Origin of the sequence: Streptomyces sp. NBC_01546, from assembly GCF_045208355.1 — a bacterium.
GTDB lineage: Bacteria > Actinomycetota > Actinomycetes > Streptomycetales > Streptomycetaceae > Streptomyces.
On sequence record NZ_CP109379.1, the window covers coordinates 5,714,818 to 5,943,495 of the forward strand.

A 228,678-nucleotide genomic window follows, 5' to 3' on the forward strand; every position below is an offset into this window, starting at 1 on the left:
CGTATACGGCCGAGGTGCGAGGGCAGCTCGCCACCTCCGGCGACGCGCTGCCGCTGCGGGCCTGGCTGAGCGAGTTCCACGCCAGCCTCCAGCTCGGGGAGTTCGGCCGCAACTACAGCGAGCTCGCCGCGAGCTGGCTGTGGGTGGTCGCGCTCGGCGGACTCGCCCTGTGGATCGGCCGCCGCCGCAAGCGCAAGGCCGACCTCGTCCTCCCGGACCGCAAGGCCACCGGCCGGCGCCGGACCCTGTCCTGGCACGGGGTCGTCGGCCTCTGGTCGGTCGCCGGACTCGTCCTCCTCTCCGCCACCGGCCTGACCTGGTCGAAGTACGCCGGCGAGAACATCGGGCAGCTCCAGGACAGCCTCGGCGGGGCCACCCCGGCCGTCTCCGCCAAGCTGAACCCGGGCGCGGACTCGGCGGGGGCTGACGAGCACGCCGGGCACACCATGGGCCCCGGTGAGGAGATGCCGCCGCCCGCCCCCACCGCCGACATCGGCATCGACAAGGCCGTGGACGCCGCCCGGGCCGCCGGGGTCACCGAGTACCTCCAGGTCACGCTCCCCGCCAAGGGCAAGGGGTACGTGGTCAAGGAGAAGGACCGGCAGCTGCCGGTCCACCTGGACGCCGTCGCCGTCGACCCCGCCGACGGCCGGATCCTGGACGAACTGCGCTTCGCCGACTACCCCGTGCTCGCCCAGATGACCCGCTTCGGCATCGACCTGCACATGGGCCTGACCTTCGGGCTCGCCAACCAGATCGCCCTGGCCGCGCTCGCCGTCGGGCTGATGTTCCTCGTCTTCTGGGGCTACCGGATGTGGTGGCTGCGCCGGCCGACGAAGGACCGCAAGCTGTCCGTCGGCCGCGCCCAGCCGCGCGGTGCCTGGCGGAAGCTGCCGGTGACCGTGGTGCTGCCGCTGGCCGCGGCGACCGCCGTGGTCGGCTCGTTCGTCCCGATGCTCGGCATCAGCCTGCTCGTGTTCCTGGCGGTCGACCTGTTGCTCGGCTTCGTCGCCGCGCGCCGCGCCAAGGCAGCCGCGTAGCACGCCGACGGGCCCGTACTCCGCTCCGGAGTACGGGCCCGTCGCCCACGTCCGACAGGCCGGTCAGGGCGCGTACTTGTAGCCCACCCGGCGCACCGTCTGGATGGCGCCGCGGTGCGCGGCGCCCAGCTTGCGGCGCAGGCGGGCGATGTGGACGTCCACGGTCCGGCCGTCGCCGACGTGGCCGTAGCCCCAGACCGTGGTCACCAGCTGGTCCCGGCTGTGCACCCGGTGCGGGTGCTTCACCAGGTGGGCCAGGAGCTCGAACTCCAGGTAGGTCAGGTCGAGTACCTGCCCGTCGACCTCGGCGGTGCGCTGCGCCGGGTCGATGCGGACCAGCTCGTCGCCCTCGGGGGCGGACGGTCCCGGCGCCGCCGGGGCGGCCACGGCATGCGGGGCGAAGGCGACCGGCGGCTGCTGGTCGGCCGGTACCAGGACCAGGTAGCCGACCATCGGCGGCTGGCCGGGCAGCGTCGGGAGCGTGTGCTGCGGCGCGGGCAGCCAGGTGGCACCGGGCGGGAGCAGGTCCACCACCCGGGCCACCTCGTCCCGGTCCACGGCCCGCAGCCGGTGGCGCGGACTGGGCGGGAAGGTCAGGTGCGTGGTGGTCGCAGCGGAAGGGGCAGAAGAGATGGAACGGGTGTTGGCCATGAGTGGTCAGCTCTTTCACGCGGAGTGGTCGGCAGGAGACGTACGTACGTCGTCGATGTCGTACCGCGCAGACCGAAGGCCTCGGCGAAGATCAGGAGGGGGATCCGGAGGCTTTAGAGGGCCGGCGCGTTCTTCGCGCGGCAACACACCCGGTCGAAATCGTGGTCCTGACGGGACGGCCAGAACGGCTCGAGGTCGCTGCGACCTGACGAGGTGTGCGAGTGGCTGGCCATGGCCCCATTCAAGCAGACGCCCAGGCCCGGGGGCAGACCCCGTCTCACGTCGTGGAGCGGAATCCCATATTCCCTCCAGCGACTCGCAGCAATCCGGGACATACCGCAAGCGCGACGACGCCCGCCAGGCCTGGGGAGGCATGGCGGGCGTCGGTGGTGTGCGGGGCGGGGCAGCGTGGGGAGTTGAGGCGAGGCCTCAGACCAGGCCGTCCTTCTCCAGGCCCGCGCAGCAGGTGTCCGTGATGAGACGGGTCACCACGTACGGGTCCACGTTGGCGTTCGGGCGGCGGTCCTCGATGTAGCCCTTGCCGTCCTTCTCCACCTGCCACGGGATGCGGACCGAGGCGCCGCGGTCCGAGACGCCGTAGCTGAACTCGTTCCACGGGGCGGTCTCGTGCAGGCCCGTCAGACGCTCGTCGATGCCGGCGCCGTAGTTCTTCACGTGGTCCAGCGGCTTGCTGCCCTCGCCCAGCGCCTCGCACGCGGAGATGATCGCGCGGTAGTCCTCGCGCATCGCCTTCGTGGAGAAGTTGGTGTGCGCGCCCGCGCCGTTCCAGTCGCCCTTCACCGGCTTCGGGTTCAGCGTCGCGGAGACGTTGAAGTCCTCGGCGGTGCGGTAGAGCAGCCAGCGCGCGATCCACAGCTGGTCGGAGACCTCCAGCGGGCTCACGGGGCCGACCTGGAACTCCCACTGGCCGGGCATGACCTCGGCGTTGATGCCGGAGATGCTCAGGCCCGCCGCCAGGCAGTGGTCCAGGTGCTTCTCTACGATCTCGCGGCCGAAGATCTCGTCCGAGCCGACGCCGCAGTAGTAGCCGCCCTGCGCGGCCGGGAAGCCGTTGACCGGGAAGCCGAGCGGGCGGGCGCCGTCGAAGAAGGTGTACTCCTGCTCGATGCCGAAGATCGGCTCCTGACCCGCGAACTTCTCGGCGACCGGACGCAGCAGCGCGCGGGTGTTCGACTCGTGCGGGGTCATGTCGATGTTCAGGACCTCGCACAGCACGAGGAGGTTGTCCCCGCCGCGGATCGGGTCCGGGCAGGAGAACACCGGGTTGAGCACGCGGTCGGAGGCGTGGCCCTCGGCCTGGTTCGTACTCGATCCGTCGAAGCCCCAGATCGGCAGCGCGTCGCCGTCGGCCAGGATCTTCGTCTTGGAGCGAAGCTTCGCCGTCGGCTCGGTGCCGTCGATCCAGATGTACTCAGCCTTGTAGCTCACGGGCCCCATCCTCAGACTCTGTGGGTGCTGCTGGTCGCTGCTTCATCGCTGCGGTGATGACCGCAGCGTGCCCGCCCGCGATTTCCCTTCCGTTGCCCATGTGTGAACCCCGTGTTACCGAGGTTTGCACCGCAGGTCGGGTGGGTTGTGCGGGCCGGTCGCGGGTCGCGGGAGGTACACCTGTCCGAGTGGGGCAGACTGGGCGGGTGAGCATTTTGTCTGATCTGAACTCTGCCGGAGACCCCGCCGAGAGTGCTGCCGAGACCCCCGTCACCAGTGCCGCCGCAGGCCCCCGACCCAGGGTCGGACTGCTGGGCACCGGCCCCTGGGCGCACCGTACGCACGCACCCGCGCTCGCCGCGCACGCCGGCACCGAGTTCGCCGGGGTGTGGGGCCGCCGGCCCGAGGCCGCGGCCGACCTCGCGCAGGAGTACGGCGTGAAGGTGTACGAAGACCCCGACGAGCTGTTCGCCGACTGTGACGCCGTGGCCTTCGCCCTGCCGCCGGACGTCCAGGCCCCGCTCGCCGTCCGCGCGGCCGCCGCCGGCTGCCACCTGCTGCTCGACAAACCCGTCGCGACCACGGTCGAGGACGCCCGGGCCGTCGCCGACGCCGCCGCGCGGCACCAGGTCGCCTCCGTCGTCTTCTTCACCCTCCGCTTCGCCGAGCCCACCGCGGACTGGGTCACGGAACAGGCCGCCCGCCCCGGCTGGTTCACCGCCTCCGCCCACTGGCTCGGCGCCGTCTTCCCGCCCGACGGCACGCCCAGCGCGTACGCCGACTCGCCCTGGCGCAAGGCCAAGGGCGGGCTGTGGGACGTCGGCCCCCACGCGCTCTCCGTACTGATCCCGATCCTCGGCGACGTCACCGCGGTCAGCGCCACCCGGGGCCCGTCCGACGTGGTCCAGCTGGCCCTGCGGCACGCCTCCGGCGCGGCCAGCACCGCCGTGCTCAGCCTGGGCGCGCCGAAGGCGGCGGCCGGGGTGGGGCTGGAGCTGCGCGGGACCGAGGGCGTCCACGCGCTGCCCGGCTGGAGCGACGTACCGGGCGCCTACGGGCGCGCCCTGGACGCACTGCTCACCGCGGCCCGGACCGGGGTGCCGGATCCGCGGGGGGCGGAGTTCGGCGCCAGGCTGACGGAGATCCTGGCGGAGGCGGAGGCACAGCTTCCGGCTTGAGGGGCGTCGCGCTGCTCGATGGGCGTTACTTGATGAGCGCGTTGGCCACGATGATGGCCAGCCCGATCGTCGCGTCGGCCAGGCCGATGAGCAGTGCGGAGCTCAGCCGGTAGCCGACCCGGACCGCCACGCACGAGCCCCAGGCGAAGAGCAGGGCGGTGTTCAGGCCGAGGCCGACGGCGGTCACGCCGTACGAGTCCCAGCCGGTGAGCCCGGCGAGGACCAGGAGCAGCACGGTGGGCAGAGTGGCCGCGACCATCGGCCACTCGTGCCACAGGGCCCGGACCAGCAGCCGCCAGCGGTGTCCTGCGGAGCCCTGGTGATGTGTGGTCATGTGGTGCGAGTAGCCGTGCGCGAGCCCGGCCGCGGCCGCGGTGACGATCACCCAGCTGGCGTCGTAGAACGGGGTGTAGTCACCGCCCTTCTGATCCAGCGCGGCCAGCAGCCCACTGGCCAGCACCGTCCCGTACACCCCGCCGAACATCCAGTCGGCCGCCCGCCGAGGCGGGGGGAACGGTGCGGTGGGGGTGGCGGGGGTGTGGGTGGGGTGTGGGTGGCGTTGGGGGTGGGGGTGGCTCACTCCGGGATCCTTCAGGGCTTTTGGTGCGTTTGGTGTTGTGTGTGGCGATTTGGCGTGTTGGGGTCACCTTACGGGGGGTGGGGGTGAGGGCGGGGTGAATGGGGGCGGGGGCTGTGGGAGGCGGATCCGGGCCGGGGCAGCCCAACCCGCACCCGGCAGCGGTGAGATCACCCTCGGAGCGCTCGCGGAAAATGAGACGCGGTGTCGTGCCGGCTTTGACAGGCTGGCAGGTCGGCCCCAGAGTCCTGCAGCTCGTCATAGGAGTGTTCGTGATTCCCCCTCGTCTGGCCCCGTTGCTGGAGCAGTTCGACTTCGCGCGCGAGCGCCTCACCAACCGCATGTCCGGGCCCGTCATGGACAGTGGCGACGGGGCGGACACCAAGGTCGGGCCCATGACCGGCGAGGAGTTCCTCTGGGAGCCGGTGCCGGGCTGCTGGTCGGTGCGGCGGCGTACGGACGGGCCCGGGCCGCGTGCCACCCTGCTGGCCGGCGCGGGCGACTGGGGTCGCGACGCGGCGACCTACCCGCACCCCTGGCCGCCGCCGTTCACCACCATCGCGTGGCGTCTGAGCCACCTCAGCGAAATGATGACCCTGCGCGCCGACCACACGGCCGGCAGCCGCACGCGGACCCGGGACGACTATCCCGTCAGCGGGGACGTCGAGGAGGCGGTCGCGGCATTCGACACCGGCGCCGCCGCCTGGCGGAAGGCGCTGCTGAGTGTCGACGACGCCGCCCTCGACACCGTGGGGTACTGCACCTACCCGCACGGCAGCGACGCGGAGGAGCCCTTCATCGACATCGCCTGGTGGGTCAACCAGGAGTTGCTGCATCACGGAGCCGAGATCGCCCTGCTCCGCGACCTCCATCGCGAACGCCGGCGCTGACCCTCTCTGATCCCGGCCTCGGGGCTACGCCACGACCCCCGCCAGCGCCTCCACCGCCCTCGTGAACGCCGAGTTCGGGGGTGCCGCGTAGCCCACCACCAGGCCTTCGCGGGGTGGGGTCGGGTCCGCCCGGTGTTGGTAGGAGGAGAGGCCGTCGAGGGCCAGGCCCGCCGTTCGGGCCGCCGAGAGGGCCGGGGCCTCGCCGCCCGGCGGGAGTTCCAGTACCGCGTGCAGCCCGGCCGAGATGCCCGTCACCCGGACGTCCGGGGCGCGTGCGGCCAGTACGGAAACCAGCTGGTCACGCCGCTCCCGATAGTGCTTGCGCATGCGGCGGACATGCCGGTCGTACGCGCCGCAGTCGATGAAGTCGGCCAGCGCCAGCTGGTCCAGCGCGCTCGCCCAGGACTCCCGCTGCCCCTTCGCCGCCAGGACCTGGTCGATCAGATGGTCCGGGAGGACCAGCCAGCCGAGGCGGAGCGCCGGGGAGAGGCTTTTGCTCAGCGAGCCCGCGTACACCACGTGCTCCGGGGCCAGGCCCTGTACGGCGCCGACCGGTTTGCGGTCGTAGCGGAACTCCCCGTCGTAGTCGTCCTCCACGATCACGCCGCCGGTCCTGCGGGCCCACTCCACGGCGGCGGCGCGCCGTGCGGGCAGCAGGCGGCCCCCGGTCGGGAACTGGTGCGCGGGGGTGAGCAGCAACGTACGGGCCCGGGGCGGGAGTTCTGTCGTCCGGGCGCCGTCCTCGTCGACCGCGACGGGGTGCGGGCGGACCCCGGCGGCGTCCAGGATGCCGTGGTGGAAGGGGAGTCCGTACGCCTCGACGGCCCAGTCCCGGGGCCGGACGGACGCGAGGAGCCGAAGTCCGTTGGCGAAGCCGGAGCAGACCACGATGTTCTCCGGGCCGGTACGCACGCCCCGCGCCCGGGACAGGTACCCGGCCAGCGCCCGGCGCAGCTCGGGCCGGCCGCGCGGATCGCCGGGGCCGAAGGCCTCGGTGGGTGCCTCGGTGAGGGCCCGCCGGGCGCTGGCGGCCCACGGCCCCCGGGGAAAGGAGGCCGGGTCTGGCTTGCCCTGGAGCAGGTCGAGGCGGGGTGCCGTGGGCGTGGGTGCGGCCGCCGCGGACGGCGGGCCCGAGCCGGCGACTCGTTCGGCGGCCCCTTCGGCGACCCGGGTGCCGGAACCCTGCCGGGCGGTGAACCAGCCCTCGGCGACCAGCTCGGCGTAGGCGTCGGCGACGGCGTTGCGGGCCAGTCCGAGGTCGGCGGCCAGCGTCCGGTACGGCGGCAGCCGCGTCCCTCCGGCCAGCCGCCCGCTGCGGACGGCGCTGCGCAGGGCCTGGGCGAGGGCGGTCCGCCGGGCTCCTTCGGCGGGGAGGTCGAGATGCAGGTCGGCGCCCGTGCCGCCGTCGGGGGCCGTCATGCGCCGGCCTCCGGTGCGAAGACGGTGTGGGCGGCCGTCAGGAAGCGGCGGACGGTGTCCCGTTCGTCGGGGTCGAAGGAGTCCAGTACCTGCAGCACCCCGTCGATCAGCGGGCCGAAGAACTCCCGGCCCAGCCGGATGGCCTCCGGCTCCACGCGCAGCAGGATCCGGCGCCGGTCGCGGTCGTCGCGGACCCGCGCCACGTGGCCGAGCCGTTCCAGCCGGTCGATCACCGAGGTGGTGCCCGCCGAGTTGAGGCCGAGCCGGGCCCCGAGCAGGCCCGCCGTGGCCGCCTCGCCGGCGCGGGCCGCGTCCAGCAGGCAGATCAGGGCCCGCACATCGGTGGGGTGCATGCCGTTGCGGGCGGCGAACTCCGCCTGGCGCAGGCCGAACTCCACGGTCACCGCCCGCAGCAGGTGCACCAACTGCAGGTTGCCGGGCTCGCGGTTGCCGGATTCCCTGTTGTCGCCCACATCGTCCTCCGCCTAATATCTCTCGCTGAGCGAGATTATCGCCCGACGAGGTAGTGGAGCCAGCCGTGTTCCGGACGTCTCTCTTCCGTACCGCCTACGACGCGGTCCTGGCCCAGTGGCCCGGGCCGGTCGAGACCACCGACCTGCCCACCCCGTACGGCCTCACCCACGTCAACAGCTGTGGCCCGGCCGGGGCCCCGCCGCTGGTGCTGCTGCCCGGCGGGGGCGCCACCTCCACGGTGTGGGGAGCCTGCGCCGCGGCCGGGCTCGCGCGCACCCACCGCCTGCACGCCGTGGACCTGGTGGGAGAACCCGGGCTCAGCCTCCCGGAGCCCGGGCTCGCCATCCGGTCCGTCGGGGAACTGGTCGGCTGGCTCGACACGGTGATCGGCGGGCTCGGCCTGGACGGCCCGGTCGTCCTCGGCGGCCACTCCTACGGGGCCTGGATCGCCGCCCACTACGCGGCTTCGCGGCCCGCCCGGCTCGGCCGCCTCGTGCTGCTCGACCCGACCCAGGTCTTCGCCGGGCTCCGGCCCGGCTACGTGCTGCGCGCGCTGCCCGTGCTGGTGCGCCCCACCCCGGAGCGGATCCGCTCCTTCCTCGCCTGGGAGACCGGCGGAGCCGCTCTCGACCCGGCCTGGCTGCGGCTCCAGGACGAGACCGCCCGCTTTCCCACCGTCCGGCCGGTCACCGGGCCGCGCCCGGACCTGACCGGGCTCGGGGAACTGCCCGTACGCGTCCACGTCCTGTTCGCCGGGCGCGCCCGCTGCCACGACGCCGACCGGGCGGCCCGGGCCGCGCGCCGGGTGCTCCCGGCCGCGCGTGTCGACGTGCTGCCCGGGATCTCGCACCACGCGCTGCCGCTGACGGCGGCCGAGGAGATCGCCCGCCTCGTCGCCGCCGGCTAGGGCGTGTCTTTCGGATCTTGCCGGGCCCGCGCTGCCCGGCACCGCACCTCGCCGCGTTGTCGGGGCTCCCAAGTACGTCCAGTACGAGGGGAGCTCCTCCGCCTTGCGATGCACGGCACCGGACAACGCGGGCTCGGCCGACAAGATCCGAAAGACACGCCCTAGCCCTTGCGGGACAGGGCTTCGCGGACGGCTTCCTCGGAGCGGGCGACCACCGCCGTGCCGTCCTCGGCGGTGATGATCGGGCGCTGGATCAGCTTCGGGTGCGCGGCCAGGTGCGCGATCCAGCGCCCCCGCGCCGCGTCGGTCTCCTCGCGCGGCAGGTCCCGTACGCCCGTCTCCTTGGCCAGCGGGTCCGAGGTGCGCGTGATGTCCCACGGCTCCAGCCCGAGTCGGCCGAGCACCTCGCGGATCTCCTCCTCGGAGGGCGCGTCCTCCAGGTACCGGCGCACGGTGTAGTCGGCGCCCTCCGCGTCCAGCAGGGTCAGCGCGCTGCGGCACTTGGAACACGCGGGATTGATCCAGATCTCCATGGTGCCCAGCCTATCGAGAGCCGGTCCGAAGCCGGTTCGAAGCCGGTCGGGAAGCCCGCCCCGAGCCTGTCTGGCCAGGGGCTTTTGTCAGTGGTCCCCGGTAAAATCGAGGGAGAACGACAGGAAGCCAACTACCGTTTGGGAGGCTGTAGATGGCCACTGCCACCACCATTCAGCACGTCAAGAAGAAGCCGCTGCCGGCGGGCCTGCCCCGCGAGTGGTACGAGAGCCACAACCGCCGTCTCAAGGCGATGCGCCTGGCGATATCCCTGCTCGACTCGGGGACTTATGACGCCCGGCGCGCCACCAACCGGAAGATCCGGACGATGGCCGTCCGGACGGGGATCCACCGGCCGTCCAACGTCACCTGCAAGATGGTGCGCGCCTTCATCCAGGAGGCGTGAGCCGGCCGTACCGAGTCGTGCGGGCGCCGGCCCGCCGGGTGGAGGCCCCGGCGGGCCGGCGTCGGTGACCGGCGGGCCGGCGGTCACTTCTCGTCGAAGACGAGCTCCTCGGGCTGGCGCGTCATCCTCACGGTGTGGCCGTTGATGACCTCGACCACGCGGTGCAGACCGACCTTCTCCTCGGGTTCCGACGTGATGCGGAACCTGTCCCCGGCTCCGGCCAGGTAGGAGGGGAAGCAGTTCAGCAACGGTTCATAAGGCTTGAGGTCCAGGTATTCCTTCAGCCGGCGGAACAGCTTCGGGAGGATGACCGCCCCGTCCGCCGCCGTGATGGAGGGCATTCCGGTGATCTTCGCGCCCTTCATGGTCACGTCGACGTCGTCGGCCCACACCCCCTTCTTGGCCGCCCTCGCCTTCTGGGTCTCGGTGGTGAGGAACTCGCGCAGTTCCCTGGGGAAGGCCGAGTAGAAGGTCGGGTAGACCAGGCCGAGCGAGATCAGGTGGAAGTTGGCCGTCTTCTTCAGCAGTTCCTGGTCGACTCTGATCTCGTAGCCGGAGGCCGCGGGCGGGGTGCCGCGGCCGACCAGGGCCACACAGCGGCCGTAGATGTCGGAGCCCCCGGTGAGGATGAAGCCGGGCACGCTCTCGGGGATGGTGGCGACGGTCTCGTCCTCGTGCCGGTCGACGCTGGCGAAGCCGACCCAGGCCAGCAGCTCGTTCGCGGCCCGGTGTGCGAGGTCCAGTGGCTGATGCTGCTCAGGCCCGTAGGCGCCCTCGTAGTGGGTCTCCAGCGCGTCGACGGACTCCAGCCGGACACTGACGCGACCGTCCGCCGCGGGCACGATCTGCTTGCACCCGGGCACGAGTTTCCAGTCGGCCACGTTGTCCGGGATGAAGGGGACGGTGTCGCCGTCCGGCTTGGATTTGGGCGGCACCCGGAAGGTGCCTTTGATCAGCAGCATGGACATGGTGTCTCCCACCGCAGTCATCACTGTGTGTGCTGGACGGTTACGTACCGTACACGTGCGGGTCGGGCATCGCGGTCATTCCGGGCCGTCCAGTGTCAGCAACAGCAGTGCCACGTCGTCCCGCGGGCCGCCGTCCGTGAAGGCCGCGAGGTCCCGCCAGACCGCCCGGACCAGGCCCTCGGGGTCCCTCGTCACCACGGGCAGCCGCGCGGCCAGGGGGTAGAAGTGCCCCGCCGCGTCCCGTGCCTCCGTCACCCCGTCCGTGTGCAGCAGGAAGCGGTCCCCGGCGCGCACCGTCAGCTCCGCCACCGTCGGCGGGGCCGGACCCGCGAGCCCCAGGCCCAGCGGCGGGCCCGGATCCACGGCCACCTCATCGACCACCGGCCCGCGCAGGCGCAGTGCGGGCGGATGCCCGCACGAGACGATCCGTACGAGGTCCAGCCCGGGCGGGAACTCCAGCAGCAGGGCCGTCGCGAACAGCTCGGGGTGCCCGTCGGGGGCGGCCGCCGCGTCCGACGCCAGCCGCCGGTTCAGCCGGGCCGCGACCGCCGCCAGTTCGGCGTCGTCGAGCACCGCCTCCCGGAAGGCCCCGAGCAGCGCGGCCACCGTGCCGACCGCCGCCAGGCCGTGGCCCTGTACGTCCCCGACCAGCGCCCGGACCCCGTACGGCCCGGCCCGTACGTCGTACAGGTCGCCGCCGACCAGGGTGCCGCGCTGCGCCGCCCGGTAGAGGCCGGAGCAGCGCACCGGACCCACCCGTTCCGCCAGCGGCGGGAGGACCGCCAGCTGAGCGGCCTCCGCCACCGTCCGTACGCTGACCAGCTGCGCGTCCCGGCGCCGCCGAACCCAGGCGATCACCACGCTCAGCAGCCCGATGACGGCCACCGTGGCCAGGTCCGTCCCCCGGGCGTGGCCGATGCCGAGGGAGGGCGCCCCGAGCAGCACGAGGACGATGGCGGCGAAGATCGCGGTCCCGCCCGGCCCGTACGCGAAGGCGGCCACCGGTGGCAGACCGGCCAGGAAGAAGCCGAGCTCCACATCGCCCGGGGTGAGCAGCTGCGCGAGGACGAGCCCCACCAGGGCCGCCGCAGGCGCGATCCGGGCCCAGCGCGGCGGCGGCTCCCCGTGCAGCCGGCCCGGTTCCTCGCGTCCGCGTCTCACCCCTCCACCCTGGTACCGGGGCCAGGCGCGCGCACCCCGGACCGGTCCGCCGGGTGGCCCGGCGCGGCACGTGCCACGACAGTGGTGGCGTGACGGAAGACGATGCCTCGGGGGAGCCGGGACGCAAGGCCCCGACGAGGGCGCACCTCGAGGCCCACGGCGGCGGCAGCAGCGGTGACGGGTCGCAGAGCGCGGAGATCAGCACGCGGCTGAACTGGCTGCGCGCGGGGGTGCTCGGCGCCAACGACGGGATCATCTCCACCGCGGGCCTGGTGGTCGGCGTGGCCGGGGCCACCACCTCGCGCGCGGCGATCCTGGCGGCGGGCGTCGCCGGGCTGCTGGCGGGCTCGCTGTCGATGGCGGCGGGGGAGTACGTGTCGGTCAGCTCGCAGCGGGACTCCGAACAGGCCGCGCTGGAGCTGGAGCGCCGGGAGCTGGCCGAGGAGCCGGAGGCGGAGCTCGAGGAGCTCACCGACCTGCTCGCCGCGCGCGGGCTGAGCCGGCGGCTGGCCCGGGAGGCCGCCGAGCAGCTGACGGAACGGGACGCGCTGCGGGCCCATGCCCGGGTGGAGCTCGGCATCAACCCCGACGAGCTGGCCAACCCGTGGCACGCGGCCTTCGCCAGCTTCGTCGCCTTCACGGTGGGCGCGCTGCTCCCGCTGCTGGCGATCGTCCTCACCGACGCGTCCGTCCGGGTCCCGGTGACGGCGGCGGCCGTCCTGGCGGCGCTCACCCTGTGCGGCGTGATCAGCTCCCGGCTGGGCGGCGCGCCCGCGCTCCGCGCGGTCCTGCGCAACGTCGCGGGCGGCGCCCTGGCCATGGCCGTCACCTACGCGGTGGGCACCTGGCTCGGCACGACCGCCTGAGCCCGGCAGGATGGAGGCATGCGTATCGCGGTCACCGGTTCCACCGGTCTCATCGGCAGCGCCCTCGTGCGGTCCCTCCGGGCGGACGGGCACGAGGTGGTGCGGTTCGTGCGCCGCCCGCCCGCCTCAGGCGACGAGGCGCGGTGGGATCCCGCAGGGGGGTACGTCGATCCCGCCGGGCTGGCCGGGTGCGCGGCCGTCGTGCACCTGGCCGGGGCCGGGGTGGGGGAGCACCGCTGGACCTCCGCGTACAAGAAGGAGATCCGGGACAGCCGGGTGCTCGGCACGGCCGCCCTCGCCCGGGCCCTCGCCGCGCTCGGCGAGCCGCCCGCTGTGTTCGTCAGCGGTTCCGCGGTCGGCTATTACGGGGACACAGGCGACCGGGCCGTCGACGAGGACGCCCCGGCCGGGCACGGCTTCCTGCCCTCCGTCTGCGTGGAGTGGGAGGCGGCCGCGGAACCCGCACGCGCGGCCGGGATCCGTACCGCCTTCGCCCGTACCGGCCTGGTCGTCGCCCGTGAGGGCGGGGCCTGGGGGAAGCTGTTCCCCATCTTCAGGGCGGGAGTGGGCGGCCGGCTCGGCAACGGGCGGCAGTACTGGTCGTACATCTCCCTCCACGACGAGATCGCGGCCCTGCGGCACATCATCGACACCCCCGGCATCGAAGGCCCCGTCAACCTCACGGCCCCCGAGCCGCTGACCAACCGCCAGGTCACCGCCGCCATGGGCCGGGTGCTGCACCGGCCCGCGCTGCTGCCCGTACCCGCCCTGGCCCTGCGCATCGTGCTGGGGGAGTTCGCCGAGGACGTGCTCGGCAGCCAGCGGGCCCGGCCCGCCCGGCTGCTGGAGTCCGGCTTCGTCTTCCGCCACCCCGGCATCGAGGACGCCATCCGCGCCGCCATGTAGCAGTACCTGTCCGGCCGCGCGGCGCGGCTGTCCGGCGCGGCTGTGCGACCAGCGTGCGACCGGTTGTGACCCGGATGCGACCACTGTGCGACCGGAGTTGACCACAATCCCGCAATACCCCGGTCAACTCGGGTTCCCCTGGAGTCGGTTGGGGGAAGGAGGTCGAGACACAGCCGCGCCGACCTCGGGGAGGGGCACGTGCTCAGCAGCTCACACCATTCCGCACACCATGCGGACGTCGTCATCGTAGGAGCCGGAGTCTCAGGACTCGCGGCCGCGCACCACCTGATCGCAGCGGGGGTAACGGTCACCGTCCTGGAGGCGTCGGGCGACCCCGGCGGCCGGATGGCCACCGTGTCGGCCGACGGGTTCCGGCTGGACCGGATCGGCCAGTTGCTCAACACCTCGTACCCGGAACTCGAAAGCACTCCGGGTCTGGCAGGCCTGCCCCTGCGCAACTTCGCGCCCGGGGTCCTGGTCCACACCGACGGCAAACAGCTCCGGGCCGGAGCCCTCACCCCGGCCCGCGCCCTGGCCAGCGGCTCCCTCGACCAGGCCCGGCTCAGCGCCGCGCTCGGCCGGCTCGCCGCCCTGCCCGAGGAACGCCTGCTCGCCCGGCCCGAACGCACCGCACTGGCCGCCCTGCGCTCCCGCGGCCTGCCACCGCGCACCGCGGCCGGCGTGCTCCGGCCGCTGCTCTCGACCCTGCTCCGCGATCCGGCACTCACCACCTCCAGCCGGGTCGCCGACCTGGCCCTGCGCACCTTCGCCCGCGGCCGCCTCGCCGTGCCCGAGGGGGGAGCCGCTGCCCTGCCCGACCGGCTCGCCGCCGGCCTGCCGCCCGGCACCGTCCGCACCGGGGTCCGGGTCCGGTCGGTGGCGACCAACCTGGTCACCACCGAGGAGCACGGCGACTTCAGCTGCCGCTCCGTCCTCCTGGCCACCGGGGCCCGCGCCGCCGCCGAACTCCTGCCCGGCCTGCGCGTGCCCGCCTTCCACGAGGTCACCGTCCTGCACCACGCCACCGCCGCACCCCTGCCCTGGGACGGCTCGCTGCTCCTGGACGGCGACCCCAAGTGGCCCGTCTCCCACACCACCGTGATGAGCGCGGTCGACCCGACACGGGCCCCGGCCGGGCGGAGCCTGGTCACCACCACCGTGCTCGGCCCGCCGCCACCCCCGCGTACGGTCGCCTCACGGCTCGCCCGGCTCTACGACACCGCCACCCGCGACTGGCAGCTCCTGGCCGTCCACCACACCCCGGAGGCCGTCCCCGCCATGCCCCCGCCCTACGACGTACGGCGCCCGGTGCGCGTCCTGGCCGGGCTGTACGTGTGCGGGGACCACCGCGACACCAACACCGTCCAGGGCGCGCTGCACTCGGCCCGCCGCGCCACCACCGCCGTCCTGCGCGACTTCGGCATCCCGCTCCCGGCCGCCCGGGAGCCCGCACTCCCGGTGGCGGCCTGAGAACCACCAAGTGAGGGGCCCGGCACCCTGCGGGGAGCCGGGCCCCGGGTTCACGACAAGGCCGCCACCCGGTCCCGGTACGTCCGCACGGCCGAGGCGTCCCGGTACGGCTCCAGCCGCCGCTCGAAGTCCCGTACGTACTCCACCGCCCGCACCGACCGCATCTCCATCGCCTGCTGCGCCGCCTCCGCTCCCAGCGCGCAGGCCTGGTCCAGCTCGCCCAGCCCCAGCCGGGCCGTGGCCAGCACCACCCGGCAGAACAGCCGGGACCGCGCGTACGCCGGCGCCCGCAACTGGAGCGACCGCTCCGCGTGCTGCGCCGAGGCCCGGTACTGCTGGAGGTCCCGGTGGCAGTGCCCGAACTCGTCCGCCAGCTGCGCCTCGTCGAAGTACCGCGCCCAGTGCGGCACGTCGTCCCCGGGCCGGGCCGCGCCCAGCGCCCGCTCGGCCCGCACCAGCGAGGCCGTCGACGCCCGCACCTCGCCGAGGACCGCGTGCCCCCGCGCCTCCGCCGAGTGCAGCAGCGCCTGCACCACCGGCGGGGGACCCGAGCCGACGCCCTGCTGGGCGACGCGGGCCAGCTGCACCGCCTCCCGGCCGTGGCCCAGGTAGACCGCCTGCCGGCTCATGGTGACCAGCACGTACGAGCCGTACGGCCGGTCCCCGGCGGCCTGGGCGAGCCGCAGCGCCTGCACGAAGTACCGCTGGGCGAGACCGTGCGCGGCGATGTCGTACGAGGTCCAGCCCGCGAGCCGGGTCAGGTCGGCGGCGGCCGAGAACAGCCGTCGCCCGGTGGTCTCCCCGTAGGTCCCCCGGAGCATCGGCTCGGCCTCGTGCTCCAGGTACCGGACCAGGGCCTGCCGGGCGTGCCCGCCGCCGTAGGCGTGGTCCAGGGCGCGGAAGAGCTCGCTCACCGAGCGCAGCGCCGCGATGTCCCCGCCCGTCACCCGTTGCCCGGGCCCCCGGTCGATCTGCCGCTGCCGGGGCACCGAGGATCGCCCCTGCACCGGAACCCGGGCCGCCACCGGGTCCGCGCCCCGCCCCACCCGTTCATCGGCCCGCCCGATCAGCCAGTCCCGGCTGGGCACGACCAGCCCGGCCGGGGTGAAGGCGATCTTCCGGAGCTCGGCGTGGGATCCGGAGTCCTTGCGCCACAGGCCGCTGGCGATGTCCACGGCCTCCTCCGGGGTCGCCGCGAACTCCAGGCCCGCGTAGACGGGCGCGCAGGCGTCCAGGCCCAGATCCTGCGCGGAGAGCCGCCGCCCGAGCCGCCGGGTGAAGACCTCGGCGATCAGCGCGGGGGTGGTCCCGCGCGGCTGCTGCCCGCGCAGCCATCGGGTCACGGAGGTTTTGTCGTACCGCAGATCGAGACCGTGTTCCAGGCCGAGCTGATCGACGCGGCGGGCTAGCCCGGCGTTGGAGAACCCGGCTTCCGCGATCAGCGCCGCGAGCTGCCGGTTGGGGACGCGCTGGGCAGGTCGTTCCGTCATCGGCTCCACGGTTTCCGTACGTGACGGACCGGAGTCCCGGCCCTGTGAACGGCGTGAATGTAGCGGCGAACCTCGTCCACACCGCCCTCTCTGCCCCACATTCATCCGATCGTGTGCAGAATCGGTAGGACCCTTTACGGACTGACCCCTTCCGTCCGCGTACGCTGCGCCCATGACCCGCCGGCCCCACCGTGCGCGCCTTCCCCAGGAGCGTTCCGAATCCACCGCTCCGCTGTCTCCGCCCGAGCTGACCGAGGCGGAGTGCCGCAGGTGCGGTACCTACATCGCGGGGCTCGACGGCCGGTACGCGTGCGGGGTGTGCGGCTGGGTCAACGACCACTCGGAGGGCCACCGGCGGCTGCCGACGGCGGACGAGGACCCGGACCGGCCGCCGAAGGGCCGGCGCCGGCCCAAGCAGCTGCCGTGGCCCCCTCCGGAGCCTCCGGAAGGGCCGCCGTACCCTTGCTGAGTGCGATACGTGCACACAGCAGGTTCAACGAGGAGGCGCTGCGGTGGCTGAGCTTGGGTTTGTCCATCTGGGCTTCGGACCGGAATCCGTCGAGTACACCCGGGCCTGGGAAGAGCAGCGCCGGGTGCACACCGCCCGCTTCGCGGACGAGATCGAGGACACCTGCCTGCTGCTGGAGCACCTGCCGGTGTACACGGCCGGCCGGCGCACCGACCCCAGCGAGCGCCCCCTCGACGGCACGCCCGTAGTCGACGTGGACCGCGGCGGCAAGATCACCTGGCACGGCCCGGGCCAGCTGGTCGGCTACCCGATCATGAAGCTGCCCCGCCCGGTGGACGTGGTCGCCCACGTCCGCCGCCTGGAGGAGGCTCTGATCCGCACCGCCGCCGAGTTCGGCCTGGAGACCACCCGCGTCGAGGGCCGCAGCGGCGTCTGGGTCCTGGGCGACCCCATCGAGGAGCGCCCCAAGATCGGCGGGCTCTCCCTCGACTTCGACCCCCGGATCGGCGACGACGAGTTCGACGCCCGTCTGAACGGCCCCGAGTACGCCCCGTCCAACGCCGGCCAGCGCCGCGAGGACCGCAAGCTCGCCGCCATCGGCATCCGCGTCGCCAAGGGCGTCACGATGCACGGCTTCGCGATCAACGTGAACCCCGACAACACCTGGTTCGACCGGATCGTCCCCTGCGGCATCCGCGACGCGGGTGTGACCTCGCTCTCGTACGAACTGGGTCGCGAGATCACCATCGCCGAGGTGCTGCCGGTCATCGAGCGCCACCTGAAGGACGTACTGGAGCACGCGGAGCTGAAGCCCCGCGAAACAGAGCCGGCCGCGAGCTAGCCGCCTGGGAATGGGTCCGGCCTCTCGCAGGTTGGCCGACGTAAGAGCGTACGAAATTACGGGCGTACCCTGGTGGGCGCCCGAACAATCGAAGTCACAGGGAGCCGGTCGTGTCCGCAGTCGCACCCGACGGACGCAAGATGCTGCGCCTGGAGGTCCGTAACGCCCAGACCCCCATCGAGCGCAAGCCCGAGTGGATCAAGACCCGGGCGAAGATGGGTCCCGAGTACACCAAGATGCAGGCCCTGGTGAAGGGCGAAGGACTGCACACGGTGTGCCAGGAAGCCGGTTGTCCGAACATCTACGAGTGCTGGGAGGACCGCGAGGCCACCTTCCTCATCGGTGGCGACCAGTGCACCCGGCGCTGTGACTTCTGCCAGATCGACACCGGCAAGCCCGAGGCCCTGGACCGGGACGAGCCGCGCCGTGTCGGCGAGTCCGTGGTCACCATGGACCTGAACTACGCCACCATCACCGGCGTCGCGCGCGACGACCTGGCGGACGGCGGCGCCTGGCTGTACGCGGAGACCGTGCGCCAGATCCACCAGCAGACGGCCGGCCGCGAGGCCGGGCACACCAAGGTCGAGCTGCTGGCCCCCGACTTCAACGCGGTCCCGGAGCTGCTGGAGGAGGTCTTCGCCTCCCGCCCCGAGGTCTTCGCGCACAACGTCGAGACGGTGCCGCGGATCTTCAAGCGGATCCGCCCCGGCTTCCGCTACGAGCGCTCGCTCGAGGTGATCACCAAGGCGCGCGCCTACGGCCTGGTCACCAAGTCGAACCTGATCCTCGGCATGGGCGAGGAGCGCGAGGAGGTCTCGCAGGCCCTGAAGGACCTGCACGAGGCCGGCTGCGAGCTCATCACCATCACCCAGTACCTGCGGCCCTCGCCGCGGCACCACCCCGTGGAGCGCTGGGTGAAGCCGGCCGAGTTCGTGGAGCTGGCGAAGGAGGCCGAGGAGATCGGCTTCTCCGGCGTGATGTCCGGCCCGCTGGTCCGGTCGTCGTACAGGGCCGGGCGTCTCTACACCCAGGCGATGGAGAAGCGCAGCCGAGCTGAAGCGTAGGTTGCGGGTCTGCCCGAGGTACGAGGGCGGGCACGCGGCCGGAGCGGTAGCGAGGCGGAGCTCGACCAGTGGAGCGAGAAGCGCGCGTCGGCCGTGTGAACTCGCGCACAAAACCTTACTAGGCAGTAACACCGCATCGGCGCGGCCCCTAGGCTCTTTCACAGGAAGAGCCCGGTGGGCCGCGTCAATGTTTCGAAAACGTTTGACCAGCTGGTCATGCGCTGGTAACACCAATCAGTGACGATGGATCCACGCACCGCACACACCCCCGCACGCCATGCAGACGTGAGCACCGTGAAAGGGATCGACATCATGCAGGCCGCGCCCGTACGCGCCATCGCCATCCCGACCTTCTCCGACGCCTTCCGCGGCATCGAGTCGCTGCTCATGAGCGGCGCCCGGCGCAACGCCTGGACGGCGGTGCTGGAGGACCGCCGCAGGGCCAAGGATCGGGTCGAAACCGAACACGTACTTGAGGCCGCGGCGACCCGGACCCCGCAGGCCACGTAAACTTCGCTTTATGGCGAGGAAGTCAAACGCAGAGACTGCTGCGAACCCCGGGCGACTGAAGCAGATCGCCCTGACGTACAAGATGACGCGCAAGGCCGACCCGAAGGTCGGTCTGATCGTCGCGGGCGTGGGAATCGTCACCTTCGGTGTCTTTCTTGCGATCGGCTTCCTGATCGGCCACCCGGTCTACCTGGGCATCCTGGGCTTCCTGGTGGCGTTCCTCGCAATGGCGATCGTCTTCGGACGACGGGCCGAGCGGGCTGCCTTCGGGCAGATGGAGGGACAGCCGGGAGCGGCCGCGGCCGTACTGGACAACGTGGGCCGGGGCTGGACGACCACCCCCGCCGTCGCGATGACCCGGCAGCAGGACATCGTCCACCGGGCCGTCGGCAAGGCCGGCGTCGTGCTGATCGCGGAGGGCAACCCGAACCGGGTGAAGCCGCTGCTCGCGAACGAGAAGAAGAAGCTGGCCCGGATCATGCCGGACGTGCCGGTGCACACCTTCATCGTGGGCACGGGCGAGGGCGAGGTGCCGCTCAAGAAGGTGCGCACCACCCTGCTCAAGCTGCCGCGCGTGCTGGCCGGCCCGCAGATCACCGAGGTCAACGACAAGCTGCGTGCCATGGGTGATCTCATGAGCAACATGCCGCTGCCGAAGGGCCCGATGCCCAAGGGCATGCGGATGCCGCGCGGCGGAAAGATGCGCTGACCCGCTGAGCTGATTTTCGTATACGACACAGGGGCGCCCCCCGAACCGGCCGGTTCGGGGGGCGCCCCTGTGTCGTAGGTCTTCTCAGATGCGGACCTGCACGGCGCGCGCCAGCCGGTCGTGCAGGCCGCGGCCGTCCCGGTCCCAGATCAGCGCCGGGATGACCAGGGCCAGCAGCGCCGTGCGCAGCACCACCCGGCCGATGCCGAGGCGGCCGCCGCCCTCCGCGATCACCCGGAGTCCCACGATCCGCTTGCCGGGGGTGAAGCCCACGGTGCCGACCGTCAGGATGCTCAGGGCGACGAAGAGGCCGAGCGTCCAGTTCCCCGTAGCGCCCAGGTTGCCGCCCGTGATGAGCCCGTACGCAATCACCTGGCAGCCGACCCAGTCGAGGAGGACGGCCCCGAGCCGGCGGCCGAACCGCGCCGCGGAGCCGGGCCCCTGCTGCGGCAGGCCGAGCCGCTGACCCGGATGGCCGAAGTCGACGCCCATCTCCTCCGCGGCCGCGCGAGGGCCGGAGAGCCACGATCCGATTGCTTGCCTGTTGTCCACCCGAACACGGTACCGGTGCGGCCTCGCGGCCTTCGGACGGGACCCTGGTTAACTTGTGCGAAACAAATGGGTCATGCTTGAGAAATCCCGTCTGCTTATGGTCGGGTCAGCGTGCGGCACCGCACTGACGCACCACGAGCTATAAAGCCCGTCCCTCCCCCGGGACCGGGAGTAGGAGGAGTTGGATGTTCCAGAACGCCGACGAAGTGAAGCAGTACATCGAGGAGAACGACGTCAAGTTCGTCGACGTCCGCTTCTGCGACCTGCCTGGTGTGATGCAGCACTTCACCATTCCGGCGCGGGCGTTCGACCCGGCGGAGGAGCTCGCCTTCGACGGATCCTCCATCCGTGGCTTCCAGGCGATCCACGAGTCCGACATGGCGCTGCGTGCCGACATCACCACCGCGCGCCTGGACCCGTTCCGCAAGGACAAGACGCTCAACATCAACTTCTTCATCCACGACCCGATCACGGGTGAGGCCTACAGCCGCGACCCGCGCAACATCGCGAAGAAGGCCGAGGCGTACCTCGCCTCGACCGGCATCGCCGACACCGCGTTCTTCGGCCCCGAGGCCGAGTTCTACGTGTTCGACAGCGTGCGCTTCGCGACCTCCGCGAACGAGGGCTTCTACCACATCGACTCCGAGGCCGGCGCCTGGAACACCGGTTCCGAGGAGAACAACCGCGGCTACAAGGTCCGCTACAAGGGTGGTTACTTCCCCGTAGCCCCGGTCGACCACTTCGCCGACCTGCGCGCCGAGATCTCCCTCGAGCTGGACGCCCAGGGCCTCCAGGTCGAGCGCCAGCACCACGAGGTCGGCACCGGTGGCCAGGCCGAGATCAACTACAAGTTCAACACGCTGCTGGCCGCGGCCGACGACCTGATGCTCTTCAAGTACGTCGTGAAGAACGTCGCCTGGCGCAACGGCAAGACCGCGACCTTCATGCCGAAGCCGATCTTCGGTGACAACGGCTCGGGCATGCACGTGCACCAGTCGCTGTGGGCGAACGGCGACCCGCTGTTCTACGACGAGGCCGGCTACGCGGGCCTGTCGGACACCGCGCGCTACTACATCGGCGGCATCCTCAAGCACGCCCCGTCGCTGCTGGCGTTCACCAACCCGACGGTGAACTCCTACCACCGCCTGGTGCCGGGCTTCGAGGCGCCGGTCAACATGGTGTACTCGCAGCGCAACCGCTCCGCCGCCATGCGCATCCCGATCACGGGCTCGAACCCGAAGGCCAAGCGCGTCGAGTTCCGCGCTCCGGACCCGTCCTCGAACCCGTACCTCGCCTTCTCGGCGCTGCTCCTCGCGGGCCTCGACGGCATCAAGAACAAGATCGAGCCGATGGAGCCGATCGACAAGGACCTCTACGAGCTCTCGCCCGACGAGCACGCGAGCGTCCCGCAGGTCCCGACCAGCCTCGAGGACGTCCTCAAGGCCCTGGAGGCCGACCACGAGTACCTCCTGGCCGGCGGTGTCTTCACCCCCGACCTGATCGAGACCTGGATCGACTACAAGCGCACGCACGAGATCGCCCCGATCCAGCTGCGTCCGCACCCGCACGAGTTCGAGCTCTACTTCGACCTCTAAAAATGCCTGATGGGAGGCCCCCCGCCGCACTCCACGGAGTGCGGCGGGGGGCCTTTCTGCTTTGACAGCCCGCCGAGCCCGGGCGAGGGTGGAAATGACCCTAAAGGCCCGATAAGGGATATATGTTCGGAGGTGCATGAAGATGCGCCGTAGGATCGTCGCGGCAGCCATGGCGGGCGCCGCAGGAGTCGCGATCGGCCTGATGCCGGTCGGCATAGCTTCCGCCAGTTCCACCGGTGGTGGCGGTTCGTGGAGGTGCTCGGACGGGCGTTGGAACGACTGGCGCTGGGACGAATGCTGCAACCGCGACTGGCGGGACCGCCCGAGCTGGTGCTGGGACGACGGCGGAGTCGGCGGCAACGGAGGCAACGGCCGCTACGACCGTTACGACTGGGGCAACTGGAACGACTCGAACTGGCGTGACTGGAACTGGAACGACTCCGGCCGTGGCGGCAACGGTAACTGGGGTAACGACGACTGGGGCAACGGTCGCGGCGGTGACGGCGACTGGGGCAACGGCCGTGGTGGCAACGGCAACGGTGACTGGGGCAACGGCGGTGGCGGCGGCAACGGCGACTGGGGCGGAGGTGGCGGCGGCGGCAACGGCGACTGGGGTGGCGGCCGCTGACGCAGGTCAGGACACAGGCTGAAGCAGGTCAAGGCACCCAGGGCCACCGGGCCGATCCGATGCCCCTGTTCCGCTGAGCTCAGCGGAACAGGGGCATCGCGCCTGTGAGGTCGCGCAGGCAGCGGACCGCGAGTTCGGCGGGGGAGCCGGGGCCCGAGACGGGGTCGTCCGTGGTCGACCACAGCTCCAGGGAGATCCGGATCGCGTCCGTCGCCGCCGCGGCGAGCAGGCGGACATCGAGGGGGTCGGCAGCCGGGCCCGCCAGCCGCGCGACCACCGGGACCAGGCGCTCCTCGGAGTCCTGGTTGACGCGGTACCAGACCGCCCGCAGAGCCTGGTCGGTCGCCGCCGCGCGCAGCAGGCCGCGGGTCACCTCCAGGCCTTCCTCTATCGCCTGGAGGTCGCTCAGCGACCGCGTGACCGCGCGTTCCAGGGCCTCGGCGAGCGGCGTGCCGGGGTCCTCTTCGGCGAGCAGGGCGCGCCAGGCGTCGCCGCCGCCCGCGAGCAGCGGGGCCACCGCCTCCTGCTTGTTGCGGAAGTAGCGGTAGAACGTACGCAGCGCCACGCCCGCGCGGTGGGCGATGTCCTCGGCGGTCGTGCCGTCGGGGCCGTGCTCGGCGAAGAGTTCGCAGGCCGCGCGGGCGATGTCGAGCTGGGTGGCGGCCTTGCGGCGCTCGGTCAGCGACTGGGCTCCGGGGCCGGCCTGGGGAGAGTACGGACGAGGGGATCTCACGCAGTGAAGCGTACCCCTCGGAAGCAAGCCTGATTGCACTCTTTGTCACCCTGGCAAAACGTGTCACCGCTTCGGTACGCTCACCCCATGAACCGTTACGAAGGACGTCGCGTCCTCATCACCGGCGGCGGCTCCGGCATTGGCCAGGCCACCGTCCACCGCATCCTCGCCGAGGGCGGCCGAGTCCACACGGCCGACGTCAGCGAGGCCGGTCTCAAGGCCACCGCCGAGCGGGCCGCCTCGGACGGTACGGCGGACCGCCTCACCACCGCCGTCCTGGACATATCCGACGAGAACGCGGTCAAGGAGGGCGTGGCCGCCGCGGTCGACGCCCTCGGCGGGATCGACGTACTGGTCAACGCCGCCGGCATCCTGCGCTCCGCGCACACCCACCAGACCACGCTCGACCTCTGGAACCAGGTCATCGGGGTCAACCTGACCGGCACCTTCCTGATGATCCGCGAAGCGCTCCCGGCGCTGCTGGCGGGCGACCAGCCGGTCGTCGTGAACTTCAGCTCCACCTCGGCGTCCTTCGCCCACCCCTACATGTCCGCCTACGCGGCCAGCAAGGGCGGCATCCAGTCCATGACCCACGCGCTGGCGGCCGAGTACAGCAAGCAGGGCCTGCGCTTCGTGGCCGTCGCGCCCGGCTCCATCGAGAGCGGCATGACCACCGGCAACGGCCCCGGCCTGCCCGAGGACACCGACTGGTCGCTCTTCGCCAAGCTCGCCCCGGCCATCGGCCAGGGCTTCGCCGGCCCGCAGACCGTGGCCGGCGTCGTCGCCATGCTGGGCTCCGAGGACGGCGCGTTCATCACCGGCACGGAGATCCGTATCGACGGCGGTACCCACTGCTGAGCGGCGGCCTCAGCCCCTGAAGCGGTCCCAGAGCCGGGGGAAGCGCTCCGCGAGCACGGCTTCGTTCTCGAAGTCCAGCGCGGCGCCCTCCGGCTCTGCCGGCTGCAGCGGGACGCCCAGGTCCGGCGCCACCGAGCCGGTCAGCTGCTCGTACGCCTCGTCGGCCGCGTACCCCAGCTCCTCGCCGTCACCGTCGATCTCCTCGTCGAACTCGCCCAGGAGCTCCGCGAGCTGGTCGGGATCGTGCACCCCGCCCTCGAAGACCTCCCGGCCCTGGCCGATCAGCCAGCAGCGGAAGTAGTCGAAGGCGTCGTCGCTCGCCCCGTCGAGCAGTACCCAGGCCGCGCCCCACAGGTCCCAGGTGTACGCCCGGTTGTACCGCGACTCGAAGTGCCGGGCGAAGTCCAGGACGGAGTCCGGGTCGAGCTGGGCCAGCCGCTCCACGAGCAGCTCGGCGTGTTCCTCGGGGTCGCCGTCGGCGGCCTCGCGGGTACGGTCGACGATCTCCCAGAACTCCGTCTCGTCCATCACCGCTCCAGCATCACGGGTTCGCCCCCGCGCCGCCACCGCGCGTACGGCGAAAGGCCGGTGTCCGACCCCTTCGGGGCGGACACCGGCCTTTCACGGTCGGTCACTCGGCTCAGAGGCCGTAGCGCTCCCGGGCCTCCTTGACGGAGGACGCCGGTACCTCGCCGCGACGGGCGAGCTGGGCCAGTGCGGCCACCACGATCGACTGCGCGTCGACACCGAAGTGGCGGCGGGCGCCCTCACGGGTGTCGGACAGACCGAAGCCGTCCGTGCCCAGCGAGGTCCAGTCCTGCTCCACCCACTGGCTGATCTGGTCCGGGACCTGACGCATCCAGTCGGACACGGCCAGGACCGGGCTCGTGACACCCTCCAGCGCGCGGGTGACGTACGGGGTGCGGACCTCGCCGCGCAGCAGCGCCTCGTCGCACTCCAGCGCCTCGCGGCGCAGCTCGCCCCAGGAGGTGGCGGACCAGACGTCGGCGGCCACGTTCCACTCGGCGGCGAGCAGCTTCTGTGCTTCCAGCACCCAGTGGATCGCGGTGCCGGAGGCCATCAGCTGGACCTTCGGGGCGTCCGCGGCCGGGGCCGCCTCCGCCAGGTCCGCCGCCGTGTTGAAGCGGTAGAGGCCCTTGAGGATGCCTTCCTCGACGCCCTCGGGCATCGCGGGCTGCACCTTCGGCTCGTTGTAGACCGTGAGGTAGTAGAAGACGTCTTCCGGCTGCTCGCCGTACATCCGGCGCAGACCGTCCTTGACGATCACCGCGATCTCGTACGCGAAGGCCGGGTCGTAGTTGAGCGACGCCGGGTTCGTGGACGCGATCAGGTGCGAGTGGCCGTCCGCGTGCTGCAGGCCCTCACCGGTCAGCGTGGTGCGGCCGGCGGTGGCGCCGACGATGAAGCCCTTGCCGAGCTGGTCGGCGAGCTGCCACATCTGGTCGGCGGTGCGCTGCCAGCCGAACATCGAGTAGAAGATGTAGAAGGGGATCATCGGCTCGCCGTGCGTCGCGTACGACGTGCAGGCGGCGATGAAATCGGCCATGGCGCCGGCCTCGGTGATCCCCTCGTTGAGGATCTGGCCGTCCTTGGCTTCCTTGTAGTACATGAGCTGGTCGCGGTCGACCGGCTCGTACGTCTGGCCCAGCGGCGAGTAGATGCCGGCCGACGGGAAGAGGGACTCCATACCGAAGGTACGGGCCTCGTCGGGGACGATCGGCACCCAGCGCTTGCCGGTCTCCTTGTCCCGCATCAGGTCCTTGACGAGCCGGACGAAGGCCATGGTGGTGGCCATCTCCTGCTTGCCGGAGCCCTTGAGCAGCGGGGCGAAGGAACGGTCCGCGGGGGCGGGCAGGGCCACGTGCTTGACCTTGCGGGCCGGGGCCGGACCGCCGAGGGCCGCGCGGCGCTCGTTCAGGTACTGCACCTCGGGGCTGTTCGCGCCCGGGTGGCCGTACGGGACCTGGCCGTCGGCGAAGGCGCTGTCCGGGATCGGGAGGCCAAGGAGGTCACGCATGTCCTTGAACTCGTCGATCGTCAGCTTCTTCATCTGGTGGTTCGCGTTCTTCGACTCGAACCCGGCACCCAGCGTGTAGCCCTTGACGGTCTGCGCGAGGATGACCGTCGGAGCGCCCTTGTGCTCCAGGGCGGCCTTGTACGCGGCGTAGACCTTGCGGGGCTCGTGGCCGCCGCGGGAGCTGTGGAAGCACTCGGCGATCTTCGTGTCGGAGAGCACGCCGGCCAGCTGCACGAGCTCGGCGTTGGCGCCGAAGAAGTGCTGGCGGATGTAGGCCACGTCGCGGGTCGCGTACGTCTGGAACTGCGCGTCGGGTACCTCGCGCAGGCGGCGTACCAGGGCGCCCGTGGTGTCGAGCTGGAACAGCTCGTCCCAGGCGGAGCCCCACAGCGACTTGATGACGTTCCAGCCGGCGCCGCGGAACTGGGCCTCCAGCTCCTGGACCACGCGGAAGTTGGCGCGGACCGGACCGTCGAGGCGCTGCAGGTTGCAGTTGATGACGAAGGTCAGGTTGTCGAGCTGCTCGCGGGAGGCGAGGGCCAGGGCGGCGGTCGACTCGGGCTCGTCCATCTCGCCGTCGCCCAGGAAGGCCCAGACGTGCGAGTTGGCGGTGTCCTTGATGCTCCGGTTCTGCAGGTAGCGGTTGAAGCGCGCCTGGTAGATCGCGGAGAGCGGGCCGAGGCCCATGGAAACCGTCGGGAACTCCCACAGCCACGGCAGGCGCCGCGGGTGCGGGTAGGACGGCAGGCCGTTGCCGCCGGACTCCTGGCGGAAGTTGTCGAGCTGCTGCTCGGAGATCCGGCCGTCGAGGAAGGCGCGGGCGTAGATGCCGGGGGAGGCGTGGCCCTGGATGTAGAGCTGGTCGCCCGATCCGTCGGCCTCCTTCCCGCGGAAGAAGTGCTGGAAGCCGGTCTCGTACAGCCACGCGGCGGAGGCGAAGGTGGCGATGTGGCCGCCGACGCCGTACTTGGAGCCGCGGGTCACCATGGCGGCCGCGTTCCAGCGGTTCCAGGCGGTGATCCTGGCTTCCATCGCCTCGTCACCCGGGAACTCGGGCTCCGCGGCGGTGGGGATGGTGTTGACGTAGTCCGTCTCCAGCAGCTTCGGCAGGGCGAGGCCGGCGGCCTCGGCGTGCTGGAGGGTGCGGCGGAGCAGGTATTCGGCGCGGCGCGTACCGGCGGCCTGGGCGACGGCGTCGAGGGAGGCCGCCCATTCGGCGGTCTCCTCGGTGTCGCGGTCCGGGAGCTGGTCGAGCTCGCTCGGAAGCTTTCCTACGGGGTCGGACATCGGTGTGCGCCGCCTTCCGGACAAAGGAGAGGTGGTGAAAAAATCCCTGACGGGCAGGACAGGGTCGTTGGACCTGGTTGAGGCCCGCCGATGACTGTAAATCGCTGATCGATGATCGATCAAATGAAAGTGACAAAGAAACGTCCATCTGACGAAAGTCGGCACCGCGTGCCAGGAGATAAGGCACCCGGTGCCGGTCGAATGGGGGCAATACGGGCGGGCTCACGCCCTCGGGGCGCACCCCAGAACGTGCCGCTTCACGAGCAGACCGATCTCCGGGTCCTGGCTGCGGAACGCCTCGACGAGGGCCTCGTGCTCCTCCGCGTAGGACTTCTGGACCGTTCCCAGCCAGCGGATGGACAGGGCCGTGAACACCTCGATGCCCAGGCTCTCCCAGGTGTGCAGCAGCACGCTGTTCCCGGCCGCCCGCACCATCTCCCGGTGGAAGCCCACCGTGTGCCGCACCTGCGCCGTGCCGTCCTCGCTGCGGTCGGCCTCCCACAGGGCGGCGACGTGCGGCTCCAGCGCCGAGCAGTCCGCCGCCAGCCGGGGCGCGGCCAGCTCGGCCGCGATCTGCTCCAGACCGGCCCGGACCGGGTAGATCTCCTCCAGGTCCGCCGCGGACAGGTTCCGTACGCGCACGCCCTTGTTCGGCGCCGACTCGATCAGCCGCAGCGTCTCCAGCTCGCGCAGGGCCTCGCGTACGGGCGTCTGGCTGACCTCCAGCTCCACGGCGATCCGGCGCTCGACGATCCGCTCGCCGGGCTTCCAGCGCCCGCTGACGATCCCCTCCACGATGTGCTCGCGGATCTGCTCGCGCAGCGAGTGCACGACGGGTGGGGTGATCATCCGGGCTTCATCTCCTGTGGGGGCATGCAGAGCTCTGATGCGTAGACAATACGGCGCAGTAGCCCGGCGCGAAGCGTTCCCGGTCAGGGACTCCGGGTGAGGCTGGTTACAAGGGCCGGTTACGCGGCCAGGAGGCTCTGGATGAGGGCGCTCAGGGCTGCGGCGTGCGTGGGGTGCCGCCCGATGAGCACGGCGACCTCGGAGATGACCCGGTCCCGGTCGGCGGGTTCGGCGGGGGGCCAGACCGTGGGCGCGGGCGGGTCCCCCGCCAGGATGCCGGCGAGGGCGAGGTGGGCCGTGCCGGTGAAGTGCTCCTGGTGGGTGAAGAGCTCCAGGAGGGCGATGGCATGCAGGAGGTCGGGATCGGCCTCGGGGGCGTTCAAGAGCTGCTGGAGCCGGTCGTGGAGGGAGGGGCGATCCTCGATGTGCCGGTAGGCGGCGGGGACTCCGTCCGCGCGGGCGAGGGTGATCAAGGCGTGATGCACGGCCGAATCGGCCGTATCGAGGCGGGAGCCGAGCCGTTCGAGGGCGTGGTCATGCAGGAGCGCCGCCGCGTGACGGGTGAGGTAGGCCTGCGATTCCTCCCAGGTCGAGAGGCCGGTCCACGTGTGGAGGAGTTCGGCGGTGAGGTAGGGGCGGAAGGCAATGTCCGGGCCGGCTGTCGCTGCCTCGCCCGCGATCCGCAGATGTTCCTCGGCGGTCTGGGTGAACAGAGCAAGCTCCTCCAATGCTGCCGCGACCTCGGCTGAGCAGAGATCTTCGGCGTGCTCCTCCCAGAAGGCCCGGGAGTCGGCCCAGGTCAGGCAATTGATCCAGTCGACGGCAAGCTCCATCGCGGCTTCCGGTATCGCCAGCCAGAGCGGGGGTTCGGCTCCGGTCATGTCGTGCCAGAGGGCGCTGACCTGCGAGGCGTTCGCGGGGTCGGCCTGGCTGAGGGTGCGCAGGAGATGCCGCGCGTGAAAAGCCGTCGTGTCCGCACCGTGCGCGAGGAGGATGAGGGTGCGGAAACCGATGCCGTCGTCCGCTTGGGCGACCTCGAACGCCGCGCGCCGTAGGGCCAGGTAGCGTGCCGCCTCCGCATGCGCTACCAGGGCACGCTCAGCGTTGGCGTAGGCCGCGAGTGAGTCCTGCACCGTGGCAACGTGCGTGAGGTTGTTGAGGGCGCTGGCGAGGTTGGGGAGGTAGGCGCCCGGGTCGGTGCTGGCGAGGTCCCTGTAGAGGGTGGTGGCTTCGGTGATGGTGGCCAGTGCGCCCTGCAGGTCTCCGGTCGCGCCTTGGAAGTTGGCGAGGTTGTTGAGGGACATCGCGAGGTTGGGGAGGTAGGCGGCCGGGTTGGTGCTGGCGAGGTCCCGGTAGAGGGTGGTGGCTTCGGTGATGGTGGCCAGTGCGCCCTGCAGGTCTCCGGTCGCGCCTTGGGCGGTGGCGAGGTTGTTGAGGGCGCCGGCGAGGTTGGGGAGGTAGGCGGCCGGGTTGGTGCTGGCGAGGTCCCGGTAGAGGGTGGTGGCTTCGGTGATGGTGGCCAGTGCGCCCTGCAGGTCTCCGGTCGCGCCTTGGGCGGTGGAGAGGTTGTTGAGGGCGCCGGCGAGGTTGGGGAGGTAGGCGGCCGGGTTGGTGCTGGCGAGGTCCCGGTAGAGGGTGGTGGCTTCGGTGCTGGCGGCCAGCGCGCCGTGGCTGTCTCCGAGCGCGCCTTGGGTGGCGGTGAGGTTGTTGAGGGCGCTGGCGAGGTTGGGGAGGTAGGCGGCCGGGTTGTCGTCGGCGAGGTCCCGGTACAGGCCGGTGGCCTCGGTGATGGTGGCCAGTGCGCCCTGCAGGTCCCCGGTCGCGCTCTGGAACTTGGCGAGGTTGTTGAGGGCGCCGGCGAGGTTGGGGAGGTAGGCGGCCAGGTTGGTGCTGGCGAGGTCCCTGCGGAGGGTGGTGGCTTCGGTGATGGTGGCCAGTGCGCCCTGCAGGTCTCCGGCCGCGCCTTGAGCGGTGGCGAGGTTGTTGAGGGACATGGCGAGGTCGGGGAGGTAGGCGGCCGGGTTGCTTTCGGCGAGGTCCCGGTACAGGTCGGCGGCCTGGGTGATGGTGGCCAGTGAGGCTTGCAGGTCCCCGGTGTCGCCTTGGAAGTTGGAGAGGTTGTTGAGGGACATGGCGAGGTCGGGGAGGTAGGCGGCCGGGTTGCTTTCGGCGAGGTCCCGGTACAGGTCGGCGGCTTCTGTGATGGTGGCCAGTGCGCCCCGTCGGTCTCCTGTACTGCCTTGCAAGTTGGCGAGGTTGTTGAGGGAGCCGGCGAGGTTGGGGAGGTAGGCGGCCGGGTTGTTGTCGGCGAGGTCCCGGTACAGGTCGGCGGCTTCTGTGATGGTGGCCAGTGCGCCCCGGCTGTCTCCGGTATCGCTCTGGGTGGTGGCGAGGTTGTTGAGGGCGCTGGCGAGGTTGGGGAGGTAGGCGGCCGGGTTGTTGTCGGCGAGGTCCCGGTACAGGTCGGCGGCTTCGGTGATGGTGGCCAGTGCGCCCCGTCGGTCTCCGGTGTCGCCTTGGAAGTTGGAGAGGTTGTTGAGGGACATGGCGAGGTCGGGGAGGTAGGCGGCCGGGTTGCTTTCGGCGAGGTCCCGGTACAGGTCAGCGGCTTCTGTGATGGTGGCCAGTGCGCCCTGTCGGTCTCCGGTCGCGCCTTGGGCGGTGGCGAGGTTGTTGAGGGCGCCGGCGAGGCTGGGGAGGTAGGCGGCCGGATTGCGCTCGGCAAGGTCTCTGCGGAGGGAGGTGGCTTCGGTGGTGGTGGCCAGTGCACCCTGTCGGTCTCCGGCCTCGACTTGAGCGGCAGCGAGGTTGTTGAGGGACATGGCGAGGTCGGGAAGGTACACGGCCGGGTCGTTGTCGGCGAGGTCCCGATACAGGTCGGCGGCTTCCCGCGCTGGTGCGAGCGCATCCATGCGCCGCCCGGCCTGGGACAGGGAAAGCGACTTGATGACCAACGCCGCTGCGAGATCAGGGCGGAACAGGTTCTCCCGGAGGGCGACGAGTTCACGCACCAGTGCGATGCCGCGCCCGCCCGCCATGGCTGTGTGTGCCGCGAGCGCCCCGCGCAGGTAGGGGTTCGCCGCCTCGATCATCGTGGCGTCGGCGGTCTGCTCTCGCAGGAGGTCCACGAGCGCCCGCGCCACGCGGTACGCCGGGCCGGATTCCTCCGGGGTGTTCCGCAGGTGGCCGATGAACTCGCGGTGGTAGAGGCGGTACACCGCCTGCACACCGTCGGTGTCCTCCACGACGTAGCGGCCGTACGTGTTCAGCAGCCAGTCCACGTCCTCGGGGCCGTACGTGGCCCCACCGGAGGCGAGGGCCGAAGCCGCCGCCTCCCAGACCCCCCGCGCCGGCATGCCCTTGCCCGCGCTCCAGGCCAGGGCGGTCAGCAGGTCCTGTGCCGCGTGCGGAAGCCGTTCGCCGTCCCGTTCCCGCTGCAGCCCTTCCGCCAGGTCCTCGGTGAACGCGGCGCTGATCGAGGACGGGATGGCCTCCTCCCAATTCCAGCCCTCGCTACCTGAAGCGGCGAACCGCCTGATCACGGCGTCGGTCGCCATCCTGGCGAAGAGGAAGCCGCCGGTGTGGGCGGACGCGCGGTCCGCGATGAGACCGGCCGCCGTCGCCGCGTCCCCGGGCGGCAGCTCGCGCGCCTCCAACCGGCGCAGGCAGTACGTCCGGATGTCTTTCTCGGTGTCGGTCTCGTCGTCCAGGTCGAACGCCCGGGCCCGGACGTCCAGCAGTCGGCTCACCGCCTCGTCCAGCGGCTCCTGGAGTTCCTCCTGCGGGCGGAAGGGGCGGTCCCGGGAGCCGAGCAGCACGCAGACCAGGCGGCTCAGGGGGGCCAGGAGCTGTTCGACGATCGGGTAGGCCTGGTCGGGGGCCGCCTCGTCCAGGCCGTCCAGGACCAGGGCCGGGAGGCGGTCCCGGCAGGCCGCGGGCCACTTCTTCTCCACCTCGGCGATCAGCGCGGCGGGAGTCTGCGGGACGGGAAGGTCCAGTTCGCGGGCGATGGCCTCGGCCAGCTGCTGCACCGTGTAGCCCCGCAGGTGCAGGGAGGCGTCCACCGAGTCCTCGCCCGGATCCGGATCCTCGGGAGCGAGGGCCCCGTGCTCCAGGATGTCCGCCCGGTGGACGGGGTCGGACAGGGTCGCGATGCGGCCGAGGACGGCCGACTTGCCGCATCCCGCGCTGCCCGTCACCAGGAACAGGCCCGGCTGTCGTGCGTCCAGCCACTCGGTGATCTGCCCGAGCACGTTGCGGCGGCCGCTGAAGAACCAGCCCCCGTCGTCCACGGGCGCTCCACGGCTCGCCTGCACCAGGTGCTCGACCAGCTCCGGCTCCGAGGCGGTCTTCCGCAGCGGGTTGTCGAACATCAGCCGGGGCTCGCCGAACATGGCCGGAACCGGCTTGTGGCCGACCTCCTCGGGCCACTGGGCGAGCACGGTGTGGATGACCGTGGCACCGCTGACCTGCCCGTTCCGGCTGCTCCACTCGTGGCGGTAGTCCTCGCTGCCCGGGCCCTCGCGCAGCACCCGGGTGAGGGTTTCCAGCAGGACGCCCGCGGCCTCGGCCTTCTCCTGAGGACGGCTGCTCGCGAGCACCCCGAGCCAGCTGGATCGGCCCCGGGGCAGGTTCTTCGCGGACAGCTTGCCGAACGCCGTGTCCAGGGACTCCATGACCCCCGCGCCCGCATGACAGGTGTCGATGAGCAGCAGCATCTGGTCCGCCCCGCTGCGCACGGCCGCCTCCGTCAGGAGGTTGGCCGAATATGTCTCATCTCCGTACTGGGCGTCATCGGTGTCGTGCAGGACCAGGCGCAGCCCCCAGGAGTCGAGCACGCCGTGGCCGGACCAGAGGATGACAGCGGGGCCGCGGCCCTGTGCCGCGGTCCGGCCCGTTGCCCAGTCCTTCACCGCGGCCTTGATGTCCGGCTGCCCTGGGTCCGGCAGCACGGTCGGCGTGTAGCCGCGCTCCTCCAGGAGTGCGCACAGCTCCCGCATCTGGGAGATCGCGCCGGTCAGGGCACGGAACTTCTTCGAGTTCCGATAGTTTTCGACCACGATCCCGAGAGCCGTCCCCGAGATCTCGTCGGCGCGCTCACTCACCGGTTCCTCCCACCAGGGTCAGCGCCGTCACCGTCGTCTCCGCATGTGCGGTCACCCGTACCGCCAGCCGGTACGCCCCGGGGTCCGGCGCCGGAAAGGCCGCGATGTACCGGCCCTCGCCGAGGGGTCGCAGCGTCCGCTCGAGCTGCTGTGCGCCATCGGCCGCGCGGAGCTCTGCCGTGAGGTGGAGCGCGTCGTGGTCCGGGATCTCCGGCGGGACCGTCACCGCGACCTCGTAGGGGTCGCCGGGCTCCAGCAGCGGGGGAGCGAGCACGCTCAGCGGGACGTCGTCGTCCTCGCCGCGGTGGAAGGGGCGCTCGTGGCCCAGGAGGCCGCTCAGGGCGTCCCGTACGCCCCGGTTGTTCTGGAGGGAGCCGTGCTGCTCGCAGGGGGTGTGGGCCTCGTCGACCGCGTAACCGGTGTTGTCGGCGTTCGTGGGGCGCGCGGCGAGGCGGGGGACCGTGCCGTCGCCGCGTTCGTCGACGCCGCCGATGAGCCACAGCGGGGTCAGCCCGCCGTCGGTGATCTCCGCCGTCGTCAGGGTCGGCTGGCGGATGCCCGTGATGGCGTGCAGGTGGGTGGGGTCAGGGCGGTCGGCGGACCGGCGCAGGTCCGCGTGGAAGCGGGCCGCGTCCGCCAGCAGCTCCGGGTCGACACCGGGCAGGCCCGGCAGGTCACGGGCGTACGCGAGGCCTCCCGGGCCCGCCACGCACGCGTAGTCGGGAGCCAGCTGGTGCAGCGACGGCAGGCTGCGCGCGAACGCGCTGAGATCGACGCCCAAGGGTCCCCAGCCCTTGCGCAAGCCGTTGACCAGATGGCCGAGGGCGTCCAGGGAGCCGCGGTGCGGGGTGCCCAGGGTGATCAGGCGGCGGGTGACCTCGTGACCCCCGAGGAGTTCCACGTAGTGGCGGGCCACCAGCCCGCCCATGGAGTGGCAGATGAAGATCACCCTGGCGTCGCCGCGCTCGGGGGCGGAGGTCCGCCATCGTTCCAGCTCGCGGGCGACGACCTTCTTCAGCCGCTCCGCGTTGTAGCGGCACGACAGGCGCCAGTCGTACGGGAAGGGAACGAGGTTGCCCCCGAGGGACAGGCTGAAGGACCGCTCCAGCCAGCCCAGGAGGTCCGTATAGCCGTCGACCGGTTGCCAGATGCCGGGAATCGCGTGCACGTCGGGCATGACCCCGACGGGGACCACCCCGTCGCCGGGATGGTCGTTTCCGATGTCCTTCGGGAGGCACAGGCGCTTCACCGAGCCGCCGAAGGTGTGCAGGCCACGCCACAGGGCGCCGCCCGACAGGTCCCAGACCGGCTTGCCGTCGGCATCGGCCAGCCGGCTCCCCATGATGCCCGGCAGTACCACCACAAGATCGTTCACTCGTGCACGTGACATGCATGCCCCCGCTGGTCGTCCCTGGACCGGCAGGGTAAGACGACGGCGCCCCTGCCCGGAGTGGTTTCCGGACAAGGGCGCCGTACGTGTGACTGCCGTCCTGCGGCGAGAGCCTTACAGGCCGAGCTCGACCTCGAACTCGCCGGCTTCCAGGATGGCCTTGACGGCCGAGAGGTACCGGGCCGCGTCCGCGCCGTCCACCAGGCGGTGGTCGTAGGACAGGGTCAGGTACGTCATGTCGCGGATGCCGATGTTGGTGCCCTCGGCGGTCTCGATGACCACCGGGCGCTTCACCGTGGCACCGATGCCCAGGATGGCGACCTGGTTCGGCGGCACGATGACCGTGTCGAACAGGGCACCGCGCGAGCCGGTGTTGCTGATGGTGAAGGTCGCGCCCGACAGCTCGTCCGGCGTGATCTTGTTGCCGCGGACCTTGGCGGCCAGGTCGGCGGTCGCCTTGGAGATGCCCGCCAGGTTGAGGTCACCGGCACCCTTGATGACCGGGGTCATCAGGCCCTTCTCGGAGTCGACGGCGATGCCGATGTTCTCCGAGTCGAAGTAGGTGATGGTGCCCTCGTCCTCGTTGATCCGGGCGTTGACGACCGCGTGGGCCTTCAGCGCCTGGGCAGCGGCCTTGACGAAGAACGGCATCGGCGAGAGCTTGACGCCCTCGCGGGCCAGGAACGCGCCCTTGGCCTTCTCGCGCAGCTTCATGATCTTGGTGATGTCCACCTCGACCACGGAGCTGAGCTGCGCCTGCGAGTGCAGGGCCTTCATCATGTTGTCGCCGATGACCTTGCGCATGCGGGTCATCTTGACGGTCTGACCGCGCAGCTCGGACACCGCGGCGGCCGGGGCCTTCGCGGCCGGAGCGGCGGCCGGAGCCGGGGCAGCGGCGGCGGCCTTGGCGGCCTCGGCGGCGGCCAGGACGTCCTGCTTGCGGATACGGCCACCGACGCCGGTGCCCGTGACCGTGTTCAGGTTGACGCCGGACTCCGTGGCGAGCTTGCGCACCAGCGGGGTCACGTACGCGCCCTCGTCACCGGCCGAAACCGGGGCGGCGGGAGCGGCGGGGGCGACCGGAGCCGGAGCGGCCACCGGGGCCGGGGCGGCAACCGGAGCCGGAGCGGCAACCGGAGCCGGAGCGGCAACGGGGGCCGGAGCGGCGGCCGGAGCCGGGGCCGGAGCAGCCGGAGCGGCCACGACCGGAGCCGGGGCGGCGACCGGAGCGGCAGCCTGGACCGGAGCCGGGGCGGCAGCGGCCGGGGCGGCGGCGGGAGCCGCACCGGCGACGCCGATGACGGCCAGACGGGCGCCGACCTCGGCGGTCTCGTCCTCGCCGACCAGGATCTCCAGCAGCGTGCCGGAGACCGGCGCCGGGATCTCGGTGTCGACCTTGTCCGTGGAGACCTCGAGCAGCGGCTCGTCGGCCTCGACGGACTCGCCGACCTGCTTCAGCCAGCGGGTGACGGTGCCCTCGGTGACGGACTCGCCCAGGGCGGGGAGCACGACATCGGTGCCGGACGCGGCCGGGGCGGCGGCGGCGGGGGCCTCGGCGACCGGGGCCGCAGCCGGAGCCGCGGGGGCCTCGGCGACGGGAGCCGGAGCGGCGGCGACCGGCTCGGCGGCCGGAGCCGCGGCCGCGGCAGGCGCGCCGGAGCCGTCGTCGATGACGGCCAGCTCGGCGCCGACCTCGACGGTCTCGTCCTCGGCGACCTTGATGGAGGCCAGGATGCCGGAGACGGGCGAGGGGATCTCGGTGTCGACCTTGTCGGTCGACACTTCGAGAAGCGGCTCGTCGGCCTCGACGCGCTCGCCCTCGGCCTTCAGCCAGCGGGTGACAGTGCCCTCGGACACGCTCTCTCCGAGCGCCGGAAGGGTTACGGAAACCGACATGGTTTCAGTTGCTCCTAACGAATGTGCGGAAGTGGTCGTCGCGCCCGTGACGATTAGTCGTGGGAGTGAAGCGGCTTGCCGGCGAGGGCCAGGTGGGCCTCGCCCATCGCTTCGTTCTGGGTCGGGTGCGCGTGGATGAGCTGCGCGACCTCGGCCGGCAGAGCCTCCCAGTTGTAGATCAGCTGGGCCTCGCCGACCTGCTCGCCCATCCGGTCACCGACCATGTGGACGCCGACCACGGCACCGTCCTTGACCTGGACGAGCTTGATCTCGCCCGCGGTCTTGAGGATCTTGCTCTTGCCGTTGCCCGCGAGGTTGTACTTCAGGGCCACGACCTTGTCCGCGCCGTAGATCTCCTTGGCCTTGGCCTCGGTGATGCCGACGGACGCGACCTCGGGGTGGCAGTAGGTGACGCGCGGGACACCGTCGTAGTCGATCGGGACGGTCTTGAGACCGGCCAGACGCTCCGCGACCAGGATGCCCTCGGCGAAGCCGACGTGCGCGAGCTGGAGGGTCGGGACGAGGTCACCGACGGCCGAGATGGTCGGCACGTTGGTCTGCATGTACTCGTCGACCAGGACGTAGCCGCGGTCCATCGCGACGCCCTGCTCCTCGTAGCCCAGGCCCTGCGAGACCGGCCCGCGGCCGATGGCGACCAGCAGCACCTCGGCCTCGAAGGTCTTGCCGTCGGCCAGCGTCACGCGGACGCCGGTCTCGGTGTACTCGGCCTTGTCGAAGAAGGTGCCGAGGTTGAACTTGATGCCCCGCTTGCGGAACGCGCGCTCCAGCAGCTTCGAGCTGTTCTCGTCCTCGACCGGGACGAGGTGCTTGAGGCCCTCGACGACGGTCACGTCGGTGCCGAAGGACTTCCACGCCGAGGCGAACTCGACGCCGATGACGCCGCCGCCCAGGACGATCGCGGACTGGGGCACGCGGTCCAGGACCAGCGCGTGGTCCGAGGAGATGATGCGGTTGCCGTCGATGTTCAGGCCCGGCAGCGACTTCGGCACGGAGCCGGTCGCCAGGAGCACGTGGCGCCCCTGGATGCGCTGGCCGTTCACGTCGACGGAAGTCGGCGAGGAGAGGCGGCCCTCACCCTCGATGTAGGTCACCTTGCGAGAGGCGACCAGGCCCTGCAGGCCCTTGTACAGGCCCGAGATGACCTCGTCCTTGTACTTGTGGACACCCGCGATGTCGATGCCCTCGAAGGAGGTCTTGACACCGAACTGGGCGGCTTCACGAGCCTGGTCCGCGATCTCGCCCGCGTGCAGCAGAGCCTTCGTGGGGATGCAGCCGTTGTGCAGGCAGGTGCCACCGAGCTTGTTCTTCTCGATAAGGGCAACGTCCAGACCCAGCTGGGATGCGCGCAGCGCCGCGGCGTAACCGCCACTGCCACCGCCGAGGATCACTAGGTCGAAAACGGTGCTGGCGTCGTTCGCCACGTCACGTCCTCCATGCATGTGCGCCGGGCACCGGTCCTCTGTGACCGGGCGGCGGCTGGTAATCGGCCGCTAGTTCTTCGGCCCTGTGGTGGGGGCCCTGTCCTGCCGAGAACCCATCTTCGCATTTGTCGGCGGAACGCGGGACGCCGGGCCCACGATGTGGCAGGGCGTTCTGCCCGAAGTGAGGGTTACCAGTGCGTAGAAACCTACGGATTTCGTTGTCAGTGAACATGGCTCAAGCCTTGATCGAGTGGACGATCAAGGCTTGAGACATGTCACATCCGGCGCTACGGGGCTACGTCAGCCCAGGTCGCCGGTGGCGGTGCGCTCGGCCAGCCGCACCAGGGTGCGCACGGCGGAGCCGGTGCCGCCCTTGGGGGTGTAGCCGTACGGAGCGCCCTCGTGGAAGGCCGGGCCCGCGATGTCGAGGTGGGCCCAGGTGATGCCCTCGCCGACGAACTCCTTCAGGAAGATGCCGGCCACCAGGCCGCCGCCCATGCGCTCGCCCATGTTCGCGATGTCGGCGGTGGGGGAGTCGATGGACTTGCGCAGCTCGGCGGGGAGCGGCATCGGCCACGAGGACTCGCCGACCTCCTCGGCGATCTCGTGGACCGAAGTACGGAAGGCGTCGTCGTTCGACATGATGGCGAAGGTGCGGTTGCCCAGGGCCACCATCATCGCGCCGGTCAGGGTGGCGACGTCGACGATCGCGTCCGGGTTCTCCTCGGAGGCCCGGGTCAGCGCGTCACCGAGGACCAGGCGGCCCTCGGCGTCCGTGTTGAGGACCTCGACGGTCTTGCCGCTGTACATGCGCAGGACGTCGCCCGGCTTGGTGGCGGTGCCGGAGGGCATGTTCTCGGCGAGCGCGAGCCAGCCGGTGACGTTGACCTGCAGGCCCAGCTTCGCGGCCGAGACGACGGCGGCGAAGACGGCGGCGGCGCCGGCCATGTCGCACTTCATCGTCTCGTTGTGGCCGGCCGGCTTGAGGGAGATGCCGCCCGAGTCGTAGGTGATGCCCTTGCCGACGAAGGCCAGGGTCTTCTCCGCCTTGGGGTGGGTGTAGGAGAGCTTCACCAGGCGCGGCGGGTTGTCGGAGCCCTTGCCGACGCCCATGATGCCGCCGTAGCCGCCCTTGATCAGGGCCTTCTCGTCCAGGATCTGGACCTTGATGCCGTTCTCCTTCGCGGTCGCGGAGGCGACGGCGGCGAAGGCCTCGGGGGTGAGGTCGTTCGGCGGGGTGTTGACGAGGTCGCGGGCGATGTTGACCTCGGTCGCGACGACCGTGGCGCGCTCGGCCGCGGCCTTGTGCTCCTTGTCGCGCGGCTTGGCGCCGAGCAGGGCGATCTCGCCGAGCGGCAGCTTGGGGCCGCCGTTCTTGTCGGCGTTCTTGGCGGTCTTCGTCTCGCCGCCCTGGTAGGCGGTGAAGGCGTACGCGCCCAGCAGCGCGCCCTCGGCGACGGCGGTGACGGCGGAGGCGTCGTCCAGGGGAAGGGCGAAGGCGGCCTTCTTGAAGCCGTGCAGGGCGCGGGCGGCGGCGCCGGCGGCGCGGCGCAGCACCTCCTCGTCGAACGACTCGTCCTTCTCGGGGACGGAGCCGAGTCCGACCGCCAGCACGACCGGGACCTTCAGGCCCGCCGGGGCCGGCAGCTTGGTGATCTCGCTTTCGGTGCCCGAGGCGCCGACCGCGTCGAGCACGGCGGCGAGCTTACCGTCGTACGCCTTGTCCACGGCCTCGGCGCCCGCGGCGACGACCGGACCCTTGGGGCCCTTGGCGACACCGACGACGAGGGCGTCGGCGCGCAGCGTCGCCGCGCCGGCAGTGCTGAGAGTCAGAGCAGTCACGGTGGTGAAGTCTCGCTTCCGTTTGTGTGTGTGGGCCGAGTGGGTGGACGGCCATCCATGGCGATCGTATTCCGGCCCGACGGCTGCCAGAAATGAGCCTACGCGCACGGACTCTTCCGTACGTCACTCGAAGGTTTGGCAAGTTGTTCGATCAAGGGGCCAGGAGGTTCACCCATCTGTGGACTCTGCTCCAGGTTTGCCCCGTAGACCTGACGAGGTCCGAAAGACTCGGTCCACTCTCGCAAGGGGACGCGGGGTTCCTTTGCATGATTTCCACAGAGCCTCCCCGGCCCGGCCGACCGCCTAGGGCCGCGTCGAGGGATGCCTGCGGGGGGAAAGGCCGAAATGGTCAACAAGAACCGGATGAACAGGGTCGCCGCCGCCATGGCCGCGGCAGCCCTGGTGTCCGTGGCAGTACCCGCCGCGACCGCCCAGGCGGCCACGGCTCCGCGCATCGACCTGAAGGTGCTGGTCGTCGACGACGGCGGCAGCTCGGTCGAGGCGATCACCGCGGAACTCCGCGACACCGGAGTCCCGTACACCCGTGTCCAACTGGGCGGCAGCGGCCGCCCGGTCATCGACGCGGGCTTCCTCAGCGACACGGTGGACGGCCGTCCCCGTGCCAAGTACCAGGGCGTCGTCCTGCCGAACGAGAACCCCTTCGGCGAGGGCTCCGCGGAGATGGCCGCGCTCGCCGCGTACGAGACGACGTACGGGATCCGTCAGGTCGACGCCTACACCTGGGCCCACCCGGGGGTCGGCCTGGAGTACACCGACAACGGCGGCTTCAGCGGCCAGCTCGACGGCACCCAGGCCGCGGTCACCGCGGCCGGCAAGGCGGGGCCCTTCGGATACCTCGGAGGTCAAGTCGCCTTCGAGGACAACTCCGCCCTCGTTCCGGAGAGCTTCGGGTTCATGGGCAAGCCGCGGACCGGCTACACCAGCTACCTCGACGCCCCCGTCGGCTCCGGACGGGCCTCGCTCGTCGGCGAGTACGCCCACGACGGGCGCAGCGAGCTGGTCGTCACCTTCGGCTACAACCAGTACCAGCAGCAGTTCCGGCTGCTGGCCCGCGGCATCGTCGACTGGCTCACCCAGGGGGTCCACCTCGGCCAGAGCCGCAACTACTTCGCGGTCCACGTCGACGACGTCTTCGCCCCGGACGCCCGCTGGAACAAGGAGCTCAACTGCACGCCCGGCGACTACGCCTGCGCCGGCGGCGAGGGCAAGGAGAGCACCATCCGGATGACCGCCGCCGACGCCCAGTACGCGGCGCAGTGGCAGACGTCCAAGAGCTTCAAGCTCGACATGCTCTTCAACGCGGGCGCCGGTGAGGAGTGGAAGACCGAGAACGGCGGCACCGACGCCCTCACCGCCCAGCTCGTCGCCGACCGGGCCAAGTACCGCTGGATGAACCACACCTACACGCACCCCTTCCTCGGCTGCGTCCAGAACACCACCACCACCCCGTGGACCTGCGTCAAGAACGCCCAGGGCGCCGTCCAGTACATGAGCCGCGCGGACATCTCCGCGCAGATCCGCGACAACAACAACTGGGCCGCCGCCAAGGGCATCACCACCGACCGGACCGAGCTCGTCACCGGCGAGCACTCGGGCCTCAAGACCAACCCGCAGCAGCCCCAGGACAACCCCAACCTGGCCGGCGCGCTCGCCGACAACGGCGTGAAGTGGGCGGGCAGCGACAACTCCCGCGAACCCGTGCAGCGGGCGGTCGGCGCCGCCCTGACCGTGCCCCGCCACCCGATGAACGTGTACTACAACACGGGCACCAACGCGGAGATGGCCGACGAGTACAACTGGATCTACACCAGCCGCGCACACGGCGGCAGCGGCATCTGCGAGGACAACCCGGCGACCTCCACCTGTCTGCCGGCCCCGGTGGACGCCAACACCGGCTACCTGGACCAGATCGTCCCCCAGGAGGCCCGGACCGCGCTGCGCCACGTACTGGCCAACGACCCGCGCCCGCACTACGTCCACCAGTCCAACCTCGCCGAGGACCGCACCCTCTACCCGGTGCTCAACCAGGTCCTCGACACCTACCGGAGCCTCTACGCGCCCAGCGCCCCGATCGTCAACCAGACCATGAAGGAGGCCGGCGTAGAGCTCGGCCGCCGCGCCGCCTGGGACAAGGCCCTCGCCGAGGGCAAGGTCACCGCCTACCGCATCGGCACCGCCGTCACCGTCAAGGCGCCCTCCGGAGTCGTCGCCCCGGTCACCGCCCCCAACGGCACCAAGAAGCAACTCCTCCTGGGCACCGCCGACTTCGGCACTGCCTACGCGGGCACCCGCTCCACCTGGACCGGACCCGAGCTGCTCCAGAGCGTCGTCACGCTCAAGCTGCCCAGCTGACCGTACGGGCAGACCGCAAGCCGAGTATCACGAGCGCCGGCGCTCCGCGAACCTACGGGCGCCGGCCCCTTTCACGTCCTGGGGGGACACACCGCATGAGCCATGGGCGTCATGTCACCATGCTCACCGAAGGCACCTACCCGCACGTCCACGGGGGCGTCAGCACCTGGTGCGACCAACTGGTCCGCGGCATGCCGGAGGTCGACTTCAACGTCATAGCCCTGACCGGCTCCGGGCGCGAGCCGGTCACCTGGGAACTTCCGCGCAACGTCTACCGGCACACCTCCGTACCGCTCTGGGGGGCTCCTCCCGGACGAGGCCGCCGGAGCGCCCTGCGGGGCAAGGCACACCGCCGCTTCACCGAGGTCTACGAAACCTTCCTGCTCTCCCTGCTCGACCCCGGCCACGGAGGATTCTCCGCGGCCCTGCGCGAACTGGCCCTCCTGGCCCGCGCCGGCCGGCTCGCCCCGGCCCTGCGCTCCGAGTCCGTGCTCCGCCTGCTGATGACCGTGTGGACCCGCCCCGGCCTGACCACCGCCGCCGCCGAGCCCACCATCCACGACGCGCTCACCGCCACCGACCTGGTGGAACACGCGCTGCGCCCGCTCTGCGTGCGGATCCCGCCCGACAGCGTCGCGCACGCCGTCAGCAGCGGCCTCGCCACCCTCCCGGCCCTCGCCGCCAAGTACCTCGACGAGGTGCCCTTCCTCCTCACCGAGCACGGCATCTACCTGCGCGAGCGCTACCTCGGCTACCGCTCGGCCGCCCAGCGCTGGCCCGTCAAAGCCCTCATGCTCGGCTTCTACCGCGAGCTCAACACCGAGGGGTACCGGCAGGCCGACCTGATCACCCCGTGCAACCAGTACAACCGCCGCTGGGAGGAGCGCGGAGGCGCCGCCTCCGACCGCATCCGCACCGTCTACAACGGCGTCGACCCGCACGCTTTCCCCGAGGCCGGCCCGGAGCCCGAGGTGCCCACCCTCAGCTGGTGCGGCCGCATCGACCCCATCAAGGACCTCGAAACCCTCATCCGCGCCTACGCCTTCATGCGCGAGGAACTGCCCGCCCTGCGGCTGCGCCTCTTCGGCCCCGTTCCGGCCGGCTGCGAGGATTACCGGCTCCGCCTGGAGAAACTCGCCGCCGAACTGGGCGTGACCGACGGGATCTCGTACGAGGGCCGCATCGAGCAGGTCGCCCGGGCCTATGCGGCCGGCAGCATCGTGATGCTCTCCTCCATCAGCGAGGGCTTCCCCTTCAGCATCATCGAGGCCATGTCCTGCGGCCGCACCACCGTCTCCACCGACGTCGGCGGGGTCCGCGAGGCCGTCGGCGACACCGGCCTCGTCGTCCCGCCGCGCGAGCCCGAGACCATGGCCCGCGCCACCCTCGCCCTGCTCCGCGACGACGAACGCCGCGCGGAGCTGGGCCGGGCGGCCCGCAAACGGGTGGTGGAGAAGTTCACGCTCCACCAGTCCGTGGACGGCTTCCGGCACATCTACAAAGAACTCGCCGGCCAGCCCGTCCTGCCCGTCCGCGAAGGCGACGACTGGACCCAGCGGCTCGCCGACCCCTGGTACCGCGAGCTCGCGGCCGACGGGAGCCTGTGGTGAGCGGATCCCTCTGGCTCAAGCCGCCCGGCGCCGCCGCCGACACCCTCCTGGCTGTCCCCCGGCCGCGCGCGGAAGGGCCGGCGGCCGCCGACCCGATGGACGAACTGGCCGAGCGCCTCCACCCGTTCATCGCCGCCGCCGTCCACCCCGACGAGATCGCCGCCGTCCTCGAATCCGACGGCATGACGGACGAGTACATCCGGCTCACCTACGGCCGCCACGACTCCTTCGCACTCGCCGAGGAGCTCTACACCCGGGTGCCGCGCTCCTTCCCGGAGCCCGCGGACACCCCCGACCCCTGGAAGGTCTCCCTCACCGCCTGCCTCCTGCGCGGGGTGATCTTCGCCCTGCCCGGGCTCGCCTACGTCCTCGGCGCGCCCCTGCTCGACGGCCCGCCCGACCGGCTCGGCCTGCCCGCCGGAACCCTGACCCTGCTCGCCGGAGCGCTCATAGGGTGGGTCTGGGACCAGACCCTCTCCCACCGGGCCTACTCCTGGCTCGGGCTCGGCGACCGGGCCGCCGCCGGGCGGACCCTGCTCGCCGGCGCCCCCGCCGGGTCCCTGCTGGGCACCGCCGCCGCGCTGGCCGTGCCCGGCGGGCCGCCCTTCTCGTACGCCTTCGCCGCCGGACAGTCCCTTTACGTCGGGGCCGCCACCGTCCTGCTCGTCCTCGGCCGGGAGCGGGTGCTGCTCGCCGCCCTCGGCCCGATGGCCGCCGGGGCCGTGCTCGCGCTCTTCGTGGACCTGCCCGTGCCGGTACGGATGACCCTGCTCGGGGCGTCCCTGCTGACCGCCTGCACCCTGGCCGTACGGGAACTCCCGCTGGCCGAGGGCGCCCGGGCCGCCGCCGCCCGGGTCCGGGGCTGGTGGGTACGCCGGCCCGGAACCGGCCCGGTGCGCTGGCGGATGCTGCGCGGCGCGGAGGAGGAGTACGGGCCGCGCGGCCCCCGGCTGGGGGACTCCGTCCCGTACGGGGTCTTCGGCCTCGGCACCGGCCTGCTCGTGCTGTACGCCGCCCTCGGAGAGGTGCTCGCCGGGGGTCCCGCCGAGGCGGTCGCCGCCCCGTCGGCGGTGGCGCTCACCCTCAGCATGGGTCCCGCCGAATGGCTGCTGCACCGGTTCCGCAGCGGCAGCCTCGCCGGGCTCCGGGCGGCCCGCTCGCCCCGGTCCTTCCGGCGGCGGATGCTCAGCACGCTGGCCCGGTGCCTCGCCGTCTACCTGGTGGTGCTGCTCGCCCTGGGGCTGGCCGGAACCCTGCTCTGGCCCGGGGCCCCGGCCCTCACCGCGGCCCGCGCCCTGACCCTGCTCCTGCTCGGCGCCGTCATGTGGACCGGACTGCTGCTCCAGTCCTTCGGCGCGGTCCGGCCGGCGGCCGTGGTCTGCGCCTCGGCCGCCGTCGCCCAGAGCCTGGCCCTGCTGACCGGACTGGGGCAGCCCCGGCTGGTCCAGCTGGCGGTGGCGGGCGCGGCCGCCGCGGTGCTGGCCGCGCTGGTCTGCCTGCTGCTGGGGCGTGCGACGGCGCACCGCTGATGCCCCGACCGCCGAGTCACCGCCGATCCCCGTGACCCCGTACGAGAAGGACCCCATGCTGCTGGTGCCGCTCTACGAGCACCCCGCCGACCGGCCCGAGGAGTGGGAGCTGCTGATCCGCTCCGCCGGGCGGCTGCACTCCGTCGTGCTCAACCCCGACAGCGGGCCGGGCCGGGCCCCCGACGAACGGTTCGCCGCCGTCGCCGGGCGGCTGCGGGCGGCCGGGGTGCCCGTCCTCGGCTACGTCGACACCGACTACGGGCGGCGCCCGCACGCGGACGTCGTCCAGGACCTGCTGCGCCACCGCGACTGGTACGCCACCGACGGCGCCTTCCTGGACCAGGCCTCCGCCGATCCGGAACTGCTGCCCCACTACGGGCGGCTCGCCGTCGCCGCCCGGGCCTCGGGCGCCCGTACCCTCGTCCTGAACCACGGCGTCCACCCGCACCCCGGGTACGCCGGACTCGCCGATCTGCTCGTCACCTTCGAGGGCCCCTGGGACGCCTACCGGGACGCGGCCACCGCGCCGCCCTGGACCGCCGACCACCCCGCCCAGCGGTTCTGCCACCTCGTGTACGCCGTCCCGCCGGGCGCCCCCGCCGCCGAACTCGCCCAGGAGCGGCGGGCGGGGGTGCACTGCGCGGTCCCCGGGACCGGCGCACACCCGTGGGGGACCCTCCCGTACGCCCTGGAGGCAGCCGGATGAAGCGTTTCGCCACCGTGCTGGTCGCGGCGCTGCTGCTGCTCACCGCCTGCACCACCGCGGAGCCGGGGGACGACGGCGAGGACGAGCCGTACCCGTGGCCCGGCCAGGCGCCGGGGGAGCGCTGGCGGCCCCCGCCCGGCGTCGGCTGGCAGTGGCAGCTCACCGGGAAGCTCGACACGTCGGTGAAGGCGCCCGTGTACGACGTGGACGGGTTCACCACCACCAAGGAGCAGGTCGCCGCACTGAAGAAGGCCGGCCGCAAGACCATCTGCTACATCTCCACCGGCGCCTGGGAGGACTTCCGGCCCGACGCGGACGCCTTCCCGAAGGCGACGATCGGCCAGGGCAACGGCTGGGAGGGCGAGCGCTGGCTGGACATCCGGCAGCTGACCGAGCTGGAACCGCTGATCGCCAAACGGTTCGACATGTGCCGGGACAAGGGCTTCGACGCGGTGGAGCCCGACAACATGGACGGCTACCGCAACACCTCCGGCTTCCCGCTCACCGCCGAGGACCAGCTGAGCTACAACCGGCTGATCGCGAAGCTGGCCCACGACCGGGGCCTGGCGGTCGGTCTGAAGAACGACCTCGACCAGATCCCGCAGCTGGTCGGCGAGTTCGACTTCGCGGTCAACGAGCAGTGCGTCCAGTACCGGGAGTGCGAGAAGCTGACCCCCTTCATCGAAGCGGGCAAGGCCGTCTTCCACGTGGAGTACGAACTGCCGGCGGGCCGCTTCTGCGAACGCGCGCGCGAGCTGAAGCTGAGCTCCCTGCAGAAGCGCTACGACCTCGACGCCTGGCGCCGCCCCTGCTGACCCTCAGACCGGCAGGATCGCGTGGACCCGGTAGCCGCCCCCGTACCGGGGACCGGCGAAGCAGGACCCGCCCAGCGCGCCGGTGCGCTCGCGCATGCCCAGCAGTCCGTGGCCCCCGCCGGGCTCGGCGTCGGACGCCTCCGTGCCGCCGTCGTCGAGCACCGTCACCTCCACCGAGGGACCCACCCGCACCACGCTGACCTCGGCCCGGGCCCCCGGACCCGCGTGCTTGCGCACGTTGGTCAGCGCCTCCTGGACCACCCGGTACGCCGCCAGGTCCACCGCGGCCGGCAGCGGCCCCGGCTCGGGCCCCAGCTGGACGATCACCTCCACCGGCAGCCCGGCGTGCCGGAAGGTGTCCACCAGCTCGTCCAGGACGGCCAGCCCGGGCGCGGGCTCGGTCGGCGCCTCGGGGTCACCGGACTGCCGCAGCAGCCCGACCGTGGCCCGCAGTTCGTTCAGCGCCGACCGGCTGGCGTCCCGTACGTGGGCCAGGGCCTCCTTGGCCTGGTCCGGCCGCTTGTCCATGACGTGCGCCGCCACCCCGGCCTGCACGTTGACCAGGGCGATGTGGTGGGCCACCACGTCGTGCAGGTCCCGGGCGATCCGCAGCCGTTCCTCGGCGACCCGGCGCCGCGCCTCCTCGTCCCGGGTCCGCTCGGCGCGCTCGGCCCGCTCCCGGATGGCGTCGATGAAGGCCCGCCTGCTGCGCACGGCGTCCCCGGCGGCGGCGGCCATCCCGGTCCAGGCGAAGATCCCGATGTTCTCCTGCGCGTACCAGGGCAGCGGCCCGGCGAGCATGGCCACGCCCGTCAGACCGGCCATGGTGAGCAGCCCGATCCGCCAGGTCGTGGGCCGGTCGGTGCACGCGGCCACCGTGTACAGGGCGATCACCGTGCACATGGCGACGGGTGCCCGCGGCTCCCCGGTGGTCAGCTCAAGCAGCGAGAGCCCGCAGGTCACGGCGAGCACCGCGCGCGGCCGGCGGCGCCGGAACACCAGGACGGCCGCGCCGAGCAGCATCAGCAGCAGCGAGAAGGGATCGGGATTGCGCGTCCCGAAGGTGGGCCCGTGCGGCCCGTGCGGATCGGCGAAGGACCCGAGAACCATGCAGACGAGTGCCCCGAACGCGAGCACGGCATCGGTGGCGAGCGGGTGGGCCCGCATCCACTGCCGGGTGGGCGCGAACCGCCCGAGGTCTGTCGTCACCCCGATACGGTACGGCCTGCTCCGCCCGGCTCATCCGGTCGCCTCCGGTGGCCTCAGTGCGGCCGGGTGTCCAGCGGCGGCGGGCGCCCGCCCAGCGGTGCCCGGGAGCGCTCCGGCCCCCACTTCGCCCGGACCACGCACACGGCCATCACGGCGGCGATGGCCGCCAGGTGCTCCTTGCCCGCGAGGTTGTTCTTGACCAGCACCTCGCCGATCATCACGAGGACCACCACGGCGCCGGTGAGGTACGCCCGGTACCGCCAGCAGACGTAGATGGCGAGGCCGACCACCGCCGCCGAGGGCCCGGTGTCGTTGACGATCCGGTCGGACACCGGCAGGCCCAGGGGGTGGTCCGGGCCCAGCGAGAGCCCGATCCGCGCGTACGTGGTCCCGGCGAGCGTGGCCACGTAGCCGATCACCAGCGTGCGCCACCAGCCGATGCAGATCTCCGAGATCCCGAAGACGAGCAGGATCTGCGCGAGCGCCCCCCACACCGGCAGGTCGAGGGCGGGCACGAACAGCGACAGGGGGGTCCGCAGCAGGGCCAGCCAGAGCGGGTCGACGGCCTTGACCGACCCGAGGTTCTGGACCGGCTGGAAGCCCCAGGAGGTGTTCTGCACGATCTGGAAGACCGAGGTCAGGCAGACCGCGCCGATGGTCATCGGGATCGCGCGCCACTTGTCGCGGGCGAGCGCGCCCCGGACGGTCCAGAACAGGGGACCCCACTCGCGGCGGGCGAACCGCCGGAGTGCGGGGGCGTTCCACGCTGTCAACGGCGGGTCTCCAGGTGTCTGCGGTGCAGCCACTTCGGCAGGCCGGGGGCTTCCAGGAAGCCTTCGGCCCGGCCCGCCGCGATACCGATCCGCAACAGGTCCGAACTCTTCTCGAAGAGCATGAACCGCGGTTCCCAGATCGGCCGGTATTTGGCGTTGGCCCGGTAGAGGGACTCGATCTGCCACCAGCGGGAGAAGAAGCTGAGCAGGGAACGCCACATCCGCAGCACCGGACCCGCGCCGAGCCGGGACCCGCGCTCGAAGACGGACCGGAACATCGCGAAGTTCAGCGAGACCTGGGTGACCCCGATCTCCTTGGAGCGTTCGAGGAGTTCGATGACCATGAACTCCATCAGGCCGTTTTCGGAGTCCCGGTCACGGCGCATCAGGTCGAGCGACAGGCCCTTGGGCCCCCACGGCACGAAGGACAGCACGGCCCGCAGATCGCCGTTGCCGTCGGTGCACTCCAGCATCACGCACTGGCCGTCGCCGGGGTCGCCCAGTCGGCCCAGTGCCATCGAGAAGCCGCGCTCGGTCGCGCCGTCGCGCCAGTCGTCGGCCCGCTTGACCAGCTCGTCCATCTCCTCGGCGGGGATGTCGGCGTGGCGGCGGATCCGTACGGTGTACCCGGCCCGCTTGACGCGGTTGTACGCCTGCCGGACGGTCCGCATGGCGCGGCCCTCCAGGGTGAACTCGGCGGTCTCCACGATCGCCTCGTCGCCGAGCTCCAGCGCGTCCAGGCCGTGCCGCGCGTAGATCTGCCCGGCCTCCTCGCTCGCGCCCATCACGGCCGGCACCCAGCCGTGCTCACGGGCCTCGGCCAGCCACGGGTCGATGGCCCCGGGCCAGGCCTCGGGGTCGCCGATCGGGTCGCCGGAGGCCAGCGAGACCCCGCCGACGACGCGGTAGGTGACGGCGGCCTTGCCGGTGGGGGACCAGATGACGGACTTTTCGCGGCGCAGCGCGAAGTAGCCGAGCGAGTCGCGGTCGCCCTGCCGGGCGAGCAGCGCCCGCAGCCGTTCCTCGTCGTCCTCGGAGAGCGGGTCGACGGCGCGGCGCGAGCGGAAGGCCGCGAACAGCACGGCGAGCAGCAGCAGCATCGACATCACGTTGACGAAGACGTCCACCCAGCCGGGGGTGTCGATCGTGCTGAAGGCCTTGGCGTCCGGGTCCAGGGTGATCAGCCGCATCGCCCCGTACCGCCAGCGGGTCAGGAAGGTGGCCCCGGCGCTGTCCGCGGCGTTGTTGGTGGCGCCGACGAGCATGGCCGCGACCAGCGATGTGACGAGCAGGCCGACGGTGGCGACGACGGTGGCGAGGGCGGGGTTGGAGCGGTCGCCCTTGGCGTAGAACTCCCGGCGGCCCAGCAGCAGGGCGATGACGAAAGCGGCGGTCAGGCCCAGCGAGACCCAGTTCTGCGGGTGTTCGCGGAACTCCGGGTAGCAGGTGTCGGGGGCCCATGAGCAGGGCACGAAGGCTGCGCGGGCGAAGTCGAGCAGCAGCATCCCGCCGAGGACGAGGTTCAGGATCCAGGCGGCCCGCTTGCGGCGGCCCATGGTGACCGCCAGCAGCAGGCAGAAGAGCCCGGAGGCGAAGCCGGCCGTGAGCAGGTACGGGGTGTAGAAGTCCGCGTCGTTGTGTCTGCGCAGATCCTGCCCGAGCGAAACCCAGACCGCGCTGAGGAAGTTGACGAAGGTGACGGCCCGTAGGTACCAGACCGCGAACGCGGCGCCGCGCCGTGAACGGGTGCTCCCCCGGCCCGTCTCCCGGCCGTCCCCCGCCGCCCTGCCGGCGGGATCGCCGCCGGTCTCTTTCCTGCCGGATGCCGGTCCGGGCACCGTTCGGGTGCCGCGGTCGGTCTCTGCGCTGGTCAAACGGACCTCTCCCATAAAAAGCGATCTTATGGGGCGTTGCCGTTCATAGTGGCTGGGTCCGGGGATCGCGGGCTGGTCAGGACCGCGGGCCCCGGCAGCTCACTCCGCCGGCTCCTGCGCCGCCTGTTCCGGGAGTTCCGCCGCGAGTGCGGCGGCCGCCTGGACCAGGGGGAGGGCCAGCAATGCCCCGGTACCTTCGCCCACTGTGACGCCGTGGTCGAGCACAGGGTTGAGTGCCATCCGGTCCAGGGCCTTCGCCTGGCCGGGTTCGCCGCTCGCCTGACCGGCCAGCCACCAGTCGGGGGCGCGGAACGCGGCCCGCTGGGCCACCAGACCGCAGGCCGCCGAGACGACGCCGTCGAGGATGACCGGCGTACGGCGCACCGCGCACTGGAGCAGGAAACCGGTGATGGCGGCCAGGTCGGCCCCGCCCACCGCGGCGAGCAGCGCGACCTGGTCGCCGAGGACCGGCCGGGCCCGGCGCAGCGCGTCGCGGATCGCCGCGCACTTGCGCATCCACGCCAGGTCGTCGATGGGCAGGCCGCCGCGGCCGGTGACCACCGAGGCATCGGTTCCGCACAGGGCGCCGACGAGGGTGGCGGCCGCGGTGGTCCCGCCGACGCTGAGGTCTCCGAGGACGACCAGGTCCGTACCGGAGTCGGCCTCCTCGTCGGCGATCCGGATGCCGAGCTCCAGGGCGGCGAGGGCCTCCTCGACGGTGAGCGCGTCCTCCTTGTCGATCCGGCCGCTGCCGCGCCGCACGCGGTGGCGGACCACGTCCTCGGGGAGCAGTCCGGGGTCGCAGTCGAGCCCGGCGTCGACGATCCGCACGGTGGCGCCGAGCCGGCCGGCCAGGATGGCGACGGGGCTGGCCCCGTCCAGCACGGCCCGCACCAGCTCGTGGGCGGTGGAGGCGGCCCGGGCGGAGACGCCCTCGGAGGCGATCCCGTGGTCGGCGGCGAACAGCACCACGCGGGGGCGCTCGATCGGCCTGACCGGCACCTGGCCCTGCGCGGCGGCGAGCCACTCGGCGAGTTCGTCGAGCCGGCCCAGCGCGCCGGGCGGCACGGCGAGGCGTTCACGGCGTTCCTCGGCGTCACGCCGGACGCCCCCGTCGGGGCGCTCGATCAGATCGGAGAAGTCGTCGAGATTCAGCGTGCTCATCTGCCAGAGCGTACAGCCGGTGAGGCCCTCCCCAAGCCCCCTCTCCAAGCCCCTCAACCAGTCCCTCGACCAGCCCCCGTACGGCCCCCGCCCGACCGTCGGCGGCCCGGCCGCAGGGCGCCGAGATGGACGCCCAGCATGATGAGCGGCGCGCCCAGCAGCAGACCCGCCGTCAGCTCCTCGTCGTCGAGCCAGGCCGAGAGCGTGATCGTGACCAGCGGGATGACGACGAAGACGTACGCCGCGCGGGACGCGCCCCAGTGACGCACCGCCACCAGATAGAAGACGAAGGTCAGTACCGAGCCCGCCACGACCATGTAGGCCAGCGCCCACCAGGTCGCCGTCCGCTCCGGCAGCCGCCAGGTGTCGCCCGCGGCGAAGGAACCGGCGAGCAGCACGGCCGTCGCGGCCGTCATGCCCACCGCGTTCATCGTCACCGGGTGGACCGGCGGCAGGCGGTGCACGAGTACGGTCGCCTCGGCGAAGGACACCACGGCGCCCAGCACCGCCAGCAGGGACAGCACCGGAACATCGCCCTCCAACGGTGCCCGGGAGGCCAGCGCGACCCCGGCGGCCGCGACGAGCGTGCCCGCCAGCGCGGATCCCCGGAAGCGTTCCTGACGCTGCGCCACCGCCAGCAGCAGCGCCACCAGCGGGACCAGGGCGAGCAGCGTCTGCCCCAGACCCGCGTGGATGTGCACCAGCGCGTAGTAGGCCAGCGCGAAGGTCACCCCGAAGTTGAGCACCCCGTACAGCACCGCGCCGGCCAGCGCCCGCCCGCGCGGCAGCGCGAGACGCATGACGGCCATCACCAGCAGGAGCAGCACCGCGGCCGCGCCGAACCGCACCGAAGCACCCCACAGCGGGTCCAGTTCGCGATTGCTGAACCTGACCCCCACCGCGTTGCCGCCGCCCAGCAGAGCGCACCCGGCGAAGGCGAGGAGGCCGGTCCGCTCCGCGGCGGGGCCGGAGGGTTCCACGGGATCACCCGACCTATTCCTTGAGGACGACGGCCTGGCCCGAGACGACGAGGAGGACGTGCTCGCACTCGTTGGCCACCGCGGTGTTGAGGCGGCCCAGCTCGTCGCGGAACCGGCGGCCCGAGGCCGTCGCCGGGACGATCCCCGACCCCACCTCGTTGCTGACCAGCACCACCCGGCGACGGGTCGCGCGCAGCGCCGCCACCAGCTCGGCGACCCGGTCGCGCAGCTGGTGCTGTCCGCCCTTGACCCACACCTCGTCGTCCCAGGCCCCGGCCCGGTCCATCGCGTCCGTCAGCCACAGCGCCAGACAGTCGATCAGCAGCGGCGGACCCGCGTCGGTGAGCAGCGGGGCCAGGTCGCAGGTCTCCGCCGTGCGCCAGCTCGCGGGCCGCCGCTCCCGGTGCAGCCCGACCCGCTGGGCCCATTCCGCGTCCCCGTCCCGGCTGCCGCCGGTGGCCACGTAGACCACGTCGGGGAAGGCCTCCAGCCGCCGCTCCGCCTCGAAGGACTTGCCGGAGCGGGCCCCGCCCAGCACCAGGGTCCGGCGCGGCAGGTCCGCCGCCGGACGGTACTCCCCGACGGTCACGGTGGTCCCGTCCGGCACCGCCCGGGCGCCGACGGCCGCGCACCGGCGCTCCAGCTCCCGCCCGGGCGCGGTGTCGTGGTCGAGGTGGACGGCGATCACGTCCGTGGCCGGGCCGACCGCGCCGCTCGCCCGCAGCCGGGCGAGGGCCTCGGGCCGCCCCAGCACATCGGCGAGGACCACGTCGTACGGGCGCTGCCCCGTCTGGCCGTTGGTCCCCGCCGGGGCTCCGCCGGGCGGCAGGTACAGCAGCCGGCTGCCGTCCGGGCCCGTCACCTCGTACCCGGTGCCCGGCGCGTCCATCGGCACCGCCCGCACCCGGTGCCCCGAGATCACCGACAGTTCCCGTCCGTCCGGCACCCGCCCGGCGGCCGGCAGTCCCGGTGGCAGCTCCACGGCGGGCCCGTCGTGCGGGTGGGTCAGCAGGACCTGCCGTACGCCGGCCAGCGAATGCCCGGCGCGGGCGCCCGCCAGCACCGCCCCGGGGGTCAGGTCGAGCAGCAGCGCGCCGTCGACGAGGACGGCCGTGGCGGCGCGCGCCCGGGTGCCGACGGAGACCGCGCAGGCCGCACAGGGGCAGCCGGGGCGGGGGAGGCCCTCGGGTGTGCCGGTGCCGAGCAGAGTGAGTTCCACAGGGAGATCCTCCCGCGTCGCCGGGAGTGGTGCGCGCCCGGTTACTCTGCGGGCAGACTCAAGGCGAGCAGCGGACGAGCAACGGAGGCGGACATGGCGTGGACGTGGCGGTTCGAGACGGCCGAAGGCACCGAGACGAGCCCGGCGGTGGAACCGGAGGAGTTCACGACGCAGGGGGACGCGGAGTCCTGGATCGGTGAGGTCTGGAAGGAGCTGCTGGAGGGCGGCGTCGAGCAGGTGAAACTGTCCGACGACGGCGGTACCGAGCTCTACACGATGAGCCTGCGTTCGGCCCTGGACGCCTGAACCAGGCCCGGGGGCTGGCCGGCCTCGCCGGTCAGCCCCGTACGCCGCACAGGTGCAGCAGCGCCGCGACGCCCCGGTAGGGGTCGGTTCGCCCGGCGCGGTCCTCGGCGGCCAGCAGCTGCTCCAGCTCCTCCTCGGGCGGCAGGCTCTCGCCGGCCTCGGTGCCGTCGGTGAAGACGCGGACGCCGTACCAGGCCTGGAGCGGGGCTCCGATCCCGTTCAGCGTGGCCGTCAGCCCGGCCAGCCGGTCGGCCCGTACGTCCATGCCCAGCCGGTTGCGGTAGTCGACGCCGTCGAAGGCGGCCAGCGCGCCGGTCCAGTCACTGCCCAGCCCGGGCCGCATGGCGAGCGCGTCGCCGTTGCGCACCAGCAGGGACAGCAGTCCGCCGGGCGCCAGCATCCGGGCCAGCCCGGCGAGCATGGCGTCCGGCTCGGGCACGTACATCAGCACCCCGTGGCACAGCACCACGTCGAAGCTGCCCGGCAGGAAGTGGGCGCCGGTCTCGCGGCCGTCGCCCTCCATGAGCCGGACCCGGTCGCGGATCCCGGCGGGTTCCGCCTCCAGCGCCTCGCGGGCGACGGCCAGCATCCCCGGGTCCTTCTCCAGGCCGGTCACCTTGTGCCCGGCGCGGGCGAGGCGCAGCGCCTGGGTGCCCTGGCCCATGCCGACATCGAGAACGCGCAGCCGCTGCCCGACCGGGAAGCGCTGCGCGATCTGCTCGTCGACCTGCCGGCCCACGAGTTCCTGGCGGACCGCGTTGCGCAGTCCGCCCAGTCCCTCGAGCCACAGCCGGGCTCCCCCCGGACCTCCCCAGGCGAAACCGTCCCCCGACGCTCCGGGCGTCTCTCGGCTCAGGGCCGTTCCCCGCGCTTGACCTGCGGCTTGGGCAGGCGCAGCCGGCGCATCTGGAGGGTGCGCATGAGGCCGTACGCGACGGCGCCGCGACGGGGCTCGTTCGGGAAGCGCTCATTGAGCGCCTTGCGGAGGCGCAGCACCAGGCCGATGGAGTCGAGGAGGATCAGGGCGATCACGCCCATCCACAGGATCAGCGCGATGTTCTGGATGGATGGCACCCGCACCATGCTCAGCACCAGGATGATCACTGCCAGGGGCAGGAACATCTCGGCGACCGAGAAGCGGGAGTCCACGTAGTCACGGACGAACTTGCGGACGGGGCCCTTGTCGCGGGCGGGCAGATAACGCTCGTCGCCACTGGCCAGCGCCTCGCGCTGCTTTGCCATCTCTACACGGCGGCGCTCACGGGCACGCTTGGCGTCCTCCTTGCGGTTGCCGGTCGAGGCCACCACGGCCTTGCGCTGCGACTGGGCCACAGCACGCTTCGGCGTCGGGCGGCCCTTCGGGGCCTGCGGGTCACGGGGCTGCGAGAGGTCGGCGCTCACCTTGTCGGTGGCGGCGGCCTTCTCTTCCTTGGAGGAGCGGCTACCAAACACAAAACCCAAGCCTACGTGGTTACGGGCATGGGCCCCACCCCGGTGGGGAACGATCCGGCAACGGCGGGCGTCTTCCCCAGTGCAGGGTTCGTGCGACGGCCCGCTCTCCGGCCGGTCCGTACCGGTCGGGGGACCACCTACTCCTTACGCCTGACACGGCGGGGACGTAGTCGTCCTGGAGGAGGAGCGCATCCGTACTCGAACAGTGCGGTAATGGAGACAGGGCCCGTACTGTGGGTTCTGTTGGTGACCTGGAGCACAGTCCGTCTAGAAGGGGGCGCGCGAAGCCCATGAGCGGTGTCATGAAGCGTATGGGGATGATCTTCCGCGCGAAGGCGAACAAGGCCCTGGACCGGGCCGAGGACCCGCGCGAGACCCTCGACTACTCCTACCAGAAGCAGCTCGAGCTGCTCCAGAAGGTGCGCCGCGGAGTCGCCGACGTGGCGACCTCCCGCAAGCGCCTGGAACTGCAGCTGAACCAGCTCCAGAGCCAGTCCGGCAAGCTGGAGGACCAGGGCCGCAAGGCCCTCGCCCTGGGCCGCGAGGACCTGGCCCGCGAGGCCCTGTCCCGTCGCGCCTCGCTCCAGCAGCAGGTCAGCGACCTGGAGGTGCAGCACCAGACCCTGCAGGGCGAGGAGGAGAAGCTGACCCTCGCCGCACAGCGCCTCCAGGCCAAGGTGGACGCCTTCCGCACCAAGAAGGAGACCATCAAGGCCACGTACACGGCGGCCCAGGCCCAGACCCGGATCGCGGAGTCCTTCTCCGGCATCTCCGAGGAGATGAGCGACGTCGGCCTGGCCATCCAGCGGGCCGAGGACAAGACCGCCCAGCTCCAGGCCCGTGCCGGAGCGATCGACGAGCTGCTGGCCTCCGGCGCGCTCGACGACCAGAGCGGGCTCGGCTCCAAGGACGACATCCAGGCCGAGCTGGACCGCCTGTCGGGCGGTACGGACGTGGAGCTGGAGCTCCAGCGGATGAAGGCCGAGCTGGCGGGCGGCCCGTCCGCGCAGCAGCAGGCCATCGAGGGCGGCGCCCCGGGCACCGCCCAGCAGCCCCAGACCCAGCACCGGTTCGACAAGCAGTAGGACGGGGTCCGTCATGATTGTCCGCATCATGGGGGAGGGCCAGGTGAAGGTGGCCGACAGCCACTTTCCCGAGCTCAACAAGCTGGACGACGAACTGCTCGCGGAGATGGAGAACGGTGACGAGACGGGCTTCCGGCGCACGCTGGGCGCACTGCTCGATGCCGTACGGCGGCTCGGCGAGCCGCTTCCCGACGAGGCGCTGGAGCCGTCCGAGCTGATCCTGCCCGGGGACGGCGCGACTCTGGACGAGGTCCGGGAGATGCTCAGCGACGACGGCCTGATCCCGGGCTGAAGCCGCCACGCAGTGAAACGACGACGGGCCCTCCCCTTCCCGGGGAGGGCCCGTCGTCGTGTTCACACTGCGCCGTCTTCACACTGCGCCGTCTTCACACTGCGCCGTCTTCACTGCGTGGGCGGCTTCTCCACGGCCGCCCGCTCCGGGTCGGGGGTCCCGCCGATGAAGTTCTCGAACTTGCGGCGCGGCAGCGCCCAGCGCCGGTCGTGGTGGAAGGCGCGCAGCCCGGACTTGGCCCGGGCGCGGGGGCGTTTCGCGTAGAACCTCTTGGCATACGGGGACCCGGGCCGGGCCAGCCGGATCGCGCCGATCAGCGCCACGAAGGGGACGACCACACCGAAGAGGGCGGTGCGCGCCTTGCCCTTCCACAGGGCGATCAGGGCCAGGAAGAAGTTGGTGGCGGTGTTCATGGCGACCAGTCCGCGGCTCTGGCGTTCCTCCTGGGTCAGCTCGTTCACCCCGAAGGGCAGGAATCCGCCCAGTACCAGCGCCACCAGCGCGGCCGTCAGGACCACGATCTCCACGCTCTTGCGGCCCTGCTCGCTCCAGTAGACGTCGTCGAGGTGCAGGATCAGCGCGAACTCGTCCAGCACCAGGCCCGCCCCCAGCCCGAAGAGCACGGCCGAGATCATCGCGCCCAATCCGTACCGGCCGCTGCCGACCGCCCCGAAACCGCCGATGATCACGAGGATCACCCCGGGCACCACGTGGTGGATGTGCATCCCGCCCGGGGTGATGTTCTTGAAGGGCCCCCGTCCGGCCCGGATCATCCGGGTGATCGTGCGGGTGACCAGGAACGACGTAACGAAGGAGAGCAGGGCGAGCAGCAGGGGCAGCTTCCCCGGTTCGACGATGTTCCGATACCACCAGTGACCCATCCCACGGACTCCCTATTTGGCACGTAATGGGTAATTTACCGTCCGTGGTGAGCGGGTAGCGTTCGGGCCGATGACAGATTCGTTCGATGACCATTCGCCGACGCCGCCCCCGGAACGCGCCTCGTTCCCCGACGGCGTCCGCTTCGCGTTCGGCACCCTGACCGTGCTGCCCGCCCGCATCACCCGCTGGGACCGCCCCGCCGCTCGTACCGGCATGGCCTGCGCCCCGCTCGCCGGGCTGGTCGTCGGGCTGCTCGCCGCCGTGCCCGGAGCGCTCCTGCTGGTGCTCGGCGGCGGACCGCTGCTCGCCGCGGCCGTCACCGTCGCCGTCCCGGCGGCGCTCACCCGGGGCCTGCACCTGGACGGGCTCGCCGACACGGCGGACGGCCTGGGCAGCGCCAAACCGGCCGACGAGGCCCTGCGCATCATGAAGCAGTCCGACATCGGCCCCTTCGGCGTCGTGGCCCTGGTGCTCGCCCTGCTGGTGCAGGTGGCCGCCCTGTCCGACGCCTACGCCGACAGCTGGAACCGCGGCGCCCTCGCCGCGGTGACCGCCGCCGTCACGGCCCGCCTCGCCATGACCCTCGCCTCCCGCGAAGGGGTCCCGCCCGCCCGTCCCGAGGGGCTCGGCGCGGCGGTCGCCGGGGTGGTCCCGCGCGCCGCGGCCGCCGCCGTCACCGCCCTGGTCGTGGTGCTCGCCGCGGCCGCCGCCCTCCCGCTGGGCCTCCCGGCCGCCGGCCGGCAGGCCGCCGCCGTCCTGGCCGCCCTCCTCGTCGCGGAACTGCTGCTGCGCCGCTGCGTCCGGCGCTTCGACGGGGTCACCGGCGACGTGTTCGGAGCCCTGGCCGAGGTCTCCGCGACCACCGCCCTGATCGTCCTCGCCCTGGGCTGACCCGCCCCCGGCCGCGCGGGCCCACGTACCCTCACCCCGTGGACCACATTCCGACGGACCCGACCCCCGCCGTGCCCGCCGCGCCCATCAAGGTGCTGCTCGCCGACGACCAGGCACTGCTGCGCAGCGCCTTCAAGGTGCTCGTCGACTCCGAACCGGACATGGAGGTCGTCGGGGAGGCCTCCGACGGGGCGCAGGCCTACGCGCTGGCCCGGCAGACCCGCGCCGACGTCGTGCTCATGGACATCCGGATGCCCGGGACCGACGGGCTCGCCGCCACCCGCATGATCAGCGGCGACCCGGAACTGGCCGCCGTGCGCGTGGTGATGCTGACGACCTTCGAGGTCGACGAGTACGTCGCCGCCGCCCTGCGGGCCGGCGCCTCCGGCTTCCTCGGCAAGGGTGCCGAGCCCGAGGACCTCCTCAACGCCATCCGGGTCGCGCACGCCGGCGAGGCCCTGCTCTCCCCGGCCGCCACCAAGGGACTCATCGCCACCTTCCTCGCCCAGGGCGGCGGCGCCGACCCGGCCGCCGCCTCGGCCGGGGCCGGCTCGCACGCGCAGCGGCTCGCCGCGCTGACCGTCCGGGAGCGCGAGGTCCTCGTCCACGTCGCCGCGGGGCTGTCCAACGACGGGATCGCCGGACGGCTCGAGGTCAGCCCGCTCACCGTCAAAACCCACGTGAACCGGGCCATGGCCAAGCTCGGAGCCCGCGACAGGGCCCAATTGGTGGTCATTGCCTACGAATCGGGACTGGTCCGGCCACGCGCGGAGTAGTGCGGCACCTGACGGAGTAGGCCGGCGTACTGCGGACGCGGTATGCCGGAGATAAGGACGGGACCTGCGAGCGACGCCCGGGTGCCGTGACGTGCGAAAGGCTGAACTGCCCTCCATTACGTCACTGCAGAGAGATCCCATACCCATGTCGTGGCTGTCCCGCTTCAGCCTTGCCCAAAGGGCGTTGATCGGCCTCGTGTCGATCGTCGCGCTCCTCTTCGGCGCCATAGCCATCCCGCAGCTCAAGCAGCAGCTGCTGCCCTCCATCGAACTGCCCATGGTGTCCGTGCTCGCGCCGTACCAGGGCGCCTCGCCCGACGTGGTGGAGAAGCAGGTCGTCGAGCCGATCGAGGCCATGCTCAAGGGCGTCGACGGCATCACCGGCATCACCTCCACCGCCAGCGAGGGCAACGCCCTCGTCATGGCCACCTTCGACTACGGCGACAGCGGCACCAAGCAGCTCGTCGCCGACGTCCAGCAGGCCGTCAACCGGGCCCGCGTCCGGCTGCCCGCCGAGGTGGACCCGCAGGTGGTGGCCGGTTCCACCGATGACATCCCGACCGTCATCCTCGCCGTCACCTCCGACAAGGACCAGCAGGCCCTCGCCGACCAGCTGGAACGTTCCGTCGTCCCCGTCCTCTCGGACATCGAGGGCGTCGGCCAGGTCACCGTCGACGGCGTCCAGGACCTCCAGGTCACCGTCACCCCCGACAACGCCAAGCTCGCGGCCGCCGGCCTCGACGGCGCCGCCCTCGCCCAGGGCCTCCAGGCGGGCGGCGCGACCGTACCCGCCGGCTCCTTCGACGAGGAGGGCAAGAACCGGACCGTGCGCGTCGGCGCCGGCTACACCTCCCTCGCTCAGGTGCAGGACCTGCGCCTGAGCCCCGCGCCCGGCAAGCCGGCCGTCCGGCTCGGCGACGTCGCCACCGTGAAGCAGGAGGCCGCCAAGGCCGTCTCCATCACCCGGACCAACGGCAAGCCCAGCCTCGCCCTCGTCCTGACCATGGACAAGGACGGCAGTGCCGTCGCCATCTCGGACGCCGTCAAGGACAAGCTCCCCGAGCTGCGTTCCACGCTCGGCGCCGGCGCCGACCTGACCGTCGTCAGCGACCAGGGCCCGGCCGTCGCCAAGTCCATCTCCAGCCTCACCACCGAGGGCCTGCTCGGCCTGCTGTTCGCGGTGATCGTGATCCTGGTCTTCCTGGCCTCGCTGCGCTCGACGCTGGTCACCGCGGTCTCCATCCCGCTGTCCGTGGTCCTCGCGCTCATCGTGCTGTGGACCCGCGACCTGTCGCTCAACATGCTGACCCTGGGCGCGCTCACCATCGCCATCGGCCGCGTCGTCGACGACTCGATCGTGGTCCTGGAGAACATCAAGCGCCACCTCGGCTACGGCGAGGAGCGCGAGGCCGCCATCATCACCGCGGTCAAGGAGGTGGCCGGCGCGGTCACCTCCTCCACGCTCACCACCGTCGCCGTGTTCCTGCCGATCGGCCTGACCGGCGGCATGATCGGCGAGCTCTTCGGCTCCTTCTCGCTCACCGTCACCGCCGCCCTGCTGGCCTCGCTGCTTGTCTCGCTGACGGTCGTGCCGGTGCTCTCGTACTGGTTCCTCAGCGCGCCGAAGGGCGTGACGGCGGGGGACGAGGAGAGCGCCGCCAAGGCCCGTCGCGAGGCCGAGGAGAAGGAGGCGCGCAGCAAGCTCCAGCGGTTCTACGTACGGGTCCTGGGCTTCGCCACCCGGCGCCGCCTGACCAGTGTGGCCATCGCGGTCGTCGTGCTGGTCGGCACCTTCGGGATGACCCCGCTGCTGAAGACCAACTTCTTCGACCAGGGCGAGCAGGACGTCCTGACGGTCAAGCAGGAGCTGGCCCCCGGCACCTCGCTGGCCGCCTCCGACGCGGCGAGCCGCAAGATCGAGCAGGCACTGGCCTCGGTCGAGGGCGTCAAGAGCTACCAGGTCACCGTCGGCTCCTCCGGCTTCCTCGCCGCCTTCGGCGGTGGTACGGGCTCCAACCAGGCCTCCTACCAGGTCACCCTGAAGGACTCAGGCAAGGCGGACGACGTCAAGAAGCAGATCGAGGGCAAGCTGGCCGCTCTCGACGGCATCGGCGAGACCCGGATCGCGGCGGGCGACGGCTTCGGCAGCCAGAACCTCAGCGTGGTCGTCAAGGCCGGTGACGGCGAGGTCCTCGCCAAGGCCGCCGAGCAGGTCCGCGCGGAGGTGGCGAAGCTCAAGGACGTCACCGACGTGCAGAGCGACCTGTCCCAGTCCGTGCCCCGGATCTCGGTCACCGCCACCCCCAAGGCCGCGGACGCGGGCCTCAACCAGGCCGCGCTCGGCGCGATCGTCGCCCAGGCCGTACGGGGCAACCCGGCGGGCAAGGCCGTCCTGGACAACACCGAGCGCGACATCGTCATCAAGTCCGCGCAGCCGGCCACCACCCTGGCCGAACTGCAGGCCCTGCCGGTCGGGCCGGTCAAGCTCGGTGACATCGCCGAGGTCAAGGTGGTCCCCGGCCCGGTCGCGATGACCCGGATCGACGGCGCCCGCGCCGCCACCGTCACCGCGAAGCCGGTGGGCGACAACACGGGCGCGGTCAGCGCCGAGCTCCAGACGAAGCTCAAGGCCCTGGACCTGCCGGAGGGCGCCACCGCCTCCATCGGCGGCGTCTCGGAGGACCAGGACGAGGCCTTCGCCTCGCTGGGCCTGGCCATGTTCGCGGCCATCGCGATCGTGTTCATGCTGCTGGTCGCGACCTTCCGCTCGCTGATCCAGCCGCTGATCCTGCTGGTCTCCATCCCGTTCGCGGCGACCGGCGCGCTCGGCCTGCTGATCGCCACGGGCACCCCGATGGGCGTCCCGGCGATGATCGGCATGCTGATGCTCATCGGCATCGTGGTGACCAACGCGATCGTCCTGATCGACCTGGTCAACCAGTACCGGGCCCAGGGCATGGGCGTCGTCGAAGCCGTCGTCGAGGGCGGCCGGCACCGCCTGCGCCCCATCCTGATGACGGCCCTGGCGACGATCTTCGCGCTGCTCCCGATGGCGCTCGGCGTCACCGGCGAGGGCGGCTTCATCTCGCAGCCGCTCGCGGTCGTGGTGATCGGCGGCCTGGTCAGCTCGACCCTGCTGACCCTGCTCCTGGTGCCGACGCTCTACACGATGGTGGAGCTCCGCAAGGAGCGCCGCCGCGCCAAGCGCTCCGCCAAGCGCGAGGCCCGCCTGACGGTGGTCCCGGCCCCCGCCCCGTCCTCGGACGACGACCCGGTCACGGTCTGACCGGGTCCGACCCGCACAAGCCGAAGGGCCGCCCCTTGATCGGAGGGGCGGCCCTTCGGGCTTTCACACGGTGGGGGAGCGGGGGCTACGGGAGCGCCAGCATCCGCTCCAGGGCGAGCTTCGCGAAGCTCTCGGTCTCCTTGTCGACCTGGATCTGGTTGACGAGGTTGCCCTCGGCCAGGGACTCCAGGGTCCACACCAGGTGGGGGAGGTCGATGCGGTTCATCGTCGAGCAGAAGCAGACCGTCTTGTCGAGGAAGACGACCTCCTTGTCCTCCGCGGCGAATCGATTCGCCAGGCGGCGGACCAGGTTGAGCTCGGTGCCGATCGCCCACTTGGAGCCGGCCGGGGCCGCCTCCAGCGCCTTGATGATGTACTCCGTCGAGCCGACGTAGTCCGCGGCCGCCACGACCTCGTGCTTGCACTCGGGGTGGACCAGGACGTTCACACCGGGGATGCGGGCGCGCACGTCGTTGACCGAGTCGACCGAGAACCGGCCGTGGACCGAGCAGTGCCCGCGCCACAGGATCATCTTGGCGTTCCGCAGCTGCTCGGCGGTCAGGCCGCCGTTCGGCTTGTGCGGGTTGTACAGGACGCAGTCGTCCAGGGACATGCCCATGTCGCGGACGGCGGTGTTGCGGCCCAGGTGCTGGTCCGGGAGGAACAGGACCTTCTCGCCCTGCTCGAACGCCCACTCCAGGGCCTTCTTCGCGTTGGACGAGGTACAGATCGTGCCGCCGTGCTTGCCGGTGAAGGCCTTGATGTCGGCGGAGGAGTTCATGTACGAGACGGGGACCGTCGCACCGGCTATGCCGGCCTCGGTCAGCACGTCCCAGCACTCCGCGACCTGCTCGGCGGTGGCCATGTCGGCCATCGAGCAGCCCGCGGCCAGGTCCGGCAGGACCACCTTCTGGTCGTCCGAGGTCAGGATGTCCGCGGACTCGGCCATGAAGTGCACGCCGCAGAAGACGATGTACTCGGCCTCCGGCTTGGCGGCCGCGTCCTTGGCCAGCTTGAAGGAGTCACCGGTGACGTCGGCGAACTCGATGACCTCGTCACGCTGGTAGTGGTGGCCGAGGATGAAGACCTTGTCCCCGAGCTTCTCCTTGGCCGCGCGGGCGCGCGCCACGAGGTCCGGGTCGGACGGCGAGGGCAGGTCGCCCGGGCATTCCACCCCGCGCTCGCTCTTGGGGTCGGCTTCGCGGCCGAGCAGCAGCAGGGCAAGGGGCGTCGGCTGGACGTCCAAAGGCTGGGCGGTGGTCACGACACGCACCCTTTCTGTTCTGCGACGAGTGACTGACGAGGGACTTCTTGCGGCATCGGTTCGACTTCTCGTCTACTTGACGCTATCTATCATAACCGCTTCACGTCACTTTGACGATGCCCGATAGTGTCAATGTGACGCATTACCCCGTCGATCCGTAGGGCCCGCCCGATCCGTGGTGTGCGAGCATGAATATCTGAAACAAGCGTCGGGTCCCGGAATGAAACCGCGGTCCCGCTCGTTGCCACCGACGGCAAGAGTCCGACGTTTCCCCGCCTCCGGCGGGGAGCCGCCCACTTCGGGAGTGAATGCAGATGTCCGTACAGGACGACAAGACCACTGTGAGCGACGGCATCCTCCTGTCCGACGCCGCCGCCGACAAGGTCAGGACCCTGCTGGAGCAGGAAGGCCGCGATGACCTCGCGCTGCGCGTCGCCGTCCAGCCCGGCGGTTGCTCCGGCCTGCGCTACCAGCTCTTCTTCGACGAGCGCTCCCTCGACGGCGACGTCGTGAAGGACTTCGACGGTGTGAAGGTCGTCACCGACCGGATGAGCTCCCCGTACCTGCACGGTGCGTCCATCGACTTCGTCGACACCATCGAGAAGCAGGGCTTCACGATCGACAACCCGAACGCCACGGGCTCCTGCGCCTGCGGCGACTCGTTCAGCTAAACCTGAACCCGTACGAACGAGGGCCCGTCTCCGTCGCCTGCGCGACCGGAGACGGGCCCTCGTCCGTATGTCCGGGAACCGCCGCTACTGCCGGGGGAGCGGCTTGCCCGTGGTCGCGTCGACCACCTTCCGCTCGCCCAGCGGCTTCTCGAGCGTCACCGTGACGGACATCTCCTGCGCGAGCATGATGCACGCCTGGCCCGGCTGGTTCGGAGTGTCCGTGATCTTCACCAGGACCGACTCGGCGGACTCCCGGGCCGAGGCGGAGTAGGTGCTGCACACGCTGCCCCAGAAGTTCACGGTCAGCTTCCGGTCGGCCTGCGCGTACGAGAATCCGGGCACGGTACGACCGTCCTTCGGGGGGACCGGGTTGGCAGAGGCCTGCTCGGCGGCGGCCGGCTCGGCCACCGTGTGGCCCGGGGCGCCGCCCTTGCCCGCCACCTCGAACAGCCAGGCCGGGACCAGACCCCGCGCCCCGTCCACCGTCCCGGGCGCCAGCCCGAGCACGGCGCCCTTGACCGTCTCCGTACGCGGCGGCTTCATCGGCCGCGGCTCCGGGTTGCACGGCGGGGTGTCCGTGGCCCCCACCGGCTGGTCCGGGTCCAGTGGCACCGAGGTCGCGCAGCCGCTGGGGCCGGTACCGGTGCCGCCCGAACCGCCCGACCTCGCGTTCAGCCTGGCCAGCGCCTCCACGGCCCCGACCACCGGCTGGTCGGCCGCCCGTACGGGGGCCTTCAGCTCGCCGCTGCCCGACACCACCGAGCCGTCGGCGGCCACGCTCACCTTGGTGGACCAGCCCTGCGTGGGCAGCCCGCCGACCACCGGGTCCGCGCTCACCACCCGTACCGAGCCCTGGGCCAGCCGGGCGTCCAGCGCGGCCCCGTCCTGGCCGGCGGCGCCCAGCACCGGGCGGGCCGCCGCCTTGGCCGCCTCCTCGGAGACCGGCTTGCCGGAGCCCGCGTTCCCCGCGCCCCCCGCGTCCCGCGGCAGCGTGGCCGGGCCGCAGGTGTCCTTGCCGCGGACGCAGTCGTCGCCCGCGCCGTTGTCCGAGCCGGTCTGGAAGCGGCTGAAGTTCCAGGTCCCCGGGGCCGTACGGGTGACCGTGAGCCGCGGCCCGGAACCGTCGGCGGCCTCCCCCACCAGCCAGACGTCCCCGTTCAGCCGAGGCGCGCCCGGCAAGCCCAGGGCCGAGGCGAGGCGGGCCACCTCCGCCGAGGTGACCTCCCCGGACGCGGTGAAGGCGGGCGCGGAGGCCGGAGCCTCCGGAAGCTGCACGTCGGCCCGGTAGACCACGCCCTCGCCGGACGGATCGGGCTCCCCGGGCGCGATGCCGGGCCCGGACGGATCGCCCGCGTCACGGGGCGCGGAGGCCGCGCTGCGCTCCGTACCGGGGTCCGCACCGTCGCCGTGGGCGGTGGACGCCCAGTACGCGGTACCGCCGCCCGTCAGCAGCACGGCAGCCGCGATCGAGCCGACGGCCCAGGACGGCCGCCGTCGTGTACCGCGTGATGTGCCGGGTTGTTCGCTGGTCACCGCATCGCTCCTTCACCTGTCGCGTCCTGCCTGATGCGGGTGTGACGGAACAGACGCGCAACCGGTTCCCGACCTACTGGTCCCCGTACGCGGCGGTGGAGGCGATCAGCCGCGCCGAGGCCGGCGGGACGCTGATCCCGTGGATCTGCGAGGGTGCCACGCGGACCGGCCGGGGACCGGCCTCGGCCGCCCAGTGCGGGGCCATCCGGGCGCAGTCGCCCAGCAGCCGGGCGAAGCCGGGCTGCCGCGAGCCTTCCGCGCCACGCCTCTCGGCGGTGTACTCGGTGTACTCGGAGTAGCCGAAGCCGTCGGTGTAGGTCATGAAGGCACCGTAGGCACCGCGCCGTGGGCGAAGAAAGGCCTACTACGGGGTAGTTTCGGCCGTTCGGCCCGGGGCCGTCGACCGGGTAGTTTTGACTGTCCCCGTTGCCGACCTCCGCAGGAGCGTCCACGCCGTGCGCATCGCAGTCACCGGCTCCATCGCCACCGACCACCTCATGACCTTCCCCGGCCGTTTCGCCGACCAGCTGGTCGCGGACCAGCTGCACACGGTCTCCCTCTCCTTCCTCGTCGACAACCTCGACGTCCGGCGGGGCGGTGTCGGCCCGAACATCTGCTTCGGCATGGGGCAGCTCGGCAGCCGCCCGATCCTGGTCGGCGCCGCCGGCTACGACTTCGACGAGTACCGCGCCTGGCTCGACCGGCACGGCGTCGACACCGACTCGGTCCGGATCTCCGAGGTGCTGCACACCGCGCGCTTCGTGTGCACCACGGACGCCGACCACAACCAGATCGGCTCCTTCTACACGGGCGCGATGAGCGAGGCCCGCCTGATCGAGCTGAAGGCCGTCGCCGACCGGGTCGGCGGGCTCGACCTGGTCCTGATCGGCGCGGACGACCCCGAGGCGATGCTGCGCCACACGGAGGAGTGCCGGACGCGGGGGATCCCCTTCGCCGCCGACTTCTCGCAGCAGATCGCCCGGATGGACGGCGACAGCATCCGCACCCTGATGGAGGGCGCGACGTACCTCTTCTCGAACGAGTACGAGAAGGGCCTCATCGAGTCCAAGTCGGGCTGGACGGACGCCGAGATCCTGGCCAAGGTCGGCACGCGCGTGACCACGCTCGGCTCGAACGGCGTCCGGATCGAGCGGCTCGGCCACGACCCCATCGTGGTCGGCTGCCCGGAGGAGACCGCGAAGGTCGACCCGACGGGTGTCGGCGACGCGTTCCGCGCCGGGTTCCTGACCGGGCTGAGCTGGGGCGTCGGCCTGGAGCGTGCCGCGCAGCTGGGCTGCATGCTGGCGACCCTGGTCATCGAGACCCTGGGCACCCAGGAGTACACGCTGGCGCGGGCCCACTTCATGGAGCGCTTCACGAAGGCGTACGGCGACGAGGCCGCGACCGAGGTCAAGGCCCGCCTGTCCTAGCCTCCGACCCGCGCCTCCGCCGGCGGGGCTGGGTTGCCCGCAGGGCAATTACAGCCCCGCCGGCGTTTGAGGCGCGGGTCCGGGCGGAGCCCGGTGCCCGGCGGAGCCGGGGTCAGACCAGGCGGCGGACCGTGTACGCCACGCCCCTGGGGCGCTCGGCTTCGCCGAGGTACGCGTGCCCCCGCATACCGCACCACGCCGGGATGTCCAGCCGGGCCACCTCGTCGTCGGAGACGACCGTGACCGTCCCCCCCACCGGCACCCGCCCGATCGCGGCAGCCAGCTCGATCACCGGCTGTGGGCACCGCAGCCCGAGCGCGTCCAGCTCCAGGGACTCCGACTCCGGGGCCACCGTGACGGCTTCGCTCACGCCCAGCCGTTCCCGTACCCCGGACACCGCCCCCGGCAGCACCTCCAGGAACCCGTTGACCTCCTCCGCCGTGGTCCCCGGCGGCAGGGACACCCGTACGTTCCCCTCCGACAGCACCCCCATCGCCCGCAGCACGTGACTGGGGGTCAGCGTCGAGCTCGTGCAGGACGAGCCCGAGGAGACCGAGTACCCGGCCCGGTCCAGCTCGTGCAGCAGGATCTCGCCGTCGACGTACAGGCAGGAGAACGTGACCAGGTGGGGCAGGCGGCGGTCCGGATGGCCCACCACCTCCACGTCCGGGACCAGGCGGACCACCCGCCGCCGGATCCGGTCCACCAGGATCCGCAGCCGGGCCGCCTCCGCGTCGGCCTCCGCCCGTACGGCACGCAAGGACGCCGCCGCCGCCACGATCGCGGGAAGGTTCGCGAAGCCGGGGGAGCGGCCCGACTCCCGTTCGTCCGCCGGGTGTTGGGGGGAGAACCGGACCCCCTTGCGCACCGCCAGCAGCCCCACTCCCGGCGGGCCGCCCCACTTGTGCGCACTGGCGGCCAGAACGGACCAGGCGCCTTCCACCGGCCCCCAGGCCAGCGACTGCGCCGCGTCCACCAGCAGCGGGACCCCCGCCTCCGCGCAGACCCCGGCCACCTCCGCCACCGGCTGGACCGTGCCCACCTCGTGGTTGGCGGACTGGAGACAGGCCAGGGCGGTCGACGGGCCCACGGCGTCCGCGTACCCGGCGGCGGTCACCGCGCCGTACCGGTCCACCGGGACCTCGGCGACCGTCCCCCCGGAGGCCTCGTGGACCTCCGCCGCGTGGAGTACAGAACTGTGTTCGACCGCCGATACGACCAGATGGCCACCGACGCGCCGGCGCCCCGCGAGGACCCCCGCGACCCCCGTGTGAACCGCGTGCGTCCCCGAAGGAGTGAACACCAGCTCGTCGGCCCGGCATCCCACCGCCTCCGCGGCCGCCTCCCGCGCCGCGTCCAGCAGCAGCCGCGCCCGCCTGCCCTCCCGGTACAGGCGGGCCGGATCGGCCCAGCCCTCGTCCAGGGCGGCTTGCAACGCCTGCCGGGCCACGGGGTGCAGGGGGGCGGCGGACGCGCTGTCGAAGTACGGCATACGGGCACGCTAACCGGCGACCGGCAGCGCCCGAGGTCAGGGGCCGTCAGATGTCCTCCGGAGCCCGCCATTCAGGGCCACTCGCACCGTCCCCCGGACGGCGGATCCATCCCTTCGGGGGCAGTAGCGGCGCGTTGGGCACCCTCCCCGCGCGACCCCAAATAGCGTCCAGTAGGGTTTGGTCCGCATAAACATCCAAACCCCTGCCTGCGTCAGGGCCGGCGACCGACCCGAACACGGCCGCGCCCGGCCGCGCGGGCCGAGACTCTCGGGAAGGCGCTACGTGAGTCCCTACGGCTCCGACCGCTCGCCGCGGCGCCCGATGCGGCGGAAGCTGCTCCAGGCGCTGACTGCGGGCGCGGTCCTGGCGACCGCCACTGGTTGCTCGTATAACTGGCAAGACTTCCCCCGCCTCGGAATGCCCTATCCGGTCACGGAGGAGGCGCCTCGCATCCTGTCCCTGTGGCAGGGGTCGTGGGCAGCTGCTCTCATCACGGGCATCCTGGTCTGGGGCCTGATCATCTGGAGCATCATCTTCCACCGGCGCGGCCGGACGAAGGTGGAGGTCCCCCCGCAGACCCGGTACAACATGCCCATCGAGGCGCTGTACACCGTGGTCCCGCTCATCATCGTCTCGGTGCTGTTCTACTTCACCGCGCGTGACGAGTCGAAGCTGCTCGCCCTCTCGAAGCCGGCGCACACGATCAACGTGATCGGCTTCCAGTGGAGCTGGGGCTTCAACTACATCGAGGACGTCGACGGCGACAAGGCGTCCCCGAAGGGGGGCGAGGTTCCCAAGGAGCTCTCGACCATCCCGGACCGGTTCACCAAGGACTTCCCGGCCGGCGCCGAGGGCGTCTACGAGAAGGGTGTTCCCGGCGACCGGAACCCGCAGACCGGAAACCCGGGGCCGACGCTGGTCCTCCCCAAGGGTGAGAAGGTCCGCTTCATCCTGTCGTCGAACGACGTCATCCACTCCTTCTGGGTGGTCCCCTTCCTGTTCAAGCAGGACGTCATCCCGGGCCACACCAACGTCTTCGAGGTCACCCCGAGCCAAGAGGGCACCTTCATGGGCAAGTGCGCCGAGCTCTGCGGCGTCGACCACTCCCGGATGCTCTTCAACGTCAAGGTGGTCTCGCCCGAGAAGTACCAGGAATACCTGAAGGAGCTGGCGGAGAAGGGGCAGACCGGCTTCCTCCCGGCCGGCATCAAGCAGACCGACCCGGCCCGGAATGCGGAAGTGAACAAACTGTGAGCATCCTCAACGAATCCCAGGGTGCCGCCGAAGCTGACTCGTATGAGAACGAGCTGCCGGTGCGGCGCAAGCAGCCGGGCACCGTGGTCGTGAAGTGGCTCACCACCACCGACCACAAGACCATCGGCACGATGTACCTGGTCACGTCGTTCGTGTTCTTCCTCATCGGCGGAATCCTGGCGCTCTTCATGCGCGCCGAGCTGGCCCGTCCGGGCACGCAGATCATGTCGAACGAGCAGTTCAACCAGGCGTTCACCATGCATGGCACGATCATGCTGCTGATGTTCGCCACCCCGCTGTTCGCCGGATTCGCGAACTGGATCATGCCGCTGCAGATCGGCGCGCCCGACGTGGCGTTCCCGCGGCTGAACATGTTCGCGTACTGGCTGTACCTCTTCGGCTCGACCATCGCGGTGGCCGGCTTCGTCACCCCGCAGGGTGCCGCCGACTTCGGCTGGTTCGCCTACTCCCCGCTGTCGGACGCGGTCCGCTCGCCGGGCATCGGCGCCGACATGTGGATCATGGGTCTGGCCTTCTCGGGCTTCGGTACGATCCTCGGCTCGGTCAACTTCATCACCACGATCATCTGCATGCGCGCGCCCGGCATGACGATGTTCCGCATGCCGATCTTCACCTGGAACGTGCTGCTGACCGGTGTTCTGGTCCTGCTCGCCTTCCCGGTGCTGGCCGCCGCGCTCTTCGCGCTGGAGGCCGACAGGAAATTCGGTGCGCACGTCTTCGACGCGGCCAATGGCGGCGCCTTGCTGTGGCAACACCTCTTCTGGTTCTTCGGACACCCAGAGGTGTACATCATCGCGCTGCCGTTCTTCGGAATCGTTTCCGAGGTCATCCCGGTCTTCTCCCGCAAGCCGATGTTCGGTTACATCGGTCTGATCGCGGCGACGATCGCGATCGCCGGCCTCTCGGTGACCGTGTGGGCCCACCACATGTACGTCACCGGCGGTGTGCTGCTGCCGTTCTTCTCGTTCATGACCTTCCTGATCGCGGTACCGACCGGTGTGAAGTTCTTCAACTGGATCGGCACCATGTGGAAGGGCTCACTGTCCTTCGAGACTCCGATGCTCTGGACGATCGGCTTCCTGGTCACCTTCACCTTCGGTGGTCTGACCGGCGTCATCCTGGCCTCGCCCCCGATGGACTTCCACGTCTCCGACTCGTACTTCGTCGTCGCGCACTTCCACTACGTCGTCTTCGGCACTGTGGTCTTCGCGATGTTCGCGGGCTTCCACTTCTGGTGGCCGAAGTTCACGGGCAAGATGCTGGACGAGCGCCTCGGCAAGATCACCTTCTGGACGCTGTTCATCGGCTTCCACGGCACCTTCCTGGTGCAGCACTGGCTGGGCGCCGAGGGCATGCCGCGTCGTTACGCGGACTACCTCGCGGCCGACGGCTTCACCCTGCTGAACACCATCTCCACGATCAGCTCGTTCCTGCTCGGCCTGTCGATGCTGCCCTTCATGTACAACGTCTGGAAGACGGCGAAGTACGGCAAGAAGATCGAGGTCGACGACCCGTGGGGTTACGGCCGTTCGCTCGAGTGGGCTACGTCCTGCCCGCCGCCTCGGCACAACTTCCTCACCCTGCCGCGGATCCGCTCCGAGTCCCCGGCGTTCGACCTGCACCACCCGGAGATCGCGGCCCTCGACCACCTCGAGGACCACAGCGTGGCCGCCCAGGCCGTCACCGGTGGCAAGGAGGCCGGCAAGTGAAGATCCAGGGCAAGATGTTCCTCTGGCTCTCCTTCTTCATCCTGATCATGGCCGTCGTGTACGGCGTGTGGTCGAAGGAGCCCGTAGGCACCACCGCGCTCTTCCTGGCCTTCGGCCTGAGCGTCATGATCGGCTACTACCTGGCCTTCACGGCCAAGCGTGTCGACGAGATGGCCCAGGACAACCTGGAGGCCGACGTCGCCGACGAGGCGGGCGAGCTGGGGTTCTTCGCCCCGCACAGCTGGCAGCCGCTCTCGCTGGCGATCGGTGGCGCCTTCGCCTTCATGGGCGTCATCTTCGGCTGGTGGCTCATGTACTTCTCGGCCCCGATCATCCTGATCGGCCTGTGGGGCTGGGTGTACGAGTACTACCGCGGTGAGAACCAGAACCAGTAGCAGTACCGCTCACGCGTGTGAACCCGGGGCCCGGACACCTCTTCGGAGGAGTCCGGGCCCCTCGTTTGCAGTCACCCCGCGCGCCGTAATTGTCATATCTTCATAGCGTTGGCTCCATGAAGCACTCACCGCGTCTTTGGACGGTACTCAGCTGCTCCCTGCTGGTCGCGTCCCTCGGGGCCGGCGCCACCGCATGCGGGTCCGGCGACAACCCGCTGTCAGCCCGCCCGTACGACGCGGGCGAGCAAGTCGCCTTCAACCAGGCCGCCGGCGGCCGCCCCGTGGACCCCGACAAGCCCCTCGAAGTCACCACGAAGGGGGGTGAGGCACGCATCACCGACGTCACCGTCGTGGACACCCACGGCCGCCGCCTGGCGGGCGAACTGTCCGCCAAGGGCGACCGCTGGCACAACACGGTCCCCATGGCCGCAGGCGTCCGCTACACGGTCACCGTCAGCACCGAGAACGGCAAGGGCGCCCCGGGGCAGCGCACGATCACGTTCGACACCACCCCGGGCAAAGGCGTCCTGAAGGTGGAATTCGGCCCGGACGAAGGCAAATACGGCGTCGGACAGCCCCTCACGGCCGAACTCAGCGAACCCGTCAAGGACAAGGCCGCCCGCGCCGTCGTCGAACGGGGCCTCGCCGTCAGCGCCCCCTCCGGCGTCGAGGGCGCCTGGCACTGGGTCGACGACAAGAACCTCCACTATCGGCCCAAGGAGTACTGGCCGGCCAACACGGAGGTCTCCGTACGGAGCAACCTGGAGGGCGTCAGGGTCTCCGACCACCTCTACGGGGCCGCGGCCAAGCCGCTGAAGCTGCAGATCGGCGACCGCGTCGAGGTCACCACCGACGCCTCCTCGCACTACCTCACGTTCAAGCGCAACGGAGAAGTGATCAACACCATTCCGGTGACCACCGGAAAGCCCGGCTTCTCCACCCGCAACGGGGTCAAGGTGGTGCTCGGCAAGCAGTACTTCGTCCAGATGCGCGGCGACACCGTCGGCATCGGCGGCAGCGAGTACTACAACCTGCCCGTCTACTACGCCACTCGCGTCACCTGGAGTGGTGAATACGTCCACGCCGCGCCGTGGTCCGTCGGCTCCCAGGGCTACGAGAACGTCAGCCACGGCTGCACCGGCATGAGCACCGGCAACGCCGCCTGGTTCTACGAGAACATCACCGAGGGCGACGTCGTGCAGGTGATCAACAGCATCGGCGACGACATGGACATCTTCGGCAACGGCTTCGGCGACTGGAACATGGACTGGAAGGACTGGCGCCAGGGCAGCGCCCTCCTCAAGGGCACCCAGGAAGGCCGCAGCCCCATCGACCAGGCGCGCCTGCGGCCCACCGTCTGACGCGGGGCCGTCCGCGGACCCACGGGAACCCCGTGCGCCCGCGGACGCCCTGTCAGGCCGCCGAGGAGGACAGGCGGGAGCGCAGCAGGGCCGCCAGTGCGTCCGCGAACTCCACCGGGTCCACCGGAAGGGTCACGGCGGCGTCCGCACGGCTCCACGTGGCCAGCCAGGCGTCCTGGGGGCGCCCCATCAGCAACAGCACCGGTGGGCACCGGAAGATCTCGTCCTTGATCTGGCGGCACACGCCCATGCCCCCGGCCGGAACCGCCTCGCCGTCCAGCACGCACACGTCGATGCCGCCCGCGTCCAGCTCCGTCAGAACCGCCGGCAGCGTGGCGCACTCCAGGAACTCCACCGGCGGCAGGTCCGCGGCCGGCCTGCGCCCTGCCGCCAGCCGCACCTGCTCCCGGGTGCCCGCGTCGTCGCTGTAGACCAGAACCCGCGCAGTCGCCCGCATTTCGTTCCTCCACGTGTCACGTGAATCACGTTGATGTTGCGCGGGATGCTACTCCTCCAGATGCGCTGTCAACATCGGTTCGCACACCCTCGCACGAGACGCTCATTGGCTCATCTGATGGGCCGTTCGGGCCTTGCACACGCCCCGGACACTCCGAACGGCACCCCCCGGGGTGAGGGCGGGATAAGCGACCGACATAATGTCGGTCGTGGCGACAGCAACGACAGTAGATACCGGGCACGCGCACCCGACGGTCAACCGGCCGAACCTCGTCAGCGTCGGAACCATCATCTGGTTGAGTTCCGAGCTGATGTTCTTCGCGGCCCTCTTCGCGATGTACTTCACCCTGCGATCCGTGACGGGTCCCGAGTACTGGACAGAGCAGGCTTCGGCCTTGAATCTGCCCTTCTCGGCGACGAACACGACGATCCTGGTGCTCTCCTCGCTCACCTGCCAGCTCGGCGTATTCGCAGCCGAGCGCGGTGACGTGAAGAAGCTCCGGTCGTGGTTCATCATCACGTTCGTCATGGGTGCGATCTTCATTGGCGGCCAGGTGTTCGAGTACACCGAGCTGGTCAAGCACGAGGGCATGAGCCTCTCGTCCGGTCCGTACGGCTCGGTCTTCTACCTGACCACCGGGTTCCACGGTCTGCACGTGACGGGCGGTCTCATCGCCTTCCTGCTGGTCCTCGGCCGGACGTACGCGGCCAAGAGGTTCACCCACGAACAGGCCACGTCGGCCATCGTCGTGTCCTACTACTGGCACTTCGTCGATGTCGTCTGGATCGGCCTCTTCGCCACGATCTACCTGATCAAGTAGCGAAAACGTCACCGGGCACGACCCGGCACTCCATCCAGAAACACCGACGCAGAAGATCCTGACACCGGGGTAATCCGTGAAAAAGCTCTCCGCACGACGACGCCATCCGCTGGCGGCGGTCGTCGTTCTACTCCTCGCGCTGGCGGCCACTGGGGGGCTGTACGCCGCCTTCGCCCCCGCGGGCAAGGCGCAGGCCGATGAAACCGCCCAGTCCCTCGCCATCGAGGAGGGCAAGAAGCTCTACGCCGTGGGTTGCGCAAGCTGCCACGGAACCGGCGGTCAGGGTTCCTCTGACGGCCCGAGCCTGGTCGGCGTCGGCTCCGCGGCCGTCGACTTCCAGGTGAGCACGGGCCGCATGCCCGCCCAGCAGCCCGGCGCCCAGGTGCCGAAGAAGCCCGTCATCTACACCCAGGCGCAGATCGACCAGCTGGCGGCGTACATCGCGTCCCTCGGTGCCGGTCCGATCACGCCGACCGAGAAGCAGTACGACCCGGCGGGTGCCGACATCGCCGCTGGTGGTGAGCTGTTCCGCAACAACTGCGCGCAGTGCCACAACTTCACCGGCGAGGGCGGCGCACTGACGAACGGCAAGTACGCCCCCAACCTTGAGGACGTCTCGCCGAAGCACATCTACGAGGCCATGCTGACCGGCCCGCAGAACATGCCCTCCTTCCCGGACAGCACCATGCCGGAGAAGCAGAAGAAGGACATCATCGCGTACCTCGAGAACGTCAACGGCGAGAAGTCCACCAGCCCCGGTGGCCTCAAGCTCGGCGGCCTCGGTCCCGTCTCCGAGGGTCTGTTCGGCTGGATCTTCGGTCTGGGTGCGCTGATCGCTGTTGCCGTCTGGGTCGCGGCCCACACCGCTAAGGCCAAGAAGTCATGAGTCAAGACATTCCCGAAGACAAGCACCTGCCGAGTGAGCAGGGCGACGCGCACCACGGTGCCGTAGCGGTCGCGGACGACCCGTTCGCCGACCCGGGCCTTCCGGTCCACAAGCCGCGCATCCAGGACATCGACGAGCGTGCGGCGAGGCGTTCCGAGCGCACCGTCGCGATGCTGTTCACGCTGTCGATGCTGGCCACGGTGGCCTTCATCGCCTCCTACGTGATCTTCCCGGTCGACAAGATCGTGTACATCTTCCCCATCGGGAAGGTGAGCGCGCTCAACTTCGCGCTGGGCATGACCCTGGGCACGGCGCTCTTCTGCATCGGCGCGGGCGCGGTCCACTGGGCCCGCACCCTGATGTCCGACGTCGAGGTCGCCGCCGAGCGCCACGAGATCGCCGCTCCGCCGGAGGTCAAGGCGCAGGTCATGCAGGACTTCCGCGATGGTGCGGACGAGTCCGGCATCGCCCGCCGTCCGCTGATCCGCAACACGCTGCTGGGCGCGCTGGCCATGCTGCCGCTCTCCGCCGTCATGATCATGCGCGACCTGGGCCCCCTGCCCGAGGACAAGCTGCGCAAGACCCTGTGGGCCAAGGGCAAGCTGCTCATCAACCAGAACACGATGGAGCCGCTGCGTCCCGAGGACGTCCTGGTCGGTTCGCTGACCTTCGCCATGCCGGAAGGCCTGGAGGAGGAGCAGCACGACTTCCAGGTCCAGATCGCCAAGGCCGCCCTGATGATCGTCCGCATTCAGCCGGACGACATCAAGGACAAGCAGCAGCTGGAGTGGTCCCACGACGGGATCGTGGCCTACTCCAAGATCTGCACCCACGTCGGCTGCCCGATCAGCCTGTACGAGCAGCAGACGCACCACGTGCTCTGCCCGTGCCACCAGTCCACTTTCGACCTCTCCGACGGCGCCCGTGTCATCTTCGGCCCGGCCGGTCACGCGCTTCCGCAGCTGCGGATCGGCGTGAATGACGAAGGCTTCCTCGAAGCGCTCGGCGACTTCGAAGAGCCCGTCGGTCCTGCATTCTGGGAGCGCGGATGAGCACTGCGACCACTGACACCAAGGCGCGTAAAGCGCCGGCCGGCGAGCGCGTAGCCGACTGGGCGGACGGCCGCCTGGGCATCTACGGCCTGGCCAAGGCCAACATGCGCAAGATCTTCCCGGACCACTGGTCCTTCATGCTCGGTGAGATCTGCCTCTACAGCTTCATCATCATCATCCTCACGGGTGTGTACCTGACGCTGTTCTTCCACCCGAGCATGAACGAGGTCGTGTACCACGGCTCGTACGTGCCCATGCAGGGCGTCATGATGTCCGAGGCCTTCGCCTCGACCCTGGACATCAGCTTCGACGTCCGCGGTGGTCTGCTCATCCGTCAGATCCACCACTGGGCCGCGCTGATCTTCGTCGCGGCCATGGTCGTGCACATGATGCGCGTCTTCTTCACCGGCGCGTTCCGCAAGCCGCGTGAGGTCAACTGGATCTTCGGCTTCCTGCTGCTGTTCCTCGGCATGTTCACCGGTTTCACCGGTTACTCGCTGCCGGACGACCTGCTGTCGGGTACCGGTGTCCGCTTCATGCAGGGCGCGATCCTGTCCGTCCCGGTCGTCGGCACGTACCTGTCGATGTTCCTGTTCGGCGGGGAGTTCCCGGGCGGCGACTTCGTCGCGCGGTTCTACTCGGTGCACATCCTGCTGCTGCCCGGCATCATGATGGGCCTGCTGGTGGCCCACCTGATCCTGGTCTTCTACCACAAGCACACCCAGTTCCCCGGCCCCGGCAAGACGAACAACAACGTCGTCGGCATGCCGCTGCTGCCGGTCTACATGGCCAAGGCCGGAGGCTTCTTCTTCCTGGTCTTCGGTGTCATCGCGGCCATCGCGGCGATCGCCTCGATCAACCCGATCTGGGCGCTCGGCCCGTACCGCCCGGACCACGTGTCCACCGGTGCGCAGCCCGACTGGTACATGGGTATGCCGGAAGGCCTGATCCGAGCCATGCCCGGCTGGGAGATCAACCTGTGGGGCCACACGCTCGTCCTGGGCGTGTTCATCCCGCTGCTGCTCTTCCCGCTGGTGCTGTGCTCGATCGCCGTCTGGCCGTTCATCGAGTCCTGGGTCACCGGTGACAAGCGCGAGCACCACCTGCTGGACCGCCCGCGCAACGTCCCGACCCGTACGGCCTTCGGTGTCGCCTGGATCGCGGAGTACATCGTCCTGCTGATCGGCGGTGGAAACGACATGTTCGCGCAGTACTTCCACCTGTCGCTCAACGGGCTCACCTGGTTCGTCCGGATCGGCTTCTTCGTCGTCCCGGTCCTCGCCTTCATCGCCACCAAGCGGATCTGCCTCGGCCTCCAGCGCCGGGACCGCGACAAGGTGCTGCACGGTCGCGAGACCGGCATCATCAAGCGCCTGCCGCACGGTGAGTTCGTCGAGATCCACGAGCCGCTCTCGCAGGACAAGCTGCACACGCTCACCTCGTACACGCAGTACGAGCCGATCGAGATCGGCCCGACGGTCGACGAGAACGGTGTCGAGCGCAAGGTGAAGCTCGGCGAGAAGCTGCGGGCGAAGCTCAGCAAGGGCTTCTACGCGGAGAACAACCAGATTCCGAAGCCCACGGTGGAGGAGTACAAGGAGATCCAGAGCGGCCACGGCCACCACTGATCTCCCGCGCGACCGTTTGACCGCATGACCCGCTCGAGGGACTGATTTCGGTCAGTCCTGGTGTCGCCACGGCGAGAGCCCCGTCCAGTGTCTGGACGGGGCTCTTTGCCGTCTCCGGGGCTGGATAGGCTGAAGACCTTCCCATTTCCACGTGGAATCCCCGACCAGCAGCAGGAGCGGACCATGAACGTTGTGACCCCGGCAGGCGGCGACAGCGTGGCGGCCCGCGGCTGGCCGGGCCTCCTCGACGCCCTGCTGACCGGCCACGACCTCGGCGCGGACGACACGGCGTGGGCCATGGACCGGATCATGCGCGGCGAGGCCACCGACGCCCAGATCGCGGGCTTCGTGGTCGCGCTGCGCGCCAAGGGGGAGACCGTCGAGGAGATCACCGGCCTCGTCGGGAGCATGTACGAACACGCCAACCTGATCGAGGTGCCGGGCCGGACGGTGGACATCGTCGGCACCGGCGGCGACGGGGCCAAGACGGTGAACATCTCCACGATGTCGGCGATCGTCGTGGCCGGTACGGGCGCCAAGGTGGTCAAGCACGGCAACCGGGCCGCGTCCTCCGCGAGCGGGTCCTCGGACGTCCTGGAGAAGCTCGGGGTCAACCTGGACCTGACCCCCGCCGGGGTGGTGCGGGTCGCCGAGGAGGCCGGCATCACCTTCTGCTTCGCCGTGAAGTTCCACCCGGCGCTGCGGCACGTGGCCGCCGCCCGCAAGGAGCTGGGCATCCGGACCCTGTTCAACTTCCTCGGCCCGCTGACCAACCCGGCGCGGGTACGGGCCCAGGCGACCGGCGTGGCCGACCCCCGGGTGGCGCCCATCGTCGCGGGCGTGCTCGCCGAGCGGGGCTCCTCGGCGCTGGTGTTCCGGGGTGACGACGGCCTGGACGAGCTGACCACGACCGCGACCTCGCGGGTGTGGTGGGTCCGGGACGGCCAGGTCGTGGAGCAGCCGTTCGACCCGCGCGACGTGGGCATCTCCCTGGTGGACGTGTCGGCGCTGCGCGGCGCGGACGCCTCGTACAACGCGGACGTCGCCCGCCGCCTGCTGGCCGGCGAAACGGGTCCGGTCCGCGACGCGGTCCTGCTGAACTCGGCGGCGGCCCTGGTCGCGCTGGACCCGGGCCCGGGCACGCTGGAGGAGCAGATCGCGGCGGGCATCACCCGTGCGGCGGAGGCGATCGACTCGGGTGCGGCCCGTGCCGCCCTGGAGCGCTGGGTGGCGGCCAGCAACGCCTGATGCCGATGCACGCCGACTGATCGTTTTCGGTCAAGGCCCCGGTCCGGATGGTGGACCGGGGTCTTGCGCGTGCGGGATCGTGTGGCAGGATGCTGATCAGGTCACGAGTGACAGCGTTTAGGCCCCGGCTTGCTGTCCGGCAACCCTCCTTCCGTGGCGGGGTGCCCCGGGTGATGACCAGGTCGTAGGCAGCGAGGTCTACGGCAAGCGCGGATCCCTCGACACCAGGGGTCCTGGTCTCTCGAGGAGCGTTTTCCGTGAGCAAGCGAATGCGATAGGGCGACTCCGCCCCTTCTTCAACCCTCGGATCAGGGTCACTTCCGTGTACCCCCGTTCAGATCCGAGGACTTCCCGTACCCCGCCGCACGGCGCCGCGCCGTGGCCGCGTACGGGCACACCGAAGCCATTCACCCCTGCCTGCCGGGAGATTCCGCCATGTCCGCATCCCTGAACGCCGCCGTCGCCACCTCCGCCGTCGCCACCTCCGCCGCTGCCGTCGACCCCGCCTGTGCCGAGCCGCTGCCGGTCCTCGGCCGTGACGTCACCGTCCCGCTCGTCACCGGTGGCGAGGTCACCTACGCCGCCCTCGACTACGCGGCCAGCGCCCCCGCGCTCCAGCGGGTCTGGGACGACGTGGCCGCGTACGCCCCGTACTACGGCAGCGTCCACCGGGGCGCCGGCTACCTCTCGCAGCTCTCCACCGACCTCTTCGAGCAGAGCCGGGTCACGGTCGCCGAGTTCCTCGACTGCCGCCCCGCCGACCAGGTGATCTTCACCCGGTCCACCACCGACTCGCTGAACCTGCTCGCGGCGGTCCTCCCGGCCGGCTGCCAGGTCTTCGTCTTCGAGACCGAGCACCACGCCTCGCTGCTGCCGTGGACCGACGCCCAGGTCACCTACCTCAACGCCCCCCGCACCCCGGACGAGGCCGTCGCCACCCTGGAGCGGGCGCTGGCCGGCCGCGACCCTTACGGCCCGGCCCTGGTCTGCGTCACCGGCGCGTCCAACGTCACCGGTGAGCTGTGGCCGGTCAGGGAGCTCGCCGCGGCGGCGCACGCCCACGGCGCGCGGATCGTCCTGGACGCCGCCCAGCTGGCCCCCCACCACCCCGTCTCGGTCCAGGACCTCGACGTGGACTGGGTCGCCTTCTCCGGCCACAAGCTCTACGCCCCCTTCGGCTCGGGCGTCCTCGCCGGCCGCGCGGACTGGCTCCAGCAGGCCGAGCCGTACCTGGCCGGCGGCGGCGCCTCCCGCAAGGTCGCCCGGCGCGAGGACGGCGGCGTGGACGTCGAGTGGCACACCACCGCCGCCCGCCACGAGGCCGGCTCCCCGAACGTCATCGGCGTCTACTCCATCGCCTCCGCCTGCAAGGCCCTGGCCGAGGCGGGATTCGAGAACCTGGTCGCCCGCGAGCGCCACCTGATCGCCAAGGTCCGGGACGGCCTGGCCGACGTTCCCGCGGTTCGCGTCCTCTCCCTCTTCGGGGACGACGCCCCGCGGGTCGGCGTCATCTCCTTCGTGGTCGACGGCTGGAACAGCTCCCACTTCGCGGCCGCGCTGTCCGCCGAGTACGGGATCGGCGTCCGCGACGGCCTGTTCTGCGCCCACCCGCTGGTCCGCACCCTGCTGGGCAGCGAGCCGCAGGCCCAGGGCGAATGCGGCGCCCCGGAGGCGGCCCCGGGGGAGCGGTCCCTCAACGCCATCCGCGTCAGCTTCGGCGCCGGCACCCCGGACGAGCACGTGGAGCGGTTCGTCCGCGCGGTGAAGGAACTCGTCGCGGACGGCGCCCAGTGGCAGTACCGCACCGAGGAAGGCCGCTGCGTCCCGGCCGTGTGACAGGCTGCGGATCATGACCTACTGGGACCCGATACCGACCGTCCGCGCCGTGGCGGGCACGCACCTGCCCCAGTGGGAGCCCGGCACCCGGCCGCCGGTGTTCGACTGGAGCCGGGGCACACGCAGCAGCTGCGAGCCGGACCAGTGGGGCGAGCGCAACTGGCGCAACGTCCCGGGCCCGTTCTACGGGGCCGGGACGGACAACTGCTGGACGGGGCGGGACTGCGCACCCGACAACGTCATGTACGACGGTGAGTACAACCAGGAGTTCGTCTACCGCCAGCCCCGCGACGAACGGGAGACGTACGCCGTGCTCTGCGCGGCGGAGTGCGACCCGATGGCGGGGTACGCCGGTGACGGTGACGCGCACTGGACCCCGGAGCTCGTCCGGGACTGGTGGCGCGACCGCGGTCGGGTTCGCGAGTGGGCGGTGGCCCTGGACCGCACGTGGTCCGTGTCGGAGGACCGCTACGAGCGCGAGGCGTCCGCCGGGGCCCGCGACTACGTCGCCCACATCGACGGCAACCTCGGGGATTACCTCCGCGGGTACCTGTTCCGGCTGGAGGAGGGCCGCCCCGCCCGGCCGGGCGAGGCGCTGCCCGGGCTCTGAACCGCTACGCGTCCAGGCCGATCGCGAAGGCCGCCTCGAGGTCGTGCTGCGAGTACGTGCGGAACGCCACGTGGGTGTCCGTGGCCTCCACGCCCGGGATCTTGCTGATGCGGCCCGGGATGATGTCCGCCAGGTTCTCGTGGCGGGCCACGCGGACCAGCGCGATCAGGTCGTACGTCCCCGTGACGGAGTAGACCTCGCTGACGCTGTCCAGCGCGGCGATGGCCTCGGCGATCTCGGGGATGCGGTCCACGCTGGTCTTGATGAGCACGATCGCGGTGATCACGGTTGGCTGTCTCCCTCGGTGGCCGTCGCTGGTCGCCTCACTCTAAGACTTGATCCGTAAGTCACCAAAGGTGAGCTGAGGATTGCAGCCGGGCGGTGTCCGGGCTTTCCGGCGTGGTCGCGCACGGGGCGTGTCTCATCCGGGGTTGCTCGGGGCCGCTTTCCGGCGGTTCGGTGAGCAGAGGTCCCGCGCTGCGGCGGGACTGCCACGCGACCAGCACCCCGAGAGGTGTTCTGGCACGGTGTGGTTGACTCACGCAGGGCTTCTTCCAGCCCAGTTGAGAAGATGATCTGTGCGTGCCGGGACATCGTGACGTCCAGGTACGCGGTCTTGGGGTCGTCCACGTCGGTGAGGCGGACGAACGCGGCCAGCGCTGCGGACACAAGGTCACGCTTGCCGACGAGGCCGCACGCGACGCAGTTGTGCTCACGGTCCCGCAGCGTCTTGTTGACCGGCTCTCCGCACAGGCAGTGCTGTGACAGGGCGGTGGACCAGGTGGAGGCGCGGACGAGCCGTCCGCCTGCGGCTCGGCACTCGCGGTCGAGGGCGGCGATGAGCAGGCCGGGTGTGGTCTGGGAGAGGCGCTTGCCCCACAGCCGGTACCAGCTGCGGATGTCGCAGTCCTCCACCACGAGCACGGCGCCGTGGACGGCGATGATGTCGCGAGCCACGCTGCGGGCGCGGTGGCGGCGGTGCTCGGCGATGGAGGCGGCGTGTTCGGCCTGTCGGGCGCGCAGCTCACGGTAGACGGTCGAGAGCCGGTCACGGCGGTACGCCTGCTTCGGTGCCCCATCGGACCGGGCGGCGCGGGCACCGCCCGGAACCGCTACGGCCTTGGGCTTGAGGCCTTTCTCAGCGCGCCTTGCGTCGCGGCGGCCCTGCTTCTTCGACAGGCCGTACTGCACGCTGTTGGTTGCCCTGCGGGAGCGCTCCAGCGCTCGCGCACGGCCGCGCAGCTTCTTCGCCTGCTTCTCCAGCGAGGCGCGCTCGGCGTCGGTGAGCGAGATCTCGGTCGAGGCCGGGTCGCCCGCGGTGGGGTCCAGGGCCGCGGGAAAGGAGACGACGGAGAGGTTGGAGACGTTGCCGTCCACCCCGCCGATACGTTCAAGAGCGGCAGCCTGCTCACGCATCTTCTGGACGGCCGGGGCTGCATAGCCGGGGGCGAGGGCCATCAGGTGCGCCTCGTACACCCAGCCGCCCGGCGCGGACGCCTTGCGGCGGCGGACGAGATCCACCTTGTGCCAGCGGCCAGGGGTGGAGAGGAAGTGCTCAACGCGAGCGTACTGGCCGGGCTGCTGTGGCACCCGTACCGGGAGGACAAGGTCACCCGCGCCGGCGTCAGGTCCGCCCGCGAAGACGACGGCGAGGGGGCCGGTGTGGTCCCACCACGTCGCCTTCCGCATCAGGGGCTTGCCCGATGCGGAGGTCTTGCCGGTGGGCACCGTGCCGGACGGCAGCTCGGGCTTGGGCATCCGCCGGGGCTGCGTCAACGCGTGCTGCCCACCCTCGGTGTAGGCCTTGACGTGCCCGTGAAGAGTGCCGGCAAGGCGGAAGGTTTCCCACTTGTTCGCGGTGGTGTGGGAGCGAGCGCGTCCGGGAATGCGGGTGAAGTGGTGCCTGTTCCCGGTCCTCGGACGGCCGATGCGGTGGCTGGCCGCGTCGGGGAACAGGTGCCGCTGCACCCCGTTCCACACCTCATCGGCCATGTGCATCGCCAACGCCTTGGAGGCATGGTGCTTGAGGTGCCCGGAGTCTTCCAGGTGCTTGTACGCGCAGCGCTCGAGCGCCTCGCGGGAGAGGCCGAGACGCTGCCGTAGGGCCTTCGCCCCGTGCTCGCCCCGCTCGTGCTTCGCCGCCCAATAGGCATTGACTCTGGCGCGGGCGTCCCGTTGCACGGCCCGCTTGATCGACCACATCGCGCTATACAGCTTGCCCAGCCGGGCGAGGTCGGCGGGATCGGTGACGGCCAGCGGCAGCACCATCACCGACACCGTCCCGTCATCGGGCTTGGTCCACTTCGGGGCCTTGTTCTTTCCCCGGAACTTGCGCGTCTGGGCAGCCTGCATCGTCGTCACCTCCCGTGACGAGATTAGTTGACATGCGACACGCTAGGTGACTAGTTAATTACAATCTGACCAGCGGTCGCGTCGACTTCAACGCGATCAACGACACCACCTGCGCCGTCGCCGCCCACCACAACCCCGAGATCGACTACTCCTGAACTACGGAACACCTCTCAGCGGTACGCCGATAGCGCGCCCACGCGTACAGGAAGCCGACGGAGAAGCCCACCAGGTGGGCCAGATAGGCGACCCCGGGACCGCTGCCCGCCCGGTGCGCCGCCACCCATTGGAGGGCGAACCAGAACAGCAGCACGATCCACGCCGGGAACCGCAGCGGCAGGAAGAACAGGAACGGGAACAGGCTCGTCACCCTGGCCCGCGGGAGCAGGTACAGGAAGGCGCCCAGCACCGCCGAGATCGCCCCGGACGCCCCGACCAGAGTCTGCGGGGACCCCGCGTTGGCCACCGCGTACGCCGCCAGGGCCACGTAGCCCGTACAGACGTAGAAGACGAGGAACGCCGGGCGGCCCATCCGCTCCTCCGTCATCGCGCCGAAGACGTAGAGGAAGAGCATGTTGCCGAGCAGGTGCAGCCAGCTGCCGTGCACGAACAGCGCGGTCAGCGGGGTCAGCCAGGCGCGCGGGCGGCCCGTGAACAGCTCGTCCGGGACCACGCCCCAGCGCCGGAAGTAGTCCGTCCCGGCGGTCAGCAGCCCCTCGCCCGACCCGTAGCCCGGATTCAGCCCCGAGGCCGGGCCGAGTACGAACACCACGGCGCAGCCCGCGATCAGCGCATGGGTGACCACCGGTCCCCGGGCGGCCTCGCGAACGGCCTGCCACCTTACGATCATGTGACAGAGCATGACGCAACCCGCCCCACCTGAAGCGGTGGCAGGCCGTAGGGTTACGAGCCGACGTCTGCCCAATCGGCGCAGACGGCGCTGCAGACGGCTTTAATTGAAACAGCTACGAAGGAGAGAGCGGCCTGATGACGGTTCCCCTGCCGACCGACACCACCCGGTGGCGCTGCACCCTGTGCGGCAACCTCACGCGCTTCGACGTCACCCGTTCGTCGAAGGTCGTGGAGTACATCCACCTGGACCTCGCCGGGGAGCCCAAGGTCGAGGAGCGCGAGGTGGTCAATGAGACCATCGAGTCGGTCCGCTGCCGCTGGTGCAACGCGGTGGACCAGATCGAGCTCGTGGACAGGCCGGGCGCGGACTCCTGACGGAGCCCCGCCCATAGGTAGATCACGGTAGGGGTGACGGATTGTGGAGCCAGCAAGCGGCGCTGAGCCGGCCGACGCGGCCGGCGACGCCGCCGAGGTGCTCGACCGCCCGCTGCCGGAAGGCGTGCGGCGCCGGGTCGTCGCGCTCGTCTCGGACGCCTTCGGCGGACTGACGGTCGCGGACCTCCCGGCGCAGCTGCGCCAGTACGCCCGTTTCACCCCGACCCGGCGCGCCAAGTTCGCGGGCAACGCGATGGCCGCGGCGGTCGAGACCGACCCCGTGTTCCGCGGCCGGGTCGCCGAGAAGCTGCGCGAGGCACAGGCGGACCTGGCCGGTGCGCTGGAGTCCGGCGCGCCGCCCGCCGCCGCCGATCCGCTGGACGTGGCGGCGGCCGCGTACGTCCTGCGGCCGGTCGGCTGGGTCAAGCTCGTGGCCGCCGCCGGCGAGGAGGCGCAGCGCGCGGACGCCGAGCGGGTCGGCGAGGAGACCCGGCGCGAGCTGGAGCGGCTCCGCGAGGAGCTGGCGCAGGTACGGGACCTGCAGCGTTCCGGCGGCGAGCAGGTGCGGGCCGAGCTGGACGAGGTCCGCAAGGAAGCGGAATCGCTTCAGCGCAAGCTGCGCAGCGCGCTCAGCGACGTCAAGCGCGGCGAGGCGGCCCTGCGCAAGGTGAACGCCGAGGTCGACGGGATCCGCGGCGAGGCGGCCGCACGGGTGGCCGCCGCCGAGAGCGAGACCCGGCGGCTCAAGTCCCGGCTGGCGGAGGTGGAGACGTCGCTGGAGACCTCGCGCCGGGCCACCCGCGAGGGACGCAGCATCGAGGACATGCGGCTGCGGCTGCTGCTGGACACCGTGCTGGACGCGGCGGCGGGGCTGCGCCGCGAGCTGGCGCTGCCGCCGGTGTCCACGCGCCCGGCGGACACCGTGGAGGCCGTGGAGCCGGGCCGGATGACGCCGAAGGACATCGCGGCGCGTGCCCTGTCGGAGACCGATCCGGCGCTGCTGGACCAGCTGTTGGCGCTGCCCCAGGCCCATCTGGTGGTCGACGGCTACAACGTGACCAAGACCGGCTATCCGACGATGCCGCTGGAGAAGCAGCGGCTGCGGCTGCTGGGCGGGCTGTCGATGCTGGCTGCCCAGACGGGCGCGGAGATGACCTGTGTCTTCGACGGGGCGGAGCTGGCCGCCCCGGTGCTGCTCGCGCCGCCGCGCGGGGTACGGGTGCTGTTCTCCAAGGCCGGTGTGACGGCGGACGAGCTGATCCGCCAGCTGGTGCGGGCGGAGCCGCCCGGCCGGCCGGTGGTCGTGGTCTCCACGGACCGGGAGGTCGCGGACGGGGTGGCCAAGGCGGGTGCGCGACCGGTGGCGTCCGCTTTGCTGCTGAAGCGGCTTTCGCGCGTTTCGTAACTCCTGGTCCCAATGCCCGAATTGGCAGGGGCTTCAGGGAACGTACCGTCAAGTGCCCGGTACAGAGCGTGCGCTGTAGGTAAAGAACCTGGTCGGCGACCGACTTTTTTCCCGGCAGGATTTGAACTGATCACAGATGGGTCACTAGGGTCTCCTCAAACCTTCGTGCGGTAGATCACTCATTAGGGGTGGCAGCGGAGGTGCTGCCGAGTTGCGTTCTTCGGCGGCTCTAGGAAGAAGGAGCTCGCCTTCGTGGCGTCCCACCGTCGACCCAAGCAGCCGACCCGCGCTCGTGTGACCGTGCTGACCGCAACCGCGGCCGCGGCCGTCGCGCTCTCCTCCCAGGGCGCCACCGCGGCCCCGGCGAAGCCGAGCAAGGACGAGGTCAAGTCCCAAGTCGACGCGCTCTACGAAGAGGCGGAGCAGGCCACCGAGAAGTTCAACGGGGCCAAGGAACGCCAGGAGAAGCTCGAGAAGGAGATCGGGCAGCTCCAGGACCAGGTCGCGCGCGGCCAGGGCGACCTCAACGAGCTGCGCAGCACCCTCGGTTCGATGGCGAGCGCGCAGTACCGCAGCGGCAGCATAGATCCGTCGCTCGCCCTCCTCCTCTCCGAGGACCCCGACAGCTACCTCGACAAGGCCTCCTCCCTGGAGCACCTGAGCGGCAAGCAGGTCGAAGCGGTCCAGAAGATCCAGGCGAAGCAGCGCAGCCTCGCGCAGCAGCGCCAGGAGGCCGCCGGCAAGCTCGCCGACCTCGACGCCACCCGCAAGGAGCTCGGCGAGAAGAAGAAGGTCTCGCAGGACAAGCTCGCCGAGGCCCAGGCGCTGCTCAACACCCTCACCGCGCAGGAGCGTGCCGCGCTCAAGGACGAGGAGTCGCGCGCCAGCCGCAGCGAGAGCCAGCGCGTCGACCTCGGCAACGTGAGTGCCTCCGGCCGCGCCGGAGCCGCCCTGGCGGCCGCCAAGACCAAGCTGGGCGGCGCGTACGTCTCCGGCGCCACCGGCCCGAGCGCCTTCGACTGCTCCGGGCTGACCCAGTGGGCGTACAAGCAGGCCGGCGTGAGCATCACCCGCACCACCTACACCCAGGCCAACGACGGCACGCGCATCAGCCGCAGCCAGCTCCAGCCCGGTGACCTGGTCTTCTTCTACGGAGACCTGCACCACGTCGGCCTCTACGCCGGCAACAACATGACGCTGCACGCCTCCAACCCGCGCGGCGGCATCAAGTACGAGTCGATGGACAACATGCCCTTCCAGTTCGGCGTCCGCATCTGACGCGCCGCACACCGCCCATCCGGGCGAATTGCAGGGCTCCGCTCTGACCCCACGCCCCGCCGGTGACCTGCGTCTCCGGCGGGGCGTCACTGTGCGTGCCCGTCGGCGGTCGTTGGCCGGTGCCCGGTGGCGCGGCTACTGTCTGCCAGCGCGGAACCCGGCACACGTCCGTCCACGGGGGGCGGACCCGGGCCACGCCCAGCGGAAGGGAGCGGTTTCACGTGGCGTCCCATCGCCGGCCCGGGCTCGGCAGCCTCGACCGGAACCCCAAGGTCACCGTCCTCACCGCCGCCGCGGCCACGGCCGCGGTCGCCATGACGGGAGCACCCGCCAGCGCGGCCCCCGGCCTCCCGCAGGACCCCGCAGCGGGCTCCCGCGCCCAGGTCGACCGGCTCTTCGAGGAGGCCGAGCAGGCCACCGAGCGCTTCAACGAGGCGGGCGAGAAGGCCGCCCGGCTGCGCGCCGAGGTCAACCGCGCCCAGGACCTGGTCGCCCGCGGTCAGGAACGCATCAACACCATGCGGGGCATCCTGGGCACCTTCGCCGGGGCCCAGTACCGCAGCGGCGGCATCGAGCCCGCCGTCGGCCTGATGCTGGCCGAGGACCCCGACGCGTACCTGGCGCAGGCCGCCGCCCTGGACCGGCTGACCGGCCGCCAGGCCCGGCAGCTGGACGAACTCCGCGAGGAGCAGCGCCGGCTCGGCCAGGAGCGCCGGGAGGCCTCCCGCAAACTCGCCGAACTCGACGCGCTGCGCGCCGACGTGGCCCGGCACAAGCGCTCGGTCACGGCGAAGCTCGCGGCCGCCCGGCGGCTGCTCAACGCCATGCCCTCCGAGGAGCGGGCCGACTTCGAGCGCGCCTCCCGCTCGGGCGGCCGCCCCGACGCGCTGCCCGAGCTGTCCTCCCTGGGCGCCTCCTCGGGGCGCGCCGCGACCGCCGTGATGGCGGCCCGGGCCGCGGTCGGCCGCCCGTACGTGTGGGGCTCCACCGGCCCCTCCGGCTTCGACTGCTCCGGGCTGATGGTCTGGTCCTACCGCCAGGCCGGGGTCTCGCTGCCGCGCACGTCGCAGGCCCAGCGCCACGCGGGCCGCCAGGTGCCGCTGTCGCAGGCCCGCCCTGGCGACCTGGTGACGTACCGCTCGGATGCCAGCCACGTCGGCATGTACGTCGGCAACGGCCAGGTGGTGCACGCCCCGTACCCCGGGGCCCGGGTCCGCTACGACCCCGTCGGGATGATGCCGGTGTCCGCGGTGACCCGGCCCTGACCTCGGGTAACCCGCCCTTGCGTACGATCGGCTGATGCTCCCGGGTCGTCGTCTCGTACGCGCGCTGCCGCTCCTGCTGTGCCTCCTGCTGGCCGGGTGCGCGCTGCGGCCGGCCGACACGGCCGAGCAGGACGTCCGCCGGGCCGTGGCCGACTGGTCGCGGACGCCGCCCGAGCGGCTGGCCGGCATCCCCGTCGAGGACTGGGCGTACGAGGTCGCCTCGGTGCGGCGGGACGGCGTACGGGCCCTCGTACGGGCGGAGCTGCGCTACCGGCTCACCGGCTACGACCCGGCCCCGGCCGGCTCGGCCCGCGAGCTCGAACTGCACGGCGACGGCGGCACGTGGCGGGTGGCGGCGGACCGGCCCGCTCCGGGCACGCCGCCGCAGCTGTGGGACCAGGGGCCGGTGTCGGTGGTCCGGGGCACGCACTCGCTGGTGCTGGGCGGCTCGGGGCAGAGCGAGGACACCCTGCGGGGGATCGCCGCCGAGGCCGACCGGGCGGTGCCCGCGGCGAGCGCCGCGTGGCCCCGGCCGTGGGCCGGGCGGGTGGTGGTGCTGGTCCCGGGATCACTGGCGCGGATGGCGGAGCTGCTGGGCGGGACGGCCGACGCGTACCGGGGCATGGGCGCCGTCACCACCGGCCGGGTGGGCGCGGGACCCGCTCCCGCGGACCGGGTGGTGGTCAACCCGGAGGGGTACGGCGAGCTGGGCGAGGCGGGCCGGCGGATCGTCCTGACCCACGAGGTCACCCATGTGGCCACCCGGGCGGCGACCTCCGCCACCACCCCGCTGTGGCTCTCCGAGGGCTTCGCGGACTGGGCGGCGTACCGCGGCGGCCCCACCACGCCGGGGCAGGGCGCCCCCGCGCTGGGCCGGGCCGTGCGGCGGGGCGAGGTGCCCGCCGAGCTGCCCGCCACGGAGGCCTTCGCCTTCGGCGGCGACTCGGAGGCGCTGGCCCGGGCGTACGAGGGCGCGTGGCTGGCCTGCCGGCTGATCGCGGCGGAATGGGGCGAGGAGGCCCTGGTCGACCTGTACGAGCGGGCGGCCCGGGAGCCGCTGCCGACGGCACTGGACGAGGCGCTCGGCGTGGACCGGGCGGGGCTGACGAAGGCCTGGCAGGAGGCCCTGCGCGACTGGCTCCGCTGAGCGCCGCACGCGTCCGGTACTGTCGGCAGGCAATGCACAAGACGCTGATCGTGACCAACGACTTCCCCCCGCGACCGGGCGGCATCCAGGCCTTCCTGCACAACATGGCGCTGCGGCTGGATCCCGACCGGGTCGTCGTGTACGCCTCCACCTGGAAGCACAGCGCGGAGGGCCGCGAGGCCACCGCGGCCTTCGACGCCGAGCAGCCCTTCCAGGTGGTGCGCGACCGCACGACCATGCTGCTGCCGACCCCGCGCGTGACGCGGCGGGCGGTGGGCCTGCTGCGCGAACACGGCTGCGAGTCCGTGTGGTTCGGGGCGGCGGCCCCGCTGGGGCTGATGGGCCCGGCGCTGCGGCGGGCGGGGGCCAAGCGGATCGTGGCGACCACGCACGGGCACGAGGCGGGCTGGGCCCAGCTGCCGGCGGCGCGGCAGCTGCTGCGGCGGATCGGCGAGGGCACCGACACCCTGACCTACCTGGGGGAGTACACGCGCTCGCGGATCGCCTCGACGCTGACGGACCGCGCGGCGGCCCGGATGGTGCAGCTGCCGCCGGGCGTGGACGAGAAGACCTTCCACCCGGAGTCGGGCGGGGCGGAGGTCCGGGCGCGGCTCGGGCTGACCGACCGGCCGGTGGTGGTGTGCGTGTCCCGGCTCGTGCCGCGGAAGGGGCAGGACACGCTGATCGAGGCGATGCCGAGGATCCTGGCGGCGGTGCCCGACGCGGTGCTGCTGATCGTGGGCGGCGGGCCGTACGAGTCCGACCTGCGGGCGCTGGCGGTTTCCGTGGGCGTCGCGGACTCGGTGGTCTTCACGGGATCGGTCCCGTGGTCCGAACTGCCCGCCCACTACGGGGCCGGGGACGTCTTCGCCATGCCGTGCCGGACCCGGCGGGGCGGGCTGGACGTCGAGGGCCTGGGGATCGTCTACCTGGAGGCTTCGGCGACGGGCCTGCCGGTGGTCGCGGGCGACTCGGGCGGAGCGCCCGACGCGGTGCTGGACGGGGAGACGGGGTGGGTCGTGCGGGGCGGTGTCCCGGCCGACGCGGCGGATCGCGTGGTGGCCCTGCTGCTGGACCCGGCCCTGCGGGCCCGCATGGGCGAGCGCGGGCGTGCCTGGGTCGAGGACCGCTGGCGCTGGGACCTCCTGGCGGACCGCCTCCGCGAGCTGCTCTGACGGCTGCGGCGCCTCGATCGCCGGCGAGGCCGGATTTTGGGAGCCATGGCTGACTGTCTCTCAGATGTCTGGCTGTGCGGCGTATGGGTGGAAGGGTGGATTCCGCACATCATGCGGCCATGACACCAAATCTGACGCGCCGTCATGTCCTCGGACTGGCCGCTCTGCAGACCGCCGCAGCGCTCGGGTTCACGCGGATCGGGCTGTCCTCCGCGGCCGCGGCCGAGCCACAGGCGGCTCAGTACGCGCCCGCCATCGTCGTCGGGTCCGGCTACGGGGCCGCCGTCGCCGCGCTGCGCCTCGGGCAGGCCGGCGTGCGCACCGTCGTCCTCGAAATGGGCCGGCTCTGGGACACCCCCGGGCCCGACGGAAAGGTCTTCCCCTCCACCTCCGCGCCCGACCAGCGCTCCATGTGGTTCCGCACGCGCACCGAGGCCCCGCTCGCCCAGTTCCTCTGGCTCGACGTGGTCAACCGCGACATCAGCCCGTACCCCGGCGTCCTCGACCGCGTGAACTACGGCGACATGTCCGTGTACGTGGGCCGCGGCGTCGGCGGCGGATCCCTCGTCAACGGCGGGATGGCGCCGACGCCGCGGCGTTCGTACTTCTCCGAGGTGCTGCCGGCGGTCGACGCCGACGAGATGTACGGCACCTACTACCCCCGCGCCCGCGCCATGCTCGGGGTCAACGAAATCGACCCGGCCTGGTTCGAGTCCACCGAGTGGTACCGCTTCGCCCGGATCTCCCGCAAACACGCCCACAACACCGGCCTGAAGACCGTCTTCGTCCCCAACGTCTACGACTTCGCCTACATGCAGCGCGAGGCGGCCGGCACCGCCACGAAATCAGCCCTGGCCGGGGAGGTCATCTACGGCAACAACCACGGCAAGAAGAGCGTCGACAAGACCTACCTCGCGGCCGCGATCGGCACCGGCAACGTCACCATCGAGACCATGCAGCACGTGGTCGGCGTACGGCAGGACCCCGCCGGGGGGTACGTGCTGACCGTGCGGACCAGCGATCTCACCGGAAGGGTCATCCAGGTCCGCGAACTCGGCTGCCGGCGGCTCTTCCTGGGGGCCGGGAGCCTGGGCACCACCGAGATCCTGCTGCGGGCCCGCGAGACCGGGACGCTGCCCGCGCTCAGCGACCGGGTCGGGCTCGGCTGGGGCCACAACGGCAACGTCATGACCGCCCGCGCCAACCACCTGTGGGACACCGTCGGCTGCAACCAGGCCACCATGCCCGCCCTGGGCATCGACGACTGGGACAACGCTGCGAACCCGGTCTTCGCCGAGATCGCCCCGCTCCCCATGGGCATCGAGCACTGGATCTCGATGTACCTGGCCATCACCAAGAACCCCGAGCGCGGGCACTTCACGTACGACGCCGCCACCGACTCGGCCCGGCTCAACTGGCGGCGGGACCAGAACACGCCCTCGGTCAACGCGGCGAAGAACCTCTTCGACCGCATCAACCGGCGCAACTTCACCATCTACCGGTACGACCTTTTCGGCGACAACAGGACCTTCGCCGACAACTTCACCTACCACCCGCTCGGCGGCTGCGTCCTCGGGGAGGCGACCGACCTCTACGGCCGGGCCAAGGGGTACCAGGGGCTGTACGTGGTCGACAGCTCCCTGATCCCCGGCTCGCTCGGCGTGAACCCGTTCGTGACCGTCACCGCCCTCGCAGAGCGGAACATGGCCCGGATCCTCGCCGAGGACTAGCTCCGGTACAGGGCTTCGATCTCGTCCGCGAAGTCCTTCGCGACCACATTCCGCTTGAGCTTCAGCGAGGGCGTGATGTGGCCCGACTCCTCCGTGAACTGGGAGGGCAGAATGCGGAATTTCCGCACCGATTCCGCCTTGGAAACCGCCGCGTTGCCGTCGTCGACGGCCTTCTGGACGGCGGCGTTGAGCTCCGCGTCCTCGCGCAGTTCCGCCGCCGTCACACCGGCCGGCTTGCCGTTCTCCGCGGCCCACCGGCCGAGGAACTCCTCGTCGATGGTGACCAGCGCGGCCACGAACGGCCGCGCGTCGCCGACGACCATGCACTCCGCGACCAGCGCGTGCGCCCGGATCCGGTCCTCGATCACGGCGGGCGCGACGTTCTTGCCGCCCGCGGTCACGATGAGCTCCTTCTTGCGCCCGGTGATCGCGAGGTAGCCGTCCTCGTCGAGGGTGCCGACGTCGCCGGTGTGGAACCAGCCGTCGGTCAGCGCCTCGGCGGTCGCCGTCTCGTTCTTCCAGTAGCCGCTGAAGACGTGCTCGCCGTGCAGCAGCACCTCGCCGTCGTCCGCGATGCGCACCACGGAACCGGGCAGCGGCTGGCCGACCGTACCGATCTTCGGCCGGTCCCAGGGGTTGAAGGCCGTGGCCGCGCAGGACTCCGTCAGGCCGTAGCCCTCCAGGACCGTGAAGCCGATGCCGCGGAAGAAGTGGCCCAGGCGCTCGCCCAGCGGCGCGCCGCCGGAGATCGCGTACTCGCCGCGCCCGCCCAGCACCGTGTGCAGCTTGCTGTAGACGAGCTTGGTGAAGATCTTGTGCTTGAGCTTCAGGCCGAAGGACGGCCCGCGGGGGGTGTCCAGCGCCCGGCTGTAGGCGATCGCGGTCTCGGCGGCGGCGTCGAAGATCTTGCCCTTGCCGTCGGCCTGCGCCTTGGCGCGCGCCGAGTTGTAGACCTTCTCGAAGACCCGGGGCACGCCCAGGATCAGCGTGGGCCGGAAGGACTGCAGTTCGTCGGTCAGGTTCTTGATGTCCGGTACGCAGCCCAGCCGGATCGGCGCCAGTACGGCCGCCACCTCCACCAGGCGACCGAAGACGTGCGCCGCCGGCAGGAAGAGCAGCACCGAGCACTCGCCCGTGCGGAAGAGCGGGCCCAGCCGCTCGACGACGTTGCCGCACTCCGCGAAGAAGTTGCGGTGGCTCAGCACACAGCCCTTGGGGCGGCCGGTGGTGCCGGAGGTGTAGACGATGGTGGCCGGGTCGTCGGCGCCTGCGATGCTGCTGCGCTCGTCGACCTCGTCGTCGGTGATCCCGGCGCCCGCGCTCTTCAGCGCTTCCAGGGCGCCCTGCTCGATCTCCCAGACCTCGCGCAGTTCCGGCAGCCGGTCGCGCAGCGAGGCCACGGCCGCGCTGTGCCCGGGGCTCTCGACGACCGCGGCGACGGCGCCGGAGTCGCCGAGGATCCACTGGATCTGCTCGGGGGAGCTGGTCTCGTACACCGGGACGGTGACGCCGCCCGCCGTCCAGATCGCGAAGTCGATCAGCACCCACTCGTAGCGGGTGCGGGAGATCAGGGCGACCCGGTCGCCGGGCCGGATGCCGGCCGCGATCAGGCCCTTGGCCGTGGCCCGGACCTCGGCCAGGAACTCGGTCGCGGTCACGTCCTGCCACCGGCCGTCGACCTTGCGGCTCATGACAGCGGTGTCGGGATGCTGCGAGGCATTGCGGCGGATGAGATCCGTCAGGTTCCCGTCCGACGGGACCTCGTACAGGGCCGGAAGGCTGAACTCGCGCAAGACTGCTGCTCCTCTGGGCGCCATCGCCACCATGTGGACCGACCGGACGTTACCCACCGGTAGTGGGTTCCGGATAGAGGGAACCGGCCAGATGTTCCGTGCGTCACATGACGCGGGCCTTTCGTGCCGACACTAGTCGACCCCTTCGGCGACTCGGAAGTAACCGCAGGTCCGGCTGCATCTGCCACCCCCTCTACCCCGCCGTCACCCCGCCGCCCTAGGGTGGCCGCATGGGTGGCAGCATGCGGGACGGGCAGACGGGCACGAGCGGATCGAGCCGCGCCGGGGTCCGCAGCGGGTCCCGCACCCGGGTCCACGTCGTGAGCGATGTGCACGGCAACGCCGAGGCCCTCGCCCGGGCGGGGGACGGTGCCGACGCGCTGATCTGCCTCGGTGACCTCGTGCTCTTCCTCGACTACGCCGACCACTCGCGCGGGATCTTCCCCGACCTGTTCGGCGTCGAGAACGCCGACCGGATCGTCGAGCTGCGCACCGCGCGCCGCTTCGCCGAGGCCCACGCCTTCGGGCGGCAGCTGTGGGCCGGGCTGGACCGGGACCGGCTGATCGAGGGCGCCGTGCGCCGCCAGTACGCGCAGATGTTCGCCGCCTTCCCCACCCCGACGTACGCCACCTACGGCAACGTGGACATCCCGGCCCTGTGGCCGGAGTACGCCGACCGCCACGGCTTCACGGTGCTCGACGGGCAGCGCGTGGAGATCGGCGGGCGGGTCTTCGGCTTCGTCGGAGGCGGGCTGCCCTCGCCGATGCGGACCCCGTACGAGGTGGACGTCGAGGAGTACGCCGCCAAGGTGGAGGCGCTGGGCGAGGTGGACGTACTGTGCTCACACATCCCGCCGGAGGTGCCGGAGCTCTGCTACGACACGGTCGCGCGCCGCTTCGAACGCGGCAGCGAGGCCTTGCTGGCCGCGATCCGGCGCACCCGCCCCAAGTACGCCCTCTTCGGGCACGTCCACCAGCCGCTCGCACGGCGGATGCGGATCGGCGGCACGGAGTGCGTGAACGTCGGTCACTTCGCGGCGACCGGGAGGCCCTGGGCCCTGGAGTGGTGAGCTCCGCACGCACGGTAGCCTTCGGGCGGCGGCCGGAGGCCGCACACTTCCTCGAAAACTCTCTGGAGGAGCCACCGCGATGGCGGAACACACCAGCTCAAGCATCACGATCGACGCCTCGCCGGCCGACGTGATGGCCGTGATCGCCGACTTCGCCCGCTACCCCGAGTGGACTGGCGAGGTGAAGGAGGCCGAGGTGCTGGCCTCCGACGCCGAAGGCCGCGCCGAGAAGGTCCGGCTGCTGCTCGACGCGGGCGCGATCAAGGACGACCACACCCTCGCCTACACCTGGAAGGGCGAGGACGAGGTCAGCTGGACCCTGGACAAGTCGCAGATGCTGCGCCAGCTGGACGGCTCGTACCGGCTGGCCCCGCTGGACGGCGGCAAGCGCACCGAGGTCACCTACCAGCTGACCGTGGACGTCAAGATCCCCATGCTCGGCATGATCAAGCGCAAGGCCGAGAAGGTCATCATCGACCGCGCCCTGGCCGGTCTGAAGAAGCGCGTGGAATCGACCGGCTGAGGCGCGACACCGTGCACACCTTGCTGATCACCGGACCCGGCGGGGCCGGCCGGACCACCGTGGCCGCGGCCACCGCCCTCGCCGCGGCCCGGCAGGGGCGGCGGGTGCTGCTGCTGTCCGGCGACGCCGGGGACCCCCTCTCCGCCCTGACCGGGGAGCCGGTGGGGGAGCCCGCCGAGGTCGCGCCCGGGCTGTCGGCCGTACCGGTGGCCGGCGGGGTCCGGGTGGCCCGGGTGGACTCCGGCGAGGAGTTCCGGGAGGAACTCGTCGCCCTCCAGGAGCGCGGATCCGCCCTCCTCGGCATGGTCGGGGCCCGGCCGCTGGGCGCCGAGGAACTCACCGAACTGCCCGGCGCCGAGCAGTTCGCACTGCTGCGCGCCCTGCGACGGGCCGCCTCCGCGCCGGGATTCGACCTCGTCGTCGTCGACCTGCCCCCGCTCCACCAGGCCCTGGCCACCCTGGCCCTCCCCGCCCAGCTGCGCCGCTACCTCGCCCGGCTGCTCCCCGCGGAGCGGCAGGCCGCCCGCGCCCTGCGGCCCGTACTGGCCCAGCTGGCCGGTGTGCCCATGCCCGCGCAGTGGCTCTACGAGGCCGCCGCCCGGTGGGACGAGGAGCTCGCCGCGGTCCAGGCCGTCATCGAGGCCGCCACCACCGAGGTCCGGCTGGTCGCCGAACCGGGACCGGCCGCCGCCGACGCGATCCGGCCGGGGCGGCTCGGGCTCGCCCTCCAGCAGCTTCCCGTCTCCGCCGTCGTCGCCAACCGCCTGCTCCCCGAGGGCTCCGTCGACCCCTGGCTCGCCGGGCTCGCCGCCCAGCAGGAGAAGTACGCCGCCCAGTGGGCCGGCGAGCTTCCCGTGGTCCGGCTCGGCCACCTCGGCCGGGACCCGCGCGGCCCGCAGGACCTGGAACCGCTCGCCGCCACCGACGGCCTCGTCCCGCAGCGGCCCGCGCCCCGCCGGGCATGGGCGGTCGAGGACCGGCTCGCCGAGGACGGGGTGCTCGTCTGGGTGGTCCCGCTGCCCGGTGCGCACAAGCGCGAGCTCGACCTGATCCGGCGGGGCGACGAGCTGCTGCTCACCGTGGGCCCGTACCGCAGGATCGTTCCGCTGCCCGCGGCGCTGCGCCGCTGCACCGTCTCCGGCGCCGCCCTGGCCGAGGACGCCCTCCGCATCCGCTTCACCCCGGACCCGGGCCTGTGGCCCCGCACGTCCTGATCCCCGTACCGCCGTTCGGGTACCGTCGAAGGTAGCCCGTACCGCACGCACAGCAGCTGCAGCAGGAGAGTCCGCCATGAGCGAGGCCACCGACCGCCCCACCGACGACGACGCCTGGGCCAAGGCCTGCGCCGAGGACCTCGCCGCAGAGAAGGAGCGCCTGCGCGGGCAGGGCGGGACGGGGGGCCAGGGCACCGGGACCGCCGCCGAGGAGCTGTTCAAGCTCTTCGAGGCCGTCGCGGACAAGGTTTCCGGGCTGAACAACCCCCTGATCGGCAGCGCCGCCCAGGGTGCCGTGCGTCAGTTCGTCAACCAGGCCAAGACCGCCGCCAAGCCCGTCGTCGAGCGCAACCCCGAGGTCTTCGACCACCTCGCGGCCGCCGGATCCGAGCTGCTCGCCGCCTACCGCTCGGCCGTCGAGGGCCACGAGCGCCGCTGGACGCGGGGCGAACCCCCGGCTCCGCGGCAGGCGCCCGGCGAGCGCGACCCCCGTGACGAGGGCCCCGACGACGGCCCGGCCGAGCGGATCGATCTCGACTGAACCCTTGGGGGGTCCCGCCCTCGGGTACGGTTGGCCGTGGCGGGGTTTGACCGGAAACCGAGGGACTAATGGGACTCACCATCGGCGTCGACATCGGCGGCACGAAGATCGCGGCCGGCGTGGTCGACGAAGAGGGCACCATCCTTGAGACGTACAAGGTGCCCACCCCGCCGACCGCGGACGGAGTGACGGAGGCCATCTGCACCGCCGTCTCCGCGGTCAGCAGCAACCACACCATCGACGCCGTCGGCATCGGCGCCGCGGGCTACGTGGACGACAAGCGCGCCACCGTGCTCTTCGCCCCGAACATCAACTGGCGGCACGAGCCGCTCAAGGACAAGGTCGAGCAGCGCATCGGCCTGCCCGTCGTCGTCGAGAACGACGCGAACTGCGCCGCCTGGGGCGAGTACCGCTTCGGCGCCGGCCAGGGCCACGACGACGTCATCTGCATCACGCTCGGCACCGGCCTGGGCGGCGGCATCATCATCGGCAACAAGCTGCGGCGCGGACGCTTCGGCGTCGCCGCCGAATTCGGCCACATCCGGGTCGTCCCGGACGGCCTGCTGTGCGGCTGCGGCAGCCAGGGCTGCTGGGAGCAGTACGCCTCGGGGCGCGCGCTCGTCCGCTACGCCAAGCAGCGCGCCAACGCCACCCCCGAGAACGCGACCATCCTGCTCTCGCTCGGCGACGGCACCCCCGAGGGCATCGAGGGCAAGCACATCAGCGAGGCCGCCCGGCAGGGCGACCTGGTGGCCATCGACGCCTTCCGCGAACTGGCCCGCTGGGCCGGCGCGGGCCTGGCCGACCTGGCCTCGCTGTTCGACCCGTCCGCGTTCATCGTCGGCGGCGGGGTCTCCGACGAGGGCGACCTGGTCCTGGACCCGATCCGCAAGTCCTTCAAGCGCTGGCTGGTCGGCGGCGCCTGGCGTCCGCACGCGCAGGTGCTGGCCGCCCAGTTGGGCGGAAAGGCCGGACTCGTGGGCGCGGCGGACCTGGCACGCCAGGGCTGACCCTTCCCCTCGTATACGTGACCGCCCGCCGCGCCCCTTGGGGGAGCGGCGGGCGGCTGCGTATCTTGCCGGGCATGGACCAGCTGCCGAAGTCCCGTACGGAGCCCGACGGTTCTGCCGTGATCCGGGTGCTCAGCTACAACATCCGCTCGCTGCGCGACGACGAGGAGGCGCTTGCCCGGGTCATCCGGGCCTGCGCACCGGACCTCGTGTTCGTGCAGGAGGCGCCGCGGTTCTTCCGGTGGCGCAAACACGCGGCGAGGCTCGCCGCGAAGTGTGACCTGGTGGTGCTCGGCGGGGGCGCGACGGCGGCCGGGCCGCTGCTGATGTGCTCGCTGCGGGTGTTCGTGGAGCGGACGGAGGACGTGCTGCTGCCGCACACCCCCGGCCTGCACCGGCGGGGCTTCGCGACGGCGGTGGTCCGGATCGGCGGCGCCCGGGCGGGCCTGGTCTCCGCGCACCTGTCCCTGGACCGGGCGGAACGGCGGGCCCAGGCGGATCGCCTCCTGGACCGGGTCGCGGCGCTGGACACCCCGTACGGGATCGCCGCGGGCGATGTGAACGAGGGACCGGACGGCCCGGCCTTCGGGCAGCTCGCGGGCACGTTGCAGGACTGCTGGTCGGTGGCCCCGTGGGGCGGGGAACGGACCTTCCCGGTGTCGGCACCGGAGCGGCGCATCGACGCGGTCTTCGCGACGAAGGGCGTGGAGGTGCTGGGCTGTGGCGTCCCGGCGGGGCTGCCGGGCGTGACCCCCGCGGACCTGGTGGCGGCCACGGACCACCTCCCGGTCCTGGCGGCCCTCCGCCTCCCCGCTGCGCGGTAACTGCGGCGCCGTAGCCGGGGGCTCTGCCCCCGGACCCCCGGCGATCGAGCCCCAGTTACACCACCGCTCCGCGGCCCGGGTCGTCGTCATCGTCGTCGCCGTGCGCCATGCGCGCGACCAGCGTCGCGAAGCCGCCCAGGAAGCCGCCGATGCCCAGCGTCGTCAGCCACCAGGTCATCTCCCACTGCAACAGCACCGCCAGGAGCAGCAGCACCGGCCCGCCGACCACCGCCAGCCAGGCGAACTTCGACGTGGTGTCCGCCTCCGGGAGCTCCGGCTCCGGGGGCACGAAGTGGCCCTCGTCCGCCGGCTCCGCGAGCGAGTGGTCGCGCGGGCCCGCGACGCCGACGCCCGGGGCGAAGACCACCGAGCTGCCCAGCGCCGCCGGGGGCTCCGGTCTCGGCTCCGGATCCTGCTCGGGCTCCTGCTCGGGCTCCGGCTTGGGCTCCGGCTCCGGCGGCAGCGGCTTGACGTCTTCCTCCGGCAGCATGAGGTTCTCGATCGGCTTGAACGGCCGGGACCCCGGCGGGTCCGGCGGCTCCTGCCCGTACCCGGCGACGATCGCCGCCCACGCCGCTTCCTCGTCCAGCGGCGGAACCCCGCCCGACTGCTCCTCGTGCTCAGCCACCCGCCTGCGCCCCCTCCCTGCCCACGCTCTCCGCCAGTCGGCCGACGAACGCATAGCTGTCCGCGAAGATCCGCTCCGCGTCATGGTCCAACGTCGCGACGTGGTAGCTCTGTTCCAGCAGGGTCTCGGTGACATCGGTTGACGAGATCCGCGCCAGCACCCGCGCCGAGTCGACCGGCGGTACGACGTGGTCCTGCGGGCTGTGCAGCAGCAGCACGGGCTGCGTGACCTGCGGCAGCTCGGTGTCCACGAGCTGGAGGAACTTCCGCAGCGAGTGCGCGGCCCGCGTCGGGACCCGGTCGTAGCCGACCTCGTCCGACCCCGGCTTCGCGATGTCGCTCGCGATGCCCGGCGTCGACCGGATGAAGTGCTGGGCCACGGGAAGGGCGAAGGCCAGCGGGTCGTGCACCTTGTTGGCCGGATTGACGAGGACGATGCCGCTGATGGCGTCCCCGTGCTTGGCCGCCAGCCGCAGGGTCAGCGCGCCGCCCATGGACAGGCCGAAGACGAACACCCGCTCGCACCGGTCCAGCAGCTCCCGCAGCGCCCGGTCCACCTCGGCGTACCAGTCCTGCCAGCCCGTGAGCTGCATGTCCTGCCAGCGCGTGCCGTGCCCGGGCAGCAGCGGCAGCGACACCGTGAGCCCCTTCCCGGCCAGATACTCGGCCCAGGGGCGCAGCGACTGCGGGGAACCGGTGAAGCCGTGGCAGAGAAGGACGCCGACCTCTCCGCCCTCGTGGCGGAACGGCTCGGCTCCAGGGAGGACGGGCACCAGGGTCTCCTTGATCATGATGTACATCAGGTGGGTGCGTTGCTCTGTGTGACTTCACCGTACGCGACCGGGGTGGCACCGACCAGGGTCGTCGGGCCGCTGCCGGGAGAGCCAGGGGATATGGTCTGTTCGACAGACACAGGAAGGCTTTCGAGTTGATCTACGGCGCAATGAAGTTCTCCATCGGCGGTTCCCTGAAGCTCGCCTTCAGGCCGTGGGTGGAGGGCCTCGAGAACATTCCCGCCGAGGGGCCGGCGATCCTCGCGAGCAACCACCTGTCCTTCTCCGACTCCTTCTTCCTGCCGGCGGTGCTGGACCGCAAGGTGACCTTCATCGCGAAGGCGGAGTACTTCACCTCCCCGGGAGTCAAGGGCAAGCTGACGGCCGCCTTCTTCAAGGGCGTCGGCCAGCTCCCGGTGGACCGCTCCGGTGCGCGCGGGGCCGGTGAGGCCGCCATCAAGAGCGGCATCGAGGTCATCGAGCGGGGGGAGCTGTTCGGTATCTACCCCGAGGGAACGCGTTCACCCGACGGCCGCCTCTACCGCGGCAAGCCCGGCGGCCTGGCCCGCGTGGCCCTGGCCACCGGCGCCCCCGTGATCCCGGTGGCGATGATCGACACCGAGAAGATCCAGCCGCCCGGCAAGGTGGTCCCCAAGCTGATGCGCCCCGGGATCCGGATCGGCAAGCCCCTGGACTTCAGCCGCTACCACGGCATGGACAGCGACCGCTTCATCCTCCGCTCGGTGACCGACGAGGTCATGTACGAGATCATGAAGCTGTCCGGCCAGGAGTACGTGGACATCTACGCGACGGCGGCCAAGCGCCAGATCGCCGACGCCGAAAAGGCCGCCGCCAAGGCCGAGAAGGCCGAAAAGGCCGAAAAGGCCGAGAACGCCGAAGGCAAGGCGGAGTAGCGACGGGCGTACCGCCCGCGGGGGGTGGGGGAGATGGCGAAACGCGAACGCGTCGTACGGATGTCGGTCGAGCAGCCGCTCTGGCGCGCCCTGACGGCGTACCGGCTGCTGACCATGCTCTACGCGGTGGGGCTGTTCGCCGCCGCCTACAAGAGGTTCGACCGCCCGGAGATAGCGGCGGGCTACCTCGCCGTCCTCGTGCTCTGGACCCTCGCCACCCACCGCAAGGTGGCGAACGCCACCAGCTGCACCAAGCGCTTCCTCGGCGCCGACCTCACGGTCGCCGTCGTCGGGATCCTGCTCACCCCGCTCGCCGACACTGCCGAGCGGATCGCCGGCGGCGGCCCCACCCTCCCCAGCATCTGGACCGCGGGCTCGGTCCTCGCCTTCGCCATCAAGGGCGGCTGGCGCTGGGCCGGCTTCGCCTCCACCTTCGTGGCCGCGGCCAACATCCTCATCCACGGCGGCGAGCCCACCCGGGACACCCTGCACAACGTCCTCCTGGTCTGGGTCGCCTCGATAGCGATCGGCTACGTCGTCGAGGTGGCCAGGGCCAGTGAGGCCACCCTCGCCCGCGCCCTGGAGATCGAGGCGGCCACCCGCGAGCGCGAGCGCCTCGCCCGCGACATCCACGACGGGGTCCTCCAGGTCCTCGCCATGGTCCAGCGGCGCGGCACCGAACTGGGCGGCGAGGCCGCCGAGCTGGGCCGGATGGCCGGGGAGCAGGAGGTGGCGCTGCGCACGCTGGTATCCAGCGGGCTGGTGCACCCCTCCCGGGTCTCCCGCGACGAGTCGAGGGGCGCGCTGGTGGACGCGTACGAGGTGGACGAGCCCGGCGCGGACGAAGGCGAGCTGGACCTGCGCACGCTGCTCGCCCAGCACGCCGGGTGCAGCGTGAGCTTCGCCGAACCGGGCACCCCGGTGCCGCTGCCGGTGCCGGCGGCGAAGGAGCTGGCCGCGGCCGTCGGCGCCGCCCTCGACAACGTGCGCAAGCACGCCGGGGAAGGGGCCCGTGCCTGGATCCTGCTCGAGGACTGGGGCGACGAGGTGATCGTGACCGTCCGGGACGACGGCCCGGGCATTCCGGCGGGCAGGCTCGACCAGGCGGAGGGCGAGGGCCGGATGGGAGTGGCCCTGTCCATCCGCGGCCGGCTGCGTGACCTCGGCGGCAGCGCCGAGCTGGTGTCCGTCCCCGGGCAGGGCACCGAGGTGGAACTGAAAGTACCGAGGGGGAGGACCCAGTGAGCGAGTTGCACGAGATCAAGGTGATGGTCGTCGACGACCATCCGATGTGGCGGGACGCGGTCGCCCGCGACCTGGCCGCCGCCGGCTTCGACCTGGTGGCCACCGCCGGGGACGGCGCCGAGGCGGTGCGCCGGGCCCGCGCCGTCACCCCCCACGTCCTGGTCCTCGACCTCAACCTCCCCGGCATGCCCGGGGTCCAGGTCTGCAAGGAGCTGGTGGGGGCCAACCCCGCCCTGCGGGTCCTCGTCCTGTCGGCCAGCGGCGAGCACGCGGACGTCCTGGAGGCGGTGAAGTCCGGTGCGACCGGCTACCTGATGAAGTCCGCCGGTGCTCAGGAGCTGATCGACGCGGTCCGCCGCACGGCGGCCGGCGATCCGGTGTTCACCCCGGGCCTGGCCGGGCTGGTGCTCGGCGAGTACCGGCGCCTCGCCACCGACCCGGCGCCGGCCGCCTCCGACGACGCGAAGGCACCGCAACTGACCGACCGGGAGACCGAGGTGCTGCGGCTGGTGGCCAAGGGGCTCTCGTACAAGCAGATCGCGGAGCGGCTGGTCATCTCCCACCGCACGGTGCAGAACCACGTCCAGAACACCCTGGGCAAACTCCAGCTGCACAACCGCGTGGAGCTCGTCCGGTACGCGATCGAGCGGGGCCTCGACGACGCGTAGCCGGTGGCGTCGGTCGTACTTACTTCCTCGTACGAGTGAACAGGCGTACGCAACGCCCCGTAATTCCGCCCGAATTGACTCTTCCAGACCTCTCGCTGTGACCTGGGTCACCACTAGCGTGGCCGTCATGGCGAAGGGAGATTCAATGAAGGTCGGAGTGCTGACCGGCGGCGGCGACTGCCCCGGGCTCAACGCGGTGATCAGGGCCGTCGTCCGCAAGGGCGAGCAGGAGTACGGCTACGGGTTCATCGGATTCAAGGACGGCTGGCGGGGCGCGGTCGAAGGGGCCACGGTCCCGCTCGACATCCCCGCCGTCCGCGGGATCCTGCCCCGGGGCGGCACCATCCTCGGGTCCTCGCGCACCAACCCGTTCAAGACGGAGAACGGCGTCCGCGGCATCAAGGAGAACCTCGCCAAGTACGAGGTGGACGCGCTCATCGCGATCGGCGGCGAGGACACCCTCGGGGTCGTGGCCAAGCTGTACGAGGAATACGGCATCCCCTGCGTCGGCGTGCCGAAGACCATCGACAACGACCTCTCCGCGACGGACTACACCTTCGGCTTCGACACCGCCGTCGGCATCGCGACCGAGGCCATCGACCGGCTGCACACCACGGCCGAGTCGCACATGCGGGTCCTGGTCGTCGAGGTGATGGGCCGGCACGCCGGCTGGATCGCCCTGCACTCGGGGCTCGCGGGCGGTGCCAACGTCATCCTCATCCCGGAACAGCGCTTCGACATCGACCAGGTCTGCGCCTGGGTGACCTCCCGGTTCAAGGCGAGCTACGCGCCGATCGTGGTGGTCGCGGAAGGCGCGATGCCCACGGACGGGGAGCTGGTCCTCAAGGACGCCACCAAGGACTCCTTCGGGCACGTCCGGCTGTCGGGCGTGGGCGAGTGGCTGGCCAAGGAGATCGAGGCGCGGACCGGGAAGGAAGCCCGTACGACGGTGCTCGGGCACATCCAGCGGGGCGGTACGCCGAGCGCCTTCGACCGGTGGCTGGCGACCCGCTTCGGCCTGCACGCGATCGACGCGGTGCGCGACGGGGACTTCGGCAAGATGGTCGCCCTCAAGGGGACGGACATCGTGCGGGTGCCGATCGCCGAGGCCACGGCGAGGCTGAAGACGGTGGACCCGGCGCTGTACAAGGAGGTCGGGGTCTTCTTCGGCTGAACGGCGACGCGGACCCATGGGTCGTATGGTGACAAACGGCCCATGGGGGACGACGTACGGGAGTGAGCGCGTGGAGATCCTGGCATTCGGTGTGACCGCCGACGAGCGGCCGCTCCTGGAGCGCGCCTTCGCGGGGCAGCACGAGGTGCGCTGCCTCGACGTCTTCATGAGAGAGGACACCGCGCCCATCGCGGCCGGGTACGAGATCGTCTCCTCCAGCGTGAACGCGGACCTGAACGGCCGGGTGCTGCGGACCCTGGCGGCGGGCGGGACGAAGCTGATCGCCCAGCGCTCCACGGGCTTCAACAACATCGACCTGGACGTGGCCCGGCAGCTGGGCATGACGGTCAGCCGGGTCTCGTACTACTCGCCCTACTCCGTGGCCGAGTTCGCGTGGACCCTGGCGCTGGCCGTGAACCGGCGCATCGTCCGGGCCTCGAACCGGACCCGGGACTTCGACTTCCGGCTGAACGGGCTGATGGGCCGGGACATGCGCGGCCGGACGGTGGGAGTGCTCGGCACCGGCAAGATCGGCGAGGCGTTCACCCGGATCGCACACGGCTTCGGGATGAACCTGCTGGGCTGGGACGTCGCGCACAACCCGGCGTGCGTGGAGCTCGGCATGAAGTACGTGGAAAAGGACGAGCTGCTCGCCTCCTCGGACCTGGTCAGCCTGCACGTACCGCTGCTGGAGTCCACCCACCACATCATCGACTCGGCAGCGCTGCGGCTGATGCGGGACGACGCGATCCTGGTGAACTCCAGCCGCGGCGGGCTGGTGGACACGGACGCGCTGGTCGCGGAGCTGCGGGCGGGCCGCTTCGCCGGGGTCGGCCTCGACGTCTACGAGGCCGAGGCCGGGGTGTTCTTCCTGGACAAGTCCCTGGAACCCGTCGAGGACGACACCCTGGCCCGGCTCGTCACGTTCCCGCACGTGGTGGTGACCTCGCACCAGGCGTACTACACGACGGACGCGGTGGGCCAGATCATCGACACCACCGTCGCCAACGTCGCCGACTACCTGGCCGGCCGCTGCTCCGAGAACACCCTCGTCCCGGCTCCGTAGGCCATGACCCCCGTCAGGAGCTCGCGCAGCAGGTCCGCGCCGCGCAGGGTGAGGACGGACTCCGGGTGGAACTGGACCCCCGCGAAGCCGGCCGCGGCGGAGCGGATGGCGTGGACCTCGCCCGTGGCGGGGTCGCGGGAGACCTCGACACCCCGCGCGGCGAGGTCAGCGGCCGCGGCGTCGTCGCAGCGCGCGGTGTAGGTGTTGTAGAACCCGACCACCTCCTGCTCCCCGAACAGGTCGATCCGGGTCTGTGCCCCCTGCGCCGGTTCTGCCTTGCGGACCAGCGGGATCCCCAGCTCGGCCGCCAGCAGCTCGTGGCCCAGGCAGATCCCGACCAGCCCCTGCCGGTGCCCCGCCAGCAGATCGCCGGCCAGCCCGCGCAGCATCCGCATCTTCGGGTCCCCCGCGTCCGCCGGGTTCCCCGGGCCCGGGCCCAGCACGACCGGCCCGTCCCAGGCCAGGGCCGCCGCCCGCAGTCCCGGATCGTCGTAGCGGCGTACGGTCACCTCCAGCCCGGCCACCCGCAGCACGTGAGCCAGCATCGCGGTGAAGGTGTCCTCGCCGTCCACCACCAGCGCGTGGCCGGTCAGCGCGGCCGGCTGCTCCTGCATGCGCAGCCAGAAGGGAGCCAGGTCCGCCCGCCGGGCCGCCAGGGCCGCACGCACCCGGGGATCGTCCGCCAGCCGTGCCCCCTCGAAGGCCGGGCGCGGCGCCGCCGCCCGAACGCCCAGCGCCGCCAGCACCCCCGCCGCCTTCGCGTGCGTCTCCGCCACCTCGCCCGCCGGATCGGAGTGCCGTACGAGGGTGGCGCCGACCGGCACCCGCAGCACCCCGTCCCCGTCGATGTCGGCGGTGCGGATCAGGATGGGGGAGTCCAGCGTCTGCGCCCCGGCGGCGTCGAGTCCGAGCAGGGCCAGCGCTCCCGCGTAGTAGCCGCGGCCGCCGGTCTCGTACCGCTCGATCACCCGGCAGGCGTTCTGCACCGGCGAGCCGGTCACCGTCGCCGCGAACATCGTCTCCCGCAGCACCTCCCGCACGTCCAGCGAGGACCGGCCGCGCAGCTCGTACTCGGTGTGCGCGAGGTGGGACATCTCCTTCAGCCGGGGCCCGACGACGACCCCGCCCATGTCGCCGACGGTGCACATCATCTTGAGCTCCTCGTCGACCACCATCGACAGCTCCTCGGTCTCCTTGCGGTCGCCGAGGAAGGAGAGGAGCGACTCGGCCGTCGGGCCCCCGGCGGGATACCGGTAGGTGCCGCTGATCGGGTTCATCACCACCGTGCCGCCCGACATCCGTACGTGGACCTCGGGGCTGGCCCCGACCAGCGTGCTCCCGCCCGTGTGGACGACGTAGGTCCAGTACGCGCCCCGCTCGCCCAGCAGGAGCCGCCGGAACAGGGCGAGGGCGTCGGCCCGGCCGAAGCCGTCGATCCGGCCCTCGTAGGTGCGCCGGATGACGAAGTTGGCGCCCTCCCCGCGCCCGATCTCGTCCCGGATGACGCGCTCGACGGTGTCCGCGTACGCGGCGTCGGGGACGTCGAAGCCGCCGCCCTCGACCCGGACCCGGTGGGCGGGCAGGGCGTCCAGCGCCTCGGCGAGCGGGATCTCGTACGCCTCCTCGGCGACCAGCACGCTCAGCGGCGTGCCGTCGTCGCGTACGTCGAATCCGCGCTCCCGGATCTGCCGGAAGGGGACCAGGGCGAGGGTGGGCAGCTCTCCGACGGGCAGGTCGGCGAGGCGCTCGGCCTCGTGGACCGCGCCGAGCAGCACCTCGACGGTGTCGTGGTCGCGGCCGGGCGTCCGCCGGCGCAGCAGGGCGAACGGCGGGCAGGAGTCGTCGAGCAGTCGGCTGAGGTTCATTCGCAGGGGCGTCCTTCCGGTGGGAGGAGCGGCCCCGCCCGGACGGTGTCCTTGCACCGAACGCGGAAGGCCGCCCCTCGGGGCGGCCTTCGCGTCGGTCGTGTCTTCAGGTACGCGCGAGGAGTGGGCCGCCGGGAGCGGGCCACCACCAGTTCTGGTTCGAGTGCGCGTACATGCTGCGCACCTTAGCCCAGAACGGCTCCCGGGCGGTGTATGTGTCTCAGGGCGCGGAATGACCATGGATTCCGGATTTTCGGGCCTCGTCAACCTTCGAGCCGCTTCTGTCTCATCAGGTGGTCGCAAGGCTGGACAGGCCGAATGACGCCGTAATGTGTACGAGGTGACCGTGAACGCTGAAAACCAAGCCCCCGCCGCCAAGGCGACCTGGCGAGACCTTCCCGCGGCGCAGCAGCCTTCGTACCCCGATGCCGAGGCTCTGCGCGCTGTCGTCGCGGACCTCGAGTCGTATCCTCCCCTCGTTTTCGCCGGTGAGTGCGACCAGCTGCGCGCCCGTCTGGGAGCCGTCGCCAAGGGCGAGGCGTTCCTCCTTCAGGGTGGCGACTGCGCCGAGGCCTTCGACGCCGTGTCCGCCGACCACATCCGCGCCAAGCTGAAGACGCTGCTCCAGATGAGCGCCGTCCTGACGTACGCGGCCTCCGTGCCCGTCGTCAAGGTCGGCCGCATCGCGGGCCAGTACTCCAAGCCGCGCTCCAAGGACACCGAGACCCGCGACGGCATCACCCTGCCGACCTACCGCGGCGACTCGGTCAACGGCTTCGCCTTCACCGAAGAGGCCCGGATCCCGGACCCCGAGCGGCTCAAGCGCATGTACCACGCGTCGGCCTCGACGCTGAACCTGGTGCGCGCCTTCACCACCGGTGGTTACGCCGACCTGCGCCAGGTGCACGCCTGGAACCAGGACTTCGTGAAGTCCTCCCCGTCCGGGCAGCGCTACGAGCAGCTCGCGCGGGAGATCGACAACGCGCTGAACTTCATGAAGGCCTGTGGCACCGACCCGGCCGAGTTCAAGGCCGTCGAGTTCTACTCGAGCCACGAGGCGCTGCTGCTCGACTACGAGGGTGCGCTGACCCGCACCGACTCGCGGACCGGCAGGCTGTACGACACCTCGGGCCACATGGTCTGGGTCGGTGAGCGCACCCGCCAGCTGGACCACGCGCACATCGAGTTCTGCTCGCAGATCGCCAACCCGCTCGGCATCAAGCTCGGCCCCACCACCACGGTGGACGAGGCGCTGACGTACATCGACCGCCTGGACCCCGAGCGCGAGCCGGGCCGGCTGACCTTCGTCGTCCGCATGGGCGCCGACAAGGTCCGCGACAAGCTCCCCGAGCTGGTCGAGAAGGTCACCGCCTCGGGCGCGACCGTCGCCTGGGTCACCGACCCGATGCACGGCAACACCTTCGAGGCGGCCTCCGGCCACAAGACGCGCCGTTTCGACGACGTGCTCGACGAGGTCAAGGGCTTCTTCGAGGTCCACAAGGGTCTCGGCACCCACCCGGGCGGCATCCACGTCGAGCTCACCGGTGACGACGTCACCGAGTGCGTGGGCGGCGGCGACGAGATCTTCGTCGACGACCTGCACCAGCGCTACGAGACGGCCTGCGACCCGCGGCTCAACCGCAGCCAGTCCCTGGACCTGGCGTTCCTGGTCGCCGAGATGTACCGCGACCAGTAGGGATCAGTAAGTAGCTTCGTACGACAGTGGGGCACGGATCGATGTGATCCGCGCCCCACTGTCGTATGAGGGGCTTTTAGGGTTGCCTAACTTTGGGTACGGTTAGGTAAGCCTCACCGAATAGGGGATGGCTCGCCGAACCATCGCCCAGGGAGGTGAACCGCGTGTACGTCTGCTCTTGCTTCGGGATCACCGACAAGCAGGTCAAGGACCACGCGGCCGCCGGGGCCTGCACCCCGCGCCAGATCGCTTCGGCCACCAAGGCCGGCACCGAATGCGGTTCCTGTGTGCGCGCCATCCAGGGCATCCTCGGCCGCGGTGCGTGCCCGCGCCGGGAGCTGCTGGAGAAGGGCAACGCGGCGGCCGTGCTCGCCGCCGACGTGTCGCCCGCGACTGCTCCCGTTCCCTCGCTCGAGCCCGTGCTCGCGGAAGCCGCCTAGCCCACCCCCGGTCCGGCGTCCGGTCAGCTCGGCTGCTCGATCAGCTGCGCGATGTACAGCGGCTCGCCCAGTGACTCGATGAGCTCCAGCTGGGTGTCGAGGTAGTCGATGTGGTGCTCCTCGTCCTCCAGGATCTCCTCGAAGAGGCGGGCCGAGGTGATGTCGCCCTTGCCGCGCATGACCTCGATGCCCCGCTTGAGCCGGTCGATGGCCTCGACCTCGACCTGGCGGTCCGCCTGGAACATCTCGGTGAGCGTCTGCCCGACCCGCACGTGGAAGAGGCGCTGGTAGTTCGGCAGGCCGTCGAGCATCAGGATGCGCTCGGTGATCTTGTCCGCGTGCTTCATCTCGTCGATGGATTCTTCACGCGTGTACTTGGCGAGCTTGGTCCAGCCCTTGTTGTCCTGGATGCGGTAGTGCAGCCAGTACTGGTTGATGGCCGTCAGCTCACCGGTCAGCTGCTCGTTCAGAAACTCAAGGACCTCGGGGTCGCCCTGCATCGCAGAGGCTCCTTCCAGGCAATGTCATCAATGACGGGGCTGGGGGTACCTCCCGGCCGTGGCCGGGGGATTGCGCGCATCCTTGCATCGCCACTGGGGGCCGTCCAGTAAGTGCCTCCTTAGTGGGAGTTACCGTGACTTGCCCGAATCGGCCCGGACCTGGTCATGACCACCCCGGCAAGTCTGTCACCATGGAGTCATGGGTCAGCCGGAAAGCCGGGAATCTCCGGGAGCAGAGCAGTCGGAGCTTCCACCGGGGCAGCGGTTGCAGCGGGGCTGGCCGGTCACCCACTACGGTCCGGTCCCCAAGTTCAAGCCCGACCGCTGGGAGTTCCGCGTCTTCGGCGCGACGGCCGACGGTGACAAGCACTGCTGGAACCACGAGGAGTTCGCGGCGCTGCCGTTCGAGTCGGTCGTGGCGGACCTGCACTGCGTGACGAAATTCAGCATGACGGGCGCCGAGTGGGGCGGTGTGCTCGCCCGTACGATCCTCGCCCTGGCGCCGCCCGCGCCACAGGTCACGCACGTGATGGTGTGGGCCGAGTACGGCTTCAGCTCCAACATGCGGCTGGCCGACTTCGCCTCCGAGCGGACCGTCTTCGCCACCCACCAGGGCGGTGAACTGCTCACCGCCGAGCACGGGTTCCCGCTGCGCCTCGTCGTTCCGCACCTGTACGCGTGGAAGGGCCCCAAGTGGGTCCGCGGCGTCGAGTACATGACCGCCGACCGCCGGGGCTTCTGGGAGGAGCGCGGCTATCACAACATCGGCGACCCCTGGCGCGAGCAGCGCTTCTCGTACCAGGAGGAGCCGGGGGACGGCCCCGAGTTGTAGGGCCCGTCCGGCCCGCCCGGCCCGTCAGTGGTACTGGTGGACGACCGCGTGACCCTTGCCGCGGCCGATCATCCACTTGTTGACCGGGACCGTGATCACGAAGGCGGCCGCGAGCGAGATCGCGAGGACCGTCCAGAACAGCGGCTCCGAGAGGTGCGCGTCCATCGCGCCCGGCCACAGGGCGATCACGCCGTTGTCGATCAGTTCCATGACGGCGATCGAAAGGGTGTCCGCGGCGAGCGCCACCCGGACGGCCGTACGGAGGTCAACCCCTGCCGCGAGGATCCCCCGCAGGGTGAAGGCGTAGCCGAAGAGGAACGCGAGGACGATCGCCAGGACCATCGTCGGCATGTTCCCCCAGCCCAGCGCGGTCCCGATGACCATGCCGAGCACCTCGCCGATGGCGCACCCGGTGAGGCAGTGCAGGGTGGCGCGGGCGGCCATGGCCCAGCTGGCGCGTCCGTGCTGTTCGCGGCCCTGGTGGTCGTGACCGTGACCGTGTTCCTGTGCGTGGTGCGCGTGCTCCATGTCGACCCCCTGATGGGTACAGCCGGGTAGCGGTTCCGCCGATAGGACAGAACCGTATACCCCCCTGGGGTATTCCTCAACGGATCGGCCGGTCACTCGTGGCCGCGCAGCTCCTTCAGCAGGGCCACGTCCGCCGCGTGCCCTTCCTTGCCGCCGGGGGTCTCGATGATCAGCGGTACGCCCGCCATCTCCGGGTGCGTGAACAGCTCGGCGAAGGCCTCGCGGCCGATGTGGCCCTGACCGACGTTGGCATGCCGGTCCTTGTGCGCGCCGACCCCCTCCTTGGAGTCGTTCGCGTGGACCAGCTTCAGTCGGCCCTCGCCCACCGTGTCCACCAGCAGGTCCAGCGTCAGCTTCGTCCCGCCCGGCTCCGCCAGATCGTGTCCGGCCGCGAAGATGTGGCAGGTATCCAGGCAGATCCCCAGCTTCGGATGGTGGTCGAGCGCGTCGAAGTACGGCCCGAACTCCTCGGCCCGCGAGCACAGCGACGAGCCCTGCCCGGCCGTGGACTCCAGCAGCAGGAACGGGTCGTCGTCGTGCGTCAGCTCATCCAGCAGCGGCAGCATGTACTCCCTGACCTGCGCGTACGCCGCCTCGCGCGGGCGGCCGCCGGTGGCCGAGCCGGTGTGGACGACCACCCCGAGCGCACCGATCTGCCGGCCCCGGCGCAGCGAGTGGCGCAGGGACTCCACCGACTTCTCGACGGTCGCCTCGGTGTGCGAGCCGAAGTTGATCAGGTACGGGGCGTGTACGTAGGCCGGGACGGACTCGGCCGCGCACTGGGCCCGGAAGAGTTCGTCCTGCGCCGGATTGCCGACCGGGGTGGCCCAGCCGCGCGGATTGGCGACGAAGACCTGGACCGCCTCGGCGCCCATCTCGCGGGCGTACGTCAGCCCGACCGAGGCGAGCCCGCCCGCGACGGGGACGTGCCCGCCCACCGGATTGCGCATCACCGCTGCTCACAGCCCCTTGGTCTTGATGACGATCGTGGTGCCCTCGGGGGCGTTCTGGCCGCCGGCCACCGACTGGGACTCCACGGTCCTGCTGAAGGAGAGGAACGGCCGCTCCACCTTCACCTTGAAGCCCGCGCCCTCCAGCGCCTTGCGGGCCGCGTCCACGTCCTGGCCGGTCACGTCCGGGACGGGGAGCTGGCGGGGGCCCTTGGAGACGGTCAGCGTCACGGTGTCCCCGGCCGCGGCCTGGGTTCCGGCGCCGACCGACTGGTTGGCGACCGTACCGGCCGGGGAGGGGGCGTTGACCTGTTCGGGTGCCGTGGCCACCTTCAGGCCGAGGCCGTCCAGCGTCGCCCGGGCCTGCTCGAAGGGGAGGCCTTCCACGCTGGGGACCGGGACCGGGCGGCCCTTGCTGACGATCAGGGCGACCGCCGTGTCCGGGGCCCGCTTCTCGCCGCCCACCGGGTCGGAGCTGATCACCGAGCCCTGGGCGACGTCCTGGCTGAATGCCTGCGTGACGATGCCGGGGGCCAGCCCGGTCTTCGTCAGCTCGGCCTTGGCCTCCTCCAGCGGGCGGCCCTTGAGGTTGGGCACGGCCACGACCTCGGGGCCGCGGGAGATGGTGAGCGTCACCGCGCCGTTGCCGCGGATCCGCCGGCCGCCCGGGGGATCGGTGTTCATCACGGTGCCGCGGTCGAAGGAGCTGCTGAACTTCCGCTCGATCCGCTTCACGCCGAGGCCGGCCGCAGACAGCTGGGCCTTGGCCTGCTCCTCGGTCTTGCCGAGCAGGTTGGGCACCTTGGTGAACTGGCCGGAGTTGATGTACCAGACACCCGTGCCGAGGCCGAGGGCCAGCAGCACGCCCGCGATGACCAGGAGCATGCCGCGGCGGGGCCTGCGCGCAGCCGCCGGGGCGGGGGGAGGCGGCGGAGCCTGCAGCCGGGAGGTCTGGTGCACGGGCTGGTGCACGGCCACCGGCCGCGGGATCACGCCGGTGCGGTCTTCGGTGGCCGACCGCTCCTCGGCGCGCGCCTGCGGCGGTACGGCGTCCAGCTCACTGTCGCTGAGCTGCGCGCGGGCCTCGAGGGTGAGGCCGAGCAGGGCGGCGGCGTCGTAGGGGCGCAGCTCCGGATTGCGCGCGGTGGCCTGCGCGACGAGCTCGTCGAGGCCGACGGGGAGACCGGGGACGGCGGCGGACGGCGGCGGTACGTCCTCGTGGAGGTGCTGGTAGATCACCTGGGCGGGGGAGCCGCCGGTGTGCGGCTTGGAGCCGGTGAGCATTTCGTAGAGCACGACACCGCAGGCGTAGACGTCGACGCGGGTGTCGGTGACGCCGTTCTCGATCTGCTCGGGAGCCAGGTAGGAGACGGTGCCGAGGACCGAGCCGGTGGTGTTGGTCACCGAGTCCACGGACCGGACCAGCCCGAAGTCGGCGACCTTGACCCGGCCGTCGTCGCCGATCAGGACGTTCTCGGGCTTCATGTCGCGGTGCACGAAGCCGGCTCGGTGGGCGGCGCCGAGGGCGGCGAGTACGGGCTCCAGGATGTCGAGCGCGGCCCGCGGCTGGAGTGCGCCGCGCTCGCGGAGCACGTCGCGCAGGGTGCAGCCGGAGACGTACTCCATGGCGAGGTAGACGTACGGCCCGTCCGTGCCCTGGTCGAAGACGGCGACGACGTTGGGGTGGGCGAGCCGGGCCACGGACTTCGCCTCCCGGATGAACCGGTCGACGAAGGCCGCGTCCGCGGCGAGGGCCGGGTGCATGACCTTCAGGGCCAGTACGCGGTCGAGGCGGGTGTCGACGGTCCGGTAGACCGTGGCCATGCCGCCGGCCGCGATGCGGGCGTCGACGCGGTAGCGGCCGTCGAGCACGCGCCCGACGAGGGGGTCATCCAGGGTCGTATCCACCCGGCGATTCTATTGGCGCGACGGCGTGCCCCGGCCGGGGCGGGTCAGGCTTGCAGCCCAGCTGTGACGCACCCGACGCCTTTTCGACGCGTCGCTCGCACGGCTCGGCCCCAGAGGGCCTCCCCGGCCGCGGGCCCGCAGGTCAGAACGCCGGGCGTTCCGGGTCCAGGGCCGGGAGGCCCGTGTTCGGGGACGAGGCGAGGGCGAAGCGGCGCTGTGGGATGCGCCCCGCGCGATGGGCGAGGCGCCCCGCCGAGACGGCGTCCCGCATGGCGGCGGCCATCAGCGCCGGGGCCTGGGCACGGGTCACCGCGGACGCCAGCATCACGGCCGCGCAGCCCAGTTCCATGGCCAGGGCGACGTCAGAGGCCGTGCCGGCCCCCGCGTCCAGGATCACTGGAACCCCGGCCCGCTCCGTGATCAGCTCGAAGTTGTGCGGGTTCCGGATGCCCATCCCCGAACCGATCGGCGACCCCAGCGGCATGATCGCCGCGCAGCCCACGTCCTCCAGCTTCCGCGCGAGCACCGGGTCGTCGTTCGTGTACGGGAGCACCGTGAAGCCCTCGTCCACCAGGATCTCGGCGGCGTCCAGCAGCTCGACGCCGTCGGGCAGGAGGGTCCGCTCGTCCGCGACCACCTCCAGCTTGATCCAGTCGGTGCCCAGCGCCTCCCGGGCCAGCCGGGCCGTGAGCACGGCCTCGCCCGCCGTGAAGCAGCCCGCCGTGTTCGGCAGGACCGAGATGCCCAGTTTGGTCAGGACCGAGAGGACCGAGCCCTGGACCGTCGGGTCCAGCCGCCGCATCGCCACCGTGGTGAGTTCCGTGCCGGAGGCCACCAGGGCCCGTTCCAGTACGTCCAGGCTCGGGGCGCCGCCCGTACCCATGATCAGGCGGGAGGAGAAGGTCCGGCCGCCGAGCGTGAAGAGGTCGTCCGCCATGCCGCTCAACCCCCCTGGACCGCGGTGAGGATCTCGACCCGGTCGCCCTCGCCCACCGGCGTGGCCGGCCACTGCCCGCGCGGGACCACGGTTTCGTTGAGCGCGGCGGCGACCCCGGAGGGGGCCGCGGTCAGGGTGGCGACCACCGCGTCGAGCGTGGTGCCGGCCGCGACCTCGCGCGGCTCGCCGTTGACGGAGATGGTCATGCGTACGACTCCTGACGTGCGGCGGAGAACCGGCGGGGGGTGAAGGGGCGCGCGATCGGCGGCAGTTCGCCGGTGGTCAGCAGCTCGGCCATCACCTCGCCGGTGAGCGGGGTCAGCAGCACCCCGTTGCGGTAGTGCCCGGTGGCCAGGTGCAGGCCCGGCAGGTCGGTCGGGCCGAGCAGCGGCGCGTTGTCGGGGGACCCGGGGCGCAGCCCCGCGCGGGTCTCGGTGAGCGGGAGTTCGGTGATTCCGGGCACCAGTTCATGGGCGTCGCGCAGGAGTTCGTAGACCCCGCCCGCGGTGACCGTGGTGTCCCAGCCGAGTTCCTCGCTGGTGGCGCCGATGACGAGCTCGCCGTTCTCCCGCGGCACGAGGTAGACGTGGCTGCCGCGCACGACCGCCCGTACGGTCCGCGACAGGAACGGCGCGTACGCCGCGGGCACGGACAGCCGCAGCACCTGGCCCTTCACCGGCCGTACGGGTGCCACCACCTCCGGCGGTACTCCCGCCAGCCGGCCGCTGAGCGAGCCCGCCGCCAGCACCACCTGGTCCGCGCGCAGCTCCGTACCGTCGTCGAGGACGGCGCCGGCCGCGCGGTCGGCGGTGACCAGCAGCCGCTCCGCCGCCGCCCGGTGGACGCGCACCCCGGCCCCTTCGCAGGCGGCCAGCAGGGCGGCCGCGAGCCGGCGCGGGTCGACCTGGTGGTCGCCGTCCACGCGCAGGCCGCCGCGTACGCCCGGGGCCAGCATCGGCTCCAGGCGGCGGCACTCGCGGCCGGTGAGCCACTCCGAGTCCAGGCCGCAGCGGCGCTGGAGGGCGTGCAGCTCGCGCAGGTGGAGCCGGTCGTCGGAGTCGAGGGCGACGGCGAGGGTGCCGCAGGCGCGGTAGCCGATGTCCAGGCCGCCGCTCGCCTCGGCGAGCTCGGCGGCGAACTCCGGATAGCGCGCGGCGGAGGCGAGGCCCAGGCCCAGCAGGGCCTCCTCGCCGTAGTGCAGCTCGGTGACGGGGGCGAGCATCCCGGCCGCGACCTGGGCGGCCCCGCCGCCGGGGACCGGGTCGGCCAGTACGGTGCGCAGTCCGCGCCGGGCGGCCCGCCAGGCGGTGACGAGCCCGATGATCCCGCCCCCGATGACGAGGACGTCGGATCCCTTTCGAGATGAGTGCATGGGCGTCCAGCCCCTCCCTTCGCCGGCATGACCCGGATCAGGTTCGTACGGTCGGAGGCCGTCCAGCCTCCCTCTCAGCCCGGTGCGCCCGGACTCCCGCGATAGGTACGGTGGCCAGACTAACCCCGCCGTGGACGGCGGGTAAGGGGCACCTATTCCTGACGGGCCGTCAGATGAATAGGGTGGCCGGGTGAACGAGCAGACGGAACAGACTGAGAGCGGCGTCGTGATCGTGGGCGCCGGAATGGCCGGTGTGCAGACCGCCGTCGCCCTGCGCGAGCGGGGATTCACCGGCCCCGTGACCCTGCTGGGCGCCGAGCCCCACCAGCCCTACGACCGGCCCCCGCTGTCCAAGGCGGTCCTGCTCGGCAAGGCCGAGGACTCCGCCTTCGACGTGGACTTCGAAGGGCTCGGCATCGAACTCAGGCTCGGCACGGAGGTCACCGGGCTGCGGGCCGCCGAGCGCGAGCTGGACACCGAGGCGGGGCCGGTCCCGTACGAGGTCCTCGTACTGGCCACCGGCGCGCAGCCGCTGACCCTGCCCGGGACCGGCGGGGTCCCGGGCGTGCACCTGCTGCGCACGCTGGACGACGCGGCGCGGCTGCGCCCCGTACTGGCGTCCGCGCCGTCGATCGTGGTCGTCGGGGCGGGCTGGATCGGCGCGGAGTTCGCCACCGCGGCCCGGGAGGCGGGCTGCGAGGTGACCGTGGTCGAGGCCGCGGACCGGGTCCTGGCGGGCGCGCTGCCCGCGGAGGTGGCCGCGCCGATGGCCCGCTGGTACGCGGAGGCGGGCGCCGAGCTGATCACCGGCGCGAAGGTCGCCGGGGTCGAGGAGGGCCGGGTGCTGCTCGCGGACGGGCGCGTCCTGCCGGCCGGCGCGGTGGTGGTGGGCATCGGCGCCCGCCCCGCCACCGGATGGCTGGCCGGGACCGGCGTGGAACTGGGCCCCGACGGCTCGGTCACCGCCGACGCCCACCTGCGCACCACGCTGCCCGGGGTGTACGCGGTCGGCGACTGCGCTTCCTTCCCGTCGGCCCGCTACGGGACCCGGCTGCTCGTGCACCACTGGGACAACGCGCTCCAGGGGCCGCGGGCGGTCGCCGCGAACATCCTGGCCGGGGAGCCGGTCGAGGTCTACGACCCGGTGCCGTACTTCTGGTCCGAGCAGTTCGGGCGCTTCGTCCAGTACGCCGGACACCACCGCGGGGCCGACACCCTGCTCTGGCGCGGCGACCCGGCCGGTCCCGACTGGTCGGTGTGCTGGCTGAAGGAGGGCGCCCTGGTCGCGGTCCTGGCCGTCGGCCGTCCCCGCGACCTGGCACAGGGCCGCAAGCTCATCGAGGCGGCCGTCCCCGTCGACCCCGCCAAGGTCGCCGACCCGGCGGTTCCGCTGAAGTCGACCCCCGTGTAGCCCGGGCCGGTCCACGGACGGGTCGCCCGGGTACCGGGCGCCTGTCCGAGGTGGCAGGCTTGTCCCCGTGACCGAGATTGACGCAAAGATCGATGCCCTTGTCCCCTCGTGGCTGTACCTCCCCGACATCGCGGAGATGCTCGACATCGAGGTGACCCGGGTCCGCCAGATGGTCAAGGAAGGGCAGCTGATCGCCGTACGCCGGGGCGAGAACCGCTCCCTCCAGGTGCCGGCCCCCTTCATCGACGGCGACAAGGTCGTCAAGGGCCTGGTCGGCCTGCTGACCGTGCTGCGCGACGACCGCTTCACCGACGAGGAGATCCTGGAATGGCTCTTCACCGAGGATCCGACCCTGCCCGGCACGCCCGTGCAGGCGCTGAGCGAGAATCGCGGCACGGAGGTGAAGCGCCGCGCTCAGGCGCTCGCCCTCTGACCTGATCCGCATCCGCTCCACCGCGGTGTACGGGCCCCGGCGGTCCGTACACCGCCTCCATCACGGGGGGTACACCCATGCAGCTGTCCGACGCCCGGCTCTACCTGTGCACGGACGCCCGCAAGCGGCAGGGTGACCTCCCCGAGTTCCTGGACGCCGTACTGGCCGGCGGCGTGGACATCGTCCAGCTCCGCGACAAGGGCATGGAGGCGGGCGAGGAGCTCGAACACCTCCAGGTCTTCGCCGAGGCCGCACGGCGCCACGGCAAGCTCCTCGCCGTGAACGACCGGGCCGACGTCGCCCACGCCATCGGGTCCGATGTGCTCCACCTCGGCCAGGGCGACATCCCCGTGCCCGCCGCCCGCGCCATCCTGGGCGAGCAGGTGCTCATCGGCCGCTCCTGCCACGCCGAGGCCGAGGTCGACGCGGCCGTCGCCGAGCCCGGCGTGGACTACTTCTGCACCGGCCCCTGCTGGCCCACCCCCACCAAGCCCGGCCGGCACGCCCCCGGCCTCGGACTCGTCCGGTATGCGGCCTCGCTGGAGCAGGACCGGCCCTGGTTCGCCATCGGCGGCATCGACAGCGCCAATCTGGACGAGGTGCTGGATGCCGGAGCCACCCGCGTCGTCGTCGTCCGCGCCCTCACCGAGGCCACCGATCCCGGTGCGGCCGCCGCGGAACTCGCCAAGCGCGTCCGGGCCCGCCTCGGCTAGGGCTGCTCCGGACGAACCACAGGTGTCCAAAAACGTGTCCAAAAGATGGACACCGCTTCGGTGTCCGGCAGGCCGCGTCTAACCTGCCCGTATGGCCTCTGGTACCGCTTCCACCTGGTCGGATCGTGCACACACGGTCCGCGACCTCCTCGCGTCCGGGCGCTCGTACTCCTTCGAGTTCTGGGCCCCCAAGACCGAGAAGGGCGAACGCAACCTCTGGAACGCGCTGCGCCGGGTCGAGGCGGTATCCCCCAGCTTCGTCTCCGTGACGTACGGAGCCGGCGGCTCCACCCGCGGCGGAACCGTCAGGGCCACCGAGCAGATCGCCTCGGACACCACCCTGACCCCGGTCGCTCACCTCACCGCCGTGGACCACTCGGTCGCCGAGCTGCGCAACGTCATCGGCCAGTTCGCCGACGCGGGGATCCGGAACATGCTGGTCGTGCGCGGAGACCCGCCGGGCGACCCGATGGGCGAGTGGGTGGCGCACCCCGAGGGCGTGCACTACGCCGTCGACCTGGTCCGACTGGTCAAGGAATCCGGCGACTTCTGCGTCGGAGTCGCCGCCTTCCCCGAGATGCACCCGCGTTCGTCGGACTGGGATACGGACATCCGGCATTTCGTGGACAAGTGCCGCGCGGGCGCAGACTATGCGATCACCCAGATGTTCTTCGATCCCGAGAATTATCTGCGGCTGCGCGACAGCGCCGAGAAGGCCGGCTGCGAGACCCCGATCATCCCCGAGGTCATGCCTGTTGTGGGCATCAAGCAGCTCGACCGGCTGCCCCAACTCAGCAACGCAGTCTTCCCCGCGGACGTGAAAGAGCGCATGCTCGCCGTCAAGGACGACCCGGCCGCTGTACGCTCCATTGGCATCGAGTTCGCCACGGAGTTCTGCGCGCGGCTGCTGTCCGAGGGTGTCCCGGGGCTGCACTTCATCACGCTGAACAATTCCACGGCGACTCTCGAGATCTACGAGAACCTGGGCCTGCACGAGCGGGCCTGACCGGCAGGCCCCCTTCCCCGGGCGGTCGGCCGTACCGAGAGGGGCCATGCATGGGTATGACGGTCCTCTACATCGCGTTCGGCTTCGTCGCGCTGTGGTTGCTTGCCGAGGTCCTGATGCAGTACAAGGCCCGGCTCCGCTGGCGCCTGCTCGCCTTCACCGGCTTCCTCGGCGTGGTCGCCGGGGTGGTCCTGCCGTCGGTGCCGGTAATCGGCGCCGGCGCGGCCGCGTTCGCCCTGGGCCAGACCCTGGTGACGCTCTCCTTCCGCAAGGGCTTCGAGGCCGGCTGGGCGCTGCGGCGCGGCGGGGAACCCGTACGCCAGTCCCGGCGCCGCCGGTCCGGCGGCCCGCGCCCCGAACCGGCGCTCCAGGTCACCGCGCTGGAGTACGAGGACGCCGACCCGCCCGTGGCCGAGCGCGAAGAACGCGGCTCCGAGCGGCAGTTCCAGGCGGCGGCCGACGAGGTCTACAGCCCGCAGCCCATGCCCGAGGACACCGGCTCCTACGGCATACAGAGCTTCGCGCCCGCTCCCGGCGCGGGCCAGACCGCGGCCTTCGCCTCGCCGTACACCACGGCCGAGCAGGACGCCCACCAGTACGCCGCGTACTACGACCCGACGGGCCAGGGCGGTGGCGGCGGGTACGACTACTCCGCCGGCTACCAGACGGGCGAGCAGCAGCAGGTCTACGCCGCCTACTCGGACCCGTACATCGGCACCGGCGGGGGCATCGAACAGCCGGGGGCCTACAACTACTCCGACTACGCCGCCTACTCCGCCTACACCCCGTACACCGACCAGGGGCAGCAGCAGTACTCCATGGACACCCCGCCCGGCGGGGTCTGGGTACCGCAGCAGCGCGACGTGGCCCAGCCCTACCCGGCGGAGGAGCAGGCCGAGCCGCCGCAGCAGTACCCGTACCCCCAGCAGGGCGAGTACGAGCAGTACCGCTACTGAGGACCGGCCGGCCCCGGGGAGGTCACTGGGAGCCGCGGAACTCCGCGCCCTCCACGATCAGCCCGGCCACCAGGGCCCCGGTCATCCCGGCGTGCGCCAGCCCGCCGCCGGGATGCGCCCAGCCGCCCGCCAGGTACAGCCCTGGCACGGCCGTGGTGTTGGCGGGGTAGAGCAACCGCCCCCCGGCCCCCGCGAGGGCGGGGGCGGGCACCGAGCCGCCCGGGGCGCCGGTCGCCGCCTCGACGTCGGCGGGGGTGTGCGCCTCGTGCCACAGCAGCCGCTCCCGCAGCCCCGGTACGGCCTTCCCGGCGAGCTCCAGCAGCCGGTCGGGCTCGACGGCCCCCGTACTGCCCGGCCCGCACACGGCGGTCACGGTGACCGCCTCGTGGTCCGCGTCGGGGCGGGTGGCGGGGTCGTCGGGGCGCAGGACGGTGACGTCCAGGCCGGGGGAGTGCACGAGGGTGCGATGGACGGTCCCCGCGGGGCGGGCGCCGCGCAGTGCGAGGAAGAGGCTGAGCCGGCTGGGCAGGTCCGCCCCGCGGGCGGGGACCGCCTCGGGCGGCCAGGGCAGGGAGGCGGCCGGCAGCAGCCGCGGGTCGATCCCGCAGACGACGGAGTCGGCGGCCACCTCGCTGCCGTCGGCCAGCAGCAGACCGGCGACGCGGCCCCCGGCGGTGACGACCTCGCGGACCTCCGCGCCGAAGACGAACTCCACGCCCCGCTCCCGGCAGCGCTCGTGGACGGCGGTGGCCAGGGCCCGCATCCCGCCGCGCACGTACCAGCTGCCGAAGGTCTGCTCCATGTACGGCAGGACGGCGGCGGAGCCGGGGGCCCGGCCGGGGTCGATCCCGTACGCGCCCACCAGGCCGGTCAGCAGCTCCCCGAGGCCGCCGCCCAGCTCCCGGTCGGCCACCTCGGCGAGGGTCGGGGTCCGGCGGCGGAGCAGGCCGCTCCGGCGCACGGCGGGGTACGGATCGGCGGCGAGGGCCCGGCGGTCCGCGGGCAGCGGCTCCTCCAGCAGGGGGCGGCGGGTGGCGTCCCAGGCGTCCCGGGCGCGGCCCAGCACGGCGTTCCAACGCTCGCCCGCGCCCTGGCCGAAGGCCTCGTCGAGGGCGGCGGCCACGCCGCCGCGGGAGGCGCCGGGGAGGGTGACGTCGACGCCGTGGTGGGGGAGGACGTGCCGGACGGCCGGGTCCACCTGGGCCATGTCGACGCAGGTCTCCAGCGACCGCTTGCCGGTCTTGACGAACAGGTCGCGGTAGACGGCGGGCAGGTGCAGCAGGCCGGGTCCGGTGTCGAAGGCGAAGCCCTCGCGCTCGTACCGGCCGACCGCGCCTCCGTACGTCGCCCCGCGCTCGTACACCGTCACCCGGTGCCCTGCCACGGCCAGCCGGGCCGCCGTCGCCATCGCGCCCATCCCGGCGCCGATCACCGCAATTCGTGCCATGCGGCCGAGCCTATCGAGGCACCCCCTGTGGTCAGCGGGGTGGGAGCCCGGTTGCCCCGGTGGCTTCGCGGGCCTCGGCGGCCAGGTGCTTCTCCTCGCGGCGCTGGGCTCGGCGGCGCAGGAAGCGGCGGATCCGGCTCCAGAGGAAGAACAGTACGGCCAGTCCGGCGGCCAGCAGGACGGCCGCGATGATCGCCGCGGCCTGGGGGTTGAACATCGCGAAGGTTATGATCCCGGCCACGCCGAGGTCCTCGGCCATGCTCATCCCGACGTTGGTGAACGGCTCGGGCGAGGTGTTGATCGCCATCCGGGTGCCGGCCTTGACGAAATGGCTGGCGAGCGCGGTGGAGCCGCCGACCACGCCGGCGGTGATGTCGGAGAGCGAACCGCTCTGGCCGGCCAGCAGGGCGCCGACCACGCCACCGGCCAACGGGCGGATCACGGTGTGGGCGGCGTCCCAGACCGAGTCCACGTACGGGATCTTGTCGGCGACCGCCTCGCAGAGGAACAGCACCGCCGCGACGATCAGCACGTCGGTGCGTTGCAGCGACGCCGGAACCTCGTCGGTCAGGCCGGTCGCGCCGAAGATGCCGAGCAGGAGGACCACGGCGTATGCGTTGATCCCGCTGGCCCAGCCGCTGGTGAAGACCAGGGGGAGCACACTCACCCGGTCATGATGCCGCAGAAAGGGTGATCGGGCGGACGGAACCGAGAACGCAGAACAGCGGCAGAACAGCGAAGGACGGCAGCCGACAGGCAACCGTCCTTCACTCACTCACGTTGTCCGGGGGCTACTGCCCTTGCCCCTGGTCGTCACGGCGGCGCTGCCACCGTTCCTCGATGCGCGTCATCATCGACCGACGCTGCCGGTTCTGGCCATGGGCCGAACCGCCTGCACTTCCGGAGACGGGCTGCTCGCCAGGCTTGGGTGCCTTGCGCCAACCGGTGACCACGAGGACCGTGCAGCCCAGCATGACGAGAAATCCCACCACGCTGACCCAGAGCACGTCCTGCCAGATCACGCCGGCCATGAGGAGCGCGATACCCACCACAATGCCTGCGACTGCCTGGTAAACCCGTCGCCGGGTGTACGTGCGCAGCCCGCTTCCCTCAAGCGCTGTCGCGAACTTGGGATCTTCGGCGTACAGCGCTCGCTCCATCTGCTCGAGCATTCGCTGCTCGTGCTCCGAGAGCGGCACGGGAGTCCTCCTCATCCGTCGGTCGCGGGGGGTAGCGACCAGGGGTCCCCTTCAGGATAGGCGGGGAATCGCCCCCGTGATACCCGCCCTCTACGCCACGTTCTCAAATCGATCAGTCTCAGAAAAGATCTGTACCGCCGCAGTAGCGGTCACTGAGGCGCTTATTCCCCAATGGCACGTCCACCATGCCGGTCACTGCCCCGATCATACGGGGCCGAGCGCCGGTTCGGAGGGTGTGCGGCCGACTCCGTCCCAGGAAGATCGCAGATCAGGACTGCTGCTTCTCGCCCAGCACGTGCAGCTGCGTGGCGACCGCGTGGAAGGCCGGCAGCTCCGCGGCCGCTTCCTCCAGGCGCAGCAGCGCCTCCACGGCGCCCGGCTCGGTGTCCACCAGAACCCCCGGGACGAGGTCGGCGAAGATCCGTACGCCGTGGACCGAGCCGACCTCGAGGCCGGCACCGCCGACCAGCTCGGCGAGCTGCTCGGCGGTGAAGCGGCGGGGCACCGGGTCGCCGGAGCCCCAGCGGCCGGCCGGGTCGGTGAGGGCGGTACGGGCCTCCGTGAAGTGCCCGGCCAGGGCGCGGGCGAGCACGGCTCCGCCGAGCCCGGCGGCCAGCAGGCTGAGCGTGCCGCCGGCGCGCAGGGCCGCCACCGCGTTGGCCACGCCCTCGGCCGGGTCGTCCACGTACTCCAGCACGCCGTGGCAGAGCACCACGTCGTAGGAGTCCCGCTCGACGACGTCCAACAGGCCCTGGGCATCGCCCTGGACCCCGCGGACGAGATCGGCGACACCGGCCTCGGACACCCGGCGCTCCAGCCCGAACAGCGCGTTCGGGCTGGGGTCGACCACGGTGACCCGGTGGCCCAGACGGGCCACCGGCACGGCGAACTTCCCGGTGCCGCCACCGGTGTCGAGCACGTCCAGGACATCCCGGCCGGTCGCCTTCACCCGGCGGTCGAGCGCCTCCTTGAGGACCTCCCACACCACGGCGGTGCGGAGGGAGGCACGGGGGCGGGAAGTGTCCGACACGGCTGATGGCTCCTCGGCGCGGTAGGCAAGGGGTGAGCGGTCAGTGCCCCACCCGGCCCCACCCTATTGCCTTCCGCAGCCAGGCAGCTCATCCCGCCTCGGGACGTTCCGGACGGGGTTGGGGCAGGGTCTCCTGCGGCGGCTGGATCGCGAGCATCCGCTCCACCAGGCGCAGGAACATCGAGACCGCGCGCACCAGGTCGTCCGCGTCCCGCCCGCTCGCCGCGTCCGGTATCCCCGCCTCGGCCCGGGCCCGGCGGGCGGCGCCGGAGGCGAAGAGCGCGCTCCACTCGGCCAGCTCCGGCGCTATCTCCGGCAGCACCTCCCACGCGCTGCGGATCCTCGGCCGCCGCCGGGGGTTCACCGGTTCGGGCCGCCCGCGCGCGGCGAGCACGGCCGCGGCGGTGCGCAGCGCGGCCAGGTGGGCGGTGGCGTACCGCTCGTTGGGCCGCGGCAGCCGGGCGGCCTCGGTCAGGCCGGTGCGGGCCTTGGCGAGCAGATCGAGGGCTGCCTTGGGGTATCCCCACGGCGGAGCCGTAGGGGAGGGCGCCGCCGACCTCCGCAGGACGGGGTGGACAGGGGACGGGGACGGTGTGGCCATGACGAACCTCCTGTCGATGCGTTCCCACCATCGTGACCGGACCCACTGACAATCGCCCTGACCTGCGGTTTTGAGGGTTGACCGACGGCAACTGCCCCCCGCTGCACACCCGGTGCGCAGGAAGCTGGTAGTTTTTGAACTGACCGGTCAGTTCAAAAAGAAGGGGGACGGTGTGGACAGCCCGCACGGCGCGGCCGTCAAAGCCGAGAACTTCGGACTCAAGGGCCCGCGCGGCTGGGCCTTCCGGGGCCTCGGCATCGACGCGGCGCCCGGCTCGCTCATCGCGGTCGAAGGCCCCTCCGGCAGCGGCCGTACCTGCCTGCTCCTGGCCCTCACCGGACGGATGAAGCCCACCGAGGGACACGCCGAGGTCGGCCACCACCGGCTGCCGAAGCGGATGACCGCGGTCCGCCGGATCGCCGCCCTCGGACCGGTCTCCGGGGTCAACGAGCTCGACCATGCCCTCACCGTCGCCGAGCACCTGCGCGAGGGCGCCCTGCTCCAGCGCCGCTACGAGGGTCCGGTCCGCGCCCTGCTGCGCCCCCGCGGCGAGCGCCGCGCGAGCACCTCGGCCCGCATCGACGCCGCCCTGGCGGCCGCGGGACTGGACCTCGCCACGCTGCCCAAGGGGCCGCGCACCTCCGTACGGGACCTGGAACGCCTGGAGTCCGTACGGCTGTCCGTGGCCATCGCGCTGCTCGGCTCGCCGCGGCTGCTGGCCCTGGACGACCTCGACCTGAAGCTCTCGGACGCCGAACGCACCGAGGCCTGGGACCTGCTCCGCTCGGTCGCCGCCCGCGGGACCACCGTCCTCGCGGTGTCCAGCAAGGCCCCCGACGACGCGCTCGTCCTGCGGACCGGCCCGCCGGAGCCGGCCGGCGAGGCGGAAGCGGAAACCGAAGTCGAGGCCGAGCCCGAAGCGGAAGCCGAAGCCGAAGCCGAAGACGAAGCCGAGAACGACGACACCGACACCGACACCGAGAACGACGACACGAAGGGGGCGGACGATGCGCTCGCCGAAGCTGGCCGCGCTTGAGCTGAAGCGGTTCGGGCGGGGGAAGCTGCCCGCGGCCGCTCTCGTCGCGCTGCTCCTGATCCCGCTGCTCTACGGAGCCCTGTACCTGTGCTCCTTCTGGGACCCGTACAAGCGCCTCGACAAGGTGCCCGTCGCCCTCGTCAACGCCGACAAGGGCGCGAGCGTCGACGGCAAGCGCATCGACGCCGGCGGCGAGATCGCCAAGAAGCTCCACGACAGCAAGACCTTCGACTGGCGCGAGGTGAGCGCCGGCGAGGCGGCGAAGGGGCTGGAGAAGGGGACGTACTACCTGTCCCTCACCATGCCCGCCGACTTCAGCGAGAAGATCGCCTCCAGCTCCGGTGCGGACCCCACCACCGGCGCCCTCCAGGTAAAGACCAACGACGCCAACAACTACATCGTCGGCTCGATCTCGCGCACCGTCTTCTCCGAGGTCCGCTCGGCGGCGTCGACCAACGCCTCCCGCGGATTCCTCGACAAGATCTTCGTCAACTTCTCCGACCTGCACGACAAGACCGCCGAGGCCGCGGACGGCGCCGACAAGCTCAAGGATGGGGCCGGCAAGGCCCAGGAGGGCGCCAAGGAACTGGCCGACGGCCTCGACACGGCCGAGGAGAAGACCGGCGAGCTCAACAGCGGCCTGAAGAAGCTGAACTCGGGCGCCGGCAAGCTGGAGACGGGCTCGAAGGACGTCGCGGACGGCACCCAGAGCCTCGCAGACAAGGTCAACGGGGCCGCCGACAAGGCCCGCCCCTTCGTCAAGGACCCCAAGAACCTCGCGGACACCGCCGAGCTGGTCGCCGACAGCGCCAAGGTGGTCAACAACCACCTCGACACGTTCGCGGCGAAGGCCCCGGCCGCCGCCTCCGCCGCCAAGAAGGCCTCCGCGGGCGCGGACGCGTACTACACCAAGCACTGCGTCACCCCCGGCCTCGAGCCGCACCTGGCCTCCTGCCCCGACCTGAAGAAGATCAAGGACGACGCGGCCGAGGCCGCCGAACTCACCGGGGACGTCAGCACCCTGGTCAAGAACGCGAACGGCGACGTCGCCAAGCTCCGCACCCAGCTGACCGACCTGGAGAAGAAGGCCCGCGAGCTGGTCGACAAGGCCCCCCAGCTCGCAGGCGACCTCGAAGCGGCCGTCGCCAAGGTCAACGCCCTGAACACCGGCGCCCACAAGGTCGCCACCGGCATGGCCCAGCTGCACACCGGAATCGGCTCCGCCACCAACGGCTCCGGCGCCATCAAGGAGGGCGTCGGCAAGCTCGGCGACGGCGCGCACACCCTCGACGGCGGCATGTACAAGCTGGTCGACGGCAACCGCGACCTCGCCGACGGACTCCACGAGGGCGCCGGCAAGATCCCCGACTACGACCAGCAGCAGCGCGACACCCGCACCGAGGTCATGGCCGACCCGGTCCGGCTCGCCAACCAGTCCCTGCACAAGGCGCCCAATTACGGCACCGGCTTCGCCCCGTACTTCATCCCGCTCTCCCTCTGGGTCGGCGCGATGGTCGCCTACATGATCATCGCCCCGCTGAACCGGCGGGCCCTGGCCGCCGGTGCCTCGCCCTGGCGGATCGCCCTCGCCGGCTGGCTGCCCGTGGCGGGCATCGGCGCCGCGCAGGTGAGCCTGCTCATGGCCGTGCTCCACTGGGGCCTCGGCCTGGAGATGGCCCGCCCGGCCCTCACCATCGGCTTCCTGATGCTGGTCACCGGCTGCTTCGCGGCGATCGTCCAGTGGCTCAACGCCAAGTTCGGCGCCGCCGGGCGGATCCTGGTCCTCGCCGTCCTGATGCTCCAGCTGACCTCGGCGGGCGGCACCTACCCCGTACAGACCAGCCCGGGCTTCTTCAACGCCATCCACCCGTACCTGCCGATGTCGTACGTCGTCGAGAGCCTGCGCCGGCTCATCACGGGCGGCGACCTCGCCCCGGTGTGGCAGGGTTGCGCGGTCCTGGTGGCCTTCACGGCGGGCGCCCTCGCCCTCACCGCGCTCGCCGCCCGCGGCAAGCAGGTGTGGACCATGGACCGGCTGCACCCGGAACTGAGCCTGTAAGGAGCCGGTGACCTGTGAGAATCAGCGCCATGGAAAGCAGCAGCACCTCCGCCGCCGTCGGCAGCCGGCGGCAGGCGACCCGCCAGAAGCTCTACGAGGCGGCCGTGACCCTCATCGCCGAGCAGGGCTTCTCCGCGACCACGGTCGAGGAGATCGCCGAGCGCGCAGGCGTGGCGAAGGGCACCGTCTACTACAACTTCGCGAGCAAGAACGACCTCTTCGAGGAGCTGCTGCGGCACGGGGTCGGGCTGCTGACCGTCTCGCTGCGGACGGCCGCCGAGGAGACGGAGGCGCGCGGCGGCAGCCGCGTCGAGGCGCTCGACGCGATGATCCGGGCCGGTCTCGTCTTCATCGACCGCTACCCGGCCTTCACGCAGCTGTACGTCGCCGAGCTGTGGCGGACCAACCGGGCATGGCAGTCCACGCTGATGGTCGTCCGGCAGGAGGCGGTGGCCGTCGTGGAGACGGTGCTGCGGGAGGGCGTCGAGCGCGGTGAGCTGAGCGCCGAGATCGACGTACAGCTGACCGCGGCCGCGCTGGTCGGGATGGTGCTGGTGGCCGCGCTGGACTGGCAGTCCTTCCAGAGCGAGCGGTCCCTCGACGACGTGCACTCGGCGCTGTCCCTGCTGCTGCGGGGCCGGGTCAGCGGCAACCGCTGACCCCCAGTCGGCGGTGCCGCCGGGGCGGCGGAGCCCGTACAACTGGTGGGGCCCGCCGCGACGGCTGAGTATCCGTACCTAGGCACGGAAATGAGTACGCGCGCGGATGGGCCCCCACCTGCGCGGACGCCAGACTGGGGGCAACGGACAGGAGGCCCGGTCCGCACCGCAGACACGGGGCTGCGGAGCGGACCGGGTACCTCCTCCGTGACGCGGTACGCGAACGCGGCGGGGCTCGGGGGGATCGAGCCTCGCCGCGTTCGCGCGTCCGCGGGTGTCCCGGCCGGCCGCCGTTGCTGGGGCTCCGCCCCAGACCCCGCGCCTCAAACGCCGGCGGGGCTGGATCTGGCTGATGCCGTCCTCCAGGCACAACTCAGCCCCCGGCAGTGGACCCGCAGTCCCTCAGCCGCGGCCCCGGAGGGGGATGCGCAGGCGGATGCGGGCCGACAGCGTGCTCGCGCGGTCGGCCAGGGCCGACCACCGGCGGGACGCCGACCACGCGAGCCGGGCCGCCGAGCGGGGCAGGAGCAGGGCCCGCAGGCGGGCCAGGCGGCCGGTGCCGGACAGCAGACCCGCGCGGGCCAGCAGCACGTCGTCCGCCAGGCCCGCGTACGAGCCGGCGGCGCCCGGCGGCGCGTACAGGGCCCGCTCCAGCGCACCCGCGACCCGGTGCACCGCACCGGCGGCCTCCGCGTCCAGCCGCCCCAGGTCCACCACGCGCTCGGCCGACCGGCGCGGCGACAGAGCCTCGTCCGGGCGGACGCCCACGTCCCACGCGGCGTCGCCCAGCTCACGCCAAGCCGCCGACACCTCCCCGGCGCCCAGCCGGCGGGCCCGCAGCCTGCTCCGCCACAGCAGCGGCAGCAGCGGCAGAACCAGTACCGCCAGCACCAGCCCGGCCCAGCCGAGGACCGCCGACACCGACGGCCCGCCACCACCCGACGCGTTCTGCTTCGGCGCGGCCGCACCGCACTCGCCGAGCTTCTTCAGCTCCGGCGGGCAGTCGTCCGTCTTCGACGGCGCGGCCGAGGGCTGCGTCGCCCCCTGCGAGGGCAGCGGCGCGGGCACGGACGGCTGGGCCGTCGGGGTCTGCGCGCGGGAGTAGTCCGGCACGTTGATGCCCGCCCGGGGCGTCGGCTCGAACCGCGTCCACCCGACGCCCTCGAAGTACAGCTCCGGCCAGGCGTGCGCGTCCCGCATCGACACGTTGACGCTGCCGTCCGACTGCTTCTCACCCGGGGTGAAGCCCACCGCCACCCGCGCCGGGATGCCCAGCGAACGGGACATCGCCGCCATCGAGAACGCGAAGTGGATGCAGAAGCCCTCCTTGTCGGCGAGGAACCGGGCGACCGCCTGAGGACCCGTACCCGAGGCCGTCTTCGTGTTGTAGCGGAAGCCGCCGTTCACCGCGAAGTAGTCCTGGAGCTTCACGGCCCGCGTGTAGTTGTCCTTCGCCCCCTGCGTCACCTGGCGCGCCGTGTCGGTGACCACCGGCGGCAGGTTGTCCGGCAGCTTCGTGTACTCGGCGCGGATCGCCGGATCCGCCTCCGGCGCGTTCCGCAGCTGCTGCGCCGTCGGCTTCAGCAGCAGGCTACGTACGGAGTACTGCGCGCCCTGCACGTTCTGGAACTTGTCCTTGCCCAGCTGGTCCCCGACCAGGGTCCGCCCGGCCGGCTCGAACCGCCACTTCCCCGTGATGTCCACCGAGGTCGCCGGGTACGGCATGGGCAGGTAGCGCTGGGTGTAGGTGTCCGCCGCCGACACGTTGGTCTGCACCTCGGCCGAGACCTGGCGGACGTCCCCGCTGAGCCCGGGCGGATTCGGCAGCCGCGCCGGGACGTCGGACAGGGACCGCCCGGAGGCCTCCCACTTGATCCCGTTGAACTCGTCCAGCGCCAGGATCCGCAGGTACTGCTCGCCCTGCTGGGGGTTGTCCGTCCGGTACTTGAGCACCACCCGGTTGTCCTGCGCGTTCAGGTTGCTCTGCAGGGAGACCAGCGGGTTCACCGCCGAGATCGTCCCGCCCACGCCGCCGTCGGACGCCTCGCCGTCGCCCTGCGCGCCCAGCAGTCCGCCGCCGAGCGCGGGCAGCGCCGCCGGCACCGCCAGCGCCAGGCCCAGGGCCATCGCGCCGATCCGCCGGCCGGTCCGCACCGGCGCCGTGAGCCGGCCGTCCTTGCCGCCGCCGAGGCCGGAGGCGGCCGAGACCCGGTCTCGCGGGGCCGCGCCGAAGACCCGGCCCCACTGGGCCAGCCGGTCGCGGCTCTCGGCCAGCAGCATCATCAGGTAGCCGCAGCCCGCCAGCAGGAAGGAGAACCAGGAGGCCTCCCCGCCGCCCGACAGGCCGGCGGCCACCGAGTACAGCGCGAGCAGCGGGAGCCCCGCCGCGGCGGCCGTCCGCAGGGTCACCGCCAGGGTGTCGACCAGCAGCCCGATCAGCAGCACCCCGGTCACCAGCAGCAGCCGGATGCCGTCCGTCTGCGGGGCCGGGATCGCGAACTCGCTCACGTCCTGCACGCCCCGCTGGAACAGCGCCCCGAAGTCCGTCACCAGGTAGGCCAGCGGCCCGTTCCCGGTCGACTCGCCCTTCCCGGCGAAGAGGACCGCGAGGACCAGCAGCGACACCAGCAGCTGCGCGGCCACGGTCAGCGACCGCGCCAGCGGCACCCGCCGGGCCCCGGCCCCCACCGCGCTCTGCACGGCCAGCAGCAGCGCCGCCTGGAGCAGCCAGCCCGCCGATTCGACCAGCGGGATCAGCGACCACGCGGTGAGCAGCGTCGCCAGCGCCGCGAACAGCGTCACTCTCGCGCGCCCGCTCATACCCGGCCTCCAGAGGTTCCCGTACCGAACGCGGTGGTCCCGGCATGCCGCCACAGCTCGCCGAAGGCGACCCCGGGCGGGGCGGCGAGGGCCGTCCAGCCAGCGTCGCGCAGCCTGCGCAGCCGCTGTTCCACCGGGGGGAGGGCCTGGTCCCGCGCGGGCTGTCCGGACCAGGTCGCGGAGTCCAGTACGAAGGCCACCGCGCCCCCGGTGCGCTGGCGCATCGTGGCCGCCAGCTCGGTCTGTACGTCGTCAAGGTCTCCGAAGAAGGCGATGAGGAGCCCGTCACCGCCGGCTTCGCCGAAGCCGCCACCGCCACCGCCGCGCACGGCGTCGTAGGCCCGGGCGAGCCCGGTGCCGTCCGAGTGCCCGACGACCGCGAGGGTGTCCATCATCATCCCGGCGGCCTCCGCGGACTCGTGCCCGCCGGAGGTGAAGCCGCCGCCGCCCAGACCGGGCACGGAGTCCCCGGTGTCCGTGAGCAGCCGTGTCGCGTAGCCCTGTTCCAGGAGGTGGACCAGGCTGGAGGCGGCCGCGGAGACGGCCCACTCGAAGGCGGAGTCGGGACCGGCGCCCTCGAAGGCCAGGCGCCGGGTGTCCAGCAGGACCGTGGCCCTGCTGCGCTGGGGCTGCTCCTCGCGGCGGACCATCAGCTCGCCGTAGCGGGCGGTGGAGCGCCAGTGCACCCGGCGCAGGTCGTCGCCGCGCCGGTAGCCGCGCGGGATCACGTCGTCGTCGCCGGCCAGGGCCAGCGAGCGGCGGGATCCGTCGCCGTAGCCCGAGGACTCGCCGGACAGGCGCACCGGCGGCAGGGGCTCGGTGCGCGGGATGACGGTGAGGGTGTCGAAGGTGCTGAACGAGCGGGTCAGCTCGACCAGCCCGAAGGGGTCGGTCAGCCGCAGCTGGAGCGGGCCCAGCGGGTAGCGGCCGCGCAGGTCGGAGCGGACCCGGTAGGACACCTCGCGGCGGCCGCCGGGCTCGACCCGGTCCAGGACGAACCGCGGGCGCGGGCCGAGGACGTACGGCACCCGGTCCTGGAGCATCAGCAGGCCGGTGGGGAGCCGGGAGGTGTTGTCCATGCGCAGCTGCACCCGGGCCTCGGCGCCCGCGGGGACCCGCCCCGGGGTCAGCCGGCGGCTGCCGGAGACCCGGTAGCGGGTGCGGTGCAGGGCGTAGACGCAGAGCAGCGGCAGGAGGGCGAGCAGCAGTCCGACCCGGAGCAGCGCGCCCTGGCCCAGTACGTACGCGCACACGGCCGCGGCGATCCCGGCGGCCAGGAAGGAACGGCCGCGGGTGGTCAGTCCGGACAGCGACGCGCGCAGCCCGCCGCCGCCCTGGCCGTCATCGGCCCGGCCGCCGGCGCCGCGCGGGGCACCGGCGCTCATCAGAAGCCCCGGATGCCCGCGCCGGGCGGCATTTCGCCGCGGGCGTGCGCGGCCGGGACCGGGGTGCGCTGGAGGATCTCGCCGACGACCTGCTCGGCGGTGCGCCGGTTCAGCTGGGCCTGGGCGGTGGGCAGCAGCCGGTGCGCGAGGACCGGACCGGCCAGCGCCTGGACGTCGTCGGGCAGGACGTAGTCCCGGCCGGCGAGCGCGGCGGAGGCCTTCACGGCGCGCAGCAGGTGCAGGGTGGCCCGGGGAGAGGCGCCCAGGCGCAGGTCGGGGTGGCTGCGGGTGGCGGAGACCAGGTCGACCACGTAGCGCCGGACGGGCTCGGCCACGTAGACCTCGCGGACGGCCTCGATGAGCTTGACGATCTCGTGGGCGTGCGCGACGGCCGTCAGGTCGTCGAGCGGGGAGAGCCCGCCGTGCACGTCGAGCATCTGGAGCTCGGCCTCGGGGCTGGGGTAGCCGACGGAGACCCGCGCCATGAAGCGGTCGCGCTGGGCCTCGGGCAGCGGGTAGGTGCCCTCCATCTCCACCGGGTTCTGGGTGGCGACGACCATGAAGGGGCTCGGCAGCGTGTACGTCGTGCCGTCGATGGTGACCTGGCGCTCCTCCATCGACTCCAGCAGCGCGGACTGGGTCTTCGGCGAGGCGCGGTTGATCTCGTCGCCGATGACGATCTGCGCGAAGATCGCGCCCGGCTTGAACTCGAACTCGCGGCGCTGCTGGTCGTAGATGCTGACGCCGGTGATGTCGGAGGGCAGCAGGTCCGGCGTGAACTGGATGCGCTGCACCGAGCAGTCGATGGACTTCGCGAGCGTCTTGGCGAGCATGGTCTTGCCGACGCCGGGGACGTCCTCGATCAGCAGGTGCCCCTCGGCGAGCAGCACGGTCAGCGCGAGGCGTACGACCTCGGGCTTGCCCTCGATCACGCTCTCGACCGACTGGCGCACCCGCTCCGCCGTGCTGGTCAGATCCGCGAGGCTCGCTCGGTCGTCATACGTCGTCACCTGGTTCTCCTCGGCCCAATTCCAGGGCCGACGCCCTTGGCGCATGACCGGCCCACCCCAAACACGGACACCGGCCCCGGGGGGTTCCCGGGGGGCGTCTCCCCGCATTGTTGACGGCGTTACGGCCTTGTGTCACTCAAGAGCTGGGATCGATCTCCCGCAGGAGGCCGGTGTGCACATCGAAGACGAAGCCTCGCACATCGTCCTTGTGGGGCAGGAACGGGTTGGTGCGGACCCGCTGCATGGACTGGCGGACGTCCTGGTCCACGTCCCGGAAGGCCTCCACGGCCCAGGCGGGGCGCTGGCCGACCTCGTCCTCCAGCTCGTGCCGGAAGTCCTCGGTCAGGCTTTCGAGACCACAGCCGGTGTGGTGGATGAGTATCACCGCGCGGGTGCCCAGGGCGCGCTGGCTGATGGTGAGCGAGCGGATGGTGTCGTCGGTGACCACGCCGCCCGCGTTGCGGATCGTGTGACAGTCGCCGAGTTCCAGGCCGAGGGCGGCGTGCAGGTCGAGGCGGGCGTCCATACAGGCCACGACGGCCACCTGGAGAACCGGGTGGGCGTCCATGCCGGGATCGGTGAATTCCGCGGCGTAGTGCCGGTTCGCCTCGACCAGCCGATCGGTGACGGAGCCGGCGCCGGCTGCCGGGGGTGCGGGGTCGGCGGGCAGGGGTGCGGAAGTCGTCATGGATACGACGGTAGTGGTCACAGCCCGTGCGGGCATCGAGTGAGGGTGGACAAAGAAGGTCAACAAGCCTTGTTGTGAGCTAACCCACAGGGGTGAGGAGGCGGCGGCCGACCGGGTGATTCGCGGCTTTTGCGGGTTCCCCTGGGGTCGTCCGCACGCCGCGCGGGGCGGTTCGTTGACCGCGGCGACCGTTGCACTAAAGTGACGCGAACCGGCCGGAGCCCGGCCCTGACCGGCCGCCCGGCCCCTTGGTAACACTCCGCGTGCGCGGCGCGGCGTATGCCTGCCGCGCCGTTATCTGAGAGGGCGCTTTGACTAGCGAGTCCCGACATGTCCCGGTGATGCTCCAGCGGTGCCTGGACCTGTTGGCCCCGGCGCTGGAGAGGCCCGGGGCCGTCGTCGTCGACTGCACCCTCGGCCTCGGCGGCCACAGCGAGGCCCTGCTGACCCGGTTCCCCGAGGCCCACCTGATCGGCCTCGACCGCGACAAGGAGGCCCTGCGGCTCTCCGGCGAGCGGCTCGCGCCCTTCGGCGACCGGGCCACCCTCGTCCACGCGATCTACGCCGACCTCGCCGAGGTCCTCGACGGCCTGCGCATCCCGGCCGTCCAGGGCATCCTCTTCGACCTGGGCGTCTCCTCCATGCAGCTGGACGAGGCCGACCGCGGTTTCGCGTACGCGCAGGACGCGCCGCTCGACATGCGGATGGACCAGACGACGGGCATCAGCGCCGCCGAGGTGCTCAACACCTACGCGCCGGGCGAGCTCGTCCGGATCCTGCGCCAGTACGGCGAGGAGAAGCAGGCCAAGCGGATCGTGTCAGCGGTCGTCCGGGAGCGGGAGAAGGAGCCCTTCACCAACAGCGCCCGGCTGGTCGAGCTGATCCGCGACTCCCTGCCGCAGGCCGCCAAGCGGACCGGCGGCAACCCCGCGAAGCGCACCTTCCAGGCCCTGCGCATCGAGGTCAACGGTGAGCTGTCGGGGCTGGAGCGGGCCATTCCGGCGGCGGTGGACCGGATCGCGGTCGGCGGCCGGATCGCCGTGCTCTCGTACCACTCGCTGGAGGACCGGCTCGTGAAGCAGGTCTTCGCGGCGGGCGCGACCTCGACGGCCCCGCCCGGGCTGCCGGTCGTCCCGGAGAAGTACCAGCCGAAGCTGAAGCTGCTGACACGCGGCGCGGAACTGCCGACCGAGGAGGAGATCGCCGAGAACCGGCGGGCCGCCCCGGCGAGGTTCCGCGGGGTCGAACGCATCCGGGAGGCGCGACTGTGACCAAGGCCGGGAAGGTCGCCACGCGCCTCGGCCGGGCGATCGGCGGGCGACCCGTTCGCCCTCGGCCCCGTCCGCGTTCCGGTGGGCAGGCGGCGCGGATGCCGTTCGTGCTGCTGGTCGTGGCGCTGCTCGCCGGCGGACTGATCAGCCTGCTGCTGCTGAACTCGGCGCTGAACGCGGGCTCCTTCCAGCTGAGCAAGCTGAAGAAGGAGACCACCGCGCTCACGGACGAGGAGCAGGCGCTGCAGCGTGACGTGGACGGGTACTCGGCCCCCGACGCGCTGCAGCGGCGGGCGCAGGAGCTGGGGCTCGTCCCGGGCGGCAGCCCGGTCTTCATCGGCCCGGACGGCAAGGTCGCCGGCACCCCGGCAGCGGCCGAACCCCCACCGGCGCCGACCCCTCCGGCCTCTGCTTCGCCCACCCCGAGCCTGGCGGGCTCGCCCACCCCTGGAAGGTGACGTCGTGACGCGGATCCAGCCGAATCCAGCCCCGTCGGCGATTGAGGCGGTGCGCGCGTGAGGCCGCAGGAGCCGCGGCGGCGGGTGCCCGGGCCCGGGCGGCCGAGGCCCGGGGAGCGCGACCGGGCCCGGGCCACGGCCCGCCCGGCGACCCGCCGGCCCGCGGTGCCCAGACGGCCCCACACGATCCGGCTCGGCAGCCCCCGCCCCCGCCTGCGCCTGGTCAGCCTCGGCCTCACCTTCGTCATGCTCGCCTTCGTCGTCCGCCTGCTCCAGGTACAGGCCGTCGACGCCCGGGCCTTCTCCGCCGAGGCCTCCAAGAACCGCTACACCAGCGTCAAACTGGCCGCCGAACGCGGGGAGATCACCGACCGCAAGGGCGTGGCCCTCGCCACCAGCGTCGACGCGTACGACATCACCGCCGACCCGAAGATGTTCACGCCGCAGGACAGCAAGGCCCCCGACGCCCCCGAGCAGGCCGCGGCCCTCCTCGCGCCCATCCTCGGCAAGGACGCCAAGGAGCTCGCCGAGCGGCTGAAGGCCAAGACCCGGTACGTCGTCCTCGCCCAGCGGCAGACCCCCCAGGTCTGGAACCAGATCAAGGACCTCAAGCGGGTCTTCTCGGAGAAGGCGGCGGCCGACAAGAAGAACAACGGCCCCGGCGCCAACGTCCTGGCCGGGGTGTTCAACGAGAACAGCAGCAAGCGCGTGTACCCGGGCGGCGACCTCGCCGCCGGGATACTGGGCTACGTCAACGCCGAGGGCAAGGGCGCCGGCGGCCTGGAGTCCTCCCTGGACAAGAAGCTGTCCGGCAAGGACGGCGAGACCACCTTCGCGCAGTCCGGCGGCCGCCGGGTCCCCACCGCCGGCTCCAGCGAGAAGCCCGCCGTGCCCGGCGAGGACATCGAGCTGACCATCGACCGCGACATCCAGTGGGCGGCGCAGAGCGCGATCGCCGAGCAGGTCCAGAAGTCCGAGGCCGACCGCGGCTACGTCATCGTCCAGGACACCCGCACCGGCGAGATCCTCGCGATGGCCAACGCCCCCGGCTTCGACCCCAACGACCTGACCCGGGCCCGGTCCGCCGCCATGGGCAACGCCGCGCTCCAGGACGTGTACGAGCCCGGCTCCACCGCCAAGGTGATGTCGATGGCCGCCGTACTGGAGGAGAAGAAGGCCACCCCCGAGACCCACGTCGAGGTCCCGAACCGGCTGCACCGCGGCGACCGGCTGTTCAAGGACGACATCGATCACCCGACCTGGTACCTGACCCTCAACGGGGTCCTCGCCAAGTCCTCCAACATCGGCACCATCCTGGCCACCGGCCAGCTCGGTCCCACCCAGCCCGAGGCCAACAAGGTCCTGCACTCCTACCTGACCAAGTTCGGCATCGGACGGCCCACCGGCCTGGAGTACCCGGGCGAGTCCCGCGGCATCCTCGCCAAGCCCGAGGACTGGTCCACCTCCCAGCAGTACACGATTCCTTTCGGCCAGGGTCTGTCCCTCAACGCCATGCAGGCGGCCTCCGTGTACTCGACCATCGCCAACGGTGGTGTCCGCATCGAACCGACCCTGGTCCGCGGCACCAAGGGCCCCGACGGCCGCTTCACCCCGGCCCCGGCGCCCGAACACAGCCGCGTGGTCAGCCCGGAGACCGCCAAGACCCTGGCCGAGATGCTCGAATCGGTGGTCGACGACCAGGAGGGCACCGGCACCAAGGCCCGCATCCCCGGCTACCGGGTCGGCGGCAAGACCGGCACCTCCAACCGGGTGGATCCGGCCACCGGCCGCTACAAGGGCTACACCGCCTCCTTCGCCGGGTTCGCACCCGCCGACAACCCGCGCATCACCGTGTACTGCGCGATCCAGAACCCCACGAAGGGCAGCTACTTCGGCGGCCAGATCTGCGGCCCCATCTACAAGAAGGTCATGGAGTTCGCCCTGAAGACCCTCCAGGTCGCCCCGACCGGCACCGCTCCCGCCGGGCTCCCGGTCACCTTCGACGCGGGCCCGCAGCCCGTCCCCCAGCCGAGTACGCAGCCGAGTACGCAGCCCAGTCCGCAGCCCGGCCAGTGACCCAGAACCCGGCCGGCCCGCCAGAAACGCGTGAGGCACCACCAGTGACAACGATCACCCCGAAACCCGGGAACCAGTCGGCCGCCGGCGCCGAGGCCGGGCCCTCGCTTCGCGGGCGGCCCGCCGAGCCCGGTACGCTCACCGCCGTGTCCCACGCTGATCAGCCCAGAACCACCCAGAAAGACGCCCCGGCAGCGCCGCCGGGAGCGCCCCGGCCCGTGTCCGCCCGCCCGACCCCCCTGGGCGAGCTGGCCACCCTGCTGGGCATCCGAGCGCCAGGCGCGGCGCAGATCACCGGCATCACGCACGACTCCCGTGCGGTGCGCCCGGGGGACCTGTACGCGGCCCTGCCGGGAGCCAGGACGCACGGCGCCGACTTCGCCGCCCAGGCGGCAGGCCTCGGCGCCGCCGCCGTGCTGACCGACCCCGCGGGGTCGGAGCGCGCCGCGGCGACCGGCCTGCCCGTCCTCACCGTCGCCGACCCGCGCGGCCGGATGGGCGAACTCGCCGCCGCGATCTACGGCCGCCCCGGCGAGGGCCTGCTCCAGATCGGCATCACCGGTACTTCCGGCAAGACCACCACGGCGTACCTCGTCGAAGGCGGCCTGCGCGCGGCCGGCCGCAGCACCGGACTCGTCGGCACCGTCGAGATGCGCATCGGCGACGAGCGCATCAAGTCGGAGCGGACCACCCCCGAGGCGACCGACCTCCAGGCCCTCTTCGCGGTCATGCGCGAACGCGGGGTCGAGGCCGTCGCCATGGAGGTCTCCAGCCACGCCCTGGTGCTCGGCCGCGTCGACGGCTGCGTCTTCGACGTCGCCGTCTTCAACAACCTGAGCCCGGAACACATGGAGTTCCACTCCGGCATGGACGACTACTTCCAGGCGAAGGCGGGGCTCTTCACGACCCGCCGCGCCCGCCTGGGCGTGGTCAACCTCGACGACGAGTACGGCCGCCGCCTGGCCAAGGAGGCGACGGTCCCGGTCGTCACCTTCTCCGCCACGGGCGACCCGGCCGCCGACTGGCGCGCCGAGGACGTCGTCTTCGGACCGGCGAGCTCCACCTTGATCCTGCTGGGCCCCGAAGGACAGCGCGTACGGGCCACCGCGCCGCTGCCCGGCCCGTTCAACGTGGCCAACACGGTCGCCGCGATCGTCACCCTCGCCGCCGCCGGCCTCGACCCGCAGACCGCCGCCGACGGCGTCGCCGCGGTCCCCGGGGTCCCCGGCCGGCTGGAGCGGGTGGACGCCGGACAGCCGTACCTCGCCGTCGTCGACTACGCGCACAAGACGGACGCCGTCGAATCGGTCCTGCGCGCACTGCGCGAGGTCACCGAGGGCAAGCTGCACATCGTGCTCGGCTGCGGCGGCGACCGCGACACCACCAAGCGCGGCCCGATGGGCGCCGCGGCCGCCCGGTACGCCGACGTGGCCGTCCTGACCTCCGACAACCCGCGCTCCGAGGATCCCCTCGCGATCCTCGCCGCGATGTTCGAAGGCGCCGTGTCCGTGCCGCCCGCCGAACGGGGCACCGTCCTCGTCGACGCCGACCGGGCCGCGGCCATCGCCGCCGCCGTCGCGCGCGCCCGGCCCGGCGACACCGTGCTCGTCGCGGGCAAGGGCCACGAGCAGGGCCAGGACACCGCGGGCGTCGTACGCCCCTTCGACGACCGCGAGGTGCTCCGCGCGGCCATCGAGACACAGCAGAGCAGTGCCCGACAGGCCGAGGAGAACCAGTGATCGCCCTCTCCCTCGCCGAGATCGCCGACATCACCGGCGGGCGGCCCCACGACATACCGGATCCGTCCGTGCGGATCAGCGGTCCGGTCGTCATCGACTCCCGCCAGGTGGAGGCCGGCAGCCTGTTCGCCGCCTTCGACGGCGAGCACGTCGACGGCCACGACTACGCGGAACGCGCCGTCGCCGCCGGAGCCGCCGCCGTCCTCGCGGCCCGGCCGGTCGGCGTACCCGCCATCGTCGTCCCCGACGTGGAGAAGGCGCTCGGCGCCCTCGCCCGGGCCGTCGTGGAGCGACTCGGCACCGATGTGGTGGCCCTGACCGGCTCGGCCGGCAAGACCTCCACCAAGGACCTCATCGCCCAGGTGCTCCAGACCCACGCACCCACCGTGTGGACCCCGGGCTCCCTCAACAACGAGATCGGCCTGCCGCTCACCGCGCTCAAGGCCACCGGCGAAACCCGGCACCTGGTACTGGAGATGGGGGCCCGCGGGATCGGCCACATCGCCTACCTCACCGGCCTGACCCCGCCGCGCATCGGCCTCGTCCTCAACGTCGGGACCGCCCACATCGGCGAGTTCGGCGGCCGCGAGCAGATCGCCCAGGCCAAGGGGGAGCTGGTCGAGGCCCTGCCGGCCGAGGCGGAGGGCGGGATCGCCGTCCTCAACGCCGACGATCCGCTGGTGCGCGCGATGTCCGCCCGTACGAAGGCCCGTACGGTCCTCTTCGGCGAGGCCGAGGACGCCGACATCCGGGCCACCGAGGTACGGATGACCCCCGGGGGACAGCCCGCCTTCACACTCCACACACCGACCGGGTGCAGTGATGTGACCTTGCGGCTGTACGGTGAGCACCACGTGTCGAACGCGCTAGCCGCTGCCGCCGTGGCCCATGTACTGGGCATGTCCACCTCGGAGATCGCCACCGCGCTCTCCGGAGCGGGCACCTTGTCCCGGTGGCGGATGGAGGTCACCGAGCGGGCCGACGGCGTGACGATCGTCAACGACGCCTACAACGCGAACCCGGAGTCCATGCGGGCCGCCCTGCGCGCGCTTGCCGCGATGGGCGGCGCCGCCAGGGCGAACGGGGGACGCACGTGGGCGGTGCTCGGTCCCATGGCCGAACTCGGTGACGCATCGCTGGCCGAGCACGACGCGGTGGGACGGCTTGCCGTCCGGCTCAACGTGAGCAAGCTCGTCGCAGTCGGGGGCAGGGAAGCGTCCTGGCTGCAACTGGGCGCATATAACGAGGGTTCGTGGGGTGAGGAGTCGGTGCTCGTGTCCGACGCGCAGGCGGCGGTCGACCTGTTGCGCAGTGAACTGCGCCCGGGTGACGTCGTGCTGGTGAAGGCTTCCAGGTCGATCGGTCTGGAGCGGGTCGCGCTGGCGTTGCTGGAGCGCGAGGGCGAGGGCGCCGACCGATGAGGCAGATCCTGTTCGCCGGAGTCATTGGACTCTTCCTCACCCTCATCGGCACCCCGCTGCTGATCAAGGGTCTGGCCCGCAAGGGCTACGGCCAGTTCATCCGCGACGACGGCCCCCGCGGCCACGCCGGGAAGAAGGGCACGCCCACCATGGGCGGCATCTCCTTCATCCTGGCCACGCTCGTCGCGTACGCCCTGACGAAGGTGATCACGTCCAGTGAGCCGACCTTCTCGGGCCTGCTCGTCCTCTTCCTGATGGCGGGCATGGGCCTGGTCGGCTTCCTCGACGACTACATCAAGATCGTCAAGCAGCGCTCGCTGGGGCTGCGGGCCAAGGCCAAGATGGCCGGCCAGCTGATCGTCGGCATCGCCTTCGCGGTGCTCGCGCTCCAGTTCTCCGACTCGCGCGGACTGACGCCGGCCTCCATGAGGCTGTCGTTCGTCACGGACTTCGGCTGGTCGATCGGGCCGGTGCTGTTCGTCGTCTGGGCGCTGTTCATGATCCTGGCGATGTCCAACGGCGTGAACCTGACCGACGGCCTGGACGGCCTGGCCACCGGCGCCGCGGTGATGGTCTTCGGTGCCTACACCTTCATCGGCGTGTGGCAGTACCAGGAGTCCTGCGTCAACGCGCAGACCCTGACGAACCCGGGCGCCTGCTTCGAGGTGCGCGACCCACTGGACCTCGCGGTCGTCGCCTCCGCCCTGATGGGCTCCTGCTTCGGCTTCCTGTGGTGGAACACCTCGCCGGCCAAGATCTTCATGGGTGACACCGGTTCGCTGGCCCTCGGCGGCGCGCTCGCCGGCCTGGCGATCTGCTCCCGCACGGAGTTCCTGATCGCCCTGCTCGGCGGCCTCTTCGTCCTCATCACCATGTCGGTCGTCATCCAGGTCGGCTCCTTCAAGATGACCGGGAAGCGCGTCTTCCGGATGGCCCCGCTGCAGCACCACTTCGAACTCAAGGGGTGGTCCGAAGTCCTTGTCGTGGTCCGCTTCTGGATCATCCAGGGCATGTGCGTGATCGTGGGTCTCGGTCTCTTCTACGCGGGATGGGCAGCCGACAAGTGACCTCCTGGCACGGCAAGAACATCACCGTCGCCGGCCTCGGCGTGAGCGGCATCAGTGCCGCCCGCGCCCTGGCCGGCCTCGGCGCTTCGGTGACCGTCGTCGACGGCGGCGACAGCGAGGGCCACCGCGCCCGCGCGGCGGAGCTGGCGGCCGCGGGGATCCCCGTACGCCTCGCCGACGCCGAAACCCTTCCCGAGGGGACCGACCTGGTCGTCACCTCGCCCGGCTGGAAGCCCGACAGCCCGCTCTTCGAGGCCGCCGCCAAGGCCGGCGTCGAGGTGGTCGGGGACGTGGAGATCGCCTGGCAGCTGCGCGGCGAGAAGGCCGCCCCCTGGCTCGCGATCACCGGGACCAACGGCAAGACCACCACCACCCAGATGCTGGCGTCGATCCTGAAGGCCGCCGGCCTGCGGACCGCGGCGGTGGGCAACATCGGCACCCCGATCATCGACGTGGTGCTCGACGAGGGCGCCTACGACGTGCTCGCCGTCGAACTCTCCAGCTACCAGCTGCACTGGGCGCCCTCGCTGCGCGCCCACTCGGCGGCCGTGCTCAACCTGGCCCCGGACCACCTCGACTGGCACGGCTCCATGGAGGCGTACGCCGCCGACAAGGGCCGCATCTACGAGGGCAACACGGTGGCCTGCGTCTACAACGTCGCCGACCCGGCCACCGAGAAGCTCGTCGAGAACGCCGACGTGGAAGAGGGCTGCCGGGCGATCGGCTTCACCCTCGGCGCCCCCGGCCCCTCCATGCTCGGCGTCGTCGACGGCATCCTCGTCGACCGCGCCTTCGTGGAGAACCGGCAGAAGAACGCCCAGGAGCTCGCGACCGTCGAGGACGTCACCCCGCCGGCCCCGCACAACATCGCCAACGCGCTCGCCGCGGCGGCCCTGGCCCGCGCCTTCGGCGTGGAGCCGCGCGCGGTCCGCGACGGTCTGCGCAACTTCCGTCCCGACGCCCACCGGGTCGCGCACGTGGCCGACGTCGGCGAGGTCACGTACGTCGACGACTCCAAGGCCACCAACACACACGCGGCCGAGGCCTCCCTGGCCGCCTTCGAAACGGTCGTGTGGATCGCCGGCGGCCTCGCAAAGGGCGCGACCTTCGACGAGCTGGTCCGGAAGTCGGCGAAGCGGCTGCGCGGCGTGGTGCTGATCGGCGCCGACCGGGCGCTGATCGCCGAGGCGCTGGCGCGACACGCCCCCGAGGTCCCGGTCGTCGACCTCGAGCGGACCGACACTGGGGCGATGCTCGCAGCGGTCCGCGAAGCGGCCCGGCTCGCCGAGCCCGGCGACACGGTCCTGCTGGCGCCTGCCTGTGCCTCGATGGACATGTTCGCGAACTACAACAAGCGTGGGGACGCATTCGCCGACGCGGTGCGCGAACTGGCCGCCGAGAGCGGTGCGGACACGGCTCAGGCCTAGGGTTCCGGGACGGGTTCCCTCCCTCCGGCCGGCCGGCGACTCGCCTCGTACGAGTGGAGGGGAAGATCACAGATGCCGGCCAAGCAGATGCTGCCGGGGCGGCGGCCGTCCGCCGTGAAGGCGCAGGGCCGCAAACGCCCCGCGGTGAGTGTGAGGCGGCCCGCCGGGCGCGGGCCGCTGGCCGGGCTGAGGCGCACGCAGGAACAGCTGCGCAAGGCCTGGGACCGTCCACTCACGGCGTATTACCTGATTTTCGGCAGTTCGCTGCTCATCACCGTGCTGGGCCTGGTGATGGTCTACTCGGCCTCCATGATCAAGGCGCTCCAGCTCGGCCTGGGTGACGCGTACTTCTTCAAGAAGCAGTTCCTGGCCGCCCTCATCGGCACCGGACTGATGCTGGTCGCCTCCCGGATGCCGGTCAAACTGCACCGGGCGCTGTCCTATCCGGTGCTCGCGGGCACCCTGTTCCTGATGGTCCTGGTCCAGGTCCCCGGGATAGGGGTCGCCATCAACGGCAACCAGAATTGGATCTCCCTTGGCGGTCCGTTCATGTTGCAGCCCAGTGAGTTCGGCAAACTCGCACTGATCCTGTGGGGCGCCGACCTGTTGGCGCGCAAGGGCGACAAAGGGCTGCTCAGCCAGTGGAAGCACCTGCTGGTGCCGCTGGTCCCGGTGGCCTTCCTGCTGCTCGGCCTCATCATGCTGGGCGGGGACATGGGCACCGCGATGATCCTCGGCGCCATCCTGTTCGGCCTGCTCTGGCTGGCGGGTGCCCCGACGCGGCTGTTCGTCGGGGTGCTGGCCTTCGCGGGTGTGATCGTCGCGCTGCTGATCAAGACGAGCCCGCACCGGATGGACCGGCTGGAGTGCCTCGGCGCGACGGACCCCGGCAAGAACGACCTCTGCTGGCAGGCGGTCCACGGGATCTATGCCCTGGCCTCAGGCGGATGGTTCGGTTCCGGTTTGGGTGCCAGTGTGGAAAAATGGGGGCAACTACCCGAAGCCCACACCGACTTCATCTTCGCCATCACCGGGGAGGAACTGGGACTGGCGGGGACGCTGTCGGTGCTCGCCCTGTTCGCGGCCCTAGGCTATGCGGGTATCCGCGTGGCCGGACGCACGGAGGACTCCTTCGTACGGTTTGCCGCGGGAGGCGTGACCACCTGGATCACGGCCCAGGCCGTGATCAACATCGGTGCGGTGCTCGGCCTGCTGCCGATCGCCGGAGTCCCGCTCCCGCTGTTCTCCTACGGGGGGTCGGCCCTGCTGCCGACGATGTTCGCGGTCGGACTGCTCATCGCCTTCGCGCGGGAGGAGCCGGCGGCGCGCGCGGCCCTCGCGATGCGGCAGCCGAAGACCGGCTGGTGGCGGACCGGGGTGAGATGGAAGTCGATGAGACGGCGCGTCAAGAAGCGTCCGTCCGGAGAGCGGTGAATTTCGGTGCATGTCGTACTCGCCGGTGGGGGGACCGCCGGCCACATCGAGCCGGCGCTCGCCCTCGCGGACGCCCTGCGCAGGCAGGACCCTTCAGTGGGCATCACCGCCCTCGGCACCGAGCGCGGACTTGAGACCCGCCTCGTCCCGGAACGCGGTTACGAGCTGGGCCTGATCCCCGCCGTGCCGCTGCCCCGCAAGCCCACTCCGGAACTGATCACCGTCCCCGGGCGGCTGCGCGGCACCATCAAGGCCGCCGAGGAGATCCTGGAGCGGACCAAGGCCGACTGCGTCGTCGGCTTCGGCGGCTACGTGGCCCTGCCCGGCTACCTCGCGGCCAAGCGGCTCGGAGTGCCGATCATCGTCCACGAGGCCAACGCCCGGCCCGGACTGGCCAATAAGATCGGCTCCCGGTACGCGCACGCCGTCGCGGTCTCCACCCCCGACAGCAAGCTGCGCGGCGCCCGCTACGTGGGCATCCCGCTGCGGCGCTCCATCTCCACCCTCGACCGGGCCGCCGTCCGCCCCGAGGCGCGCGCCGCCTTCGGCCTGGACCCCAACCTGCCGACCCTGCTGGTCTCCGGCGGATCGCAGGGCGCCCGCCGCCTCAACGAGGTGATCCAGCAGATCGCTCCGACCCTCCAGCGCTCCGGGATCCAGATCCTGCACGCCGTCGGGCCGAAGAACGAACTGCCGCGTGTCGACAACATGCCCGGGATGCCGCCCTATGTGCCGGTACCGTACGTGGACCGGATGGATCTCGCGTACGCCGCCGCCGACATGATGCTGTGCCGCGCGGGAGCGATGACCGTCGCCGAACTGTCCGCCGTCGGGCTCCCCGCCGCCTACGTCCCGCTGCCGATCGGCAACGGCGAACAGCGGCTCAACGCCCAGCCGGTGGTCAAGGCCGGCGGCGGCCTGCTCGTGGACGACGCGGAACTGACGCCCGAGTGGGTGCTCGGCCAGATCCTCCCGGTGCTGTCGGACCCGCACCGCCTGTACGAGATGTCCCGCGCCGCCGGTGAGTTCGGCCGCCGCGACGCCGACGAGCTGCTGGTCGGCATGGTCTACGAGGCGATCGCGGCCCACCGGAACCGCTGAGGCGGGACGCACAGACGCAGGAGGCGCAGGAGTGGCCGGAGCGACGACCGCACAGCGTGGGACCCCGGGCTCCGGCCCGTCCGCCCGGAAGGGCGGCGGCTCTCCAAAGCCGCCCAAAGCCCCGAAACCGTCGAGGGGATCCGGCCCTCAGGGCCCCGGCGTACGCCTGCGCCGGGGCCCCCTGCTGGCCTCCCTGGCCGCCGTGGTGCTCCTCGTCGGCGGCGGCACCTGGGTGCTCTACGGCTCCTCCTGGCTCCGCGTCGAGAAGGTCACCGCGACCGGCACCGAAGTGCTCACCCCCGAGCAGGTGCTGTCCGCGGCGGCCGTTCCGGTCGGCGCCCCGCTGGTGAGCGTGGACACCGACGAGATCGAGAACCGCGTCCGCGGCCGGCTGTCCCGCATCGATTCGGTCGATGTGGTGCGGGCCTGGCCGCACGGCATCGGGCTGAAAGTGACGGAACGCAAACCCGTACTGCTCATCAAAAAGGACGCCAACTTCGTGGAAGTGGACGCTTCGGGTGTGCGATTCGACACGGTTCCGAAAGCACCCGAGGGCGTTCCGGTCCTCGAACTGAACGCGAAGCAGTCCCCGAGCGCCCGCCGTTTCGACGAGGAGCGGCTGCTGCACGAGGCCGTGCTCGTCGCCGGCTCCCTCCCGGATCCGATCGCCAAGGAGACCTTGCAGGTCAAGGTGGGTTCGTACGATTCGGTGGTGCTGGAGCTGACCCGGGGCCGGACCGTGGCCTGGGGGAGCGGCGAACAGAGCGACGCGAAGGGCCGTGCGCTGACCGCTTTGTTGAAGGCCGCGCCCAAGGCCGCCCGCTTCGACGTGAGCGTCCCCACCGCCCCTGCGGTGTCCGGGAGTTGACGTCCGGTCCAACAGCGACGCACCCTGGTTGGCCAGCGATACGGGTGATCACATAGGGTGAAAAGAAAAACGGGAGGTTCGGCGTGTTCGTTGAACACGCGCTACTTGTCGACTTAGTGTCCTGTTCGGAAGAGTCCAGAGAACAGGCACACCCCTAACCCTAAACTTCAGGGTGAGGGTTCGGGTCGGCGCGTTCGGACCGTCCCTATTTCGGCATCAGTCGTCGCAACGCAGGCCCGCGAGGCGGCGACACGTAACTCGAGGCGAGAGGCCTTCGACGTGGCAGCACCGCAGAACTACCTCGCAGTCATCAAGGTCATCGGTGTCGGCGGCGGTGGTGTCAATGCCATCAACCGAATGATCGAGGTCGGTCTCAAGGGCGTCGAGTTCATCGCCATCAACACGGACGCCCAAGCGCTGTTGATGAGCGACGCCGACGTCAAGCTCGACGTCGGCCGTGAACTCACCCGGGGCCTCGGCGCCGGCGCCAACCCGGCCGTCGGCCGCAAGGCGGCAGAGGACCACCGCGAGGAGATCGAGGAGGTCCTCAAGGGGGCCGACATGGTCTTCGTCACCGCCGGCGAGGGCGGCGGCACCGGCACGGGCGGCGCGCCCGTCGTCGCCAACATCGCGCGCTCGCTGGGCGCCCTGACGATCGGTGTGGTCACCCGGCCGTTCACCTTCGAGGGCCGGCGCCGCGCGAACCAGGCGGAGGACGGCATCGCCGAGCTCCGCGAAGAGGTCGACACCCTCATCGTCATCCCCAACGACCGGCTGCTGTCCATCTCGGACCGCCAGGTCAGCGTGCTCGACGCCTTCAAGTCGGCCGACCAGGTCCTGCTCTCGGGCGTCCAGGGCATCACCGACCTCATCACCACCCCGGGTCTGATCAACCTCGACTTCGCCGACGTCAAGTCCGTGATGTCCGAGGCCGGCTCGGCCCTGATGGGCATCGGCTCGGCCCGCGGCGACGACCGCGCGGTGGCCGCGGCCGAGATGGCGATCTCCTCGCCGCTGCTGGAGGCGTCCATCGACGGCGCCCGCGGCGTGCTGCTCTCCATCTCCGGCGGCTCGGACCTCGGTCTCTTCGAGATCAACGAGGCCGCGCAGCTGGTGAGCGAGGCCGCGCACCCCGAGGCGAACATCATCTTCGGCGCCGTCATCGACGACGCGCTCGGCGACGAGGTGCGGGTCACCGTCATCGCGGCCGGGTTCGACGGCGGACAGCCCCCGGCCCGCCGGGACAACGTCATCGGCGCCGCGTCCACGAAGCGCGAGGAGCCGGCCCCGACGCCGGTCCGCGCGGCGGAGCCGACCCGGCCGGCCTTCGGCGGACTCGGCTCGGTCACCCCGCGCGAGGACCCCCCGGCTCCGGTCGAGGCGGCCCCGGTCGAGGCCCACAGCCCCGCGCCGCAGGTTCCGACGGCCCGGCCGTACCAGGACAGCCCGGCCGAGGAACTGGATGTCCCGGACTTCTTGAAGTGACACCGGAGCAGCATCACGTGGGCGGCGCCCACTTCGCCTTCACCGACCGGTGGGGCGGGGTGAGCGCCGTTCCGTACGAAGAGCTCAACCTCGGCGGCGCGGTCGGAGACGACCCGGCCGCCGTTCGCGCGAACCGGGCACGCGCCGCGGAGTCCCTGGGGATCGACCCGGACCTGGTGGTCTGGATGAACCAGGTGCACGGCCGTGACGTGGCGGTGGTCGACGGACCGTGGCCCTTCGGCGAAGACGTCCCTGCGGTCGACGCGGTGGTCACCGCCCGTCGGGGGCTCGCCCTCGCCGTGCTCACCGCCGACTGCACGCCGGTCCTGCTGGCGGACCCCGTCGCCGGGGTCGCCGCGGCCGCCCACGCCGGGCGGCCCGGACTGGTCGCCGGAGTGGTTCCCGCCGCGGTGGAGGCGATGGTCGCCCTCGGCGCCGAGCCCGGGCGGATCGTCGCCCGCACCGGACCCGCGGTCTGCGGCCACTGCTACGAGGTGCCCGCCGAGATGCGGGACGCGGTGTCCGAGGTGGTGCCGGCCGCACGGGCCGAGACCAGCTGGGGGACTCCGGCCGTGGATGTGGTCGCCGGGGTGCACGCCCAGCTCGCGGAGGCGGGGGTGGTGAACGTCCGCCGATCCCCGGTCTGCACACTGGAGTCGCGGGACCACTTCTCGTACCGCCGCGACCGGGTGACCGGGCGGCTTGCCGGATATGTCTGGTTGGACTGAAAGATGACGGACCGTAAGTCGGAGCTCGCGGAGAACCTCGCGCGGGTGGAGGAACGTATCTCGTCCGCCTGCGCGGCCGCGGGCCGCAAGCGGGAAGAGGTGACGCTCATCGTGGTCACCAAGACCTATCCCGCGAGCGACGTACGACTCCTGGCGGAGCTGGGCATCCGTCATGTTGCGGAAAATCGCGACCAGGACGCCGCCCCCAAGGCCGCGGCCTGCGCGGATCTGCCGCTCCGCTGGCACTTCGTCGGTCAGTTGCAGACGAACAAAGTCCGTTCCGTGGCGGGATACGCGCATGTGGTGCAATCGGTCGACCGGCCCAAGCTCGTGACCGCCCTCTCGGCGGCCGCCTCGAACGCGGGCCGCGAACTCGGCTGCCTCGTGCAGATCGCCCTCGACGCCGAGTCGGGCGAGCGGGGATCCCGGGGCGGCGCGGCGCCCGAGCAGCTCGCGGAGTTGGCGGACCTCGTCGCCGGGGCGCCGGGACTGCGGATCGACGGCGTGATGACCGTCGCCCCGCTCTCCGGTCCGTACGCCGGACGCGAACAGGCCGCTTTCGGACGGCTGGTGGAATTGTCATCCCGCCTGCGCGCGGACCATCCGGCTGCCACGATGGTGTCGGCCGGGATGAGTACGGATCTGGAACAGGCCGTTGCGGCCGGTGCGACACATGTACGCGTCGGCACTGCGGTACTCGGCGCGAGACCCCGGCTCGGGTAACGTCGCCAAGAAAGTCGGACCACAGCAGAAAATATGGTCATTACCGCTGATGAGCGGGCAGACCACGTGGATCGCGGGCAGTTGGTGACATTCGTGACACAGCGGCACCTGCGACAGGGCGATCCACCACAGAGCGGAGGACTCGGAGAATGGCCGGCGCGATGCGCAAGATGGCGGTCTACCTCGGCCTCGTGGAGGACGACCGGTACGACAACCCGGGGTACGACCCCGACGACGAGTTCGAGCCCGAGCCGGAACCGGAGCGGGCCCGTGACCGGACCCGCGAGCGAGACCGTCAGCCCGTGCACCAATCGCCCGTATCGGACGAACCGGTACGAGCCGTACAGCCTCCGGCGCAGCGCGAACCCATCCCAATTCCGGTGGAAAACGGACGTCCTGCGCGAATTGCCCCCGTGGCATCCATCACACCTGACCGCACCAACCTGGAGAAGAACGCCCCCGTGATCATGCCCAAGGTCGTCTCCGAGCGGGAGCCGTACCGCATCACGACGCTGCACCCCCGGACCTACAACGAGGCCCGTACCATCGGGGAACACTTCCGTGAGGGCACTCCGGTGATCATGAATCTCACGGAGATGGACGACACTGACGCGAAGCGTCTCGTGGACTTCGCCGCCGGTCTGGTCTTCGGCCTGCACGGCAGTATTGAACGCGTGACACAGAAGGTGTTCCTGCTGTCGCCTGCTAACGTCGATGTCACGGCGGAGGACAAGGCCCGCATCGCGGAGGGCGGGTTCTTCAACCAAAGCTAGACCGATCCGTCAGACACGGGACCGGGAACAGAGCGAGAACGGGGAGAGGGAAGCGCGGGATGGGCGTCGCACTGCAAGTGGTCTACATCGCGCTGATGTGCTTCCTCATCGTGCTGATCTTCCGACTGGTCATGGACTACGTGTTCCAGTTCGCACGTTCATGGACACCCGGCAAGGCGATGGTGGTCGTTCTGGAGGCCACCTACACTGTCACCGATCCACCGCTCAAGCTTCTTCGGCGGGCCATTCCGCCGTTGCGTCTCGGGGGCGTGGCACTCGACCTGTCCTTCTTCGTTCTGATGATCATCGTTTACATCCTCATCAGTTTCGTGAGCACCGCTGCGAGAAGCGTGTGAACGATGAGCTTCCCCGCAGGCCTGGGGACAGTCCCGATACGGTCTTGCCGACTGCCGACGACTACGTAGAGGTGAAGAAGACATGCCGCTGACTCCCGAGGACGTGCGGAACAAGCAGTTCACGACCGTCCGCCTCCGAGAAGGCTATGACGAGGACGAGGTCGATGCCTTCCTCGACGAGGTCGAGTCCGAACTGACGCGCCTGCTGCGCGAGAACGAGGACCTGCGCGCCAAGCTGGCCGCTGCCACGCGCGCCGCCGCGCAGAACCAGCAGCAGCAGGGCATGCGCAAGCCGGAACCCCAGGACCAGCGTGGCCCCGGCGCCCCCGTGCCCGCGGCCATATCCGGCCCGCCGCAGCAGCAGCAGCAGCAGCCGCAGATGGGCCCGCCGCAGCTGCCGGGCGGCCAGCCGCAGCTGCCCGCCGGCCCCGGCGGACACGGACCGCAGGGTCCGGGCATGGGTGGCCCCATGCAGCAGCACCCCATGGGTGGACCGCAGGGCATGGGCCAGCAGGGTATGGGCCAGCAGCAGGGCATGGGCCAGCAGTCCATGGGCGGCCAGAACCCGCTCGGCCAGCAGATGCAGCCCATGGGCCAGCAGATGCAGCCGATGGGGCAGCAGATGCAGCCCATGGGTCAGCCGATGCACCAGCAGCCGCAGCAGCTGCCGCAGCAGGGCCCCGGTGGCGACAGTGCCGCCCGCGTCCTGTCGCTGGCGCAGCAGACCGCCGACCAGGCGATCGCGGAGGCCCGCTCCGAGGCCAACAAGATCGTCGGCGAGGCCCGTTCGCGCGCCGAGGGTCTGGAGCGGGACGCCCGCGCCAAGGCCGACGCGCTGGAGCGGGACGCGCAGGAGAAGCACCGCGTCGCGATGGGCTCCCTGGAGTCCGCCCGCGCCACGCTGGAGCGCAAGGTCGAGGACCTGCGGGGCTTCGAGCGTGAGTACCGTACGCGCCTGAAGTCCTACCTGGAGTCGCAGCTGCGTCAGCTGGAGACCCAGGCCGACGACTCCCTGGCCCCGCCGCGGAACCCGGCCGGTCCCGCGCTGCCGCCGTCGCCGTCGCCTTCGATGGCTCCGGCCGGTGCGATGGGGCACTCCATGGGTGGTCCCTCGATGGGCGGCCCGTCCCCCATGGGCGGTCCCTCCCCGATGGGTGGCCCGTCGTACGGCGGCCAGCAGCAGATGTCCCCGGCGATGACCCAGCCGATGGCTCCGGTGCGGCCGGTTGCGCCGCAGCCGATGCAGCAGGCGCCGTCTCCCATGCGGGGCTTTCTGATCGACGAGGACGACAACTAGGCGCCGCGCCGTCTGTCGGCAGTCGCTTCACGGGCCGGGCCCGGGTTCCCATCGGAACCCGGGCCCGGCCCGTTCCCGTACCCGCGTGCGGCGCCGTTGCGGGGGCTCCGCCCCCGAGCCCCCGCGCCTCAAACGCCGGCGGGGCTGGAATGTGCCGCTGCGCGGCAATCCAGCCCCGCTGGGCAGCCGGCATCAGCCACATCCAGCCCCGCCGGCGTTTGAGGCGCGGGCGCGGAGCGCCGTGTAGTGAGCCGAGGGGTAGCAAAGAGGCCCGCACCCCCGGTGAGGGGGTACGGGCCTCTTGGGCCGTTCGTTACGCCTTGCGGAGGCGGAAGGTCAGGCCGAGGGGTTCGTCCGTGAAGGCTTCGCCGTACGTGGCGTCGGCCTCGCCGGAGGCGAAGTCCGTGGACAGGACCTCGTCCGCGATCAGGGCCGCGTGGTCCGTCAGGGCCGTGACCACCTCCGGGGACTCGGAGGACCAGCGCAGGGCGATCCGGTCCGCCACGTCCAGGCCCGAGTTCTTCCGGGCCTCCTGGATCAGGCGGATCGCGTCACGCGCCAGCCCCGCGAGCCGCAGCTCCGGGGTGATCTCCAGGTCCAGGGCGACCGTCGCGCCGGAGTCCGAGGCCACCGACCAGCCCTCGCGCGGGGTCTCCGTGATGATGACCTCCTCAGGGGAGAGGGAGACCTCGTCACCGTTGACCGAGACGGTCGCGGAGCCCGAGCGCAGGGCCAGCGACAGGGCCGCCGCGTCGGCCGCGGACACCGCCTTCGCCACGTCCTGGACGCCCTTGCCGAAGCGCTTGCCCAGCGCACGGAAATTGGCCTTCGCCGTGGTGTCCACCAGGGACCCGCCGACCTCGGAGAGCGAGGCCACGGAGGAGACGTTCAGCTCCTCGGTGATCTGGGCCTGGAGCTCCGGGGAGAGCGCGTCGAAGCCCACCGCACCGACCAGCGCCCGCGACAGCGGCTGGCGGGTCTTGACGCCCGACTCCGCACGGGTCGCACGGCCCAGCTCCACGAGGCGGCGTACCAGCAGCATGTGCTGCGAGAGCGCCGTGTCCACCTGGGCGGCGTCCGACTCCGGCCAGGAGGAGAGGTGCACCGACTCGGGGGCCTCGGGAGTGACCGGGACGATCATGTCCTGCCAGACCCGCTCCGTGATGAAGGGGGTGAGGGGGGCCATGAGGCGGGTGACGGTCTCGACGACCTCGTGCAGGGTGCGCAGCGCGCCCTTGTCGCCCTGCCAGAAGCGGCGGCGCGAGCGGCGGACGTACCAGTTGGACAGGTCGTCCACGAACGTGGACAGCAGCTTGCCGGCGCGCTGGGTGTCGTACGCCTCCATCGCGTCCGTGACCTCGGCGACGAGGGCGTGGAGCTCGGACAGGAGCCACCTGTCCAGGACCGTGCGGTCCGCCGGGGCCGGGTCCGAGGCGGAGGGCGCCCAGTTCGACGTACGGGCGTACAGGGCCTGGAAGGCGACCGTGTTCCAGTACGTGAGGAGGGTCTTGCGGACGACCTCCTGGATCGTGCCGTGGCCCACGCGGCGGGCCGCCCACGGGGAGCCGCCGGCCGCCATGAACCAGCGCACCGCGTCCGCGCCGTGCTGGTCCATGAGCGGGATCGGCTGGAGGGTGTTGCCCAGGTGCTTGGACATCTTGCGGCCGTCCTCGGCGAGGATGTGGCCCAGGCAGACCACGTTCTCGTAGGAGGACTTGTCGAAGACGAGGGTGCCGACCGCCATCAGCGTGTAGAACCACCCGCGCGTCTGGTCGATGGCCTCCGAGATGAACTGCGCCGGGTAGCGCTTCTCGAAGATCTCCTTGTTCTTGTGCGGGTAGCCCCACTGCGCGAACGGCATCGAGCCCGAGTCGTACCAGGCGTCGATGACCTCGGGCACGCGGACGGCGGTCAGCGAGCAGCCCTCGGCGGTGCAGGTGAAGGTGACGTCGTCGATGTACGGGCGGTGCGGGTCCAGGGCGGACTGGTCCTGCCCGGACAGCTCGCTCAGCTCCGCGCGCGAGCCCACGCAGGTGAGGTGGTTCTCCTCGCAGCGCCAGATCGGCAGCGGGGTGCCCCAGTAGCGGTTGCGGGACAGCGCCCAGTCGATGTTGTTGTTCAGCCAGTCGCCGAAGCGGCCCTGCTTGACCGAGTCCGGAAACCAGTTCGTCTTCTCGTTCTCCCGCAGCATCGCGTCCTTGACGGCGGTGGTGCGGATGTACCAGGACGGCTGCGCGTAGTAGAGCAGGGCCGTGTGGCAGCGCCAGCAGTGCGGGTAGCTGTGCTCGTAGGCGATGTGCTTGAAGAGCAGGCCGCGGGCGTCGAGGTCGGCGGTCAGCTTCTCGTCGGCCTTCTTGAAGAAGACGCCGCCGACCAGCGGGACCTCCTCCTCGAAGGTGCCGTCGGGGCGGACCGGGTTCACGACCGGCAGGCCGTAGGCGCGGCAGACCGCGAGGTCGTCGGCGCCGAAGGCGGGGGACTGGTGGACCAGACCGGTGCCGTCCTCGGTCGTGACGTACTCGGCGTTCACGACGTAGTGGGCCGGGGCCGGGAACTCGACCAGGTCGAAGGGGCGCTCGTACGTCCAGCGCTCCATCTCCTTGCCCGTGAAGGACTCGCCGGTGGCCTCCCAGCCCTCGCCGAGGGCCTTCTCCAGCAGCGGCTGGGCGACGACCAGCTTCTCCTCGCCGTTGGTGGCCACCACGTACGTGACGTCCGGGTGCGCGGCGACGGCGGTGTTCGAGACCAGGGTCCAGGGGGTGGTCGTCCAGACCAGCAGCGCCGCCTCGCCCGCGAGGGGGCCGGAGGTCAGCGGGAAGCGGACGAAGACCGAGGGGTCGACGACCGTCTCGTAGCCCTGGGCCAGCTCGTGGTCGGAGAGGCCGGTGCCGCAGCGCGGGCACCAGGGGGCGACGCGGTGGTCCTGGGTGAGCAGGCCCTTGTTGAAGATCTCCTTCAGCGACCACCACACGGACTCGACGTACTCGGGGTCCATGGTCCGGTAGGCGTCGTCCAGGTCGACCCAGTAGCCCATGCGGGTCGTGAGCTCGGCGAACGCGTCGGTGTGGCGGGTCACGGACTCGCGGCACTTGTCGTTGAACTCGGCGATGCCGTACGCCTCGATGTCCTGCTTGCCGTTGAAGCCGAGCTCCTTCTCGACGGCGAGCTCGACGGGCAGGCCGTGGCAGTCCCAGCCGGCCTTGCGGGCCACGTGGTAGCCGCGCATGGTGCGGAACCGGGGGAAGACGTCCTTGAAGACGCGGGCCTCGATGTGGTGCGCGCCGGGCATGCCGTTCGCGGTCGGCGGGCCCTCGTAGAAGACCCACTCGGGGCGGCCCTCGGACTGCTCCAGGGTCTTGGCGAAGGTCTTGCTCTCGCGCCAGAAGTCGAGGACGGCGTGCTCGAGGGCAGGCAGGTCGACCTGGGCGGGGACCGGGCGGTACTGCGGCGGTGTGGTCATGAGGCTGAACTCTTCCTCCGGCGGGATGTCACTTCCGTCCGGAGGGACGAGAGCCTTGGATGCTCCCGCGGTACCACCCTCCTTGGCCTCCGGACTGGTCCGGCGGCCCCCTCATTGGGGTGCGAAGCCGGTTCTAGTCGCCCCACGGGAATCCGTACGGGCTTTCTTCCGGCGGCTCAGGGGTGATCCTTCACATCGCGCTCGCCCCCGGGCTCTCACCGTCCCCGGGTCGCTCCTGGCTGCGTCCGACGCTACTCGTCCCCATCCATGCCTCTCGCTGCGGCCCAGTGTACGGGGCCGGGGGGCGCTCGGCAGACCGGTTTACGGGCGCCCGCGCGGGGGCGGCCGGCACGGCGTGGCGGGGGCGCGGGAGGGCCTCTCGGGTGACCCGAATGGGCCGACGGGCCGGTACGGATTCCCGTGGGGCGCGTGGGGCGGATTACCGGGCTTCCGGATGGGCACAACGGATGCAGGTTGACCTCGACGGATGCGTGCCCCGTTGCCGCGGGACCGGCGCCGATTTATCGTTCCGGCACGATTCGCGAGCAATGATCACAGTATGTGAAGGGGCCGCGGCCATGGTGGCGAAGAAGACCGCCGGTACTGCCGGAGAGGCGCTGGCCGAAGCACCTGTGAAGAAGGCGCCGGCCAAGAGGGCGAACGCCGTCAAGGCGGCCGTCGCGAAGAAGGCGGCACCGGCGGAGAAGGCACCCGCGAAGAAGGCGGCGGCCAAGAAGGCGCCCGCGAGGAAAGCGCCGGCGAAGAAGGCGACCGACAAGAAGGCGACCGCCGTCAAGAAGGCGACTGCCGTCGCGAAGCGGCAGGCCACGGCCAAATCGGCCGGGGCCGAGGGGGCGGCGCAGGCCGCTGTGAAGACGGGAGTCCGCAAAGTGGTTGCCAAGAAGAGCACCGGTACGGCGAGGAAGACGGCTGCGGCCGCCACCAGCGGCCTGCCCAAGGTGAGGGTCACGGCGGCCACCACGCCCGGTGAGCTCGCCGTACGGCCCGGGGAGGACCCCTGGACGCAGGCGGAGGTCGACGAGGCCCGCAGCGAGCTGATGAGCGAGGTGCTCAGACTGCGCGCCGAGCTCGACGCCTCGGAGGTGGCCATCTCGGGCCTGATGCGGGACTCGGGCGACGGCGCGGGCGACGACCAGGCCGACACGGGCACCAAGAACATCACCCGGGAGTCCGAGCTGGCCCTCGCGGCGAACGCCACCTCGATGCTGGAACAGACCGAGCGGGCCCTGGAACGCCTGGAGGCGGGCACGTACGGGATCTGCGAGAACTGCGGGAAGCCCATCGGCAAGGCCAGGATGCAGGCCTTCCCTCGGGCCACCCTGTGCGTGGACTGCAAGCAGAAGCAGGAGCGGCGGCACTAGGCGGCACTAGGGGGACCGAACTGGGGAGGGCCGGGGCGGGCGGCCGGCGGGTGGCCTGACGTACCCTCGTGTCTCGTCAGGGTCCAGCAGGAGCCTGGTCCGAACCAGTTCGAGGGACTCACGTGGCAGAGGCGGAGCGCATCATCGGTACGCCGGACGTCGGGGACGACACCCAGCCCGAGTCCGCCGAGCCCAAGGGGCACCGGCGGATCGTGGCCCTGCTCGTCGTGGCCGTCCTCGCGTACCTGCTGGATCTCGGCAGCAAGATGCTGGTCGTGGCCAAGCTGGAGCACCAGCCGCCGATCGAGATCATCGGCGACCTGCTGCGGTTCGAGGCGGTCCGCAACGCAGGCGCCGCCTTCGGCTTCGGCGAGGCCTTCACGATCATCTTCACGTGCATCGCGGCCACCGTGATCGTGGTGATCATCCGGCTGGCGCGCAAGCTCTACAGCCTGCCGTGGGCGATCGCGCTGGGTCTGCTGCTCGGTGGTGCGCTGGGCAATCTGACCGACCGGATCTTCCGCTCGCCCGGCATGTTCCGGGGAGCGGTGGTCGACTTCATCGCCCCGTCCCACTTCGCCGTCTTCAACCTCGCCGACTCGGCGATCGTGTGCGGCGGCATCCTGATCGTCCTGCTGTCCTTCCGGGGGCTGGACCCGGACGGGACCGTCCACAAGGACTGATCGCGGGAAAGCTCCTCTGCCGAGTCCTGCATACTCGACAGGTGAGTACGATTCCCGAGATCCGCACCCTGCCCGTTCCCGATGGCCTCGAGGGCGAGCGCGTAGACGCCGCCATCGCCCGTATGTTCGGATTTTCCCGGACGAAGGCGGCCGAACTCGCGGCCGCGGGGAAGGTGTCGGTCGACGGCAGTGTCGTCGGGAAGTCCGAGCGCGTACACGGTGGCGCCTGGCTCGAAGTCGAGATGCCCGCGCCGCCGCGGCCGGTCGAGGTCGTGGCCGAGCCCGTCCCGGGTATGGAGATCGTCCATGACGACGACGACATCGTCGTCATCATGAAGCCGGTGGGCGTCGCCGCCCACCCGAGCCCCGGCTGGACCGGCACCACCGTCATCGGCGGCCTCGCCGCCGCCGGCTACCGGATCTCGACCTCCGGCGCGTCCGAGCGCCAGGGCATCGTGCACCGCCTCGACGTCGGCACGTCCGGCCTGATGGCCGTGGCCAAGTCCGAGCGGGCGTACACCTCGCTGAAGAACCAGTTCCGCGAGCGGATCGTGGACAAGCGTTACCACGCGCTGGTGCAGGGACACCCGGACCCGATGAGCGGCACGATCGATGCGCCGATCGGGCGGCACCCCAGCGCGGACTACAAGTGGGCCGTGATCCAGGAGGGCAAGGACTCGGTCACCCACTACGACCTGATCGAGGCCTTCCGGGCCGCCTCGCTGCTGGACATCAAGCTGGAGACCGGGCGTACGCACCAGATCCGCGTGCACATGTCCGCGCACCGGCACCCCTGCGTCGGCGACCTGACGTACGGCGCCGACCCGACGGTGGCGAAGCGGCTGGGGCTGACCCGGCAGTGGCTGCACGCGGTGCGGCTCGGCTTCGAGCACCCGTCGGACGGGCGGTGGGTGGAGTTCGAGAGCACCTACCCGGCGGACCTCCAGCACGCGCTGGACGTGATCCGGGCCGAGAGCGAGTGAGCTCTGCCGGTTACGAGGTCCGGATCGCCGTCGGCGAGGCCGACCTCGCGGCCTGCTTCGCCGTGCGGTCCGAGGTGTTCGTGACCGAGCAGTCCGTGCCGGAGTCGATCGAGTACGACGCGTACGACGCGGATGCGGTGCACCTGCTGGCCGTGGGGCCGGACGGGGTGGCGCTGGGCACCGGGCGGCTGCTGTCCGGCGCCGCCGCGCTGGCCAAGACCGGGGTCGAGGGGGTCGGCTCGCTGGGGCGGCTGGCCGTACGGAAGTCGGCGCGGGGGCTGGGTGTGGGCGTGGCGCTGGTCCACGCCATCGAGGCGGAGGCGGGCCGGATGGGCCTCGCGGCCGTTGATCTGGGGGCGCAGACCCATGCGGTCGGCTTCTACGAGCGGCTCGGCTACGTGGCCTACGGCCCGGAGTTCCAGGACGCGGGCATCCCGCACCGCTCGATGCGGCGTCGTCTGCCGTAGCCCTGGCGGGGCACACCCCAGCCCCGCCGGCGATTGAGGCGCGGGCGCGGACCGCCGTAGGGGTTCGGGGCGGAGCCCCGACACGCGGGGGCAGCCTGTCACCGGGCACGGCCAAGCGCAGCGGACTGGCAGGGTGGGGGAGTGGATCAGCTTGCTCTGCTCTTCGTGCTGCTGCTCGGGGCCGTGGTCACGGTGCCGCTCGGGGACCGGCTGGGACTGCCCGCGCCGGTACTCATGACCATCGGCGGGGTGGGCCTCGCGCTGGTGCCCGCCGTGCCCAACGTCGACGTTCCGCCCGAGTTCATCCTGCCGCTGGTCCTGCCGCCGCTGCTGTACGCCTCCGCGCAGCGCACCTCCTGGCGGCAGTTCGCCTCGAACGTCCGGCCGATCCTCCTGCTCGCCGTGGCCCTGGTGTTCGTCACGACCGCCGCCGTCGCCGCCGTCGCGCACGCCGTCGTGCCCGGGCTGCCGATCGCCGCGGCCGTCGTGCTCGGCGCGCTCGTGGCTCCGCCCGACCCGGTCGCCGCCACCGCCGTCGCCGGATCGCTCGGGCTGCCCCGCCGCATGGTCTCGATCCTGGAGGGCGAGGGGCTCTTCAACGACGTGACGGCGATCGTGCTCTATCACGTGGCCGTCGCCGCCGCCGTCAGCGGCAGTTTCTCCTGGCCGGACGCGCTCGGGGAGTTCGTGCTCTCCGCCGTGGTGGCCGTGGCCGTCGGGCTCGCGCTCGGCTGGGCCGCCCACCGGCTCATGGGCGGGCTGGGCGACGCCACGCTGCAGATCGGGCTGACGCTGCTGGTGCCCTTCGTGGCGTACGTGCTGGCCGAGGAATTCCAGGGTTCGGGGGTGCTGGCGGTCCTGACCACCGCCCTGTTCCTGGCCGAGTACGCGAACGATGCCGACGACGTGCTGGGGCGGCTCGCCGGGCACACCTTCTGGGAGGTCGTCGACATGCTGGTCACGGGGGTGGCCTTCGGGCTGATCGGGCTGGAGCTCCACAACGTCTTCGGTACGGCCAAGGGCCGCGAGTGGGAGATGACCGGCTGGGCCGCGGCCGTGGTCGCGGTGGTGGTCGTCGTACGGCTGGTGTGGCTGCTGCCGGCCGGCTGGCTCGCCAAGAAGCTGCACGGGCGGCGTGACTACGAGGAGGAGATCCCGCTCAGCTGGCGGGAGAGCGTGGTGATGTGGTGGGCCGGGATGCGCGGGGTGGCCTCCGTGGCCCTGGCGCTGGCCATTCCCCTCCGTACGGACGCCGGTGAGCCCTTTCCCGGGCGGGACCAGATCATCTTCATCGCGTTCGCGGTGATCATGACGACCCTGATCTGCCAGGGGCTGACCCTGCCGTGGCTGGTGCGGCGGCTGGGGGTGGAGGCCGACTCGGACGCGGAGCGCGAGACCGAGCGGCAGCTGGCGATCCGCGCCGCCAAGGCCGCGAAGCGGCGGCTGAAGGAGATCGAGGAGGTGGAGGAGCTCCCGGAGGACCTGGTGGAGACGCTGTACCGGCGCGCGTACGACGTGGGGGCCCGGATCAGCCCCGACATGGTGGACGAGGAGCGGCGCGAGGCGTACGTGCAGCGGGTGTCACGGATCCGGGACATCCAGCGGATCCAGCGCGAGATGATGTCGGCCGCCCGCCACGAGGTGCTGGCCGCCCGCAGCGAACCCGGCGCCGATCCGGAGATCGTGGACCGGGTGCTGCGGTACCTGGACGTACGGAGCCTGCGGTAGCCGACGGACGGAACTGCAGGCCGGCGTCGGGAATCAGACCTGGTAGCGGCCCGGCGCGAAGAGCGAGAGGTTCGCCGCGACCCAGTCCGAGGTGCGGCGCAGGCCCTCCGTGAGGGAGACCTCCGGCTTCCAGCCCGCCCAGTCGCGGGCGCGGGAGTTGTCCGAGAGGAGGCGGTGGACCTCGCTGCCCGAGGGGCGCAGCCGGGCCGGGTCCACGACCACCTCCGACTCCCGCCCCGAAGCGGCGATCAGCGCCTGCGCCAGGTCGCCGATGGAGATCTCCTCGCCCGTGCCGAGGTTGACCACCTCGCCGAGCGCCCGGTCGCACTCCGCCACCGCGAGGAATCCCGCGGCGGTGTCCGTGACGTACGTGAAGTCACGGGTGGGGGTGGTCGAACCCAGGCGTATCTCGCGGGAGCCCGCGTGGAGCTGGGCCAGGATCGTCGGGATGACGGCACGGGCCGACTGGCGCGGCCCGTACGTGTTGAAGGGGCGCACCACCGTCACCGGCAGCTCGAAGGCGTGGTGGAAGGAGAGCGCCATCATGTCCGCGCCGATCTTCGACGCGGAGTACGGGGACTGCGGCTGGAGCGGGTGGCTCTCGGAGATGGGCGCCGTGAGGGCCGTCCCGTAGACCTCGCTGGTGGAGGTGTGGACCAGGCGGCGCACGCGGTGGCGGCGGCAGGCCTCGGCCACGTTCTCCGTGCCGGTCACGTTCGTCTGCACGTAGGCGCCCGGCGAGGCGTAGCTGTACGGGATGCCGATCAGCGCCGCCAGGTGGAAGACGGTGTCGCAGCCGGCCACGGCGTCGCTGACCCGGCCCGCGTCACGGATGTCGCCCGCCCACATCTCCACCGGGCCGTCCGGGTCGGCGAGGTAGCGGGCCAGGTGGCCCTTCTCGGCGTACGGCTTGTAGTGCACGAAGGCGCGCACCCGCGCGCCCCGCGCCACCAGCAGGTCCACCAGCGTCGAGCCGATGAAGCCCTCGGCGCCGGTGACGAGGACGGTGCGGTCGGTCCAGCTGTTCATACTCGCTCCAGGGTGGGAAGACGGACGCCGGCCACGCGGAGGACCTCCGCGGCCAGCAGTTCGGCGGCCCGCGCGTGCGGGCCGGGGTCGGCGGCGCCGGCCATCGCCGTCAGCCGGGCCGGATCGGCCAGCAGCGGGCCGATCAGGCCGGCGAGGCGTTCGGCGGTGGTCTCGGCATCGGGCAGCAGCAGCCCGGCGCCCGTGTCGGACAGCACGCGCGCGTTGTGGGTCTGGTGATCGCCCGGGGCGTACGGGTAGGGCACGAGCAGGGCCGGGACCCCGGTCGCCGCCAGCTCCGCGACCGTCGCCGAACCGGCCCGGCACACCACCAGGTCGGCGGCCGCGTACACCAGGTCCATCCGGTCCAGGTACGGCACGGCCCGGGCGATGCGCTGCCCGCCGGACGACGCGAGCTCGGCGATGGTGTCCGGCAGCGCCGCGGGACCCGTCTTGACCAGCAGCTGTACGTCGTCCCGGTGCTGCCACAGTCCGGCCAGCCCGGTGGCGGCCCGGGTCAGGCGCACGGCGCCCAGGCTGCCGCCGTTGAAGACGACCAGCCGCCGCCCCTCGGGGACCCCCAAGGCCCGCCGCGCCTCCGCGCGCAGGGCCGCCCGGTCCGGCCGGGCGAGTTCCGCGAGGCCGGACAGAGCCGCGGAGATCGGCATTCCGGTGGTCAGCGCCCGCGCCCCGCCCGCCAGGTGGCGCCGGCTGCGGTCGAAGGCCACCGCGACGTGCGGAGTGAGCCGGGCCGCGAACTGGTTGGCGCGGCCGGGCACCGCGTTGGACTCGTGGATCACGGCGGGCAGCCCGGCCAGCCGCGCCCCGAGCACGGCGGGCGCACTCGGGTAGCCGCCCATGCCGACGACCACGTGCGCGCCCTGCGCCCGGATCACCGACCGGGCCTGGTGCGCCGAGCGCATCAGCGCCGCGGGCAGCAGGTAGCGCTTCGCGCCCAGCGCCGGGTCGAAGGGGATCATGTCGACGGTGTGCAGCCGGTAGCCGGCGCCCGGGATCAGCTCGGTCTCCAGGCCCCGCTCGGTCCCGATGAACGAGACGACGGCGCCGGGGACGGCCGCGCGCAGCGCCTCGGCGAGAGCCAGGCCCGGATAGATGTGTCCGCCGGTGCCGCCCGCACCGATGACGACGGAGAGTGCCGCAGGTGTGTGTCGAGTGGTCATGGACGCACACTCCCGGTGCGCCCTAAGAAGGTTCTAAGAGGTTCGCATCCATGCCTTTGGCAGGCTTTGCCCATGAGCTCCCTGAGCAGGCATCGGATTCTGGTGGTGGACGACGAGCCCGAGGTGCGGGCCGCCGTCGAGGACGGGCTGGCCGTCGAGGGGTACGAGGTGCGGGGCGCCGCGGACGGGCTGGCGGCGCTCTCGGAGGTGGCGGCCTGGGAGCCCGACGCGGTCGTGCTGGACGTGATGATGCCGGTGCTCGACGGGCTCGGGGTGTGCCGGCAGCTGCGCGCGCTGGGCGACCGTACGCCCGTACTCGTACTCACCGCACTGGACTCCGTCAGCGAACGCGTGGACGGGCTGGAGGCCGGGGCCGACGACTACCTCGTCAAGCCGTTCGCCCTGGACGAGCTGGTCGCGCGGGTACGGGCGCTGCTGCGGCGGGCCGCGCCCGAGCCCCCGGGCGCCGCTCCGCTCGCCTTCGCCGACCTCGTCCTGGACCCGGAGACCCGGACCGGGCGGCGCGGCGGGCGGCCGCTGGAGTTCAGCCGGACCGAGGCCGCGCTGCTGGAACTGCTCCTGCGCCACCCCGGCCAGGTGCTCCCGCGCGAGCTGATCCTGGAGCTGGTGTGGGGACGGGACTTCGGGCCGGACTCCAACTCCCTCGCGGTGTACGTCGGCTACCTGCGCCGGAAACTGGAGGCGGCGGGCGAGCCCCGGCTGGTCCACACCGTGCACGGGGTCGGCTACCGGCTGGACGCGGCGTGAGCGGATCCGAGGGGCGGGGGCGCGGGCGCCGACGGCTCGGCGCGGCCTGGCGCAGACGTCGGCCGCTGCGGACCCGGCTGGCGCTGGCCGTCACCGCGGCCGTGGCCCTGGTGGCGCTGGGGGTGTGCGCGGCGGCGTTCCTCGTCGTACGGTCCGCGCTCTACCGGCAGCTCGACCTCAGCCTCGTCCAGTCCGCCCGGCTCGCCGCGCAGCGCAACCCGGGGGCCGGTCCCGGGCCACTGGCCGGGGAATGCCGCTTCCTGGCGGCGCCCGCGTGTGCGGAGGTGGTGGCGTCCGACCCGGCCAAGGATCCCGGTACGCCGGGCCTGCTGCCGGTGGCCCCGGCCGCGCGGGAGGTCGCCGCGGGCGAGCGGGCCCCGTACTACACCGACTTCACGCTGGCCGGGCATCCCGCCCGGATGCTCACCACCGACTACGCCAAGGGGCGGGCGCTCCAGGTCGCGCTGCGGGCCGACACAGTCGAGGACGGCATCGAGGAGGCCGCGTGGTGGCTCGTCCTGACGGCGGCGGCCGGGGTGCTGCTCGCCGCCGTCCTCGGCCACTGGGTCTCCCGGACGGGGCTGGCCCCGGTCACCCGGCTCACGGCGACGGCCGAGCGGATCGCCGCCACCCGGGATCCGCGGCACCGGATCGAACTCCCGCCGCGGGGGTCTTCCGGGCGGGAGGACGAGATCACCCGGCTGGCCGGGAGCTTCAACACCATGCTGGGGGAGCTGGAACAGTCCGTCACCGCGCAGCGGAGGCTGGTCGCGGACGCCTCGCACGAGCTGCGGACCCCGCTGACGGCGCTGCGGACCAACGCGGAGCTGCTGGCACGGGCCGAGCGGCTCACGCCGGAGCAGCGGGAGCGGGCGTCGGCCGCGCTGGGGCGGCAGTTGCGGGAGGTGACGGGGCTCGTGAACGACCTGATCGAGCTGGCGCGGGACGAGGAGCCGCAACCGCTGGTGGAACAGGTCCGGCTGGACCGGCTCGTGGAGCACGGGGTGGAGGCGGCGCGGGCGCACTGGCCGGGCGTGCCGTTTCAGGTGCGGGTGGACCAGGTGGTCGTGCCGGGGGTGCCGGCGAGGCTGAGCCGGCTGATCGGGAACCTGCTCGACAACGCGGCGAAGTTCAGTGCGGCCGGGCTGCCGGTGGAGGTGGAGCTGGTGGTGCCCGCCGGGGCCGGCGGGCCGGAGCTGACCGTGCGGGATCACGGGCCGGGGATTGCGGCCGAGGACCTGCCGTACGTCTTCGACCGGTTCTACCGGGCCAATGCGGCGCGGGCGCTGCCGGGGTCCGGGCTGGGGCTGGCCATGGCGCGGCAGATCGCGCGGGCCCATGGTGCGGAGTTGGTGGCGGAGGCCGCCCCGGGCGGGGGCGCGCTGTTCCGGCTGACGTTCTGAGGCAGGACCGAGCGCCGCTGCTGGGGCTCCGCCCCAGACCCCGCGCCTCAAACTCCCCCAGACTCCGTCCGGGGGGACCCCCAGGCGAGGCTGGATATGGCTGATGCCGTCTGAGGCGCGGGGCGGGGCGTCAGGGCGCCGGGCGGGGGGCGGCCTCTGAGGTGGCGATGCGGGGCAAGGCGTAGGGGTGGTGGGTCACCAGCCAGGTGATCAGACGCTCGCGGACCGCACAGCGGACCGTCCACAGGTCGTCCGCGTCCTTCGCCGTGACCACCGCGCGGACCTGGACCGTGTGCGGTGTGGTGTCCGTCACGGCCAGGCCGGAGCCGCGGGCGTCCCACTCCGGGATGTCCTTGAGGATGTTCTGGAACTGCTGCCGCATGAGGTCGAGAGGGGCGCTGTGGTCCAGGTGCCAGAAGACGGTGCCGGTCATCTGGGCGCCTCCGCGGGACCAGTTTTCGTACGGCCTGCTTGTGAAATACGACACAGGCATTGTGATGCGCCGTTCGTCCCAGGTGTGGACGGTCAGGGACGTCAGGGTGATCTCCTCGACCTTGCCCCACTCCTTGTCGACCACCACCGTGTCGCCGATGCGGACGGTGTCGCCGAAGGCGATCTGGAGGCCGGCGAACAGGTTGCCCAGCGAGGACTGGGCGCCGATGCCCACGACGATGCCGAGCACGCCCGCGGACGCCATCATCGAGGCGCCGAGCGTACGCATCGGCGGGAAGGTCAGGAGCATGGCCGCCCCCGCGACCAAGACGACGATCGCGGTGACTGCCCGGTGGATCAGAGTGACCTGGGTGCGGACCCGGCGGACCCGGGCGTCGTCCTGGGTCACCGCGGCGTAGCGCGCGTACGTGGAGTCGACGGCGGCGGTCGCGATGCGCACCGCCAGCCAGGACACGGAGGCGATCAGTACCAGGGTGAGGGTCCGGCCGACGGCGAAGGCGTGATCGGGCAGGATCCCGGCGATGCGGTAGGACGCTCTGAGCAGAGAGGCGCAGAGCACGACCTGGAACGGCAGGCGGCAGCGGCGCAGTAGGCCCCACAGGGGGGTCTCGCTGTGCCGGGCGTCGGCCCGACGCAGCAGCAGGTCCAGAATCCACCCGGCGACCAGGGTGATGACCAGGGTGCCGCCGACGACCGTGACGGGGCGCAGGACGGTCTCCATTTCCATGGGTATGAACGTAACCGGAAGCGGTCCGCGCAAACTGGCACGATGGGGGCATGAACATCATGCTGTTCCATTCGACGTACGGGCTGCGGCCCGCGGTACAGGAGGCGGCCGACCGGCTGCGCGCGGCCGGTCACCAGGTGCACGTGCCGGACCTCTTCGAGGGGCGCACCTTCGAGACCGTCGCGGAGGGCCTGGCCCACCAGGAGGAGGTAGGCCGTGACGAGCTGCTCAAGCGCGCGGTGTTGGCCTCGGCCCCTTACTCCGACCAGGGTCTGGTCTACGCCGGGTTCTCCTTCGGCGGCTCCATCGCGCAGCACCTGGCGCTGGCCGACGAGAAGGCGCGCGGGCTGCTGCTCCTGCACGGGACGGCGGACCTGGAGGACGAGGCCTCGGTGGACGAGCTGCCCGTGCAGCTGCACGTCGCGGACCCGGACCCCTACGAGCCGCACGACTGGCTGACGGCCTGGTACCTGCGGATGCAGCGGGCCGGGGCCGATGTGGAGGTCCACAGCTACCCGGGCGCCGGGCACCTGTTCACCGACCCGGGGCTGGACGACTACGACGCCGAGGCGTCCGAGAAGACCTGGAACGTCGCGATCGGTTTCCTCGACTCCCTGTAGGACCCTCGCAGGAACCCTTCGCAGGGCGCGTTCAGCCGCGGGGTGCCGGTTTCCGGGGCAGGGACGGCGGCGGGCCGAAGCGGCCGCCGGCGGGCGGGGCCGAGGGTGGCGGGACCCGGTCCGCCAGGGTGGGCGGCGGGGCGGTGTCGCCGAGGGCGACCGCCGCGAGCCGTGCGTCCAGCTGCTCGGGGGTGGGCCGGGCCGCCGGATCGCGGACCAGCAGGTCCGCCAGTACGGGGCCCAGGGCGCCGGCCCGTTGTGCGGGCGGGACGGTGGCGTCCAGGACGGCGGCCAGCGTGGCCAGGCTGGTGGCCCGCCGCATCGGGCTGACCCCCTCGACGCACACGTACAGCATCACGCCGAGCGACCACAGGTCGGAGGCGGGCAGATCCTCGCCCCGGATCCGCTCGGGCGCCAGGTACTCGGGGGTCCCGATGATGTCCCCGGCCGGTGTCAGAGAGGGGGCGTCCTGGATCGCGGCGATGCCGAAGTCCGTCAGGACCGCGGAACCGTCCGCCCGCAGCAGGACGTTGGCGGGTTTCACGTCCCGGTGACGGATCCCGGCGGCGTGGGCCGCGCGGAGTCCGGCGAGGACCTCGCGGCCGATCCGGGCCGTCTCGGCCGGTTCCAGCGGGCCCCGGTCCAGGCGGTGCTGGAGGGATGCGCCGGGCAGCAGCTCCATCACCAGCCACGGGTGCGGGTCCTCGTCCACGATGTGGTGGATGGTGACCACGTTGGGGTGGTTGATCCGGGCCTGGGCGCGGGCCTCGCGCAGTACGCGTGCGCGCAACTGCCGCGAGGCCTCGCCCTCCTCGTAACCGACGGGCGGCCGGACCTCCTTGACCGCCACGTCGCGGTGCAGGACACGGTCCAGCGCTCTCCAGACCGTGCCCATGCCCCCGCTGCCGAGCTTCTCAATCAGCTCGAACCGTCCGTCGATCACGTCCCCCGGCGCGCTCATGGCGCCAGGTTAGGCGAGAGGGCGTCAGCCCGCCCGGTAAGCCGTCCAGCTGCTCGACATGCGGGCGACCTGGCCGGCGGTGAACTGGTACATGCAGGAGTCGTACGTGTAGTCCATGAAGTTGCGGATCGGGTCCGCGCCCGGCTTGCTGGCGCAGCTGTCGCGACCGGTCGGGCACTCGTACGCGGCGCTCTTCTCGGCCGGGGTGTCGGAGACGTAGTCGCCGTTTCCGTTACAGCCGCCCTGGAAGGTGTGGTAGAGCCCCAGCCAGTGACCGACCTCGTGGGTCGCGGTGTCACCCTCGTTGTAGTTGGCCGCGGAACCGCCGGGCAGCGAGCTGTCCAGCACGACCACGCCGTCCATCTTGGGGGTGGAGGCGTAGGAGGTCGGGAAGGTCGCCCAGCCGAGCAGGCCGCCGGAGAGGTTGGCGGTGTAGAAGTTGAGCGCGCCCGGACCACCCTTGCGCAGGGTGTTCTTCATGTCCTTCTCGGCCTGGGAGCCGGAGGCCAGGTTGTACCAGCTCGCGTTGTCCGTGTAGTCGGTGGACGCAAGGGTGAACTGGAAGTTCGTGTTCACATTGCCGGTGCCCTGGCCGCCGTAGGCCGCGTTGAGGACCGACAGCTGGCTGCTGACGTCCGTGGCCGAGAGCTTGCCGGTGGTGCCCGAGTGCACGACGTGGAAGTACACCGGGATGTTCACGACGGCCTCGGCCGCGGCGAGGCTGCGCTGCGGCTGGTTCTTGAGGGCCTTGTCCAGCTTCGACTTGAGGTCGGCGTCCATGGCCTTCGCCTGGGCCTCGGTGACCTCGTTGGGCTCGTCGGCCTGCTCGTCGTGGGCGCGGGTGACGCGGGCGTTGGCAGCGGCCCCGGTCGTGCCTTCCTCGGCGCAGACCTCGGCGGGGGTCTTGGCGGCCGCGAGCGTGGTGGGGGCGGCGAGCGGCGTGAAGGCCAGGGTTCCGGCCAGAACCGCCGTGCCCATCAGGCGGCGGCGAAGAAGGGGGGATATGCGGGCAATTGCGCGCACGTGTGCTCCTCGCGGGTGGGGGGTGGTGGGGGGTGATGGCCTGAAGGATCTTCTTCAGCTGGCGGGAAGCTTATGTGTGCATGACATATTCAGGTCAAGAGGCTTGCGTAAAAGATTTGTTGCGAGAAACGCACAAGGGGCGCCTGGTATGTACCAGGCGCCCCTTCGGGCAGGAAATTTGACGGTCAATCAGCGAACCGGCTGATAGGCCCGCTCCACCTTCTGGGTGCCGTTCAGCGTGCGGTAGGAGCGGGTCCACGCGGCGGTGGCGTCCTGCCGCCGCTTGTCGGACACCACGTAGTAGTCCATCTGCGAGCGCTCCGCCGTCACGTCGAGCACGCCGTAGCCGTGCGCGTCCATGTCGAGCCACTTCACGTGCCAGTTGGCGGCCTTGACGGCCGACTCGGCGACCAGCGAGACCGTGTCCGGCAGCACGTGCAGGATGTCGTCCAGGTTGTCCGAGGTCACCGAGGTGACCACGAACTCGGTCGCCGCCGTCCCCGAACCGGGGTACGTGGCCATGTTCACGGGGACCTCGTTCGCCCACGCCATGTGGATGTCGCCGGTCAGGAACACCGTGTTCTTGACGCCGCGGTCCTTGAGGTGGCCCAGCAGCTCCTTGCGGTCGTCGGTGTACCCGTCCCACTGGTCCACGTTGACCGCGATGCCGCCCTCGGGCAGACCGAGCAGCTTGGCCAGCGGCCCCAGCAGGTGCGCGGGCAGCGAGGCGAAGGCCACCGGCGAGATCATCACCGAGGTGCCGACCAGCTTCCAGGTCGCGTTCGAGCCCGCCAGGCCCGACTTGAGCCAGTCCAGCTGGGCGCGGCCGGTGATGGTGCGCTCCGGGTCGTCCACCGAGCCGCTGCCGACCTTGACCTGCTGGGAGCGGAAGGAGCGCAGGTCGAGCAGGTGCAGGTCGGCGAGGGTGCCGAAGCGCAGCCGCCGGTAGACCGTGCCGGCTATGGAGGCGCGGACGGGCATCCACTCGAAGTACGCCTGCTTGGCGGCGGCCGCGCGGGCCGCCCACTCGCCCTCGGTGCCCGCCGTGTGGTTCTCGGCGCCGCCCGCCCAGGAGTCGTTGGCGAACTCGTGGTCGTCCCAGATGGCGATGACCGGGTGCGCGTGGTGCAGCGCCTGGAGGTCGGCGTCCGTCTTGTACTTGCCGTGCCGGGTGCGGTAGTCGGCGAGCGAGACGATCTCGTGCTTGGGCTCGTGCGCGCGGACGACGTACTTGGCCTCCGGGTAGCCCCCGGACTGGTACTCGTAGATGTAGTCGCCGAGGTGCAGGACCGCGTCGAGGTCCGTACGGGCGGCCAGGTGCCGGTAGGCGGAGAAGTAGCCGGCCTCCCAGTTGGCGCAGGACACCACGCCGAAGCGGACCCCGGAGGTGGTCACGTCGTGCCCGGGCGTGGTTCGGGTGCGCCCCGCGGGGGAGACGGTGGCGCCGGCGGTGAACCGGTACCAGTACGGGGTCTGCGGCTGCAGTCCGCGCACGTCCACCTTGACCGTGTGGTCGGTGGCGGCGCTCGCGGTGACGGTGCCGGAGGCGACGACGCCGGAGAAGTTCTTGTCCGTGGCCACCTCCCAGTCGACCTGGACAGCCGGGCCGAGGCCGGAGCCGGGCACGGCCTCGGCGGTGGGGGTGACACGGGTCCACAGCAGGATCCCGTCGGGCAGCGGATCGCCGGAGGCGACGCCGTGCAGGAAGGCCGGTGCGCTGTCGGCGGCATGGGCGGCGGAGGCGCCCAGCGAGGTGAGGGGAGCCAGGGCGGCCGTGGCCGCGGCAGCGAGAACGACCGTGCGACGGCGGGGAGTTGCGGCGGTCGCAGCAGGAGAGAGATGACTGGTCACGGATGATCATATTACTGGCGGGTATGGCCGCAGGAATAGAACCGGGAATGCAACGGGCGGGCGAACTCTGGGAGTCCGCCCGCCCGTTGGCCCGGCATGTCCGGATATAAGGCCTCCGGCACGGCCAAGGCTCAGCTGCCCTGCAGGGCCTTGTCGATCGCGGCCGTGAAGGCCTCCGCCGTCTGCGGAGTGTCGATCTTCTTGCCGTCCATCTTCAGGGTGGGCGTGCCCTTCACACCGGAGGCGTCGAAGGCCTTGGACATCTCCATCGCCCACCGGTCGTAGGTGCCGCCCTCGACGGCCTTCTTGAACTCGGCGTTGCCCTTGAGCGCCGGGACCGTGTCCGCGACCTTCAGCAGGTAGTCGTCCTTGGCGAAGCTGTCGACGGTCTCCTCGGGGTGCAGGTCCTTCGAGTAGAGCGCGTTCTTGTACTGGAGGAAGGCCTCCGGGCTGACGTTCAGCGCGGCGCCGAGCGCGCTCAGCGCGTTCTTCGACCCCTCGCCCTTGGCCATGTTGTCGATGAAGGTGGCACCGAAGTACTGGATCTTGTACTTGCCGGCGTCGACGTCCTTCTTGACCTGCTCGCCCGCCGCCTGCTCGAACTGGGCGCAGGCGGGGCAGCGCGAGTCCTCGTAGAGCTCCAGGGTCTTCTTCGCCTCGGCCTTGCCGATGACGACCGTGGTGCCGTCCTCGCCCTCGGTGTTCTTGGGCTTGACCAGCTCGGCCTTGGCGGCCTTCTCCCAGTGGCCGGGCTGGTTGGCCTGCACGATCGCGTAGCCGACGCCGCCGGCCAGGGCCAGTACGGCGACGACCGCGCCGGCCACGACAAGCTGGCGGCGCACCTTGTCCTTCTTCGCCTGTGCCTCGCGCTCGGCGCGCAGCCGCTCGCGGGCGGCGGCCTTGTTGGCGTGGCTGTTGCGTGAACTCATCGTGATCTCCGTGGTGTGACGTGATGGGGGTGCCGTACCTGCGTCAGGCGCTTGCGAACGCGCCGCGCACGGGAGGTCCCCGCCGTCCCACGGAGTGTGCGGGGAAGCGCGTACGGGCACCCGTGCCCGGAAGGACCGACCGCAGCACCCGCTCCGCGGCACCCCCGGCCACCGCCACCGCGGCCCCCGTCAGCAGCAGCGGCCGGAACGCGAAGGCGGCCACCGCGCGCAGCAGCCGGCCCAGCGCCCGCTCGCCGTGGCGGAGCCATCCGGCGGCCAGCAGCCCGACCGAGACGTGGGCGGCGAGCAGCAGCCAGGGCGCCCAGGGCCCGGGCGAGGACAGCAGCGCGGCCGGATCGGCGGCGGGCCCGGCCACCTCGGCCAGCGGCCCGCCGACCGGGGGGCCGCCGCAGAGCTCCTCCAGGCCCAGGGCGCGCAGCGGGCCCGAGACCGGGCCGCCCGCCGGGCCGTAGCAGACGTGCTGCCCGGCGGTGAAGACGGTGTCGGCGGCCAGCTCGAGCGGGACGAGCAGCCCGGCGATGGGGCCGAAGCCCCGCTCGCGGCCGGCCAGCGCGTAGGACACCGTGAACACGGCGGCGAAGGCCCCGCCCACCAGCGCGGGCGGCAGCGGTACCCGGGACATGAGGACGTGCGAGCCCGCGGAGAGCAGCACGACGAGGGCGCTGAACAGCGCGGCCCGCAGCCCCCGAAGTCTCACCCCTGATATGTCCATCGCCGCGAGTCTGCCACGACTGCCTGTGGACGCCGGGCCCCAGGTCCCGGCTACGGCGTGAGCCGGCCGTTGCGGAAGAGGTCCACGAAGATCTGGTGATCGGCGCGCGCCCGGGCCCCGTACGCGTGGGCGAAGTCCACCAGCAGCTCCGCGAAGCCCTCCTCGTCGGCCGCGATGGCCGCGTCGATGGCCCGCTCCGTCGAGAACGGGACCAGGGTCTGGCCGCTCTCGGCCGCGTCCGCCGCCCCGTGCATGGTCGCCGTGGCCCGGCCCAGGTCCGCGACGACGGCCGCGATCTCCTCCGGGTCGTCCAGGTCCGACCAGTCCAGGTCCACCGCGTACGGGGAGACCTCCGCCACCAGCTGCCCGGAGCCGTCCAGCTCCGTCCAGCCCAGCCACGGGTCCGCGTGGGCCTGGAGGGCACGCTGGGAGATCACCGTGCGGTGGCCCTCGTGCTCGAAGTACTCCCGCACGGCGCGGTCGGTGATGTGCCGGGAGACCGCCGGGGTCTGCGCCTGCTTGAGGTAGATCACGACATCGTTCTCGAGGGCGTCGCTGTGCCCCTCCAGCAGGATGTTGTACGAGGGCAGCCCCGCCGAGCCGATCCCGACGCCCCGCCGGCCCACGACGTCCTTGACCCGGTAGGAGTCGGGCCGGACGAGGGACTCGTCGGGCAGCGTCTCCAGGTACCCGTCGAAGGCGGCCAGCACCTTGTAGCGGGTGGCCGCGTCCAGCTCGATGGTGCCGGGACCCGGCGCGAAGCGGCGCTCGAAGTCGCGGATCTCCGTCATCGAGTCCAGCAGGGAGAAGCGGGTACGGGCACGGGCCGAGCGCAGCGCGTCCAGCAGCGGGCCCTCGGCGGTGTCCAGGGTGAAGGCGGGGACCTCCTCGTTCTTGGCCCCGGTGGCCAGGGCGTGGATCCGCTCGCGGTAGGCGCCCGCGTAGATCCGGACCAGCTCGCCGATCTGGTCGTCACTGAGCGCCTTGGTGTAGCCGATCAGGGCCACGGAGGCGGCGAACCGCTTCAGGTCCCAGGTGAAGGGGCCGACGTACGCCTCGTCGAAGTCGTTGACGTTGAAGATCAGCCGGCCGTTGGAGTCCATGTACGTGCCGAAGTTCTCCGCGTGCAGATCGCCGTGGATCCACACCCGGCCCGTCCGCTCGTCCAGGTACGGGCCGCCGTGCCGGTCCCGCTCCAGGTCCGCGTAGAAGAGGCAGGCCGTGCCCCGGTAGAAGGCGAACGCCGAGGCGGCCATCTTCCGGAATTTGACCTGGAAGGCAGCGGGGTCGGCGGCGAGCAGCTCACCGAAAGCGGTGTCGAAAACGTCGAGTATCTGCTCGGCGCGCTGCTCATCGGTCGTCTCGGGAACCGCCATGGCGGGTGCCTCCTGGTGGCGCTGGTTCGGTCGCTGTTCTGATCGTGAGGGGCCGGACACTGTCCTCTGTCGTGCAACGCACGACCGTACCCGTCAGTGCCCCGGATGTGTCAGTCAGGAGACGTAGGATTCAGAGCTGCCGCCCCTCTCTCCCCGCCGGAGGACCCCCACCGTGACCAAGCCGCCGTTCACGCACCTGCACGTCCACACCCAGTATTCGCTGCTGGACGGTGCCGCGCGGCTGAAGGACATGTTCAACGCGTGCAACGAGATGGGCATGACGCACATCGCCATGTCCGACCACGGCAACCTGCACGGGGCCTACGACTTCTTCCACACCGCCCAGAAGGCCGGGATCACGCCGATCATCGGCATCGAGGCGTACGTCGCCCCCGAGTCCCGGCGCAACAAGCGGCGCATCCAGTGGGGCCAGCCCCACCAGAAGCGGGACGACGTCTCCGGCTCCGGCGGTTACACCCACAAGACGATCTGGGCGGCGAACGCCACCGGCCTGCACAACCTCTTCCGGCTGTCCTCCGACGCGTACGCCGAGGGCTGGCTCACCAAGTGGCCGCGCATGGACAAGGAGACGATCTCCAAGTGGTCCGAGGGGCTGATCGCCTCCACCGGCTGCCCCTCCGGCGAGCTCCAGACCCGACTGCGCCTCGGCCAGTTCGACGAGGCCCTCAAGGCCGCCTCCGAATACCAGGACATCTTCGGCAAGGACCGCTACTTCCTGGAGCTGATGGACCACGGCATCGAGATCGAGCGCCGGGTCCGCGACGGGCTGCTGGAGATCGGCAAGAAGCTCGGCATCCCGCCGCTGGTCACGAACGACTCGCACTACACCTACGCCAGCGAGGCCGGCGCCCACGACGCCCTGCTGTGCATCCAGACCGGCAAGAACCTCTCGGACCCGGACCGCTTCCGCTTCGACGGCACCGGCTACTACCTGAAGTCCACGGACGAGATGTACGCCATCGACTCCTCGGACGCCTGGCAGGAGGGCTGCGCCAACACGAAGCTGGTCGCCGACCAGATCGACACCGAGGGCATGTTCAAGTTCCGGAACCTGATGCCGAAGTTCGACATCCCGGACGGCTACACCGAGGTCACCTGGTTCCGCGAGGAGACCATGCGCGGCATGCACCGCCGCTACCCCGGAGGCATCCCGGACGACCGGATGAAGCAGGCCGAGTACGAGATGGACACGATCATCTCGATGGGCTTCCCCGGCTACTTCCTCGTGGTCGCCGACTTCATCATGTGGGCCAAGAACCAGGGCATCGCGGTGGGCCCGGGCCGAGGCTCCGCGGCCGGCTCGATCGTCGCCTACGCCATGGGCATCACCGACCTCGACCCGCTCACCCACGGCCTGATCTTCGAGCGCTTCCTGAACCCCGAGCGCGTCTCCATGCCCGATGTCGACATCGACTTCGACGAGCGTAGGCGCGTCGAGGTGATCCGGTACGTGACCGACAAGTACGGCGCCGACAAGGTCGCCATGATCGGTACGTACGGCACCATCAAGGCCAAGAACGCGATCAAGGACTCCGCCCGCGTCCTGGGCTACCCGTACGCCATGGGCGACCGGCTCACCAAGGCCATGCCCGCCGACGTCCTCGGCAAGGGCATCCCGCTCTCCGGCATCCTCGACCCGACGCACCCCCGCTACGGCGAGGCCGGCGAGATCCGCGGGATGTACGAGAACGAGCCGGACGTGAAGAAGGTCATCGACACCGCCCGCGGCGTCGAGGGCCTGGTCCGCCAGATGGGCGTGCACGCGGCCGGCGTGATCATGTCCAGCGAGACGATCACCGACCACGTGCCCGTCTGGGTGCGGCACACCGACGGCGTCACCATCACCCAGTGGGACTACCCGAGCTGCGAGTCGCTCGGCCTGCTGAAGATGGACTTCCTGGGCCTGCGCAACCTCACGATCATGGACGACGCCGTCAAGATGGTGAAGGCCAACAAGGGGATCGACATCGATCTCCTGGGCCTGCCGCTCGACGACCCCAAGACCTTCGAACTGCTCGGCCGCGGTGACACCCTCGGCGTCTTCCAGTTCGACGGCGGCCCCATGCGCTCCCTGCTGCGCCTGATGAAGCCCGACAACTTCGAGGACATCTCCGCCGTCTCGGCCCTGTACCGGCCGGGCCCGATGGGCATGAACTCGCACACGAACTACGCCCTGCGCAAGAACAAGCAGCAGGAGATCACCCCGATCCACCCGGATCTGGAGAAGCCCCTCGAAGAGGTGCTCGCGGTCACCTACGGCCTGATCGTCTACCAGGAGCAGGTGCAGAAGGCCGCCCAGATCATCGCCGGGTACTCGCTCGGCGAGGCCGACATCCTGCGCCGCGTTATGGGCAAGAAGAAGCCCGAGGAGCTGGCGAAGAACTTCACCATCTTCCAGGAGGGCGCCCGGAAGAACGGCTACAACGACAAGGCCATCCAGGCCCTGTGGGACGTCCTGGTCCCCTTCGCCGGCTACGCCTTCAACAAGGCCCACTCGGCCGCGTACGGGCTGGTCTCCTACTGGACCGCCTACCTCAAGGCGAACTTCCCGGCCGAGTACATGGCGGGGCTCCTCACCTCGGTCAAGGACGACAAGGACAAGTCCGCGATCTACCTGAACGAGTGCCGGCGCATGGGCATCAAGGTGCTCCCGCCGAACGTGAACGAGTCCGAGCCGAACTTCGCCGCCCAGGGCGACGACGTGATCCTCTTCGGCCTCACCGCGGTGCGCAACGTCGGCCAGAACGTCGTCGAGTCGATCATCAAGACCAGGAAGGCCAAGGGGAAGTACTCCACGTTCCCCGACTTCCTGGACAAGGTCGAGGCCGTCGTCTGCAACAAGCGCACCGTCGAGTCCCTGATCAAGGCCGGCGCCTTCGACGAGATGGGCCACACCCGCAAGGGCCTGGTCGCCCACCACGAGCCGATGATCGACAACGTGGTCGCGGTCAAGCGCAAGGAGGCCGAGGGACAGTTCGACCTCTTCGGCGGAATGGGCGACGAGGGCGCGAGCGACGAGCCCGGCTTCGGCCTCGACGTGGAGTTCTCCGACGTCGAGTGGGAGAAGTCCTACCTGCTCGCCCAGGAGCGCGAGATGCTCGGCCTCTACGTCTCCGACCACCCGCTCTTCGGCCTGGAGCACGTGCTCTCCGACAAGACGGACGCAGGGATCTCCCAGCTGACCGGCGGCGAGCACTCCGACGGCGCCGTCGTCACCATCGGCGGCATCATCTCGGGCCTCCAGCGCAAGATGACCAAGCAGGGCAACGCCTGGGCCATCGCCACCGTCGAGGACCTGGCCGGCTCCATCGAGTGCATGTTCTTCCCCGCGACCTACCAGCTCGTCTCCACCCAGCTGGTCGAGGACACCGTCGTCTTCGTCAAGGGCCGCCTCGACAAGCGCGAGGACGTGCCCCGGCTGGTCGCGATGGAGATGATGGTCCCCGACCTCTCCTCGGCCGGCACGAACGCCCCGGTGGTCCTCACCATCCCCACCGTCAAGGTCACCCCGCCGATGGTGACCCGTCTGGGGGAGATCCTCCGCCACCACCAGGGCAACAGCGAGGTCCGGATCAAGCTCCAGGGGCCGCGGACCACCACCGTGCTGCGCCTCGACAAGCACCGGGTCAAGCCCGACCCCGCCCTCTTCGGCGACCTCAAGGTGCTGCTCGGCCCGTCCTGCCTGGCCGGATAGCCGCCGGACCGCACGGAAAGGGCCTGCCCGGCATCGCCGGGCAGGCCCTTTCCGTGTGCGGACCGCCAGTGAGCGGCCGCTGCCGCGTCAGTTGTGGCCGAACTTCTTCGTCTTGCTCTTGTGCGCCAGATCCATCGGACTCGGCGCCTGCGAGGTCGATTCGGGCGAGGATTCCGTCGAGCTCCTCGACGGGTCCTGCGAGGACGAGCGGGCCTGCTGCTTCGGCTGCTTCTGCTGCTTGTTCTTGGCCATGGTGGAGCCTCCGTGATGGGGTCTAGGGGCCAGGACCGCCTTCACACTCACACAACGCCAGAAACCGCGCATTTTGGATCATTACCGCGCGTAGTCGCGCCCCTCTCCGGCCCCCTTGTGAGATCCGCCACGCCGATGATCGAGTTCCGGCCGTCAACACCCTTGCGGTCGGGCAGACTCGGGGAAACTCATCGGGACCCCCAGGGAAGAGGGTGGAACGCGTGGACCGCTGCGTCGTCCTGGTGGACGCCGGCTATCTGCTGGGCGCCGCCGCGAGCCTTCTCGCAGGGGAGCCCTCCCGCTCCCGCATCACCGTCGACCATGCCGCCCTCATCCAGGGCCTGCGCGAGCGGGCCGAGGCCGACACCGAGCAGCCCCTGCTGCGCATCTACTGGTTCGACGGCGCACCCGACCGGGTGCCCCAGCCCGAGCACCGGCGGCTGCGCGTCATGCCGCGCGTCACCGTCCGCCTCGGCGCCCTGACCCGCAGCGACGGCCGCTGGGCGCAGAAGGGCGTCGACGCCGCCATGCACGCCGAGCTCACCGAGCTCGCCCGCAACCGCGCCTGCTCCGACGTCGTACTGGTCACCGGCGACGGCGACCTGCTGCCCGGCCTGATGTCCGCCAAGGAGCACGGGGTCGCCGTCCACCTGTGGGCCGTACAGGCCGCCGACGGGGACTACAACCAGTCCGAGGACCTCGTCGCGGAAGCCGACGAACGCCGCGTCCTGGACCGGGCCTGGATCACCCGGGCCGTCCGCGCCAAGGACCTCACCGGCCTGTGCTCCCCGCCGCCCGCGCCGCGCCCCGACATCGCCGCCATCCTCTCCGCCCCGCTGCCCGAGGCGGCGCTCGCCGAGGCCGCCCGCAACGGCTCCGCCGCCGTCGGACAGGACGACGGGGAAGGCCTCCCGGTCCCCGCGCCCGCCACCGGCGGCAGCAGAGCCGTGCCCACGCCCAAGGACCTCGCCGGCTCGCTGCGCGCCCCCGGCCAGCAGGCCGCGCCGCCGAGCGGGCAGCACGGCGGGCAGGCCCCGGCCGGCAGCGCCCTGCGCTGGTCCTCCGACAAGGGCTGGATCGACCGGGCCGGACCCCTCGGCGAACCCGCCGAGACCGCCTCCCTGCCCACCCTCGCCCAGCTCACCAGCGCCGAGCAGCGCTGGGCCGACCGCGAGGAGGACATCACCACCGTCGGCGGCGACCCGTTCGAGGTGGGACAGGTGTTCGCCCGGCGCTGGATGGAGCGGCTCCCGGAGACCGTGCACCTCCAGAAACTCGCCACCATGTACCCGCGCATCCCGCACCGGATCGACGGGGAGCTGCTGCGCTACGCCGCCCGGTTCGGGCTGCTCGCGCACAAGGACGACCAGATCGACGAACACGACCGCTACGCCATCCGCGCCGGGTTCTGGCGCGAGATCGACGTCCGCGCAGCCGCCGAACACGTGGCCGCCGTACCCGCCGCGGCCCCGGGATCCGCGGCCCCTGAGCCCGACCGCCCCGGCGACCCCGGGGGCCGAGTAGGGGCGGGACCCGCGTAGGCTGCTCCCTCGTGAGTACGGGCACAGCACAAGAGCAGAACGGCACAGCGGCGGCCGCGGAAGCCGGCTCCGACGTCGTCTGCGCGGTGCGTGACCTGGTCAAGACGTATCCCGCCGTACGCGGTCGGCGCGGGGCTCCGGCCCTGCCCGAGACCCGCGCCAGCGACGGGGTCTCCCTCGACGTCCGGCGCGGCGAGATCTTCGGCCTGCTCGGCCCCAACGGCGCCGGCAAGTCCACCCTGGTCCGCCAGCTCACCGGGCTGATGCGCCCCGACGCCGGCACCGTGACCCTGCTCGGCCACGACCTCGTACGCCACCCCGAGCGGGCGGCGCGACTGCTCGCCTACCTGGGGCAGGAGTCCACCGCACTGGACGAGCTCACCGTGTCGCTGGCCGCCGAGACCACCGGCCGGCTGCGCGGGCTCGACGTACGCGCGGCCCGGGCCGCGCGCGACGCCGTACTGGAGGAGCTCGGGCTGACCGGGATCGCCGGGCGGCCACTGAAGAAGCTTTCCGGCGGGCAGCGGCGCCTCGCGTGCTTCGCCGCCGCGCTGGTGGGGGAGCGGCCGGTACTGGTCCTCGACGAACCCACCACCGGCATGGACCCCGTGGCCCGCCGCGCCGTGTGGGCGGCCGTGGACCGGCGGCGCGAGCGGCACGGCGCCACCGTCGTCCTCGTCACCCACAACGTCATCGAGGCCGAGACCGTCCTCGACCGGGTCGCCGTCATCGACCAGGGCAAGGTCATCGCCTGCGACACCCCGGCCGGGCTGAAGACCATGGTCTCGGGCGAGGTCCGCCTGGAACTGGTCTGGCGCGAGAGCGCTCCGCTGGGTGTGCCCGAGGTCGCCCTGCTGCGTGCGGACGCCGTCGAGTCGGGACGGCGCTGGGTGCTGCGGCTGCCGCCGGACGAGGCAAGGGCTGCGGTGGCCGCGGTCACCGGCGGCCCGGCCTTCGCCGCCCTCGACGACTTCAGCCTGGCCACGCCGAGCCTGGAGGACGTCTACCTCGCGCTCGGCGGCAAGACGAAAGGGCTGGTGAAGTCGTGAGCGACCGCTCGCCGGGCGCTGTCGCGCCGATCGCCGCCGCCGGCCCCGGCGACGCAGTGCCGGCCACCAGCGTGTCGGCCGCCGCCGGGTGGCCCGTGGCAGCACCGCTCGCCCCCCGGGCCGGGTTCCTGCCCGCGCTGGCCGCCGTCTACCGGGCGCAGCTGTCCCGGGCGAGGGTCGCACGGATCCCGCTGCTGTTCGTCGCCACCTTCCAGTCCGTCGGGATCATGATCCTGATGCGGGGGGTCGTGGACGGGGGCTCGGAGGCCCGGGCCGTCGTGGCCGGTTCCTCGGTGCTGGTCGTCGCCTTCGTCGCGCTGAACCTGCTCGCGCAGTACTTCGGGCAGCTGCGGGCGAGCGGCGGGCTCGACCACTACGCCACGCTGCCGGTGCCGCCCGCCTCGGTGGTGCTGGGCGCGGCCGCCGCGTACGCCTCCTTCACCCTGCCGGGGACGCTGGTCACCGCCGTCTTCGGGTGCGTGCTCTTCGGGCTGCCGATGGGCGGGCTGTGGATCCTGGCCGCGGTGGTACCGCTGGCCGGGGCGGCGCTGGCCGGGCTCGGCGCGGCGCTGGGGCTGCTGGCGCCGAGGCAGGAGCTGGCCACGCTGGCCGGGCAGCTCGGCATGTCGGCGGCGCTGCTGCTGGGCGTGCTGCCGCCCGAGCGGATGCCGGACGTGATCGTGTGGGCGCGGGACCTGCTGCCGTCCACGTACGGGGTGGAGGCGTTCGCGCAGACCTTCGCTCCGGATCCCGACTGGGCCGTCGTCGCCGTCGACCTCGGCGTGTGCGGGGCGGTGGGGGTCCTGTCGCTGGCCGTCGCCACCTGGGCGTACCGGCGGGCGGCGGTCCGCTGACGCCGGTGCCGGACGACACCCCTTGTTCAAGACCTGGCACGATGTGGGGGTGACCGAAGCCGTGACCCCGCCGTCTCCTTTCGACCCGCCGTCGCTCCCGCCCGAGAAGCAGGGGGCCGCCGCCCCGGCCGTCACCCCTGCGGACATCCGGGACGGCGCCGCCGTCGCCCTGGCGGTCGGGGTGGCCGGAGTGCTCCTCGGGCTGCTGTGGGCGTGGCTGGCGCCGCGCGTGCAGTACGTCTCCAACGGGGAGGCGGTGTTCCTGCGCAGCAGCGAGAGCGAGGCGCGGATCGGGTCCGACGGGACCTTCTTCCTGCTCTCGGCGGGCCTGGGCGTGGTGAGCGCCGTCGGCACCTTCCTGTGGCGCCGGGCCGGCGGTGTGCCGCTGGTGATCGGGCTCGGGGTGGGGTCGCTGTTCGCCGCGCTGGTGGGGTGGCGGTTCGGGCTGTGGCTGGGGCCGTCGTCGGACCTGGCCGCCGCCGCGGTGAAGGCGGGCAAGGGGGTTCCGTTCGACGCACCGCTGCAGTTGCTGGCGCACGGGGCGTTGCTGGTCTGGCCGATGGCCGCCGTCCTGGTCCACCTGGGCCTCACGGCCCTGTGGTCACCGCGCGACCCGGACCCGGACCGGGGCTGGACTGGCTACTACCAGGCCCCGCCCGCCCCCGCCGACCCGACCACACCGGAGCCCCCGCGCCCCTGACAGCGGCGCCGCAGACGGTTACGGGCGGGCGATGGGGGCCAGCGTGGCCCCGGTCAAGGCAGCCAGATCCGAGGGGGTGAGCTCGACCTCCAGGCCGCGGCGGCCCGCCGAGCAACAGATGGTGGCGTGCGCCGAGGCAGAGGCGTCGAGCACCGTGCGCAGGCGCTTGCGCTGGCCCAGCGGGGAGATGCCGCCCCGCACGTAGCCCGTGGTGCGTTCCGCCAGCGCGGGATCGGCCATCGCCGCCCGCTTGCCGCCGACCGCCGTCGCCAGGGCCTTCAGGTCCAGCGACCCCGACACCGGGACCACCGCCACCGTCAGCACGCCGTCCACGTCCGCGACCAGGGTCTTGAAGACCTGCGCGGGCGAGACCCCGAGCGCCGCCGCCGCCTCCTCCCCGTACGAGGGATGCGCCGGGTCGTGCTCGTACGCGTGCGTCGTAAAGGGGACGCCCGCCGCCGTGAGGGCCACGATCGCCGGGGTTCCGGCCGCCGCCTGCCTGGGCTTCTTCGCCATCAGTTCGGGCTCGTCGGGGTACGGGTCAGGTCCACCGCCGGCAGCGAGGGGAGGTGGCGGATCACCGCCGTCTCCGTGCGCAGCAGCTTCAGCTCCTCCGCCAGCCGGGTCGCCGTGTCCGGGGCCTGGAGCAGCCGCTGCTTGGCCGGGATGTCCAGCACCGCCGCCGCTGCCACCAGGTACGAGACCACCGACGGCTCGTCGGGGAGTTCCGCACCCGTCAGGGACCGCTCGCGGGCTCCGGCCAGCCGCTTCTGGTAGTTGCGGAACGCCCGCAGCACCCCCTCGGCCAGCGCGCCCGCGCCCTCGCCCGCGTCCTCCGGGAGCTCTTCCAGCTCCGCCGTGAGGAACGGGCCCGAGGAGTCGACCGAAAGCAGCCGGACCCGCGCCGTGCCGGTGGCGAGGACCTCGAAGCTGCCGTCCTCCCGCTCGCGGATCGTCGCCGCGTCCGCGATGCAGCCCACCCGGTGGAAGGCCTGGACCGGGTCCGCGCCGAAGCCGGCGGCCGGGCCCTTCTCGGGCAGGGACGTCTGGTCGGGCAGGCCGGGCGCGGTCGGCGCGACCTCACGGCCGTCGCGGATGGCGACGACCGCGAAACGGCGCGGCTCGTCCTCGCCCGTCTTCAGCAGCTCGCGCATCATGGCGCGATAACGCTCCTCGAAGATGTTCAGCGGGAGGACGAGTCCCGGGAACAGCACCGAGTTCAGCGGGAAGAGGGGCAGGCGAACGGTGGTCACGAGGCACAGGGTAGTGGCCGCCGGGCCGGCGCCGTCACCCCCGCCTCAGCAGCCGGGAGGCCCCCGCCGCCACCGTCGTGGCCAGGATCCACCCCAGAAGGACCAGCGCCGCCGCCCCCCACTGCCAGCCGCCGTCCACCTTCCACTGGGCCTCCTGGCCGAGGTCGATCACCGGGAGCAGCAGGTCCAGGGCGTACAGGGCGGCATCCCACTCGGGGTGCTCGTTCTCCTTGATGGGGGGCGGCCGGTGCTGGGAGAACAGCAGCGCGCCCGCCGCCCACAGGACCGCCATCCACAGCGCGGCCCGGCCCGGGCGGTAGCCGTAGACCACCGTCCAGTCCTGGACGTACCCCCAGGCCTTGGCCGCCGGCGGCAGGGTGCCCCGGCGCCGCCGCTGCTTGGCCAGCAGCACCTCGCGGGCGTCCGCGTCCTCACCGCTGGCCCGCAGCACGGCGGCGAGCCGCTCGTACGGCTCCGGCGAGTACTCGGGGGTCGCCGCCTCCACCCACTCCAGCCGGCGGGAGAGGGGGAAGTGACCCCGGGGGGCGAGGTTTTCGTAGACGAACCCCTCTATGGACACCCCGCCCGGGCCCGGCCAGCTGGTGGAGGTGTCGACGAGCTTGACCACCTTCGCCCCCGACACCACGACCCGCCCGCGCTCCGGCCGCTCGCCCACGAAACGGAACTCGGGGGTCTGGATCCTGCGCAGGGATATCTCCTGCTCCTCCGTGAGTACGAAGCGCGCCCCGTAGAAGTCGATGGCGTCACCGAAACGGCCGTCGTCCAGCCGCATCCCGCCCCGGCACTCGAAGCGCTGCGCGCGCTGGCCGCGCGTCGGCGTCAGGCCCAGGCCGTACGGGGGAGTGGAGGAGTTCGACCCGGGGACGTAGTCCAGCGCGATCGAGGTCAGGTACAAGGTCCGCTCGACGGTCAGCTGCGGGGCGTTGAGCGCGTACCTCCCGTACGGATTGCGCAGGCGGGCCCCGCGCATGTTCATCGACACGCCGACCGTCGCGCCGCGCAGGGACACCTCCCCGTACGTCTCCAGCAGCTCGCCCTGGAAGTCCTGCGCCACCGACATCCCGTCGGCGGTGATCGCCCGGCCCTTGGTGTCCCGCTGCACCACCGCCTGGCTGATCAGCAGGTCCGTGCCGATCTGCGCGTCGGTCAGCCGGATGCCCCGGGCCACCCGGCAGCGCGGCATGTGCAGATCGCCCTCGGTGTGCAGGCGGGCCGCCTCCAGCCGGGGGATCGCGCAGTTGATCAGGCGCAGGGTGCCGAAGCGGGTCTCGGACAGCTGGATCTCGCTGTCGAAGCGGCAGGACTGGAGCTCCACGTACGGGCTGACCGTGCCCCCGGACAGGTCCAGGCGCCCCGTGATCCGTACGCCGCGCAGCTTGAGCGAGGCCACCCGGCCCGGCACCGGGGACGGCCCGTGCAGCAGCAACAGGGCCACCACCCGGGCGCGGACGCTGCGCTCGGCGCCCCAGACGTGCTCGGCGTGCGGATCGTCCCGGTCGGCTGCGCGGACGCTCAGATCGCAGACGCTGCCCGTGCGGTACGCCTCCCACATGCGGTGCTCGACAGCGGTGAGATCCGCCGGTTCCTCGCCCGGGCGTGCCTCGGCCATGGCGGCCCCCCTCCGCTGTCACCTGTACGCATTCAAAAACGTCTGTGATCAACGCTAACGGGGGGCTGTGACAACCGGGGCGTGTATCAGCCAGTGATACAGGCGAACGGTGGCGCTGGGCGGTCTGAGAGAATTGGGAGGTGATCTCTCGTATCGACCTGCGCGGTGACGCCCTCCCCGAGGGCGGCGCCCTGCGCGATCTGCTGCCCCGTGCCGAGTTCGACGTGGAAGCCGCCCTGGAGAAGGTGCGGCCCATCTGCGAGGACGTCCATCATCGTGGCACGGCGGCGCTGATCGAGTACGCGCAGAAGTTCGACGGAGTCGAGCTCTCGCAGGTCCGGGTACCCGCGGAGGCCATCAAGGCCGCCCTGGAACAGCTGGACCCGGCCGTCCGCGCCGCCCTCGAGGAGTCGATCCGGCGCGCCCGGATCGTGCACCGAAACCAGCGCCGCACCGAGCACACCACCCAGGTGGTCCCCGGCGGCACGGTGACCGAAAAGTGGGTTCCGGTGGAGCGCGTGGGGCTGTACGCCCCGGGCGGCCGCTCGGTGTACCCGTCCTCCGTCGTCATGAACGTCGTACCGGCGCAGGAAGCGGGCGTCGAGTCGATCGCGCTCGCGTCCCCGCCGCAGAAGGAGTTCGGCGGGCTGCCGCACCCGACGATCCTCGCCGCGTGCGCGCTGCTCGGTGTCGATGAGGTGTACGCGGCCGGCGGGGCACAGGCCGTCGCGATGTTCGCGTACGGGACCGAAGAGTGCCTGCCCTCCAACATGGTGACCGGCCCCGGCAACATCTGGGTCGCCGCCGCCAAGCGCTACTTCACCGGCAGGATCGGCATCGACACCGAGGCCGGCCCGACCGAGATCGCGGTCCTCGCGGACTCCACGGCCGACCCGGTGCACGTGGCCGCCGACCTGATCAGCCAGGCCGAGCACGACCCGCTGGCCGCCGCCGTGCTCGTCACGGACTCCGCGGAACTCGCGGACGCGGTCGAGCGCGAGCTGGAGCCGCAGGTCGCCGCCTCGAAGCACGTCCACGACCGGATCAAGCCGGCGCTCGCGGGCAAGCAGTCCGCGATCGTGCTGGTCGACAGCCTGGAGGACGGCCTCAAGGTCGTCGACGCGTACGGCGCCGAGCACCTGGAGATCCAGACCGCGGACGCCGCGGCCTGGGCCGCCCGCGTGCGCAACGCCGGTGCGATCTTCGTCGGCCCGTGGGCCCCGGTCTCGCTCGGCGACTACTGCGCCGGGTCGAACCACGTGCTGCCCACCGGCGGCTGCGCCTGCCACTCCTCCGGCCTGTCCGTGCAGTCCTTCCTGCGCGGCATCCACATCGTCGACTACACGCGCGACGCCCTCGCCGAGGTCACCCACCACGTGGTGACGCTGGCCGAGGCCGAGGACCTGCCCGCGCACGGCGCCGCCCTGAAGGCGCGCTTCGGATGGAAGGTGCCGACCGTATGACCCGCATCGGCATCGACGACCTCCCCATCCGGGAGGAGCTGCGCGGCAAGACCCCGTACGGCGCCCCGCAGCTCGACGTGCCCGTCCAGCTGAACACCAACGAGAATCCGTACGAGCTCCCCGCGGAGCTCGTGGCGCGGATCGCCGAGCGCGTCGCCGACGCCGCCCGCACCCTCAACCGCTACCCCGACCGGGACGCGGTCGAGCTGCGCACCGAGCTGGCCGCCTACCTCACCCGTACGGCCAAGCACCCGGTCGCGCGGGAGAACGTCTGGGCGGCCAACGGCTCCAACGAGGTCATCCAGCAGCTGCTGCAGACCTTCGGCGGGCCCGGACGCACCGCGATCGGCTTCGAGCCCTCGTACTCGATGCACGCGCTGATCTCCCGCGGCACCGGCACCGGCTGGATCTCCGGACCGCGCCGGGAGGACTTCACCATCGACGTGGAGGCGGCCGAGCAGGCCATCGCGGAGAACACCCCCGACGTCGTCTTCATCACCTCGCCCAACAACCCCACGGGCACCGCGGTCGAGGCGGAGACGGTCCTGGCCCTCTACGAGGCCGCGCAGGCGGCGAAGCCGTCCCTGGTCATCGTGGACGAGGCGTACGTGGAGTTCAGCCACCGCGACTCGCTGCTGCCCCTCATCGAGGGGCGGCCGAATCTGGTGGTCTCCCGGACCATGTCCAAGGCCTTCGGTGCCGCCGGTCTGCGCCTGGGCTATCTGGCCGCGCACCCCGCCGTGGTCGACGCCGTGCAGCTGGTGCGCCTGCCGTACCACCTGTCGGCCGTCACCCAGGCGACCGCGCTGGCCGCCCTGGAGCACACCGACACCCTGCTCGGCTACGTCGAGCAGCTCAAGGCCGAGCGCGACCGGCTGGTCGACGAGCTGCGGGCCATCGGCTACGAGGTCACCGAGTCCGACGCGAACTTCGTCCAGTTCGGGACGTTCGAGGACTCGCACACCGCCTGGCAGAAGATCCTCGACCAGGGTGTCCTGGTCCGTGACAACGGCGTACCGGGATGGCTGCGGGTCACCGCCGGCACCCCGGCCGAGAACGACGCGTTCCTGGAAGCGGTTCGCGCACTGAAGAAGGAGCAGCACGCATGAGCCGCATCGGACGGGTCGAACGGACCACGAAGGAGACCTCCGTCGTCGTCGAGATAAACCTCGACGGCACCGGCAAGGTCGACGTGTCGACGGGCGTGGGCTTCTTCGACCACATGCTCGACCAGCTCGGCCGCCACGGCCTCTTCGACCTCAGCGTCAAGACCGACGGCGACCTGCACATCGACACCCACCACACCATCGAGGACACCGCGCTCGCGCTCGGGGCCGCCTTCAAGCAGGCCCTCGGCGACAAGGTGGGCATCTACCGCTTCGGCAACTGCACCGTGCCGCTCGACGAGTCCCTCGCCCAGGTGACCGTGGACCTGTCCGGCCGCCCGTACCTCGTGCACACCGAGCCCGAGAACATGGCGCCGATGATCGGCTCCTACGACACGACGATGACCCGGCACATCTTCGAGTCCTTCGTCGCGCAGGCCCAGATCGCCCTGCACATCCACGTCCCGTACGGCCGCAACGCCCACCACATCGTGGAGTGCCAGTTCAAGGCTCTGGCCCGCGCCCTGCGCTACGCCGCCGAGTTCGACCCGCGCGCGGCCGGCATCCTTCCCTCGACGAAGGGCGCCCTCTAGCGTGAACGGGCTCAACACGATCCTGATCGTCCTCGGCCTGTTCCTGGCCGGCGGCGTCTACTCCTTCCAGAAGCAGCAGATGCCCAAATCGGTCGTCATCCTGCTCGCCATCGGCTCCGCGATGTGCCTCGCCGCCGGAGTCCTGCGCATCCAAGGAATCTGGGAATGAGCACTGCACGCAAGACGGTCGTGGTCTTCGACTACGGCTTCGGCAACGTCCGCTCCGCCGAGCGGGCCCTGGCCCGCGTCGGCGCCGATGTCGAGATCACCCGCGACTACGACAAGGCCATGGACGCCGACGGACTGCTCGTCCCCGGTGTCGGTGCCTTCTCCGCCTGCATGCAGGGGCTCAAGGACGCCCGCGGTGACTGGATCATCGGCCGCCGGCTGTCCGGCGGCCGCCCGGTCATGGGCATCTGCGTCGGCATGCAGATCCTCTTCGAGCGCGGCATCGAGCACGGCGTGGAGACCGAGGGCCTCGACGAGTGGCCCGGCACGGTCGGCCCGCTCAAGGCGCCGATCGTCCCCCACATGGGCTGGAACACCGTCGAGGCCCCGGCCGACAGCCAGGCCTTCGCCGGCCTGGACGCCGACGCCCGGTTCTACTTCGTGCACTCCTACGCGGTGCGCGAGTGGAACCTGGAGGTCACCAACCCGGCGATCCGCGCTCCCCGCGTCACCTGGGCCACCCACGGCGAGCCCTTCGTCGCGGCGGTGGAGAACCGGGCCCTGTGGGCGACCCAGTTCCACCCCGAGAAGTCCGGCGACGCCGGAGCCCAGCTCCTCACCAACTGGATCGAGACCCTGTGATGACCGAGCCCGCAGCGAAGCTGGAACTCCTCCCCGCGGTCGACGTCCGCGACGGCCAGGCCGTCCGCCTCGTGCACGGGGTGTCGGGCAGCGAGACCTCCTACGGCTCCCCCCTCGAGGCGGCCCTCGCCTGGCAGCGCTCCGGCGCCGAATGGCTGCACCTGGTCGACCTGGACGCCGCCTTCGGCACCGGTGACAACCGCGCCCTGGTCGCCGAGATCACCGCCGCCATGGACATCAAGGTCGAGCTCTCCGGCGGCATCCGCGACGACGCCTCGCTCGCGGCGGCCCTCGCCACCGGCTGCACCCGCGTCAACCTGGGCACCGCCGCCCTGGAGACCCCCGAGTGGGCCGCCAAGGCCATCGCCGACCACGGCGACAAGATCGCGATCGGCCTCGACGTCCGCGGCACCACCCTCAAGGGACGCGGCTGGACCAGCGAGGGCGGCGACCTGTACGAGGCCCTCGCCCGCCTCGACTCCGAGGGCTGCGCCCGGTACGTCGTCACCGACATCGGCAAGGACGGCACGCTGACCGGCCCCAACCTGGAGCTGCTCCGCAACGTCTGCGCCGCCACCGACCGGCCCGTCGTGGCCTCCGGCGGCATCTCCTCCCTGGACGACCTGCGGGCCCTGTCCGAGCTGGTCCCGCTGGGCGTCGAGGGCGCGATCGTCGGCAAGGCCCTGTACGCCAAGGCCTTCACCCTGGAAGAAGCCCTGAAGGTGGTCTCCGCATGAGCTCCGACGAAGTACGCCGCATCTCGTCCGGCGGCGCCTACGAGGACGTCATCGGCTACTCCCGCGCCGTCCAGCTCCCGAACGGCCTCGTCCTGGTCTCCGGCTGCACCGCGGCCGACGCCAACGGCCCGTACGACCAGGCCGTCGGCGCCTTCGGCGTCGCCCTCAAGGCCCTCGCCCAGGCCGGTCTCGGCGCCGAGCACGTGGTGCGCACCCGGATGTACCTCACCCACGCCCGGGACGTGGACGAGGTGGGCCGCGCCCACAAGGAGCTGTTCGACGCGGTCCGCCCCGCCGCATCCATGATCATCGTCTCCGGCTTCGTCGACCCCAGCATGGTCGTCGAGGTCGAGGTCGAGGCGTACGGAGGTGCCGCATGAGCCTCGCCGTACGTGTGATCCCCTGCCTGGACGTGGACAACGGCCGGGTCGTCAAGGGCGTCAACTTCCAGAACCTGCGCGACGCCGGTGACCCGGTGGAGATGGCCAAGCTGTACGACGCCGAGGGCGCCGACGAGCTGACCTTCCTCGACATCACCGCGTCCTCCGGCAACCGCGAGACCACGTACGACGTGGTGCGGCGGACCGCCGAGCAGGTCTTCATCCCGCTGACCGTGGGCGGCGGCGTCCGCACCGCGGACGACGTGGACAAGCTGCTGCGGGCCGGTGCGGACAAGGTGGGCGTGAACACCGCCGCCATCGCCCGCCCCGAGCTCATCCAGGAGATCGCGGAGCGCTTCGGCCGGCAGGTACTGGTCCTGTCGGTGGACGCCCGCCGCACCGCCTCGGGCTCCTTCGAGGTCACCACGCACGGCGGCCGCAAGGGCACCGGCATGGACGCCGTCGAGTGGGCCCACCGGGCGGCCGAACTGGGCGCCGGGGAAATCCTGTTGAACTCGATGGACGCCGACGGCACCAAGGACGGGTACGACACCGAGATGATCGCGGCCGTGCGCAGGCACGTCACGGTCCCGGTGATCGCCTCGGGCGGCGCGGGCAAGCTGGAGCACTTCGCGCCGGCGATCGCGGCGGGTGCCGACGCGGTCCTCGCGGCCTCGGTGTTCCACTTCGGCGACCTGCGCATCTCCGAGGTCAAGACGGCCCTGCGCGAGGCGGGTCACCCCGTCCGCTGAGACCGGCCGCCCCGCCGCGGGGCTTTCTCAAGATGACGGAAGTCCTTTCTCGAGAAAGCCCTGCGGCGAACTGGAGTTGACCCCTACCCTGATTCACATCGCCGCTGTGGCCGAGGAGATGGGTGGGGACTGTGGCCAAGCTGAGTACCGACGTGTTCGACCTTTCCGCCGGGATCTTCATCCGCTGTCTGCAGGTGGACGACCGGACGACGCACATCCAGGTCCCGTTCAAGCAGCTGAGGGTGATCACCCACGACCCGGTGGTCCTGCAGCCCGGAAACGCCAAACTGCGGCCCACGGACGTCACGGACGAGGACGTCGAGCTGCATTCGCTGGTACAGCGGGGTCTGGAGCTGGGGAAGAAGACGAACATCCCCAAGTACGCGGCGTACATCCAGAGTTTCGTGACCGGGGCACGCGCGGGCGTACTGCCCCCCATCCACCTGTGGACCGAAGAACCGCTCTCCATCGTGCAGTACGCGGAGCTGGGCGGCGCGCAGCAGAACTTCCTCTGTGTCCCCCACGGCACGAAACTGATCGCCATCGACGGCGAGACCCAGCTCGCCAGCCACTACCACCTCCAGCGGGACCCCGCCGTCGGCCAGGAGGCCAAGGACCTGCACGCCACCGCCTATCTCAGCGCCGTGGTGCACGACGACAGGCCCCCGATGGAGGCCCGCAAGTTCTTCTACGACCTCAACGTGCTCGGTGTCCGGGTGAACTCGGCCATCGCGCTCAGCATGGACACCAACGATCCGCTGATGGATGTCGTGGGACGCCTCTCGGAGGAGATCCCGTTCTTCCGGGGGAAGGTCGAGCGGATCTCCCGGCAGATCAAGAAGAACAGCCCCAAGGTGGTCAAGCTCCAGGACCTGCGGCAGTTCGTGATCAACATGGTGCACGGAATCTCGGGTGTGCAGTACGGAACCAAGCCCGCCCCGATCGGCCACGTCGATCTGGCCGACCTGGAATCCGCGGCGCGCGACTGGCTCGCGGCCTACGCCGAGGCCTTCGGCGAGGAGATCACGGACCGGGAGGAGTGCGTCGCGGCCATGGGAAGCGTCTTCGCCGCCGTCGGGGCCATGGGCCGGCCGCTGCTGGAGGCCTCCGGCGAGGAGCGGAGCCTGCGTCTCGAAGGCCTGCTCGCCAGTCTGAAGGCGGTCGACTGGCGCAAGGGCGACCAGTGGCTGGGCACCGTGCTCACCAAGACACCCCAGGGCAGGTACACGATCAACGGGCCCAAGCAGTCCGCGTACGCCGTCTTCGGGGCCCTGAGCGATCCCGCGAGCCCCGCCTACCGGGTCGTCCGCGGGGAGCCGGCCTCACCGGCCCTCTGAGCGGCCCTCCAGTACGCAGAACACGAAAAAACGGCCCCGTCGCCGGGGCCGTTCCTGTCGGCGTGACCGCCGAACTCGTATGCAGACACCGTAACAGGCGGGCCGTCCCCGCCGGGAGAACCTGTGAGCAGCGTTATCGCCTACGTCGACGGGCCCAACCTCGACTACTCCATCCGAGCCACCTTCGGCCACCGCTACCTCTGGCTGGATCTCGCGGCATTGGTGGAGCGGCTGCGGCCCGACGACACCCTCGAGCGCGTCCAGTACTGCACCACCCTGGTCGTGAAGGATCCGGCGGCACTCGCGGATCAGAAGACGCACCTGGACGCCCTCGCCGCGCACCGCCCCCGGGACGTACAAACCGAGCTCGGGCACTACACCGTCCAGAAACCGCGCTGCGCCTCGTGCCGTCAGGGTTACCGGTGCGGTTGTACGCCGCCCCGCCGATTCCGCCGGTTCGAGGAGAAGCGAACTGACGTGGCCATCGGCGCCCGCCTCGTCGAGGACAGTGCGCGCGGGGCCTCGGACATCGCGCTGATCGTGTCCGCGGACTCCGATCTCGTGCCCGCGGTCGAGGCCGCCCGGCGCCTGGACCCCCTGCGCAAGATCTACCTGGCCCTGCCGCCCGGCTATGCGAAGCCGAGCCGGCACTTCCACTCGGTCGGGGCGTTCACGATCAACGAGACCGCGCTGCGCAACAGCCAGCTGCCCGAGACCGTGACCGAGGCCGCCACGGGAGTCGCGTACAGCCGTCCCGCCGGGTGGAAATGAGCCCCGGACAACACACCTAGATGCCCAGCTTGGCCGTCGTCAGCTTCGCGACGGCGTCCTTGTCACCGTCCAGGGTGACGGCGGCGGAGTTCTGGCGGCCGAAGCAGAACAGCGTCAGTTCCCCCGGTTCGCCCGTCACCGTCACCACCGGGGCGCCCTTGTGCGCCACCGTCGTCTGGCCGTTCGGGCGGCGCAGCACCAGGCCGACCGGCGAGCGGCGGCCCGTCAGGCGGGCCAGCTTCTCCAGGCGGGACCACAGGGAGTCCGAGAACACCGGGTCCAGCTCCCGCGGGGACCAGTCCGGCTGCGCCCGCCGGACGTCCTCCGCGTGCACGAAGAACTCCACGGCGTTCGCCGCCTCGTCGATCTGCTTCAGCGCGTACACCGACATCTTCGGCGGGCCGGTGCGGATCAGCCGGATGAGCTCCTCGTACGGCTTGGCCGTGTACTCCGCCATCGCCGCGTCCAGACGGTTCTTCAGCACGTTCAGCAGCAGGCCGCCGGCCGCGTCCGGGCGGCGTTCCCTGACCACCACGTGCGCCGCCAGTTCCCGGCAGGTCCAGCCGTCGCACAGCGTCGGCGCCTCCGGTCCGGCCGCCTCCAACAGGTCGGCCAGCAGCAGCCGTTCACGCTTCGCATGGGTAGACATGCGGGCCAGCCTACGGCTGGATCACGCCGCGCGCCTGCTCATCAGGCGGACAGGGATCCGCGGCGGGCATCGCGGCCCGGCACAATGGCCACATGAGTACGTCCCCCCGCCCCGGCAGCCTCGATCCCGCCATCGCCGCGCGTCTCAAGCGCTCCGCCGACGGCCTGGTACCGGCCATCGCCCAGCAGTACGACACCGGTGAGGTGCTCATGCTCGGATGGATGGACGACGAGGCCCTGCACCGTACCCTGACGACCGGCCGCTGCACCTACTGGTCCCGCAGCCGCCAGGAGTACTGGGTGAAGGGGGACACTTCCGGCCACTTCCAGCACGTGAAGTCCGTCGCCCTCGACTGCGATGCCGACACCGTGCTCGTCAAGGTCGACCAGGTCGGAGCGGCCTGCCACACCGGCGCCCGCACCTGCTTCGACGACGATGTCCTCCTCCGCGACGCCGACTAGGTAGGCCCCACGCACATGGATCTCGATACGTTCCGCAAGCTCGCGGCCGACCGCCGCGTCATCCCCGTGAGCCGCAAGCTGCTGGCCGACGGTGACACCCCCGTCGGGCTCTACCGCAAGCTCGCCGCCGAACGCCCCGGCACCTTCCTCCTGGAGTCCGCCGAGAACGGCCGCTCCTGGTCCCGGTACTCCTTCGTCGGCGTGCGCAGCGACGCGACCCTGACCGTCCGGGACGGCCAGGCGCACTGGATCGGCACCCCGCCCGTCGGCGTACCCACCGACGGCGACCCCCTGGAGGCGCTGCGCGCCACCGTCGAGGCCCTGCACACTCCCCGCGACCTCGCGGGCGGGATGCCGCCCTTCACCGGCGGCATGGTCGGCTACCTCGGCTACGACATCGTGCGCCGCCTGGAGCGCATCGGCGAGCACACCGGCGACGACCTGCGGCTGCCCGAGCTGACCATGCTGCTCACCTCCGACCTGGCGGTCATGGACCACTGGGACGGCACCGTCCTGCTCATCGCCAACGCGATCAACCACAACGACCTCGACACCGGCGTGGACGAGGCGTACGCGGACGCCGTGGCGCGGCTCGACGCGATGGAGGCCGACCTCGCGCGGCCCGCCCCGTACACCCCCACCCCGCTGCCCGCCTCCGAGCTGCCGCAGTTCTCCGCGCTGTGGGGCGGCGAGAAGTACCAGGCCGCCGTCGAGGACATCAAGGAGCGCATCCGGGCCGGCGAAGCCTTCCAGGTGGTGCCCTCGCAGCGGTTCGAGACCCCCTGCGAGGCCTCCGCGCTGGACGTCTACCGGGTGCTCCGGGCCACCAACCCCTCCCCGTACATGTACCTCTTCCGCTTCGAGAACGGCTTCGACGTGGTCGGGTCCAGCCCCGAGGCGCTGGTCAAGGTCGAGGACGGGCGGGCCATGGTCCACCCCATCGCCGGCACCCGGCACCGCGGCGCCACCCCGCAGGAGGACCACGACCTCGCCGAGGAGCTGCTGGCCGACCCCAAGGAGCGCGCCGAGCACCTGATGCTCGTCGACCTGGGCCGCAACGACCTCGGCCGGGTCTGCGAGCCGGGCTCCGTCGAGGTCGTCGACTTCATGAGCATCGAGCGGTACTCGCACGTCATGCACATCGTGTCCACCGTCACCGGGCGGGTCGCCGAGGGCAAGACCGCCTTCGACGTGCTCACCGCCTGCTTCCCGGCGGGCACCCTCTCCGGCGCGCCCAAGCCCCGCGCCATGCAGATCATCGAGGAGCTGGAGCCCTCCCGACGCGGCCTGTACGGCGGCTGCGTGGGCTATCTGGACTTCGCGGGCGACTCCGACACGGCCATCGCCATCCGCACCGCGCTGCTGCGCGACGGCACGGCGTACGTGCAGGCCGGCGCCGGGGTCGTGGCCGACTCGGTGCCCGAGCTGGAGGACAACGAGTGCCGCAACAAGGCGGCCGCCGTGCTGCGCGCGGTGGGAGCGGCGAACCGCCTCCACGGCTCCTGAGGGCGTAAGGGATAGTGGGGTACGTGAGTGCCGTACCCCCGCCCCGAACCGAAACCGACGCCGAGGCCCCCGAGAGCCGCAGCGGCCGCCGCAGCGTGGCCGTCGCCCTGCTGCTCGGCACCCTCGGCTCCACCGTCGTGCTGCTCGCCTCCGGCCGGGTCTGGGCCCGGGGCACCACCGCTCTCGGCGGCGACTCGCTCGCGCTGACCGCGGACGGGCAGGCCGTCACCGGGCTCCCCGCGGCCCTGGCCATCGTCGGCCTCGCCGCTCTGGTCGCCGTCTTCGCCGTACGCGGCAAGGGCCGGCTGCTGGTGTCGGGGCTGCTGGCGCTCAGCGGCCTGGGCGCGGCGCTGACCGCGGTCTTCGCCGCCGACGGCCGCCGGGCCCTGGACGCGGAGGCCGCCCGTACGACCGCGGACGCCGCCGCGCAGGTGGCGGGGCTGACCCAGACCGCGTGGCCGTACGTCACGGCCGCCGGGGCGGCCCTGATCCTGGCCGCCGGACTGCTGGCCCTGCGCTTCGGCGGGAGCTGGCCCGCCATGGGCGGCCGCTACGAGCGCGACGGCAGCCCCCGTACGCGCAAGCCGGCCGTGGTGGATCCGGACCGGCCGGAGGATCTGTGGAAGGCTCTGGACCGCGGCGAGGACCCGACCGGCTGACGCACCCCCCGTGGACGGCGGCCCCGCCCGGTGCGGGACAATGGGCACCGAGCGTTCGACACAGACCGCGCGCTCGACAGAGCACCGCGACAGAGCAACGAGGAGCAACTCATGGCGGGCACAGACCACGGACACACCCCGGCCGCCTGGACCGGTGTCATCATCGCCTTCATCGGCTTCTGCATTTCCGGCGCCTACATGGTGCTCGCGAACCCGATCGGCTTCTGGGCGGGCCTCGTCGTGGTCGCGATCGGTGGCGTCGTCGGCATGGCGATGAAGGCGGCGGGCATGGGTGCGCCGAAGGCCTCCCACAAGGACCTCGCCGAGGTCATCGCAGCCTCCAAGGTCCCCGCCAAGGTCTGAGCGCGGTACCGAGGATCCGAAAGGCGCGGCCCCGTCGGGCTGCGCCTTTTGTCATGACCGGTGAGAATCAGCGGGTGGACGCCTCTCGCACCCCCGACGCCCTGCCGCCGCAGGCCGCGCCCGTCGTACCGATGTCCCGGGCCCGGCGCCTGCGCACACCGGCGCTCACCCTGGTCGCGGCCGCCGCGGCGTTTGCGTACGTGGGCACCGTGGATCCCAACGAACCGGGCCATTACCCGGTCTGTCCGCTGCTGCGGCTGACCGGAATCCTGTGCCCCGGCTGCGGCGGCCTGCGCAGCGCGCACGCGTTCGCCCACGGCGATCTGATCGCAGCTTTCGGGGCAAATGCCCTGGCCGTCACGGGCTACTTCGTCTTCGCCGGATTCATGATCCTGTGGCTGATTCGGGCCTATGACGGCGGGCCCGTGCCCCGACTGGTCTTGCGGCCGCTCCACTGGTGGGGCATCGGCGGGGCGGCCCTGGTGTTCGCCGTTGTCCGAAATCTTTCTTTCGGCTCGGCACTGGCCCCCTGAGGCCCGTACGGGGCCCGGATGAAGCCCCGATTCCGAATGTCCAGTTACTGGGACGGCGTCAACCGCGTGCGGAGGGCAAGGCCTCCTGCGGATACCATTTGATTGCTGACCTTGCAGTTGTACGTGTCTGCAAGGCGGCCGACCGTCATCGACCCGGAAGGGGGCCGCTCGCGTGAGTGTGCTCGACGAGATCATCGAAGGGGTCCGCGAAGACCTTGCCGAACGGCAGGCCCGCGTGAGCCTCGACGAGCTCAAGGAGCGTGCCGCCAAGGCGCCCCAGGCCAAGGACGGCGTCGCCGCACTGCGCGGCGACAGCGTCAAGGTGATCTGCGAGGTCAAGCGCTCCAGCCCGTCGAAGGGCGCGCTGGCCGCGATCGCCGATCCGGCCGGGCTCGCCGCCGACTACGAGGCGGGTGGTGCGGCAGTCATCTCCGTCCTCACCGAACAGCGCCGCTTCGGCGGCTCACTGGCCGACCTGGAGGCCGTCCGCGCCCGCGTGGACATCCCGATCCTGCGCAAGGACTTCATCGTCACGGCGTACCAGCTCTGGGAGGCCCGTGCCTACGGCGCCGACCTCGTGCTGCTGATCGTCGCGGCCCTGGAGCAGGAGGCCCTCGTCTCCCTCATCGAGCGGGCCGAGTCCATCGGCCTGACCCCGCTCGTCGAGGTCCACGACGAGGAGGAAGTGGAGCGCGCGGTCGCCGCGGGCGCCAAGATCATCGGCGTCAACGCCCGCAACCTCAAGGACCTCAAGGTCGACCGCTCCACCTTCGAGCGCGTCGTCCCGGAGATCCCGGCCCACATCGTCAAGATCGCCGAGTCCGGCATCCGCGGGCCGCACGACCTGATCGCCTACGCCAACGAGGGCGCCGACGCCGTCCTCGTCGGGGAGTCCCTGGTGACCGGCCGCGACCCGAAGGCGGCCGTGGCCGACCTCGTCGCCGCCGGCGCCCACCCCGCCCTGCGCCACGGGCGGAGCTGACCCGTCCCCATGGCCCACGACCGCTCCTCCGTCCGCACCCGACCCGGCCGCCGTGGCCCGGTCGGCGTGCCGACGGCGCACGCGCCCCTGGCGCGCGGCTGCCGCCCTCGCGGCTGCCGCGCCCCGGCCCGGCGCGTGCACGGGCGGCGGGTCCGGTACGTGATCGGCTCCGAGCCCGGTCAGGTCAACGGCATGCGATGGCGTCCGGGAGACGCGCCGTAACGAGGGCCCGCAGCGGACGGTACGAGACGTATCGTTTCGCGTTGCGGCGGTCCCGTACGGCCCGTTGCCCGGGCCGACCGGCTCCGGGTGGCGGGTTCTCCTTCCCGCATCCCGCAGACAGCGCAGACCGACCCCCGTGGGGGTGGGTCCGTGTGCGTGTCGCGGGTGGGTGGCGCAATACGGTGAAAACCACTCGTCGCATCCCGTTCCCGTAGGAGCACCGGCATGTCCAGCCAATTCTTCATCCCGGACCCGGAGGGTCACGTCCCGAACGCCGAGGGTTACTTCGGTGACTTCGGCGGCAAGTTCATCCCGGAGGCGCTCGTCGCCGCCGTCGACGAGGTCGCGGTCGAGTACGAGAAGGCCAAGGTCGACCCGGCCTTCGCGGCCGAGCTCAACGACCTGATGGTCAACTACACCGGCCGCCCGAGCGCCCTCACCGAAGTGCCCCGGTTCGCCGAGCACGCCGGCGGGGCGCGGATCTTCCTCAAGCGCGAGGACCTCAACCACACCGGCTCGCACAAGATCAACAACGTGCTGGGCCAGGCGCTGCTCACCAAGCGCATGGGCAAGACCCGGGTCATCGCCGAGACCGGCGCGGGCCAGCACGGCGTGGCCACCGCCACCGCCTGCGCGCTCTTCGGCCTCGAGTGCACCATCTACATGGGCGAGATCGACACCCAGCGCCAGGCCCTGAACGTGGCCCGGATGCGGATGCTGGGCGCCGAGGTCATCTCCGTGAAGTCCGGCTCCCGGACCCTGAAGGACGCCATCAACGAGGCGTTCCGCGACTGGGTCGCCAATGTGGACCGGACCCACTACCTCTTCGGCACGGTCGCCGGTCCGCACCCCTTCCCGGCCATGGTCCGCGACTTCCACCGGGTCATCGGCGTCGAGGCCCGCCGCCAGATCATCGAGCGCGCCGGCCGGCTGCCCGACGCCGTCGCGGCCTGCGTCGGCGGCGGCTCCAACGCCATCGGCCTCTTCCACGCCTTCATCCCGGACGCCGACGTCCGCCTGGTCGGCTTCGAGCCCGCCGGGCACGGCGTCGAGACCGGCGAGCACGCGGCCACGCTGACCGCGGGCGAGCCGGGGATCCTGCACGGCTCCCGCAGCTACGTCCTCCAGGACGAGGAGGGCCAGATCACCGAGCCGTACTCCATCTCGGCCGGTCTGGACTACCCGGGCATCGGCCCGGAGCACTCGTACCTCAAGGACACGGGCCGCGGCGAGTACCGCGCGGTGACCGACGACGCCGCGATGCAGGCCCTGCGCCTGCTCTCCCGCACCGAGGGGATCATCCCGGCGATCGAGTCGGCGCACGCCCTCGCCGGCGCCCTCGACCTGGGCAAGGAGCTGGGCAAGGACGGCCTGCTGGTCGTCAACCTGTCCGGCCGCGGTGACAAGGACATGGACACGGCCGCCCGTTACTTCGGGCTGTACGACGCCGCCGAGGGGGAGACCAAGTGAGTGCCAGCGAGAAGACCGGGCGCATCCAGCTGCTGAGCGACACGCTCGCCAAGGCGAAGTCCGAGGACCGCGCCGCCCTCGTCGCCTACCTCCCGGCGGGCTTCCCGACCGTCGACGGCGCCATCGAGGCGGTCAAGGCCGTCATCGCGGGCGGCGCGGACGTGGTCGAGGTCGGCCTCCCGCACAGCGACCCGGTCCTGGACGGTGCGATCATCCAGACCGCCGACGACATCGCCCTGCGCGGCGGCGTCAAGATCGCCGATGTGATCCGGACCGTGCGCGAGGCGCACGAGGCGACCGGGGCCCCGATCCTGGTGATGACGTACTGGAACCCTATCGACCGCTACGGCGTCGAGCGGTTCACCGCCGAGCTCGCCGCGGCGGGCGGCGCCGGCTGCATCCTGCCCGACCTGCCGGTCCAGGAGTCCGCGCTGTGGCGCGAGCACGCGGAGAAGCACGGTCTGGCGACCGTCTTCGTCGTGGCCCCCAGCAGCAAGGACGCGCGCCTCGCCACCATCACGGCGGCCGGTTCCGGCTTCGTCTACGCGGCTTCCCTCATGGGAGTCACCGGTACGCGCGAGTCGGTCGGCAACGAGGCCCAGGCGCTGGTGCGGCGCACCCGCGCCACGACCGAGCTCCCGGTCTGTGTCGGGCTGGGCGTCTCCAACGCCGTCCAGGCCAAGGAAGTGGCGGCCTTCGCCGACGGGGTGATCGTCGGTTCGGCCTTCGTCAAGCTGCTGCTGGACGCGCCGGACCTGCCGGCCGGGCTGGCCGCCGTACGGTCGCTGGCGGGCGAGCTTGCGGAAGGCGTACGCAGGAGCTGACGGGAAGCGCACACCTGAACGGGTTCTGTAGCCCGATCAGGTGGAAGTGGGAGCGGGGAGGCACGCGAGTGCCTCCCCGCTTCGTTTGGCCGAACGTGAGCGAGAAGAACGACGGTGCGAACCGCGATGCGACGAAACGATCGGCCCGGGAGCGGCTCCAGATGGAGCGCGAGCGGCAGAAGGCCCGGGACAAGCGTCGGCGGACGCTCGTCGTATCGGCGGCGGTGGTCGGCGTGCTCGGCCTGGCCGCCGTCGTCGGCCTGATCGCGGCCAACACCGGAAAGGACGGCGGCGCCGACAAGGCGGGCCCGGTGGTCGCCCCCTCCGGAGCCACCGGCAAGGACGCGCTGGCCATCCGGACCGGCAAGGACGAGGCCAAGTCCACCCTGACCGTGTGGGAGGACTTCCGCTGCCCCGCCTGCAAGGGCTTCGAGGACAACTACCGGGCCACCGTCCACGAACTCGAGGCCAAGGGGCTGCTCAAGGCCGACTACCACCTGGTCACGCTCATCGACGGAAACATGGGCGGCAGCGGCTCGCTGAAGGGCGCGAACGCGGCGGCCTGCGCGCAGGACGCCGGCAAGTTCGCGGAGTACCACGACGTCCTCTTCCAGAACCAGCCGCAGGAGGTCGACGACGCCTACGGCAAGAACGCGAAGCTGCTGGAGCTGGCCGGCAAGGTGGACGGGCTGGACACCCCCGCCTTCCGCTCGTGCGTCGAGAACGGCACGCACAACAGCTGGGTGGCCAAATCGCACGAGGCCTTCCGCGCCGGAAAGTTCCGGGGCACGCCGACCGTGCTGCTGGACGGCAAGGACATCTTCTCCGACCAGGCCAATCCGCTGACCCCGGAGAAGCTCAAGGCGCAGGTGGAAGCCAAGGCCGGGGCATCGAGCGGCAGTGGCAGCGGGGCCGGGGCCTCGAAGGCAGCGGGGAAGGCCTCGCCGTCCGCGTCCGCGGACACGGCTTCCGGGGCCACTCCCGGTGCGACTCCCGGTGTGAAGGCCACGCGGCCGGCGTCCTCGGTCGGAGGGTCGACGGCGTCGTCGAAGACGCCCGCGAACAGCGGATCGGACCGTTCCGGGGAGAACTGAGCGACGCCTGGGTCATGTGTGGATTTGGTTTCGGCTTGCCGGGCGGGTTGCGGTGTGCACCGCCCGGCAAGGTAGCGTCATGTCTGCCATGGACATTGCTTACATCCCCAGTCCGTCGACCGGCGTGATCCATCTCGGACCGATCCCGCTCCGCGGCTACGCGTTCTGCATCATCATCGGCGTCTTCGTCGCTGTCTGGCTCGGCAACAAGCGGTGGATCGCGCGCGGCGGAAAGCCGGGCACGGTCGCCGACATTGCCGTGTGGGCAGTGCCGTTCGGCCTTGTCGGCGGTCGCCTCTACCACGTGATCACCGACTACCAGCTCTACTTCGGCGAGGGCCGCAACTGGGTCGACGCCTTCAAGATCTGGGAGGGCGGCCTCGGCATCTGGGGGGCGATCGCGCTCGGCGCGGTGGGCGCCTGGATCGGCTGCCGACTGCGCGGCATCCCGCTGCCGGCCTGGGCGGACGCCCTCGCCCCGGGCATCGCGCTGGCCCAGGCCTGCGGCCGCTGGGGCAACTGGTTCAACCAGGAGCTGTACGGCAGGGCCACCGACCTGCCCTGGGCGGTGGAGATCAGCGCCGGCCCGAACCGGGACGCCGGCACCTACCACCCGACCTTCCTGTACGAGTCGCTGTGGTGCATCGGCGTCGCGGTGCTGGTGATCTGGGCCGACCGCCGCTTCAAGCTCGGCCACGGCCGGGCCTTCGCCCTGTACGTGGCCGCGTACTGCGTGGGCCGCGGCTGGATCGAGTACATGCGGGTCGACGAGGCGCACCACATCCTGGGCCTGCGGCTGAACGTCTGGACCTCGATCGTGGTCTTCGTACTGGCCGTCGTCTACCTCGTGCTGTCGGCGAAGCTGCGCCCGGGCCGCGAGGAGGTCGTGGAACCGGATCGCCCGGCCGACGCCAAGGACGCCGACGCCAAGGACGCCGACGCCAAGGACGCCGATCCCAAGGACGCAAAGGCCGACGAGCCCAAGGCCGACGCCGAGGCCGGCGCTGCGGCGGCGGAGCCGGAGGACGCCCCCAAGGCAGACCTCTCCAAGGCCGAACCGGCCGGGGCCGAGGCCCCGGGGGCCGAGAAGCACTGACCCGGCGGGTCACAGCAGGAGGGGTGCCGCGTACCGCGCGGCACCCCTCCCGCGTGTTCAGCGGGTAGCCGCCCGCCGCGACAGGGCCAGGGTGCGGTGCGCCGCCGCCACCACCGCCGGGTCCACGAAACGCCCGTCGGGCAGGGCCAGCGCGCCCGGGGTGGCCCGGGCCGCGCTCAGGACCTCCTGGGCCGCGTACACCTCCTCGGGCGCGGGGAGGTAGGCCCGCTCGATCACCGGCAGCTGCCGGGGGTGGATCGCCGCCCTGCCGAGGAAACCGAGCGAGCGGCCGCGCGCACAGGAGACGGCCAGCGCCTCCAGGTCCCGGATGTCGGGGAACACCGACTGGGACGGGGGCGCCAGCCCGGCCGCGCGGGCCGCGACCACCACCCGCGAGCGGCACCAGTCCAGGCCCGGCTCCGCACTGACGGCCAGGTCGGCCCGCAGATCCGCCTCGCCCAGGGAGAGCCCGCGCAGGGCGGGGTGCGCGCGGGCGATCTCGTACGCACGCTCCACGCCCAGCGCCGATTCGAGCAGGGCGTGCAGCCCGACCCCGCCGGTGCGGTCGGCGGCGGCGACGACCTGCTGGGGGGCGCTGATCTTGGGCAGCCGCAGCCCGGCGAGGCCGTGCAGCCCGCCGAGGGCGGTCAGGTCGGCGCCGCCCCAGGGGGAGTCGAGCGCGTTGACGCGGACGTGGACGGGGAGCGGAGGCCGCTCACGCAGGAGCTCGGCGGTGGCGGCGCGGGCGTACTCCTTGCGGGAGACCGGTACCGCGTCCTCCAGATCCACGATGACCGCGTCGGCCCCGCAGCCGATGGCCTTGGCCACCACCGCCGGGCGGTCGCCCGGCGCGTACAGCCAGGTCAGGATCACAGGGCTCCCTCGGTCCGCAGAGCACTGATCTCGGCCTCGGTCAGGCCCAGCTCGGTCAGGACCTCGTCGGTGTCCGCGCCGTGCGGGCGCCCGGCCCAGCGGATCCCGCCGGGGGTCTCGGAGAGCCGGAAGAGGATGTTCTGCATCCGGAGCGGCCCGAGCTCCGGGTCCTCGATCTCGGTGACCGTGTCGAGGGCCGCGTACTGCGGGTCGGCCATCACGTCCCGGATGTCGTAGACCTGGGCGACGGCCGCCTGCGCCTCCTCGAAGGCGGCGACGACCTCCTCGGCCTTGTGGCGGGCGATCCAGCCGGCGACCGCCTCGTCCAGGACGTGCGCGTGGGCCGCCCGCCCGGAACCGGTGGCGAACCAGGGCTCGGCGATCAGCTCGGGCCGCCCGACCAGGTGCAGGACGCGCTCGGCGATGGACTGGGCGGAGGCGGAGACCGCCAGCCAGCGGCCGTCCGCGCTGCGGTAGGTGTTGCGGGGGGCGTTGTTGGTGGAGCGGTTTCCGGTGCGCGGCTGGACGTAGCCCAGCTGGTCGTACCAGAGCGGGTGCGGGCCGAGCACGGTGAGGATCGGCTCGATGATGGCCAGGTCCACGACCTGGCCGTGGCCCGTGCGGTCGCGGCCCGCGAGGGCGGTCATCACCGCGTACGCGGTGGTCAGCGCGGCGATCGAGTCCGCGAGCCCGAAGGGCGGCAGGGTCGGCGGCCCGTCCGGCTCCCCGGTGATCGCGGCGAAGCCGCTCATCGCCTCGGCGAGGGTGCCGAAGCCGGGGCGGTGGGCGTACGGGCCCTGCTGTCCGAAGGCCGTGACGCGGGTCAGGACCAGGCGCGGGTTGGCGGCGGACAGCTCGGGCCAGCCCAGGCCCCATTTCTCCAGGGTGCCGGGGCGGAAGTTCTCGATGACCACGTCGGCGGTGGCGGCGAGGCGCAGCAGGGTGTCCCGGCCGCCCTTGGTGGACAGGTCGAGGGTGATCGTCCGCTTGTTCCGGCCGAGCAGCTTCCACCACAGGCCGATGCCGTCCTTGGCGGGGCCGTGGCCGCGGGAGGGGTCGGGGCGGCCGGGGTGTTCGACCTTGACGACCTCGGCGCCGAAGTCGCCGAGCAGGGTGGCGGCCAGCGGTCCGGCGAAGAGGGTGGCGAGGTCGAGGACGCGGAGCCCTTCCAGCGGCCCGGTGGTCGTCACGAGGCGGCTCCGGGCCGTGCCGCGGCGAAGGCGTCGGTCTCGGCGCGGGCCGGCATCGAGTCCTGGGCGCCGTGCCGCTGTACGGAGAGCGCGGCCGCCGCCGAGGCCCAGCGCAGCGCCTCGGGCACGGCGCGGCCCTCGCCGAGGGCCACGGCGAGGGCGCCGACGAAGGTGTCCCCGGCGGCGGTGGTGTCCACGGCCCGGACCCGGGGCGCGGGCACGGACAGGGGTTCCCGGCCGCGGGCGGCGTACAGGACCCCGGCCGCGCCAAGGGTGATCACCACCTCGGGTACGGCGTCCAGCAGGGCGGCCGCGCACTGGCCCGGGTCGGTGAGCCCGGTGAGGGCGGCGGCCTCGTGCTCGTTGGGGACCAGCAGGTCGGTGGCGGCGAGGAGTCCGGCGGGCAGCGGCTGGGCTGGAGCGGGCGTGAGCACCGTACGGACGCCGTGCGCGCGGGCGGCCAGGGCGCCGGCGAGGACGGCCTCCAGGGGGAGTTCGAGCTGGAGGAGCAGGGCGTCGGCGGCGGCGATCCGGGTCTCGTCGCCCGCCTCCAGGCCGGTGACGCGGGCGTTGGCGCCGGGGATGACGATGATGCTGTTGCCGCCCTCGTCGTCCACCGTGATGTGGGCGGTGCCGCTGGCGCCCTCGACGGTGCGCAGGGCCGCGGTGTCGATCCCGTCGGCGGTGAGCGCGGAGCGCAGCCGTACGCCGAACTCGTCGGCCCCGACCGCGCCGATCATCACCACCTGAGCGCCGCTGCGGGCGGCGGCGACGGCCTGGTTGGCGCCCTTGCCGCCGGGGACGGTGCGGAAGGCGCGGCCGGTGACGGTCTCCCCGAGGCGGGGGGCCTTGGGGACGTAGGCGACGAGGTCCATGTTCGTACTGCCGAGCACGGCGATGGCCGTCATGAGCGTGCTGCCTCCTGTGTGGTGAGCCGGTGGGTGAGCTGGGCGAGGGTGTCGAAGCCGATGCCGTCGAAGCCGGCCACGGTGGTGGCGAGGCGGTTCTTGAGGGGCGCGGCCCAGCGGTCCGGTCCCAGCCGCCGGACACCGCACGGCACACGGAGCGGGTGAAGTCGCCGTCGGCGTGGGTGAGGGCGGCGGCGATCAGGGCGGTGTTGGGGACGGCGTGCACCCAGTGGTAGTTGCCGTACCGGGCGTGCAGGCGGTCGACGACACGGTCGAAGTCGGGTTCCCCGCGGGCGGCCCGGATCCCGGTACGGACGGCCTCGGCGAGGCGGGAGCGGGGCGGTACGACGGCCAGCCCGGCCCGCAGCGCGGTGTGCACGTCGGCCCGGCCGGTGGCGGCGGTGGCGGTGGCGGCGGCGATGAAGAGGGCGGCGTAGACCCCGTTGCCGGTGTGGGTCAGGGCGGCGTCGCGGTAGGCCTGGGCCGCGGCGGCGGCCGGGTCGCCGGGGTTGGTCCAGCCGTGGACGTCGGCGCGGATGAGGGCGCCGATCCATTCGCGGAAGGGGTTGTGGTGGGTGGCGGTGGCGGGCGGCTCCAGCCCGAGCAGGAGGTTGCGGTAGGCGACGCGCTCGGCGGTGAAGGTCCGCCCGGCGGGCAGTTCGTCGAGCCAGAGCCGGGCGACGTCGGCGGTGGTGAAGTCCTTGCCGTGCCGCTGGAGCAGGAGCAGGCCGAGGAGCGGGTAGTTGAGGTCGTCGTCCTCGGGCATGCCGTCGATGTTCTCGGCGAGGGAGGTGGGGGCGGAGCGGCGGTTCCAGGGGTACGCGGCCAGCAGTTCCGGCGGGACGCCGCGCGCGCTGAACCAGTCGTTCAGCGGCCAGTTCCCGGTGGCCCGGGCCAGCGCCCGGATCCCGGCGAGCGGCAGCTTCTCGACGGGCTTGCCGAGCAGGCAGCCGACGGCCCGGCCGACCCAGGCGGCTTCCAGCCGGGCGCACAGGCGGGGGTCCGGGCCTGCGGGGTCCGGGCCCTCGGACGCGGGCCAGGTGGCGCGGACGGCCTCCCAGGACTGCGGTTCGGCGGCGGCCCGCGAGGACGGGAGGCCGGCGAGCTCGTCCAGGAGGCCGCAGGCCAGGGAGCGGAGCTCGGGTGGTGCGGGGGCGGGGGAGGCCCCGGCCCGGTCGGGGGCCGGGTGGCCGCCCGCGGCCAGCCAGACCCGGCGTACGGCCTCGGGGTCCCGCCCGTCCTCGGCCGCCTGCCGGAGCTCGTGCCCGATGAGGTCCTCGGGCTGGGCCCAGGTGAGCCGTACGGGGTCGGGGGCAGGGCAGGGCGGGGTCACCGGGGGGCCGAGATCGTGGTGAAGGCCGACTCGTGGGCGCGGCGGCGGGAGCGGTCCAGGGCGAAGACCTCGCGGGCGACGGCGGCCAGCGCCCCGGCGGGGGCGTGCAGGTCGAGGCGGCTGGCCTCGGCGACCTGCTTGGACCAGGCTTCCGGGATCACGGCCTCGCCGCCCAGGGCCCCGGCGATCGCCCCGGCCATGGTGGCGGTGGAGTCGCAGTCCCGGCCGTAGTTGACCGCGCCGAGCACGGAGCTCTCGTACGCTCCGTCCGCGATCAGCAGCATCCCGAGCGCGATCGGGAGTTCCTCGATGGAGTGGAGCCGGGACGGTCGGCGGGCGCCCAGCGACGGGTCGCGGTAGTCCGGGCCGACCGAGTCGTACGGGGCGACCGCCGCCCGGAGCGGGCCCAGCGCCGACTCGAAGTCCCGGTGGGCGCAGGCCGCTTCGCGGACGGCGGCGATGGCGGACCGGGTGCCGTCCTTGGCCAGGGCGAGGGCGGTCTCCACGACCGAGGCGGCCGTCGCCCCCGGCAGGCACGCGGCCGCCACCGCCGCCGCGAACACGCCCGCCGCCTCCCGCCCGTACGAGGACTGGTGCGCCCCGGCGAGGTCCACGGCCTCCGCGTACGCGCCCGCCGGATTGCCCGCGTTGACGATGCCCACCGGCGCCATGTACATCGCCGCACCGCAGTTGACGATGTTGCCGCTGCCGGCCTCGCGGGGGTCGGCGTGCGCGTAGTGCAGCCGGGTCACGATCCACTTCTCGGCGAGGAAGATCCGCTGGAGCGGGAGGGCCTCGGCCTCCAGCTCCGGGATCCAGCGCGGGTTGGTCATCAGGTCCGGGACCAGGTGCTCGGCGACGGCGTAGGCGTCGAGGTGGTCCCGTACCGTCTCGTAGACCCGTACCAGGGCGTGCGTCATGAGGGTGTCGTCGGTGACGTGCCCATCTCCCTTGTGGTACGGGGCGATCGGGCGGGCCGTGCGCCAGTCCTCGTACCAGGGGCCGACGATGCCGTGCACCCGGCCGCCGTGCCGTTCCACGATCTGGTCGGGGCTCCAGCCCTCCACCGGCCCGCCGAGCGCGTCGCCGACGGCGGCCCCGACGAGAGCGCCTGCGGCCCGGTCCTCCAACGTGAGCGTCATGTCTGAATCATCCCTTGTGAGAGGTGAGTTCCGTGCGAGCGAGGAGCGCGGCGAGTTCCACGAGATCGGTGCCGGCGAGGCGCGGGAGCGCGCAGCCGGACAGGGTGCGGCAGGCCTCGCGCCAGGCGGTGGGGATCGAGTCGCCGCCGCCGAGCGCACCGGTGAGGGCGCCGGCGAGGGCGGGGGCGGAGTCCGCGACGCGGGACAGGCAGGCGGCGGCCGGGACGGCCTCGACCGCCCTGCCGCGGGCGGCGGTCGCGAGGGCGAGTGCCACGGGGACGGTCTCGGCGGCGGCGATCCCGTAGCTGTAGACGTGGTCCACGATCTCGTGTTCGAGGGTGGGGACGATGGCGAAGGCGCCGCCGCCGTCGGTGTGGGTACGGGCGAGCTTGACGGCGTGCCGGGCGTTGCGGCCGATCTCGGTGGCCTCGGGGAGCTGCGCGAGGGCGGCGTCGACGGCGGCGTCGACGTCCGCGCCGGCCAGGGCGGTCGCGAGGGCGGCGGCCATGGCCCGGGCGCCGTGGACACCGTCGCCGTCCTGGGTGTAGCGGGCGTCGAACTCGGCGAGGTCCGCCGCCGCGACCGGGTCACCGGGGTGGACGACGGCGAGGACGCAGGCGCGGACGCAGGCGGCGTCGTCGAAGTAGTGCGGGTTGTCGTGGCCGGTGGCGGGCGGGCGCAGGCCGGTGGCGAGGTTGCCGAGGCCGGCGCGGACGGAGATCCGGGCGCGCAGGGGCAGTACGGCGGACTCGACCTCGGGGGCGCGTTCGGCCGCGGCGGCGACCTCGGAGGCGAGGGCGTTCCAGGCGAGGTCGATGGCGGCGCGCATGCGGCGGGACCGGGAGAGGTCGCTGAGCAGGACCCCGGCGGCGGTGAGTACGGACTCGGCGACGAAGGCGGCCCACTCGGCGTCGTCGGACGGGCCCAGGCGCAGGGGTTCGGGGGGCTGGTTGAGGGCGATGGGGACGGGGAGGGTGGTGGTGGCGTTCTGCTCGGCGAAGGTGTCGAGCTCGCGGGTGAGGCGGCGGGTCCACTCGGGCATCCGGCTGGCCCGGTGGCGGGCGGCGGGCCAGCCGGCCGCGTCACCCGCGGCGAGCCCGAGGAGGAGACCCTCGATCCGCCGGGGTCCCGGGTCGGGGCCGCTGCCGGGGCTGAGCTCCGGCCGGGGGGCGGACGGCGCGGAGGAGGGACGCCGCTCGGCGATCCGGATCACGGGGGGCGCCTGGGGCGCGGGGGGCGCCGGGGTGGTCGCCACCGAGGACGCCGGGGGCGGGGAGCCTGGGTCCTCGGTGTACGGGGACGGGGTCATCGGGGGCCCTCGAATTCCGGGGTGAGGAGGTCCGCGATGTCCAGGACGTGGTAGCCCCGCATCGAGGGCAGGCAGCTGCCGCGTACCGGTCCGATCACCGAGGACCAGGCGGCGGGGATCGCGGCGGCCCCGGACAGGGCCCCGGACAGGGCGCCCGCCACCGCCGCCGTGGTGTCCGCGTCGCGGCCCATGTTCACGGCCGTGAGGACCGAGGAGGGGAAGTCGCCCCCGCAGGCGGCGAAGGCGCCGAAGGCCAGGCCCACCGCCTCCGGGGCGAGGTCCGTCCACGGGTAGCCGCCGATGACCACGGCCGAGCGCACGGCCCGTTCGCCGCGCGGGGCGGCGGTGACGGCCCGGCGCAGGGACCGGGCAGTCCAGGAGTCGGAGGGGATCACCGACAGGGCGGCGGAGACCACCGACGCGGGGCTGCCGCCCGCCATGGCCGCGGCCACGCCCGCCGCGACCGCCTGGCCGCCGTAGATGCCCTCGCCGTCGTGGCTGACGCAGCCGTCGATGGCGACGAGCCGCGCGGCCTCCGCCGGCCGGCCGGCGGCGAAGACCCCGAAGGGCGCCGCCCGCATGGCCAGGCCGTCCGACCACGCGTGCCGGTGCTGGGCCGAGATGGGGGCCGCCAGACCGCGCCGGAGGTTTTCGAGGGTGCCGCGCTCGGAGAAGCCCGCGCCCCTGAAGGGGCCCTCGTCCAGGTCCGCGATCCAGTGGTGCCAGGCCCGCTCCACGTGGGAGACGGTGAGCGCCGAGCCGTGCCGGGCCAGCAGCAGCCCCGAGAAGATCGCGTACTCGGTGTCGTCCGTGCCCGCCGGGTCCTCCGATACGAAGCCCTCGATACGGCCCCACTTCGCCCGGATCTCCGACGGCTTCATGTTCTCCGCGGGGGCGCCGAGCGCGTCACCCACCGCGAGGCCCAGAAGAGCGCCCCTGGCCCGTTCGAGGAGGACCTGCGGATTGCATGCAATCAGCTCCATGGCGCGCCTCTCCACTTGATGGGACTCATATTGAGCCCTTGGGGGATTTGTGCCATGACATGAGGTTTGTCGCTCGTCGCGAAACACCCAGCGCACACCGTCGTCACCCGGTCGCCGACCCGCAAAACCGCAGGTAAGTACGGCCTTCCTTGCTGGCGGGGAGCCGAATTCGTGCGTAGTTTCGAGGTGTTCCGGGGGAGCGGGACGCCGTAAGGCATCCGTTCGCACAAAAGGGGAGATATTTCGCATGTCCATCATCACCACCGAAGCGCCGCTGCACACCGCGCACCGCGACAACCACACCCACCGCGACGTCAACGGTGGATGGCTGCGGCCGGCCGTCTTCGGTGCCATGGACGGGCTCGTCTCCAACCTCGCCCTGATGACCGGTGTGGCCGGCGGCGCCGTCGCCCCGCACACCATCGTGATCACCGGACTGGCGGGTCTCGCGGCCGGCGCCTTCTCCATGGCGGCGGGCGAGTACACCTCCGTCGCCTCGCAGCGCGAGCTGGTCCTCGCCGAACTGGACGTGGAACGGCAGCAGTTGCGCAAGCACCCCGTCGACGAGATGGAGGAGCTGGCCGAGCTCTACGTCTCCCGCGGCGTCGAGCCCGCCCTCGCCCGCGAGGTCGCCATGCAGCTGTCCCGCGACCCCGAGCAGGCGCTGGAGATCCACGCCCGCGAGGAGCTCGGCATCGACCCCGACGATCTGCCCTCGCCGACCGTCGCCGCCGTCTCGTCCTTCGGCTCCTTCGCGCTGGGCGCGCTGCTCCCCGTACTGCCGTACCTGCTCGGAGCCACGTCCCTGTGGCCGGCGGTGCTGCTCGCGCTGGTGGGGCTCTTCGCCTGCGGCGCGGTCGTCTCCCGGGTCACGGCCCGGTCCTGGTGGTACAGCGGGCTGCGCCAGCTCGCCCTGGGTGGCGCCGCCGCCGGTGTGACGTACATCCTGGGAACCTGGATCGGCGGAGCCATAGGCTGACCGGGCAGGGAGTGAGACACTATGCAGAGCTCAACATAAGTAGTCCGTTACTCGGCGGTTTCGATCGCATGTCCACCGGGTACCAGACCAGGGCTGCGGGCAATGATGCCCGCCCTGTGTGTCGGTGCCTCCGGTCCGTCATCGCGTCTTGAGAACCGTCTCGAGAACCTTGGGAACACTGCGAAGGTCCCTCCTTTCTGTCCCGTGCAGTGTCCGCATGTTGGAATGGCATATCCGCTTCGCGGGATTGTCGTCATCATGTAATCTGCACGAAATTTCGCAGAGGGCCAACGTCGTCCCTCGGCTATGCACATATGCCACGACGACGACGGGAGAGCCGATGCGTTCCGCATCCACGCACTCCGCGACCGGGCTCAGCAACACCGCCTGGTCGCCCATGGACGGTCGCCCCGCCCAGCAGGGCATGTACGACCCGCGCAACGAGAAGGACGCCTGTGGCGTCGGTTTCGTGGCGAACCTCACCGGCGAGGCGACCCACACCCTCGTTGAGCAGGCGCTGACCGTATTGCGGAACCTCGAGCACCGCGGCGCCACCGGCTCCGAGCCGGACTCGGGCGACGGCGCCGGAATCCTCTGCCAGGTGCCGGACGCGTTCCTGCGCGAGGTCGCGGGATTCGCGCTTCCCGAGGCCGGCGCGTACGCCGTCGGCATCGCCTTCCTCCCCGCCGACGGCACCGCACAGGCCGTCGCCGTGGAGCAGATCGAGGCCATCGCCGCCGAGGAGAACCTCACGGTCCTCGGCTGGCGCGAGGTTCCGGTTACGCCGGACCTGCTCGGCAACGGCGCCCGCGCCACCATGCCGGCCTTCTCCCAGCTCTTCGTGAGCAACGGGAGCACCGGCATCGAGCTGGACCGCAAGGCATTCGTGCTGCGCAAGCGCGCCGAGCGCGAGGCCGGGGTCTACTTCCCGTCGCTCTCCGCCCGCACCATCGTCTACAAGGGCATGCTGACCACCGGCCAGCTGGAGCCCTTCTTCCCGGACCTCTCCGACCGTCGCTTCGCCTCGACGCTCGCCCTGGTCCACTCCCGGTTCTCGACGAACACCTTCCCGTCCTGGCCGCTCGCCCACCCGTACCGCTTCGTCGCGCACAACGGCGAGATCAACACGGTCAAGGGCAACCGCAACTGGATGAAGGCCCGCGAGTCCCAGCTGGCGTCGGACGCCTTCGGCGACGGCGTGCTGGACCGGATCTTCCCGATCTGCACCCCGGACGCCTCCGACTCGGCCTCCTTCGACGAGGTCCTGGAGCTGCTCCACCTCGGCGGCCGGTCGCTGCCGCACAGCGTGCTGATGATGATCCCGGAGGCGTGGGAGAACCACACCTCCATGGACCCGGACCGCCGCGCGTTCTACCAGTACCACTCCACGATGATGGAGCCCTGGGACGGCCCGGCCTGCGTCACCTTCACCGACGGCACCCAGGTCGGCGCGGTCCTCGACCGCAACGGTCTGCGCCCCGGCCGCTACTGGGTCACCGACGACGGCCTCGTCGTCCTCGGCTCCGAGGTCGGCGTGCTCGACATCGACCCGGCCAAGGTCGTCCGCAAGGGCCGCCTCCAGCCCGGCAAGATGTTCCTCGTCGACACCGCCCAGAAGCGGATCATCGAAGACGACGAGATCAAGTCCGAGCTCGCCGCCGCCGCTCCGTACGCCGAATGGCTGGAGACCGGCGAGATCGAGCTGTCGGACCTGCCCGAGCGTGAGCACATCGTGCACACCCACGCCTCGGTCACCCGCCGCCAGCAGACCTTCGGCTACACCGAGGAAGAGCTGCGCGTCATCCTCGCGCCGATGGCCCGTACCGCCGGCGAGCCGCTCGGCTCCATGGGCACGGACTCCCCGATCGCGGCCCTGTCCGAGCGCCCCCGGCTGCTCTTCGACTACTTCACCCAGCTCTTCGCGCAGGTCACCAACCCGCCGCTGGACGCCATCCGCGAGGAGCTCGTCACCTCGCTGCTGTCCTCGGTGGGCCCGCAGGGCAACCTGCTGGAGCCGACCGCCGCGTCCTGCCGCAGTGTCACCCTGCCCTTCCCGGTGATCGACAACGACGAGCTGGCCAAGCTCATCCACGTCAACGCCGACGGCGACATGCCGGGCATGAAGGCCGCCACCCTCTCGGGCCTCTACCGGGTCTCGGGCGGCGCCGAGGCGCTGGCCGCGCGGATCGCCGAGATCCGTACCGAGGCCGACGCCGCCATCGAGGCCGGCGCCCGCCTGATCGTCCTCTCGGACCGCCACTCGGACGCCGAGCACGCGCCGATCCCGTCGCTGCTGCTCACCTCCGCCGTGCACCACCACCTCATCGCCACCAAGCAGCGCACCCAGGTGGGTCTGCTGGTCGAGGCCGGTGACGTCCGCGAGGTCCACCACGTCGCACTGCTCATCGGCTACGGCGCCGCCGCGGTCAACCCGTACCTCGCCATGGAGTCCGTCGAGGACCTGCTGCGCGCCGGTACCTTCCTGTCCGGCCTGGAGCCGGAGCAGGCCATCAAGAACCTGATCTACGCGCTCGGCAAGGGCGTCCTGAAGGTCATGTCCAAGATGGGCATCTCCACCGTCGCCTCCTACCGCGGCGCCCAGGTCTTCGAGGCCGTCGGCCTGAACGACGAGTTCGTCGAGACCTACTTCAACGGCACCGCCACCAAGATCGGTGGCGCCGGCCTGGACGTCGTCGCCAAGGAGGTGGCCGCGCGCCACGCCAAGGCGTACCCGGCCTCCGGCATCGCGGCCACGCACCGCGCGCTGGAGATCGGCGGCGAGTACCAGTGGCGCCGCGAGGGCGAGCCGCACCTGTTCGACCCGGAGACGGTCTTCCGCCTCCAGCACGCGACGCGGGGCCGCCGCTACGACATCTTCAAGCAGTACACCGCCCGGGTGAACGAGCAGTCCGAGCGCCTGATGACGCTCCGCGGCCTCTTCGGCTTCAAGACCGAGCGGCCGTCGATCTCCATCGACGAGGTCGAGTCGGTCGCCGACATCGTCAAGCGCTTCTCCACCGGCGCCATGTCGTACGGCTCCATCTCCAAGGAGGCGCACGAGACCCTCGCCATCGCCATGAACCAGCTGGGCGCCAAGTCCAACACCGGTGAGGGCGGCGAGGACCCGGACCGCCTGTACGACCCGGCGCGCCGCTCCTCCATCAAGCAGGTCGCCTCCGGCCGCTTCGGTGTCACGAGCGAGTACCTGGTCAACGCGGACGACATCCAGATCAAGATGGCGCAGGGTGCCAAGCCCGGCGAGGGCGGCCAGCTGCCCGGCCACAAGGTCTACCCGTGGGTCGCCAAGACCCGGCACTCCACCCCGGGCGTCGGCCTGATCTCCCCGCCGCCGCACCACGACATCTACTCCATCGAGGACCTGGCTCAGCTGATCCACGACCTCAAGAACGCCAACCCGGTCGCCCGCATCCACGTGAAGCTGGTCTCCGAGGTCGGCGTGGGTACGGTCGCCGCCGGTGTCTCCAAGGCGCACGCGGACGTCGTCCTCATCTCCGGCCACGACGGCGGAACGGGCGCCTCCCCGCTGACGTCCCTGAAGCACGCGGGCGGTCCCTGGGAGCTCGGCCTCGCCGAGACCCAGCAGACCCTGCTGCTCAACGGGCTGCGCGACCGCATCGTCGTCCAGACGGACGGCCAGCTCAAGACCGGCCGCGACGTGGTCATCGCCGCGCTGCTCGGCGCCGAGGAGTTCGGTTTCGCGACCGCGCCGCTCGTCGTCTCCGGCTGCGTCATGATGCGCGTCTGCCACCTGGACACCTGCCCGGTCGGCATCGCCACGCAGAACCCGGTCCTGCGCGACCGCTTCTCCGGCAAGCCCGAGTTCGTCGTCAACTTCTTCGAGTTCATCGCGGAGGAGGTGCGCGAGCTCCTCGCCGAGCTGGGCTTCCGTACGATCGAGGAGGCCGTCGGCCACGCCGAGCTCCTCGACACGACGCAGGCCGTCACGCACTGGAAGGCGCAGGGTCTCGACCTGGAGCCGCTCTTCTACGTGCCGGAGCTGCCCGAGGGCGCGGTCCGCCACGCCCTGATCGAGCAGGACCACGGTCTGGAGAAGGCCCTCGACAACGAGCTCATCGAGCTCGCGGCCGACGCGCTGAACGCCGAGTCCGCCGAGGCGGCCCAGCCGGTCCGCGCCCAGGTCTCGATCCGCAACATCAACCGGACCGTCGGCACCATGCTCGGTCACCACGTCACCAAGAAGTTCGGTGGCGCGGGCCTGCCCGACGACACCATCGACCTGACCTTCACCGGCAGCGCCGGCCAGTCCTTCGGCGCCTTCGTGCCGAAGGGCATCACCCTCCGCCTGGAGGGCGACGCCAACGACTACGTCGGCAAGGGCCTGTCGGGCGGCCGTGTGATCGTCCGTCCCGACCGCGGCGCCGACCACCTCGCCGAGTACTCCACCATCGCCGGCAACACCATCGGCTACGGAGCCACCGGCGGCGAGATGTTCCTGCGCGGCCGCACCGGCGAGCGCTTCTGCGTCCGCAACTCCGGCGCGCTGGTCGTCTCGGAGGGCGTGGGCGACCACGGCTGCGAGTACATGACCGGCGGCACGGCGGTCGTCCTGGGCGAGACCGGCCGCAACTTCGCGGCCGGCATGTCGGGCGGCGTCGCGTACGTCATCGACCTCGACCCGGACAACGTCAACGTCGGCAACGTGGACGCCGTCGAGACCGCCCTGTCCGACACGGACAAGCAGTGGCTGCACGATGTGGTGCGCCGCCACGAGGAGGAGACCGGCTCGACCGTGGCCGCGAAGCTCCTCGCTGACTGGTCCGTCGCGGCGGACCGCTTCAGCAAGATCATCCCGACCACGTACAAGGCAGTGCTCGCCGCCAAGGACGCCGCTGAGCTCGCCGGACTCTCGGAATCCGAGACCACGGAGAAGATGATGGAGGCGGCGACCAATGGCTGACCCGAAGGGCTTCCTCACCACCGCGCGCGAGACCGCCTGTTCCCGTCCCGTGGCCGACCGGCTGAAGGACTGGAACGAGGTCTACGTCCCGGGCTCGCTGCTCCCGATCATCAGCAAGCAGGCCGGCCGCTGCATGGACTGCGGCATCCCGTTCTGCCACAACGGCTGCCCGCTCGGGAACCTGATCCCGGAGTGGAACGACTTCGCGTACCGCGAGGACTGGTCGGCGGCGTCCGAGCGTCTGCACGCGACGAACAACTTCCCGGAGTTCACCGGGCGCCTCTGCCCGGCTCCCTGTGAGTCGGCGTGTGTCCTCGGCATCAACCAGCCGGCCGTCACGATCAAGAACGTCGAAGTCTCGATCATCGACAAGGCCTGGGACAACGGGAACGTCACCCCGCAGCCCCCGGAGCGGCTGTCCGGCAAGACGGCCGCCGTCATCGGCTCCGGCCCGGCGGGTCTCGCCGCGGCCCAGCAGCTGACCCGGGCCGGGCACACCGTCGTGGTGTACGAGCGCGCCGACCGCGTCGGCGGCCTGCTGCGCTACGGCATCCCCGAGTTCAAGATGGAGAAGGTGCACATCAACCGCCGCATCGAGCAGATGCGCGCGGAGGGCACCAAGTTCCGCACCGGCATCGAGGTCGGCCGTGACATCACGGCCACCGACCTGCGCAAGCGGTTCGACGCGGTGGTCATCGCGGCGGGCGCCACGGTCTCCCGCGACCTCCCGGTCCCGGGCCGCGAGCTGGGCGGCATCCACTTCGCGATGGAGTACCTGCCGCTCGCGAACAAGGTCCAGGAGGGCGACTTCATGGCGCCCCCCATCACGGCCGAGGGCAAGCACGTGGTCGTCATCGGCGGCGGCGACACCGGCGCGGACTGCGTGGGCACCGCCCACCGCCAGGGCGCGGCCTCGGTCACGCAGCTGGAGATCATGCCGAAGCCGGGCGAGGACCGTAACGCCAACCAGCCCTGGCCGACGTTCCCCATGCTGTACAAGGTCACCTCGGCGCACGAGGAGGGCGGCGAGCGGGTCTACTCCGTCTCCACCACCCACTTCGAGGGCGACGAGGACGGCAACGTCAAGGCGCTGCACCTGGTCGAGGTGGCCTTCGAGGACGGCAAGCTCGTCCAGAAGCCCGGCACCGAGCGCGTCCTCCCGGCGCAGCTGGTCACCCTGGCGATGGGCTTCACCGGTACCGACCAGGCCAACGGCCTGGTGGACCAGTTCGGCCTGGAGCTGGACGCGCGCGGCAACGTCGAGCGCGACGCCTCGTACGCGACCAACGTCGACGGCGTCTTCGTCGCCGGCGACGCGGGCCGCGGCCAGTCGCTCATCGTCTGGGCCATCGCGGAAGGCCGCTCGGCCGCCCGCGGCGTGGACCGCTTCCTGACGGGCACCAGCGCCCTCCCCTACCCGGTCAAGCCGACGGACCGCTCGCTGACCGTGTAGCCCCGCAGTACCCCTCCCTTCTGGGAGGACCCCTCATACGGTCCGTACAACGGCGTACGGAAACCTGACGCAGCGCCCGCCATAGTCCCCGACCAGGGATGGCGGGCGCTGTGGCGTTTCCAGGCCAGGTCTTTCGGGGTGGATCCCCGGGGAGGGACCGGCCCCGGCCGGAAGGCGGCCGGGGCCGCTAGTGGCTCGGCTCGCATCGTTGGCCGGGTAATAGACGTGCTGCCCGGTGGCGGGATCTCGTCCTCAGCAGGTGCAAGCCTGCTGGCCCAGGGGCGGGCGATCCTGGGTCGGCCGTCGGACCACCAGCGCGGGTAATTGGCAGATCTTCTGCGGCAGTTGACGGCGCCGTTCGACAACGTTCCGAGCTGAGGCACACGCTTGCCCGCCCCGGCGGGTCGGTGGCGTCGCACACCCAGCGACGCATACGGAGTGCTACCGCTTGCACACTCAGTGTGACACGCCTAGCTTCTTGATCAGCGAGTGCCTGCCCGCGACGCTTCGTTCGGTTTATGTAACTGATGGAGTCCGTGCAAATGCAAGCTAATTCCACCAGTCCGGCTGCCAGGTTATGTGCCACCTAGTCGACTGTACTGCCGCACGATCGGATTGCGGTCTGCGCCGAGAGTCAAGGAGAAAACCATGAAGAAGACGATTCTTGTCGCGGCGTGCGCGGCAGTGGCTACAGCGTTCCCGGCAGTGCCCAGCCAGGCAGCTCAGGTCGTACTCGTTGTGGATGACAACGGAGCGCAATGCCCGGGTGCACCTTTTACCACGATCCAGGCAGCGATTACTGCGGCCTCGCCAGGAGATGAGATCAGGGTCTGCGCCGGAACATACAACGAGGTTGTCACCGTGAACAAGGCGAATTTGCGCTTGGTCGGACCGGCCGCCGCCCCCGCAGAGACAGCGTGCCGCCAGGCCGGAGCTCCGGATCCATCCAGGCAGGCGATCATTCAGTCGGCGAATGGTTCAGGCAGTGTCCGCTTGGCGGAGAACGGTATCAGGTTCTCCCGCTTCACCGTTCAGAACAATACCTCCAGTTATGGCATTGTCACGAGTGCGGCACACTCGGGCCACCAAGTACGGCAGAACGTGATCCAGGGCAACGTATTCGGAGTCTATTTCAACTCCAGCGGCACAAACCTTTCCGAGGTTGAACAGAACTGTATCCGCCAGAACAATGAACCCGGTTCTGCAAGCGGCAGTGGAGTCTACTCGGACGCGGGCCTGAAGAATGCGGACATCGAAAGAAACACCTTTTCTGGTAACGAAAACTCTGGTGTCCTTCTGGATGCACTGGCACCCGGAGGAGTCGACAATGTCAGAGTAAATAGAAACACCTCCTTGGAGGATAGGGCCTTTGTGTTCATCTTCAAGTCCAGCAACGTCTCCGTGGGGAGTAACATCATCCGGGACAACTTTGGCGCCCCCGGGATCTTCTTCGGCGACAGCAACACGAATTTGAGGATCACCTCCAACATCATTGAGAGGGGCTTCCTGGGCGTGCGGGCCAACGCCTTTGGCCTTTCACCTAACGCCAACGTCACCATCACCGGCAACATCATCAGAAATTCCGAATCAAGCACCGTCGGCCACGGCATCAGCGTGGCAGCGAACTCCCTCACGAACTCCGTCATCTCCCGGAACATCGTCAGCGACAACGCGGGCGACGGCATTCGCATCGATGCCGGCGGCAACGGGGGAAATACCATCAGATCCAACGCCGCCCGCCGCAACGGCATGCTCGACTGCCGCGACAACACCAGCGGCACCGGCACCGACGGCACGGCCAACACCTGGACCGGCAACATTGGTCCGAACGCGGCCCCCCCTGGAATCTGCCTCTAGTGGCGTGTCACGCAGCCTTGGCTGGGTATTGCGTCCACTGGCGGATTGGTGAGTCGGGGGCGAAGTTGGTCTTCGGCTCAGCGCGGGTGTTTCGCCAGCGTATGTAGGCGCCGATGGCGGCGCTCTGCTCTGCGTGGGTGCGGTGGTCGGTGCCGTTGAGGGCGAAGTAGCGCAGGGCGGCGAACTCCGATTCGATCCAGTTCAGCCAGGAGCCGTAGGTCGGCAGGAAGACCAGCTCGATGTCGTTGTCGGCGGCCCATATGCGGACTTCGGCGTGCTTGTGTGGGGAGAAGTTGTCCAGCACCAGGTACAGCTTCTCCCCGGGCCAGCGGGAGCGCAGGATCTTGAGTAGGCCGAGGAACTCGCGCCATCGCTAGTGTTTGCGGATCCGGTAGTAGATCTTCCCGGTGGCCAGGTCGAGGGCGGCGGGCATGTGCATCACGCCGCCGTAGCGGTTGTAGGTGGCCCGCAGCCTGCGGAGCCTGCCTGCCGGACGCCACGCTTTGCCCCTGCGTGGCATCAGGTTCAGCGCCCCGAACAGCGCCAGGACCTGGTGCATCTTGGCGATGAAGTCCGGGTCGGTGGACGCCTTCCAGGTAGTGGTGGCCTGCCAGGAGACCGTGCCCTCGCGCAGGATGCGCCGCAGGGTCTCCCGGCTGATCGCTGGCACCACATGCCGTTCGACCAGGTGAGCGGCGAGTTTGGACAGGCTTCAAGTGGAGAAGCCGGCGATGTCCCAGTCGGCGGGGGACGTCCGGGCGATCAGACGGATGTGCTCACGCACCCGCTCACTGATCGTCTTCGGGCGTCCCCCGCTCCATTTTGGGTCCAGCGCGTCGAACCCCCGCTCGTTGAACGCATGGATGACATCGCGCACGTAGTCCTCACCGACCTGCATCAGCGAAGTGATGTCCTTGACCGCCTGGCCCTGAGCGGACATCAGCACCACGATCGCCCGCCGCAGCCGGACCGGATCCTTCGCACTCCGGCTGATCCGCTGCAGCCTGCGGCCCTCGTCCATGCTGACCGGCCGGACGAACACACTCGGTCGACGTCCCACGACCACCTCCAAGATCAGGCCCCGGAGACAGTCTGCTGCGCACCGGGCAGCACGTCGATTACCCGGCCAACGATGTGAACCGAACCACTAGACGAGTCATTCCGAAGTGATCGTGCTCAGCTTGCCGATGGGCCAAGGGGCCATTCGATGGCGTGCTGCTGGCCCGTGGACATGCATGCTGCCTGCGCCAAGGCGGGCTTTGCGTCCCTCGAGAAGCCGGCGAAGTAGATGACGCTCGCCGCACAATGGAGGCCGGAGCTGGTGCTGCTTGTCCCGGGCCGCTCACGGCAGCTGCCGAATCCCTCCCCAGGGCTTCAACTTAGCTGGTCGCGCACGAGATCAAGGAATGCCTGTCGGCTCGGATGGATGTGCGCCCAGACCTTCTCATCCTGTGGCTCTCCCGGGTCTTCGGGGCCCTTCCTGATCACCTCCTGTACTGCCCACGCGAGGCTGCGTGCCGCTTCGCTGACCTCGGACGCGCACAGTACGTGGATCGTCTTCTGCGTCACCCACACCCTGTCAAGGACCTGCCTTGCCCGGGCCTGCCACTGCTCGTCAGCCAGGTTGTGGTGATACCGATCCACCGCGACTCGTTCTGCTTCCTGCACCGCAGACAGAAATGCGATGAGGTGCGTGAGACGCTCGTTGCGGCGCGCCTCGGCAAGTTCACGGACACTGCGGCGCGCCTCGCCGCGTTCCAAGGCGCGTCCTGCCGAGCGTTGGGCCAGCATCGACATGAGCCCGCCGAGCAGGACGCCGATGAGCGGCGCAAGCGTTGTCCACACAACGTCCGATTATGACATCGATGGCATGAACACGGCACGGGGGTTCGGGCAATATCGGGCCGGGACCGGGACGCGCAGACGGCCAGGTTGTCGCAGCCTTCGACAACGGCGGGCAGCAGACGGCGGAAGATCTGAGATCTTCGCGCTGCCCTGGGCGCTCTTGGCCACAGCGCGGACCGGGAGGTCCGGTACTGGGCATGAGGTGGCGTCCGGTCTCCCGTGTCTTGTCGGCCTGCTCAAGCGTGAAGCCGGGCAATCGGGCAGCCCCCTGCCGGCGGCCGGAGAGACAGACAGGGCGCCAAGATCGTTCTGTGACGAATGACCTGGACGCCCTGCTCACCGCACTGTATGTGAAGATCGACGACGAGATCACGGACACCCGGTGGCTGGGACGCCCTCCCCGGCTGACCGATTCCGAGCTCGTCTGCCTCGCCGTCGCCCAGGCGATGCTGGGCTTCACCTCGGAGTCCAGGTGGCTGCGGTTCGTCCACTCCCGCCTCGGCAAGATGTTCCCCTTCGTGCCGAAGCAGCCGGGCTGGAACAAGCGGCTGCGGGCGGCGCTGCCGCTGGTCAAGCGGGCTGTACGGCTCCTTGCGACGGACACCGACTTCTGGTTCGACAACCACTGGATCATCGACTCCACCCCGGTCGAGTGCGGCCGGTCACGCCCCACCGTGAAGCGGTCGGACCTGGCCGGCTGGGCCGGATACGGGTACTGCGCCAGCCATTCCCGATTCTTCTGGGGCCTGCGGCTATACCTGGTGTGCACCCCAACCGGTATGCCGATCTTGTGGTCCCTTGTGAACCCGAAGCTGGACGAGCGCGAGGTGCTGACGGCGATGTTGGATCGTGAGCCGGACACAGTCACCGACCGCCCCGGCCTGCTGGTGATCACGGACAAGGGCTTCGCCTCCAAGGAATTCGAGACCGATCTGGCCATGCGCGGGGCAGAGCTGCTGCGGCCCTCGTTCAAGCGGGAGAAGCGCCGCAAGGGCGAGTCACTGCTGAAATCGGTGCGGCAACTGATCGAGTCGGTGAACGACACCCTCAAAGGCCAGCTCGACCTGGAACAACACGGCGGCCGGACCTTTGAGGGCGTCACCGTCCGCGTCGCCCAACGCGTCCTCGCGCTGGCCGCAGCAATCTGGCACAACCACAAGACCGGACAGCCAAGCACACGGTCCCTGATCGCCTACGACCACTGATCACTTCGGAATGACTCATCTAGCTCGTCCGGGAGATGATGAAGCCCCGCGTGGGCCCCTGGTGCGTGCCGCAGGCTGGGGACAGTGCGGCAAGCGTGTCGGCGGTGACATCCCGGCGGGTTTCGGGGTCGGCTTCGTCGAACACCAGCCAGTTCCCCGCAGGGTTCTCCGGATCCTCTGGCGCTACCACCCCCGGGATGCCGAGCCGCCGCAGCGTGGTTTCCAGTTGCCGGGCCTCTTCCGCGTTCATGCCCTCACGCACCCTTCCGTTGGCGTGGGCAGGAGACTATTCCCCGCCGCCACCATGCGTCGCACAGTTCCCCGGGTTGATCGGGCCGCAGCCGCCGCACCGGGGTGTGGGAGCAGTTCGCCGCGACGCTGACCAGGGCCCCTTCCGGGCCGGTCCACCCGTCGGTGCGCGGCGCGCCACGTCTCCGACCAGGGATGACGGGCGCCGTGGCGTTCGCTCTCGCCCCTGGTAGTCGTATGAATGCGTTCCGTGGATGCGTCGGCCCGACGAGGACTACGCTTTTCGCGAGCAATGGGGACTGCGGAAGCGGGGAGTTGGCTCATGGCCAAGCCGAGTGACGAGAGTGGCGCGGAGACGCCGGATGAGTTCGCCCGCGAGGAACTGCGGGGGAAGCGCGAGGCGGCGGGGTTGACCCAGGAGGGGCTGGGTGAGCGGATCTTCGCCACAGGGGCGTACGTCGGGATGATGGAGAACGGGCGGCGTCGACTGCGCCCTGAGATCGCAAACCTCATCGACAGGGAGCTGAACACGGGGGACTACTTCTTCCGCCTGGCCAAGGCGTTCAAGTCCAAGCACAGCGAGTACTTCGCCGCCGCGGCCGAGTTGGAAGGCCTGGCGACGGCCACCTTCGAGTACGCCTGCACGCTGGTTCCCGGGCTGCTCCAGACGGAGGACTACGCCCGGGCCGTGATCCGCGCCGCCAGCCCGACCGCGCTTGCCGAGCGCGTTGAAGCCCTGGTCGCGGCACGCATCGAACGCGCACGGCTCCTCGTCGATCCGGAGACCCCCGAGATGTGGGTGGTCCTGCACGAGTCGGTGCTGCGGACAGTGGTCGGCGGACCTGCTGTGATGGCGGCTCAGTTGCGTCACATCGCTTCGTACGTCCGTGCCCACCGGATCACCGTGCAGGTCGTGCCGTTCGCAGCCGGGGCCCATGGGGCAGTGGGTTCGATGATGACCATCATGCAGTTCGCCGATGCGCCCGACGTGGCGTACACGGAGGGCCCTTACGCGGGGCAGCTGCTCGATTATCCGGCTCTGGTTCAGCGCTACTGGAGGTCATACGATCTTGCCAGGGCCGCTGCGCTGTCGCCGGAGGTGTCCCTGACCTTGATCGAGTCGGTGGCGGAGGAGTACGCGACATGCGCGCAGACGTGAACGGCTTGTCCTGGCGGAAGTCCTCGTACAGCAATGGGGACGGCGGCAGCTGCGTAGAGGTGTCCGACGGCCTCCCCGGCCTGGTCCCCGTCCGCGACAGCAAGCTGGCGGGCATCGGCCCGGTGTTGGTTTTCCCGGTCACCGCGTGGGCGCCGTTCATCCAGGCTGTGAAGCGCCGAGCCTGATCTCGTACCGCAGCTGCTGACGCCCTCCCGGGGCGGTTCACCGGGCCTCGTGGTCTCGGTGGAGCCAGTGGTGGATGAGGGGGAGGAGTTGTTCGCCGTCCAGGGATGTGGCGGCGTAGTCCGATGCGCCTGCGGCCAGGGCTTTTTCGCGGCCCAGGGTGGTTGCCTTGCGGGCGAGGGCGATGACCGGGCGCTGGGGCGGTCCGGCGAGTTGGGCGATGACCGAGGCCGCCGCGGAGCCGGCGCTCATCCCCTGCGTGGGCAGGCGCAGCAGTACGACGGCCACCTCCGGGTCGGCGGTGACGGTGGCGATGGCCTGCGGAACCCGTTCCGCCCACAGCACTTCCAGGCCGTGGCGCTCGAAGTCGGTGGTCAGCCCGAACGCCGCACGGACGTCGTCGTCCACGATCAGCACCTTCTGCCCGGAGAAGCCGTATGCCTGGGCGGACACCGGGCCTTCGGCGAGTCCCTCCGGGGCGGGCAGGTCCTGTAGCTCCGGGTGGGCCATCGGCCCGCCGGAGATGAGCGGCAGATAGAGGGTGAACACGGACCCGAGCCCGCGTTCGCTCGCCACATGGATCTCACCGTCCATCAGCCGGGCGATCTCCCGGCTGATGGACAGCCCGAGGCCCGGTCCGACGTGCCGCGTTTCGGCCGGGTCACCTGCGTGCGTGAACGCCTCGAAGATGACCTTCAGTCTTCCGTCGGA

General features: G+C 71.5%; 210 protein-coding genes, 1 pseudogene and 2 riboswitches (2 of these 213 cut by a window edge). Of the genes and pseudogenes, 126 read left to right on the forward strand and 85 right to left on the reverse strand.

Annotated features, from left to right (window positions below):
- Nucleotides 1-1,040, forward strand: partial view of a PepSY-associated TM helix domain-containing protein gene (locus OHA89_RS26145; RefSeq protein ID WP_406368594.1) — the 3' portion only. The gene continues 415 nt to the left of window position 1, outside the view; the window shows 1,040 of its 1,455 coding nt (coding positions 416-1,455); its start codon lies beyond the left edge, outside the window; it ends in the stop codon at nt 1,038-1,040.
- Nucleotides 1,041-1,103: 63 nt separating this feature from the next.
- On the opposite strand, the gene OHA89_RS26150 is transcribed toward OHA89_RS26145, so the two are convergent.
- Nucleotides 1,104-1,691: a winged helix-turn-helix domain-containing protein gene (locus tag OHA89_RS26150; RefSeq protein ID WP_257556623.1), complete on the reverse strand. Its 588-nt coding sequence runs from the start codon at nt 1,689-1,691 to the stop codon at nt 1,104-1,106.
- 429 nt (nt 1,692-2,120) lie between these two features.
- On the reverse strand, nt 2,121-3,140 hold the full coding sequence (gene glnII / locus OHA89_RS26155; protein WP_215140651.1) for a glutamine synthetase: 1,020 nt from the start codon (nt 3,138-3,140) through the stop codon (nt 2,121-2,123).
- A 206-nt stretch (nt 3,141-3,346) separates the two neighbouring features.
- Between glnII and OHA89_RS26160 the strand changes: the two genes are divergently transcribed.
- Complete coding sequence (locus OHA89_RS26160) at nt 3,347-4,318, forward strand: Gfo/Idh/MocA family protein (RefSeq protein WP_406367255.1); 972 nt, start codon at nt 3,347-3,349, stop codon at nt 4,316-4,318.
- A 25-nt stretch (nt 4,319-4,343) separates the two neighbouring features.
- On the opposite strand, the gene OHA89_RS26165 is transcribed toward OHA89_RS26160, so the two are convergent.
- Complete coding sequence (locus tag OHA89_RS26165; RefSeq protein WP_266610061.1) at nt 4,344-4,898, reverse strand: hypothetical protein; 555 nt, start codon at nt 4,896-4,898, stop codon at nt 4,344-4,346.
- A 269-nt stretch (nt 4,899-5,167) separates the two neighbouring features.
- Between OHA89_RS26165 and OHA89_RS26170 the strand changes: the two genes are divergently transcribed.
- Nucleotides 5,168-5,785, forward strand: a complete 618-nt coding sequence (locus tag OHA89_RS26170; RefSeq protein ID WP_266610062.1) for a DinB family protein — start codon at nt 5,168-5,170, stop codon at nt 5,783-5,785.
- A 24-nt stretch (nt 5,786-5,809) separates the two neighbouring features.
- Here the strand turns inward: OHA89_RS26170 and OHA89_RS26175 are convergent, their stop codons facing one another.
- Complete coding sequence (locus OHA89_RS26175) at nt 5,810-7,204, reverse strand: PLP-dependent aminotransferase family protein (RefSeq protein WP_266610064.1); 1,395 nt, start codon at nt 7,202-7,204, stop codon at nt 5,810-5,812.
- Nucleotides 7,201-7,677: a MarR family transcriptional regulator gene (locus tag OHA89_RS26180; protein WP_266610066.1), complete on the reverse strand. Its 477-nt coding sequence runs from the start codon at nt 7,675-7,677 to the stop codon at nt 7,201-7,203. Before OHA89_RS26180 ends, OHA89_RS26175 begins: the two co-directional genes overlap by 4 nt.
- A 65-nt stretch (nt 7,678-7,742) precedes the next feature.
- Here OHA89_RS26180 and OHA89_RS26185 point away from each other — a divergent pair, with 65 nt between their 5' ends.
- Nucleotides 7,743-8,585, forward strand: coding sequence for an alpha/beta fold hydrolase (locus OHA89_RS26185; protein WP_406367256.1), 843 nt, complete (start codon nt 7,743-7,745; stop codon nt 8,583-8,585).
- Between the two features lie 161 nt (nt 8,586-8,746).
- Here OHA89_RS26185 and OHA89_RS26190 read toward each other — a convergent pair whose 3' ends face one another.
- On the reverse strand, nt 8,747-9,118 hold the full coding sequence (locus OHA89_RS26190; RefSeq protein ID WP_406367258.1) for an ArsC/Spx/MgsR family protein: 372 nt from the start codon (nt 9,116-9,118) through the stop codon (nt 8,747-8,749).
- Between the two features lie 152 nt (nt 9,119-9,270).
- Between OHA89_RS26190 and OHA89_RS26195 the strand changes: the two genes are divergently transcribed.
- The gene (locus OHA89_RS26195) at nt 9,271-9,522 is read left to right on the forward strand and encodes a hypothetical protein (RefSeq protein WP_215140646.1); all 252 of its coding nucleotides are present in this window, start codon (nt 9,271-9,273) and stop codon (nt 9,520-9,522) included.
- Nucleotides 9,523-9,605: 83 nt separating this feature from the next.
- On the opposite strand, the gene OHA89_RS26200 is transcribed toward OHA89_RS26195, so the two are convergent.
- A complete protein-coding gene (locus OHA89_RS26200) occupies nt 9,606-10,490 on the reverse strand; it encodes a thermonuclease family protein (RefSeq protein WP_257556630.1) in 885 nt (294 codons plus the stop codon).
- A 75-nt stretch (nt 10,491-10,565) separates the two neighbouring features.
- Entirely contained in the window at nt 10,566-11,651 is a 1,086-nt protein-coding gene (locus tag OHA89_RS26205; protein WP_406367260.1) for a PP2C family protein-serine/threonine phosphatase, read from the reverse strand.
- 89 nt (nt 11,652-11,740) lie between these two features.
- On the opposite strand from OHA89_RS26205, the gene OHA89_RS26210 reads away from it, so the two are divergent.
- The 3 genes from OHA89_RS26210 (at nt 11,741) to OHA89_RS26220 (ending at nt 14,893) form a co-directional block, all read left to right on the forward strand.
- The gene (locus tag OHA89_RS26210; protein WP_406367261.1) at nt 11,741-12,517 is read left to right on the forward strand and encodes a VIT family protein; all 777 of its coding nucleotides are present in this window, start codon (nt 11,741-11,743) and stop codon (nt 12,515-12,517) included.
- An 18-nt stretch (nt 12,518-12,535) separates the two neighbouring features.
- On the forward strand, nt 12,536-13,423 hold the full coding sequence (locus OHA89_RS26215; protein WP_257556632.1) for a TIGR01777 family oxidoreductase: 888 nt from the start codon (nt 12,536-12,538) through the stop codon (nt 13,421-13,423).
- Nucleotides 13,424-13,621: 198 nt separating this feature from the next.
- On the forward strand, nt 13,622-14,893 hold the full coding sequence (locus OHA89_RS26220) for an NAD(P)/FAD-dependent oxidoreductase (protein ID WP_257556633.1): 1,272 nt from the start codon (nt 13,622-13,624) through the stop codon (nt 14,891-14,893).
- Between the two features lie 50 nt (nt 14,894-14,943).
- Here the strand turns inward: OHA89_RS26220 and OHA89_RS26225 are convergent, their stop codons facing one another.
- The gene (locus OHA89_RS26225; RefSeq protein WP_266610075.1) at nt 14,944-16,383 is read right to left on the reverse strand and encodes a regulator; all 1,440 of its coding nucleotides are present in this window, start codon (nt 16,381-16,383) and stop codon (nt 14,944-14,946) included.
- 172 nt (nt 16,384-16,555) lie between these two features.
- Between OHA89_RS26225 and OHA89_RS26230 the strand changes: the two genes are divergently transcribed.
- The 5 genes from OHA89_RS26230 (at nt 16,556) to OHA89_RS26250 (ending at nt 19,976) form a co-directional block, all read left to right on the forward strand.
- Nucleotides 16,556-16,852 carry a hypothetical protein gene (locus OHA89_RS26230; RefSeq protein WP_257556635.1) on the forward strand — a complete coding sequence of 99 codons (297 nt, stop codon included), beginning with the start codon at nt 16,556-16,558 and terminating at the stop codon, nt 16,850-16,852.
- A 43-nt stretch (nt 16,853-16,895) separates the two neighbouring features.
- The gene (gene lipB, locus OHA89_RS26235) at nt 16,896-17,693 is read left to right on the forward strand and encodes a lipoyl(octanoyl) transferase LipB (RefSeq protein WP_257556636.1); all 798 of its coding nucleotides are present in this window, start codon (nt 16,896-16,898) and stop codon (nt 17,691-17,693) included.
- 110 nt (nt 17,694-17,803) lie between these two features.
- Nucleotides 17,804-18,757 carry a lipoyl synthase gene (gene lipA, locus OHA89_RS26240; protein ID WP_266610077.1) on the forward strand — a complete coding sequence of 318 codons (954 nt, stop codon included), beginning with the start codon at nt 17,804-17,806 and terminating at the stop codon, nt 18,755-18,757.
- Nucleotides 18,758-19,069: 312 nt separating this feature from the next.
- Entirely contained in the window at nt 19,070-19,267 is a 198-nt protein-coding gene (locus OHA89_RS26245) for a hypothetical protein (protein ID WP_136215599.1), read from the forward strand.
- 10 nt (nt 19,268-19,277) lie between these two features.
- Nucleotides 19,278-19,976, forward strand: coding sequence for a DUF4191 domain-containing protein (locus OHA89_RS26250; protein WP_215140637.1), 699 nt, complete (start codon nt 19,278-19,280; stop codon nt 19,974-19,976).
- An 84-nt stretch (nt 19,977-20,060) separates the two neighbouring features.
- Here OHA89_RS26250 and OHA89_RS26255 read toward each other — a convergent pair whose 3' ends face one another.
- Complete coding sequence (locus tag OHA89_RS26255; protein ID WP_406367264.1) at nt 20,061-20,528, reverse strand: RDD family protein; 468 nt, start codon at nt 20,526-20,528, stop codon at nt 20,061-20,063.
- Nucleotides 20,529-20,713: 185 nt separating this feature from the next.
- Between OHA89_RS26255 and glnA the strand changes: the two genes are divergently transcribed.
- Both glnA and OHA89_RS26265 read left to right on the forward strand, forming a co-directional pair.
- Nucleotides 20,714-22,123, forward strand: coding sequence for a type I glutamate--ammonia ligase (gene glnA, locus OHA89_RS26260; RefSeq protein ID WP_257556638.1), 1,410 nt, complete (start codon nt 20,714-20,716; stop codon nt 22,121-22,123).
- Between the two features lie 142 nt (nt 22,124-22,265).
- Nucleotides 22,266-22,751, forward strand: coding sequence for a hypothetical protein (locus OHA89_RS26265; RefSeq protein WP_406367267.1), 486 nt, complete (start codon nt 22,266-22,268; stop codon nt 22,749-22,751).
- A 79-nt stretch (nt 22,752-22,830) separates the two neighbouring features.
- Here OHA89_RS26265 and OHA89_RS26270 read toward each other — a convergent pair whose 3' ends face one another.
- Nucleotides 22,831-23,484 (reverse strand): TetR/AcrR family transcriptional regulator, encoded by a 654-nt coding sequence (locus tag OHA89_RS26270; RefSeq protein ID WP_215140633.1) that lies wholly within the window; start codon nt 23,482-23,484, stop codon nt 22,831-22,833.
- An 87-nt stretch (nt 23,485-23,571) separates the two neighbouring features.
- On the opposite strand from OHA89_RS26270, the gene OHA89_RS26275 reads away from it, so the two are divergent.
- Entirely contained in the window at nt 23,572-24,342 is a 771-nt protein-coding gene (locus tag OHA89_RS26275; protein ID WP_266610081.1) for an SDR family NAD(P)-dependent oxidoreductase, read from the forward strand.
- Between the two features lie 9 nt (nt 24,343-24,351).
- On the opposite strand, the gene OHA89_RS26280 is transcribed toward OHA89_RS26275, so the two are convergent.
- The 8 genes from OHA89_RS26280 to OHA89_RS26315 form a co-directional block, all read right to left on the reverse strand.
- Nucleotides 24,352-24,870 carry a DUF4240 domain-containing protein gene (locus OHA89_RS26280; RefSeq protein WP_215140631.1) on the reverse strand — a complete coding sequence of 173 codons (519 nt, stop codon included), beginning with the start codon at nt 24,868-24,870 and terminating at the stop codon, nt 24,352-24,354.
- Between the two features lie 112 nt (nt 24,871-24,982).
- On the reverse strand, nt 24,983-27,667 hold the full coding sequence (aceE, locus tag OHA89_RS26285; protein ID WP_266610082.1) for a pyruvate dehydrogenase (acetyl-transferring), homodimeric type: 2,685 nt from the start codon (nt 27,665-27,667) through the stop codon (nt 24,983-24,985).
- A 222-nt stretch (nt 27,668-27,889) separates the two neighbouring features.
- The gene (locus OHA89_RS26290) at nt 27,890-28,513 is read right to left on the reverse strand and encodes a GntR family transcriptional regulator (RefSeq protein ID WP_215140754.1); all 624 of its coding nucleotides are present in this window, start codon (nt 28,511-28,513) and stop codon (nt 27,890-27,892) included.
- A gap of 122 nt (nt 28,514-28,635) precedes the next feature.
- Nucleotides 28,636-33,621 carry a caspase family protein gene (locus OHA89_RS26295; RefSeq protein ID WP_406367269.1) on the reverse strand — a complete coding sequence of 1,662 codons (4,986 nt, stop codon included), beginning with the start codon at nt 33,619-33,621 and terminating at the stop codon, nt 28,636-28,638.
- A complete protein-coding gene (locus tag OHA89_RS26300) occupies nt 33,614-34,996 on the reverse strand; it encodes a triacylglycerol lipase (RefSeq protein ID WP_266610086.1) in 1,383 nt (460 codons plus the stop codon). Before OHA89_RS26300 ends, OHA89_RS26295 begins: the two co-directional genes overlap by 8 nt.
- A 129-nt stretch (nt 34,997-35,125) precedes the next feature.
- Nucleotides 35,126-36,907: a 2-oxoglutarate dehydrogenase, E2 component, dihydrolipoamide succinyltransferase gene (gene sucB / locus OHA89_RS26305; RefSeq protein ID WP_406367270.1), complete on the reverse strand. Its 1,782-nt coding sequence runs from the start codon at nt 36,905-36,907 to the stop codon at nt 35,126-35,128.
- A gap of 53 nt (nt 36,908-36,960) precedes the next feature.
- Complete coding sequence (gene lpdA, locus OHA89_RS26310) at nt 36,961-38,349, reverse strand: dihydrolipoyl dehydrogenase (RefSeq protein WP_266610090.1); 1,389 nt, start codon at nt 38,347-38,349, stop codon at nt 36,961-36,963.
- Between the two features lie 300 nt (nt 38,350-38,649).
- Nucleotides 38,650-40,191, reverse strand: a complete 1,542-nt coding sequence (locus tag OHA89_RS26315) for a leucyl aminopeptidase (protein WP_266610092.1) — start codon at nt 40,189-40,191, stop codon at nt 38,650-38,652.
- 345 nt (nt 40,192-40,536) lie between these two features.
- Between OHA89_RS26315 and OHA89_RS26320 the strand changes: the two genes are divergently transcribed.
- From OHA89_RS26320 to OHA89_RS26340, 5 genes are all read left to right on the forward strand, one after another.
- Nucleotides 40,537-42,564: a hypothetical protein gene (locus OHA89_RS26320; RefSeq protein ID WP_406367271.1), complete on the forward strand. Its 2,028-nt coding sequence runs from the start codon at nt 40,537-40,539 to the stop codon at nt 42,562-42,564.
- A gap of 95 nt (nt 42,565-42,659) precedes the next feature.
- Nucleotides 42,660-44,174, forward strand: a complete 1,515-nt coding sequence (gene pelF, locus OHA89_RS26325; RefSeq protein WP_266610096.1) for a GT4 family glycosyltransferase PelF — start codon at nt 42,660-42,662, stop codon at nt 44,172-44,174.
- On the forward strand, nt 44,171-45,703 hold the full coding sequence (locus OHA89_RS26330; RefSeq protein WP_266610098.1) for a hypothetical protein: 1,533 nt from the start codon (nt 44,171-44,173) through the stop codon (nt 45,701-45,703). The genes pelF and OHA89_RS26330 overlap by 4 nt, the downstream gene beginning before the upstream one ends.
- A 55-nt stretch (nt 45,704-45,758) precedes the next feature.
- A complete protein-coding gene (locus OHA89_RS26335) occupies nt 45,759-46,409 on the forward strand; it encodes a spherulation-specific family 4 protein (protein WP_257559466.1) in 651 nt (216 codons plus the stop codon).
- Nucleotides 46,406-47,224, forward strand: a complete 819-nt coding sequence (locus OHA89_RS26340) for an endo alpha-1,4 polygalactosaminidase (protein ID WP_266610100.1) — start codon at nt 46,406-46,408, stop codon at nt 47,222-47,224. The genes OHA89_RS26335 and OHA89_RS26340 overlap by 4 nt, the downstream gene beginning before the upstream one ends.
- A 3-nt stretch (nt 47,225-47,227) precedes the next feature.
- On the opposite strand, the gene OHA89_RS26345 is transcribed toward OHA89_RS26340, so the two are convergent.
- From OHA89_RS26345 to OHA89_RS26370, 6 genes are all read right to left on the reverse strand, one after another.
- Entirely contained in the window at nt 47,228-48,391 is a 1,164-nt protein-coding gene (locus OHA89_RS26345; protein WP_257559467.1) for a sensor histidine kinase, read from the reverse strand.
- Between the two features lie 95 nt (nt 48,392-48,486).
- Nucleotides 48,487-49,206, reverse strand: a complete 720-nt coding sequence (locus OHA89_RS26350) for a hypothetical protein (protein WP_266610102.1) — start codon at nt 49,204-49,206, stop codon at nt 48,487-48,489.
- The gene (locus tag OHA89_RS26355) at nt 49,203-51,095 is read right to left on the reverse strand and encodes a phosphatidylglycerol lysyltransferase domain-containing protein (protein WP_266610104.1); all 1,893 of its coding nucleotides are present in this window, start codon (nt 51,093-51,095) and stop codon (nt 49,203-49,205) included. The genes OHA89_RS26350 and OHA89_RS26355 overlap by 4 nt, the downstream gene beginning before the upstream one ends.
- Nucleotides 51,096-51,179: 84 nt before the next feature.
- Nucleotides 51,180-52,244 (reverse strand): nicotinate-nucleotide--dimethylbenzimidazole phosphoribosyltransferase, encoded by a 1,065-nt coding sequence (gene cobT / locus OHA89_RS26360; RefSeq protein ID WP_215140617.1) that lies wholly within the window; start codon nt 52,242-52,244, stop codon nt 51,180-51,182.
- Between the two features lie 53 nt (nt 52,245-52,297).
- Nucleotides 52,298-53,224 carry a DMT family transporter gene (locus OHA89_RS26365; protein ID WP_266610106.1) on the reverse strand — a complete coding sequence of 309 codons (927 nt, stop codon included), beginning with the start codon at nt 53,222-53,224 and terminating at the stop codon, nt 52,298-52,300.
- A 13-nt stretch (nt 53,225-53,237) separates the two neighbouring features.
- The gene (locus OHA89_RS26370; protein ID WP_406367274.1) at nt 53,238-54,443 is read right to left on the reverse strand and encodes a bifunctional adenosylcobinamide kinase/adenosylcobinamide-phosphate guanylyltransferase; all 1,206 of its coding nucleotides are present in this window, start codon (nt 54,441-54,443) and stop codon (nt 53,238-53,240) included.
- A gap of 93 nt (nt 54,444-54,536) precedes the next feature.
- Between OHA89_RS26370 and OHA89_RS26375 the strand changes: the two genes are divergently transcribed.
- Entirely contained in the window at nt 54,537-54,749 is a 213-nt protein-coding gene (locus tag OHA89_RS26375; RefSeq protein WP_215140614.1) for a hypothetical protein, read from the forward strand.
- A gap of 31 nt (nt 54,750-54,780) precedes the next feature.
- Here OHA89_RS26375 and OHA89_RS26380 read toward each other — a convergent pair whose 3' ends face one another.
- Both OHA89_RS26380 and OHA89_RS26385 read right to left on the reverse strand, forming a co-directional pair.
- The gene (locus OHA89_RS26380; RefSeq protein ID WP_257556654.1) at nt 54,781-55,488 is read right to left on the reverse strand and encodes a bifunctional 2-polyprenyl-6-hydroxyphenol methylase/3-demethylubiquinol 3-O-methyltransferase UbiG; all 708 of its coding nucleotides are present in this window, start codon (nt 55,486-55,488) and stop codon (nt 54,781-54,783) included.
- A 113-nt stretch (nt 55,489-55,601) separates the two neighbouring features.
- Nucleotides 55,602-56,210: a DUF3043 domain-containing protein gene (locus tag OHA89_RS26385; RefSeq protein WP_215140612.1), complete on the reverse strand. Its 609-nt coding sequence runs from the start codon at nt 56,208-56,210 to the stop codon at nt 55,602-55,604.
- A gap of 281 nt (nt 56,211-56,491) precedes the next feature.
- Here OHA89_RS26385 and OHA89_RS26390 point away from each other — a divergent pair, with 281 nt between their 5' ends.
- Together OHA89_RS26390 and OHA89_RS26395 are read left to right on the forward strand one after the other, a co-directional pair.
- Entirely contained in the window at nt 56,492-57,286 is a 795-nt protein-coding gene (locus tag OHA89_RS26390; protein WP_215140611.1) for a PspA/IM30 family protein, read from the forward strand.
- Between the two features lie 13 nt (nt 57,287-57,299).
- Nucleotides 57,300-57,578: a PspA-associated protein PspAA gene (locus tag OHA89_RS26395; protein ID WP_266610109.1), complete on the forward strand. Its 279-nt coding sequence runs from the start codon at nt 57,300-57,302 to the stop codon at nt 57,576-57,578.
- Between the two features lie 110 nt (nt 57,579-57,688).
- Here OHA89_RS26395 and OHA89_RS26400 read toward each other — a convergent pair whose 3' ends face one another.
- Complete coding sequence (locus tag OHA89_RS26400) at nt 57,689-58,459, reverse strand: hypothetical protein (protein WP_266610110.1); 771 nt, start codon at nt 58,457-58,459, stop codon at nt 57,689-57,691.
- Nucleotides 58,460-58,529: 70 nt separating this feature from the next.
- Here OHA89_RS26400 and OHA89_RS26405 point away from each other — a divergent pair, with 70 nt between their 5' ends.
- The 3 genes from OHA89_RS26405 to OHA89_RS26415 all read left to right on the forward strand — a co-directional run bounded on the left by OHA89_RS26405 (nt 58,530) and on the right by OHA89_RS26415 (nt 63,413).
- Nucleotides 58,530-59,351, forward strand: coding sequence for an adenosylcobinamide-GDP ribazoletransferase (locus OHA89_RS26405; protein WP_266610111.1), 822 nt, complete (start codon nt 58,530-58,532; stop codon nt 59,349-59,351).
- Between the two features lie 38 nt (nt 59,352-59,389).
- The gene (locus OHA89_RS26410; RefSeq protein WP_257556657.1) at nt 59,390-60,127 is read left to right on the forward strand and encodes a response regulator transcription factor; all 738 of its coding nucleotides are present in this window, start codon (nt 59,390-59,392) and stop codon (nt 60,125-60,127) included.
- A gap of 145 nt (nt 60,128-60,272) precedes the next feature.
- Nucleotides 60,273-63,413: an efflux RND transporter permease subunit gene (locus OHA89_RS26415; protein ID WP_266610112.1), complete on the forward strand. Its 3,141-nt coding sequence runs from the start codon at nt 60,273-60,275 to the stop codon at nt 63,411-63,413.
- A gap of 85 nt (nt 63,414-63,498) precedes the next feature.
- On the opposite strand, the gene nadA is transcribed toward OHA89_RS26415, so the two are convergent.
- Complete coding sequence (nadA, locus tag OHA89_RS26420) at nt 63,499-64,686, reverse strand: quinolinate synthase NadA (protein WP_257556659.1); 1,188 nt, start codon at nt 64,684-64,686, stop codon at nt 63,499-63,501.
- Nucleotides 64,687-64,991: 305 nt separating this feature from the next.
- Between nadA and erpA the strand changes: the two genes are divergently transcribed.
- Nucleotides 64,992-65,348, forward strand: coding sequence for an iron-sulfur cluster insertion protein ErpA (erpA, locus tag OHA89_RS26425; RefSeq protein ID WP_214940913.1), 357 nt, complete (start codon nt 64,992-64,994; stop codon nt 65,346-65,348).
- Nucleotides 65,349-65,432: 84 nt separating this feature from the next.
- Here the strand turns inward: erpA and OHA89_RS26430 are convergent, their stop codons facing one another.
- Nucleotides 65,433-66,881: a hypothetical protein gene (locus OHA89_RS26430; RefSeq protein ID WP_406367276.1), complete on the reverse strand. Its 1,449-nt coding sequence runs from the start codon at nt 66,879-66,881 to the stop codon at nt 65,433-65,435.
- 73 nt (nt 66,882-66,954) lie between these two features.
- Nucleotides 66,955-67,203, reverse strand: a complete 249-nt coding sequence (locus tag OHA89_RS26435; RefSeq protein ID WP_215140769.1) for a hypothetical protein — start codon at nt 67,201-67,203, stop codon at nt 66,955-66,957.
- A gap of 133 nt (nt 67,204-67,336) precedes the next feature.
- Here OHA89_RS26435 and OHA89_RS26440 point away from each other — a divergent pair, with 133 nt between their 5' ends.
- Complete coding sequence (locus OHA89_RS26440) at nt 67,337-68,311, forward strand: carbohydrate kinase family protein (protein ID WP_257556662.1); 975 nt, start codon at nt 67,337-67,339, stop codon at nt 68,309-68,311.
- Nucleotides 68,312-68,423: 112 nt separating this feature from the next.
- Here the strand turns inward: OHA89_RS26440 and OHA89_RS26445 are convergent, their stop codons facing one another.
- Nucleotides 68,424-69,803 carry a cysteine desulfurase/sulfurtransferase TusA family protein gene (locus tag OHA89_RS26445; RefSeq protein ID WP_266610120.1) on the reverse strand — a complete coding sequence of 460 codons (1,380 nt, stop codon included), beginning with the start codon at nt 69,801-69,803 and terminating at the stop codon, nt 68,424-68,426.
- A 283-nt stretch (nt 69,804-70,086) separates the two neighbouring features.
- Between OHA89_RS26445 and coxB the strand changes: the two genes are divergently transcribed.
- The 4 genes from coxB to OHA89_RS26465 all read left to right on the forward strand — a co-directional run bounded on the left by coxB (nt 70,087) and on the right by OHA89_RS26465 (nt 74,544).
- Nucleotides 70,087-71,058 (forward strand): cytochrome c oxidase subunit II, encoded by a 972-nt coding sequence (coxB, locus tag OHA89_RS26450; RefSeq protein ID WP_266610122.1) that lies wholly within the window; start codon nt 70,087-70,089, stop codon nt 71,056-71,058.
- The gene (ctaD, locus tag OHA89_RS26455; RefSeq protein WP_215140601.1) at nt 71,055-72,788 is read left to right on the forward strand and encodes a cytochrome c oxidase subunit I; all 1,734 of its coding nucleotides are present in this window, start codon (nt 71,055-71,057) and stop codon (nt 72,786-72,788) included. Before coxB ends, ctaD begins: the two co-directional genes overlap by 4 nt.
- On the forward strand, nt 72,785-73,183 hold the full coding sequence (locus OHA89_RS26460) for a cytochrome c oxidase subunit 4 (protein WP_215140600.1): 399 nt from the start codon (nt 72,785-72,787) through the stop codon (nt 73,181-73,183). The genes ctaD and OHA89_RS26460 overlap by 4 nt, the downstream gene beginning before the upstream one ends.
- A gap of 116 nt (nt 73,184-73,299) precedes the next feature.
- Nucleotides 73,300-74,544 carry an Ig-like domain-containing protein gene (locus OHA89_RS26465; protein WP_266610125.1) on the forward strand — a complete coding sequence of 415 codons (1,245 nt, stop codon included), beginning with the start codon at nt 73,300-73,302 and terminating at the stop codon, nt 74,542-74,544.
- A 52-nt stretch (nt 74,545-74,596) separates the two neighbouring features.
- Here OHA89_RS26465 and OHA89_RS26470 read toward each other — a convergent pair whose 3' ends face one another.
- On the reverse strand, nt 74,597-75,001 hold the full coding sequence (locus OHA89_RS26470) for a hypothetical protein (protein ID WP_215140598.1): 405 nt from the start codon (nt 74,999-75,001) through the stop codon (nt 74,597-74,599).
- Between the two features lie 199 nt (nt 75,002-75,200).
- Between OHA89_RS26470 and OHA89_RS26475 the strand changes: the two genes are divergently transcribed.
- The 7 genes from OHA89_RS26475 to OHA89_RS26505 all read left to right on the forward strand — a co-directional run bounded on the left by OHA89_RS26475 (nt 75,201) and on the right by OHA89_RS26505 (nt 83,081).
- Nucleotides 75,201-75,821 (forward strand): heme-copper oxidase subunit III, encoded by a 621-nt coding sequence (locus OHA89_RS26475; protein WP_257556665.1) that lies wholly within the window; start codon nt 75,201-75,203, stop codon nt 75,819-75,821.
- Nucleotides 75,822-75,897: 76 nt separating this feature from the next.
- Nucleotides 75,898-76,707, forward strand: coding sequence for a c-type cytochrome (locus OHA89_RS26480; protein WP_215140596.1), 810 nt, complete (start codon nt 75,898-75,900; stop codon nt 76,705-76,707).
- The gene (locus OHA89_RS26485) at nt 76,704-77,759 is read left to right on the forward strand and encodes a ubiquinol-cytochrome c reductase iron-sulfur subunit (protein ID WP_257556666.1); all 1,056 of its coding nucleotides are present in this window, start codon (nt 76,704-76,706) and stop codon (nt 77,757-77,759) included. Before OHA89_RS26480 ends, OHA89_RS26485 begins: the two co-directional genes overlap by 4 nt.
- Nucleotides 77,756-79,387: a cytochrome bc complex cytochrome b subunit gene (locus tag OHA89_RS26490; RefSeq protein ID WP_266610128.1), complete on the forward strand. Its 1,632-nt coding sequence runs from the start codon at nt 77,756-77,758 to the stop codon at nt 79,385-79,387. The genes OHA89_RS26485 and OHA89_RS26490 overlap by 4 nt, the downstream gene beginning before the upstream one ends.
- Nucleotides 79,388-79,570: 183 nt before the next feature.
- Nucleotides 79,571-80,635 (forward strand): anthranilate phosphoribosyltransferase, encoded by a 1,065-nt coding sequence (gene trpD, locus OHA89_RS26495; RefSeq protein WP_257556668.1) that lies wholly within the window; start codon nt 79,571-79,573, stop codon nt 80,633-80,635.
- Nucleotides 80,636-80,734: 99 nt separating this feature from the next.
- Nucleotides 80,735-80,851, forward strand: a riboswitch (SAM riboswitch).
- Between the two features lie 219 nt (nt 80,852-81,070).
- Nucleotides 81,071-82,471 (forward strand): aminotransferase class V-fold PLP-dependent enzyme, encoded by a 1,401-nt coding sequence (locus OHA89_RS26500; RefSeq protein ID WP_406367277.1) that lies wholly within the window; start codon nt 81,071-81,073, stop codon nt 82,469-82,471.
- A 13-nt stretch (nt 82,472-82,484) separates the two neighbouring features.
- Nucleotides 82,485-83,081: a ferredoxin gene (locus OHA89_RS26505; protein ID WP_266610132.1), complete on the forward strand. Its 597-nt coding sequence runs from the start codon at nt 82,485-82,487 to the stop codon at nt 83,079-83,081.
- Nucleotides 83,082-83,085: 4 nt separating this feature from the next.
- Here the strand turns inward: OHA89_RS26505 and OHA89_RS26510 are convergent, their stop codons facing one another.
- From OHA89_RS26510 to OHA89_RS26520, 3 genes are all read right to left on the reverse strand, one after another.
- Nucleotides 83,086-83,367 carry an Lrp/AsnC ligand binding domain-containing protein gene (locus tag OHA89_RS26510; protein WP_031148522.1) on the reverse strand — a complete coding sequence of 94 codons (282 nt, stop codon included), beginning with the start codon at nt 83,365-83,367 and terminating at the stop codon, nt 83,086-83,088.
- Nucleotides 83,364-85,433, reverse strand: coding sequence for a transposase (locus tag OHA89_RS26515; protein WP_266610134.1), 2,070 nt, complete (start codon nt 85,431-85,433; stop codon nt 83,364-83,366). Before OHA89_RS26515 ends, OHA89_RS26510 begins: the two co-directional genes overlap by 4 nt.
- Before the next feature lie 145 nt (nt 85,434-85,578).
- Nucleotides 85,579-86,292 (reverse strand): rhomboid family intramembrane serine protease, encoded by a 714-nt coding sequence (locus OHA89_RS26520; RefSeq protein ID WP_266610135.1) that lies wholly within the window; start codon nt 86,290-86,292, stop codon nt 85,579-85,581.
- 125 nt (nt 86,293-86,417) lie between these two features.
- Between OHA89_RS26520 and OHA89_RS26525 the strand changes: the two genes are divergently transcribed.
- The 7 genes from OHA89_RS26525 to OHA89_RS26555 all read left to right on the forward strand — a co-directional run bounded on the left by OHA89_RS26525 (nt 86,418) and on the right by OHA89_RS26555 (nt 94,657).
- Entirely contained in the window at nt 86,418-86,657 is a 240-nt protein-coding gene (locus OHA89_RS26525) for a hypothetical protein (protein WP_030036330.1), read from the forward strand.
- 40 nt (nt 86,658-86,697) lie between these two features.
- The gene (locus OHA89_RS26530; RefSeq protein WP_257559468.1) at nt 86,698-88,062 is read left to right on the forward strand and encodes an NYN domain-containing protein; all 1,365 of its coding nucleotides are present in this window, start codon (nt 86,698-86,700) and stop codon (nt 88,060-88,062) included.
- 252 nt (nt 88,063-88,314) lie between these two features.
- Complete coding sequence (locus OHA89_RS26535; RefSeq protein ID WP_215140590.1) at nt 88,315-89,340, forward strand: C40 family peptidase; 1,026 nt, start codon at nt 88,315-88,317, stop codon at nt 89,338-89,340.
- A gap of 221 nt (nt 89,341-89,561) precedes the next feature.
- Nucleotides 89,562-90,605: an NlpC/P60 family protein gene (locus OHA89_RS26540; protein WP_266610137.1), complete on the forward strand. Its 1,044-nt coding sequence runs from the start codon at nt 89,562-89,564 to the stop codon at nt 90,603-90,605.
- A gap of 34 nt (nt 90,606-90,639) precedes the next feature.
- Nucleotides 90,640-91,752, forward strand: a complete 1,113-nt coding sequence (locus OHA89_RS26545; protein WP_406367280.1) for a hypothetical protein — start codon at nt 90,640-90,642, stop codon at nt 91,750-91,752.
- Nucleotides 91,753-91,784: 32 nt separating this feature from the next.
- Nucleotides 91,785-92,927, forward strand: coding sequence for a glycosyltransferase family 4 protein (locus OHA89_RS26550; RefSeq protein ID WP_266610141.1), 1,143 nt, complete (start codon nt 91,785-91,787; stop codon nt 92,925-92,927).
- 119 nt (nt 92,928-93,046) lie between these two features.
- Entirely contained in the window at nt 93,047-94,657 is a 1,611-nt protein-coding gene (locus tag OHA89_RS26555) for a GMC oxidoreductase (RefSeq protein ID WP_406367281.1), read from the forward strand.
- On the opposite strand, the gene OHA89_RS26560 is transcribed toward OHA89_RS26555, so the two are convergent.
- Complete coding sequence (locus OHA89_RS26560) at nt 94,654-96,450, reverse strand: long-chain fatty acid--CoA ligase (protein ID WP_266610145.1); 1,797 nt, start codon at nt 96,448-96,450, stop codon at nt 94,654-94,656. The two genes, OHA89_RS26555 and OHA89_RS26560, sit on opposite strands and share 4 nt — an antisense overlap.
- A 242-nt stretch (nt 96,451-96,692) precedes the next feature.
- Here OHA89_RS26560 and OHA89_RS26565 point away from each other — a divergent pair, with 242 nt between their 5' ends.
- From OHA89_RS26565 to OHA89_RS26590, 6 genes are all read left to right on the forward strand, one after another.
- Nucleotides 96,693-97,520 (forward strand): metallophosphoesterase, encoded by an 828-nt coding sequence (locus tag OHA89_RS26565; RefSeq protein ID WP_215146528.1) that lies wholly within the window; start codon nt 96,693-96,695, stop codon nt 97,518-97,520.
- A gap of 79 nt (nt 97,521-97,599) precedes the next feature.
- Nucleotides 97,600-98,043, forward strand: a complete 444-nt coding sequence (locus tag OHA89_RS26570; RefSeq protein ID WP_215146409.1) for an SRPBCC family protein — start codon at nt 97,600-97,602, stop codon at nt 98,041-98,043.
- Nucleotides 98,044-98,054: 11 nt separating this feature from the next.
- Nucleotides 98,055-99,257, forward strand: coding sequence for an ArsA family ATPase (locus tag OHA89_RS26575; protein ID WP_406367282.1), 1,203 nt, complete (start codon nt 98,055-98,057; stop codon nt 99,255-99,257).
- Nucleotides 99,258-99,333: 76 nt separating this feature from the next.
- Complete coding sequence (locus OHA89_RS26580; protein ID WP_266610149.1) at nt 99,334-99,798, forward strand: DUF5304 domain-containing protein; 465 nt, start codon at nt 99,334-99,336, stop codon at nt 99,796-99,798.
- Between the two features lie 68 nt (nt 99,799-99,866).
- Nucleotides 99,867-100,808 carry an ROK family glucokinase gene (locus tag OHA89_RS26585; RefSeq protein ID WP_215146412.1) on the forward strand — a complete coding sequence of 314 codons (942 nt, stop codon included), beginning with the start codon at nt 99,867-99,869 and terminating at the stop codon, nt 100,806-100,808.
- A 74-nt stretch (nt 100,809-100,882) separates the two neighbouring features.
- Nucleotides 100,883-101,632 carry an endonuclease/exonuclease/phosphatase family protein gene (locus tag OHA89_RS26590; RefSeq protein ID WP_266610150.1) on the forward strand — a complete coding sequence of 250 codons (750 nt, stop codon included), beginning with the start codon at nt 100,883-100,885 and terminating at the stop codon, nt 101,630-101,632.
- 55 nt (nt 101,633-101,687) lie between these two features.
- On the opposite strand, the gene OHA89_RS26595 is transcribed toward OHA89_RS26590, so the two are convergent.
- A complete protein-coding gene (locus OHA89_RS26595; protein WP_266610152.1) occupies nt 101,688-102,260 on the reverse strand; it encodes a hypothetical protein in 573 nt (190 codons plus the stop codon).
- Nucleotides 102,253-103,032 (reverse strand): carboxylesterase, encoded by a 780-nt coding sequence (locus tag OHA89_RS26600; RefSeq protein ID WP_215146529.1) that lies wholly within the window; start codon nt 103,030-103,032, stop codon nt 102,253-102,255. Before OHA89_RS26600 ends, OHA89_RS26595 begins: the two co-directional genes overlap by 8 nt.
- 170 nt (nt 103,033-103,202) lie before the next feature.
- Between OHA89_RS26600 and OHA89_RS26605 the strand changes: the two genes are divergently transcribed.
- The 5 genes from OHA89_RS26605 (at nt 103,203) to OHA89_RS26625 (ending at nt 108,099) form a co-directional block, all read left to right on the forward strand.
- On the forward strand, nt 103,203-103,946 hold the full coding sequence (locus OHA89_RS26605; protein ID WP_406368598.1) for a lysophospholipid acyltransferase family protein: 744 nt from the start codon (nt 103,203-103,205) through the stop codon (nt 103,944-103,946).
- Between the two features lie 33 nt (nt 103,947-103,979).
- On the forward strand, nt 103,980-105,191 hold the full coding sequence (gene macS / locus OHA89_RS26610) for a MacS family sensor histidine kinase (protein ID WP_266610154.1): 1,212 nt from the start codon (nt 103,980-103,982) through the stop codon (nt 105,189-105,191).
- A gap of 23 nt (nt 105,192-105,214) precedes the next feature.
- Entirely contained in the window at nt 105,215-105,859 is a 645-nt protein-coding gene (locus OHA89_RS26615) for a response regulator transcription factor (protein ID WP_215146531.1), read from the forward strand.
- 145 nt (nt 105,860-106,004) lie between these two features.
- Nucleotides 106,005-107,033, forward strand: a complete 1,029-nt coding sequence (locus OHA89_RS26620; protein ID WP_406367284.1) for a 6-phosphofructokinase — start codon at nt 106,005-106,007, stop codon at nt 107,031-107,033.
- A 70-nt stretch (nt 107,034-107,103) separates the two neighbouring features.
- Entirely contained in the window at nt 107,104-108,099 is a 996-nt protein-coding gene (locus OHA89_RS26625) for a 2-hydroxyacid dehydrogenase (protein ID WP_266610155.1), read from the forward strand.
- Here the strand turns inward: OHA89_RS26625 and OHA89_RS26630 are convergent.
- Nucleotides 108,051-109,964 carry a chorismate-binding protein gene (locus OHA89_RS26630; protein ID WP_266610157.1) on the reverse strand — a complete coding sequence of 638 codons (1,914 nt, stop codon included), beginning with the start codon at nt 109,962-109,964 and terminating at the stop codon, nt 108,051-108,053. The genes OHA89_RS26625 and OHA89_RS26630 overlap by 49 nt on opposite strands.
- A gap of 331 nt (nt 109,965-110,295) precedes the next feature.
- Between OHA89_RS26630 and OHA89_RS26635 the strand changes: the two genes are divergently transcribed.
- On the forward strand, nt 110,296-111,660 hold the full coding sequence (locus OHA89_RS26635; protein ID WP_215146419.1) for a class II 3-deoxy-7-phosphoheptulonate synthase: 1,365 nt from the start codon (nt 110,296-110,298) through the stop codon (nt 111,658-111,660).
- 164 nt (nt 111,661-111,824) lie between these two features.
- On the forward strand, nt 111,825-112,100 hold the full coding sequence (locus OHA89_RS26640) for a bacterioferritin-associated ferredoxin (protein WP_215146420.1): 276 nt from the start codon (nt 111,825-111,827) through the stop codon (nt 112,098-112,100).
- A 23-nt stretch (nt 112,101-112,123) separates the two neighbouring features.
- Here the strand turns inward: OHA89_RS26640 and bfr are convergent, their stop codons facing one another.
- Entirely contained in the window at nt 112,124-112,600 is a 477-nt protein-coding gene (gene bfr, locus OHA89_RS26645; RefSeq protein WP_030010525.1) for a bacterioferritin, read from the reverse strand.
- Between the two features lie 199 nt (nt 112,601-112,799).
- Here bfr and OHA89_RS26650 point away from each other — a divergent pair, with 199 nt between their 5' ends.
- Nucleotides 112,800-113,432, forward strand: a complete 633-nt coding sequence (locus OHA89_RS26650; protein ID WP_215146421.1) for a sulfite oxidase-like oxidoreductase — start codon at nt 112,800-112,802, stop codon at nt 113,430-113,432.
- A 24-nt stretch (nt 113,433-113,456) separates the two neighbouring features.
- Here OHA89_RS26650 and OHA89_RS26655 read toward each other — a convergent pair whose 3' ends face one another.
- The 6 genes from OHA89_RS26655 to thiO form a co-directional block, all read right to left on the reverse strand.
- Nucleotides 113,457-113,960: a DUF4396 domain-containing protein gene (locus OHA89_RS26655; RefSeq protein WP_266610173.1), complete on the reverse strand. Its 504-nt coding sequence runs from the start codon at nt 113,958-113,960 to the stop codon at nt 113,457-113,459.
- A 92-nt stretch (nt 113,961-114,052) separates the two neighbouring features.
- The gene (locus OHA89_RS26660; protein ID WP_215146532.1) at nt 114,053-114,910 is read right to left on the reverse strand and encodes a deoxyribonuclease IV; all 858 of its coding nucleotides are present in this window, start codon (nt 114,908-114,910) and stop codon (nt 114,053-114,055) included.
- Nucleotides 114,911-114,919: 9 nt separating this feature from the next.
- The gene (pknB, locus tag OHA89_RS26665) at nt 114,920-116,818 is read right to left on the reverse strand and encodes a Stk1 family PASTA domain-containing Ser/Thr kinase (protein WP_266610176.1); all 1,899 of its coding nucleotides are present in this window, start codon (nt 116,816-116,818) and stop codon (nt 114,920-114,922) included.
- 142 nt (nt 116,819-116,960) lie between these two features.
- Nucleotides 116,961-117,755: a thiazole synthase gene (locus OHA89_RS26670; protein ID WP_215146424.1), complete on the reverse strand. Its 795-nt coding sequence runs from the start codon at nt 117,753-117,755 to the stop codon at nt 116,961-116,963.
- A 5-nt stretch (nt 117,756-117,760) separates the two neighbouring features.
- Nucleotides 117,761-117,961: a sulfur carrier protein ThiS gene (thiS, locus tag OHA89_RS26675; RefSeq protein WP_215146425.1), complete on the reverse strand. Its 201-nt coding sequence runs from the start codon at nt 117,959-117,961 to the stop codon at nt 117,761-117,763.
- A complete protein-coding gene (gene thiO, locus OHA89_RS26680; RefSeq protein ID WP_257556690.1) occupies nt 117,958-119,127 on the reverse strand; it encodes a glycine oxidase ThiO in 1,170 nt (389 codons plus the stop codon). Before thiO ends, thiS begins: the two co-directional genes overlap by 4 nt.
- A riboswitch (TPP riboswitch) is annotated at nt 119,125-119,237 on the reverse strand. It overlaps the preceding gene by 3 nt.
- Nucleotides 119,238-119,317: 80 nt before the next feature.
- Here thiO and OHA89_RS26685 point away from each other — a divergent pair.
- The 5 genes from OHA89_RS26685 to OHA89_RS26705 all read left to right on the forward strand — a co-directional run bounded on the left by OHA89_RS26685 (nt 119,318) and on the right by OHA89_RS26705 (nt 123,646).
- Nucleotides 119,318-120,538, forward strand: coding sequence for an NAD(P)/FAD-dependent oxidoreductase (locus OHA89_RS26685; protein ID WP_266610178.1), 1,221 nt, complete (start codon nt 119,318-119,320; stop codon nt 120,536-120,538).
- 67 nt (nt 120,539-120,605) lie between these two features.
- On the forward strand, nt 120,606-120,971 hold the full coding sequence (locus OHA89_RS26690; RefSeq protein WP_215146428.1) for an Rv2175c family DNA-binding protein: 366 nt from the start codon (nt 120,606-120,608) through the stop codon (nt 120,969-120,971).
- Nucleotides 120,972-121,048: 77 nt separating this feature from the next.
- The gene (gene thiE / locus OHA89_RS26695) at nt 121,049-121,684 is read left to right on the forward strand and encodes a thiamine phosphate synthase (RefSeq protein ID WP_266610180.1); all 636 of its coding nucleotides are present in this window, start codon (nt 121,049-121,051) and stop codon (nt 121,682-121,684) included.
- 91 nt (nt 121,685-121,775) lie between these two features.
- Nucleotides 121,776-122,690: a methylenetetrahydrofolate reductase [NAD(P)H] gene (gene metF, locus OHA89_RS26700; protein ID WP_406367286.1), complete on the forward strand. Its 915-nt coding sequence runs from the start codon at nt 121,776-121,778 to the stop codon at nt 122,688-122,690.
- A 50-nt stretch (nt 122,691-122,740) separates the two neighbouring features.
- Nucleotides 122,741-123,646 carry a hypothetical protein gene (locus OHA89_RS26705; protein ID WP_266610184.1) on the forward strand — a complete coding sequence of 302 codons (906 nt, stop codon included), beginning with the start codon at nt 122,741-122,743 and terminating at the stop codon, nt 123,644-123,646.
- A gap of 22 nt (nt 123,647-123,668) precedes the next feature.
- Here the strand turns inward: OHA89_RS26705 and OHA89_RS26710 are convergent, their stop codons facing one another.
- From OHA89_RS26710 to OHA89_RS26730, 5 genes are all read right to left on the reverse strand, one after another.
- Nucleotides 123,669-125,093, reverse strand: coding sequence for a phytoene desaturase family protein (locus OHA89_RS26710; protein WP_406367288.1), 1,425 nt, complete (start codon nt 125,091-125,093; stop codon nt 123,669-123,671).
- Between the two features lie 31 nt (nt 125,094-125,124).
- Complete coding sequence (locus tag OHA89_RS26715) at nt 125,125-125,760, reverse strand: DUF4126 domain-containing protein (RefSeq protein WP_266610188.1); 636 nt, start codon at nt 125,758-125,760, stop codon at nt 125,125-125,127.
- A gap of 124 nt (nt 125,761-125,884) precedes the next feature.
- Nucleotides 125,885-126,292, reverse strand: coding sequence for a DUF3040 domain-containing protein (locus OHA89_RS26720; RefSeq protein WP_215146434.1), 408 nt, complete (start codon nt 126,290-126,292; stop codon nt 125,885-125,887).
- A 268-nt stretch (nt 126,293-126,560) separates the two neighbouring features.
- Nucleotides 126,561-127,322, reverse strand: coding sequence for a bifunctional 2-polyprenyl-6-hydroxyphenol methylase/3-demethylubiquinol 3-O-methyltransferase UbiG (locus OHA89_RS26725; RefSeq protein WP_266610190.1), 762 nt, complete (start codon nt 127,320-127,322; stop codon nt 126,561-126,563).
- An 88-nt stretch (nt 127,323-127,410) separates the two neighbouring features.
- Nucleotides 127,411-127,923: an SAV_6107 family HEPN domain-containing protein gene (locus OHA89_RS26730; protein WP_266610192.1), complete on the reverse strand. Its 513-nt coding sequence runs from the start codon at nt 127,921-127,923 to the stop codon at nt 127,411-127,413.
- 172 nt (nt 127,924-128,095) lie between these two features.
- Between OHA89_RS26730 and OHA89_RS26735 the strand changes: the two genes are divergently transcribed.
- Genes OHA89_RS26735 through OHA89_RS26745 form a run of 3 tightly spaced genes read left to right on the forward strand, consistent with a single transcriptional unit; the run spans nt 128,096 to nt 131,677 of the window.
- A complete protein-coding gene (locus OHA89_RS26735) occupies nt 128,096-128,959 on the forward strand; it encodes an ATP-binding cassette domain-containing protein (protein ID WP_266610194.1) in 864 nt (287 codons plus the stop codon).
- Nucleotides 128,931-131,018 (forward strand): YhgE/Pip domain-containing protein, encoded by a 2,088-nt coding sequence (locus OHA89_RS26740; RefSeq protein WP_266610196.1) that lies wholly within the window; start codon nt 128,931-128,933, stop codon nt 131,016-131,018. The genes OHA89_RS26735 and OHA89_RS26740 overlap by 29 nt, the downstream gene beginning before the upstream one ends.
- 29 nt (nt 131,019-131,047) lie before the next feature.
- Nucleotides 131,048-131,677 (forward strand): TetR/AcrR family transcriptional regulator, encoded by a 630-nt coding sequence (locus tag OHA89_RS26745; protein ID WP_257556705.1) that lies wholly within the window; start codon nt 131,048-131,050, stop codon nt 131,675-131,677.
- A 402-nt stretch (nt 131,678-132,079) separates the two neighbouring features.
- Here OHA89_RS26745 and OHA89_RS26750 read toward each other — a convergent pair whose 3' ends face one another.
- The 4 genes from OHA89_RS26750 to OHA89_RS26765 all read right to left on the reverse strand — a co-directional run bounded on the left by OHA89_RS26750 (nt 132,080) and on the right by OHA89_RS26765 (nt 137,580).
- On the reverse strand, nt 132,080-134,497 hold the full coding sequence (locus tag OHA89_RS26750; RefSeq protein WP_266610199.1) for a transglutaminaseTgpA domain-containing protein: 2,418 nt from the start codon (nt 134,495-134,497) through the stop codon (nt 132,080-132,082).
- A complete protein-coding gene (locus tag OHA89_RS26755; protein WP_215146441.1) occupies nt 134,494-135,882 on the reverse strand; it encodes a DUF58 domain-containing protein in 1,389 nt (462 codons plus the stop codon). The genes OHA89_RS26750 and OHA89_RS26755 overlap by 4 nt, the downstream gene beginning before the upstream one ends.
- Nucleotides 135,882-136,892 carry a MoxR family ATPase gene (locus OHA89_RS26760; protein WP_215146442.1) on the reverse strand — a complete coding sequence of 337 codons (1,011 nt, stop codon included), beginning with the start codon at nt 136,890-136,892 and terminating at the stop codon, nt 135,882-135,884. The genes OHA89_RS26755 and OHA89_RS26760 overlap by 1 nt, the downstream gene beginning before the upstream one ends.
- 136 nt (nt 136,893-137,028) lie before the next feature.
- Nucleotides 137,029-137,580, reverse strand: coding sequence for a carbonic anhydrase (locus OHA89_RS26765; protein WP_257556708.1), 552 nt, complete (start codon nt 137,578-137,580; stop codon nt 137,029-137,031).
- A 341-nt stretch (nt 137,581-137,921) separates the two neighbouring features.
- Here OHA89_RS26765 and rsmH point away from each other — a divergent pair, with 341 nt between their 5' ends.
- The 16 genes from rsmH (at nt 137,922) to OHA89_RS26845 (ending at nt 155,804) form a co-directional block, all read left to right on the forward strand.
- The gene (gene rsmH / locus OHA89_RS26770; protein ID WP_251064982.1) at nt 137,922-138,851 is read left to right on the forward strand and encodes a 16S rRNA (cytosine(1402)-N(4))-methyltransferase RsmH; all 930 of its coding nucleotides are present in this window, start codon (nt 137,922-137,924) and stop codon (nt 138,849-138,851) included.
- A gap of 98 nt (nt 138,852-138,949) precedes the next feature.
- Nucleotides 138,950-139,309: a hypothetical protein gene (locus OHA89_RS26775; RefSeq protein ID WP_374199300.1), complete on the forward strand. Its 360-nt coding sequence runs from the start codon at nt 138,950-138,952 to the stop codon at nt 139,307-139,309.
- A gap of 57 nt (nt 139,310-139,366) precedes the next feature.
- Nucleotides 139,367-141,385: a penicillin-binding protein 2 gene (locus OHA89_RS26780; protein ID WP_323186020.1), complete on the forward strand. Its 2,019-nt coding sequence runs from the start codon at nt 139,367-139,369 to the stop codon at nt 141,383-141,385.
- Nucleotides 141,386-141,429: 44 nt separating this feature from the next.
- Nucleotides 141,430-143,124: a UDP-N-acetylmuramoyl-L-alanyl-D-glutamate--2,6-diaminopimelate ligase gene (locus tag OHA89_RS26785; protein ID WP_266610202.1), complete on the forward strand. Its 1,695-nt coding sequence runs from the start codon at nt 141,430-141,432 to the stop codon at nt 143,122-143,124.
- On the forward strand, nt 143,121-144,545 hold the full coding sequence (murF, locus tag OHA89_RS26790; protein ID WP_266610204.1) for a UDP-N-acetylmuramoyl-tripeptide--D-alanyl-D-alanine ligase: 1,425 nt from the start codon (nt 143,121-143,123) through the stop codon (nt 144,543-144,545). Before OHA89_RS26785 ends, murF begins: the two co-directional genes overlap by 4 nt.
- Nucleotides 144,542-145,612 carry a phospho-N-acetylmuramoyl-pentapeptide-transferase gene (gene mraY / locus OHA89_RS26795; protein ID WP_266610206.1) on the forward strand — a complete coding sequence of 357 codons (1,071 nt, stop codon included), beginning with the start codon at nt 144,542-144,544 and terminating at the stop codon, nt 145,610-145,612. Before murF ends, mraY begins: the two co-directional genes overlap by 4 nt.
- Nucleotides 145,594-147,039, forward strand: coding sequence for a UDP-N-acetylmuramoyl-L-alanine--D-glutamate ligase (gene murD / locus OHA89_RS26800; RefSeq protein ID WP_266610208.1), 1,446 nt, complete (start codon nt 145,594-145,596; stop codon nt 147,037-147,039). The genes mraY and murD overlap by 19 nt, the downstream gene beginning before the upstream one ends.
- A gap of 72 nt (nt 147,040-147,111) precedes the next feature.
- Nucleotides 147,112-148,473 carry a putative lipid II flippase FtsW gene (ftsW, locus tag OHA89_RS26805; RefSeq protein ID WP_266610209.1) on the forward strand — a complete coding sequence of 454 codons (1,362 nt, stop codon included), beginning with the start codon at nt 147,112-147,114 and terminating at the stop codon, nt 148,471-148,473.
- A 6-nt stretch (nt 148,474-148,479) separates the two neighbouring features.
- A complete protein-coding gene (gene murG, locus OHA89_RS26810; protein WP_215146451.1) occupies nt 148,480-149,574 on the forward strand; it encodes an undecaprenyldiphospho-muramoylpentapeptide beta-N-acetylglucosaminyltransferase in 1,095 nt (364 codons plus the stop codon).
- 31 nt (nt 149,575-149,605) lie between these two features.
- Complete coding sequence (locus OHA89_RS26815; RefSeq protein WP_323186021.1) at nt 149,606-150,442, forward strand: FtsQ-type POTRA domain-containing protein; 837 nt, start codon at nt 149,606-149,608, stop codon at nt 150,440-150,442.
- Between the two features lie 279 nt (nt 150,443-150,721).
- Complete coding sequence (gene ftsZ, locus OHA89_RS26820) at nt 150,722-151,927, forward strand: cell division protein FtsZ (RefSeq protein ID WP_266610211.1); 1,206 nt, start codon at nt 150,722-150,724, stop codon at nt 151,925-151,927.
- Between the two features lie 17 nt (nt 151,928-151,944).
- Nucleotides 151,945-152,655 carry a peptidoglycan editing factor PgeF gene (pgeF, locus tag OHA89_RS26825; RefSeq protein WP_266612440.1) on the forward strand — a complete coding sequence of 237 codons (711 nt, stop codon included), beginning with the start codon at nt 151,945-151,947 and terminating at the stop codon, nt 152,653-152,655.
- Nucleotides 152,656-152,658: 3 nt separating this feature from the next.
- On the forward strand, nt 152,659-153,378 hold the full coding sequence (locus OHA89_RS26830) for a YggS family pyridoxal phosphate-dependent enzyme (RefSeq protein WP_257556714.1): 720 nt from the start codon (nt 152,659-152,661) through the stop codon (nt 153,376-153,378).
- A 149-nt stretch (nt 153,379-153,527) separates the two neighbouring features.
- Entirely contained in the window at nt 153,528-154,151 is a 624-nt protein-coding gene (locus OHA89_RS26835; RefSeq protein ID WP_257556715.1) for a cell division protein SepF, read from the forward strand.
- A gap of 59 nt (nt 154,152-154,210) precedes the next feature.
- On the forward strand, nt 154,211-154,507 hold the full coding sequence (locus OHA89_RS26840; RefSeq protein WP_030385571.1) for a YggT family protein: 297 nt from the start codon (nt 154,211-154,213) through the stop codon (nt 154,505-154,507).
- A gap of 82 nt (nt 154,508-154,589) precedes the next feature.
- A complete protein-coding gene (locus OHA89_RS26845; RefSeq protein WP_406367294.1) occupies nt 154,590-155,804 on the forward strand; it encodes a DivIVA domain-containing protein in 1,215 nt (404 codons plus the stop codon).
- 313 nt (nt 155,805-156,117) lie between these two features.
- On the opposite strand, the gene ileS is transcribed toward OHA89_RS26845, so the two are convergent.
- On the reverse strand, nt 156,118-159,264 hold the full coding sequence (gene ileS / locus OHA89_RS26850; RefSeq protein WP_266610216.1) for an isoleucine--tRNA ligase: 3,147 nt from the start codon (nt 159,262-159,264) through the stop codon (nt 156,118-156,120).
- 578 nt (nt 159,265-159,842) lie between these two features.
- On the opposite strand from ileS, the gene OHA89_RS26855 reads away from it, so the two are divergent.
- The 5 genes from OHA89_RS26855 to OHA89_RS26875 all read left to right on the forward strand — a co-directional run bounded on the left by OHA89_RS26855 (nt 159,843) and on the right by OHA89_RS26875 (nt 164,507).
- Nucleotides 159,843-160,646 carry a TraR/DksA C4-type zinc finger protein gene (locus OHA89_RS26855; protein ID WP_266610218.1) on the forward strand — a complete coding sequence of 268 codons (804 nt, stop codon included), beginning with the start codon at nt 159,843-159,845 and terminating at the stop codon, nt 160,644-160,646.
- A 122-nt stretch (nt 160,647-160,768) separates the two neighbouring features.
- Nucleotides 160,769-161,329, forward strand: coding sequence for a signal peptidase II (gene lspA, locus OHA89_RS26860; protein WP_266610220.1), 561 nt, complete (start codon nt 160,769-160,771; stop codon nt 161,327-161,329).
- A 41-nt stretch (nt 161,330-161,370) separates the two neighbouring features.
- On the forward strand, nt 161,371-162,312 hold the full coding sequence (locus OHA89_RS26865) for an RluA family pseudouridine synthase (RefSeq protein WP_215146460.1): 942 nt from the start codon (nt 161,371-161,373) through the stop codon (nt 162,310-162,312).
- The gene (locus tag OHA89_RS26870) at nt 162,309-162,779 is read left to right on the forward strand and encodes a GNAT family N-acetyltransferase (RefSeq protein ID WP_257556720.1); all 471 of its coding nucleotides are present in this window, start codon (nt 162,309-162,311) and stop codon (nt 162,777-162,779) included. Before OHA89_RS26865 ends, OHA89_RS26870 begins: the two co-directional genes overlap by 4 nt.
- A gap of 141 nt (nt 162,780-162,920) precedes the next feature.
- On the forward strand, nt 162,921-164,507 hold the full coding sequence (locus tag OHA89_RS26875; protein ID WP_406367297.1) for a Na+/H+ antiporter: 1,587 nt from the start codon (nt 162,921-162,923) through the stop codon (nt 164,505-164,507).
- A 33-nt stretch (nt 164,508-164,540) separates the two neighbouring features.
- On the opposite strand, the gene OHA89_RS26880 is transcribed toward OHA89_RS26875, so the two are convergent.
- The gene (locus OHA89_RS26880) at nt 164,541-165,536 is read right to left on the reverse strand and encodes an SDR family NAD(P)-dependent oxidoreductase (RefSeq protein ID WP_266610225.1); all 996 of its coding nucleotides are present in this window, start codon (nt 165,534-165,536) and stop codon (nt 164,541-164,543) included.
- The gene (locus tag OHA89_RS26885; RefSeq protein ID WP_257556723.1) at nt 165,533-166,714 is read right to left on the reverse strand and encodes a glycosyltransferase; all 1,182 of its coding nucleotides are present in this window, start codon (nt 166,712-166,714) and stop codon (nt 165,533-165,535) included. Before OHA89_RS26885 ends, OHA89_RS26880 begins: the two co-directional genes overlap by 4 nt.
- Nucleotides 166,715-166,786: 72 nt before the next feature.
- Between OHA89_RS26885 and OHA89_RS26890 the strand changes: the two genes are divergently transcribed.
- Both OHA89_RS26890 and OHA89_RS26895 read left to right on the forward strand, forming a co-directional pair.
- Nucleotides 166,787-167,482 (forward strand): response regulator transcription factor, encoded by a 696-nt coding sequence (locus OHA89_RS26890; protein WP_257556724.1) that lies wholly within the window; start codon nt 166,787-166,789, stop codon nt 167,480-167,482.
- Nucleotides 167,479-168,885 (forward strand): cell wall metabolism sensor histidine kinase WalK, encoded by a 1,407-nt coding sequence (locus OHA89_RS26895; protein ID WP_266610228.1) that lies wholly within the window; start codon nt 167,479-167,481, stop codon nt 168,883-168,885. The genes OHA89_RS26890 and OHA89_RS26895 overlap by 4 nt, the downstream gene beginning before the upstream one ends.
- Nucleotides 168,886-169,015: 130 nt before the next feature.
- Here OHA89_RS26895 and OHA89_RS26900 read toward each other — a convergent pair whose 3' ends face one another.
- Nucleotides 169,016-170,065, reverse strand: coding sequence for a mechanosensitive ion channel family protein (locus OHA89_RS26900; RefSeq protein ID WP_406367300.1), 1,050 nt, complete (start codon nt 170,063-170,065; stop codon nt 169,016-169,018).
- Between the two features lie 50 nt (nt 170,066-170,115).
- Here OHA89_RS26900 and OHA89_RS26905 point away from each other — a divergent pair, with 50 nt between their 5' ends.
- A complete protein-coding gene (locus OHA89_RS26905) occupies nt 170,116-170,685 on the forward strand; it encodes a dienelactone hydrolase family protein (protein WP_266610230.1) in 570 nt (189 codons plus the stop codon).
- A 31-nt stretch (nt 170,686-170,716) separates the two neighbouring features.
- Here the strand turns inward: OHA89_RS26905 and OHA89_RS26910 are convergent, their stop codons facing one another.
- The 6 genes from OHA89_RS26910 to OHA89_RS26935 all read right to left on the reverse strand — a co-directional run bounded on the left by OHA89_RS26910 (nt 170,717) and on the right by OHA89_RS26935 (nt 177,558).
- Entirely contained in the window at nt 170,717-171,646 is a 930-nt protein-coding gene (locus OHA89_RS26910; protein WP_406367302.1) for a serine/threonine-protein kinase, read from the reverse strand.
- 24 nt (nt 171,647-171,670) lie between these two features.
- Entirely contained in the window at nt 171,671-172,624 is a 954-nt protein-coding gene (locus OHA89_RS26915) for a zinc metalloprotease (RefSeq protein WP_257559473.1), read from the reverse strand.
- A 234-nt stretch (nt 172,625-172,858) separates the two neighbouring features.
- Nucleotides 172,859-174,520: an alkaline phosphatase gene (locus tag OHA89_RS26920; protein ID WP_266610232.1), complete on the reverse strand. Its 1,662-nt coding sequence runs from the start codon at nt 174,518-174,520 to the stop codon at nt 172,859-172,861.
- A 131-nt stretch (nt 174,521-174,651) separates the two neighbouring features.
- Nucleotides 174,652-175,449 carry a DsbA family protein gene (locus OHA89_RS26925; RefSeq protein ID WP_215146468.1) on the reverse strand — a complete coding sequence of 266 codons (798 nt, stop codon included), beginning with the start codon at nt 175,447-175,449 and terminating at the stop codon, nt 174,652-174,654.
- Nucleotides 175,450-175,492: 43 nt separating this feature from the next.
- On the reverse strand, nt 175,493-176,182 hold the full coding sequence (locus OHA89_RS26930) for a hypothetical protein (protein ID WP_406367305.1): 690 nt from the start codon (nt 176,180-176,182) through the stop codon (nt 175,493-175,495).
- Nucleotides 176,183-176,232: 50 nt separating this feature from the next.
- A complete protein-coding gene (locus OHA89_RS26935; RefSeq protein ID WP_257556729.1) occupies nt 176,233-177,558 on the reverse strand; it encodes a DUF2252 domain-containing protein in 1,326 nt (441 codons plus the stop codon).
- A 172-nt stretch (nt 177,559-177,730) separates the two neighbouring features.
- Between OHA89_RS26935 and dnaE the strand changes: the two genes are divergently transcribed.
- Nucleotides 177,731-181,273 (forward strand): DNA polymerase III subunit alpha, encoded by a 3,543-nt coding sequence (gene dnaE / locus OHA89_RS26940; RefSeq protein WP_257556730.1) that lies wholly within the window; start codon nt 177,731-177,733, stop codon nt 181,271-181,273.
- Between the two features lie 87 nt (nt 181,274-181,360).
- Here the strand turns inward: dnaE and OHA89_RS26945 are convergent, their stop codons facing one another.
- Nucleotides 181,361-181,525 (reverse strand): hypothetical protein, encoded by a 165-nt coding sequence (locus OHA89_RS26945; RefSeq protein WP_215146472.1) that lies wholly within the window; start codon nt 181,523-181,525, stop codon nt 181,361-181,363.
- 212 nt (nt 181,526-181,737) lie between these two features.
- Between OHA89_RS26945 and OHA89_RS26950 the strand changes: the two genes are divergently transcribed.
- The 4 genes from OHA89_RS26950 to OHA89_RS26965 are packed head-to-tail and all read left to right on the forward strand — an operon-like array spanning nt 181,738 to nt 185,669.
- Nucleotides 181,738-183,066: an NYN domain-containing protein gene (locus OHA89_RS26950; protein WP_406367306.1), complete on the forward strand. Its 1,329-nt coding sequence runs from the start codon at nt 181,738-181,740 to the stop codon at nt 183,064-183,066.
- Between the two features lie 11 nt (nt 183,067-183,077).
- The gene (locus OHA89_RS26955) at nt 183,078-184,115 is read left to right on the forward strand and encodes an ABC transporter ATP-binding protein (RefSeq protein ID WP_266610235.1); all 1,038 of its coding nucleotides are present in this window, start codon (nt 183,078-183,080) and stop codon (nt 184,113-184,115) included.
- A 56-nt stretch (nt 184,116-184,171) separates the two neighbouring features.
- The gene (locus OHA89_RS26960) at nt 184,172-184,969 is read left to right on the forward strand and encodes an ABC transporter permease (RefSeq protein WP_374199303.1); all 798 of its coding nucleotides are present in this window, start codon (nt 184,172-184,174) and stop codon (nt 184,967-184,969) included.
- A 49-nt stretch (nt 184,970-185,018) separates the two neighbouring features.
- Entirely contained in the window at nt 185,019-185,669 is a 651-nt protein-coding gene (locus tag OHA89_RS26965) for a hypothetical protein (RefSeq protein WP_266610236.1), read from the forward strand.
- A gap of 18 nt (nt 185,670-185,687) precedes the next feature.
- Here the strand turns inward: OHA89_RS26965 and ybaK are convergent, their stop codons facing one another.
- From ybaK to OHA89_RS26980, 3 genes are read right to left on the reverse strand one after another with little or no spacing between them, the layout of a single operon-like run.
- Nucleotides 185,688-186,185, reverse strand: a complete 498-nt coding sequence (gene ybaK, locus OHA89_RS26970; protein ID WP_266610237.1) for a Cys-tRNA(Pro) deacylase — start codon at nt 186,183-186,185, stop codon at nt 185,688-185,690.
- Entirely contained in the window at nt 186,185-186,922 is a 738-nt protein-coding gene (locus OHA89_RS26975; RefSeq protein ID WP_215146476.1) for an LON peptidase substrate-binding domain-containing protein, read from the reverse strand. The genes ybaK and OHA89_RS26975 overlap by 1 nt, the downstream gene beginning before the upstream one ends.
- Nucleotides 186,923-186,956: 34 nt before the next feature.
- The gene (locus OHA89_RS26980) at nt 186,957-188,552 is read right to left on the reverse strand and encodes an oxidoreductase (protein ID WP_266610239.1); all 1,596 of its coding nucleotides are present in this window, start codon (nt 188,550-188,552) and stop codon (nt 186,957-186,959) included.
- A 140-nt stretch (nt 188,553-188,692) separates the two neighbouring features.
- Here OHA89_RS26980 and hisD point away from each other — a divergent pair, with 140 nt between their 5' ends.
- From hisD to OHA89_RS27030, 10 genes are all read left to right on the forward strand, one after another.
- Nucleotides 188,693-190,015, forward strand: coding sequence for a histidinol dehydrogenase (hisD, locus tag OHA89_RS26985; protein WP_215146478.1), 1,323 nt, complete (start codon nt 188,693-188,695; stop codon nt 190,013-190,015).
- Nucleotides 190,012-191,124: a histidinol-phosphate transaminase gene (locus OHA89_RS26990; RefSeq protein WP_257556738.1), complete on the forward strand. Its 1,113-nt coding sequence runs from the start codon at nt 190,012-190,014 to the stop codon at nt 191,122-191,124. Before hisD ends, OHA89_RS26990 begins: the two co-directional genes overlap by 4 nt.
- Nucleotides 191,121-191,714 carry an imidazoleglycerol-phosphate dehydratase HisB gene (gene hisB / locus OHA89_RS26995; RefSeq protein WP_215146480.1) on the forward strand — a complete coding sequence of 198 codons (594 nt, stop codon included), beginning with the start codon at nt 191,121-191,123 and terminating at the stop codon, nt 191,712-191,714. The genes OHA89_RS26990 and hisB overlap by 4 nt, the downstream gene beginning before the upstream one ends.
- Before the next feature lies 1 nt (nt 191,715).
- Nucleotides 191,716-191,883, forward strand: a complete 168-nt coding sequence (locus tag OHA89_RS27000; RefSeq protein WP_031148344.1) for a hypothetical protein — start codon at nt 191,716-191,718, stop codon at nt 191,881-191,883.
- Entirely contained in the window at nt 191,880-192,524 is a 645-nt protein-coding gene (gene hisH / locus OHA89_RS27005) for an imidazole glycerol phosphate synthase subunit HisH (protein WP_257556739.1), read from the forward strand. The genes OHA89_RS27000 and hisH overlap by 4 nt, the downstream gene beginning before the upstream one ends.
- A complete protein-coding gene (gene priA / locus OHA89_RS27010) occupies nt 192,524-193,261 on the forward strand; it encodes a bifunctional 1-(5-phosphoribosyl)-5-((5-phosphoribosylamino)methylideneamino)imidazole-4-carboxamide isomerase/phosphoribosylanthranilate isomerase PriA (protein ID WP_215146482.1) in 738 nt (245 codons plus the stop codon). Before hisH ends, priA begins: the two co-directional genes overlap by 1 nt.
- Nucleotides 193,258-193,641 (forward strand): RidA family protein, encoded by a 384-nt coding sequence (locus OHA89_RS27015; RefSeq protein ID WP_257556740.1) that lies wholly within the window; start codon nt 193,258-193,260, stop codon nt 193,639-193,641. The genes priA and OHA89_RS27015 overlap by 4 nt, the downstream gene beginning before the upstream one ends.
- On the forward strand, nt 193,638-194,393 hold the full coding sequence (gene hisF, locus OHA89_RS27020; RefSeq protein WP_215146484.1) for an imidazole glycerol phosphate synthase subunit HisF: 756 nt from the start codon (nt 193,638-193,640) through the stop codon (nt 194,391-194,393). Before OHA89_RS27015 ends, hisF begins: the two co-directional genes overlap by 4 nt.
- Nucleotides 194,394-194,524: 131 nt before the next feature.
- Nucleotides 194,525-195,730 (forward strand): DNA sulfur modification protein DndB, encoded by a 1,206-nt coding sequence (locus tag OHA89_RS27025; protein ID WP_215146485.1) that lies wholly within the window; start codon nt 194,525-194,527, stop codon nt 195,728-195,730.
- Between the two features lie 123 nt (nt 195,731-195,853).
- A complete protein-coding gene (locus tag OHA89_RS27030) occupies nt 195,854-196,501 on the forward strand; it encodes an NYN domain-containing protein (protein WP_266610245.1) in 648 nt (215 codons plus the stop codon).
- 16 nt (nt 196,502-196,517) lie between these two features.
- Here OHA89_RS27030 and OHA89_RS27035 read toward each other — a convergent pair whose 3' ends face one another.
- Entirely contained in the window at nt 196,518-197,150 is a 633-nt protein-coding gene (locus OHA89_RS27035) for a TIGR03085 family metal-binding protein (protein ID WP_215146487.1), read from the reverse strand.
- 92 nt (nt 197,151-197,242) lie between these two features.
- Between OHA89_RS27035 and hisI the strand changes: the two genes are divergently transcribed.
- From hisI to lgt, 11 genes are all read left to right on the forward strand, one after another.
- The gene (gene hisI / locus OHA89_RS27040) at nt 197,243-197,611 is read left to right on the forward strand and encodes a phosphoribosyl-AMP cyclohydrolase (RefSeq protein ID WP_215146488.1); all 369 of its coding nucleotides are present in this window, start codon (nt 197,243-197,245) and stop codon (nt 197,609-197,611) included.
- A 15-nt stretch (nt 197,612-197,626) separates the two neighbouring features.
- Nucleotides 197,627-199,117: an anthranilate synthase component I gene (locus OHA89_RS27045; RefSeq protein WP_266610248.1), complete on the forward strand. Its 1,491-nt coding sequence runs from the start codon at nt 197,627-197,629 to the stop codon at nt 199,115-199,117.
- Nucleotides 199,118-199,131: 14 nt separating this feature from the next.
- The gene (locus OHA89_RS27050) at nt 199,132-199,776 is read left to right on the forward strand and encodes a TIGR02234 family membrane protein (RefSeq protein ID WP_266610249.1); all 645 of its coding nucleotides are present in this window, start codon (nt 199,132-199,134) and stop codon (nt 199,774-199,776) included.
- Between the two features lie 111 nt (nt 199,777-199,887).
- Nucleotides 199,888-200,139, forward strand: coding sequence for an HGxxPAAW family protein (locus OHA89_RS27055; protein ID WP_266610251.1), 252 nt, complete (start codon nt 199,888-199,890; stop codon nt 200,137-200,139).
- A 53-nt stretch (nt 200,140-200,192) separates the two neighbouring features.
- A complete protein-coding gene (locus OHA89_RS27060) occupies nt 200,193-200,672 on the forward strand; it encodes a DUF2752 domain-containing protein (RefSeq protein WP_406367308.1) in 480 nt (159 codons plus the stop codon).
- A 172-nt stretch (nt 200,673-200,844) separates the two neighbouring features.
- Nucleotides 200,845-201,654, forward strand: a complete 810-nt coding sequence (gene trpC, locus OHA89_RS27065; RefSeq protein WP_215146493.1) for an indole-3-glycerol phosphate synthase TrpC — start codon at nt 200,845-200,847, stop codon at nt 201,652-201,654.
- A gap of 9 nt (nt 201,655-201,663) precedes the next feature.
- Complete coding sequence (gene trpM / locus OHA89_RS27070; RefSeq protein WP_251064984.1) at nt 201,664-201,876, forward strand: tryptophan biosynthesis modulator TrpM; 213 nt, start codon at nt 201,664-201,666, stop codon at nt 201,874-201,876.
- 225 nt (nt 201,877-202,101) lie between these two features.
- A complete protein-coding gene (trpB, locus tag OHA89_RS27075) occupies nt 202,102-203,346 on the forward strand; it encodes a tryptophan synthase subunit beta (protein ID WP_257556743.1) in 1,245 nt (414 codons plus the stop codon).
- Entirely contained in the window at nt 203,343-204,170 is an 828-nt protein-coding gene (gene trpA / locus OHA89_RS27080; protein ID WP_215146494.1) for a tryptophan synthase subunit alpha, read from the forward strand. The genes trpB and trpA overlap by 4 nt, the downstream gene beginning before the upstream one ends.
- Nucleotides 204,171-204,265: 95 nt before the next feature.
- Entirely contained in the window at nt 204,266-205,264 is a 999-nt protein-coding gene (locus tag OHA89_RS27085; protein WP_406367309.1) for a DsbA family protein, read from the forward strand.
- Nucleotides 205,265-205,352: 88 nt separating this feature from the next.
- Nucleotides 205,353-206,360, forward strand: a complete 1,008-nt coding sequence (lgt, locus tag OHA89_RS27090) for a prolipoprotein diacylglyceryl transferase (protein ID WP_406368601.1) — start codon at nt 205,353-205,355, stop codon at nt 206,358-206,360.
- A gap of 57 nt (nt 206,361-206,417) precedes the next feature.
- Here the strand turns inward: lgt and OHA89_RS27095 are convergent, their stop codons facing one another.
- From OHA89_RS27095 to OHA89_RS27130, 8 genes and pseudogenes are all read right to left on the reverse strand, one after another.
- A complete protein-coding gene (locus OHA89_RS27095; protein ID WP_257556745.1) occupies nt 206,418-207,233 on the reverse strand; it encodes a CoA ester lyase in 816 nt (271 codons plus the stop codon).
- Nucleotides 207,230-208,423 carry a CaiB/BaiF CoA transferase family protein gene (locus OHA89_RS27100; RefSeq protein WP_406368603.1) on the reverse strand — a complete coding sequence of 398 codons (1,194 nt, stop codon included), beginning with the start codon at nt 208,421-208,423 and terminating at the stop codon, nt 207,230-207,232. Before OHA89_RS27100 ends, OHA89_RS27095 begins: the two co-directional genes overlap by 4 nt.
- Nucleotides 208,420-209,331 carry a ribokinase gene (gene rbsK / locus OHA89_RS27105; protein WP_406368605.1) on the reverse strand — a complete coding sequence of 304 codons (912 nt, stop codon included), beginning with the start codon at nt 209,329-209,331 and terminating at the stop codon, nt 208,420-208,422. The genes OHA89_RS27100 and rbsK overlap by 4 nt, the downstream gene beginning before the upstream one ends.
- On the reverse strand, nt 209,328-209,483 hold the full coding sequence (locus OHA89_RS27110; protein ID WP_406368779.1) for a hypothetical protein: 156 nt from the start codon (nt 209,481-209,483) through the stop codon (nt 209,328-209,330). The genes rbsK and OHA89_RS27110 overlap by 4 nt, the downstream gene beginning before the upstream one ends.
- A gap of 32 nt (nt 209,484-209,515) precedes the next feature.
- Nucleotides 209,516-210,664 (reverse strand): annotated as a pseudogene (locus OHA89_RS27115) (ADP-ribosylglycohydrolase family protein); the annotation flags it as partial.
- Nucleotides 210,661-211,806: an ADP-ribosylglycohydrolase family protein gene (locus OHA89_RS27120; protein WP_266610264.1), complete on the reverse strand. Its 1,146-nt coding sequence runs from the start codon at nt 211,804-211,806 to the stop codon at nt 210,661-210,663. The gene OHA89_RS27120 and the pseudogene OHA89_RS27115, both read right to left, overlap by 4 nt.
- 7 nt (nt 211,807-211,813) lie before the next feature.
- The gene (locus tag OHA89_RS27125) at nt 211,814-213,115 is read right to left on the reverse strand and encodes an ADP-ribosylglycohydrolase family protein (protein WP_266610266.1); all 1,302 of its coding nucleotides are present in this window, start codon (nt 213,113-213,115) and stop codon (nt 211,814-211,816) included.
- Nucleotides 213,112-214,098, reverse strand: coding sequence for an ADP-ribosylglycohydrolase family protein (locus OHA89_RS27130; RefSeq protein ID WP_215146503.1), 987 nt, complete (start codon nt 214,096-214,098; stop codon nt 213,112-213,114). Before OHA89_RS27130 ends, OHA89_RS27125 begins: the two co-directional genes overlap by 4 nt.
- Nucleotides 214,099-214,345: 247 nt before the next feature.
- Between OHA89_RS27130 and OHA89_RS27135 the strand changes: the two genes are divergently transcribed.
- From OHA89_RS27135 to OHA89_RS27150, 4 genes are all read left to right on the forward strand, one after another.
- Complete coding sequence (locus tag OHA89_RS27135) at nt 214,346-215,077, forward strand: VIT1/CCC1 transporter family protein (RefSeq protein WP_266610268.1); 732 nt, start codon at nt 214,346-214,348, stop codon at nt 215,075-215,077.
- Nucleotides 215,078-215,474: 397 nt separating this feature from the next.
- Entirely contained in the window at nt 215,475-220,016 is a 4,542-nt protein-coding gene (gene gltB, locus OHA89_RS27140) for a glutamate synthase large subunit (protein ID WP_266612447.1), read from the forward strand.
- Nucleotides 220,009-221,469 carry a glutamate synthase subunit beta gene (locus OHA89_RS27145; protein ID WP_257556754.1) on the forward strand — a complete coding sequence of 487 codons (1,461 nt, stop codon included), beginning with the start codon at nt 220,009-220,011 and terminating at the stop codon, nt 221,467-221,469. Before gltB ends, OHA89_RS27145 begins: the two co-directional genes overlap by 8 nt.
- A 648-nt stretch (nt 221,470-222,117) precedes the next feature.
- On the forward strand, nt 222,118-223,326 hold the full coding sequence (locus OHA89_RS27150) for a nitrous oxide reductase family maturation protein NosD (RefSeq protein ID WP_266610271.1): 1,209 nt from the start codon (nt 222,118-222,120) through the stop codon (nt 223,324-223,326).
- A gap of 7 nt (nt 223,327-223,333) precedes the next feature.
- On the opposite strand, the gene OHA89_RS27155 is transcribed toward OHA89_RS27150, so the two are convergent.
- The 4 genes from OHA89_RS27155 to OHA89_RS27170 form a co-directional block, all read right to left on the reverse strand.
- Nucleotides 223,334-223,669: a transposase gene (locus OHA89_RS27155; protein WP_323186061.1), complete on the reverse strand. Its 336-nt coding sequence runs from the start codon at nt 223,667-223,669 to the stop codon at nt 223,334-223,336.
- Nucleotides 223,670-223,699: 30 nt separating this feature from the next.
- Nucleotides 223,700-223,996, reverse strand: coding sequence for a hypothetical protein (locus OHA89_RS27160; protein WP_266610273.1), 297 nt, complete (start codon nt 223,994-223,996; stop codon nt 223,700-223,702).
- A gap of 42 nt (nt 223,997-224,038) precedes the next feature.
- Complete coding sequence (locus tag OHA89_RS27165) at nt 224,039-224,386, reverse strand: helix-turn-helix domain-containing protein (protein ID WP_266610274.1); 348 nt, start codon at nt 224,384-224,386, stop codon at nt 224,039-224,041.
- 314 nt (nt 224,387-224,700) lie between these two features.
- On the reverse strand, nt 224,701-225,171 hold the full coding sequence (locus tag OHA89_RS27170) for a hypothetical protein (protein ID WP_051880332.1): 471 nt from the start codon (nt 225,169-225,171) through the stop codon (nt 224,701-224,703).
- Nucleotides 225,172-225,482: 311 nt separating this feature from the next.
- Between OHA89_RS27170 and OHA89_RS27175 the strand changes: the two genes are divergently transcribed.
- Nucleotides 225,483-226,376 carry an IS982 family transposase gene (locus OHA89_RS27175; RefSeq protein WP_406367310.1) on the forward strand — a complete coding sequence of 298 codons (894 nt, stop codon included), beginning with the start codon at nt 225,483-225,485 and terminating at the stop codon, nt 226,374-226,376.
- 19 nt (nt 226,377-226,395) lie between these two features.
- Here OHA89_RS27175 and OHA89_RS27180 read toward each other — a convergent pair whose 3' ends face one another.
- Entirely contained in the window at nt 226,396-226,626 is a 231-nt protein-coding gene (locus OHA89_RS27180) for a hypothetical protein (RefSeq protein WP_266610280.1), read from the reverse strand.
- A gap of 321 nt (nt 226,627-226,947) precedes the next feature.
- Between OHA89_RS27180 and OHA89_RS27185 the strand changes: the two genes are divergently transcribed.
- Together OHA89_RS27185 and OHA89_RS27190 are read left to right on the forward strand one after the other, a co-directional pair.
- Nucleotides 226,948-227,784, forward strand: a complete 837-nt coding sequence (locus OHA89_RS27185) for a Scr1 family TA system antitoxin-like transcriptional regulator (protein WP_406367312.1) — start codon at nt 226,948-226,950, stop codon at nt 227,782-227,784.
- Nucleotides 227,769-227,969, forward strand: a complete 201-nt coding sequence (locus OHA89_RS27190) for a DUF397 domain-containing protein (protein ID WP_266610284.1) — start codon at nt 227,769-227,771, stop codon at nt 227,967-227,969. The genes OHA89_RS27185 and OHA89_RS27190 overlap by 16 nt, the downstream gene beginning before the upstream one ends.
- A gap of 37 nt (nt 227,970-228,006) precedes the next feature.
- On the opposite strand, the gene OHA89_RS27195 is transcribed toward OHA89_RS27190, so the two are convergent.
- Nucleotides 228,007-228,678 carry the 3' end of an ATP-binding protein gene (locus OHA89_RS27195; RefSeq protein WP_266610285.1) on the reverse strand. 2,736 nt of this gene lie beyond the right edge of the window, so 672 of the gene's 3,408 nt are visible here — the last part of the coding sequence; its start codon lies beyond the right edge, outside the window; it ends in the stop codon at nt 228,007-228,009.

Excerpts from the sequence above, each read along its gene's own strand:
- OHA89_RS26150 (WP_257556623.1), bottom strand. The coding sequence starts at position 1,691 with ATGGCCAACACCCGTTCCATCTCTTCTGCCCCTTCCGCTGCGACCACC.
- OHA89_RS26175 (WP_266610064.1), bottom strand. The coding sequence starts at position 7,204 with ATGACGGCCCCCGACGGCGGCACGGGCGCCGACCTGCATCTCGACCTC.
- OHA89_RS26190 (WP_406367258.1), bottom strand. The coding sequence starts at position 9,118 with ATGGAGATCTGGATCAATCCCGCGTGTTCCAAGTGCCGCAGCGCGCTG.
- OHA89_RS26195 (WP_215140646.1), top strand. The coding sequence starts at position 9,271 with ATGGCCACTGCCACCACCATTCAGCACGTCAAGAAGAAGCCGCTGCCG.
- OHA89_RS26200 (WP_257556630.1), bottom strand. The coding sequence starts at position 10,490 with ATGTCCATGCTGCTGATCAAAGGCACCTTCCGGGTGCCGCCCAAATCC.
- OHA89_RS26215 (WP_257556632.1), top strand. The coding sequence starts at position 12,536 with ATGCGTATCGCGGTCACCGGTTCCACCGGTCTCATCGGCAGCGCCCTC.
- OHA89_RS26225 (WP_266610075.1), bottom strand. The coding sequence starts at position 16,383 with ATGACGGAACGACCTGCCCAGCGCGTCCCCAACCGGCAGCTCGCGGCG.
- OHA89_RS26230 (WP_257556635.1), top strand. The coding sequence starts at position 16,556 with ATGACCCGCCGGCCCCACCGTGCGCGCCTTCCCCAGGAGCGTTCCGAA.
- OHA89_RS26245 (WP_136215599.1), top strand. The coding sequence starts at position 19,070 with ATGCAGGCCGCGCCCGTACGCGCCATCGCCATCCCGACCTTCTCCGAC.
- OHA89_RS26250 (WP_215140637.1), top strand. The coding sequence starts at position 19,278 with ATGGCGAGGAAGTCAAACGCAGAGACTGCTGCGAACCCCGGGCGACTG.
- glnA (WP_257556638.1), top strand. The coding sequence starts at position 20,714 with ATGTTCCAGAACGCCGACGAAGTGAAGCAGTACATCGAGGAGAACGAC.
- OHA89_RS26265 (WP_406367267.1), top strand. The coding sequence starts at position 22,266 with ATGCGCCGTAGGATCGTCGCGGCAGCCATGGCGGGCGCCGCAGGAGTC.
- OHA89_RS26275 (WP_266610081.1), top strand. The coding sequence starts at position 23,572 with ATGAACCGTTACGAAGGACGTCGCGTCCTCATCACCGGCGGCGGCTCC.
- OHA89_RS26280 (WP_215140631.1), bottom strand. The coding sequence starts at position 24,870 with ATGGACGAGACGGAGTTCTGGGAGATCGTCGACCGTACCCGCGAGGCC.
- aceE (WP_266610082.1), bottom strand. The coding sequence starts at position 27,667 with ATGTCCGACCCCGTAGGAAAGCTTCCGAGCGAGCTCGACCAGCTCCCG.
- sucB (WP_406367270.1), bottom strand. The coding sequence starts at position 36,907 with ATGTCGGTTTCCGTAACCCTTCCGGCGCTCGGAGAGAGCGTGTCCGAG.
- OHA89_RS26320 (WP_406367271.1), top strand. The coding sequence starts at position 40,537 with ATGGTCAACAAGAACCGGATGAACAGGGTCGCCGCCGCCATGGCCGCG.
- pelF (WP_266610096.1), top strand. The coding sequence starts at position 42,660 with ATGAGCCATGGGCGTCATGTCACCATGCTCACCGAAGGCACCTACCCG.
- OHA89_RS26335 (WP_257559466.1), top strand. The coding sequence starts at position 45,759 with ATGCTGCTGGTGCCGCTCTACGAGCACCCCGCCGACCGGCCCGAGGAG.
- OHA89_RS26340 (WP_266610100.1), top strand. The coding sequence starts at position 46,406 with ATGAAGCGTTTCGCCACCGTGCTGGTCGCGGCGCTGCTGCTGCTCACC.
- OHA89_RS26345 (WP_257559467.1), bottom strand. The coding sequence starts at position 48,391 with ATGCGGGCCCACCCGCTCGCCACCGATGCCGTGCTCGCGTTCGGGGCA.
- OHA89_RS26355 (WP_266610104.1), bottom strand. The coding sequence starts at position 51,095 with ATGGGAGAGGTCCGTTTGACCAGCGCAGAGACCGACCGCGGCACCCGA.
- cobT (WP_215140617.1), bottom strand. The coding sequence starts at position 52,244 with ATGAGCACGCTGAATCTCGACGACTTCTCCGATCTGATCGAGCGCCCC.
- OHA89_RS26375 (WP_215140614.1), top strand. The coding sequence starts at position 54,537 with ATGGCGTGGACGTGGCGGTTCGAGACGGCCGAAGGCACCGAGACGAGC.
- OHA89_RS26390 (WP_215140611.1), top strand. The coding sequence starts at position 56,492 with ATGAGCGGTGTCATGAAGCGTATGGGGATGATCTTCCGCGCGAAGGCG.
- OHA89_RS26395 (WP_266610109.1), top strand. The coding sequence starts at position 57,300 with ATGATTGTCCGCATCATGGGGGAGGGCCAGGTGAAGGTGGCCGACAGC.
- OHA89_RS26400 (WP_266610110.1), bottom strand. The coding sequence starts at position 58,459 with ATGGGTCACTGGTGGTATCGGAACATCGTCGAACCGGGGAAGCTGCCC.
- OHA89_RS26405 (WP_266610111.1), top strand. The coding sequence starts at position 58,530 with ATGACAGATTCGTTCGATGACCATTCGCCGACGCCGCCCCCGGAACGC.
- OHA89_RS26415 (WP_266610112.1), top strand. The coding sequence starts at position 60,273 with ATGTCGTGGCTGTCCCGCTTCAGCCTTGCCCAAAGGGCGTTGATCGGC.
- erpA (WP_214940913.1), top strand. The coding sequence starts at position 64,992 with ATGTCCGTACAGGACGACAAGACCACTGTGAGCGACGGCATCCTCCTG.
- OHA89_RS26435 (WP_215140769.1), bottom strand. The coding sequence starts at position 67,203 with ATGACCTACACCGACGGCTTCGGCTACTCCGAGTACACCGAGTACACC.
- OHA89_RS26445 (WP_266610120.1), bottom strand. The coding sequence starts at position 69,803 with ATGCCGTACTTCGACAGCGCGTCCGCCGCCCCCCTGCACCCCGTGGCC.
- OHA89_RS26465 (WP_266610125.1), top strand. The coding sequence starts at position 73,300 with ATGAAGCACTCACCGCGTCTTTGGACGGTACTCAGCTGCTCCCTGCTG.
- OHA89_RS26470 (WP_215140598.1), bottom strand. The coding sequence starts at position 75,001 with ATGCGGGCGACTGCGCGGGTTCTGGTCTACAGCGACGACGCGGGCACC.
- OHA89_RS26475 (WP_257556665.1), top strand. The coding sequence starts at position 75,201 with ATGTCGGTCGTGGCGACAGCAACGACAGTAGATACCGGGCACGCGCAC.
- OHA89_RS26485 (WP_257556666.1), top strand. The coding sequence starts at position 76,704 with ATGAGTCAAGACATTCCCGAAGACAAGCACCTGCCGAGTGAGCAGGGC.
- OHA89_RS26490 (WP_266610128.1), top strand. The coding sequence starts at position 77,756 with ATGAGCACTGCGACCACTGACACCAAGGCGCGTAAAGCGCCGGCCGGC.
- trpD (WP_257556668.1), top strand. The coding sequence starts at position 79,571 with ATGAACGTTGTGACCCCGGCAGGCGGCGACAGCGTGGCGGCCCGCGGC.
- OHA89_RS26500 (WP_406367277.1), top strand. The coding sequence starts at position 81,071 with ATGTCCGCATCCCTGAACGCCGCCGTCGCCACCTCCGCCGTCGCCACC.
- OHA89_RS26505 (WP_266610132.1), top strand. The coding sequence starts at position 82,485 with ATGACCTACTGGGACCCGATACCGACCGTCCGCGCCGTGGCGGGCACG.
- OHA89_RS26515 (WP_266610134.1), bottom strand. The coding sequence starts at position 85,433 with ATGCAGGCTGCCCAGACGCGCAAGTTCCGGGGAAAGAACAAGGCCCCG.
- OHA89_RS26520 (WP_266610135.1), bottom strand. The coding sequence starts at position 86,292 with ATGCTCTGTCACATGATCGTAAGGTGGCAGGCCGTTCGCGAGGCCGCC.
- OHA89_RS26525 (WP_030036330.1), top strand. The coding sequence starts at position 86,418 with ATGACGGTTCCCCTGCCGACCGACACCACCCGGTGGCGCTGCACCCTG.
- OHA89_RS26545 (WP_406367280.1), top strand. The coding sequence starts at position 90,640 with ATGCTCCCGGGTCGTCGTCTCGTACGCGCGCTGCCGCTCCTGCTGTGC.
- OHA89_RS26550 (WP_266610141.1), top strand. The coding sequence starts at position 91,785 with ATGCACAAGACGCTGATCGTGACCAACGACTTCCCCCCGCGACCGGGC.
- OHA89_RS26555 (WP_406367281.1), top strand. The coding sequence starts at position 93,047 with ATGACACCAAATCTGACGCGCCGTCATGTCCTCGGACTGGCCGCTCTG.
- OHA89_RS26565 (WP_215146528.1), top strand. The coding sequence starts at position 96,693 with ATGCGGGACGGGCAGACGGGCACGAGCGGATCGAGCCGCGCCGGGGTC.
- OHA89_RS26570 (WP_215146409.1), top strand. The coding sequence starts at position 97,600 with ATGGCGGAACACACCAGCTCAAGCATCACGATCGACGCCTCGCCGGCC.
- OHA89_RS26580 (WP_266610149.1), top strand. The coding sequence starts at position 99,334 with ATGAGCGAGGCCACCGACCGCCCCACCGACGACGACGCCTGGGCCAAG.
- OHA89_RS26585 (WP_215146412.1), top strand. The coding sequence starts at position 99,867 with ATGGGACTCACCATCGGCGTCGACATCGGCGGCACGAAGATCGCGGCC.
- OHA89_RS26590 (WP_266610150.1), top strand. The coding sequence starts at position 100,883 with ATGGACCAGCTGCCGAAGTCCCGTACGGAGCCCGACGGTTCTGCCGTG.
- OHA89_RS26605 (WP_406368598.1), top strand. The coding sequence starts at position 103,203 with ATGAAGTTCTCCATCGGCGGTTCCCTGAAGCTCGCCTTCAGGCCGTGG.
- macS (WP_266610154.1), top strand. The coding sequence starts at position 103,980 with ATGGCGAAACGCGAACGCGTCGTACGGATGTCGGTCGAGCAGCCGCTC.
- OHA89_RS26615 (WP_215146531.1), top strand. The coding sequence starts at position 105,215 with ATGGTCGTCGACGACCATCCGATGTGGCGGGACGCGGTCGCCCGCGAC.
- OHA89_RS26620 (WP_406367284.1), top strand. The coding sequence starts at position 106,005 with ATGAAGGTCGGAGTGCTGACCGGCGGCGGCGACTGCCCCGGGCTCAAC.
- OHA89_RS26630 (WP_266610157.1), bottom strand. The coding sequence starts at position 109,964 with ATGAACCTCAGCCGACTGCTCGACGACTCCTGCCCGCCGTTCGCCCTG.
- bfr (WP_030010525.1), bottom strand. The coding sequence starts at position 112,600 with ATGCAGGGCGACCCCGAGGTCCTTGAGTTTCTGAACGAGCAGCTGACC.
- OHA89_RS26650 (WP_215146421.1), top strand. The coding sequence starts at position 112,800 with ATGGGTCAGCCGGAAAGCCGGGAATCTCCGGGAGCAGAGCAGTCGGAG.
- OHA89_RS26655 (WP_266610173.1), bottom strand. The coding sequence starts at position 113,960 with ATGGAGCACGCGCACCACGCACAGGAACACGGTCACGGTCACGACCAC.
- OHA89_RS26660 (WP_215146532.1), bottom strand. The coding sequence starts at position 114,910 with ATGCGCAATCCGGTGGGCGGGCACGTCCCCGTCGCGGGCGGGCTCGCC.
- OHA89_RS26670 (WP_215146424.1), bottom strand. The coding sequence starts at position 117,755 with ATGGCGGACGACCTCTTCACGCTCGGCGGCCGGACCTTCTCCTCCCGC.
- thiS (WP_215146425.1), bottom strand. The coding sequence starts at position 117,961 with ATGACCATCTCCGTCAACGGCGAGCCGCGCGAGGTCGCGGCCGGCACC.
- thiO (WP_257556690.1), bottom strand. The coding sequence starts at position 119,127 with ATGCACTCATCTCGAAAGGGATCCGACGTCCTCGTCATCGGGGGCGGG.
- thiE (WP_266610180.1), top strand. The coding sequence starts at position 121,049 with ATGCAGCTGTCCGACGCCCGGCTCTACCTGTGCACGGACGCCCGCAAG.
- metF (WP_406367286.1), top strand. The coding sequence starts at position 121,776 with ATGGCCTCTGGTACCGCTTCCACCTGGTCGGATCGTGCACACACGGTC.
- OHA89_RS26705 (WP_266610184.1), top strand. The coding sequence starts at position 122,741 with ATGGGTATGACGGTCCTCTACATCGCGTTCGGCTTCGTCGCGCTGTGG.
- OHA89_RS26710 (WP_406367288.1), bottom strand. The coding sequence starts at position 125,093 with ATGGCACGAATTGCGGTGATCGGCGCCGGGATGGGCGCGATGGCGACG.
- OHA89_RS26730 (WP_266610192.1), bottom strand. The coding sequence starts at position 127,923 with ATGGCCACACCGTCCCCGTCCCCTGTCCACCCCGTCCTGCGGAGGTCG.
- OHA89_RS26740 (WP_266610196.1), top strand. The coding sequence starts at position 128,931 with ATGCGCTCGCCGAAGCTGGCCGCGCTTGAGCTGAAGCGGTTCGGGCGG.
- OHA89_RS26745 (WP_257556705.1), top strand. The coding sequence starts at position 131,048 with ATGGAAAGCAGCAGCACCTCCGCCGCCGTCGGCAGCCGGCGGCAGGCG.
- OHA89_RS26750 (WP_266610199.1), bottom strand. The coding sequence starts at position 134,497 with ATGAGCGGGCGCGCGAGAGTGACGCTGTTCGCGGCGCTGGCGACGCTG.
- OHA89_RS26755 (WP_215146441.1), bottom strand. The coding sequence starts at position 135,882 with ATGAGCGCCGGTGCCCCGCGCGGCGCCGGCGGCCGGGCCGATGACGGC.
- OHA89_RS26765 (WP_257556708.1), bottom strand. The coding sequence starts at position 137,580 with ATGACGACTTCCGCACCCCTGCCCGCCGACCCCGCACCCCCGGCAGCC.
- rsmH (WP_251064982.1), top strand. The coding sequence starts at position 137,922 with ATGCTCCAGCGGTGCCTGGACCTGTTGGCCCCGGCGCTGGAGAGGCCC.
- OHA89_RS26775 (WP_374199300.1), top strand. The coding sequence starts at position 138,950 with ATGCCGTTCGTGCTGCTGGTCGTGGCGCTGCTCGCCGGCGGACTGATC.
- mraY (WP_266610206.1), top strand. The coding sequence starts at position 144,542 with ATGAGGCAGATCCTGTTCGCCGGAGTCATTGGACTCTTCCTCACCCTC.
- murD (WP_266610208.1), top strand. The coding sequence starts at position 145,594 with ATGGGCAGCCGACAAGTGACCTCCTGGCACGGCAAGAACATCACCGTC.
- ftsW (WP_266610209.1), top strand. The coding sequence starts at position 147,112 with ATGCCGGCCAAGCAGATGCTGCCGGGGCGGCGGCCGTCCGCCGTGAAG.
- OHA89_RS26830 (WP_257556714.1), top strand. The coding sequence starts at position 152,659 with ATGACGGACCGTAAGTCGGAGCTCGCGGAGAACCTCGCGCGGGTGGAG.
- OHA89_RS26835 (WP_257556715.1), top strand. The coding sequence starts at position 153,528 with ATGGCCGGCGCGATGCGCAAGATGGCGGTCTACCTCGGCCTCGTGGAG.
- OHA89_RS26840 (WP_030385571.1), top strand. The coding sequence starts at position 154,211 with ATGGGCGTCGCACTGCAAGTGGTCTACATCGCGCTGATGTGCTTCCTC.
- OHA89_RS26845 (WP_406367294.1), top strand. The coding sequence starts at position 154,590 with ATGCCGCTGACTCCCGAGGACGTGCGGAACAAGCAGTTCACGACCGTC.
- ileS (WP_266610216.1), bottom strand. The coding sequence starts at position 159,264 with ATGACCACACCGCCGCAGTACCGCCCGGTCCCCGCCCAGGTCGACCTG.
- OHA89_RS26855 (WP_266610218.1), top strand. The coding sequence starts at position 159,843 with ATGGTGGCGAAGAAGACCGCCGGTACTGCCGGAGAGGCGCTGGCCGAA.
- OHA89_RS26880 (WP_266610225.1), bottom strand. The coding sequence starts at position 165,536 with ATGAACAGCTGGACCGACCGCACCGTCCTCGTCACCGGCGCCGAGGGC.
- OHA89_RS26885 (WP_257556723.1), bottom strand. The coding sequence starts at position 166,714 with ATGACCACTCGACACACACCTGCGGCACTCTCCGTCGTCATCGGTGCG.
- OHA89_RS26890 (WP_257556724.1), top strand. The coding sequence starts at position 166,787 with ATGAGCTCCCTGAGCAGGCATCGGATTCTGGTGGTGGACGACGAGCCC.
- OHA89_RS26900 (WP_406367300.1), bottom strand. The coding sequence starts at position 170,065 with ATGGAAATGGAGACCGTCCTGCGCCCCGTCACGGTCGTCGGCGGCACC.
- OHA89_RS26905 (WP_266610230.1), top strand. The coding sequence starts at position 170,116 with ATGAACATCATGCTGTTCCATTCGACGTACGGGCTGCGGCCCGCGGTA.
- OHA89_RS26910 (WP_406367302.1), bottom strand. The coding sequence starts at position 171,646 with ATGAGCGCGCCGGGGGACGTGATCGACGGACGGTTCGAGCTGATTGAG.
- OHA89_RS26915 (WP_257559473.1), bottom strand. The coding sequence starts at position 172,624 with ATGGGCACGGCGGTTCTGGCCGGAACCCTGGCCTTCACGCCGCTCGCC.
- OHA89_RS26925 (WP_215146468.1), bottom strand. The coding sequence starts at position 175,449 with ATGAGTTCACGCAACAGCCACGCCAACAAGGCCGCCGCCCGCGAGCGG.
- OHA89_RS26930 (WP_406367305.1), bottom strand. The coding sequence starts at position 176,182 with ATGGACATATCAGGGGTGAGACTTCGGGGGCTGCGGGCCGCGCTGTTC.
- OHA89_RS26935 (WP_257556729.1), bottom strand. The coding sequence starts at position 177,558 with ATGGCGGTTCCCGAGACGACCGATGAGCAGCGCGCCGAGCAGATACTC.
- OHA89_RS26945 (WP_215146472.1), bottom strand. The coding sequence starts at position 181,525 with ATGGCCAAGAACAAGCAGCAGAAGCAGCCGAAGCAGCAGGCCCGCTCG.
- ybaK (WP_266610237.1), bottom strand. The coding sequence starts at position 186,185 with ATGGCGAAGAAGCCCAGGCAGGCGGCGGCCGGAACCCCGGCGATCGTG.
- OHA89_RS26980 (WP_266610239.1), bottom strand. The coding sequence starts at position 188,552 with ATGGCCGAGGCACGCCCGGGCGAGGAACCGGCGGATCTCACCGCTGTC.
- OHA89_RS26990 (WP_257556738.1), top strand. The coding sequence starts at position 190,012 with ATGACCCGCATCGGCATCGACGACCTCCCCATCCGGGAGGAGCTGCGC.
- hisB (WP_215146480.1), top strand. The coding sequence starts at position 191,121 with ATGAGCCGCATCGGACGGGTCGAACGGACCACGAAGGAGACCTCCGTC.
- hisH (WP_257556739.1), top strand. The coding sequence starts at position 191,880 with ATGAGCACTGCACGCAAGACGGTCGTGGTCTTCGACTACGGCTTCGGC.
- priA (WP_215146482.1), top strand. The coding sequence starts at position 192,524 with ATGACCGAGCCCGCAGCGAAGCTGGAACTCCTCCCCGCGGTCGACGTC.
- OHA89_RS27015 (WP_257556740.1), top strand. The coding sequence starts at position 193,258 with ATGAGCTCCGACGAAGTACGCCGCATCTCGTCCGGCGGCGCCTACGAG.
- hisF (WP_215146484.1), top strand. The coding sequence starts at position 193,638 with ATGAGCCTCGCCGTACGTGTGATCCCCTGCCTGGACGTGGACAACGGC.
- OHA89_RS27035 (WP_215146487.1), bottom strand. The coding sequence starts at position 197,150 with ATGTCTACCCATGCGAAGCGTGAACGGCTGCTGCTGGCCGACCTGTTG.
- hisI (WP_215146488.1), top strand. The coding sequence starts at position 197,243 with ATGAGTACGTCCCCCCGCCCCGGCAGCCTCGATCCCGCCATCGCCGCG.
- OHA89_RS27045 (WP_266610248.1), top strand. The coding sequence starts at position 197,627 with ATGGATCTCGATACGTTCCGCAAGCTCGCGGCCGACCGCCGCGTCATC.
- OHA89_RS27055 (WP_266610251.1), top strand. The coding sequence starts at position 199,888 with ATGGCGGGCACAGACCACGGACACACCCCGGCCGCCTGGACCGGTGTC.
- OHA89_RS27060 (WP_406367308.1), top strand. The coding sequence starts at position 200,193 with ATGACCGGTGAGAATCAGCGGGTGGACGCCTCTCGCACCCCCGACGCC.
- trpM (WP_251064984.1), top strand. The coding sequence starts at position 201,664 with ATGGCCCACGACCGCTCCTCCGTCCGCACCCGACCCGGCCGCCGTGGC.
- trpB (WP_257556743.1), top strand. The coding sequence starts at position 202,102 with ATGTCCAGCCAATTCTTCATCCCGGACCCGGAGGGTCACGTCCCGAAC.
- lgt (WP_406368601.1), top strand. The coding sequence starts at position 205,353 with ATGGACATTGCTTACATCCCCAGTCCGTCGACCGGCGTGATCCATCTC.
- rbsK (WP_406368605.1), bottom strand. The coding sequence starts at position 209,331 with ATGACGGCCATCGCCGTGCTCGGCAGTACGAACATGGACCTCGTCGCC.
- OHA89_RS27120 (WP_266610264.1), bottom strand. The coding sequence starts at position 211,806 with ATGACGCTCACGTTGGAGGACCGGGCCGCAGGCGCTCTCGTCGGGGCC.
- OHA89_RS27125 (WP_266610266.1), bottom strand. The coding sequence starts at position 213,115 with ATGACCCCGTCCCCGTACACCGAGGACCCAGGCTCCCCGCCCCCGGCG.
- OHA89_RS27130 (WP_215146503.1), bottom strand. The coding sequence starts at position 214,098 with ATGGAGCTGATTGCATGCAATCCGCAGGTCCTCCTCGAACGGGCCAGG.
- OHA89_RS27135 (WP_266610268.1), top strand. The coding sequence starts at position 214,346 with ATGTCCATCATCACCACCGAAGCGCCGCTGCACACCGCGCACCGCGAC.
- gltB (WP_266612447.1), top strand. The coding sequence starts at position 215,475 with ATGGACGGTCGCCCCGCCCAGCAGGGCATGTACGACCCGCGCAACGAG.
- OHA89_RS27145 (WP_257556754.1), top strand. The coding sequence starts at position 220,009 with ATGGCTGACCCGAAGGGCTTCCTCACCACCGCGCGCGAGACCGCCTGT.
- OHA89_RS27150 (WP_266610271.1), top strand. The coding sequence starts at position 222,118 with ATGAAGAAGACGATTCTTGTCGCGGCGTGCGCGGCAGTGGCTACAGCG.
- OHA89_RS27180 (WP_266610280.1), bottom strand. The coding sequence starts at position 226,626 with ATGAACGCGGAAGAGGCCCGGCAACTGGAAACCACGCTGCGGCGGCTC.
- OHA89_RS27185 (WP_406367312.1), top strand. The coding sequence starts at position 226,948 with ATGGCCAAGCCGAGTGACGAGAGTGGCGCGGAGACGCCGGATGAGTTC.
- OHA89_RS27190 (WP_266610284.1), top strand. The coding sequence starts at position 227,769 with ATGCGCGCAGACGTGAACGGCTTGTCCTGGCGGAAGTCCTCGTACAGC.